We start from the raw sequence: 230686 nt of genomic DNA, 5'->3' as shown, positions 1-230686 counted from the left end.
CCGTCTATATCGATACCGGCTATACCGACGCCTATGGCTTCGCGCTGATGATCGCGGTCCTGCTGTTCCGGCCTCAGGGCCTCTTCGGACGGACGGGGCGGACCGTATGACGCGCATCGTTCTCGAAACCCAAGGCCTGCGCAAAGCCTTCGGTGGCAATCAGGTCATCGACGGCATCGACTTCCGCCTGGCCGCCGGCGAGCTCGTCGCCATTGTCGGGCCGAATGGCGCCGGCAAGACGTCCTTTCTCAATCTCATCGCCGGCCAGTTCCGCCCCAATGCCGGAACCATCCAGCTGGCGGGGGCCGATGTCACGCAGCTGGCGCCGAATGTGCCGGCGCGGCGCGGGCTCTTCCGCAGCTTCCAGAATGGCGGCGCTTTCGGGCGGTTGAGCGCCATCCAGAATGTCGCCTTGGCCGGCATGGTGCGCGGGCTTGGCCGGCGCGAGGCGGAAAGTGAAGCCGGCAAGGCGCTGGCGCGGGTCGGCCTGTCGCCCGTCGCCGACTGGCCGGCCGATCACCTTTCCGGCGGCCAGCGCAAGCTCATCGATTTCGCGCGTCTGTTGCTCGCCAAGCCGGAGGTGGCGCTGCTCGATGAGCCGACCGCCGGCGTCAATCCGGCGATCATGGAGGTCATGCGGGCGATCATCGCCGAGATGCGGGACAAGGGTGTCGGTTTCGCCGTCATCAGCCACGATCTGCCCTGGGTCTTCGGCCTGTGCCAGCGCGTCGTGGTCCTGGCCTCGGGCCGCGTCCTGGCGGCCGGAAGTCCCGATGAAGTCTCCGCCGACCCGGCGGTACGCGAGGCGTATCTGGCATGAGTGAAGCGATCACCATCAAGGGCCTGAGGGTCGCCTATGAGAGCGACATCGAGATCCTGCGCGGCATCGACATGCTGGGGGGCGCCAATACGCTGACCGCCATCATCGGCCCGAACGGCGCCGGCAAGTCGACCTTGCTCAAAGGCGTCGCCGGCGTGGCGCCGGTGACCGGTGGCGAGATCCATCTGGGCGGGCAGCGCATCGAGGCGCTCAACCCCGCCCAGCGTGTGGGCGCGGGCGTCTCCTTCGTGCCGCAGGAAGCCTCGGTCTTCGGGCAGATGACCGTCCTCGAAAATCTTCGGCTCGGCGGCTGGCATCGACGCAAGGATAAGGCCTGGCTCGAACGCCGCATCGCCTTCTGCGGCGACCTGTTCCACTCCATTAAGCCGCATCTGGAACGCCGGGCGGGGGATCTGTCGGGCGGCCAGCAGAAGCTGGTCGAGATCGCCCGCGGCCTTGTCGGCGAGCCGCGGCTGCTTTTGCTCGACGAGCCCACCGCCGGCTTGAGCCCGGTCATGGTGCGCGAGGTCTATCGCGAGATCGCGCGCCTCAAGGAAAGCCGGTCGGTCACCGTGCTCCTGGTCGAGCAGAATGTGCGCGAGGCTTTGGCCGTCGCCGACCATGTCTATGTCCTCGCCATGGGCCAGAACGACACCGACGGGCCGGCGGCCGAAATCGCCGGACGGCTCGACGGCATCGTACGCAACTGGATGTCGCGGGAAGGATCGGGGATGGCGTCATGACGAAGCTCACGCATCATCTGGTCCCGCTGTTGTTCGTGGCCGCGGGGTTGGGGCTATCCCTCATCGGCCTGCGTCCGGTCGTCGCCGATCTTCTGATCCTGTCGGTCTATTACCTGCTCCTCGCCGGGTCGTGGAACCTGCTCGCGGGCTTTGCCGGCCAATATTCCTTCGCCCATATCGGCCTCGCCACCGCTGGCGCCTATGGCACGGCGGCGCTCGTCATTGGCGGCGGACTTTCGGGATGGGCGGCACTGGTGATCATGCCGGTAGCCGTGGCGCTGCTCGGCGGCGGGCTTGGCCTCGTCGCCTTGCGGGTGCGCGGCGTGCAGTTGCCGTTGATCACCTTCGCCTTCGCCGGCGCCTTTGCGGTGTTCCTCGCCGCCGCGTCCGACATCACCAACGGGTCGATGGGCCTGCAGCTGCCCAAGCTGGTGCCGGGCTTCGACCGGTCACTCTATCTCGTCCTCGGCGGCATCCTGGCCGGCCTCTTCTTCATCGTTCAGAACTGGATGATCGACGGGAAGCTCGGCCTCCTGATGCAGGCGATCAGGGACAATGAGGACATCGCCCATGGCATGGGCGTCGGCATCTTCCGGGTGAAGATCGCGGCCTTCATGATCACCGCCGCCATCGCCGGTCTGGCCGGCAGCTTCTATGCGAACTATGTCGGCGTGCTCGCCCCCTCGATGCTGTCCATGGGCGAGATGGGTTATGTCGTCGCCATGGCCGTCATCGGCGGGCTTGGTTATCGCTATGGCCCGCTGATCGGTGTCGTGATCATCCGCTCGATCGAATATTTCGTGCGCGGCTTCGGCGCCGAATACACGCTCGTCATCATCACCGGCGTCGCGCTCCTGGTCGTGCTGTTCTTCCGCGAAGGCGTGATCGCCTATGTGTCGCGCCTGATGCCGCGGCAGACCGCGCGCTGGAGAAGCTGAATCAGAATATCAGCGCTGCCCTCTAAGCGTTTGGTTCGACTCACTCTTTTATGATCGCTTTCAGCTTGTCGACCAGGACGGGCAGGATGCGGTTGAGGATGTCCTCGCCCATTTCCCGCGTCGCGAGTGTCGCCTTGCCGTTCATGCCGCCGGCCTTGGGAGCGATCGACTTGCGCGAATAGACCTCGTGCCAGGGCTTCTTCAGGACGAAGTCCTCGGCGCGGTCCATATGCACGACGCCGCCGATCGCGATGGCGAGCGAGGTCTCCTTTTCATCGGCGTGGCTCATCGGCACGCCGCCGGTGAGGAAGTAGCACCAATGGGCGGGCTGAAGATCGGGGAACACCTCGAAGGCGCGCTGGAAACCGAGCGTCGCACCGATGCCGTTGCCGCCATGGCCCGACAGCACGATGATCTTCTTGAAGCCGTGGCGGGCGAGCAGGATGCAGAGATCGCCGATGATCATGCCCAGCGTCTCGGCCTTGACGCCGAGCGTGCTCGCATATTCCCAGTTGGTATCGGCGAAGCCATAGGGGATGACCGGCAGCAGGATCGCGCCCGCCTCCGCGCACAGCCGCCGCGCGAACCAGTCGGCCGAATAGCTGTCGAAGCCGCTTTCCAGATGCGCGCCATGCGCCTCGATGAGGCCGACCGGCAGGATGACCGGCAGATTGCGGTCGAGCGCGTCGATTTCGGGGTCGGTGAGCTTGCTCCATTCGATCATGGCGTGTCTTTCTCTTGTCGTTGGTTCTGGCGCAGCTGCTGCAAGGTCCGGTAGACCGGCAGCAGCTGGTCGGTGAGGCGGGCGTAGCTGTCGCGATAGGGCGCATAGAGCCGGTGCCGGACGGCATCGGGTGTGAAGGTCTGGGCTTCGAGATAATCGGCGGCGAACCAGTCGCGGCTGGCGCGGTCGATGGCGCCGGCGGCGATGCCGGCGGCCAGGGCGGCGCCGCGCGCCGCGTTGATCTCAGGCGAAGCGATATGAAGGCTGAGGCCCGTCACATCCGCCTTGATCTGGTTCCACAAGGCGCTCTGGGCGCCGCCGCCGACATTGACGACATTCGACAGAGTAAGGCCGGGCGCGAGCTTCAGCGCCGCCTCGAGCCAGCCATTGAGCTCATAGGCGCTTGCCTCGAGCAGCGCGCGATAGAGCTCGCCCGGCCCGCTTTTGTCGTCGAAGCCGAGAAAGCCGCCTTTCATCGAGGCCTCGAAGGGGCTGACCCGGCCATTGAGATGCGGCACCGCGAGAATGCCGTTGCTGCCCGGCGGCACGGTGATGCTCAACGCCTCGAGCTCCTGATAGCTCTTGCCGAAAGTCCGGCTGAGCCAGCGATGGGCGAGGCCGGTGCTGGTGGTGAAGCCCAGGAGATAGAAGCGCCCCGGCGCCGCCGAGGGCATGCAGGCGAGGAGCCCGGAAGGATCGGTGATGAAGCGGTCGACGGTGACGGCGAAATGCGCCGAGGAGCCGCTGGTGTCGATCGAGACGCCGGGCTCTATCCCGCCCGCCGCGAACCAGCCGCCGGTGCCGTCGCCCATGCCGGCGGCAACGGGAATGCCGGCAGTGAGGCCGCAACGCGCGGCCATCTCGGCGGAGAGCCGGCCGGCGATGTCGAAGGGATCGGCGATGCGCGGCAGGAGTTCGGGCGGCAGGCCGCAACGCCGGGCGAGATCATCGTCCCATTGGTTGCGCGCCACATCGAAGCAGCCATAGAGATTGGCCTGGGTGCGGTCGCAGACGGCGTCTTTGGCCTCAGCACCGGTGAGGCGTCCGGCGAGATAGCCGGCCGGCGCCACGACGATGGCGAGACGTTGTGCGAAAGCCGGATCGAGGCGCAACCACCGCCTTACCCGTGGCGCCACGAAGGGAATGATGCCGTTCTTCGCCAGGATCTCCGGACCATAAAGGCCGAGCAGTTCCTGGCGATCTTCATCGGCGCGGGTGTCGAGCCACATTTCATGCGGTGTCACGGCCTCGAAGTTTTTGTCGATCCCGATGGCGCCGCCCATTTGCGCGGCGATGCCGAGACCGACGATTTCGACATCGGGAAACTTGCCGGTGAGCGCGCTGAGACACGCGAGCGTCGACTGCACAAGAATGTCGGGCGATTGCTCGCCCCAGCCGGGCTGCGGCCGTTCGAATTCGACGGCGACCGAATGTGAGCCGATGGGCTGGCCATCGAGCGCAACCAGCGCCGCCTTGGTCGATTGCGTGCCGAGATCGATGCCGATAACTGCTTTACGGTCGCTCATGACAATGTCCTTCCCGCTGGCATTGTTGATTCATTTGTCATAATGATATGACCAAATGTCGAGCGAACCCAACTACAAGCGCATCGTCCGGTTGCTGGAGGCGAAGATCCAGTCGGGCGACTACCCGCCTGGCCATCGTCTGCCCCCCGAGCGCGAGCTTTGTGAATTGTTCGGCGTCAGCCGCATCACGGCGCGTCAGGCGCTGGCGGAGCTGGCGCAGCGCAAGCTTGTGGTACGCAATCAGGGGCAAGGCACTTTCGTCGCCAAGTCGCGCATCGAATCTTCGCTGCTTGGCTTCTTCAGTATTTCGGAAGCGTTGAAGGCGGATGGCAAGCTGGTGTCGACGCGGGTGATCAGCGCCGAGCTGACGGCGCCCGCGGCGGATGAGGCGGTCGCTCTCCAGAGTGCCGGCAACGCCAGGGTGTTTCGTCTCACGCGTCTGCGCTTCGTCGATGGCGAGCCTTATGCGCTCGAAACCTCGGCCATGGCGGCGGAGCGTTTTCCCAATCTCGGCCGCTTCGATTTCGGCGCGCGCTCTCTCTATGACGTGCTGGCACGCGAATATGGCACGCAACTCGTGCGGGCGCGCGAGACGCTGGCGCCGGTCATGTTGACGGCCGAGCAGGCGGAATTGCTGCAGGTTCGGATCGACCAGCCGGCGCTGCGCCTGTCGCGCACCACCTATGATCGCGACAATGTGGCAGCGGAAGCGGCGATGGCGTTGATCCGCGGCGACCGTTGCCAGCTGCTCTTCGAATTGTGGGCGGATCAGCGCAGCAGCGCAGGATGAAGCCTTTCTCATAGCCGCGCCGCCACTTTCGCCTCGCGGCCATAGGTCGCCACCACGATGAGAATGACCACGCCGAGCAAGGCCTGCTGCATGGCGGCGCTGAAGTTATTGGCGACCAGCACGGTGGTGATGAGCGTCAGAATGATGGCGCCGAGCACGGTGCGGCCATAGCTGCCGCGCGCGCCGACAAGCGAGGTGCCGCCGATGACGACGCTGGCGATGGTGTTGAAGAGATAGGGCGATGCGATGCGCGCATCGCCTTGCGCGCTGAAGCCCGCCAGCAATATGCCGGTGACGGCCGCCATCACCGCGCTCAAGGCGAAGGCGCAGGTCCAGATGCGCGTCGTCGGCACCAGCGCAAGCCGTGCCGCGGGAAGGCTGGCGCCCGCGGCATAGACCTGCCGGCCGAAGGGCGTGGCGCGCAGCAGCGTGATGAGGCCGAGCGCGATCACCAGCCAGAACACCAGAATCGGCGGGATCGGAAGCCCGAAGATCTTGCCGGACGGCGCCACGAACTGGCTCAGCCATTTCGGCGCGAAGCCGGTCGGCTGCCCGCCGGTCCACACCAATATGGCGCCCATGATGACCGAGCTGACGCCGAGCGTGACGATCAACGGATTGAGCCTCAAGGCGCGTGAGACGAAGCCGTTCCAGGCGCCGATGAGCGCGGCCACGCTTAAGATGAACAGCACCACCAGGGCGAAAGGCCAGCCGCGTCCGGTGAGCTCGGCCGTCGCGATATTGGCGAAGGCGATGAGACCCGGAATGGCGAGATCGATACCGCCCAGAAGCGCCACGATGGTCTGGCCCGATGCGGCGATGCCGATGAAGGAGGCGAGCACCAGCACCGCCAGGATGCTGCGCCAGCTGCCGAAGCCGCCGATCGTCGCCATGCCGATGAGATAGAGGGCGGCGAGCGCGACGAGCTGCGGCCATATGGTCTGCTTGAGCGACTGCCAGAAGCGAATCATCTGCGGCGTCCTCTGAAGGAGAAGAAGCTCTGGGCGAGACCGGCATTGAGGATGAGCGCGCCGATCAGCGTCAGCCCGAACACGACCTGCTGCCAGAAGACCGAAACCCCGTAATTGGTCAGCAGATTCTGGATCAGGAACAGCGACAGCGCGCCGAAGGCGCTTCCCCACATGGTGCCGCGCCCACCGGCGAGATTGATGCCGCCGAGCGCCGCCGCGGTGATGACCTGCAAGGTGAAGGGTGGCCCGATCGTGGCGTCGGCCGACTGGATGAGCGAGGTGAGCGCCAGTCCGGCGAAAGCGGCGAAGAGGCCGCCCAGCGCGTAAGCGAGAATACGGACCAGTGTGACGTCGATGCCGGCCGAATAAGCGACGCGGTCATCGCCACCGACGGCCAGCAGGACTTTCCGGAAGGGCGTGAAACCGAGCAGGAACCAGATGAGCGCCGGGCCGATCAGGAAGACGAGAGGCCCCGGAAAGACGCCGATGAGGCGCGACAGTGTGCCGAACCAGGGTGGCACCGGGCCGATCGGGCTGGGCAGCAGCCACAGATTGATGCCGCCGAGGATCAGATACGTGCCGAGCGTCGCGACGATGGGCTGCAGGCGAACGACCGCGACGAGCACGCCATTGAGCGCGCCGGCGGCGAAGCCGACAATCAGCAGGATCGGCACTGCGAGCCACCAGTCGCCGAGATCCGCCGGCATCAGCAACGTGACCACCAGCACATTGATGAAACCCATCAGAGGACCGATCGATAGGTCCATGCCGCCATTGCCCGACAGGATCGCCGGCGTCACCGCCATGGCGCCCAGAATGAGCGGCACGGCGACGCTGAGCGCGCCGGTCAGGAAGCGGGGCGACAGCAGGATCGGATCCCGGAGGATGCTGAGCGCGACGAGGACCAGGAACAGGAGCGCGGCGAGCGCTGTCGGGTCGCGCAATGTGCTGCGGGACGGCTTCATGGCTGGCGTCCGAACAGCCCGGCGATCAGCCGCTCGCGGGTGAGCCCGGCATGGTCGACGGCCTGGAACAGGGTCCGGTCATGAAAGACTGCCACCCGGTGGCAGAGCACCAGCAATTCCTCGATCTCGGTCGAATGGATCACCACGGCGACGCCGGCCTGGGCGAGCTCGGCCAGCAGCGCATAGATATCCTGCTTGGTGGCGAGGTCGACGCCGCGCGTCGGATCGTTGAGCACCAGCATCTTCGGCTCGAGCGCCAGCATGCGCGCCAGGATGACTTTCTGCTGGTTGCCGCCGCTAAGGCTGGTGATGGCCTCCTTCAGCGCGCCATATTTGACGCCGAGCCGGTCGAAGAGCGGTTTACGCGCCGCTGCGACCTGGGCCGTGTCGATGAGGCCGAACCTCGTATGAGCAGGAAGCGTCGTCAGCGCAAAGTTGTCGGCGATCGACAAGGGTGCGAAAATGCCTTCGCTCTTGCGGTCGCGCGGTACATAGGCAATGCCCTCGCGCACGAAAGCGGCCTGGCCGTGGAGCTCCCGCTTCTCGGCTGTCGCGATCGATCCGGCGATCGGCGAACGCACGCCACCGAGTATCTGCGTGGCGAGATCGGCGCCATGACCTTCGAGCCCGGCGAGGCCGAGAATTTCGCCTGCCTGGATATCGAGATCGAAGGGGCGGCCGCCTATTCCGAGCTGCACCTGTCTGAGCGTGAGCCGTGTTTCGCGCGTTGCGGCGCGGGTGGATACGATCGACCGGGTTTCGCTCCGCCCTGACATCAGCTCCAGCATGCGGGCCGGTGTCGCCGCGTCGATCGGCAGATGCGCCACGGTCTCGCCGGAGCGGAGCACCGTCACCTCATCGGCAAGGGCGGCGATCTCGTCCATCTTGTGCGTGATGAACAGGACCGACAAGCCGGCCGCAACGCGACGGCGCAAGCCCGCGAAGAGTCGGTCGCGCACCGAGATGTCGAGCGCCGCCGTCGCTTCATCGAGGATGAGGAGACGGGGCTTCAGCAGCAGCGAGCGGGCGATGACGATGGCTTGCCTTGTGCCAAGATCGATGTCGCTCACTTTCGCCTCGAGCTCTGGAACGGCATCACCGATCAGCTCGGCAAGAAGCGCTGCGGCTTCGCTCCGCTTGCGTTCGCGCGCGACATGGAAGCGGAACAACCCGTCCTGGCCGAGCCACAGATTGTCGAGGACGCTCAGTTCCTCGAGCACCAGCACTTCCTGGAAGGTGGTGGCGATGCCGGCGGCGCGTGCATCGCGGGGCGAGGTGAGCCGAAGGTCCTTGCCGGCAAGCGTGATGTCTCCCGCATCCGGGCCGACCACACCGGTGAGCAGCTTGACGAGTGTCGACTTGCCGCTGCCATTCTCGCCGATGATCGCATGCACGCTGCCGGATCTGATCGCGAGATCACCTCGGCTGAGCGCCCGCGTCTCCCCATAGGCCTTGGCCAGCCCTGTCGCCTCGAGGAGAAGCTCGTCAGTGCGCGATGATGGGGCGGCTCTGGCGCTCATGCGGCATCTGAGGCCGCTTTGCCGCGCCGGCCGAGATCGGCGCCTTGCCGGTCGAGCAGAGCGAGCAACGTGTCGGTCGGCACCTGGCGCGGCGTGATACCTTTGTCGGCGGCCAAGGCGGCGGCGCTGCCGGCGGCCTGGCCCATCGCCATGCAGGTGCCGATCGAGCGGGCACTCGCATGCGCGTCATGGGTCGAGGAGAGGCAACGTCCCGCCACCAGGATGCCGTCCAGATTGCGCGGCAGCAAAGCGCGGAACGGAATCGTATAGGTGCCGGAATTGGGGATATAGGCCCAGCGTGTATCGCGCCCGGCATGATGATCTTCGATCGGGGCGCCGCAGCGGGCGATGCCGTCCTCGAAGCGCCGCGCCGCCAGCACGTCCTCGCCATTGAGCTGATAATCGCCGAGAATGCGTCGCGTTTCACGCACGCCGATCCACGGCGAGGTGCCGATCAGCACCGAATTTTCATAGCCGGGCACCATCTCCTTCAGGAAGCGGAAATATTCCTGCGCCTGGGCGCGACCTTGCGCTTCGGCGCGCGAGATGCCCTCGATATCGTCGGGCGCGGTGCCGGGCACGCGCGTCATGATCGTCGCCATGATGCCTTTGTCGGGTGTGCGGTGGACGCTGCCTTCCTCGCGCGGCAGCACGAAGCGCCCGCTTTTATTGGCCTCGCGCATCAAGGCGTGCAGCTCATCCTTCTTCACGCCGAGCGCCCGCTCGCCGACATTGCCGATCCGAAAGGTGGTGGAGAGCGTCTGCTGGGCGCCGTCGCGGCCCGCCAGCTCGAAATCGCCGCCGGCATCGGCAACCAAATCGGCATCGCCCGACGCGTCGATGACAGCCTTGGCCGTCACTTTGTGGCTGCCGGCCTTGTTGACGAAACGAATCCCGGTGACCTTCGATCCTTCCGTCACCGCGCCGGTGATGAAACTGTGCAACAGTATTTTCACGCCTGCTTCCTCGGCGAGGTCGTCCCACACCCGCTTCAGCGTTTCGGGATTATAGGTGATGCCGGTTCCGGAGCCGAACGTATTGGGCCGGCGCAGCACCACATCGTATTTCTCGATGCGGTCCACCACTTCGTCGGGAAGACCTGAGACCACCTTCTCCTGCGCGTCGCCCGGCGCATAAAAGGCATACATCGTGTCGAGCACCGCGGTGCTGATGCCGCCGAGAAATCCGCCGCGCTCGATGAGGATCGTCCGGGCGCCGTTGCGAGCGGCGGCGATCGCCGCCACCATGCCGGCGCTGCCGGCGCCCGCCACCACCACATCTGCTTGATAGTCCATGGGTTCTCCTCAGGCCTTGCCGCGCAGGAACATGCCGGCATAACGGCGCGAATATTCGTCCATGCATTCGTCCCAGCGCTTCTCGGCGCGCGCCCGCCTGGCCTTGCCCTCGGGCGTGCCTTCGAAGTAGGGGCTGGGCAGCACCATGGGTTTCAATCCACGTCGCGAAAGCTCGAGCGCCGCCTCGGTCGCGAGCGCATTGGTGATGGCGATGCTGGTGATGCTCGACCCCGCACCCGCTTTGTCCTCGAGACCGGGGATCTCGACCATGGCGTCGCCCACCACCGAGCAATTGTCGATGACGAGATCGGCGATCTCATGCAGGCGCTTGCCGCCCTTGTGCTCGGTGCCGGTGGCGGCCGCATGTTTGAGCGAGGTGACGGCGATGACACGCATGCCTTCCGCCTTGGCGAAGGTGGCGATGTCGAGCGCGACCTTGGTGACGCCGGTATTGGTGTAGACGACGAAGCAGTCGGTCTTCTTGAAGCGGTAGTTCTTCCAGATGATCTCGCCCAGGCCCTCGACCGACTGGAAGAAGCGCATCTGATAGATACCGGAATTGCCGACCACCGGTGTGTAATAGGAGAGCGCCAGCTCGGAGAGCGGATGCAGGCCGATCAGCCCGCCATTGCGGGGAAACACTTCCTCGAGCGCCATATGCGAATGGCCGGCGCCGAAGAAATGCGCCATGCCGTCGGCTGCGATCGCATCGGCGATCCATTGTGCGCCCGTGGCGATCTGGGTGGTTTGCGTCGCCTCCACTTCCTGGAGGAGAGCGATGGCTTTGGCGAGATAAGTGTTCGGCATGGCGTCATCCGTGCAAGAGGGAAGGCGCGGCGGCAGGGATGCCGCCACCGCGCGAAGAGGCAAAGTAAGGCGCCTTACTGTGGCAAAGCCGCCGGGCTGGTGAAATAGCCATCGAGGATGCTGTCCGGCATCCAGGTGCCCGAAGGCGGTTCGCCGACGCCGGTCGAATTGATGGTGAAGTCCGGCTTGTACCAGTCCTTCAGCGTCTCGGCGGTGATGAGCGGCGGGCGCACCACGACATTGCTCACTTTGAGGCCCTGGCCCAAAAGCACGCGCATGCCGGTGCGGAAGACGACATCCATGCCGGCGCCCGGCGCGTTGGACGAGCCAACCGTGCTGAAGCCTTTGTCGAGATTGTCATGCCAGTAGGCGAGCGCGTTCTGGTCGGGATTGCCGACGGTCACCGGGATGATCGGACGGCCGGCCTGCTCGAGCGCGTTGATCGTGCCCATGAACATCGAGCCCTGCTGCCAGATGCCGGCGATCTCGGTTGGATTGGTGGAGAGCTGCTGCAGCACCGCGGTCTGTGCCGTCGAGTTCGACCACTGGCCGACGAGATCGGCGACGATCTTGATGTCCGGGCAGTTGTTGAACACCGCCGCGCCGCCGGCCTTGATGAGCTCGCTGCCGGACGTGCCGGGAATGCCCTGGATGGTGAGGATATTGCCCTTGCCGTTGAGCTTCTGGACAAGGCCCAGCGCCATCGTCTTGCCGATCAGATAGCCATTGGTGTCGACATTGATCGCATTGGCGGTCGTCACCGGAGCGGCGAGTGTGATCACCGGAATGCCGGCGGCGAAGGCTTCGTCGATGACGCCGTTCATCGCGGTGGGCGAGCCCGGGATCGAGATGATGAGATCGACGCCGCGCTGGATCATCGAACGCATCTGCTGGATCTGGGTCGAGATGTCGCCATTCGAGTCGGTGACGATCAGGTCTTTGACGAGGCCGAGCTTCTTGTATTTCTCGACGTCGCTTTCGAGCTGCGCCAGCGCCGCGGCGCGCCAGGCATTGCCGGAGAATGAATTGTTGTAGCCGATGACGAAGGGCTTCTCATGCGCCGGCTTGAAGGTCGCGAAGGGGCTCGCCACCACCGGGCTGCCATAGCCTTCGAAGCCCGCTTGCGCGTCGGCCGGGAGCTCTTTTTCGAGCAGCGCCTTGGAGTCCGCAGGCAGAGCACCGGGCTGGTTGGTGAGACAGGCGTTCTGCGCCAGAGCGGCGCCGGCAAAGACCGAGAGAGCGCCGGCCAGAATGGCGATTCTGAAGGCACGGATTGGACTTAGAGACATATCTTTCCTCCCTGTGTGGGCCATCCGGCGGCTTCCGTACCGCCTGTGGTATGGTTGTTATAACCAATATGGAGGAAAAGCTTGGGGGTCAAGCGACATCGACCGCGGCCTATATAAATGTGTGGAAGGCTTTCGCCCTGCTTCGCCCAGGCCGACGACTTCATTGACAATCATTGGCTTACATATTTATCTTCGTATTGCGGAAAATTATTCGCTATGCGAATTATTGGAATGAAGATGACCCTAAATACACTGCCCGACAATTCCTCATCCGCATTGCCGCGCAGCCTCTATCGAGCAGTCACGCCGGAAGTCCGCTATCCGGCCCTCACCACCGAGCTTGACGTCGACATAGCCGTGATCGGCGCCGGCTTTACCGGCCTGTCCAGCGCCCTCCATCTTCTCGAAGACGGGGCCGAAGTCGCGGTTTTCGATGCGCATGAACCCGGCTGGGGTGCTTCGGGTCGTAATGGCGGGCAGGTCAATCCGGGCCTCAAACGCGAACCGGCCGATGTCGCAGGTTACTTCGGTGCCGAGCGGGGCGAGCGCCTGGCGCGCCTGTCGGGAGAGGCACCGCAATATGTGTTCGACCTCGTCCGCCGTCATGACATCGACTGCGACGCCGCCCAAACGGGATCGATCCGGGTCGTGCGCACGGATGCCGAAAGACCCGTCATCGACACGGCGATCACCGACTGGTCGGCACGCGGCATTCGCCTCGATTATCTCGACCGCGCCAAGCTTGCCGATCTCCTGGGCACCGACCGCTATCCCTCGGGGCTTCTCGATCCGCGCGGCGGCATGCTCAATCCGCTGGCCTATGCCCGCGGCCTCGCCGCCGCGGTGGTGAAGTCGAAGGGGCAAATCTTCTCGAGCTCACCCGTTTCCGGATTGAAACGGGAAGGGGACTTCTGGCGCTTCGTCGCCGGATCCGGCACGGTCCGCGCCCGCAAGGTCGTGCTTGCCACCAATGGTTATACTGACGGCCTGTGGCCGCATCTCCGCGAGAGCGTGGTCCCGATCTACAGCGCCATCGCCGCGACCGATCCGCTGCCGGAAGCCATGGCGCGGCGGATTCTGCCCGGCCGCCACGTCGCCTATGAGAGCTCGTGGCGCGTTCTCTATTTTCGTCTCGACCGGGAGAATCGCTTGCTGATGGGCGGCCCCGGGCTCCGGCAGCGGGACGGTAGCGACAAGTCGACCTTCCGATATCTGATCCGCTGCGCCGAAGCGCTTTATCCCGATCTGCGCGGTATTGGCTGGAGCTATTTCTGGAACGGTCAGGTGGCGGTCACCGAAGATCATTTTCCCCATCTGCACGAGCCGGCGCCCGGCCTCGTCGCGGCGCTGGGTTATAATGGCCGCGGCATCGCCATGGCGACGATGATGGGCCGCATCGTGGCGCGGCGGCTCCTCGGCGCCGCCGAAGATACGCTCGAGCTCCCGGTCTCCACCATAAAACCATTCCGTTTCCACGCATTCTGGAAGCCGGTGGTCGGGCTGCGCACGCTGCAGGAACTGGCCATGGACCGCCTGCGCGGTCTCGCCTGACCGGCATGGCGGTGCTGGCGACAGAGTTGGCCTTCGGGCCGCCGCGGGATTGGCCATTGGCCTTCGATCTCGCGGAATATCACGAACGGGCGAGGCGTGTACGTGCCGAGATGCAGCGCGCGGACCTGGACATGCTTTATGTCACCTCGCCACCGAACATCACTTATCTCACCGGGTATGACAGCCGCTGGTATAGGAGGTCGACGCCCACCGGCGTGGCCGTGCATGCGGCCAGCGACCGGCTCATCTTCTTCGACGACATCACCCATCGCACCCTTGTTTCCGCGCATCATGCGCAAGTCGGCGAGGCTGCCTTCTTTCGGCGCTTTCGCGATGTCGAGAGAGACGGATGGATATTCCGCAACTCCGCCGACGATGTCATCGATACGCTGCGTGAGGAAGGGTGGTTGCGCGGCTCGGCGGGCCTAGAGCATTGGTCGACGGCGCCGGGCGGTATTCCTTTGCGCTACATCGATGAGCGCATGACCGCCGCGGGAGCGCGGACTATTGACGGCTCATGGCTTGTCGACCGCGTCAGGCTGGTGAAGTCGCCGGCCGAGATCGCCCGGCTCGATAACGCAGCCTTCATCGCCGACGCCGCTCTGGCGGCGATTTCGCGAGACTTCCAGCCCGGCATGTCGGAGATTGAGGTCCAGGGGATCGCGCATTATGCGATGAGCCGGCTCGACGGTGAGGAGCCGGCCATCCGGACGTCGGTCATTTCCGGACCGAATACGCGCGTCCAGCATCCGCTGCCGACCCGGCGCAAGATCGGCAAGGGAGATCTCTTCACTGTCGATCTGTGCGGGTCCTTCTATCGCTACCATGCCAATATCGCGCGTACATTTTCGGCCGGCGAACCCGATCCGCGCTGGCGCGATCTCGTGACGCGCGCTGCCGTGAGCTTTGATCATGTGGTCGCCGCGGTCAGGCCGGGCGATCCGATGGAGAAGGCAGCGGAAGTCGCGATGCAGTATCTGGATTCGGCCGGGCTCACCCGTTACGGCTGGTTCATCGGCGGCTACGATCTGGGCATCGCCATTCCGCCCGACTGGGTCGGGCATACCTATCTCAATGGCCGCTGCTTCGAGCGCGCCGACTTCGCGGTGGGCACCGTGGTCAATTTCGAGAATGTGCTGGACGTGCCGGAGGGCTGGCCGGGAGGCTTCGGGACGCAGAATGTGGACACGCTGGTGATGGAGGAGGGGGGCTTGCGGATATTGTCCAGGCTCGATCGCGGTATAACGATAGTGTGAGTGGGGAGAGACATGGCTGAAACGATCACGATCCAGGAAATCAGGAAGACCTACGGCCCCGTGGTGGCGTTGGATCGCATCAATCTGGATGTCGGCGCCGGGGAGTTCGTGTCTATCCTGGGGCCGTCCGGCTCGGGCAAGACGACGCTTCTGATGATACTCGCGGGCTTCGTGCAGCCCGATCACGGCAGCATCCGTTTCACCGGACGCGAGGTCATCACCATGCCGCCCTATAAGCGCGACATCGGGCTGGTCTTCCAGAACTACGCGCTGTTCCCGCATATGACGGTGGCCAGCAATGTCGGCTTCCCCTTGCGTTACCGCAAGGCCGACAAGAGCGAGACGAGGAGAAAGGTGGCGGGAGCGCTCGATCTCGTTCGCCTCAACGGTTATGAGAGCCGCCGCATCGACGAATTGTCGGGTGGCCAGAAGCAGCGGGTCGCGCTTGCCCGCGCCCTCGTCTTCAATCCGCGCATCCTCCTCATGGATGAGCCACTTTCGGCCCTCGACAAGAAGCTGCGCGAGCAGATGCAGATCGAGATCCGTGAATTGCAGCGGCGCCTCGGCATGACGACGATCTATGTCACGCATGATCAGCGCGAGGCTCTCACCATGTCCGACCGAATCGCCGTCATGAATAATGGCGCCATCCAGCAGATCGGAACGCCGGCGCAGATATATGAGGAGCCGGGCAACCTTTTCGTCGCGAGCTTCCTGGGCGATTCGCAATTGCTGCGCGTCGACATGGTAGGTGACAGCACGGCGCGCATGGGCGATACGACGATCCGTTTGCGTAAAGCCCCGGGCGCCGGCGCGGGCGAGGGCTTTCTGGTTCTGCGGCCGGAAAAATTCGAGATCGTGCGCGATGTGCCGAAATCTTCGGAGCTGAATGTCATCAGCGGCCAGGTGAAGGATGTCGTCTATCAGGGCGAGAATGTGCTGGTTCTGGTGGCCTTGCCGACAGGCGAGACGGTCTCGATCCGGCGCGCCACCAACGAGGGCAGCCGCCGGCATCTGCCCGTCGCCGGCGAGCACATCTCGCTCGGCATTCATCCGGCCGACACGATCGTGGTGAAGGGCGCTGCCTGACTTCAGGGCGATGAGGTCGGCCCCTCAGCATGAGGGCTTGCTAGCGTTGCGCCTAGATCACGATCACTTTAGGTCGTGTCGACCTAAGGTGATAAACGTGATCGAAATCTCATATTTAGCGCGTGATCGGACGGAAAACCGGAATCCACTTTTCCTGATCACGCGCTAGGCGGGCAGATTGGCCTTGATCATGTTCGCGGCTTCGAACATCGCCGGCAGCACCGTGTTCTTCAGATAATCGAGGTCGAGCGCTCGGTTGGAGCCGGCCGCATTGATGGCGGCCACCACTTCGCCGCGCTTGTTGCGGATCGGCACCGCGATGGCGCGCAGGCCGAATTCCATTTCCTCATCGACGATGGAAAAGTTCTGGCCGCGCACCTGCTCGAGGATCAGGCGCAGTTGATCGATATCCATCACCGAATGCGACGTGTAGGCGCTGAAATGGATCTGCGACAGGATGGTTTCGCGCCGCTCAGGCTCGGTGAAGGCGAGCAGGACCCGGCCCATCGACGTCACATGGGCGGGCTGCCGCGTCCCGGTGCTGACCAGCACAGAGCTGGCCTGACGGTTGTTGGCGCGCACCGCATAGACGATGTCGCAGCCGTCGAGCACCGAAGCGCTGCTCGACACGCTGAATTTCTCGCTGATGCGCTCGACGGTCGGCTGGACGATCTGCCAGATCGGCATCGAGGACATGTAGGAGTAGCCGAGGTCGAGCACTTTCGGGCCCACCCGGAATCGCTTTCCGCGCAATTCGACATAGCCGAGATCGGTGAGCGTCAGCAGCATCCGGCGTGCCGAGGCCGGCGTCAGGCCGGTTTCGGTTGCGACTTCCGAGATGGTCATGGGCTCGTGATAGCGGCCGAAGGCTTTCAGCACCTCCAGCCCGCGGACGAGTGAATTCACCCGTTCGTCCCGTCCACCCCCACTAGACATGCCCGGATCCTCTTGTTAGTCTCATTTGCGCTTTGCGAATTAATATTCGCATAGCGAAAAAATGGCAAGTGCAAGCTAAACGAATAAACGTCCATGTAGGGGAGTGAATTCTCATGAAGCGCCTTTGCACCCTGGTTGCGGCCGTGCTGGTCTCTACAAGCCTTACGCTACGGGCCCAGGCCGAGGAAACCATCAATTACATCACCGCCGGCGGTATCTATCTCGAGAACATCCAGAAGGCTTATCTGGACCCGGTTGGCAAGCAGCTCGGTATCAAGTGGAGTGTCGAGACGAACGACGTCGACACGCCGGTCAGGGTCCAGGTTCAGTCCGGTGCCGTGACCACCGACCTCGTCGAATTCGGCGCCTCCACCTGCGCGCTCGGCGGTGCCGAAGGGCTCTATGAGAAGCTCGATTATTCGGTCATCGACAATTCCGAGCTCGCCCCGGGCACCTTCAGCGACTATTACGTCGGCAGCACCATTTATTCGATGGTGATCGCCTGGAATCCGAAGAAGGTTCCCAATCCGCCCCAGAACTGGGCTGATTTCTGGAATGTCGAAAAATTCCCCGGTACCCGCTCGCTGTATCGCAATGCCTTCTACGTGCTCGAAGCGGCGCTCCTCGCCGACGGTGTGCCGAAGGACAAGCTCTATCCTCTCGATCTCGATCGGGCCTTTGCCAGCCTCGCCAAGATCAAGCCCCATATCAAGGCGTGGTGGGCATCGGGCGCTGAGTCGCAACAGCTCGTTCGCGAGGGCGGTATCGACATGATCGGCATGTTCAACGCCCGTGCCCAGTCGGTCATTTCGGACGGCGGGTCGCTCGCCTATACCTTCAATGAAGGGCTCATCGACTTCGGCTGCTGGTCGATCGTGAAGGGCACGCCGAAGAAGGATCTGGTGATGAAGGTCCTGGCCGAATTCGTCAAGAAGGAGCACCAAGCCGACATGACGCTCCTGTCGAATTACGGCGCCGCGAATACCAAGATCGAGGAGACCGGCAAGATCCCGGCCGATCTGGCGCCACTGCTGCCGACTTCCGCCGAGAACTATCCCAAGCAGATCGTCACCAGTGCCGAATGGTGGGCGAAGCACGGTGCCGAAGCGAAGGAACGCTTCGACCAGTTCCTGGCCGAATAACTGAACATGACAGGCCGGCGCTCCATCGGGGCGCCGGCTTCCGGCCACAAGCGCTCAGGACGACCCATGTCTCTCGCAACGCCTCAGAGCCTCGATTATCCGAGCGGTGACGTCTCGGCGACATCGCTCAACCGCGAGGCACTGGCAGGCAATGCGCGGCGCGAGGCGCGCAATCTGGCGCTCCTGACCTTTCCGGCCTTCTCCTTGACTTTCGTGTTCGTCGTCCTGCCGGTCATCTGGCTCTTCGCCCTCTCCTTCGTCGAGAAGGGACAGTTCGGCCTCGGTCATTACGAACGGATGATCACCTACTCGTCCTATTCCAAGATCCTGTTCACGACGCTGAAGATCAGCGGCATCGTGACGGTGATCTGCGCGGTGCTCGGCTATCCCGTCGCCTATCTCATCGCCCAGCTTCCCGGCCGGCTGGCAATGGCCTTCATCGCCCTGATCATCATTCCCTTCTGGACGTCGGTTCTCGTGCGCTCTTATGCCTGGCTCGTGCTCCTCACAGATGCCGGCCCGGTCAATCAGACGCTGATGTGGCTCGGCCTCGTCGACCAGCCGGTGAGTCTTTTGTTCAACGAGACCGGCAGCATCATCGGCATGGTCCATATCATGCTGCCGTTCTTCATCCTGCCCGTCTATGCGGTGATCCGCTCCTTCGACTGGCGCCTGCTCGAGGCCGCTTCGAGCCTCGGCGCGCCGCCGGTGTCGGCTTTCCTGCGCGTTTTCCTGCCGCTGTCGCTGCCGGGCGTGCTGGCCGGCGCGGTGCTCGTCTTCGTTCAGTGCCTGGGCTTCTTCGTGACGCCGGCCGTGCTCGGCGGCGGCAAGGTCACCATGGTGTCGATGAAGATCGCCTCCAACGTCCAGCAATATTTCGATTGGGGTGCGGCGAGCGCGCTCGGCATCGTGCTGCTCTTCTGCGTGCTGTCCATCCTCTATATCGGTCATCGTCTCTTCGACCTCGACCGCCTTCTGGGAGTGCGCTGAGATGGTCCGCGCCGACCTGCCCATGTGGAGAAGATGGTGGCTCTTCGTTGTGACGGCGGCGGTCATCCTGTTTCTGATCGTGCCGATCTTCATCGTCATTCCGGTATCCTTCTCCGATTCGAAATATCTCCGTTTTCCGCCCGAGGCCTATTCGCTCCGTTGGTTTGAGAATTATTGGAATTCCCCCGAGTGGCTGGCGGCTACCCGAGCCTCGCTCACCGCGGCCATCCTCACCGTCCTGGTGGCGACGCCGCTCGGCATAGCGGCGGCCTATGGCCTTCATTCGATGCGCTCGCGCATGACCCCCTGGATCCAGCTGGTGCTGATCCTGCCGATGCTGGTACCCGGCATCCTAATCGCCATCGGTGTGTTCTATATCTATATCCGGCTCAAGATCGTGAATACGATGTTCGGCATCGTCCTTGCCCATACTTTGCTGGCGTTGCCCTTCGTCGTCCTCATGATGCAGGCGGCTTTCCGCACCTTCGATTTCCGCCAGGAGCAGGCGGCGATGAGCCTCGGCGCCCCTCGCCTCAACGCCTTCCTGGTGGTGACCCTGCCGCAACTGCGCATCTCGGTGATCTCAGCGGCGCTGTTCGCCTTCATCATCTCGCTGGACGAGGTCGTTATCGGCCTGTTCGTCGCCGGCGGCGGCAACACGCTGCTCACGCGCAAGATGTTCGTCTCCTTGCGCGACGCGGTCGATCCGACTGTCGCCGCCATCTCGACCTTGTTCATCGTCATATCCATCTGCCTGCTGGGCTGCCTCGCTTTCGTCCGCAGACGCCAGCCTCACTGACGTATTCACATCAAAATAGGGAGAGACGCTCGACATGTCCTACATAGCGCCAAAAGGGATGACCCCGGGTGTGATGGACCCGAATGCCGGCAAGCAGCTGGCCTTCACCGAAGCCGAATATCGCGATCGCCAGGAGCGCTTGCGCAAGCTCATGCGCCGCGAAGGCATCGATCTTCTGTATGTGACGACGCCGGAAGTCGTCGCCTATCTGCATGGCTTCTATTGCGGCTGGTACAAGGCCAATGGTCCGATGCGCTATCCGCAAGTCTATGGCACGGCAATTCACGCCCATAGCGACAAGATGATCCATTTCGATCATCCGACCGAGCTGCCGCTGCTTCATGAGATGTCGATCAGCACCGATAACCGCTACTACCCGCACCGTGAGGGTAAGATAAACCTGCGCTTCATCATGGACGAGTTGCAGCGCGAGGGCCTGCTCAAGGGCAGGATCGGCATGGAGTTCTGGAGCTACCTGCCGAACCGAGCCATCAGCCACATGATCGAGGACGCTTTCCGCGAGCGCGGCTGCGACATCGTCGATGCGAGCGCCATCACCCGCGAGGTGAGGCGAGTCAAGTCGCCCGCCGAGATAGCGGTCGTCAAGGAAGCGCTCCGCATCTGCGATATCGGCCATGACGCAATTCTCGAACATGCGCGTGTCGGCAAGACCGAGCTCGAGGTGATGGGCGAAGTCACGAGGGCCATGATGGCGGAAGGCGGCGAGCTGCCGGCGCTGATCCATGTCTTCAATGTACGCCCGTTGGTGGGCGACCGCGTTGCGGCGAGCGGCCATTCGATGCCGACGACCCGCAAGCTCGAGGCCGGCCAGGTTCTCTCCGCCGATCTGTGCGGCGTGAAGCATCGCTATCACGGCAACATCCTGCGCGGCTATTATCTGGGCGACCCGCCGGCCAAGCTGGTCGATCTCTATGAGAAGGCAGCCGGCGCCTTCGATCATGCCGACAAGGAGCTCAGCGGCGGCATGACCGTCCGCCAGGTCAACGCTTCGCTGAAGGCCTATTGCGAGCGTTCCGGCCTCATCGATGAAGAGGGCTGGGTGCTTGGCTACGAGCTGGGCTTGAGCCTGCCGCCGGACTGGGTCGGCGACTTCTATTTCAACATGCTCGACACCGATTACCTCGATCGGGTCTTCGAGCCGGGCATGGTGACCAACCTTGAAATCCTCTTCAGCACCGCTCTGATCGACACGCTGATCTGGAAGAAGGATGGAGTTGAGAATCCCGTACGCACGCCGAGAAAGCTCCTGACGCTTCCGGCCTGATCCAATCCGCGTCGGTTCATCGAGAACAGGTCGCCGCCTGACACCGGGCGGCGGTCACGGACGAATATTGCCCACTTGCAGGAAAGGAACTCCCTTATGCGCATCGTCGCGGCGCTCATGAAGCACGAGACCAATACGTTTTCGCCAGTGCCCACACCTTTGGCGCGTTTCGCGGTCGGTTCCGACCAGCCTTATGAAGGGCGCGCCGCCTATGACGCCTATAAGGGGACGGGCTCGGCGCTCGCCGCTTTTCTCGATCTCGCCGAGAAGGAGGGGGCCGAGATCGTGACGCCGATTGCCGCCAATGCCAATCCGAGCGGGCCGGTGGCCAAGGAGGCTTTCGAGCACATTGCCAATCGGATCTGCGCCGCGGTCAGCCAGGGCTGCGATGCGATCCTGCTCGACCTGCATGGCGCAATGGTCACCGAGACCAGCGAGGACGGCGAAGGGAGCCTGCTGGCGCGCCTGCGCCGGATCGCCCCGACGACCCCGATCGCTGTGGCGCTCGACATGCACACCAATCTCTTTCCGGCGATGGTCGACAATGCGACGGTGATCGCGGGCTACCAGACCTATCCTCATGTCGACCACTACGAAACCGGCCTGCGCGCCGGCCGCACGCTGCTGAAGGGCATCAAGGGCGAGATCACGCCGACCATGGCCTGGGGCAACCGGCCTATGCTGCCGCATGTGATGCGTCAGGGAACCGGCGATTCGCCCAACCGCGAGATCCAGGCGCGGGCCCGGCAGATGGAGGAATCGGGCGAGGCGCTCATCGCCACTGTTTTTACCGGCTTCCCGCATGCCGATGTCAGCAATGCCGGCCTGAGCGCGGTGGTGGTGACGGACAACGATCCGGCCAAGGCGCGGGCGCTGTGCGACGAGTTGCTCGACATGGCCTGGGCCGAGCGCCGGGCCTTCGTCTACCGGCTGGAAGCCCTTGAGGCCTCGCTTGAGCGCGCCGCAAAGCTCGCCGCCGAGCCCGGTGACGGACCGGTGATCCTGCTCGACCACTATGACAACTGCGCCTCGGGCGGCACGATGGACACGATCATGGTGCTGGACGGCATTCTCCGCGCCGGGCTCGACAATGTGGCGGTCTTCGCCATCTATGACGAGGCGGCGGTGAAGCAGGCGATCGCCGCCGGCATCGGTGCGACGGTGACGCTGAATCTCGGCGGCAAGGCCGATATGCCCTCCATCAACCGCAAGGGCAAGCCAATGACCGTCACCGGCAAGGTGAAGCTGATCAGCGACGGCAAATACCGCAATCGCGGTCCGATGGAGCGGGGCGTGCTTCACGATATGGGCAACACGGTCATCATCGACACGGGCAAGGTCGAGATCGTCGTCATTTCCCGCCAGGTCGAGCCTTTCGACATCGAGAGCCTGCTGTGCCTCGGCATCGATCCGTTGCGCAAACGTTTCGTGATGCTCAAGAGCCGCATCCACTATCGCGCCGGCTTCCAGAAGCTCGCCAAGGCGATCGTCGAATGTGCCGGTGTCGGGGTCTGCACCTCCGACTATTCGCAGCTGTCCTTCACCAAGGTGCGCCGGCCGATCTTTCCGCTCGAGCCCGAAACCGCCGCCTGATCGGACAGTCCCGCACTATAGGAGAGGAGACCCGAATGGGCATCAACCGCGATATCGCGCTTCATCAGATCACGCCGCCGCTCGAGCTCGGCTTCTCGCTCGGCGAATACCGGGATCGCCTTGTCCGCATCCGCCAGCGCATGGCCAAGGACAAGATCGATCTCCTCTATCTGACCGCGCCGGAAAGCCTATGTTATGTCAGCGGCTATCAGGCGGAATGGTACCAGGCGCAGAGCCCCAAGGCCTGGCCGCCGACCAGCGGCATAGCGGTCCATGTCGATCATGACGACTTCATCATGTTCGACACGCTGAGCGAGCAGGTGATGATCCGATACGTCACCGTGGCGCGCGACACGCGGATTTTCCCTATGCACCAGCGCCGCGACGGCACGCCTTTCATCATCGAGGAGTTGCGGGCGGCGGGCTGGCTCACCGGCAGCGTCGGACTCGAATTCCATTCCTATCGCCCCAATCCGGCCGTCAGCCGCCGCTTCGTCCAGGCCTTCGAGAATGCCGGACTGAAGGTGATGGATGGCAGCGACATCCTGCGCGAGGTGCGCTGGCTGAAGTCGCCGCAGGAAATGGCCTGTATCGCGCAGGCCGCGCATTTCGCCGATGTCGGCCACAAGGCGGCTCGCGCCGCGATTAGACCGGGTGTCACCGAGCTCGAGGTCTATGGCGAGATCATCCGGGCGATGGCGGCGGCGGGCAGCGAGAATCCAGGGATAACCCAGCCTGTGGCCTCCGGTCCCAAGGCCAATTGCAACCATCCGCTCGCCTCGCGCAAGAAGATCATGCCGGGCGAGCAGGTGAATGTCGATCTGAGCGGGGTCTATCACCGCTATCACGCCAACATCGGGCGCACCTATTATGTGGGCGAGCCGCCACGCGAAGTCCTCCAGGCCTTCGACAAATCTGCGAAATCCATGGCCATCTGCCGCGACCTCCTGAGGCCCAACCTGCCGATCATGGAACTGACCCGGACCTTGAAGGCATATTACGAGGAATGCGGCCTGTGGGGCGAGCAGTCATGGATTGGCGGTTACGAGATGGGCATCGCCTTTCCGCCCGACTGGGTCGGTAACTTCGTCTATGAATATGAGGTCGAGACCGACGCTGTCTTCAGCCCGGGCACCGCGGTGAATTTCGAAAGCATCTTCTTCCTGCCGCGCATGTCGGGACTGAGCTGCATTATCGACACGCTGGCCTTCCATACCGACGGCGCCGCCATGCTGTCGGCGATACCGCATGACCTCGCCGTCATCGTCTGATCGGAGTCATCAGAACGTCGTGCCGTCGCTCACGATATTGAGCGGCGGCGATCCATCGGAGCGCTTCTCGCGCGCGATGCGCCGTCCCGCCGCCCAGCTGCCGCCCTCCAGCATCGAGGCGATCGGGAAACGGTCGGCGCTGATGCCGAGCTCGTCGCGCACCGGCGACAGAAGCCGGTCGAGCAGAGCAATGGTCAAGGCGCGCCATTCGACGATCAGGGCCGAGCTCACTTCCTGCGGCTTGACGGCCTCAGCCGGATGCTTGAGGCGCAGCATCTCCGTGTCGATGAAGAGGCCGCCATTGCGGTATTCGGCGAGGCCGGTGAGCCCGTCGATGGCGCCGACCTTCAGACCGCGCACGATCAAAGGCTCGATCAGCGAATAGGTCAGCCACTGCGACAGCTTATGGAAAGGAACGAGGCCTGACAGCGCATCTCCCGGTTTCTGCCAGCGCTCATAGCGCCAGGTGTCGCCGAGCGGCGTCGCGCCGAGCGTTAGCCGGCTCGGCCAGATGCCGCCCAGCGTATCGAGGAGGCAGCGCAGGATCTGCGCCGCCTCGATCCGTCCCGCCACTGATCTGCCGGCGAGACTGTCGGCAATGCCCCCCGGTCGCGGCGCATCGCTGATGGCGAAATGAGAGGTCTGGGCCTGGCAGGCCTCGCCCAGACGGTTGAGCAGGGCGACCCGGCCCTCGACGCCGGCCAGCGGATTGTCGGCACTGACCTGGAAAGCCTTTTCGAGATCGGCCTTGCTGAAGCGTTTGAGGCGCTCGGCGTCGGCGCGCCAGGGATCTTTGGGATCGTTCGAAAGTGCGCCGCTGGCCACGAGGTCGAAGCTCGCGACGCCCAATCCCTCGGAGGAGGAGAAGCGTTTTCCGGTGCTGGGCTCGGTGTAGGACCAGCGCCCGCCGCTGCCGGCGTCGAGCAGCACCGAGACGATGGCGAGATCGAGCGCGGCGCGGGCTTGCGCTTCTTTGCTGGGCCAAGCACGTTGCGCCAGAACCTGCTTCCAGCGGTCGATGCCGCCCGCCTCGAAATGCCGCCAGCGCGAATGGAAAGGCACCGACAGCGACGGGTAATTCTCACGCGTCACTTGCGCAACGAAGCGCGCGGTCTTCGGCAACTGGTCGAGATCGACGGACCAGTGCGCGAGCTTGCCCGCGAGCCCGTCCGCCAGCGTGCGCTGCGCCGCCTCGCGCACCGCTGTGGAAGAGAGAAGGGGAGAAGCATCGGTCATGATCGGTCTTTCAAACTGAGAGGGAAATCAAATCTTGGCGGAAGCCCGCCAGCGCGGCTTCGGTCGGGAAGGCGGAGAGCGTGCCGTGCCGTGTCGCCTTGTCGCTCGCGGCTTTGACACCCAGCTGCGCGGCACGTGCGGCATCGCCGGATATGAGCCATTCGGCGATGAACGTACCGGCGAAGACGTCTCCGGCGCCGCCCGCCGCGATGGCCGCGACTTGTGGGGCGGGTACTGCCACATCGGCTTGCCCGGGACGCTCGAGCCGGCAGCCCTTGGCGCCGAGCGTGATGACGGTGAGCTTCTTGCCGGTGCGGCCGTCGAGCGCCTCCGCCTCCACCTGATTGGCGATGACGATATCGGCTTCCGGCAGATCGCCGAACCAGGGCTGAAGCGGTGACGGATTGAAGGCGATCACGACACCGGCTTGCCGGGCGAGAGCCATCGCTTGAACCGTCGTGTCATGCCGCAGATTGCCCTGCAGCAGCAGAAGCGCTGCTCGGTCCAAGGCCGCCTTCAATCGGACGTCAGCCTCGGCAGGAGTCAGAGACTCGGCCTGGAGTGTATTGCTGACGATGACATTTTCGCCTTGGGCATCGAGAAGGAGAATCGAGTCGTCGCTCGCCCCTTCATGCTGGATGAGACCGCTTTCGGTCATGCCCTCGGTGCTAAGGGCAGCGCGGATTCTTTCGGCTGTCGTATCCTGGCCAATGGCGGCGATGAGATGGACTTCCGCACCCGCGCGTTCGGCGGCAATGGCCTGGTTGAGGCCTTTGCCGCCGAGATCGGTGACCACCCGTCGCGCATTGATCGTCTCGCCGGGTTTGGGCAGCCTGTCCAGATGATAGGTCACATCGAGACAGGCATTGCCGATCACCACGAGACGCGGACGATCCTTGCGCATGGGCACGGGCGTTATTTGCTGGTGAGCCAGGCCAGCGACTGGCGCCACAATTTGGCGTAGCCCGGCCAGTTCACGAAGTCGTTCGTCAGCCAGTGCGGGCCGATATCGGAGGTCCAGGCCATGGTGCGGCCTTTGCCGAACGAGCCGGTGACGAGCAGCGGATGGCCGCCCTGATCCTCGGGCAGACGGGCGATGATTTCCGAGCCCTTCTTGACCTCGACCTCATTGATGCCGAGCAGCGCCGGCCACGGGCCTTTGAGACCCGCGACGATCGGATGATCGGGCTTCAGCACTTCGGCGACGATGCCTTCCGGCGCCTCGACACGATCGTCATAGGGAAGACAGGTCACGGGCAGCGCTTCTTCGACCGGCGTGCGGCGCCAGCGGGCGCGGCCATCGATGCCCTGGAAGGAGAAATAGCCGCCGATCATCATGAGACCGCCGCCCTGCTGGGTCCAGTCGCGCAGGAGCTTCAGGCGGTTCGGCACCGTCTTGCCATGCAGCCACACATCGGGCGGCAGCAGCAAAGTGTTGGCGCCGATATCGGAGATGATGATGGCTTCGTATTTGGCGAGGCCGTCCATCGTGAAGGGCAGGCCTTCCGCCGCCTCATGCGCCGGCATGTAGGTGAGGTTGAACTCGCTGTCCTTGAGCGCCTTGACCAGCGGCTCGGCGCCGAGATGGAAGGTCACGCTCGAAAACGTATCCCAGCCTTTGTAATGGTTCGCCGAGCTCACCCAGCTTTCGCCGACGAGCAGCACATTCTTCTTGGTCATTGCAGTCTCCTTTTTATGCGGCGGCGAAAACGCGCCTTGGATTGTCGATAAGCATGGTTGAAATCTGTTTGTCGCTGACGCCGTGACGCTTCAGGCGCTCGGCGAAATGGGTCACGACATAGGCATAGCCGAAGCCGCCATAATGGCTGAGCATCATCTTGAGGAACACATCCTGCGACAGTAGGATCTTCTCGAGGTGGCCCAGATCGATCAGCCGCTTGATGGCGCGGGCATTGTCCTCGTCCGACGGGCATTGCACCTGCTGGTCGGCATACCAGTAGTCCATGCCGATCATGTCATATTCGATGAAGGCGCCACGCCTGGCGCAGGCGACTTGATAATCGACATCCTCGCCGGACGGATTCATGTGGCAAAGGATCGTATGGTTGAGATCGCCGCCTTCCTCCGCGACAATGTCGAGCACCTTGCCGCCATGGCGGTACCAGGCAGGGAGATGCACCATGATCGGCAGCCTGGTGCGCGCCTGGGCTTGTGCCGCGCCGCGCAGCGACTTCTCCTCATCCGCGGTGAAATCGCCCGAGACGCCGATCTCGCCGATGAGGCCGATCTTGGCATCGCTGCCATCGACACCTTCGAGCGCGTCGCGCACGATCTCGTCCGCCACGTCCTTCTTGCTCATGCCTTTGAGCACGGGGGGATGCGAGGCCTGCAGATAATAGCCCGAGCCCATCACGATATGGAGGCCGGAGCCGGCCGCGATCTCGCGCAGCTTGCTTGGATTGCGGCCGATGCCACGGCAGGTCGGATCGACCACCGTGCGTCCGCCCGCTTTCCGGAACGGCGCCAGCTCGGCGATGGTGAGCCGATGATCGTCGAGCCCGCAATTATGCAGATTGACGAAGGGATCCATCCTGAGCTCGCCGATGATGCCGGCATGGACGGGTGAGGTGCCGAGATGCGCGCGCTCCGGCTCCTTGGGTGGGTTCCACCAGCAGCGGCAATCATTGAGGAGATGCTCGTGCATCAGGGTCACGCCCATCTCCGCCGCCTTGATGGGTCCGTTTACCGTCATCACCAGGCCGGAGCCGGTATGGGCTTGCGAAAGTTCCGTCATGGTCCTTGCCTCAAGTCTTGCGGCGCGCGCCGCTGGCGAGGCGCGAGAAGACCCGCGCATTGAGCCACACGGCGAGCAGGATGATCGAGCCGGTCACGATCTGGGTGAAGAAGGGCGACACATGCGAGAGGATCAGCCCGTTGCCGATCACGCCGATGGTGAGGGCGCCCAGCACGGTGCCGGCGATCGAGCCGCGCCCGCCCATCAGCGACGTGCCGCCCAGCACCACGGCGGCGATCACCTCGAGCTCGAAGCCGACGGCCGCATTCGAGCTGCCCGAACCAAGCCGCGCCGCGATGATGATGCCGGCGAGCGCCGAAGCGAGGCCGGTCAGCACATAGACCCAGAGCAGGATCTGCTTGGTCGAGATGCCGGAACGGCGTGCCGCTTCCTGATTGGCGCCGATGGCGGTGACATAACGCCCGAAGCGCGTGCCCCAGAAGGTAAGGAAGCCCGCCGCCACGATGAGGAAGGCGATCCAGGTCGGCACCGGCACGCCCAGAAGCCATTCGCGTCCGATGGCGACAAAGCCGAGATCGGTGGAGATCGGGATCGAAAAGCCTTCGGTCATGAGAAGCGCGATGCCGCGCAGCGCCGAGAGCCCGGCCAAGGTGACGATAAAGGCCTGGATGCCCTGATAGGCGATGAACCAGCCTTGGATCGCGCCGATGGCGGCGCCGAGCAGCAGGAGCCCGATCACCGCGATGGGCCAGGGGAGCCCCATCTGCAGGACGATGGCGGCCGATGCGTTGATGAGGGCCACCACCGAGCCGACCGACAGGTCGATGCCGCCGGTGGTGATGACGAAGGTCATGGCGACGGCGACGATCAGGATCGGCGCGATCTGGCGCACCAGGTTGAGAATATTGCCGGTCGACAGGAAGACCGGGCTGGCGATCGAGAAGATCACCACCATGATCAGGAAGAAGCCGGCGATCGACAGAAGCTGCGCATGGGCGGCGAGCAGGTCGGCGAGGCGCGAGCCTTGCGGGCGCGAGGTATAGGCGCTGGTCATGCGTGACCTCCCATCCCATGGCCCTTGCCGACGATCAGGCTGACCAGATCGGTGAGGTCGGTGTCGGCGATCTTGCGCTCGGCCACTTTCAGTCCTTCATACATGACGGTGATGCGGTCGCAGACATTGAACAGGTCCTGCAGGCGATGGGTGATCAGCACCACGGTGACGCCCTTGGCCTTGACCCGGTTGATGAGATCGAGGACGGCCTCGACTTCCTTCACCGCCAGCGCCGAGGTCGGCTCGTCCATGATGAGGACTTGCGGGTCGAAGGCGGCGGCGCGTGCGATGGCGATCGACTGGCGCTGGCCGCCCGACAATTGCGCGACGAGCGCATCGAGATTGGGGATCTTGATCTCGAGCCGCTCGAGCATGGCGCGCGCCCCGTCGCGCATCGCCTTGCGGTCGAGGAAAATTCCGTTCATCGGCTCGCGGCCGAGATAGAGATTGCCGGCGACATCGATCGTGTCGCAGAGCGAAAGATCCTGATAGACCATCTCGATATGGTGCTTGCGCGCATCCGCCGGGGTGGCGAAGCGCACCGGCTCACCATTGATCGAGATCGTGCCTTCATCGGGCACATAGGTGCCGGAAATGATTTTGGTCAGTGTCGACTTGCCGGCGGCATTATCGCCGACGAGGCCGACGCATTCACCCGGGTAAAGGGCGAGGTCGACACCGCGGATCGCTTCGACGCTGCCGAAGCGTTTCTTGATGCCGCTGAGCGCGATGCGGGGAATGGGAGCGGCCGCGGCCGCTCCCTGTGTTTGATTGGCGTTCATTTGAAGACGGCGCGATAGGGCTCGACATTGTCCTTGGTGACGATGGTGATCGGCACCGGAATGGTGGCCGGCACCGTATCGCCCTTGGTGATCTTCACCAGTGCATCGACGGCGGCGGCACCCATGCCGGCTGGATCCTGCTGCACCACGCCGACCACATAACCGGCATCGATGCCCTTGATCGCCTGCGCCGTCAGATCCCAGCCGAACACCTTGATCTGGTCCTGCTTGCCCTGGCTCTCGACCGCGGCGACGGCGCCGAGAAGTGCCGGCTCACCCGTCGCATAGATGGCGTTGAGATCGGGATTGGCGGTGATCAGGCTTTCGGCGGCGGAGAGGGCCGAGTCCTGCACGTTGCGGCCGTCGACCACACCGGCATTGGCGACACCGGCATTGGTCTTCACCACATCCTCGAAACCCTTCTGACGGATATTCTGGATGGTGGAGTTGAGCGCGCCGACGATGCCGAGCTTGGCTTTGCCGCCCATGCTGTCGGTCACATATTTGTTGAAGAACTCGCCCATCGCTTTGCCGGCGCCTTCATTGTCGACGCCGATCTGCGCCTTCTGCGGACCGGCCGGCAACACCGCGTCGACGGCGGTGACCGGAATGCCCGCCGTGGCGGCGGCATTGACCGCCGGCATGATGCCGTTGGTGTCGATGGCGACGACGACGATGCCGTCTACCTTCTGCTGGATATAGGTCTCGATGGCGTTGTTCTGCGCCGCCGGGTCGTTATTGGCGTTGAAGATCACCAGCTTTACACCGGCCGCGTCGGCGGCCTTCTGGGCGCCTTCATTCATCTGCGTGAAGAACAGCGCCTGCTGGTTGATCTGCACCAGTGCGATGGTCTTTTCCTGGGCCTGGGCGGTGCCGATCGACAGCGCCAAAGCGGCGCCGGCAGCCGACAGCATGATTTTTCTGCGAGTTATGCTCATCATACTTACTCTCCCTGTGATCGCGGCATGGGCGACGGCCCATGCTCGTCGATGGCTGTGCGGGCGTTAACCCGAAACTTTATTCTTCAGAGGCGCGGCGACCGAGCCGCGCGCCACCAGTTGCACCGGCAGCCTGGTCGGCGTGCCGTCGAATTTTTCTCCATTGATCATGGCGATGAGGCGCAGGGCGCCGAGCCGGCCGAGATCGTCGATCGGCTGCGCGATCGAGGTGAGTGGCGGCCCGAACAGATCGTTGATCGGCATACCGTCGAAGCCGACGAGCGAGATATCGTGTGGAATACTGACGCCCTTGCGGCGCGCCGTGGTCATGACGCCCAAGGCGACCGCGTCGCTGCCCGCGAAGATCGCGGTGGGCAGCGGATCGAGCGCGAAAAGCTGCTCGGCGTCGCGGGTGGCGGGCTCGACTTCATATTCGGTGCGGATATGCCAGGCGGGATCGGGCGTGATGCCGGCTTCCGTCATGGCGCGGCGCCAGCCTTGCGCGCGCTCGATGGCGCTCATCACGCCTTTGGGGCCGCCGATATGGGCGATGCGGCGATGGCCATGAGCAAGGAGATGTTTGGTCGCTTCATAGCCGCCGGTCTCGTTCTCGACGAAGAAACGCGGTGCGCTGTCGCCGCCCACGACATCCTCGTCGATGATGACGACGCGGCCCGGCATGGAACGGATTCGTTCGGCGAGGCGGCCGTCGTCTTCGTGATTGGTGATGAGCAGGAGCCCGTCGATATAACCCGCCCGCAGGCGGTCGAAGCAGGCGAGCTCGCGCTCGATGCGGTTGCGCGATGACCAGATCATCACATCATGGCCGGAGGCGACGGCCACACGTTCAGCTTCCCCAGCGAGAAGGGCGAAGAAGGCGTTGGAGATGTCCGGCACCACGATGCCGATCGCCTCGGCCTTGCCTTTGGAGAGGCGGCGGGCCTGGGCATGCGGCTGGTAGTCGAGCTCGCGGACAGCGGTGCGGATGCGCTCACCGGTCGTCTCCGGCAATTCGAGCCCGCCATTCAGCCAGCGCGAGACGGCGGTGGGCGAAACCTTCGCCCGCTTTGCGACATCTCCGATCGTGGCCTTCCTGGTCATCTGCAGACAGCTCTTTGTAAAGCGCTTTAGTAAAGCGTGTTACAAAACCGTCAGATCGTCAAGAGGCCCGTTGAAATTTATCGACGGGAAGTCTCAAAGCCGATGTGAATCAGGGTCTTAAGTGGCCCTCAGAATGCGATGAACGGCCTGCCGGCAAGCGCCTGGAAGAAGGTAAGGGCGGTGAGTCCTGTCCAGATGACCGCGCCAAGCGCGATAAGTCCGCGGGCCTGCAGCGGAGGAAAGTCGCGAAACAGGAAGCCGAGGACCGGCAGGGCCTGCATGATGTGAAGCCCGAAGAAATGCCCGACCCTGAGATCGCCGCCGGTGGTCGACCAGTGGAAAAAGGGGAGACCTGTCGCATCGGTCTGATCGCCGCCGACCCAATGTCCGGTCTGGCTGCTGACATAGGCGCCGGTCACGAAGGCGAGCAGGCCGGCGAGCATGAAGCCCAGTGCCGTCGCGAAAGTGAGGGGCGAGGGCGGCGATTTCTTCAGAATGCGCCAGCCCAGAAAGCTCGTCAGCGCCGCGAGGGTTACGGCGCCCGCGCCCATCAGCATGTAGAAAACCGTGGCGACCATCGTCGTCTGATTGAAGTGGGACGCTTCACCGCGCGATGCCCTGAAGGCGATATAGATCAGCTCGCCGATTGCGGCGGCGACAATGATGAGGCTCGATATCCGGATCGCGGGTGCCCGTCGCTCCTGCGCCGGAAGCAAAGCGAGGCCCCAGGCGAGCGTCGCCAGCTGAAGACTCAAGGAGAGGAAGAACTTCGCCGGTTTCTCCCACACGCTGACGCCGTTGAAGAGACGATCGTCGATGAAGGTGCCGGCATAAAGGAGAACGAAGAAAGCCAGGAAGACGAGAGCGGTGCGCCAGAGGAGCGGTGAGCCGTTGCTGCCCAGCTGCGAGACGCGTGGCAGAGCGATCGAGGCGGATATGGCCATGACGGATCCCTTACGCAGTTGCCGTGGACCGGGATTTGCGCGCCAGCGCACGCAACATTTCGAAGGCGAGCCAGCCGACAGGCCCGAACAGGAAAGTCAGCGGCAGGATGGGGATGAGAGCAAGGCGCGGCAATCCTTCGTCAAAGGTCCGGCGCGCGATGATCGCCCCGATCGCGAGGTCGAAGGCGAGGTAATGTATCCAGCCGGCGAGCAGCAGCCAGGGATTGGCGAACAGGCGGGCAACATTGTCGAGGCTGTCGAAGCCGCCGGCGGAACCCGCCCAGAAGAGGGTGATGAGCCCGGCATAGGCCGCGGCGAGGAGCGCGGGAACGATCCGCCCGGCAACGAGATCGCGCAGCAGCGCATTATTTAAGGCGACGCCGGCCGCCAGGAGGATCCATCCGGCCATGGCGGTGAAACTCGCCAGCGAGAACATCCATTCGGGCGTCATGTCCGGCTCCTATCTTGACAGTGGCAAGATTAGAAGCTGATATCTTGTCACTGTCAAGACTGATTTTGACAGTGCCTGGATCGCAAGGTAGGAAGGTCCGCATGGCGGTGCGCAAGCAATCCAAGACCTATCACCATGGCGATCTGCGCGAGGCCCTCGTCCTGGCGGCAATCGAGCTTCTGAAAGAGAAGGGACTGTCGAGCTTCACCTTGCGCGAATGCGCCAGGCGCGCCGGCGTGTCGCATGCGGCACCCGCCCATCATTTCGCGAGCGCCGCCGACCTCCTCGCCGAGATCGCGGCGCGCGGCTTCGAACGCTTCGTCGCGGCGCTGGGCGAGGCGGCGGATGAAACGGAGGGGACTGCCATGGCGCGCCTCGCCGCGATGGGACGCGCCTATGTCGCCTTCGCGCTCGCTAATCCGGCCGTCTATGGCCTCATGTTCCGCGGCGGCGCCAATCCCTTGCAGTCGCCGCGTCTTAAGACGGCGGCGACGGCAGCCTGGCAGCAATTGAGTGATGCCGTGGCCGCGGTGCTCGGGCCGAAGCGCAAGGATGAAGTCAACGCCAAGGCGGCCGCCGTCTGGGCGCTGGTCCATGGCACGGCGACGCTCATGCTCGACTGCAAGCTGCCGCTAGGCCCCGCCCGTTCATCGGATCCGGTCGCGCAGATTCTGTCGTCGCTGCCGGGGCTCTTAAGGCCTTAGCTCGAGAGAGTACCGTCCACATAAGTGGCCTTGACCTGCAAGGTCGAGCGGTCAAGCAGAATGAAGTCGGCGCGTTTGCCGGCCGCGATGCTGCCGATCTCGGCCTCCATGCCCAGCACGCGGGCGGGAACGAGGCTCGTCGCCTGCGCCATCCGCACGAGATCCTGGCCGGAATAGACGAGATAATTGCGCATCGCCTCATCGGAGGTGAGCGATGAGCCGCACAGGCCGCCATTCTCGTCCCTGACCGCCTTGCCGGGCGCGCTCATCACCCGGTAGCCGGGATAGAACTCGAACGCCATGCCGGGGGTTCCGGCATATTTCATGGCATCGGTCTCGAGGAACACGCGCTCGCGCGGCAGCTGCCCAGAAGCTTGATCAATTGCGGATCGACATGGATGCCGTCGCAGATGAGGCCGAGCGCCAGGTCCTTCTCGGCGAGGAGCGCATCGGTGAGCGATACGACATGGACACCCATCGTGCCGGGCGGCTCGGTCGGCATGACATTGTACATATGCGTCACGGCGTCGATGCCCCAGGACACGTAACGCGGGATGTCTGAGGCCTTGGCCCGGCTGTGACCGAGATGGATCGATACGCCGGCCTGTTTGAGGTGCGCGATGAATTCTTCCGCGCCCGGGCGTTCGGGCGCCAGCGTGACCGCCTTGAGCCGGCCATCCGTGGCCGCGAGCATGCGCTCGGCGAGAGCGAGGCTCGGCGCCACGATATTTTCAGGATTATGCGCGCCGGGTGAGCCGAAGCAGGGACCTTCGCTGTGAACGCCGAGCGCCTTGGCGCCTTTGGCTTCCTCACATTGCGCCGCGAGACGGCTCAACACCCCTTCCATCTGGCTGGGCGGCAGGCAGCTGATCGAGGGCAGGAAGCCGGTGACGCCATGGCGCGCCAGCATCAGGGAGTTCTCAGCGACGGCGCCTGGCGTGGTGTCATTATAGAGATGCTGGCCGAAGCCATGCTGCAGGAGATCGATCATGCCGGGATAGAGGACGGCGCGTTTGCCGTCGACCGGCTCCCAATTGTCGCCGATAGGTGCGTCGCGGGCGACGAGGCCGGCGAAACGGTCGCCATCGATCAGGAGGTCGCTCGCACTATGTGCCTCAGGCCCGACCACCGTCACATTCGACCATCTCTTCTTCATCTCGGCGGCTCCCACGTGGCGCGTCGCATCTGATCTTGCTATCAAGGCGTAAGATAAAATAGCGGTTGGGGGAAGCTTGATGACGATGCCTTGCATTTGCGTGACCGGATCTACCCATGGCATTGGCTTAGCCATTGCCGAGGCCTTCGCCCGGCGCGGCGCCCGTCTCGTCATCAATTCCCATCTGCCGGACAATGGGGCGCTGGCGCGCCTGTCGGCGCTCACCGAATGCCATTTCGTCCAGGCCGATCTGTCCACCCCGGGCGGCGCCCGCAATCTGATCGATGCGGCGCATCGCAAGCTCGGCCGGCTCGACACGCTGGTCAACAATGCCGGCACCTTTCTCGATGTGCCCTTCGACAAGCTGACCGAGGAGATCTTCGACCGCACCTTCAATCTGAATGTGAAGGCCTATCTCTTCGCCGCGCAGGCCTTTGTGCAAAAGCTCACCCCCGGCCAGCAGGGCGCCAGCATCATCTGCACCGGCTCGACCAATTCGGTGAGCGCCGAGCCTGGCAGCGTTGTTTATGATGCGTCCAAGGGCGCGGTTCTCATGCTCATCAAGTCCTTGGCGGTGTCGCTGGCGCCGCGGGGCGTACGGGTCAACGGCATCGCTCCCGGCATCATCGAGACGCCGCTCACCCTTCCAGGGCTCGAGCGGCCGGGCACCCGCGCGATGCTCGACGGCAAGATACCATTGGGCCGCGTCGGCCAGCCCGCCGATGTCGGCGAGGCGGTGGTGTTCCTAGCTTCAGATGCGGCGCGCTACATCACCGGCCATATGCTGGTCATCGACGGCGGCATATTGGCGATCCAGAACAGTTGGTCGCCGCCGGACTGATCTTTCAGATCGGGTCGAGTGGAAACACCGGGCGGCGCAGCCTGCGATAGGGAAATGTGCCGAGCACGCTGCTGCACGGGCCGGGCGTCGCCACCGTATAGCTGCCTTGCGCGATCGGGTCGTAGGCGCGCCGATGCGCCACCGCCGCTTTGACGCCGATGGCGAAGAGCTTTTCCGGGACGATGCCTTGCGAGCGCAATTGGCCGAGATCGAAAGGCGGCGTCTTGCGGCTCGTGAGAAGCACGGTCACACCGTCGATGCGCACCACCGCCGAAGGCCCCATGCTGAAATGGATGCCTTGCGAGGCGGCGAGATGGCTGTTGCGGTCCTCGAGCGTGAATTGACCGTCGCTCCGGCTCACCAGAACGGCGTCGGCCGTAACGGGTCCGGCGCCGAGGCGGCTGCCTTTGCCACCGATGCTGAGGCGGCGTGTGTCGCCAATCCCTGCGCTGGCGAGCGCCGCCACGGCCTCGGCATCGGCGATCGCCACCGCTGCATTCGTGAAGCCATGGGCGAGGAAGCCGCGCAGCACCGCCGTGTCGTCGCCGGGCGCGCCGCCGCCGATATTGTCGGCGGGCTCGACGATGAGATAGGGCCCGCCGGATTTGCCCTTGATCTCGCGCAGTGCGGCATCGAGCTCCCATTCCTGCGGTTGTCCGAAGTGCCGCAGCTCGATCGCCAGTTGCTCGAGCCGGTCGAGCGCCGCTTCGGCCTTGGCCGCCGGTCCCGTGGTGACCAGCGAGAAGGCGACGCCCGCTTCCGGCACGTCGGAGAAGGAATAGCCGCCGATCACATTCGCGACCCAGATGTCCGGATCCTCCGCCTCGATCCGCCGCGCCAGCGCCTCGAGATCACGCATCGGCCGGTCCGCCGTGCCGGTGCCGGTCGGCGCCCACAGGATCGGCGCATGGCGCGCGCGCATTTGGGGCTGTCGCTTCTCAGCGAGACTGCGCGCCAGCAGCTCGGCCGAGCGCACCGCCGCATCGCGCGCATCGACATGCGGATTTTCGCGATAGGCGACGAGGCCATTGGCATAACGCACCATGGCGGCTGTAAAATTGGCATGGAGATCGAAGACGGCGAAGACCGGCAGATGTTCGGCGCCCTTTATGCCGCGCAGGCGGGAGAGAAGCTCGCCTTCGGGATCGAGGCACTCGGTCGTCACCATGGCGCCATGCAAGGCGAGCCATATGCCGTCGAGGCCTTGAGCGAGGCCCGCTTCGAGTGTCTTTGTGAGATCGGCCCAGAAGGCCTCGAACACCTCATGCGCCACGATGCCGGAGGGGAGTGCGGTGTAATCCGCCGCCGGCACAACTTCCCATCCTTCCCGCTCGGCGACGTCGAGGAAGCCATCGACCGTCGATCCATCGCCGCGCCGCGCCAGGACGTCATCGCCGGTGCGGACGGCGAAATCGGCCATGCTTGTGACGTCTTCGGTGAAGCTATGCGTCTCGTGGAAGAGGCCGGCGAGGAGGATGCGTCGCTTTCTCATTCTGTCCCACTTACAACTTTGCGGCCTCTCACTCTATGATCTAGATGAGGAAGAACAAGAGGAACGGAGCTCCCATGACCCTGATCCCCCGTCTCGATATGGCCGCACTCGACATTTTGCCGCTCGACCCTTCAACCAAGGGCCTGCCTTATGAGGCGGCGGCTCTGACCGTTGGGGACGTCGGCAGGAAGGGCTGGAATCTCTTGAAGGGCGATGTGCCTTTGCCGGCGGCCGTTATCCGCGACGACATCCTGACCGCCAACAGCAAATGGATGAGCGCCTTCATCGAAACCAACGGCCTGTTCCTGGCGCCGCATGGCAAGACGACCATGGCGCCCTATCTCTTCGATCTGCAGGTCGCCGACGGGTCCTGGGCGATCACCACCGCTACCTTGCAGCAAGTCGAGGTCTGCCGCCGCTTCGGCGTCAAACGTGTGCTGCTCGCCAATCAGCCGGTCGGGCGCCAGGCGGTCGATGCCTGTTTCACCATGCTGCGGGCGGATCGGGATTTCGAGCTCTATTGCCTCGCCGACGGTCCTGCCGGCCTCGCTTTGCTGGCCGATGGCGCGCGCCGTCTGCCGCCGCCCGCCTCCAATCCGCTGCGTGTCCTGGTCGAGATCGGTTTCACCGGCGGCCGCACGGGGGCCCGCACGCGCGATGAAGCTCTTGCAGTGGCCCGCAGCATCGTCGCGACGCCGGGCCTCAAGCTCGCCGGCTTCGAATGTTTCGAAGGTCTGCTGCCGACGCCTGAGGCCGCCGACAAACTCATCGACGATGTCGTGGTTCTGGCCGAGCTCGCCGCCAAGGAAGGATTGTTCGCGAAGGACCAGCCGATCATCGTCAGCGCCGGCGGCTCGGCCTTTTTCGATCGCGCCGGCGAACGTTTCAACAAGCTGGCTCTGTCCGCGCCTGTCCTCAGAGTTCTACGCGCCGGTTGCTATCTCACTCATGACAGCATCGGCTACACCGCCTCGTTCCGTCGCATCCAGAAGGAGACGAGCCTGAAGCTGCCGCCGGGTGGGCTCGTCGCCGCGCTGGAAGTCTGGGCCTATGTCCAATCGCGGCCGGAGAATATACGCGCCATCGTCGGCCTCGGCCGTCGCGATGTCGGCTCTGATTCCGGCATGCCGGTGCCGGTGCGTTGGTATCGCCCGGGATCCGCCATGACCGCGCCCGAGGACATGCCGAAAGGCCATGAGGTCGTCGGTCTCAACGATCAGCACTGCCATGTGAGCCTGCCGGCCGACAGCCCGTTGCAAGTGGGTGACATGGTGTCCTTCGGCATCGGCCATCCCTGCACGACCTTTGACAAATGGTCGATGCTGCTCCTGGTCGACAAGGATTATCGCGTGACCAAGGCGCTGAAGACTTTCTTCTGAAGCTAGTAGCTCGGCGGCGTGATCGCCCAGATCACCACCGCTTCGCGCTCGCCGGGATTGCTGTAGCGATGCGGCCGCGAGCTGTCGAAGCCGAAGCTGTCGCCTTCCTGCAGGACGAGATGTTTGTCGCCGACCCAGATTTCGAGCGTGCCGGAGAGCACGACACCGGCTTCCTCTCCCTTGTGGCTGTAGGGCTCGACACCGCTGGTCGAGCCGGGCGGGAAACGCGACATCAGCAGCTCGAGCTGGCCGCGCAGATGCGGCGACAGGAGCTCGTCGGTGATGCCGCTCGAAAAGGACACACGCCTTCGGTTCGCCGCGCGCACCAGCAAAGAGTGCTCCTCCGGCTCCTTGGCCTCGTCCTTGTGGAAGAACCAGCTGATCGTGACGCCGAGCGCGGTCGCGATGTCGTGCAGTGCTTTGATATTGGGGAACGCAAGGCCGCGTTCAATCTCGCTCAAGTAACCGACCGAGAGGCCGGTGCGCTCGGCCAAAGCCTTGATGGTTATCCGCCGCGCCTTGCGCAGATCGCGGATCTCGCGTCCGGCCTGGTCGGGAGACGTATCGGAGCTGGCCGCTCCGCCATTCTGCCCATGGCCTTCCTTCAGCACATGATACTCCCTGCTGAGTGGTATAACGGCATATTGGTTCACTGTTGTGAAATTATCAAGACAAAATTTCACAGTTGCGAATTTTTGGTACTTGTCGCAATCTCCCCGAAATTCCTATCGAGGAGGGTAATTCGTGACCACCGGACAGCCTGACAGAGCAGATGTGATTGTTGTGGGCGGCGGTATCGCCGGCTGTTCGGTCGCGTATCATCTGACCAAGCTCGGCATCACCGATGTCGTTCTCTGCGAGCGCAAGCAGCTGACCTGCGGTACCACCTGGCATGCCGCCGGCTTGGTCACGCAGCTGCGCGCCACGCGCCGCATGACCGAACTGGCCAAATATACGGGCGAGCTCTTCCAGACGCTCGAGGCCGAGACCGGCCAGGCGACCGGCTTCAAGAAACACGGCTCTCTGCGCGTAGCCAATACCGAGGCGCGTTTCGAGGAATTGAGCCGCGGCGCCTCGATGGGCCGCAATTTCGGCCTCGCGGTCGAGCAGGTAACGCCCGACGACATCAAGAAGATGTGGGAGCCGATCAATACCGAGGGCGTCGTCGGCGGCTACTGGTTCCCCAATGACGGCCAGGTCAATCCGGCCGACGTGACCATGGCCTATGCCAAGGGTGCCCGCATGGGCGGCGCCCGTATTCTCGAGCACACGCCGGTCAAGCGCATCCTGGTCGAAGGCGGCCGCATCGCTGGCGTCGAGACCGACAAAGGCCAGATCCGCGCCAAACGCGTGATAATCTGCGGCGGTATGTGGTCGCGCGATCTCGCTGCCGAGATCGGCGTCGCGCTGCCGCTCCATGCCGCCGAGCATTTCTACATCGTCACCGAGCCCATTCCCGATCTGCCGAAGAAGCTCCCCGTTCTCTTCCTCGGCGATGAATGCGCCTACTACAAGGAAGACGCCGGCAAGCTTCTGCTCGGCTGCTTCGAGCCCAAGGCCAAGCCCTGGGGCCATGACGGAATCCCGGAGGATTTCTGCTTCGACTCTCTCCCTGAGGATTTCGATCACTTCGAGCCGATCCTCGAAATGGCGACCAAACGCGTGCCGCTCATCGCCAATACCGGCATCCAGCTTTTCTTCAACGGGCCGGAAAGCTTCACACCTGACGACCGTTACCTGCTCGGCGAAGTGCCGGAGGTCGATGGCCTCTTCTGTGCCTGCGGCTTCAATTCCATTGGCATCCTGTCGTCGGGTGGCGTCGGCAAGGCCGCCGCCGAATGGATCCGCGACGGCCGTCCGCCGATGGAGCTGGCGGATGTCGATGTCCGGCGCATGCAGTCCTTCCAGACCAACAAGAAATATCTGTTCGATCGCACCACCGAGACCTTGGGTCTCCTGTTCGACATGCATTGGCCTTATCGCCAGTTCGCCACCGCGCGCGATGTTAGGCGCAGTCCCTTCCATGACCGGCTCCTCGCCGAGGGTGCCTTCATGACCGAGGCCGCGGGTTATGAGCGGCCGGGCTTCTTCGCCGGCAAGGGCAAGACGCCGGAGATCCATTATTCCTATGGACGGCAGAACTGGTTCGATCTCTGTGGCGCCGAATGCCACAACACGGCGGAGAATGTCACGCTTTTCGACCACAGCTGTTTCGTGAAATTCGAGGTAGAGGGCCGCGATGCCTTGCGCGTACTGAACCGCATCTGCGCCAACAATATCGACGTGGCGGTGGGCCGCATCGTCTATACCCAGTGGCTGAACGAGCAGGGGGGCATCGAGGCCGATGTCACCGTCACGCGCCTCTCTGAGACGTCCTTCCTGGTCGTCACCATCGCGGTGTCGCAGCGGCGCGATTTCGCCTGGCTGCGCCGCCACATTCCGGACGATGCCCATGTCTTCGTGAAGGATGTGACCTCGGGCATGCCGATGTTGGCGCTGATGGGACCGAAGTCGCGCGAGCTGCTCAAAGTGCTCTCGCCGGCTGATTTCTCCAATGAGGCCTTTCCCTTCGGCACCAGCCGCGAGATTGATCTCGGTTATGCCCGGGTGCGCGCCAGCCGCGTCACCTTTGTCGGCGAGCTTGGTTGGGAGATCTATATGCCGACCGAATTCGCCACCCATGTCTATGACCGGCTGGCCGAGGCGGGCGCGCCCCTGGGTCTCAAGCAGGGCGGCTACTTTGCCATCAACTCGCTGCGCATGGAGAAGGGCTATCGCCATTGGAGCCATGACATCGGCGAGGAAGACACACCGCTCGAAGGCGGCCTCGGCTTTGCGGTCGCCTATGACAAGCCGGGCGGCTTCATCGGCCGCGAGGCGTTGCTCAAGCAGAAGGAGCAGGGCGGTCCGCGCCGGAGACTGGTGCAATTGATGCTGCCCGACAAGGACGCGCCGCTGCTCTATCATCACGAGCCGCTGCGCTGGAACGGCGAGATCGTCGGCTCCGTCACCTCCGGCGCCTATGGCCATCGCATCGGTGCTTCCCTCGGCATGGGGTATCTGAGCCTGCCGCAAGGGGTGAGCGAAGCCTCGCTTGCCGAAGCCGCTCTTGAGGTGGAGGTCGCCTGGAAGCGTTACAAGGTGAAGGCGCAATTGAAGCCCTGGTACGACCCGCAAGGCGCCCGTATCAAGGCCTGATTGCACTCAAGCCTTTCTCCGGCTATCCAGAATCCAGCACCATGAAGGGGATGGACTCGGGGTGACAGAGCGGACGGCGCTCGAATTGGAGAGTGTGCGGCGCTGCTTCGGCTCGGTCGTGGCGGTCGATGACGTGTCACTTTCCGTGGCGCCGGGTGAGTTCGTGACTCTCCTCGGGCCGTCGGGCTCGGGCAAGACCTCGACCTTGCGGCTCATCGGCGGCTTCGAGGAGCTCGATGCCGGCGCTATCCGTATCAAGGGCGAGCGCATCGATCATCTGCCGCCATACCGGCGCGACACCGCCACCATCTTCCAGTCGGGCGCGCTCTTCCCGCACAAGACGGTGGCCGAGAATGTCGCTTATGGCCTGCGCATGCGCAAAGTGGAGCGACCTGAGCGCGATGAACGCATCCGCCAGGCGCTCGAGATCGTGCGGCTGCAAGGCTACGAAGACCGTTATCCGAGCCAGCTTTCCGGCGGCCAGAAGCAGCGCGTGGCGCTGGCCCGCTCGCTCGCGGTCAGGCCGGCGATCCTGCTGTTCGACGAGCCTTTGTCGGCGCTCGATCTCTCCTTGCGCCTGCAATTGCGCGGCGAGATCAAAAGGCTGCATGACGAGCTCAAATTCAGCGCCATCTATGTCACCCATGACCAGGGTGAGGCGATGGCCATGTCGAGCCGAGTCGCGGTGATGAACAAAGGCCGGATCGAACAGATCGACCGGCCGGAGAAGATCTTCCACGGCCCCGCCAATGAATTCGTCTTCACCTTCATCGGCGAAAGCTGCTGCCTGCCGGTGCGCCGCGGCGCCAGTGAAGTCACCGATCGGAATGGCCAGGCCGTGGCGCTCATCTTGCAGAATAGCCTGCCAGAAGGCGATTCGCGGCTTTACATCCGTCCGTCCCGCCTCAAGCTCGCGGCCGAAGCGCAAGGCCTGCCGAACCGTCTCACGGCGACGATCCATTTCATCGAGTTCCTTGGCGACATGCATCGCTATCACCTGAAGGCCGGCGCACTGGAAGTCTTCGCCGACCATGCGGGTCCGATCGGCCATGATGTCGGCGCCCTGATCGATGTCGGCTGGCGCAGTGAAGACATGAAGGTCTTCCGGTGAGGAGCACCGCATTTGAGAGTTTTCCCCCTCTCCCGTCCGCAGGATGGGAGAGGGTGGCCGAAGGCCGGGTGAGGGCTCTTTGCTTCAGAGCTACAGATGTTTCAGAAGAGCCCTCATCCGCCCTGTCGGGCACCTTCTCCCATTGCTGCGCAACGGGAGAAGGGGGACAAACTGAGAGGGGTTCGTGGGCGGAGGTCTACTTATGACTGCGCAAAGGAGGAAACAGCGCACCGCTTTGCTGCTCCTTCTTCCGGCGCTGGTCATCGTGCTGATCTTCTTCGGCCTGCCGACCATCTTCATGGCGCGGATGAGCTTCAATCTTCATCCCGATCAGCGCCTCTTCGTGCCGGGCTTCACTTTCGAGCATTATGGAGCGCTGCTGTCCAATCCGGTCTTCACCGGCGCCATCTGGACCACGGTCAAGCTCGCGGTGATGGCTTCCATCGCCACGGTGGTGATCGGTTATGCCTTCGCGCTCATCGTCTGGCTGAAGCCGCCACGCTGGCGTCTCCTGCTCATCGGCGTCGCTTTGTGCCCGCTGCTCATCTCCGAGATCGCCATCATCTTCGGCTGGTGGATGTTCTTTCCGAAGAACGGCCTCCTGAGCTACGCGCTGCTCTCGCTCGGATTGGTCAACGACAAGATCAGTCTGATGTACACGGAGTTCGCCGCTTTCGTCGGCCTCATCTATGTGACGCTGCCCTATTGCTTCTTCATCCTGCTGTCGATCTTCGACGGCATCGACAGACGTTTGATCGAGGCGAGCGGCGATCTCGGCGCACCGCCTCTGACCACTTTTCGGGAAGTGCTGCTGCCCTTGACCTGGACCGGACTGCTTGTCGCCTTCTCGCAATCCTTCATCTGGACCATGGGCACCTATGCGACGCCGTCCGCGCTAGGTCCCGATACCTTGTGGACGGTCGGCTATCTGATCCAGGAGCAGATGCTCGGCAAACACAACTGGCCGCTTGCCGCCGCTTTGTCCATGGTGCTCGTCCTTGGCGTCGCCGCCGTCATGGTGCTGACCCGCTCACTGATGCCGAAGCGGGCCTCCTATCATGTCTGACGTCCTCGCCAGGCGCGGTTTCGAGCCCGTGATGCTGAAGGCATTGGGCGCCGCCTTCATCGTCTTCATCGTCGCCTATATCCTGATCCCGGTGCTGGTGACATTGGTGATGTCGTTCAACGACGCCGCGATGATCCGCTTCCCGATCAATGCCTGGTCGCTCAAATGGTACCAGGATTTCTTCGCCAGCCCGCAATGGACCGATGCGCTGAAGAGCAGCGTCATCATCGCCACCGGCACCGCCATCATCTCGACGGTCTCGGGCATATTGGCGGCCTGGGCCTTCGAACGTTTTCCCATTCCGTTCAAGAACGCGCTCTATCTCCTCATCATGCTGCCGCTGTTCATGCCGGGCGTGGTGCTAGGGCTCGGCATCGCCATGACCTTTGGTGGCGTCCAGATCGCCGGCGTCAATCTCTATGGCTCGCGCGCGCTGGTGATGATCGCCCATTCGCTCTGGGCCATGCCGCTGGTCTTCATGCTGATGGAGGCGACCTTCCGCACCGTGGACTACCGGGTGGTCGAGGCCTCTTATGACCTCGGCGCCAATCCGCTACGGACTTTCATCGAGATCGTCGTGCCGATGGTGTCGACCGGTGTGATCTCGTCCGCTCTTTTCGCCTTCGTGATATCGCTCAACGAATTCGTGATGGCGCTGTTCCTCACCGACCGCGACACCCAGACCTTGCCGGTCCTGATGTGGCTGAGCCTGCGCTCGGCCGGCACGCCGAGGCTGGCGGTGGCGTCGGTCATCCTGGCGCTCACCGTCTTCGCCTGCCTCGCGATCATCATGGTCTGGTATGTACGCCAGCTCCGCAAGGTGAGCCGGAATTAGCCGTTCAACAGCTTCAGGGCCGCTTGATGCAGCTGGCGGTCGCCGGCGCAGACGATCTGGCCCTTCCAGTCGAGATCGATGGGCCTGTCCTGCCAGTCGCTGGCGATGCCACCGGCGCCCTCGATGATCGCGAGGGGCGCGAAGACGTCATAGGGATCGAAGCCGCCATCGATGGCGATATCGGTCCGGCCGCGCGCCAGGCAGCCATAGGCGTAGCAACTGCCGCCATATTGGGTGAACCGCACCACACGGTCGAGGCGACCGAGCGTGACACGCTCTTCATCCGTCAGGAAGCGCGGATTGGAGCTGGTCATGAAAGCATCCTCAGGCTTGACTGCCGTACGGCAGCGGACGGCCTTGCCATTGTGAAAAGCGCTGACACCCGCGACACCGGTCAGACGTTCCTTGGTCGCCGGCAGGTCGAGGACGCCAAGCCACGGCCGCCTGGCCCGCGCCACCGCGATCAACGTGCCATAGACGGGAATGCCGGCGATCCACGCCGCCGTCCCGTCGATCGGATCGATGACCCAGACGAACTCCGCGTCGGTATTGAGCGAGCCATATTCCTCGCCCTTGATGCCGTGCGACGGATATCTGGCTTCGATACGCTCGCGCAAACGCGCCTCGATGGCCTTGTCGGTCGCCGTGACGAAGCTGGCATCGGCTTTGAGGTCGACGGTCGGGGCCTGTTGCTGCGCCTCATAGACGATGGTCCGCGCCTCATCGGCGAGAGTTTCAGCGAAGGCGAGGAATTCGGTATCGGGAGAAGAGGGCTGGGTCACGGGAACACTCAATGGGCTAGGATCTGGCTGAGGAACTGGCGGGCACGTTCAGTCTGAGGTTTGGTGAAGAAGGCTTCCGGTGTGGCGGCTTCGACGATCTCGCCTGCGTCCATGAAGACGATCTTGTCGGCGACCGAGCGGGCGAAGCCCATTTCATGGGTGACGCAGACCATGGTCATGCCTTCGCGCGCGAGATCGGTCATGACGTCGAGCACCTCGGCGATCATTTCCGGATCGAGCGCCGAAGTCGGTTCGTCGAACAGCATGATTTCGGGATTCATGCATAGAGCGCGGGCGATCGCGACGCGCTGCTGCTGGCCACCCGAAAGCTGCGAGGGATATTTGTCGGCCTGGTTCGGGATGCGCACGCGCTCGAGATATTTCATCGCCACGGCGCGCGCCTCGTCCTTGTTCTTGTGCCGTACCAGCCGCGGCGCCAGCATCAGGTTCTTGATGACGGTGAGATGCGGGAAGAGATTGAAATTCTGGAACACCATGCCGACCTCGCGGCGCACCGCGTCGATATTGCGGCTGTCCTTGGTCAGCTCATGGCCGTTGACGATGATGCGGCCGCCATCATGCTCCTCGAGCCGGTTGATGCAGCGGATCATGGTCGACTTGCCGGACCCGGAGGGGCCGCAGACGACCAGCTTCTCGCCCTTGCTTACGCTGAGGCTGACATTGGTCAAGGCGCGGAAGGCGCCGAAGTTCTTGCAGACCCTGTCGAGGACGATGACCGGTTGAGTTCCGCTCATGTCAGTTTCCCTTCTTCACATAGCGGCTGGCGCGCGCCTCGAGCCAGGCGAGCGCGACATAGGAGATCCAGGCAAAGGCCAGATAGAGAATGGCGGCGGCGATGAAGATCTCATAGGGCGCATAGGTCTGGGAGACCAAGGTGCGCGCGACGCCGGTCACATCCATCAAGGTCACGGTGCTGGCGAGCGCCGTCGCCTTGAGGGTGGAAATGAACTCGTTGCTGTAAGCGGGCAGCGACAGCCGGATGGCGATCGGCGCGGTGATGTAGATGAAGCGCTGCGGTGAGGAGAGGCCGAGCGCCTTGCCGGCCTCGGTCAGGCCCTTGTCGACGCCCAGGACGCCGCCGCGCAATATCTCCGAGACATAGGCGCCGGAATTGAGCCCCAAAGCGATGACACAGCAGGTGAAGGGCTCGCGCAGGATCGGCCACAGGATGCTGTTGCGGATGAAGCCGAATTGCGGCAGGCCGTAATAGATGATGAAGATCTGCACCAGGATCGGCGTGCCGCGGAAGAAGTAGATATAGGCCTGGGCCGGCCAGGACAGATACCAGCGCCCGCTGATCCGCATCAGAAGCGTGATGACGGCGAGGGCGATGCCGAAAAGGGACGAATAGAACAGAAGCTTGAGCGTGATGCCGAGGCCCTGGGCGATGAGCGGCAGGCTGTCGAGGATGAGTTGCGGATCGAGCGTCATCTGGCCCCGCGCAAATGCCGGTTGGCGTATTTCTCGAGCGCCGCGACGCCGAAGGTGATGAGCGTAGTGATGGCCAGATAGATGAGCGCCACCGTCATATACATGGTGAAGGGCTGGCGGGTGACCGAGGTGGCCATCTGGGCGACGAAGGTGATCTCCTCGAGCCCGATGACCGAGATGAGCGCCGTATCCTTCATGATCGACAGCATGTGATTGCCGAAATTGGGCAGAGCCAGCCGCCACATCTGCGGCACGCGCACATGGAAGAAAGTCTGGAATTTCGACAGGCCGAGCGCATAGGCCGATTCGACCTGACCGTGATCGATGCCCAGAAAGGCGCCGCGGAAGGTTTCCGTCATATAGGCGCCGACGATCAGGCCGATGGCCGTGGAGCCGGCCCAGAAGGGCGGTATGTCGACAAATTTGGTTGCCGGATCGAAATATTGAACGAGCGCCGTCAGGCTGACGGCGATGCCGAAATAGAAGATGAGCAGGATGATGATCTCGGGCGCGCCCCGGAAGGTGACGACATAGACCTTGGCGAGGCCGCTGACGATCCGGTTACGCGAAAGGCGCGCCGCGGCGCCGATCAGGCCGAAAATGACGGCCATGATCAGCGCCACGACGAAGACCTTCAGAACCACCAGCGTGCCGAGGAGAAAATCGTCTCCCCAAGCGGCGAGGTCGGCCATGGATTATCGCCCCTCAGTTGGTGCCGACGCCCTGCCAGTTGTCGGGATTGATGGCGAAGGGGAAATATTTGAGGCTGTATTCCTTGAGCGAGCCGTCCTTGATCATGGTTTCGAGCGCGCCATTGATGCGCTTGAGGAGCTCGTCCTGTCCCTTGCGCACGCCGATCCCGACGCCGATGCCGAAGAATTCCTTCTCGTCGATTGGCGGCGAGACGAATTCGAAGCCGGCGCCGTCGGGCTTGCTCAGGAAGTCGAGATAGGCCTTCATCGGATTGGTGATCGCGAGATCGACGCGGCCATTGGCGAGATCGAGCAGCATCGGCTCGTTGCCGTCATAGACCTGCAGCGTGGCGCCCGGCAGCTTGGCATTGATCCAGGAGGAGTAGGTCGAGCCGCGCTCGACGCCGATCCTGAGGCCATCGAAATTCGCCGGGACAGGCTTGCCGGCCTCGTCGAATAGCTTCAGGTCCTTGCCCTTGGGTCCGAGGAAACGGCCGATCGAGACACGATAGGGCACCGAGAAGTCCATCTTCTTGAGACGTTCCTCGGTGATCGACATGGAGGCGACGATGATGTCGAATTTGTTGGCGAGCAAAGCCGGGACCATGCCGTCCCATTTCTGGCAGACATAATCGAGATCGGCACCGATGATCTTGGCGACGCCCTTGGCGACGTCGACATCATAACCTGCCATCTCGCCTTCCGGAGTGCGGTAGTTGAAGGGGAAATAGGTGCATTCCATACCGACGCGCAGCGTTTCCGCCTGGGCGCCTTGCACCAGTCCGCAGACGCCGAGCGCCATGGCGGCGGCGGCGAGAAGGCTCTTGAACTTCATCATGATCTCCCTCGATTTTGATCTTATTGGCCGGTCTTGGTGCGCGCCGGACTCCCTTCCCGACGGCGACCGGGGCTGAGTATTTCCGGTTGTCCGGCTGTCCGGTATCCCCCCAGGGGAGGATGCCGGGAAGCTTGGATTTGGCTAGACTGGAGCAATAGGAAACGCACGCCAGAAGGTCGCCATGAAATATGTCCGGATGCCGATCGAGCTCGAATCGCCGGAGCAGCTCGGTTACGACACGATCCGCCACAATCTCTCGGAAAGCTCGGTCGCCGACCGCAAGCTCGGCGAGCTGAAGCCCCGTCTCGACGACATCGTTCTGTGTTATGGCGACCACCAGGGCGATCCCGCCTTGCGCGCCGCGGTCGCCGGTCTGGGGCAGGGGCTAGGTGCGGGTGACGTCCTGATCACCGGCGGCGCCGCCTCGGCGCTCTTCATCATCGCCACCTCGCTGCTCAAGGCGGGAGACCATATCGTCGTGATCCGGCCGAACTATGCGACGAATATCGAGACGCCGCGCGCCATCGGCTGCGATATGTCCTTCATCGATCTCACTTTCGAGAAGGGCTTCCGGCTCGATCTCGCCGAGGTCGAGGCGGCGATCCGGCCGGACACCAAATATGTGTCCATCACCTATCCGCATAATCCGAGCGGCGTGATGCTCAAGGAAGCTGAATTGCGCGCCGTGGTGGCGCTCGTCGAACGCAAGGGCATCAAGCTGCTGTTCGACGAAACCTATCGCGAGATGACATTCGGCCCGATGCTGCCGATCGCCGCGACGCTGAGCGCAAACGTGATCAGCGTCTCCTCGCTGTCCAAGACCTATGGCATTCCGGGTATCCGGGTGGGCTGGCTCGTCTGCCGCGACGCCAATCTCATGCAGCTCTTCCTCGCCGCCAAGGAGCAGATCGGCATTTCCGGCAGCGTCATCGACGAGCATGTGGCGCTCCTGGCGCTTCAGGAGCGCGACACCTGGCTGCGCTACAATAATGAGCGCATCCGCTCCGCCTTCGCCATCGTCAAGGACTGGATCGGCGGAGAGGAACTGGTCGAATGGATCGAGCCGCAAGGCGGCTGCGTCTGCTTTCCGCGCATCAAGCCTGAGGTGAAGGTCGATCTGCCACGTTTCTATCAGCGCCTCTACGAGACCTATTCCACCTATGTCGGTGCCGGCCGCTGGTTCGAGATGTCCGACCGGCATTTCCGTGTCGGTTATGCCTGGCCGACGCAGGACGACCTGCGAAAGGGACTTGCCAATATTTCCTCGGCGATCCGCGACGCGAGGGTTTGATGCTCGCAGTACCCTCACCCTGAGGTGGCCGCGAAGCGGCCCTCGAAGGGGGTGCTTCAGCAGACTCGCCTTTTCCTGAAGGATGCTTCGAGGCTCGCTGCGCTCGCACCTCAGCATGAGGATATTGTTCTAACGCGATGGCTGCTCCGCCGCTTGCCGCTTGTGCATCGAGTGCAGGAAGGCGGAGAACAGTTCCTGCTGGGTCGAGACGCCGAGCTTGGCATAGAGATTCTGCCGGTGTGTCTTCACCGTCGCGATCGAGATTGCCAGATTGCCACTGATCGATTCGCTCGAATGCCCCTTGAGGATGAGCTGCGCCACCTCGCGCTCGCGCGGGCTGAGTGTCTCCTTGCCGAACTCGCCGAACAGCTGGTTGAGGGAAGCTCCCTTTTCCTCGATGTGGCCGCGGCGCGCATGCGCCCAATAACGCCGGAAGATGGCGCCGATCAGTGGTTCCATCCGGCGCATATCCTCGATACAGGCCTCGCTGTAGCCGCCATTGCGGGCGAGACGCGACAGGCTGAATTCGGCGAGCGCGCCTTCCGGCGTCTCGATGGCGACAATGAGCTCCTCCATGCCGGCGGGCCAGCCCGGCGTGCGATAGCCGAGCTCCTCGTCGTCGTGCATATGGATCTCGAGATTCTTATAGACGCCGGAATCGAAATAGGCGTCCGGCATCAGCTCCGTGATGCGGAAGATGCCGGATTTGAGCCCACCCAGATAGGCATTGTAGACCGGGTTCAGCACATAGGTGCTGGCGATATAGCGCTGCAGCGCGCGTTTCGCCTGGCCTTCCTGGAAGGTGTCGCAGACATAGATCGGATTGGCGTCGCGGCGATAGACCACCGACATGGCGATCTGGAACGGCACCACGCGGTTCATCGCCTTGAGCAGCGCGTAAGGCGCCTCCGGCCGTTCACAACACTCCAAGGCGCGGGCGAATTCCGCCATCGCGTCGGGCAGGTCTTCTAGAGAAAAGCGATGCACACATACCCCACTGCCGGAGCTTGTCCGGCTCCGTGGGGTCTAGGCTAGCACGGGAGATTTCTCCGTCACAATTGCCGCAACGGCAGAAAGGCAGCGCTCGACCTCGGCAAGGCTATTATAATGCGCCATACCGATCCGGACGACGCCTTCGCTCTCTTTCAACCCAAGCTGGCGGGCGAGCTCATAGGCGTAATTGTGCCCTGACCAGATATAGATGTTCTGCGCCGCGAGCTTTTCGGCGAAGACATGGGTCGAGATCCGGTCATGGGTGAAGGACACGGTCGGGACACGTTGCGCGAAGCGGTTCGGATTGGTGATGCCATGGATTGTGACGCCGGGAAGCGCCTTGAGCCCGGCAACGAGGCGCTGGGTCAAAGTGGTTTCATAGGCATCGCTCGCCGCATAGGCGCCGGCGAGCCTGGCGCGTCTGGTGCCGCTATGACCGGTCATCTCGCCGACCGAGGCCAGATAATCGACCGTCGCCGCGAGACCGGCCAGCAATTCGACCTGCGGGGTGCCGGTCTCGAAGCGTTCCGGCAGCGCGTCACTGGCGCAGCGGACCTTATAAGGCGTGAGGCTGGCCAGCAGCTCTTCGCGGCCCCAGACGACACCCAGATGCGGCCCGAAGAATTTATAGGACGAGCAGGCGAGGAAGTCGCAACCGAGGTCAAGGACATCGGGCAGGCGATGCGGCGTCAGCTGCACGGCATCGACATAGACGAGGGCGCCCGCGGCCTTGGCAAGCGCGGTCAAAGCCTTCACGTCATTGATCGAGCCGGTGAGGTTGCTGGCATAATTGAGAGCGAGCAGCTTGGTGCGATCGCTGAGCAGCGGGCGCAGCTCTTCGGGCTCGATGCGCCAGGTTTCGCGGTTGAAGTTCAGCCATTTGACGTTGAGCTTCAGATCTTCCGCCATCAGGAGCCAGGGCGAGACATCGCCTTCATGGTCCATGCGGGTGACGATGATTTCATCGCCAGGTTTCATCAACCGGCCGATCGAGCGCGACAGATGCAAAGTAAGTGTCGTCATATTGGCGCCGATGATCACCTCGCGCGGTGATTTGGCACCCACGAGATCGGCCGCCGCGTCATGCGCCTTGCTCCAGATGTCGCCGGCCCGCTGCGAGGCGGCGAAATACCCGCCGAGATTGCTGCTCGCCGTCGCCATGGCCGTGGCGACCGCGTCGATCACCGAACGCGGCACCAGCGTGCCGGCGGGATTGTCCAGATAGATCGGCGGCTCGCCGGGGCCGGACAAGGCCGGAAAACGGTTGCGGATCTCGTCGAGGGGGAAATGCATGGGGCTTGGCCTGCTCACGGATGAATATGAGCGACTATGGCCCGACCGGTTTGCTGCCGACCATCGTCCTAAAGGGGGAGGGCTAACTCTTCTTATCCGGCTCCGCCATGGCGAAGACGTCGATTTCGATGATCATGCCCGGATAAGCGAGAGCGGGCAGCGGGATGCCGGTCGTCGCGGGGCCTGGATCCTTGAAGAAGGACGAGCGGATGAGCAGATTGTCATGCAGCGCGTCATGGGAGCTGGCGCCCTCATACATGGTCGTGACCTTGCAGACATCAGCATAGTCGGCATCGAGCTCCTTCAGGATGGTGCCGATATGCATCATCGCCTGACGTGTCTGCGCCCTCATGTTGCCGGGATCGACCGCCTTGCCGTGTTTGTCGAGCGAGACCTGGCCGCCGAGGAAGATCATGTCGTGGCATTTGAGGCCGTGCCAGTAGGGAAGCTTGATGGTCCAGTCCCATACGCTTTCCGGCCGGACATGGCGGCGCGGCAATTTCTTGCCGTCCTCGCCGAGCATGGCGACGACCTCGATCTTGATCTGCTGACCTTTGCGCGCATGTCGCGGCAGCGGAATGCCGGTGGCTGCGGGTCCCGGCTCGTTGAAATGCGCCGCACAGGCCAGCGCCGCCGGCTCGAAATCCTCGACCGTGCCGGTGCCGACATACCAGCGGTTCAGCTTGACCACATCGCCGAAATCGGCGCCGAAGCTTTTCAGCGCGCTGCCCACTTGCTTCATCACCTGCCTGGTCTGGGCGACGATGTCGCCCGGATACAGCACTTCGCCATTATGGTCGATCGGCGACTGGGCGCTCACGAAGATCATCTTGCCCGACCGCACGGCGCCCACGAAAGGGGCGGGAAGGGGAGACAGATCGGCGCTCTGTGTAAGGCTGCGCGGCAGCTTCTCAGCCCTGGCGCCACGCATGGCATAACCTTCGATCTCGACCGCCATGCCGGGATAAGCGAGATAGGGCACCGGCACCGCGGTGATCGCCGGCCGGGCGCCGGCGGGCAGGGCCTCGGCCACCATGCCGAGGAACTCGGTTTCATCAACCGAGCCGTCATTCACATAGAAGCACAGCAATTTGACCAGATCGGTGAGATCGCAATCGAACTCGCGCAGGACCCGCTCGAAATACCGGATGGTGCCGGCGACCTGGGGCGCCAGGTCGCCCGGATGGTTGACGATACCCTCTTGCGTGACATCGGCCTGTCCGCCGACCCAGATCATCTGGCCGCAGCGCAGTCCGTGCTTGTGGCTGACATGAACCGGCCAGTTCCAATGGCCTTCCGGCCAGGCATGCTGTCTATGCAAGATGCGCCCCCTTCATGGCTAAGAACGAGGGCGCGATCTTATGCGCGGGCCATCAGGATGTCATCGACCACTTCAGGTTGTTTTACCTGGCGACATGGACGGGTGGCCGTTTGTCACGCCAGGGAAGCGCCTGCTCGAAGAGGCTTGCGACCTGGAACAGCGTCGTCTCATTGGCAAATCGCGCGGCGAACTGCACGCCGACCGGCAGGCCGGTGGATGTCCAATGCACCGGCAGCGAAATCGCCGGATGACCACTGGTGTTGAACACCGCCATAAAGGAATCGATGGCGTTCATCTCCTCGCTCCATCGTGCCGCATCGACCGGGCCGGGCGGATCGCAGCGCACCGCGCCAATCAAAGGCGCCGCCGACATGCAGGTGGGCGTGACGAAGAGATCATAAGTCTCGAAGAAGGCACCGACCGACTGGTTGAGCGCGTTGAAGACTTCGAGGGCCGTGTAGAGATCCGCCGCGGTGACGGTCTTGCCATATTCATAGATGGCGAAAGTCGTTGTCTGCAGCGTGTCAGGGCCGGGCTTGCGTCCCAACATCGCGCCCAGAGCATCGAAAGCCACCGTCGCGCCGGAGCTCCAAATGTCGAGCGTCGCCTTGGCGAAAGACGGGTGATCATAAGCGGGCTTTGCTTCCTCGATCATGTGTCCTTCCTGCTCAAGTAGGCGAACGGTTTTTTCGACGCCGTCGACCGCATCCTTGTCCGCCTTGACGCCCGTCCAGGCAGTCGTCGCATAGGCGACGCGCAGCTTCTTCCTCGGTGGCGTGAGCGCGCTGACATAAGCCTGTTCCGGCCGCTGCAGCCCATAGGCATCGCCGGGCTTCCAGCCCTGCGTCAGATCGAGCACCAGCGCGCTGTCGCGGACGCTGCGGGTGACGACGAAGCTTACCGCAAGGCCGGCGACGGGATCGGCGGGATAAAGGCCCGGCGAGAGCCGGTTGCGCGTCGGCTTCAAGCCGACGAGGCCGCAATGCGCGGCTGGACTGCGGATCGAGCCGCCGCCATCGCTGGCGGTCGCGATCGGTACGGCACCGGCGGCGACCATGGCGCAGGACCCGCCGCTCGACCCGCCGGGTGTGCGCTGCAGATCCCACGGATTGCGCGTGACGCCGGCGATTCTACTTTCGGTAATCGAGGCGAGGCCGAATTCGGGGCAGGTCGTGCGGCCGAGGTTGTTGAGGCCGGCGCGCCTCAGGCCCGCCACCACAACTGAATCCTCCGTGGCGACATTGCCGCGCAGCAACTCGCAGCCCATCTCGAAAGTAGTGTCGGCCTCGGATTCGAGATCCTTATTGAGCATTGGGACGCCGCTGAGCGCGCCCTCCGGATGACGCTCGGAGGACAGGTTCTCGAGACGGCCGGGAAAGGTCTCGATGACCGCATTGAGCTCGCCATTGACGGACGTGATCGCCTTGAGCGCGGTTTCGGCCAGTTCCTTTGCCGTCACCTCGCCGCGTTTCACCAGGAAGGCCAGCTCCGTCGCATCCTTACTGCTGTATTCCGAGAGGCTCATGGTTGATCCGGTCTGTGCAAATGCTGAAGGGATGGCGCTCATGCCAGGAAGTGCGGCGGAGAAACCGAGCCCGCAAGCCGATTTCACGAAGGAGCGCCGGTTGAGACGGTCTGGCGATGCACTAGTGGAATTCGCGCTATTGTCCATAGTCTTGTCTCCTCCCGCATTATCGAGGTTGCTTTCAATAGGCCGAGCTTTCTCCAGGGCGCAGGCTGTGGCGCTCATGGCCCTGGATCGGCGGGTTAAAAATTGAAACAAGGCGCAGATCGGTCTTCGCCCGGAGATAATGCTTGTCGTTTTTGTCGAGCGCATAGATGACGCCCGGCTTGATGACATGGCGATTGCCGTCCATGTCCTCGATCTCGCCTTCGCCCGATAGGCAGTAGCAAGCTTCGAAATGGTTCTTGTATTCGAGCAGCGACTGGGTGCCGGCGAGCACCAGCGTATCGGCGACGGCGAAGCCCATGCCGTCCTTGGCGAGCAGCAGTCGGCGGCTCTGGCCGTTGCCCCAGGCCACGTCATGGTCGCTGCCCGCGATATCCTCGAAAGACCGCACGATCATCTGTTTTCTCCTGCTTTAAAATGTTAGAATTTCCGAATAGCGAGAGCGCCTCGATAACGTGAAGAATGGTTGAATATTGCCGAATTCACAAGTGATCAGTTCTAACAGACCTGTAAAGTGGAGTAACATATGGATCTGCCACCGCTGACCGCGCTCAGGGCCTTCGAGGCGGCCGCCCGCTGGTCGAGCCTGTCGCGGGCGGGGGACGAGTTGCATGTGACCCACGCCGCGATCAGCCATCAGATCAAGCATCTCGAAACCTGGCTCGGCCGGCGCCTGATGCAACGCTCTGGCCGCGGTGTGGCGCTCACCCCGGCGGGCATCGAATTTTATCGGGTCGTGACCGGGGCGCTTGCGGCCATCGCCAGCGCCGCCGCCAATATGCGCCGGACCCATGATGCGCGCTCGATCACGGTCGGCTGTATTCCCTCGATCGCGGCGCGCTGGCTGGTTCCGGCGCTGCCGGCCTTCACGGCGGATCACCCCGAGATCAATCTGCGCATCGTTTATGCGCGGGCGGAGGAACAGTTCGACACCGAGGCGCTCGACGTGCTGATCACGCTGGGTGAGGATCGCTCGCCCGGCATCGAAAGCCGTCTGCTCTTCTCACGGGTCAACAAGCCGGTTGCGAGCCCCTTCTATCTCGAGAAGCATCCGGGCTTGCGCAAATCCAGCGACATCGCCAAGGCCGATCTCCTGCATGACGAGAAGGTCGACTATTGGCTCGACTGGTTCAGGAAGGCGCAAACACCTCCGCCGCGACGGCCGCGCGGTCCCATCTTTCAGGATTTCAACATGCTGGCGACCGCGGTGATCGCCGGGCACGGCGTGGCGCTCTGTCCGATCGAAGTATTCCGGCATGAGATCCAGCGGGGCGACCTCGAGGTCATCTCCGACATCTCGACGCTCGATGATCAGGGCTATTTCATCATTTCACGCGCGGGACAGAGCCGTGCGGTCGCGGACTTCATCAACTGGTTCACGGCGCAATGTGCAGCCGTTCACTTGTCGCTGCGATCGTAGTAGTCGCTGAGCCCGTCGCCGAGCAGGTTGAGGCCGAGGATGATCGCCGACACGGTGAGACCGACGGTGATGGCGAGCGAGGGCTGGATGGCGAGAAAATTCTGTGCCTCGCGCAGCATCGAGCCGAAGGAGGGATAAGGCGGCTGGACGCCGAGCCCCAGGAAGGAGAGGGCGGCCTCCCACATGATCGCCTGGGCGCCGTCGAAGCTCGCGATGATGATGAGTGGCCCGACCATATTGGGCAGGACTTCACTGGCGAGGATGCGCATCTCGCCCATTCCCAAACCGCGCGCCGCCTGGATGAATTCGCGCTCGCGCAATTGAATGGCGACGCCGCGCGCCACCCGGGCGAAGTCGGGCACCGCCGCGAGACCGACCGCGATCATCGCATTGGTGAGCGAGGGGCTGAGAAGCGCCACGATGACGATGGCGACCAGCACGGTCGGGAAGCCTTGCAGGATTTCGATGACGCGCGAGAGCACGAGATCGGTCAGCCCGCCGATGCCGCCGGCGACGAGACCGAACAACGTGCCGAGCACGCCACCGGTCAGCACGACGATCAGGAAGGCTTGCGCCGCGATACCGGCCGAGCCGAGGAGCCGGCTCAGCACATCGCGGCCGAGCGCATCGGTGCCGAGCCAATAGGTGGCATTGGGCGGCTGCAGAGCCTGGCCGAGATTGGTGTCCGTCATCGAATGAGGGGCGAGCCAGGGACCCAGCAGCGCCGCAATGAGAAACAAGGCGACGAGAAGTGCGGCCACGGGCGATCGCCGGAGGATGTAAGCGACGGCGCCGCGTTGCGGCCGGGCAGGTGCGGAAATCTCAGTCATCTGGTGCGGATCCGGGGATCGATCAGCGAATAAGCGAGATCGATGAGAAGATTGACGACGACATAGCCGGTGGCGGCGAGGAGCACGACGCCCTGGATGACCGGATAGTCGCGGTTGAGCACGGCGTTCATGCCGAGACGCCCGAGGCCGGGAATGGAGAAGATGATCTCGATCACGATGGCGCCCGAAATCAGGACGCCGAGCTGCAGGCCGATATAGGTGATGGTCGGGATGAGCGTATTGGGCGCCACATGCTGGAGCAGGATGCGCCATGCACCCGCCCCTTTGGCGCGCGCCGTGTCGATATAATCCTCGCGCAGCACATTGGCGGCCGTTACCCGCACGAAGCGCACCAGCGACGGAATGAGATAGATGGCGAGCGTTAGGACGGGCAGGATCATGGCGCGCAGGTTACCCGAGACGCTGCGCGTCATGGGCACATAACCGCCCGACGGCAGGAGCTTGAAGGTCATCGAGAACACTACGATGAGCAGGAGGCCGACCCAGAAGCCGGGAACGGAAATGCCGAGCGTGACGAGGCCTGACAGCGGGCGCGTCCACCAGCGGTCGCGGTTCTGGGCGAGGATGAGGCCCATCGGGATTGCGATGACGACGGCGAGGGCGAGGCTCAAGGCCGCGAGCTCGAGTGTCGGCGGCAGAGCGGCGAGAACCAGGTCGTTGACCGGCTTGAAGCTGAGATTGGAGGTGCCGAGATTGCCCTGCAGCATCTCCTTGAGCCAGATGGCGTAGCGGATGGGCAGGGGCTTATCGAGCCCCATCTGCTCGGTGACGGCGGCGATGCGTTCCGGCGTCGCGAGATTGCCGAGCAGCACCGCGGCTGGATTACCGGGCGCCAGAGCGGTCGCAAAGAAAGCGAGCGCGCTCACGCAGAAGAGCGTCACCACACCACCGAGAATGCGCACCAGGAGATAGATTGCCATATTCCTTGCCCGAAGTCGGCGCCGGTTTGAAACCGGCGCCGCAGTTTGGGAGAGACGTCGCTAGAGCGCGATCTTCTTGTAATCGTCGATGCCGCTCGGCCCGATGACCAGCGACTTCGTCGCCTCGCTGCCGAGGAAGAACAGTGGCAGGTGGTCGATGGTGATCTGCGGCATCTCTTCGAGCAGCAGCTTCTGCAGCTCCTGATAGAGCTCGACCTGTTTTTTGGGATCGATCTCGGCCGCCGCCTTGCCGACGAGATCGGCATAACCCGGCGGATTCCACAGCGAGACATTGGCGGTAGGCGCCAGATTGGGCGAGTTGAACATGCTCGCCGGATCTTCCGGCCCGGTATTGTAGTTGTTGGTGGTGAGGTCGTAATCGGGCTTGGTCAGGATGCGGTCGATCCACACGGTGATCTCGAGCTCGCGCACCGTCACCTTGTGGCCGATGCGGTTGAGATTGTCCTGCAGGACCAGCGCCATCGACTTCAAGGAATCGAAGCCGGTCGGCGTGAGGATTTCCATCGTCAGCGGCTTGTCCTTGCTGAAGCCCGCTTCGGCGAGAAGAGCCGCCGCCTTGTCGAGATCGAAAGGATATTGCTCGGCCGAACCCGGCAGATAGGTCGCCATTTCAGGCGGTACCGGATTGATGGTCGGCCGCGCGAAGCCGAACCAGATCGACTTGGTATAGGCCGCACGGTCGAAGGCGAAGGCCAGCGCCTGGCGCACGCGCTTGTCGTCGAAGGGCGCCCGCTTGGTGTTGATGTTGAAATTCTCGTAGAGCACATAAGGCTTGGTCTGGATGACCTCGATGCCGGCGCTCGACTGGGCCTGGATGACGTCCTTGCCTTCGACGAGGGCCACCATCTGCAGGCTGCCGTCCTGAAGACCGGCGAGGCGGGCTTGCGAGTCCGGCACGATGCGCCATTCGATCGCCGCGACCTTGGGCGGATCGCGATGGCCGTCATATTTTTCCACCCGGATGCGGTCGCCCGGCGCCCAGTTGGCGAATTTGAACGGACCGGTGCCGACGGGCGCGGTGGTGATCGTGCCGATCGAGGCTTCGTTGACGATCTGGATCACCGCCAGATTGGCGAGCAGCCCCGGCACTGTATGGGCGAGAGTCAAAACGACGGTCTTATCGTCCTTGGCTTCGGCCTTGGAAATGGCGGTGAGCTGCGGCGCGAACGGGCTGCCGACCTTGGCATCCTGCACGCGGGTGATCGAATAGACGACATCGGCGGCCGTGAAGGGCGAGCCATTGTGCCAGGTGACGCCGGACTTCAGATTGAAAGTCCAGGTCAGGCCGTCATCCGACTTCTGCCAGCTGTCGGCCAGCATCGGATCGGCGCTGAGCGTCTCCGGATTGATGAAGACGAGCGCCTCGAACACCGTCGAGCGGATGGTGTGGCGGAACACGTCGAGCGGCGACATCTGCGGGTCGAGCGTCTTGATGTCGCTCGATATGCCGACGACGAGATCGCCGCCTTCGGCGAGTGCAGCCGTCGTCAGGCCGAAGCTGCCGGTCATGGTGGCGAATGCCGAGCCGCCGAGGAGCTTGAGAAACTGCGCGCGGTTCATCACCGCGGCGCCGGCAAGTCCAGTTTTCGTTGGTTTAGTCACGTCTACCTCCCTGTGCTTTCTTGCTTTGCGAGTGGAAAATGACAGGCGACCAGACGGCCGCCGGCCTGGGTTGAAAGTGTGGGTTCGCTGCCGGCGCAAACCGCTTGCGCATAGGGGCAGCGTGTGTGGAAGCGGCAGCCCTTGGGGGGCGCCAGGGGACTGGGGATGTCGCCCTCGAGCACGATCTCCTTGCGCGTCAGATGCGCATCGGGATCGGGCATCGGAATCGCCGAGAGCAGCGCTTCCGAATAAGGATGGAGGGGCGCGGCATAGAACTGATCGGCAGGCGCCAGCTCGACGAGCCGGCCCAGATACATGACGCCGACGCGGTCCGAGACATGCCGGATGACGCCCAGATCATGCGAGATGAAGATGACCGTCAGCCCGAACTCGGCCTGCAGGTCTTTGAGCAGGTTGAGAATGTCGGCCTGCACCGAGACGTCGAGCGCCGAAACCGGCTCGTCGGCGACGATCAGCCTCGGGCCAACGGCAAGCGCGCGGGCGATGCCGACGCGCTGGCGCTGGCCGCCTGACAATTCGCGCGGCCGGCGGTCCATGAATTGCGGGGCGAGGCCGACACGTTCTAGAAGCCGGGCGATTTCTGCCTGACGATCGCCGCGCGAGATGGACGCATCGCGCAGATCGAGCGCCGCACCGATGATCTGGCTGATCCGCTTGCGCGGATTGAGGCTGGCGAAAGGATCCTGGAAGATGAGCTGGATCTGCCGGCGGAGCGGCCGCAAGGACCGGGTTGGTCGATGCGTGATGTCCTCGCCGTCGAATTCGAGCTTGCCCTGATCCGGCTCAACGAGGCGCACGATGCAGCGCGCCAGCGTGGACTTGCCGCAGCCGGATTCACCGACAAGTCCCAGCGTCTCGCCTGCCGCGACATCGAAGGATACGTCATCTACCGCATGGACCTGACCACGCCGGCCGCCGAGCCAGCCACCCTTGACGGCGAAATATTTGCGCAAGGCCGCGACGCGGACGAGGGGCGTGCCGCTCATGCCTGTGCCCCCTCTTGGAGACGGCGCAGGGTTTGATTTTTCACCTCAGGTGTCAGCCAGCAGCGGTCGAGATGATCCGTTTCGGCGCCCGACGCCTTGAGCGGTGGAAGATTGCGGCATTGCCCGAGCGCGAAATCGCAGCGCGGCAGGAAGGCGCAGCCTTGCGGACGGCCTTCGCTGAGGATCGGCGGCACGCCCCGGATCGAGGGCAGACGTTCGCCGCGCACCCGGTTGGCGGCGGGGATGGAGGCGAGCAGGCCGGCCGTATAGGGATGCTGCGGAGTGCGGAAGAGGGCGCGCACCGCGCCGATCTCGACGCAGCGCCCAGCATACATCACCATCACCCGGTCGGCGATCTCGGCCACGATGCCGAGATCATGGGTGATCAGGATGAGGCCCATCCCATAATCGACTTTTAGCTTCTTGATGAGGGTCAGGATCTGCTTCTGGGTGGTGACGTCGAGTGCCGTCGTCGGCTCATCGGCGATGAGGAGCGAGGGCGAGCAGGCGAGCGCCATGGCGATCATGGCGCGCTGGCGCATGCCGCCCGAAAACTGATGCGGATAGTCGTCGATCCGCGTTTCCGGATTGGGAATCCCGACTTGCCGCAAAAGCTCGACCGTACGGCGCCGGATCTCCGTCGACGAGTGTTTGCCATGCAGCGTCAGCACCTCGCCGATCTGCCGCCCGATGCGGTGCAGCGGATTGAGCGAGGTCATCGGATCCTGGAAGATCATCGCGATGCCGGCGCCCTGCACCTGGCGCAGTTCATCGGCGCCGAGCCGCATCAGATCGCGCCCTTCGAAATGGATCTCGCCCGAAAGACTGAAACGCGGATCATGCCGGGTGAGGCCGATGATCGAGCGCGCCGTCACCGTCTTGCCGCAGCCCGACTCGCCGACGATGCACAGGACCTCGCCCTTGCCGACGGCGAGGGATACGTCGTCGACCAGCACGGCATCGCGTCCGCCGGCGAGGCGGACGGTGAGATTGCGGATATCGATCAGCGCCTCAGACATGCGAGGAGCTTCCTCTTATTCAACCGGCTGCGAGTTTGTCGTCGTAATCTGTCATGAGGACCGCGACCGGGTCACCGCGCGTCAGGCGCCCGGGTCCCGCCGCCATCCACACCACGCCGTCGCGTGGATAAGGCACTTCGATCGAGGGACGATCGACATCCTCGACGAAATGCAGCCAGCCGGCCGGATCGCCGGCCTTCACCGTGTCGCCGACCACATTGGTGGGCTCGAACAGCGCGCTCGCCGGCGAGAAGGCGTAGCAGGCCTGGTCGCGCACCATCATATGGCGCGTCGCGGCCGAGCCGTCGCGCTGGCGCGTATCGGGTTTGCCTTCGATGACGCCGAAATGCTTGAGGATGTTGTCGACACCGCGCCGTGCGATGCGCACGCCCTCGACATTGACGCGGCCCCAGCCGCCGAGCTCGGTGCCGAGCGAGATGATTTGGCGCCGCTCGACGCAGGAGGTGAAGGTGGCGCCTTCATCGACGCCCCAGAACACGGTGTTGAACGGGGCGCCGAAAGCCGCCGCCGCCGCCATGGTCTTCTGCCGGCGCTCGGGATCGGCGAGATAATGCATGTTGGTCGACAGAGCGGAATCGAAGGAATGCCCGGCCGTGTGCATGTCGAGCGACACATCGGCGAAGGGCAGCACATTGCTGTCGAGGAAATGCGCCAGCATCTCCGAGAAGGTGCCGCGCGGATTGCCGGGAAAGCAGCGATTCATGTCGCGGTTGTCGACCGGGCTGAGCCGCGTATCGTTGAGGACGGCCGGCATATTGAAGGCGGGGATCAGGATCACGCGGCCCTGGATACGCGCCGGATCGAGCGTCTGGGCAAGCCGCGTTATGGCGATCGGGCCTTCATATTCATCGCCATGGATGCCGCCGGTGATGAGGATGGTGGGGCCGGAACCGTTCTTGAAGGAATAGATCGGGATCTCGACGACGCCCCAGCCGGAATTATTGCGCGACAACGGAGCTCTGAGCACGCCCGCCTGCCGGCCGGCTTTGTCGAAGTCGATCGGATTGGTGATCCGCGACCGCTCCAGCTTCACGTCACTCATTATCTATCCTCCCAGGCACCTTTTTGATTGATTTCCGCATACGGTATACTGAATGTCAAGATGACTTTACCCCACGGGGGCTTACGTCACCCGAGAATCGCATCGGCATTGCGCGTCAGCTCGTGCACAGCGGCGCGATCGAGGCTGATGCCGAGGCCCGGCGCATCGGGAATGGCGAGCATGCCGTCCTGGTCGAGCTTCCACCCGCCTTCTGTGATGTCGTCGACATAGGGCGAGCCGCCGATATATTCGACGAGCTCGGCGGTGGGGATCGCCGCGGCTAGCTGCAGATCGGCGGCGAGGCCGACCGCGGTATTCCAGCCATGGCCGATATATTGAATACCGAACTCGTTGGCCATGCGGGCGATCTGGATCTGCTCCGATATGCCGCCGACCTTGGTGACATCCGGCTGCACGATATCGAGGGCACGGTTCTCGAACCACGGCAGATAGTTCTGCCGGCGGGTGATACATTCGCCCGTCGCAATTGGAACCGGACTGCGCTGCCGCAATTGCTTGAAATCTTCCATCGCATCCGGGACCAGTGCTTCCTCGAACCAGCGCACGTCATAGTCCTTGAGCATCTGCGCGGCATTGACGGCCCAGTTGAGACCGTTGGGCCAGAAGGCGTCGCTCGCCCCGGCATCGACCATCAACAGGCAATCATCACCCGCACCTTCGCGCGCCGCGCGCACGATGTCCTCATCGAGCTTGGTGCTGCCGCGGCGGCCGAACGGACCCCAGCCGATCTTGATGGCGCGGAAGCCTTGCGCGCGATAGAGGGCAGTGCGCTCGCGCATCAGATCCGGCATTTCCATGAGGATCGAGGCATAGGCCTTGACCTTGTCGCGATAACGTCCACCGAGCAGGCGGCCGATCGGCTGGCCCGTCACCTTGCCGAAAATATCCCAGAGCGCGATGTCGATGCCGGAGATCGCATGGGTCAGGCTGCCGCCACGCCCCATCCAGAAGGTGTTCTGGTGCAGCTTCTCGCTGACCCGCATCGGCTCGATGCTTTCGCCGATCAGGAGGGGGCGCAGCACGCCGAGCGCCGCTTCGACGAGGCGCGCGTCGGTGAAGACGCTGCCGATGCCGACATGGCCTTCATCGGTTTTGATGATGACCAGGGCATGGACGGAATCGTCCGGCTGGATTTCGTTGCTCCATCCGCCCTTGGGCGATTTGCCGAACAGGCCAAGGCAGTCGACGGAGTGGATCTTCATGTAGGCGTCCTGTTCTTTGTTTTGTGAGACGGGCCGAGGCGTCGATCAGCTCTTGAGCGTGCGGGTCCGGCTGGCGGGATCGGTGAAATGCTTCTTCAGCACATCGTCGATGTCATTGGGCGCGCCATTGCGGATGAAGTCGATGAGCTGCTCATGCAGCTTGACCTCGCCGGTCCGATCCTTGGCGGTGGTCCAGTCGCGGCAGAAGATGATCAGCATGTGCTGGGCGAGACCTTCCCAGATCTTGGCGGCGAGCACATTGCCGGAATGTTTGGCGACGGCGCGGTGGAAATCGAGGTCGATCGAGCCCAGCAATACCGGATCGCCCGAGCCCGACAATTCGCGCATCTGGCCGATAATGGCCTCGAGTTCGGCGATGAGCTGGGCGCGGCCGCGGCTCGAGCGCATGACATGCTGGAAGATGATCTTTTCGATGGCGAAGCGCAGCTCGAACAATTCGGCGATCCGCTCCTCGCCGTAATCGGTGACGCGCAGGCCGCGTTGCTCGCTTTCGACCAGGATGCCGCGCAGAAGGAGCTTCTGCATCGCCTCGCGGGCGGGAACGCGGCTGACATTGAGAGCCTGGGCGAGCTCGGCCTCGGTGATGCGCTCGCCGGCCGCCTTGTCGCCCATGGCGATGGCCATGATGAGGCGCTCTTCGACCTCATCCGCGGTCGTCTTGCTGCGCTCGATGGGGGAAAGCGGTGAGGCCGACGCACCCGGAATCCAGCCTTTGACCGGACTCTTGCGTGGACGCGCCTTCGATTGTGTCACCATGCTCTGCGTGCTCTTAATGAGGCGGCCTGACATGGCCCCCGCTCGTTGGTTAGCCTTAGCATACGGTATACTATAGTCAATGGAGTCCTGAGAGACCCTTGGTAACTCTCCGGATGGAAGCTGAATTCCCCTTATTCAATCATCGGTCACAGGCCCGCACCAGCCCGGCAGATAGCTGGCTGCCGGCTTGCGGGCGAAGGCCAGCGCCTGCTTGAGCGCGCGCTCGAAATTTTTCTCGACCGCGGCTTGCTTGATATGGCGGCGCAGGAAATCCGCCCACAGGAACTCGCTGAAAGGGGCGGTATCCTTGGCATAGCCGCCGACGCGGCGCAACGCGCCGGCGAGCGAGCGATAGGGGTCGTCGATGAGCCCGGCGATCGAGGCGGGAATGTCGCCATAGCCGCAGCGCTTGCCGGTCGCATCGAAAGGATGTATCAGGCCGCGATTGTCGAGCACCACCCAGAAGGCGTCCTTCGCCAGATGGCTGAAATCGGCGACCATCGTCGTCAGCACATGCTCGACGCCTTCCTGATGCAGCGCCAACGCCAAGTGATGGTGATCGATCACATAGGGCCGGTTCTTCGGCCCCATGACGATCGGGATCATATGGCGGCCGAGAAACTCCGAGGCACGCTTGCCATGCTCGCGGCGCCAGCGTCGGCGCTTGTCGGAGACTTCACGCATGCCGACGGTGATCTGGGTCGGCCGCAGATCGAGGATCCGGGTCGGCTTGACATAGGGATCGTGATTTTGGCTTTGCATGACCGTCATCCTTTGGATGCGAGCGTTCGCACCGCCTCTTCGGCGCTGTGCAGGAGGTGGTCGGAGCCGAGTTCGGAGAGGACGCCGAAGCGTTCGAGGGCCGATTGCGCCCGCACCGATTCGAGCCGGGTGATGGCGAAGCGGATCCCCGCCGCCTTGCAGTGATTGACGACACCGATCAGCGCCTGCGCGGCGGTGAAGTCGATATCGGCGATGCCGCTTGCCTCGAGCACGACCAGGCGCGGCGGTGGCTGATGCGCGTCGATGGCGGCGATCATACCGGTCTTGAACGTTTCGGCATTGGCGAAGAGAAGCGGCGCCTGGAAGCCGATGACGGCGACGCCGTCCACGGTTTCGCCCGGCCGCTCCTTGCCCGCCGGCCACCACACGGTCGTGCCGGAAATCCGGTGAAGCTCGATCGGATGCGTATGGGTCGTCATCCACACGCCATGCAATAGCGACAGGCCGATGCCGATGGCGACGCCCGCTTCGATCGGCAACAGGACGATGGCGATGGCGGTGAGCGCCACCAGCACGAATTCGAGCGGTGCCTCACGCGCGATCCTGAGCATCGCACCGAGGCGGAAGATGCGCTGCGCCACGAAGAGCAGAACGCCGGCAAGCGCCGCCTGCGGCACCTGAGCGAGGAGTGCGCCGCCCCACAAAGCGAGTGCCAGCACGATGAAAGCGGCGACCAGAGCCCCCAATTGCGAGGTCCCGCCCGCTTCCGCCACCACGGCGGTGCGCGGCGGACTGGCATTGATGGGAAAGGCGCCGCCCAGCGCCGCCAGGAGATTGCCGGCGCCCATCCCGATGAAGTCGCGATTGGTGTCCGACGCCTGCCGCTCAGGTCCCGGAAAGGAATGGATCACCGCCGCGGTCTGCATCATGACGATGAGCGTGAGGATCAGGGCCAGCGGCAGCAATTGGCGGAGATCGTCGAGATCGGGCAGGATCGGCTGCGGCAGGCCGCCCGGGAGGACGCCGAGCACCGCGACGCCCTTGGCTTCGAGCCCGAGCAGGACCACGGCCAGGGTGGCGAGGACCAGGCCGATCAGAGCGCCCGGAATGCGCATGTCGATGCGTTCGGCGATGAGAATGGTGAGGCAGACGCCGAGCCCGATCGCCGTCGTGAAGGGATTGATCGCGCCGAGCTGATGCAGGATCGCCAGCACGTGGGCCGGCAGGTTTTCGCCTGCGGCGGCAATGCCGAAAAGGCCTGGCAGCTGCGAAACAACGATATGGACCGCGATGCCGGCGAGAAACCCGGTGATGATCGGCGTCGACAGGAGATTGGCCACCCAGCCGAGCCGGAGGCAGCCGGCGAGGATGAGCATGAGACCGACGAGCAGGGCCAGTGCCACCGCGGCGGCCGCGAGCGACGTGCCCCCGCCTGCCGCCAGCAAGGCAAGCGTTCCGGCGAAAATTGGCGTGATGGTCGAATCGGCGCCGACGGTGAGCACCCGGCTCGCGCCCAGGGCCGCGAAGCCGAGTGTCGCGCCGATGAAGGCGTAGAAGCCCGTCTGCGGCTCGAAGCCACCGAGACGCGCGGTCGCCATCTGCTCGGGGATGGTGATGGCGGCGAGCGTCAGCCCGACCAGGATATCGCGGCCGGCGAAGGCGAAACGCCAGCCCCGGAAGGAGCCGAACAGGCGCGGGGATGGCGGGCCACTCACGGCATCGTCACGCGCCTCGCGCGCTTTCGCCCGCCCGTGTCGTCTCGAACAGGAACCAGACGCGTCTTTCGGTTTCGTCGATCCAGTTCTCGATCAGGCTCGCGGTCGCCACATCGCCATGTTCGTCGCACAGGTCGTGGACCTCCCTGAGGCTGGTCACCATCTGCTGATTGTCCTGGCGCAGTTCCGCCAGCATGTCGAGCGGCGTCACGAATTCCGCGTCATTGTCCTTGATGCGCTGCAGCCGCGCAATGTGGCCGATCGAGCGCAATGTCGTGCCACCGATCTTGCGGGCGCGCTCCGCCATGTCGTCGGTCGCGGCGTAGATCTGGGCCGCCTGCTCGTCGAGAAGCAGGTGATAGTCGCGGAAATGTGGGCCCGAGACATGCCAGTGGAAGTTCTTCGTCTTCATATAGAGGGCGAAGGCATCCGCCAGCAGCATGTTCAGCGCGCCGGCGATATCGCGTACGGCATTGGATTTGAGATCGCTGGGCGTTTCGAGCGGGGCGGTGCGCAAGGACTTGGAATCACGAGCGTTCATGGGACTCTCTTTGAGTGGAGCGGCTCGGTCATTTGTCGTCTGCTGAATAGCATATTGGCTCTGAGCGAACAATCGACCGGCGCGGGGGTTACGACGAGTTCATGCAGGGGTTACGACGAGCTCATAAAGAGGGCGTCCGTGAGAACGCCCCAGTGCACTATATAATGTGCAAGGGTTCCTTCGGTTCCATGTCGCCTAAGAGATTCGTTTCATTTCAAGACAATTCATCTCTATCGGCGGCCTTGTTACAGTCTTGTGGTATTTCTCACACAAAGGCGTGTGACCTTCTGCAATAGTAACTGGACTCTGACCCTTCCTGTTGTATACTCAACATCGAGGGCGAGATCTGAACTAAGCCTGCGCAAATGAGAGGGCGTAGTTGGATTTTGGCTGAGCGAGCGCAGGCATGTGCTGGCCAGATGGAGGTGCGCCCGTGCCTGTTCGCCCCACTTATCCCGGTGTCTATGTTGAAGAAATCTCGAGCGGTGTTCGCCCCGTCGCCGCGGTCGCGACCTCGACGGCTGTTTTTGTCGGTACCTTCCGCAAAGGGCTGCTCGATGAGGCCGTGCGGCTTCTGAGCGCCGCCGACTTCGAGCGTGAATATGGCGGCCTCGACCGGTCGAGCGAAGCTTCCTATGCGATCCAGCAGTTCTTCCTCAATGGCGGCACCGAAGCCTGGGTGGTGCGTATCGGCCAGCCGGGCCCCGTGGCGGGCCCCATCGCCGCGGTCACCGCCGCCGCCAATGGCACGCTCGCCAGCTTCGGCGGCGCCGCGATCCTGAAATTCACCGCTGGCCGGCGCATGCGCGGCGCCTCGGCGGCCAATCCGGGCGACTGGGGTAATTTCCTGAGGCTCGAGGTCGAGCATGTGAGTGCGCAGACCGACACATTGTTCAATCTCTTCGTCAGCGAGGTCGCGATCACAGGCAACCGCACGACGGTGCTGCAGACCGAGAGCTTCCGCAATCTGACCATGAAGCCGGACACGGCGAACTATGCCGTCGATGTGGTTAATCAGGGCTCGCGCTTGATCCAGCTCAGCCGCGCCTCGGCGCTGAGCGATCTGACGCCGCCGGCCGCGAACGGCACGGTCGGCGCCGATCTCGCCGCGGCGGTGCCGCCTTTTGCAGATCTCAAGGACATCACGGTCAGCCTGAGTGTGGCGCCTGGTGCGATTGCCCTCACTATTCCGACAACGGCCACTGGCGGTTTCACCGAATGGGCCGCCGGCCTGCAGACGGCCTTACGCTCGGCGGGAGCCGGGGCGTCGATCCCGGCGGAATTGCGCGCCTATTTTACCGGCGCCACGGTCGACATCATTGGCGCCGGATCGGTGACCAATCCGCGCCGCTTCGTTGTCATTGCCGGCAAGGGCGCCCAGCCCTTCGAGCCGACCGCGACCTTTACCTTCGCCGGCCCTGACGCCGTGAACTACGGGCTGTCGGCGCCGCTCTCGACGCGTCCCTTGCAGTTCTTGCCGACCGCCGGCAGCGGCGCCGACGGCACCATCATCGATCCGGCGAGCGGCAATTATCTGGTCCCCGCCGCGGCCTTCCGCGGCAATGCCGGGCTCAAGACCGGGCTTTACGCGATCGACGACATGGATCTCGTGAATATCATCGCCATTCCTGATGCGCCGCGTCTCGGTCAGGCCGGCGCCTTGTCGGTCTATGCGGAAGCGATCACCTATGCCGAGAGCCGGCGTTCGATGATCATCATCGACATTCCCGAGAGCGTCGTCTCGATCGACCAGATGCAGACCTGGCTCGCCGCCAATGAATCGCTCCGGCATCCGAATTCAGCCGTCTATTATCCGCGCACCTTCACGCCCGACCCGCTCAACCAGAACCGTCAGCGCTCGCTGGCGGCGAGCGGCACCATCGCGGGGTTGTGGGCGAGGACAGACACGGCGCGCGGCGTCTGGAAGGCGCCGGCCGGCACCGATGCCAGATTGCGCAATGTCGAGAGCCTCACTTATGTGATGACGGATCTCGAGAACGGCACGCTCAATCCGCTCGGCGTCAATTGCCTGCGCAACTTCCCGATCTTCAGCAACATCTGCTGGGGGGCCCGCACGCTTGAAGGCGCGGATGCGCTTGCGTCCGACTGGAAGTATCTTCCCGTTCGCCGCACGACGCTGTTCCTCGAGGAAAGCCTTTATCGCGGCACCAAATGGGTCGTGTTCGAGCCCAATGACGAGCCGCTCTGGTCGCAGATCCGGCTCAATATCGGGGCCTTCATGCAGGACCTGTTCCGTCAGAGCGCATTCCAGGGCTCGACGCCGAACGAGGCTTATTTCGTCAAATGCGACGGGGAGACGACGACGCAGAGCGATATCGACAACGGCATCGTCAATATCGAGGTCGGCTTCGCGCCGCTGAAGCCCGCCGAATTCGTCATCATCAAGATCCAGCAGATCGCCCGCGCGACGGCCGAGTGAGGAGAGAACCATGGCGCCTTTTACCGTCAATGCCCGCCGTTTCGATCCTTACAAGAACTTCAAGTTCCGGGTGAAATGGGACGGCCGCTATGTGGCCGGCATCAGCAAGGTCGGTGCGCTCAAGCGCAGCACCGAAGTGATCGAGCACCGCGAGGGCGGTGATCCCTCGACGGCGCGCAAGTCGCCCGGACGCAGCAAGTTCGAGGCGATCACGCTGGAACGCGGCGTGACGCATGATCTCGAATTCGAACGCTGGGCCAACAAGGTCTGGAATTTCGGCGCCGGCGCCGGCTCGGAAGTGTCGCTCGCCGATTTCCGCAAGGATGTGATCCTCGATGTCTTCAATGAAGCCGGCCAGAAGGTCCTCTCCTATCAGATATTCCGCTGCTGGGTGTCGGACTTTCAGGCGCTGCCCGATCTCGACGCCAATGCCAATGCGATCGCGATCCAGACGCTGAAGCTCGAGAATGAGGGCTGGCAGCGCGACGTCGCCGTGACCGAGCCGGTCGAGCCGAGCTTTACGGTCCCGGCATAACGCTTTGGACGGCAATCGAGGCGTGTGGGGAGCTCGATCTCCGATGCAGTCATTTTATGTGGAGTTGCTGCATGGCCTGGACGCTCGCCGTCTTGTCGAGCTGCGTGAGCCGACCGGCAATGATCAGGCGCTCTTCGTCGATAGGGGCGCCACACCGCCGGTCCGCTGCGTGAGCGCGCTCATCGACAGCCTGGTGCTGCGCATCGGCGAGCATACGCCCGTGCCGGACGAGCTTGCGCAACTGACCGTCGGTGATCGCGAGCGCCTACTTCTCGCGCTCTGTTCTCGTCTCCTCGGCGCCGAGACGGATCTCGTCGTCACCTGCCCGTCCTGCAAGAACATCGTCGAAGTGCCGATCCGCTTCCGCGACCTGGTGTCGGCGCAACCCGATACCTCGGACCGGCGCTGTGTTCTCGCCGCGCGCGACGGGAGCTGGGCCGCGGAAGTGACTCTGCCCACGGGGGCAGTTCTCGAAAGGACGCTGGGTCTGGGACAGAAATCTGCCCGCCGTCTGCTCGAGTCCTGCCTGACGGCGCTCTTCGATGCGCAAGGACAAGCGGTCGCGCGCGAAGCCCTGCCGGAAGACTGCGAGGCCGAGCTCGCCGAAAAACTTCTGGCGCTCGATCCCTTGGCGGAATGCCGCATCGCGGTCGAATGCCCCCATTGCGCCGCGAGTTTCGAGACACTGCTCGACGGTTATGCGCTTCTGAAGGGAGCCTTCGGCAGTTCGAGTGCGCTTTATGGCGATGTCTATCGCATGGCGCGCGCCTATCATTGGAGCGAGGCCGAGATATTGGCGCTGCCGCTCGCCAAACGCGCCCAGTATCTGGCGATCGCGGCGGCAACAGGGGAGGCGAGCGGATGACGAATTTCGCCGACCGTCTGATTGCCCGCGGCGCCGGCCAGCCGGCCGGGCTTCCGCTGCTCAAGGCGCGCCCGGCGGCGCGTTTCGAGCAGGAGATGGTCCCTACCGTCGATGCGGCGACGCCTGATGAGCAACAGTTCGAGAAGCCCGCGCAGTCTCCTGCCGTGTCCCGCAAAACCAATCCCGCGCCGGCAAAGGCCACACGGCAGGCTCACTCGGATGAGTCCGCCTTGCCAAATGAGAACGTCAAGGCTGACGGAGATCGCCCGCTGCCGGCATCGGAGCCGCTCTCTTCTCCGCCTCGATCATCGCCACCAGCCATGATTGCTTCACAACAAGACTTCGAAATGCTCGAGCAATCGGACGCGCCGGGATCCGAACCTGCTGCTTCCCGGCCGCCTTCGTTCGAGCATCCCGAGGTCCCACACCATCAGCGTCCGATGTTTTTCGATGTGCCGCCCATGGCACCTATCGTGACAGCCGCTACGCCGGTCGAGTCCGCGCCATCACCGCCCACCATTTCGATCGGGCGCATCGACGTGCAGTTCCTGCCGCAGGAACGGCCAGCGGCACCCGCCCGGCCACAGCCGCAACGGACACGTGGCTTCGATAGCTATGCCCGCGCCCGGCGCGGCGAGCCGCGTTAGGGGGCGCCATGGCATCACACGCCGCCATCGCCGCCGTCAGCCGCACGCTCCGCACCTTGCTGCGTGACCGCATGGTGACTGGCGCCGAGATCACGCTGGCGCCGCCCGATGTCGAGCTTGCCGGCGTCTCGGGCGCCCGCGTCAATCTCTATCTGATGCAGGTCATCGAGAATGCGGCGCTCAAGAACCAGGAGATTCCGGGTACCGGCCATCCGGCGGCCTATGGCCACCCGCCTTTGTCGCTCGATCTGCGATATCTGATGACCACGCATAGCGCCGTCGAGAACCAGCGTGATGCCGATCTTAATGCGCAGACGCTCCTCGGCGACGCGATGCGCGTGATGAATGACTTCGCCAATGGCATCGATCGGCTGGCGATCGTCAATCCGGTGGCGGGCTCGCCCGGAGACCCGATCCTCGACCCCGATCTCACAAACGAGTTCGAGCGTTTGAAAATCGTTCTCCATCCCGCCACGCTCGACGACATCACCAAGGTCTGGTCGGCCGTATCAGGCACCAATTTCCGCCGCTCGGTCGTCTATGAGGTGAAAGTCGTCCAGATCGAAACGCCGCTGCCGCGGGTGAGCCCGAAGCCGGTGGAATTGCGCCGGCTGCATATGTCGCTGCGCCGCCGCCCGGAGATCACCGATCTTTATGTGTCTCCCGTCAATCCCGGTGATCCCCTGGGCGAGATACGTGCCCGCATCGGCGAGGAGATCACCATTATCGCGGAGCGAATTGCGGCCGAACGACTCTATGTCCGCCTCGGCACGCTCGATCCGATCCGCGTCGATCTCACCGGTGACGGACGCATCCGCATCGCCTTGCCCGATGCGCAATATCCGGCCGACGCCGATCATCCCTCGCCGCGTCCGATCCCGCCGCTGCAGCAGCTGCAGCCGGGGCCGCTGGAGATCCAGCTTTTCGCCTTCCATCCCGCTGAGGGCGTCGAGGGGGCTCTCGGCCCGGGCGCCGGCATAAACAAGTCGCGGCGCTATGCCTCCGATATCCGATTGATGCAGCTGGTGCCGACCGTTGCCGGCGCCACGCCGCCGACCGGCAATGCGGCATCGGTGCTGCGGGTCACCGGCAAACGTCTCTGGCACAAAGGGGCCAAGGGGGCGGAGATCATCATTGGTGACGCCGCCATTCCGGTCCGTATCCCTCAGCCCGGTGACCCTTGGGCGACGCCGACGCCGACGGCGGTGGAAGTCCCGGTCGCCGCGGCGACCGACATCATCGATGTCTCACCGACGCCTTATCCGGTCGCGGCCCAGGTCGATGGCGCCCGCAGCCGCGATGCCGGCATCACCTTCACGCTGGGGCTGTGACGATGGCGCGCGGCAAGACCATGTCCCGGACGGAAATCCTGAAGTCAGCGGACACACGCCCTTGGCGGGAACGCAATGATGAAGTGATACGGCTGGGTCTGGCCTGGGTGGCGGCGCGGCTTTCCCGCACCGACGGCGAGGCGACGGCGGGTTTGATCGCCGCCTATCAGGAAGCGCGCCGCCAGCTGCGCGACGGAGAAAGCCCGGCCGCCATCGACCGCCTCTCGGCGCTCTTTCAATTGACGCCATTCGATGAGGACCTGCTGCTGCTTTGCCTGCACGCGCAGCTCGAGGGCGAGCCGCGCCAGGTGACGCTGCAGACCGCCCAGGCGCTTCTCGATATCGGCGGCTTCGCGCTGTCGGTCAAAATCTGGGAGCGGCTGGCGCCATCCGCCCCGTTGCGGCGCTTCCGCCTGATCGACAGCTCCGAGCGCAGCATCATGGCGACGACGCCTGTGCTGATCGATGAACGGATCGGGCGCTATCTCATGGGCGAAGATGCTCTTGACCGGCGCATCTCAGCCATGCTCGGCCCGGTCGAGGGCGGGCCACTCCTCAGGCGTCATCGGGCCCTTGTCGAGACTCTCGCCGAAAGACTACGCCAGGCGGCGCGGCCTCTGGCGATGATCACCGGCCCCCGGGAGAGCGGGCGCCGTGCCCTGGCTCAGGCGCTCGCGCGTGGCTTCGGCCTCGGACTCTGTGAAGTGAAGCCGCGTCTGCTCGACTCGGCGCCCGACTATCTGCCGCTCCTGGCGCGCGAGGCGCTGATGGGCGGCTTCGCGCTGCTGATCGATATCGGGCAGCCGGAAGGCCAGCGGCTTATCGAGGAACGCTTCGCCGATTTCCCCGTGCTCGCGATCGCCATCGCCGAGGGACGGCATGAATTCTCATTCCCTGTGCCCATGCTGCGGCTCGATCCGTTGTCGGACCAGGACCGCATCGAGCTCTGGCACGAGGCCTTGGGGCCGCAGATGCCGGACAAACGGGAAAAAATCGAGCTGATCGCCCAGCATTTCCGCTTCGGACCGCGCCTCATCGCGGCGGCGGCCCAGGAAGCGGACGATCTTTGGCTGGCCTGCCGCGAGAAGGCGAGCCGCGAGCTCGAGCAACTGGCCGATCGCATCATTCCGGGCTTCGGCTGGGACGATATCGTCCTGCCGCTTGACGTGATCCACGATCTCAAGGCGGCTGTCGCGCAGATCCGTCATTCGGCGCGCGTCTATGGCGATCATGGCATGGGACGCAAATATCCACGCGGGCGGGGCGTCTCGCTTCTTCTGTCGGGACCGAGCGGCACCGGCAAGACCATGGCCGCCGAAGTCATCGCCCGCGATCTCAACCTCGATCTCTTCCGCGTCGATCTTTCGCGCATCGTGTCGAAATATATCGGAGAGACCGAGAAGAATCTGCGCGCCGTCTTCGATGCCGCCGAGGCGAGCGGCGCGGTGTTGTTCTTCGACGAGGCCGATGCGCTCTTCGGCAAGCGCAGCGAGGTCAAGGACAGCCATGACCGTTACGCCAATATCGAAGTGAGCTACCTGCTGCAGCGCATGGAGAGCTATAGCGGCCTGGCCATCCTCGCCACCAATATGAAGAACCACTTCGATCCGTCCTTCATGCGCCGGATCCGTTATGTCATCGACGTGCCGTTCCCGGATGCCGATTCCCGCCGCCGGATCTGGCAGAAAGCCTTCCCGCCCGAGCTGCCTTGCGCGGCGCTCGACTTCGATGTGCTCGCCAGGCTCGATATCGCCGGCGGCAACATATCGGTCATCGCCATCAATGCCGCCTTCCTGGCGGCGGCGGAGAATAAGCCGCTCGGCATGGCGCATATCGCGCGGGCAGCGCGGGCCGAATATCACAAGCTCGACCGCGAATTCAGAGGCAATGTCTTCGGAGTGGCAGCGTCATGACCCGCGCGCCGACCATCAGGATTGCCGGAGCGGGATCGACGCATCAGGCGGCGGACCTTGGTCGCGCCGTCACCAAAGGTGTTGCGACAGCATTGAACGGTCGAGACAAGCCTCTGCATATCGATACGCTACGGGTCCGGTTGCCGGCCAATGCCGGCGCCGGCGCGCTCGAAAAGGCGATCCGGATCGCGCTCGAAAAGGAGCGGGGCCGATGAGAGCCGTGCCGCAAACCGCCAGAGCCTTGGACCAGGCACCCGCCAGCCGGGGCCGGCAGCGGGATGATGCGCTGGAGCGCGAGGCGGACAGGCTCGCCGACACCGTCGTAAAAGGACGTTTTCCGGAAAAGGATCCGTCTATCAGTCCGGCTTCAGGCGGGGCGGCGAAGCTTCCTGCCGGTGTGCGTGATGTGCTGGCGCAATCGGGAGAACCGCTGGGCCACGCCGAGCGGGCCTATTTCGAGCCGAGATTCGGCCGCGATCTGAGCAGCATCCTTATTCACCGCCAAGGCGCGGCCGAACATTCCGCAGCCGCGCTCGGCGCGCGCGCTTACGCGCATGGCCGTCACGTGGTTTTCGGTAAGGGTGAATTCGCGCCCCAGACTACGGCGGGCCGGCATCTTCTGGCGCATGAGCTCAGTCACACGCTGCAGCAGCGTATGGGCACGCCCGTCCTGCAGCGCAAGTCCCAGGATGAGGACAAGAACAAGCCGGGTGTCGTCACCGTGACGGCCGAGCAGGGCGGCAAGACGGCGGATGTCGTCTTGTCCGACGGCATGTCGGCCACTGTCGATCTGCTGATCAACAAGCTGGCGCCGGGAGACTATACGACATCGCCGTTGGGGCACGTTCCCAATGCGACCGCCGAGGGCATACCGGGCAAGTTCATCTATCGCTACCCGCTCGATCCCTACACCGAGGAGCCCATCAACGGCCGCGCGGAAAAGACCACGATTCACATCCGGCCTACGCCGGCAGGGCAGGTCAGGGAGCTGCCGAAGGAGATCCAGGACTTCGTGACATCGGACCGGGCCACTGCCGGCACCGCCGATGAATATCGCGATGCCGCTTTTGCGGGCGAGATTCTGAAAGGGGCAGGCGTCACCGCGGACGAGCTTATCTTGGTGCAGGAAAGCCGGCGCCATGACCGGGAAATGGGAATCACCGAATCCGCCGGCACGCAGACCGAATGGGCCTTCGACTATGTCGAGAAGCGCAACAAGAAGCAGCTCGATACGGCCAGCAATTGGGATTCGCTTGTCGAGATCTCCAAGATCATGGCCGATGCCCCCACCCATCTCCTGCATCGCGGCGGCGTTGGCAGCATCCTGGAGGACGGAAGCGACAAGCTGGCGCTCGTCAACTACATCAATCTTCTCAAGTTCAACAAGATCTCTCCCACCAGCAAGCAGGATCTCCACAGCACCGGCGCGCGCCTCTTGAATGAGTTCAGGGCTTTGATCGGCCATTTCGAAAACGCGCTCGTCGCCGATCTGACCAATCTCGCCGTGGCGGCACTCGACAGCGCCGAAGCGAGCCTGCTCAGGATGGATCGACAGTATGTCGGCCTGTGGCAGGACAAGAAGTGGTCACCGAATTACTTCTGGACCGAGCTGCAGCGGATCAACCGCAATGAGAAAGTGGCCGCGGCGTCCCGTCAACGCGCCGCGGTCAAGCAGAAGCTCGACAGCGAGCAGCAGGCGGACAGTATCCATCGCGCCCTCAATCCCTTCAGCGTCATCGGCGACACGCTGTCCGGCGAGCCCACCTATTCGCAGCGCACCGACCAGCGCGAAAAGCAGATGGAGCAGCAGGAGCAGGCCTTCAACCAGACGGTCGCCGAAGAGTCCAACCTCAAGGTCACACAAGGCTTCAGCGCCCAGGATATCCTCTCGGCCAAGGATGCCGATGCGGCGCAGGGCAAGCTCACCGACTTCCTCTTCGATGGCCGCAAGCAGATCACCCGGGCGCGCAGCCGCATCGGCGAGCGCAAGGTCATCTTTGCCGCCGACAAGATCATCGACATGGAGAAGGAGCGTCTGAAGGGCCCCATCGGCGCCAAGTCGTCGGAGATCAACCGGGTGATCGATGATCTGGCGAGCTACCGCAAATCGCAGACCTCGCTCTGGGACGACATCCTGAAGGTGGTGGAGTTCGTCTCGATGTTCGTGCCGGGACCGATCGGCTGGGGCCTGCGCCTCGGCGTCGCCGCCGTCAACTTCGACAAGAAGATGACGGATATCGGGACACGCCGGGATCTCTACGGCGCAAATCTCAGCGCCAAATCCGTGGGCTCCGGCGAGGTCGGCGACGCATTGTTCGAGGCCGCCATCCAGGTCGTGCCGGATGTGCCGCCGGTCGCGAAAGCGGAGCGCCTGACTCTCAATCTCGAAAAGGGCGCTGTGCGCAGTGCCGATGATGTCGCGGGCGCCGCCTCGCGCACCGCCGCGACCGCTGAGCATGGCGCGCCGCAAGGGCTTGTCGATGACGTGGCCGGTGGAGGCTCGAAGCTTCCCGATGCCCCCGCGGGTGGCGCCACGACACATGGCTCGCCGCCGACCAAGCCCGATCTCGGTGTGCCGACCTACAACAATCTGCCGCGCCGGGTGCCCAAGGGCGGCGAGCGCGTCCAGATCGTCGAGCGCGACGGCATGTTCTTCGAGGTCGATTATGAAAGCGGCGCCTTGATTCCGGCCACCGGTGACTATGCTTTCGCGCGCATGCCGGACGGATCGCTCTGGGGCTCGCGCTACGGCCATGCCGAGGCGGCGATGGGTGGGCCGGTGGCCTATGCCGGCAACATAAAAATGGAGAATGGCGCGCTCAAAAGCTGGAACCGGGAATCGGGGACTTATAAGCCGGTGGGTGACCATTTCGCTGACCAGGCGGGTTTTCCGATAGCGCCCCAGGCTCTGCCCGAGCAGGCGGGTAAGAAAGTGCAGCTGCCGGTCTTCCAGGAGCGCACCAAGCCGCGGACGCCGGCAGTCGATCCCGATGCGGCCAAGCCGGACTGGACCGACTATCTCCCCGATGCGCGCAAACGGACCGAAGCGAGCAGGGCCGCCAATAAAGGGGATCTTATGGCGATGGGAAAGACGACCGGTGGGCTTCCTCCGGACGTCGAATCGGCCTTGGGCAAGCTCGGCATGTCGGAGGATGATGTCGGCAAGTTTGTGCGCGGCGAGAAAGCCGCCGGCGTCATCAAGCGCGGCGATATCGAATTCAAGCACTATCTGATCAACGAGGGAGACACGTTGGTGGCGGGAGTCCTGTCCTCTTACGCCTATGGCGACCGCGCCAGCATGATCAAGGCCTATCTCACTTTCCGGCAAACATCGATGGGGATGGCGAAAAGCCTGGGAGCAAAAACATTGCGCCTGGAGGCCGATGTCGTCATGAGCGCCGAATTGGCCGAGGATCTCATCCAGCGCGGCTATCGTCTCGTCGATGAATACTCGTCCAAATATGCCCTGGAGATCCCCGTGCGATGATCAGACAGGAGCACTTGACCACGCGATCGCCGCCCCCTGCGAAATCAACGCACGACTCGCTCGAGCGCGAAGCCGACCACGCCGCCCACGCCGTGATGTCCGACCGGGCCCTCGGATCGATCGGCAGGACCATGCCGGCGGCCGGTGCGGGCAAGTCCACGGCGATAACGGGAGTGGCGCATGGCGGCATGTCTCTCACGCCCGAACAACGTGCTTATTTCGAGCCGCGCTTCGGCCAAGATTTCTCCGATGTGCGGCTCCATACGCATGATCAGGCGAGACAGACGGCGCAAGGCATCGGCGCGCGTGCTTTCACCTATGGCCGCGACATCGCCTTCGCCAAGGGTGGTTACGATACAAAGCTGCTCGCTCATGAGCTGACCCATGTCGTGCAGCAGCGCGGTGGCAACGCGACCATCCAGCGTCAGCCCGACGACCAGAGCGAGATCCAGATGCCCATGGAATGGGCCTTTGCTTATGACCCGAAGCGCGCCACCGATATTCGTTATGCGCGGTCTCTCGGCAAGGCCGACGCCAAGCGCCTGCGCAAAGCCGGCGCGCTTTCGGCGGATGATCGCGCCGAGGTCAATGCGAAGCTGCAATTCTTCAATGGCGATGCCTTCGACGCCTATGTCGCCGAGGTCAAGCCGGTGCTCGTCGAGGTCACCCGCGAAGAGATCGATATGGGGGAGGAAGAGAAGAAAACCCCGGCCGTCGATCCGATGGCGACCGGTTTCGACCGCTTCAAGAACTTCCCGACTTACATCGACAATGAGATCGCCAAGGTCGAGTATTTCACCGCCGAGCTCGCCATCATCCACTATAAGGACGGCACCAAATTCGAGCTGGGGCTGGTGGCAAAGTGGATGAAACCGCCGGTCGTGGAGGTCGACTACACGACGCCCCGGCATCTGCTGCATCCCTTCTCGTCGCAGACCAATGAAGCACGCTTCTTCCGCGAGAGCGACAAGGTTCCGCGCAATGCCACTTTCGACGAGATCCGCACGAAATACTCTTCGGAAGTGAAATTCTATGTCGAGAACGGCACCGGCCGCATCGTGCCGTCGCATATCAACATGCTCACCGCGCCGACCTTGTGCGGCGTGCTGCAGAGCTCGCTCGCCCAATATGAAGAGCAGGTCGACATGGCCGTGAAGATCGGCCTCGGCGGGACCGTCGCCATTGGCGGTTATGCCGGCGCGGGTGGCCTGCCCACCAATACGGGGGTCGCGCTCGGCAGGACGGTCGTCGCCAAGGGGCTGAGCTCGACGGCCCGCAGCCTGGCGCGCGAGATGGATTCGCTCCTGGCATCCGGTGCAGAGAGGACATTGACCGCCGAAGGTGTACAGCTGGCCGGCGTCACGGTGAGCCGGCAAGGCAGCACGCTTGTGGTGCGGCGTTTCATGAGCAAGCTGCCGGACGCGTTGCGTGGCCAGGGCACCGGCATGCGGGTCACCGCCGCCTTCGAGGATGCGGCGGTCGAAGTCGCCCGCCTCAATGGCGCGAAGACAGTCACCATCGATGTCGGAATCATCATCAATCCGGGCTGGCGGCAATTGCTGGAAGCCCGGGGCTACATCCACGTCATGGAGCAGGGCGCATGGATCAAGACCATCAAACTGTGAAGGAGCGAGCGGCACATGGCATCTGAATTCCCGGGCAGCCCGCGCGTCATGAAAGGCGGTCTCGTGGCCTACCGTCTGCCATCGACGCAGCCGCTGGTGATCGCCTTCCAGTATAATCCGGATGAAGTCTCCCGGTCCCTGCAGAGCCAGGCGGCGGCAGGCGGTGGCGGTCGCGGCGAGACCAATCGCGTCAACGGGCCTCCGCAGGAGACATTGACCTTCTCCGTCGAGATCGATGCCGCCGATCAGCTCGAAAAGCCGGGCGAGAACGCCACCGTGGTCGAGAACGGCCTGCATCCCGTCATCGCCGCGATCGAGCGCCTCGTCTATCCGTCTTATCCGATCGTCGTCGCCAATGAGGCCCTGGCGCTGGCCGGCACCGCCTTCATTCTCAGCGAAACGGCGCCTTTGACGCTGCTCGTCTGGGGACCGCGACGTGTCCTGCCGGTTCAGATCCAGAGCCTGTCGATCAAGGAAGAGGCCTTTGACCAGAAGCTCAACCCGATCCGCGCCAAGGCCGACCTGACCGTCAGGGTGCTCACCTATCGCGATCTCGACGTCACCAATCCGGGCTACTGGGTCTATCTCGCCGCCTTCACCCAGAAGGAAGTGATCTCGAGCATGAACAAGTTCAGTGCGGCCGGCGCCATTGCGGCGCTGGGCCGGCTCTAGGAGGGCATCGATGTTCTTCCGTGGCAGCCGTTATGAAAACATCACCGAGGCGACGTTGACGGGCAAGGATGAGCGGCCCATCCGCTACAAGCGGATGCGGTTCATTCCGCAGAGTGCGACGCCGCCTCGTCTCTTCACCTCGGTCGAGCAGGGTGAGCGGCCGGATCTTCTGGCCTACCGGACGATCGGTGATCCCGAGCAGTTCTGGCGCCTGTGCGATCTCAATCTGGTGCGCCGCCCGGTCGATCTGACGGAAGAGCCGGGCGCCGCCGTCGCCGTTCCGGCGCCCGAGGGAGGGGGTTGAGATGGGCCTGCTTCCCTCATGGTTCAGCGTCCAGGTGGCCTTCGCGCCGATGCCCATGCCGTTCTTCCAGGCATTGCGGGCGATCGACATCGAAACCTCGATCGGCCAGGCTTCGATCTTCCGCCTGCATTTCGAGCTGTCGCGCAATTCGTTCGGTGATTTCGATGCGCTGGCGATCGATATCTTCCGGCCGATGATGCCGGTGAAGATCAGCATCGCCGCCGGGCTGCCGATCCCGCAGGTTCTGATCAACGGCTACATCAAGGACGCGCGGCTGAGCGCCGGTGATGCGCCCGGTACTTCGCGCCTCGAAGTGGTCGGCATGGATGCGCTCGGCACACGGATGGCCAGCAACCAGGAGCCGTTTCCCTGGCCCAATCTGTCCGAGAGTGAAATCGCCGCGACCATTTTCGGCAAATACGCGATCCTGCCGCTCATCGATGCGCTGCCGCCGACCCGCACCATCATGGACACGACCACGACGCAGCGCATCTATGACGCAGCTTTCCTGTTCGAACTCGCCTATGCCAACAATCTCGATCTGTTCATCCAGCCCGATCCGATCACCGGCCGGGATGTCGGGCATTTGCACCGGCCCTACACTTTCGTGCCGCATCAGGGTGTGCTGTCGATCGACTTCGGCATCCAGTCCAATCTCACGCAATTCACGGTGGCGAACGACATGCTGTCGCCCACTGGCGTCATGGGGCTCATGGTCGATCCGGTGACACGGGCGCCGCGGCCATCCTTCGGCCTGATGTCGAGCGAGCTGCCGATGGGCATGGAGCCCTCCTTGTTCCGCATTCTGCCGCCCCCGGTGGAGCAGCAATTCGGCGATGGCGCCGCCAATCCGACGGAAGCGCAGCTCCGGGCGATGGCGCGGGCGTCGGCGACCAGCCGGGCGATCATGGCGCAAGGCGAGGTCGACGGCATCAAGCTCGCGCGACCGTTGCGCGTCGGCTTGCCGGTGCTGGTGCGCGGCGCCGGGCGCCAGAACAGCGGTCTCTATTATGTCGATCAGGTCTCGCATCACATCTCGCGGGACGATTACCGCCAGAGCTTCACCGCCTGGCGCAATGCCGTCGGTCTCACCGGCGCGGAAGTTTTTGTCGATCCGCTGGCCGCGGTCGCGTGAGAGAGGGAAAGTCCATGCTGAGCACCGCAAGATCAGAGGCCCCGAGAACCGGAAGAAAAGTCTTCGGCAAACATAAGGGCACGGTGGCGAATAATTTCGATCCCGACGGTTATGGCCGTCTCCAGGCCTTTGTTCCCCGCGTGTTGAAAGGCGTGCCCACCGGCTGGGCCTGGCCCTGCGTTCCCTATGGCGGACCGACCTCGGGCTTCTTTTCCATCCCGCCGGTCGGCGCCGGCGTGTGGATCGAATTCGAGGACGGCGACACCTCGCAGCCGATCTGGACCGGTTGCTACTGGGGCAAGGGCGAACTGCCGAGAAAGCCGCCCGGTGAGCAAAGCCAGCCGACGACACGCATCTGGCGCACCGAGACCGGCCTCACCGTGGTGATGGATGACGCGGCGCAGACCATCACGCTGACAGATGGTGTTGCGCTCAATTCGGTCGAGGTGAATGCCGCGACCGGCACCGTGACGGTCAAGGGCGCGGTGGAAGTCGTATCGAGCGCGCCATTGCTTCGGCACGGCAGCGACAGCGCCGCGCATCCGGCGGTGATCGGCGACCAGCTCTTCGCCTATCTCTCTCAGCTCGTCGCCTTGTTCAACACCCATGTGCATCCGGGGGAACTGGCGCTCGGCATCTTGCCGGTCACACCGGCGCCGCCGGTGATGCAGATGCCGCCACCCAAGCCCGACCTGCTGTCGATCAAAGTCATGCTGGAGTGAGATCAGAACGATGGCCACGCAACTCAAGCCCGGTTCGCTTTCGAGCTTCGCCAATTCGATGGCGGCGGAGATAGAAAGCGAACTCAATGCCATGATGGTCGCCGACGGCCTGCCGCCGATGAGTATGGACGGTTCCGAGCAGAGCGTGCGCGACCGGCGGCGTTTCTTCATCGCAATTGCGCGTGGCGTCGTCCGTCATATCGAGCAGCGCAAGGACTCGATCAAGGTTTTCTGTGAGCACAATCAGACCAAACCCGTCACCGTCGTCGATGTGGATTTCACCTGATGGACGAGGCCCGGCCATATTTCGACTTTCCGTTCACGCAGGATGAGCGCGGGCGCACCAGCCGCACCGGCAGTGACGACCATATCCGCGACATGATCGCGCTCGTGCTGTTCACCGCACCTGGCGAACGGGTCAACCGGCCGGAATTCGGCTGCGGTGTGAAGCAACTCGTCTTTGCCCCGCTTTCCGATGCGTTGGCGGCCGCCACCGAGCAGCTCATTCACGGCGCGCTCATCCGCTGGCTTGATCCCGTGATCTCGCTCGAGAAGGTCGAGACGGCGGCTGAAGAGGGAACGCTCGAAATCCGGATTTCCTATATGCGCCGCGAGACTGGCGAGCGGCGCGTCGAGGTCTTCCGGCATCCGGTTCCAGTGTGAGGTCTCCATGACGGTATTATCGGCGGACGGCACATTGTTATGCGGGGACGAGCATCGCTCCGGTGTTCTGCTCGATCCGGCGCATCCGCTGAACGGCATCGATTTCGTCGAATTCCGGCGCGAGCCGGCGAGCCGGTTCATCCTCGATGTCACCTTCCTGAAAGTACCGCCGGTGCTCAGCGTTTCGAACTTCACCGTGTCGGGCGGCATCAGGATCGTCGATATCAAGGTGACGGCAGTCGAGACCGTGGCGGGCGACCCGTTACGGCGGCGGGTGCTCGTCGACCGCGAAGGCGATTTCTCGCCCTATGTGCTCGACGTCGAACATCCCACGATGGATCTCGAGCGCAATCAGGCGGTCTTCAGCTTCAAGGCGGCTTGTCCCAGCGAGTTCGACTGCCGCCCGGTATCCGATTGCCCGGACCCGCAGCGCGTCGAGCCGGCACTCGATTATCTCGCCAAGGATTATCAGAGCTTCCGGCGCCTGATGGTCGATCTGATCGCCGAGCGCAATCCCGACTGGCAGGAGCGTCTCCCGGCCGATCTCGGTATGACGCTGGTCGAACTCTTGGCCTATGCCGCCGATTATCTGAGCTACTACCAGGATGCTGGCCCCGGCACGGAAAGCTATCTCGATACCTGCCGGCACCGGATCTCCGCCGCCCGCCATGCCCGTCTCATCGATTATGCGATGGGGCAGGGGCGCGCAGCCCGTTCCTTCGTGCATTTCGAGGGCGGCTCCGGCGCCAATGGCGTCATTCCGGCGGCGACAAAGGTCACGAGCATGGTTGCGACTCCGCTCGTCGGCGCGGTCGCGCCGCCCGACATCGTGATTCCGGCAGCTGCCGATTTCGACGGCGATCCGGCACTGACGGAAACAGTCGTCTTCGAGACGAAGGCCGATACGCGGGTGATCGAGCTCCACAATGAGTTGCGTATTCACACCTGGGGCGACACGCTGTGCTGCCTGTCAAAGGACAGCCGCGAGATTTTCCTCTATCGCGACACTGCCGGCACGGCGATCCGGCCGGACCTGCGCGCCGGGGAGTTCGTGCTCATCGAGGAGGTGGTGAGCCCGGTGACGGGGCTGCCGGCCGATGCCGATCCCGCGCGCCGCCAGGTTCTGCGTATCGATCACGTTCAGGCGACCGAAGACGCGGCTTTCACGTCGGCTTTGACCGGGGGCCTGCTGACGCCCCGCACCAATCCCGCCGATCCGGCCTTGCCCTTGTTGCGCGTCGCCTTCGCCGTGGGGGAAATGCTCGCCTTTGCGCCGCGCATCTCGGCCGAGACCGTCGATCACCTGGAGATCGCGCCGGTCACCGTCGCGCGCGGCAACATCGCCGCCGTCGATCACGGGCGCAGCATCACACGCGACAGCCTGAAGAACGAAATCCGACTCCCCGACATGGGTGCGGGCCGGTGGCCTCTTCCGGATCTCGCCCTTCCGGATGCGCCACTGAGCCATTTGCCGGATCCTGCCATCGGGCTCGACATCTTCTTCCCGAGTGAGCCTGTCGCGGAAAGATGGCTGCCGGTGCCGAACCTGCTCGACAGCCAGTCATTCGATCAGCATTTCGTGGTGGAGACCGACAATCGGGGCGTCACGTCGCTGCGTTTCGGCGATGATCAGTATGGCAGGCGTCCCTATGACGCCGAACGTGTCGTCGCCCGCTACAGGATCGGCAACGGGCGCTCCGGAAATGCCGGTTGGGGCACGCTGGTGCATCTGGTCGATCCCGGAGTCGTCGTCATTCCGCCGGTCACCCGCGTGTGGCAACCGCTGCCCGCCGCGGGCGGTGAGATACCGGAGACGATCGAGCAGGTCCGCCAGATCGCGCCCGAGGCTTTCCGCGCAGTGCAGTTCCGTGCCGTCACCGAACGCGACTGGGAGGAGATGGCGCTGCGCCATCCGGATGTCGCGGCCGCCAAGGCGAGCTTCCGTTGGACCGGCTCGTGGCACACCGTCTTCATCGCGATCCATCCGGTCGATCCCGCCAATCTCAAGCGTCTGCCGGGAGGCGGGGTCGAACTGCAGCCCCTCTTTGCCCAGCGGATGAAGGCGTTCCTCACGCGGTTCAAGCTCGCCGGCTATGATCTCGATATCCGCGCCGCCATCTACGTGCCGCTCGAGATCGATATCCGCCTCTGTGTCGGTGATGGGCATTTCCGTGGTGACGTGCTGGTCGAGGTCGGGCGCGTTCTGTCCAACCGGACCTATGGCGACGGCACGACCGGCTTCTTCTTCCCCTTGCGCTTTGGCTTCGGCGCCGCCGTCTATCTGTCGCAGCTTTATGCCGCCGTCGTTGCGGTCGAAGGTGTCAATTCGGTCGAGGTGACAACCTTCAAGCGTTATTGGGATCCGCCGCGCGGCGAGCTCGACAAAGGTGCCGTCCTCATGACGTCCTTCGAGATTCCCCGCCTCGACAATGATCGCAATCTCGCCGAGAACGGCGTGCTGCGCCTGACCGCCGTGGGAGGACTCTGATCATGGCTCATGACGGTTTCTGCGGTTGCTCCGGCGATGCGATGGCGACGCCCGTCGCCATCTTCAACCGCCCCGGGCTTTCCGAGATCGCCTATCGGGTGGGGACGTTCGCCAGCTTCCGCGAGGCGATGCTGCTGTCGATCTCGCAGGAGGCGGCGCTCGCGCATCTCACCACGCGCGAAAGCGACGACTATGCCATCACCATCCTCGAGCTCTTCGCGGCCGCCGCGGATGTTCTGAGCTTCTACAATGAGCGCATCGCCAATGAGCTCTATCTGCGCACCGCACGCGAGCGGGACTCGCTTCTGCGCCTGACGCGCCTGCTTGGCTACCGGCTGCGTCCGGGCCTGGCTGCGGAGACATTCCTGAGCTTCGCGCTGGATGCCGGCGCCGAGACGCGTATCCGCAAGGGCTTCAAGGTGATGAGCGTCCCCGGCCAGGACGAGAAGGCCCAGATCTTCGAGACGATCGAGGCGATCGCCGCGCATGGCGATCTCAATGAGGCGGCCGCCTTCGCGCCACCCGTTCCTTTCAATGGCTTCGCGTTCGGATCGACTGGCGGTCCGATCACAGCCCGGCCGGAGAAGCTGGCGCCTGGGGCGAAGCTCATTCTGTTCGGCCTCGGCAGGATCGAGGAGAAAACCCTGACGGCATTAAAGCCACGCGCCGACGGCGAGGTGATCGCTTTCGAACCGGCGGTCGCCCTGCCGCAAGGCTCCAGCGATGTCGCGCGCCTCGCCAAGCTCGACGGCCGCTTGCGGTTCTTTGGACATACGGCGCCAGAAAAAGTGAATGTCTATGTACCGGCGCCGACGCCGACCACCTGGCCCAAATGGGAGCTGCAGACGGTCGATGCCTCGCTTGGCGCCGAGACCGTGCTTTATCCGCTCGACACACGCTACACCGACGTTGCGACCGGCGCTCAGTTGCTCATCGATGCCGGTCCCGACGCGGTGCCGCGCCTGCGCACCGCGGCGATCGTGAGAACGGAAGACCGGCCAGCGCATCTGGGCACAATCGATCAGCTGACCGATACGGTAACGCAGGTCGAATTGCGCCAGACCTTGCGTGGGAGGCCGGGTATTGCGGCACCTGTGGCCGGAATTCACGGCGTCTATGCGCGCTCGGGCACTGGCGCCGTTCTGACGCTCGATGCGCCAGCGGTCACGCGGCGCTGGACGTATCGTGATCTCATGGACGCGTCGTCCGACGTCCAGGCGGTTGCAGTGGGGGCGGCGGGTCAGGACATCTTTGTCCGCGACAGCAATCTGCGCTTGCGCCAGCGCCGGTCCGTTTCGGGTGTCTGGAGTGGCTGGGTCGACCATGGCGGCATTCTGATGTGCGAGCCGCGGCCGGTGGCCGTCATGGGAGGTACTGTCCTTGTCTTCGTGCGGGGAACCGATTTCGGCCTCTGGGCGATCGACGTCACCTCCGGCACGCCCGGAAGCTGGATGGGATTGAATGGTGTCCTCACCTCGGCGCCGGCGCCCGTGTCCCACAAGCCTGGCGCGGTTGCGGTATTTGTCCGCGGCACGGATCGGGCGCTCTGGTATCGCCTGCGCGACGGGGCCACCTGGTCGGATTGGACGTCGTTGAAGGGCGAGCTGGCCGGCGGACCGGCAGTAGCCTCGACCGGCGCGGGCCGGATCGATGTTGCCGCTCTCGATGATGCCGGCGGCGTCATTCACCGCAAATGGAACGGCACGGTCTGGAGCGACTGGCGCTCCCTCGGCGGCCAGCTCACGGGCGATCTGGCACTTGTGGCCGGTACTCCCGACCGGCTCGATATCTTCGCGCGCGGCAAGGACGGCGCCTTGTGGATGATCACCCGAACCGGTGAAACCTGGAACGAATGGATCTCGCTCGCCGGCCGTCTCACCTCCGCGCCGGTGGCCGGGCGCGACGCCTTGGGTCTCCATGTCTATGCGCGCGGCGGCGATGGCGGCATCACATCGCGCGCGCTGATCGGCAGCAGCTGGACTCCATGGACGAGCTACGGTGACGGCATCGGCGCCATTCCCGACCGGCGCAAGACCGCCATCTATCGCATCGCCGCGGACGACATCATTTTCCGCGACTACGATTATCCCGACAGGATCAGGCAGGGCCGGCTTGCTTTGCGGATGCGGCCCGGCGCCAGGACGGTGGGCAATATCGCCAAGGGGCGGCGCGTTTTGTTGCGCTCGTCGACGGGGCTCGATCCGGTGACGGTCGTCGCGGTGAGGCCGTTCGCGGCGCTGCCGGGAGAGCCCGATGATCACCTGTTCGTCGACTTCACCCCGGGTCCCGAAGCAGCGCTCAGCGACGTCACGCTCCTCGGCAATGTCGCGAATGCCAGCCATGGCGAGACGCAGCCGGTGGAGGCTCTGGGTCACGGCGAAGGGGCCAAGGGTTTTCAGACATTCAAGCTGTCGCGGCCCGGTTTGACCTACCTCCAATCGGCGACATCGCTCGAGGGCGCCGCCGCTCTGGAGGTTCGGGTGAATGGCGAGTTGTGGAAGGAGGCGCCGAGTTTCTTCGCCCGCAAATCCACCGAACGTGTCTATACGGCGCGCCAGAACGATGCCGGCGAGACGCAGATCATGTTCGGCGATGGCGCCACCGGCGCGCGCCTGCCGTCGGGCGCCATGAATATCATGGCGACCTACCGGACCGGTCTCGGCCTGCAGGGCAGGATGAAGCGCGAGCAGCTGTCGATCCCGCTCGAGCGCCCGGTCGGTTTCAGATCCGTCGGCAACCCGCTGTCGGCCGATGGCGGCGCTGATCCGGAGACCCGTGATGAAGCGCGCGAGGGGGCGCCCAATTCGGTCCGCACCTTTGGCCGTGCCGTATCGCTCGCCGATTTCGAGGCGATCACCACGGCATCCGGCCTCGCGGCGCGCGCTTCGGTCACTTGGGTCTGGAGCGAGACGGAGCGGGCTCTTCACGTCACCGTGGCCGGGCCACAGGGCGATGTCCTGTCCGCATCCTCGCTGGCGCGCCTGCGCGGCGCGCTCGACAGGGTGCGCGATCCGAACCGGCCGCTGTTCCTGGCCAACTTCGTGCGTGTGCCGATCGTCATCAAAGCGAGACTGCTGCGCGATCCTGCCTTCGAAGTCGACGCGATGCTCGAAGATGCCCGCGCCCGGCTTGCCGCTTTCTTCGCCTTCGACGCGATGCCGCTCGGCGAAGCGGTCTTCGCGAGCCAGATCTATGCGGTGCTGCAGGACGCCAAGGGGGTTGCCGCCGTCGATCTCGATGTTTTCCAGCTCAAGCATTATGAAGAGCTGAGCCCCGTCGAGCAGGCGTCGCGCGCCGTCGATCTGGCGCCGCGCCAGCCACATATCCGCATTTTTCCGGCGCGGCCGACGCCGCCTCTGGCATTGATTGACCGTTATGCCCGCGCCGGCTTCACCGGGGCGCCGCCACCGGTTCTGGCCGCCGAGCAGGCCTTCATCGAGGATCCGGCGACCGATCTCAATCTTACTGCCGTGGAGGCGCTCTGATGGCTTTCTCCAACGCCGAACGTGACCGTCTCTATGATCTCCTGCCGGCCTTCATCCGGGCGCGCGACCAGGAGAGCGGTGAAGCGCTGCGCGCTCTTCTCGATATCATCGACGGCCAGGCCGATGTCATCGAGGAGGATATCCGGCAGCTTCAGGAGAATGCCTTCATCGAAACCAGCGAGCCTTGGGCCGTCGCTTATATTGGCGATCTGGTGGGCACCACGCCGCTCTTCGATGAAAGCCGCGTCAAGGATGGCGACACCGCGGTCGAGCTCTTCCGTGATCTCGAAGGGGCGGAGGACCGCCGCATCAAGGCGCTCAATGGTCGCGCCGAACGCAGCCTGCCGGGCCGCGGCTTGCGGCCCTTCGTGGCGCTGCGCTCGCGCGCCGACGTTGCCAAGACGATCTATTATCGCCGCCGCAAGGGCACGCTGCCGATGCTCGAGGAGTTGGCCCGTGACGTCACCGGCTGGCCTGCCCATGCGGTCGAATATTTCGAGCTGCTCGGCTGGACGCAATGTCTGCGCAATCATCTGCGCCCGCATGCCTTGCGTACACCTGACATGCGCTCAATCGATCGTCTCGATCGTCTCGGCGGCGCCTTCGATGAGATCTCGCATACGGTCGATGTGCGCCCGGTGGCGCAGGACGAAGGCTGGTACAATATCCGCAATATCGGCTTCCATCTCTGGCGGCTCCAAGCCTATGCGCTGGAACGGAGCGAGGCGCGTCGCGTCGGGGCGATCGGGGATTTCCGTTATTTCTTCAGTCCGCTTGGCCAGTCGGCGCCGCTCTTTAGCCGCGCCCGGCGGGAAGGTGACGAGGCTGGTCTCGCCACCGAGCTGCATGTGCCGCAACCGATCCGCCCGGCGCGTTTCTATTCCGGCTTTGCCGATTTCTATGGCCCGGCATCCGATGCCCCGAGCCTTACCGTTTATGTCGACGGCGTCGAGATTCCGCTATGGCAAGTCATCTGCCGCAATCTCTCGATCTGGTCGCAACCCTCCACCGACCGGATCGCCATCGATGTCGCGCGCGGGCGCCTGGCGCTGGGGCCGGCGCTGCTCCCGGCCAGCAAGGTCGAGGTCATTTATCACTATGGCTTCCCGGCCGATCTGGGTGGCGGACCCTATCGCCGCCGCTCCTGGCTCATCCGCCGCAACTTCGCCGCCGATGTGCGGGTGATCGCGGTGGGCGGCCCCGCCGGTCATCCGACTCTTGCCGCGGCGCTGTTGGACTGGGCAAGCGACGGCCGGCGCAATGCGATCATCAGCATCCGCGACAACCGGACTTATGACGAAGCCATTGCCGTCGATGTCACCAGTGCCACCGGCAATACGCTCGCCTTCGAGTCCGCCGACGGCATGCGCCCGCATCTGCGCCTGCGTGGTCCATTGACGATCGCGGGCAATCGCCCCGACTTCGCTGTGACTCTGAGTGGCCTGTTGATCGAGGGGCGTGTTGCCATCGAAGGTTCCTTGCATCGGCTCCGCATCCTTCATTCGACGGTGGTGCCGGGCGGCTCGATCGCCGAGACGGAACCGCCGCCGCCGGTCCAGACCGAGCCGAGCCTCAAGGCCGTCGCCACTCTGGCGAGTGGCGGTCTCGCCAATCAGGAGCTTGCGGTCGAGATCGCCTTTTCGATCGTGGGTGCGATCCGGCTGCCGGCCCATGCCGAGGGGCTCATTCTTCTCGACAGCATCGTCGATGGCGCCGGCCAGGATGCGATTGCCGGCGTCGAAGCGGTGAACCGGCCGGGCCCGACCCTGCGCTGCGAGCGGGTGACGATCCGTGGCCGCTGCCTGCTGCGCGAGATCGGTCTCGCCACCGAGACGATCTTCGACGGTCCTGTCGACACCGCGCGCGTGCAGAAAGGCTGCGTGCGCTTTTCCTATGCGCCGCCCGCCTCGCGTCTGCCGCGCCGCTATCGCTGCCAGCCCGATCTCGCCACAAGCAAGGCGATCGCGGAAGCCGAGGCGCGGCAAGGGCCGCTCACCGCGGCCGAGAAGCAGGCACTGCGCGATCGCGTTCGGTTGCGTGTGAAGCCGGAATACACGGCTGAGGTCTATGGCCAGCCGGCCTATCTGCAATTGTCGCTGAAGGGGCCGGAAGAGATCGCCAAGGGCGCGGCCGACGGATCTGAAATGGGCGCCTATTGCCATCTCAAGCAGCCGCAACGCGCAGCCAATCTGCATCTGCGGCTCAAGGAATATCTGCCCTTCGGCCTCGATTACGGCCTGATCTATGTGACGTGAGGGTTCAAAGGAGCGCGACGATGAGTGGTGATTATACGAGATTCACTTTCGAGCCCCGCAAGCGTTATTCGGGCGTGCTCATGCAGCAGGGCCGCGTCCAGATCGATTCCGACTGGAATGAAGAGATCGACATATTGCGCCGCCGCCTGCGCACCACCGCGCTCGACACGCTGGGACCGATCGGCGTTCCCTATGAGGTGAGCCCGGACGCCTTCAAGATCGGCCTCCTGCCCGGGCCGCCCGCCGATCTGTCGATCGGCCCCGGTCGGCTCTATGTCGACGGCATTCAGATCGAATGTTTCGCCGAGGACGGCGCCACCTATCGCAACCAGCCCTTCCATCCGCCCTTGACGCTGCCGGCCTCGGGCGACGCCGTCGTCTATCTCGATGTGTGGGAGCGCGAAGTCACCTATATCGAGGACACTGGGCTGCTTGATCCGGCGCTCGGCGGCGCCGACACGACCACGCGCCGGCAAACCGTCTGGCAGTTGCGCGTCGATCCACGACGCGCCGCCGCCTGCGGCATGCCGGTGGGCGATCCGCCATCAGCAGGGCGCCTGACCAGTCGGGCCATCGCGCCGCCGGCCCCCGATGATCCCTGCATCCTGCCGCCGGCTTCCGGCTATCGTGGACTCGAGAACCGGCTTTATCGCGTCGAGATACAGCAAGGCGGGCCGCTCGGCACGGCGCGGTTCAAATGGTCACGCGACAATGGCTCGATCGTCTCGGCGGTGCGCGAGATCGCGGTGAGCGGCACACAGACGACTCTCACCGTCAACCGCATCGGCCGCGACGCCTTCCTGCGCTTCCGGGCGGGTGACTGGGTGAGCGTGACCGACGATCACCGCGAGCTCGCCGGCGAAAGCGCCGATATGGCGCTCATCGTCGATATCGACGAGACCAATCGCCGGATCGTTCTCGACCGGGCCTTGCCGCGGCCCGCGACACGACCCTTCGGCGCCACCACCGCTGAGATCGCCGGCCGCCATACGAGAATTCAGCGCTGGGATCAGACCGCCGGCAGCAACACGATCGATGCCGACGGCCTGATCCTGACCGCGGCCGGACCCATCGCCATCGAAGACGGCATCGAGATCGACTTCTCCGTCGATCCTGCCGGCGGATCGTTCCGCACCGGTGATTACTGGGTGTTCTGGGCGCGCACCGCGACCGCGACGATCGAGGAACTCGTCAAGGCGCCGCCGCGCGGTATCCGCCATCATTATGTGCAGGTCGCGGCGATCAGCGGGCTCGGGACAGCGGCGCCCGTCGTCAGCGACTGCCGGCCGCCGCCGCAGCAGCAGGGGGCGGGCGATTGCTGCTGCACGATCATCGTCCGGCCGGGCGAGGACATCCAGGCGGGGATAGATGCCTTGCCACCACAGGGCGGTTGTGTCTGTCTCAAGACCGGAGATCACGTCGTCCGTGCGCCCCTGCGCATCACGCGGGGCAGCATCGTGCTCAAGGCGGAAAGCCCGGGGACGACCGTGCGCTCGGCTGCCGACGGACCCGTGCTCATCATAGGCGGCGGGCGAGAGCGCATCGAAGGTGTCGACGTTCTCGGCATCGATTTCGAGGCGGGTTCCGCCGGCGCCGACGGGGCCGGCGTCATCACCGTCATCCGGGCGTCGCGCGTGCGCATTTCCCATTGCGGCGTCACCGCCAAGGAAAACCGCACCTTCATTGGACTGGTCGCGCAGGCCAGCGATCATCTGAGTGTCCTTTCCTCGCGTTTCGCCAATCTGGGCGGCGGCATGCTGGTGCGCGAGCGCTGCGAGGCCTTCGAGGCCGATGGAAATATCGTCGAGAATGCCGGCCGCGACATCGCTGTCTTCGGTATCGCCTATATGGAATCAGCCTTCGCCTGCCGTATCACCCGCAACTGGGTGTCGGGTGCCTCCTTCGGCATCATCGTCAATGATCGTCCTTTCGACGAGGCGGATTCTCTGGCCGATCTCTCTTTGGTGGCCGACAATTTCGTCCTGTGTCCGCCCAATCCGGAAGGGCCGGCGAATTTCCGCTCGGCGGCGATCGATGTCGCAGCCGATGGCTGCCGGATCGCCGGCAACCGCGTCCAATATGCCGACCCGACCTATATCGGCATCCGCATCGCCGGCTCGTTCTGCGAGATCAGCGGGAACACCGTCATCGCGCGGCTGAAGGAGCGGAACAATCAGGGGCCGGTCGCCGTGCAGATCGGTGGCGTCGGGACGGATGCGCCCAAAACTGTCCTCGCCGGCATCGTCGCCAATAATACACTGGCCGGATTGCAGCACGGCATCGCCTGCATCGACGCCTCGCGTCTCGTCATCAATGGCAATGTGATCGACGCTCTCGCGGCCGGCCGGCTGGGTTTCGGCCTCACCGCCACCCGCATCGACGGGGCGGAGATATCGGGCAACCGGATCGGTGGCGCCAATGCGGCGATCGTTTTGAGCTACGGCCGGCGCAACCGCCTGTCGGGCAATGATTGCCGCGCCGGCGGCTTCGGCATCACGCTGATCGGCGAGACGGCGCCGCAGGTCGCCGGCAACCGGATGGATCCGCTCGATTTCTGGGGCGTCTATGCCTATTCGATCGCCGAGCGGCTCGACATCATCGGGAACCGGCTGGCGCGCTGCGCCAGTCAGATGTCCGATCTCGCTTTCTCAATCGGCTGCTATTCCATCGTGGGTGAAGCCAACATCTCGGAGAATGAGGTGTTCAACTCGGGCAGCGACGGCACCGCGCAGGCGCGGTCGAAGGCCGATTACGGCATCATGGGCGATCTGGTGCTCGAGGCGCGTGTCGAGGGCAATCAGGTCACCTATGGCAATGCCGGCGCGCGCAGCGTCACGCGGGAGGACCGCGCGCTCATCATGCGCGGCGCCCTGGAGCTCTGGGTCAACGCCGATATCATCGCGCTCGGCTTTGCTGCCCATATCCTCGGCAACCGCTTCATCGGCACCGGCCGCTCCGCCTTGGTGGAGTTGCGCGAAATGCGGATCAACGACCGCACCATCGTCCGCTTCGAGCGCGTGGCTTTCAGCAATAATCATTGCTGGCACTTTGCCTCGCCGAATGCGGAGCCGAGACGGGCGGCGACCGTGTGGCTGGTCGGGCGCGCCGCGGCCGTGCTCGGCAATCAGATCAAGTCCACCGTGCGTTTCTTCCCGTCGGTGAACTTCAACAACATGCCCGGAACATTCACCGGCAATGTCATAGCAGGCGACGCCATCAACTTTACGCCGCCCGCCACGCCCAATATTATCCTCAATTAGAGAAAGGCCTTTCGATGACTCTCGACAAACTCCTCAAGGAAAACGCGGCATGGCTGGAGCAGCTGGTGAAGCAGCCGCTGCTCGACAAGGTCGATGCGGCCGCACTCGCCTTGCCCGAGACGCAGCGCCAGCAACGCATCGCCGATCTCAAGGCCCGTATCGACGCGCTGTCGTTCCGGCGCGAGAAGGCGATCGCCGCCTATGACAGCGCCATCGCGCAGGAGAAGGCGGAGTTGGACGGCATTTCCGGCGTTAAACCGACGACGCCGCCGCCATTGCGCGCCGTCACGCCCAAGCGCGCCGCCGCGAAGCCGAAGAAGAAGCAGTAGGGTCAGACCGTGGCGATGGTCACCTTGACGTCGAAGGCGCGCAGAGCGGCGTGCTGCTCGGCGCTGATCCCGTCATCGGTGATGATCTCCGAGATCGCCGAAATGTCGCAGAAGGCGGAGAAGGCCGGCGCGGTGAATTTCGTTGAATCGACCAGCAGGATGATGCGGCGGGCCGACCGGATCATCGCCCGCTTGAGCGAGGCGACTTCGAGCGAGGCATCGGTGAGGAGCCGGCCGGTGACGGCATAGGCGCCGACCAGGCACAAATCAGCGTGGATCGTCGCGAGGAAGTCCTTGCCGGGATCGCCCACCATCATCTGCGAGCCCGCACGCACGGTGCCCCCCGGCACGATCACCCGCCAGCCGGGGCAGGTGGCGCAGAGGCTGGCGGTCTCGAGGCTGTTGGTCACCGCGGTCAAGGGGATCTGGCGTTCGACCGTCGCCCGCACGGCTTCGAGCACGGTCGATCCCGTATCGAAGATGACACTTTCGCGCGGATTGATGCGCTGCGCGGCGAGCATGCCGATGGCGCGCTTCTGCGGATGCTGCAGCTCGGCATTGAGCGAGGCTTCGTGCTCGAAGGTCGCCTGCAGCGGCGGCACCAGCAGGGCGCCGCCATGCGTGCGCTCCAGATAGCCGCCTTCGGTCAGTTGCTCCAGGTCACGGCGGATGGTCGAGGCCGAGGCCCCGATCTCATCGGCGAGATCGAGGATCGAGGCGGCGCCATCCTTGCGCAGGCGTTCGAGGATCATGGCGCGGCGCTTGGCCGGCATGATCTCAACCCGCTTTGACGTGCTCTCCATGAGGTATCCTTGCTGAAATTCTGGAGTGGGCCGAACCGAGCATCAGGAGACAGCCGCCGGTGAAGCTGTCGCCGAGGCCCACCGTGCCGCCCGGATGTTCGAGATAGGGCGAGGCGCAGGCGACGACCGACCAGTCGCCGTGCCGGGTCACGGCAGGCAGTGGTGGCGTGGCGAAGGTCGCGCGTGCATCGATACCCTTGGGATAGGCGGGAATACCGACGGAGGCGCGCGTGCCGGCGAGCAGGCATCCCATCATCAGCGCTTGGCGTTCGGTCTCCGCATCTCCGCGCGTTGCCGCGGCGGCCCAGTGATCGGCATGGACGCAGACCCGCTCGAGACCGAGCCTGTCGCCCAGAGCGCACATGTCGCGGGCCAGATCGGAACTGTCCGGCATCAGCGGCTGGAACTCCGAATGGCTCATGCCGATGGAGGTGATGAAGCCTGTGAGCTGGTCGATCACCCGATCGCGCTGCCGCGGCGTGTCATAGCCGGCAAGCTCGAGATGGATCGGAGCAACACCCGCTTTGCGCCATTTTGCCAACATGCGTGTGACCGGCGCGACCTCGGAATCGATCAGCTCGTAGGGGATGCTGTTGAAGCCGGAGATGAGACCGGCGCCCGCTTTGTCCGCGAGCGTCACGCTGAGCGCCTCGAACTGCGCATCATGTTCGAGGCCCGGATCATGGAAACGGACGATAATGCGCGACGACCGTTTGGGTGTCACATCATCGATGGCTTGCCCGGCGGTATATTCGATGATGAAGATTTCCGGCTGCCGTGGCCCGCGGGCGATGACTTCGGCGGCGCGGATGGCCTTGCCGTTCTCGGCGATGAGAATGTCGGGATGCACCTGGCCGAGCTTATGGGCGCTGCGGTCTTCGAGCGCGATCAGCGCAGGGGCGCCGATCGCGGCGAGCGACCATGCGGCCTGCGGGCCGGTGCCGCCGAGCGCATAAGCGATTGGAACATGTCCGGCGAGCCAGCCAGGCCCCTCCGGCCAATCGATCCGTACCTCGCCGCCAATGCCGGCTCCGGCGCGTTCCTTGATCAGTTTTCCGAAGGCTTGCGCTTCGGCAGGGGCGCCGTGGCGAAACAGGGGCTTCAGCTCATGGGCAAGAATGCGGGCATCGACACAGGCGCTGAGGCCGAACAGCATCAGCGGCGCCGCGCCGGCGATGCGCGGGATATCGGCGATGAGATCACGATAAAGGTCGGCCCAATCCGCGTTCGCAGTCATGATTCCTCTCAATGGGCACGCATAAGGAGCCAGATGTCGGTCTCTGTCAATTGAATTTGAGAGACTTTGGAAGGATTGGGTGTCGTGATTTATCCATAATAATCAGACGGTTGGAGGATATCATTCGATCTTTGTTGGTAGATATTGATAGTTATTGCTCATTTCTGGCGCGAATGATAGGAAACCTCCCATCAGCTCAGGGAGACAGGTCATGACCAAATTGGACGAGAAGCTGGCGCGCATTCGGGCCGGCAAATACAAGCGGTCGGATTTCATCATCGCCGACGCCAAAGACGGCGATATGGGCGCCGGCGTGCTCGGCGCCGCGCCGAAGCGGGCGCCCGACGGCACCAGGCTGCGCGGCAAGACCCGCGCCGAATATCTCGACGATATCGAGGCGGTGGTGAAGCAGGGCATCGTCGACGTCATGCTGGTTTCCGCATCCAATCTCGAATTGCTGCATGAGCGCGGCGTGTTCAAGAAGAGCAAGGTCAAGCCGGTGATCCGCGCCAATGACACGACGGATTGCTGGGGCCTGGTGCGCCATGGCGTCTATCCGAAGCTCGCCTCGCGTCCCTTCCGCACCGCGAGCCTGCCGCGTGTGATGTACAATGCGGCCGCCCCGTTGAAAGCGCCGGGCGCCAAGAAGATCTACGGCACCGATCTCGGCCTCTACTCCATCACCATGATGAACGATCTCGACTCCGATCTGCGCACCATGGAAGCCTTCCGCGACTTCCGCGAGGAGGCGGCCCTCAACGGCTTCAAATATTTCCTCGAAGTGTTCAATCCGAACACGCCGCACAATATGGAGCGCGAGCATCTCGGCGAATATATCAATGACAGCCTTCTGCGCTGCCTTGCCGGCGTCATGAAGGCCGACCGCCCGCAATTCCTGAAGATCGTCTATAACGGCCCCAAGGCGCTCGAGGAACTCGCCGCCTATGATCCGGACCTCGTCATCGGCATTCTGGGCGGTGGCGGCGGCACCAATCGCGACACCTTCGAGCTCCTGCATCAGGCGGAACGCTACGGCGCCCGCGTGGCGCTGTTCGGCCGCAAGATCAACCAGGCCGAAGCGCCGCTGACGCTTCTCACCTTCATGCGCAAGGTCACCGACGGCACGATCACGCCCGAGGAGGCGGTGCGCGCCTATCACGGCGAATTGCAGAAGCTCGGCCTCAAGCCCTTCCGCTCGCTCGAGGAAGACCGCGTCATCACCGAGGAACCGCTCAAGAAGGGCATGCTCAAGGCAGCCTGAAAACCGAATAGAAGAGTGTTACTCCCTGGACTTGCGCCGGACTGAGAGGTCCGGCGCTTCTTTTATGCGCCATCGCGGAACCGGGCGAGCGCGTCATGCGTCGCATTGAGGGCGGCCGGCAGCTGCGCATAGACGGTGTGGTAGAGCTCGTCATAACGTGCCGCCCAATGCGGATCGGGCTCGACGAGGCGCGCTGTGCCCAGTCCCTCGGCCATCCGCTCCTGCGCTTCGGCGACCGAGCTGAAAACACCGGCCCCGATCCCGCCCAATATCGCGGCACTCAGGCAAGTGGCCTCGCTCAAGGCCGTCACTTCGAGCGGCCTTCCATAGACGCTGGCCTTGATCTTCATCATCAGATCGTTGCGCGTGCCGCCGCCGATGACCCGGATGCGGCTGACCGGCGTGACGCCTTTGATGGCGCTCAAGTGATCGAAACCGAGGCGGGTCGAGAGGCAAAGGCCTTCCAGCACGCTGCGGAACAGGGCGCCCGGTGAGGCATCGCCGGTGATGCCGATGAAGGCGCCGCGGGCATGCGGATTGGGGTAGGGCTGGTCGCCGCCACGCAGCTGCGGCAGGAAGCATAGGCCGTTGCTGCCGGGCGGCAACTTCTGGGCTTCGGCGATCAGACTCGCATAGCTGGTGCCGCCCACCTGGCGGCGGAACCATTCGATGGCACCGCCCGACGTCGTCAGCCCGCACATCAGCTTGTAACGTGGGGTGTCGAGATAAAACGCGCTCTGCTGGTTGCCACCGCGGCGCAGGGCGTCCTCGAAGATCGGCCGGTCATTGGCGAGGATGAGGCCTTCCGCCGTGCCCATGCTGTCGAGCAGGATGCCGGGCGCTGTCGTATCGGCGGCGACCGTGCTGATGACGTGATCATGCCCGCCGCCCGAGACGGGAAGACCGAGTGGCAATCCCGTCTCTTCCGCCGCCCTGGTATGGACTCGCCCGACCACGGCGCCGCTGGCGATGAGCGGGGCGAAGAGATCGGGATCGATGTCGAGCTTGCCCAGCAAGCCGCTGGACCAGGCGAGTTTGCCGAGATCGATGGCATTGGTGCGCGAGGCGAGGGTGTAGTCGGTGCGCGCCTCGCCGGTCAGCCGGAAGGCCACCCAGTCAGCCATATTGAGCCAGCGTCGTGCTTTGGCGAAGACATCCGGGTGACAGCGTCGCCACCACAGGATCTTGGCCAGGCTGAAGCTCGGCGAGCCGGTGACGCCGCTGGTCCGGAAGATGTAATCATCGCCGAGCGTGGCGCGCATCTTCTCGCCGTCGGTGACGGTGCGTCCGCAATACCAGGCGATGATCGGACCGAGCTCACGGCCGTCCTCGTCGATGAGGACGCCGGCCTCTCCCATGCTGCCGGTGGCGAAGCCTTGTATCGTTCCCAACGACTTGGCGGTTTCGGCGAGGTGCGAAAGGACGCGCCGGACGACCTGCCACAGTTCCTGGGGATGATATTCGGCCCAGCCCGATTGCGGGAAATGCGTCGGCGTCGGCTCGGCGGCCTCCGCCACGATGCGGCCCTTGAGATCGATCGCAACGGCACGCACGCGCCCGGTGCCGAGATCGAGGCTCGCGAGCAGCGGAGAGGCCAAGCGCTTAACCTCTCACCGCGCCCAGCGTCAGGCCGCGCACGATATAACGCTGGGCGATCAGCGCGATGATGAGCGGCGGGATGATCGCCGTCATGGCGCGCACGCCCATGAACCAGAATTGCACGCCGCGTGTGTCGATGGCGCCGGCGATATGCACCGGCACCATGATGGCGTCGCTCGAGCCGATCGCTACCGCGAACAGGAACTCGTTCCAGGTCAAGGCGAAGATAATCAGGCCCGCCGCCGCCATGGACGGTGCGGCGAGCGGCAGCGCCACCCGCCAGAAGGCACCGAAATGGCCGGCGCCGTCGATAAGGGCCGCTTCTTCGATCTCGACCGGGAGATCGAGGAAGGTCTGGCGCAGGATGACGACCACATAGGGCAGCACGAAAGTGGCGTTGATCAGAACGAGTGCGAATTTGGTGTCGAGCAGCCCCAGATAGCGCATGGTGAGATAGAAGGGGATGACGGTGGCGACCGGCGGGAGGATGCGCTGCGACAGGAACCACACGGTGATGTCGCGGTTCTTCCAGCGCTCGAAGCGGAAGCGGGCGATCGCATAGGCGGCGGGCGTGCCGAGCGCCAGAGCAAGGAGAGCGGCGCTGACCGAAACGATCGTGCTGTTATAGAGGGCCCTGACGGTTTCCGGCGTCCCGAGCTGGTCGATCCAGTTGTTGAGGGTCGGGGTGAAATTGATCCACGGCACGCCGAGCCCGGCCACCGTGTAAGTGTCGATCGGATTGCGCAAGGACTGCGAGAACGCCCAATAGATCGGGAAGGCGAACATGAGCGCCACGGTGACGGCGATGAGCGAGGCGGTGACTTCGCCCCAACCGTTTCTGGAACCGGGTGCGCGATCAGCCATAATTTGCTCTGAGACGTCTGAAGAAGAGGGTGATGACGATCATGATGACCGCCAGGAAGGCGTAGGACATGGCGCTGGCATAGCCGAGATCGAAGAAGCGCAGGCCGGTGCGGAAAGCCAGCATCGAGAAGGGCTGCGTGGCGACGCCCGGTCCGCCGCCGGTGAGGGCGAAGGGGATGTCGAACAGCTTGAGCGCCTCCGCCATGCGCAGCAGGAGCACGATGACGATGGTCGGAATGAGCAGCGGCAGCATCACTTCCTTGAGCATGTCCCAGGCATTGGCGCCGTCGACGCGCGCCGCCTCATAGAGCTCGTCCGGCACGCCTTGCAGCGCCGCCAGGAAGACGAGGAAGCAGAAAGGCGTCCACTGCCAGACATCGACGATGATGACCGACATCAGCGCCCAGGTCGGGTTGGAGAGGAAGGGGATGCCAGTCCAGGCCAGGGGGCCGCCCACTTCATAGAAAATCGTGAAGAAGGTATAGCCGACCGCGAGCGGCGTCGCGAAGATCGGCAGGATCATGATGGCGCGTAATATAGGTCTCCCGAATATATGCTGGTTGAACAGCACGGCGAGCAGGAATCCAAGCGCCAGTTCGAGCGGCACCGCGATCAGCACGAAGGTCAGCGTGACGCGCACAGCCTCATGCACCTGTGTGTCGGTGAGCATGCGCTTGAAATTGTCGAGCCCGATGAAGGTGGCGGTGTTCACCTGCTCCTTAATGACGACATTCTTGGTGCGCGGCTGCCCCGCATCATCGAGGACCGGCTGGCCGGCGGCATCGAGCATCGGCTGCTTCTCGCGCTTCACCTCGACCTTCTGCTCGATCTTGTAGAAAGCGAGATAGAGCGAATAGCCGAGCGGGAAGACCGTGAAGGCAAGCACCCAGATGACGGCCGGGGCAAGAAACAGGAATCGGATTTTACCGGTCCAACGCATTCGAGGTCCTTCGGTGGAAAGACTGCCGGGGCGGCCTCGAGGGCCGCCCCGATCGCTGGTCGGTTAAGGCGTGTAGCCGATGGCCGCCTGATAGTCGGCCTTCTGCTTGTCGCGGCCGATGCGGTCGGTCACCGCTTCCCAGGACTGCGCCGTCTCGTCGAGCGCCTGCTGGGCGGTCTTGGAACCGCTCATCGTCGCCGAGAGATTCTTGTCCAGGATATCCCAGTATTCGAACGAGCCGGGGATGCGCAGATAGGGCATCATCACCGGCGCGGTGAACACCTGGTAGTAAGCGTGGACATAGCTCTTGGCGTCATTGGCGTCCCAGCCGGCCTTCACATAGTCCTCGACATCGGCGGTGCCGCCGTCTTCCTTGAGGAACTGATATTTGAAGCCCGGATCGACGCCGTCCCAGCCGACCGTCGCCATGAGCTTCGAGGCGGGCTTGATCGCCATCAGCGACAGGAGCGAATAGGCCGCTTCCGGATTGGCCGAGAAGTTCGAGATCACGCCATGCCAGGAGCCGCCGACCGTGTTGCCGACGAGCCGCGGCTTGTCGAGCTTGACGAATTCCTTCTTCTCGAAGTCGTAATATTCGTTCGAGGAAGGAATGGCGGTGGCCGAGCATTTGCCCTTCACCTTGGAACGGCTTTCATCCTGGCAGAGCGCGCCGAGATCGCCCCAGCTGAAGGCGAAGACCGCCTTGCCGCGCAGGAAGTAGTCCCAGGCTTCGCCGAGCGACCAGCCGACTTGCGCCTGCGGGCCTGTCTTGTGCAGCTCCTGGAGGAATTCCAGGGCTTTCACATGACCCGGGCTGTTGATCAGCGGCTTCATGTCTTCCGGATCGAACCAGTAGACATTCTTGGTCCGCGTGACCTTGTCGCCCGGATTGAGCACGAAGGAGGAAGACAGTGTCTGGAAGTGATAGTGGCCTTGCTCGCCCACTTTCAGATGCAGCACCGTGCCGCTGTCGGGATCGGCATCTGTCGCATCCCAGTTCTTGCCATTGAAGTACTTGGAAACGTCGAGCAGCTGCTGCCAGGTCTGCGGCGGATTCGGCAGATCGTAGCCATATTCCTTCTTGAACGCTTCCTGATGCGTCTTGTCGGCGAGAACGTCGCTGCGATAATACAGCACCTGGCCATCGCCGTCATTCAGGACGCCATAGCCGACACCTTTCCACTGATGCAGGGCCCGGAGCGAATCCGGCATGTCGTCATAGGTCCATTTCGGATATTTGCCGGACTTGTTCAGCTCATCGATCGGAAAGGCGTAGCCGGCGGGCGCGATATCGCCATACCAGAAGGCGCCGACCATGAAGGCGTCATACTGGCCTGTGCCGTTTCTCAGATCGAGCATCATCTTGGTGTAGTGCTCGGCGAAAGGCAGCTCGACGATGTTGAGCTTGCCGCCCGACAGTTCTTCCCAGATCGGGCGGAACTGATAGAGCGGTCCGCTGATGCCGCCCTTGGGGCCGGCGCCGTTGACGGTGACCGAGATGGTCACATCCTTGAAGGGTTGCTTGTCGGGGCCGAATTCGGTGCCGAGTTCTTCGCGCGTGGTCTGGATCACGGCATTGTTATAGGCCTCGCCAAGCTTGATGAGGACCGTACCGTCATCCTTCCATTCGACATTCTGGCCGGCAGAGGCGGGCAGTGTGAGCAACGCCAATGCGGGTAAAGCAAAAAGCGGCCACTTGAGTGGATGCATCATTTACTCCTCCCATTTTAACCAGTTGCGCGGGCGCGCTCTGGCTTGATCTGACAGGAGGAGAATACATTCTTGAAGAGAAAGCACAACCGTCGGATTTGGTTTTGTATGACGAATCTGCTGGTGCACTGCAGCGAAAATCAGCGAGGAATTTCGATCATTTTCAACGCGATGATGTGATCATTCCCAATCACCATGAGATTGCACCTCGACCAAAGTCGGAAGTTGCAATAGGTTCGCTCCGTGCAAAGAATGCTGAGTGGAAGGGGGCTCCATGGCTTCGGTTGACGTTGTCGATGTGCGCAAGGCCTATGGCACGCATGAGGTCATTCACGGCGTGTCGATCGGCATCGAGGATGGCGAGTTCGTCATTCTGGTGGGGCCATCGGGATGTGGAAAGTCGACGCTTCTGCGTATGATTGCCGGGCTCGAGGCGATCACCAAGGGCGATATCAAGATTGCCCAAAAAATAGTCAACGACCTGCCGCCCAAGGACCGCGACATCGCCATGGTGTTCCAGAATTATGCGCTCTATCCGCATAAGACGGTGGCGGAGAATATGGGCTTCGCCCTCAAGCTGCGCCGCGCCCCCAAGGAGGAGATCGAAAGCCGCGTCAAGCGGGCCGCCGAGATCCTCGGCCTCATGCCCTATCTCGAACGTTATCCGCGCCAGCTGTCGGGCGGTCAGCGCCAACGCGTCGCCATGGGCCGCGCCATCGTGCGTGATGCGGCGGTCTTCCTGTTCGACGAGCCTCTGTCCAATCTCGATGCGAAACTGCGCGTGCAGATGCGCGCCGAGATCAAGGAGCTGCATCAACGCCTTAAGACGACGACCGTCTATGTGACGCATGACCAGGTCGAGGCGATGACCATGGCCGACCGCATCGTGGTGATGCATGACGGCATCGTCGAGCAGACGGGCTCGCCGCTCGAGCTCTATGACCGGCCGAACAATGTCTTCGTCGCAGGCTTCATCGGCTCGCCGGCCATGAATTTGCTCAAGGGTAAGATCCGTATCAATGGCCGCCCCACCTTCGTGACCACGGATGGTGGCGTGACGCTTCCGTTGACGTCCGCGCCGTCAGGCGCCGATGGCCGGCCGGTCATCTATGGCATCCGGCCCGAGCATCTGTCTCTCGGCGGCGACGGGCTCGCGGCGGAGGTGACGGTCATCGAGCCGACCGGCTCCGAAACGCAGGTCTTCGCCAAATTGGGTGGCCAGAAGCTGGTCGGCGTATTCCGGGAACGGGTCGCGGCGCGGCCCGGCGAGGCGCTGCCCATCACGCCCAATCTCGATGCCGTTCACCTCTTCGACGAAAGCACCGGCCGACGTCTCAACTGAACAAGCCTCTCCATCCAGCTTCTCAAGGAAGGCAGTCCATATGGATTCGCTCACTTCACCGCTTCATCCCAAGCTGTCGCAAATGGCCCACGCGCTGCGTTTTCTTGCCGCCGATGCGGTCGAGAAAGCGCAGTCGGGACATCCGGGCATGCCGCTCGGCATGGCCGATCTCGCTTCGGTGCTGTTCACCCGCCATCTGAAATATGATGCGACCGCGCCCCATTGGCCCGACCGCGACCGTTTCGTGCTCTCCAACGGCCACGGCTCGATGCTTCTTTATGGTCTCCTGTATTTGACCGGTTATGAGACGGCGACGCTCGACGAGCTGAAGCGCTTCCGCCAGGCGCATTCGCGCGCCGCCGGCCATCCCGAGCACGGCTATATGGCGGGCATCGAGACGACGACCGGGCCGCTCGGGCAGGGCATCGCCACGGCGGTCGGCATGGCGCTGGCCGAGCGCCTGCTCAATGCCGAATTCGGCGACGACGTCGTCGATCATCGCACCTGGGTGTTCTGTGGCGATGGCTGCCTGATGGAAGGCATCAGCCAGGAGGCGATCTCGCTCGCCGGGCATTTGAAGCTTGCGCGCTTGACCGTCATCTTCGACGATAACGGCACGACGATCGACGGGTCCACCAGCATCGCGACATCGGATGATCAGCGCAAGCGCTTCGAAGCCTCGAATTGGGCGACGATCGCGGTCGACGGGCATGACGCGCAGGCGATCGACAAGGCCTTGGCGGCGGCGCGTGCTTCGGACCGACCGACCCTCATCGCGGCGCGCACTCAGATCGGCTTCGGCGCGCCCACCAAAGTGGGCCAGTCGGTCGTGCATGGGGCACCTTTGGGAGCCACCGAGCTTGCCGGCATGCGTGAGAAGCTGAGCTGGCCATATCCCGCTTTCGAGACACCGGCCGAGCTTCTGGCGGCCTGGCGTGAGGCCGGCCGTCGCGGATCGGCCACGCGTGGAATGTGGGAAACACGTCATGCGGCGCTCACCGCGGACCGGCGTGCCGAATTCGACCGCCGCCAGTCCGGTGTTTTGCCGGACGGCCTGGAAGCGGCGGTGGCGGCCGCGATAACGGAGCTCACCGCCAATCCCGAAGCAATCCCCATCCGTCAAGGCAGCCAGAAGGCGGTCGGCATTCTGGCCAAGCATCTGCCGGAGCTGGTCGGCGGCTCGGCCGATCTCACCGGCAGTGTGCTGAGCAAGCCCGCCGAGATGGCAGGGCTCGACAAAACGAGTTTCACCGGCAGACACATTCCTTATGGCGTCCGTGAGCATGGCATGGCGGCAGCGCTGAACGGCCTCGCTTTGCATGGCGGTTTCCTGCCCTATGGCGGCACTTATCTGACCTTCAGTGATTATTGCCGCCCGGCAATCCGTCTTGCCGCGCTCATGGGCATCAAGGTCGTGTTCCTGTTCAGCCACGATTCGATCGGTGTGGGTGAGGATGGGCCTACCCATCAGCCGATCGAGCACCTGGCGTCGCTGCGCGCCATGCCGGGCCTCCGCGTCTATCGTCCGGCCGATCAGGTCGAGGCGCTCGAATGCTGGTATGACGCGATCGCCGGCAAGGGGCCGAGCGTAATGATCGTCGCGCGCCAGAAAGTGCCACAGGCACGTCTCGCGCTGCGTGAGGATATGCCGGTGCGCCGGGGCGCCTATGTGATTTCCGCTGCCGACGGCGAGCGGGACCTGACCCTGCTCGCCACTGGCTCCGAAGTCAGTCTCGCTATTGCGGCGCAGAAACTGCTGGAGGGCAAGGGCCTGAAGGCTGCTGTCGTGTCGATGCCCTGCTGGGAGACATTCGAGCTGGAATCGGCGCACTATCGCCGCGAGGTGCTGGGCGAGGCGCCGCTCTTCGCCGTCGAAGCGGCCTCGCCCTTCGGCTGGCACCGTTATGTCGGCGACGATCGCCGGATCATCGGCATCGACCAGTTCGGCTTTTCGGGGCCGGGGCCACAAGTCTATGAAGAGTTTGGCTTGACGCCCGCCAAAATCGCGCAAAGGGTTGCCGACAACATCTGAGTTCGGACCAGCGCATGTATATCGGTATCGACATCGGCACCTCCGCCGTCAAATTCCTTCTTGTCGACGAGGCCCAGGCGCTGGTGGCGAATATCGAACGGCCGCTGCATCCGGTTCAGCCGAAGCCCCAGTGGTCGGAGGATGATCCCGAGAATTGGTGGCAGGCAGTGGCGGACGGGCTGGATGTGCTGGCGCGCGATCATCGGAACGCCATGTCGGGCGTCAGGGCCATTGGCCTCTCCGGCCAGATGCATGCCGCCGTCCTTCTCGATGAAGCCGACATCCCGGTGCGACCGGCGATCCTGTGGAATGACGGCCGCTCCGCCGGCGAGGCGGCCGAGTTGGCGCAATTGGGAACGGATCTTCAAAGCACCATGGGCGTTCTGCCCATGCCGAGCTTCACCGGTCCGAAGTTTCTCTGGCTCAAGCGCAACGAGCCGGACGCCATTAAGCGCACGCGCTCTTTGCTCCTCGCCAAGGATTTCGTGCGGTTGAAATTGTCGGGTGAAAAAGTCACCGATATCAGCGATGCGGCGGGCGCCTGGCTGATCGATGAGGAAAAGCGGCAGTGGTCGGGCGTGGCGCTCGAGGCCTGTGGGATCGACCGCGCGCTGTTGCCGACCTTGATGGAATCGCCCGAGGCAAGCGCCACGCTGAAACGCGATCTCGCGGCCCGCTGGGGATTGCCCGCCAATGTCGTGATCGCCGCCGGCGCCGGTGATGTCGCGGCGGGCGGCATTGGCGCCGGCGCCATCAATCCGGGCGACGGCTTCATCTCGCTCGGCACCTCGGCACAGATTTTCCTCGCCGATACGGCGCATCATCCTGATCCGGGCCGGCTGGTTCACGCCTTCTGCCACGCGCTGCCCGACCGCTGGTACCGGATGGCCGCGCTGCTCAACGGCGCCGGTCCGCTTTCCGCGGCGGCGCGCTGGACCGGCGATGGCGATGTCGCAGCACTCCTCGCCGAGGTGGAAGCGAATTTCCGCGGGCCATCCTATTTGCTGGCGTTGCCTTACCTCTTCGGCGAGCGTACGCCGCATAACGACCCGCTGGCGCGCGCCGCGATCGTCGGCATGACACACTCGACGACGCGGGCCGATATGGTGCAGGCGGTGCTCGAAGGCATCGCCTTTTCGCTCTGTGATGGTCTCGATGCTCTGATCGGCAACAAGCCGCGGCCGGAGAGCCTGGCTCTGATCGGCGGTGGCGCGCGCTCCCCGTTCTGGGCGAAGCTCATCGCCTCGGCGCTCGATCTGCGCCTGGTGCGGTATGAAGCGTCCGATCGCGGTCCCGCCTTTGGCGCCGCGCGGCTAGCGCGCCTTTCCGTGACGAAGGAGGATGCGAGGGATGTGGTAGTGCCGCCGCCGGTGCGCGATGTGATCGCGCCGGACCCTTTACTGCACGAAGCCTATCAACCGCGCTTGCAGGCATTCCGCGGGCTCTACAAAGCGTTAGTTCCCATCTGGCCGGCGGTGGCGGGCTAAAGCATGATCCGGAAAAGTGCGAAGCGGTTTTCCGATAAGATCATGCGCAGAAAAGGAAACTAGAGCGAGCTGAGGAGAAGGCTGGTTTCGCTGTTCGATATCCCATCGATCATGCGCACCTCGCGCAGGACGCGGTCGAATTCCGCCAGGCTGTCGGTGCGGATATCGGCGACGAGATCCCATTTGCCGTTGGTCGTGTGCAGGGCCTGCATCTCCGGCAGGCCGCGCAGCTTCTTGATGACCTGCGTGGTCGATTTGCCGACCACTTCGATCAGCATCACCGCGCGGACGATATCGGTGGCATAGTCTTCGCGCACCCTGATGGTGAAGCCGGCGACGGCACCCGTCTCGATCAGACGGTCGAGCCGGTTCTGCACCGTCCCGCGCGACACGCCGAGCGCTTCGGCGAGCTTCGACAGGGGCGCCCTGCCGTCACCACGCAGATGCGCAATGAGGCGGCGATCCAGCTCGTCAAAGGCGTATTTGGCGACTTCTTTCTTCGGCATTGTGAATATGCTCAATCTGACTAGGCAAATCTATCAGAAATATAGCAGATATTACAAGTTTCAGGCGTTTCAGTCGAAATCTGTTCAATCTACGCTTTCACGACTTTACATAAACGGCTGAAAAACATGCTTGAACCGTCCCCCCAGGCTTTCGTGCCTTTCGTGAGCGTCGAGAACATGATGCGCCTTGTGCATCAGATCGGGGTCGAGACGGCCCTCAAGGAGCTTGCCGACTATATCGAGGCGGATTTCCGCCGCTGGGAGCTGTTCGACAAGACGCCGCGCCTGGCGAGCCATTCCCGCGACGGCGTCATCGAGCTAATGCCGACCTCGGACGGTGAAGTCTATGGCTTCAAATATGTGAACGGCCATCCCAAGAATACCCGGGAAGGTCTCCAGACCGTAACGGCGCTCGGCCTGCTTGCCGAAGTCGCGACCGGTTATCCCGTGCTGTTCACCGAAATGACGCTGCTCACTGCTCTGCGCACCGCGGCGACCTCCGCCATGGTGGCGCGGCATCTGGCGCCCAAGGGCACGCGCACCATGGCGCTGATCGGCAACGGCGCCCAGGCCGAGTTTCAGGCCATGGCCATGCGGGCGATCTGCGGCATCGAGGCGGTCCGGCTTTACGACATCGATCCGGCGGCGACCCGCAAGGCCCATCGCAATCTGGCGCCGCTCGGTCTCGAGGTGACGAGCTGCCGCACCGCCGAGGAGGCGATCGAAGGCGCCGGCATCATCACCACCTGCACTGCCGACAAGCAATATGCCACCATCCTCACCGACAATATGATCGGCGCCGGCGTCCATATCAACGCCATTGGCGGCGATTGCCCCGGCAAGACCGAGATCCATCCCGATATTCTGTGCCGCGCCGATGTCTTCGTCGAATATCCGCCGCAGACCCGCATCGAAGGCGACATCCAGCAGATGCCGGCCGATTTTCCGGTTGTCGAAATGTGGGAAGTCATCACCGGCAAGGCGAAGGGACGTGTTTCGGATCGTCAGCTGACCTTGTTCGATGGCGTCGGCTTCGCCATCGAGGATTTCTCCGCGCTGCGTTATGTGCGTGACCGGCTCGTGGGGACCGATTGCGCCGAGTTGCTCGACATGATCGCCGATCCGGATGATCCGCGCGATCTCTTCGGCATGCTGCAGCGCGCCCGGGCGGCATAAGGGACTGGCTCGATGGCGATCCCTTCGCCCCAGGCGCCCACCGCGGTCGTGATGGTGCGTCCGCATCATTTCACGATCAACACCCAGACGGCGGTCGACAATGCCTTCCAGCGCGACGTCTCTGAAAGTGCCGATCATGCGGCCTGTGCCTATCAGGAAATCACCCGGGCCGCCGAGATGCTGCGCGATCTGGGCGTCGGCGTTCATCTCTTCGAGGATGCCGGGACCGATACGCCGGACGCGGTCTTTCCGAACAACTGGTTCTCGACCCATGCCGGCGGCCACATCGCCATCTATCCGATGAAAGCGCCGAACCGGCGCAAGGAGCGCCGGACGGATATCATCGAAATGCTGAAGCGCCAGTACCGTGTTCAGGATGTGATCGACTATTCCGGACTGGAGCCCGACGGACTCTTCCTGGAAGGCACGGGGTCCATGGTGCTCGACCATATCGACCGGGTCGCCTATGCGGTGAAATCCGATCGCACCAACCCGGTCGCGCTTGAGCGCTTCTGCACCCATTTCAATTTCGAGCCCATCGTCTTTCCGGCCGAAGACGCCAAGGGTGTGCCGGTCTATCACACCAATGTGCTGATGTGCGTCGCCACCGACTTTGCCATGATCGGCACCGATTTGATGGTCGGTCCCGAGGGCTGGCAGAAGGTGGTGCGGCGCCTGGAGCAGTCGGGCCGCGATGTCATCGCACTCGATCGCGGCCAGATCGCGCGTTTCGCCGGCAATGCGATCGAGCTGCAGGGCCGGGACGGACGGATCCTGGCGCTATCACGCACCGCTCATGCGGCGCTCACCTGCGAGCAGATCGCTCGTATCGAGGCATCTGTGAAGATCGCCGCGCTCGACATTCCGACGATCGAGATGGCGGGGGGATCGGTGCGCTGCACGCTCGCCGGCATACATCTGGCGCCGCGCGATTGAATTACAGCCACGCATTGATATGCCACGGCGCGAATTCATCATCGCCATAACCCAGTATCTCGCTCTTGGTCGGCTCGCCCGATGCGGTGCGGACCATGCGCGCGAAGATTTCCCGCCCCATCTCCTCGATCGAGATTCCCTGATCGAGGATGACCCCGCAATTGATGTCCATGTCGTCTTCCATATGGGCGAAGAGCGCCGAATTGGTCGCGAGCTTCAGCGACGGCGAAGGACGGCAGCCGAAACAGGAGCCGCGCCCGGTCGTGAAGCAGATGAGATTGGCGCCACCGGCGACCTGGCCCGTGGCCGAGACCGGGTCGTAGCCCGGCGAATCCATGAAGACGAGGCCCTTTTCCGCGACGCGTTCGGCATAGTGATAGACTTCCATCAACGTCGTCGAGCCGCCCTTGGCGACGGCGCCTAAGGACTTTTCGAGGATGGTGGTGAGTCCGCCGGCCTTGTTGCCGGGCGAGGGGTTGTTGTCGAAGCCCTTCGGCTCCTTGGCCGTATAATCTTTCCACCAGTCGAGAAGGCCGATCAGCCGGCGGCCGACATCGTCATTGGCGACACGCTGCAGCAGCAGATTCTCGGCGCCGTAAATCTCGGTCGTCTCCGAGAGGATGGCGGTGCCGCCATAGCCGACCAGGATGTCGACGGCGGCGCCGAGCGCCGGATTGGCGGTAAGCCCGGAGAAACTGTCGGAGCCGCCGCATTGCAGGCCGACGATCAGCTCGCTGACCGGCACGGCCTCGCGGCGCGCGAGGCTCGCCTCGGCGACCAGCTGCTCGACAATGGCGATGCCGGCCTGGACGGTGCGGGTGGTGCCGCCGGTGTCCTGGATGCCGAGGCTGCGCACGCGCCCGTCGAGCGCCAATCCTTCCTGCGCGCAGAGAAGATCGATCTGATTGTCTTCGCAGCCGAGCCCGACAATGAGCACGCCGGCGAAATTCGGATTGCGCGCATAGCCGGCGATCGTGCGCCTCAGCATGTCCATCGACGGGCTGCCGTCGGAAACGCTGCAGCCGGAACTGTGCGTCAGAGCGACGACGCCGTCGACTTTGCCGTGCGCCTGCGGGCCGTTGAAATGTCCGGCGATCAGCTTGGCGACCCGCGCCGAACAATTCACCGTGGTGAGCACGCCGACATAATTGCGCGTGCCGACGCGGCCATCGGCGCGCCGGAAGCCGAGAAATGTCGGAATCTCTTTTTGCGTGGGGCTGGCCCTTCGAGTCACGGTGATCTTGGGGTCGGCGAGCGAGCCCGGATAGCTGAGATTGTGAATATGCACATGCTCGCCGGCGGCGATCGCCCGCGCCGCCAGCCCGATCGGCTGTCCGAGCCGGAAGACCTCCGCGCCTTCGCTGATCGCAGAGAGAGCGACTTTGTGACCGGCCGGGATGTCGTTCATGGCGGCAGCAGTCGAGACGGGAGCAAGGGGGGTGCCGCTGGCAATGGCGGACAGAGCGACCGCCACCTGATCGGTCGGCGACAGTCTCAGCAGGGGAGCATTTGCCATTGTCATCTCCGGAATGCACACATTATGCAGAAAAATGGATGGACGCAGAGGTCTCAGCCCGCCGGCACGAATGCGCGGGCGGCGGCGAGGATGTGACTTCTGAGCAGGGCGACCGCCAGTTCGGCGTCGTGATTACGGCAGGCCGAGAGAATTGCCTTGTGGTCGGTATGAGCGCGGTCGCGGCCTTCGGTGAGGGTGATCTGCATGCGCAGATAACGGTCGATGCCGGAATGGATACGCTCGAGCTGGCGCGTCGTGGTCGGCCGCCTGGCGGGTTCGTAGAAGGCCATATGGAGCCGCCAGTTCGCCTCCGCCCATTGCGCGACATCGATACCGTCCATTTCGGCGATGATCTTTTCAGCCGCCGCCACGTCCGCATCGGTGAAATTGGGCACCGCGAGCGCCAGCAGATGCGGCTCGATCAGGAGCCGCAGCTCGAACAGCTCCACGACTTCCTCGGCGCGGATAGGCGCGACCTTGCCGCCTTTCTGCGAGGTGAGGATGACGAGCCCCTCGGCTTCGAGCTGGCGGAACGCTTCGCGCACCGGGCTGCGGCTGACGCCGAGCTCGGCGGCGATATTCTCCTGATGCAGGCGCATACCGCTCGGATAGGCGCCACTGATGATTCGCCGTCTGATCTCGCGGGCGGCCTGCGTGGCTGCGGTGCCCACATCACTGATTTTTGTATCCATTTTCACGAGAGACTCGGTTGTTCGCCGCCCTGATCTTCTTGGTTTTCTAGCTTTTTGACAAAGTTCTTGCAAGGGCGGACCTCAAAATGTATGCATTAGACATTCCTTGGTTCCGCCTAGTGGAACCATCCCCTTGCAAATGGAGAGCTGAGACATGTCCTGGACTGGTGTTTTTCCTGCCGTGACCACGAAAATGCGGAGCGACGGTGAGATCGACATCAAGGCGACCCAGGCCAGCCTCGACCGGCTGATCGCCAATGGCGTGTCGGGCGTGATCGTCCTGCCGATGCTGGGTGAGAATGCCTCGCTGCGCCAGGCCGAGCGCGACGCGGTGGTGACTGCTGCGAAGGAAGTCGTCGCCGGCCGCGTGCCGCTTCTCTCCGGCCTAGCCGAACTCTCGGAGGAAGATGCGGTCAAGGCGGCGCGCAACTACGAGAAGCTTGGCGCCGAAGGTCTCATGGTGTTTCCGAGCCTCGCTTACCGCACCGACTCGCGTGAGACGGTGGCCTGGTATCGCGCCGTCGGCGGCGCTTCCGGGCTCCCCATCATGATCTACAACAATCCGATCGCGTATCGCGTCGATGTCGGCCCCGAAGAGCTGGCGCAGCTCGCCGATGTGAAGACCATCGTCTGCATCAAGGAAGAGAGCGGCGACATCCGGCGCATCACCGACATCTACAACCGCGTCGGCGACCGGTACGCGGTGTTCTGCGGCGTCGACGACCTCATCCTCGAAAGCGTGGCGCTGGGCGTCACCGGCTGGGTTTCCGGCATGACCAATGCCTGGCCCGCGGAATGCGTGCGTCTGTTCAATCTGTGCCGCGATGGAAATTTCGATGAAGCGCGGAAGCTCTACCGCATCCTGACGCCGTCCTTCCATCTCGATACCAGCGTCAAGCTGGTCCAGTACATCAAGCTTGCCGAACATCTCGTCTATGGCGCGCCCGATGCGGTGCGTCGTCCGCGGCTGCCGCTCGCCGACGCCGACCGGCGCGAGGCGTCGGCGATCATCCAGGAAGCCATTGCAGCGCTCGCGCGCAAAGCGGCCTGACAGGGAACTGAGAGACGTCCGCGCGACAAGCGGGCGGCAAAGGAAGGCTCGCCGCTGCGCTCTCGGCACGGCGAGCGGTTACGCGCCTATCCAGCATAATAAACAAGGGAGTTGGAACATGCGGAAATTTTCGGTCGTCGCGGCGCTCGCCGCGAGCCTCACTCTTTCTATGGTCGCGCCGTCCACCAGCTGGGCGGAAGACACCATTCCGGTCATCGTCAAGAACACATCGACTTATTATTGGCGGGTATTGCTTGCCGGCGCCCGCAAGGCCGGCAAGGAACTGAACATCAAGGTGCCGGAGCTCGGACCGCAGAACGATACCGATATCACCGGCCAGATCTCCATCCTGGAAAGCGCCGCCGCCAATAATCCTTTGGCCATCGTGATCGCCGCCTCGCAGTTCGAAGCGTTGGGCAAGCCGATCGATGAAGCCGCCGGCAAGACCAAGGTGATCGGTGTCGATTCAGGCGCCAACAGCAAGTCCTATGCGTCCTTCGTCACCACCGACAATGTCGCCGGCGGCCGCGCCGCGGGCGAAGCTTTGGCGCAGGCCATCGAAAAGACCTATGGCAAGGCCGAAGGCGAAGTAATGCTCATCACGTCGGTTCCGGGTGCCGGCTCTCTCGATCAGCGCGCCCAGGGCTTCAAGGAAGTCCTCGCCGAGAAATATCCGGGCATCACCATCGTCGCCGACAAGGTTGCCGACGGCCAGATCACCACCGGCCTCAATATGATGAACGATGTGATCCTGGCGAAGCCCAATCTGCGCGGCGCTTTCGCGAGCTCTGAGGAAATGGCGCTGGGCGTCAGCCAGGCCGTCGCCGAGAACAAAATGGAAGACAAGATCAAGGTCGTCGCCTTCGACAGCAACGATCAGCTCGTCAAACGTCTCGCCGATGGCGTCGTCACGGCCCTCATCGTGCAGGACCCGTTTCGCATGGGGTATGAATCGGTGAAGATCGCTCATGCGGCTTCGAAGGGTGAGCAGGTGCCGGCCAATGTCGATACCGGCGTCAATGTCATCACCAAGGAGAACATGAACGAGCCGCGCTCGCAGGAACTGCTCACGCCGAAGATCGATTGAGCCGACGGCAAAACGGGACTGCCTTGATGCCTCCGACCAAGCCGCTCACGTCTGCTCCCTCGCCGCCCCATGCGGCGGGGGGCTCGAATGCGCCCTTGGTCGAACTCAAGGCGGTTCATAAACGCTTCATCGGCACGCATGCCTTGAAGGGCATCGATCTGACGCTGAACAAAGGCGAGATCCACGCCATTGTCGGCGAGAATGGCGCCGGTAAATCGACGCTGATCAAGATCCTGACCGGCGCTCATGAAAAGAGCTCCGGCACCATCTTGTGGGAAGGTCGCGAAATCGGCCTCCGGTCACCCCAGGAGGCGCTCGGCCTCGGCATCAATGCTGTCCATCAGGAAGTCGTGCTCTGCCCGCATTTGAGCGTCGCGGCCAATATGTTCCTCGGCATCGAGGAGCAGGGTTACGGTCTCTTGCGCCAGCGCGCCATGATCCAGCGGGCGCAGGCGACGCTCGACGATCTGGGCTTCAGGCTGCCGGCGGCGGCCCCCCTCAACAGCCTGACCATCGGCCAGCAGCAACTGGTCGCCGCCGCACGCGCGGCGATGCGGGGCACGAAGCTTCTCATCTTCGATGAGCCGACCGCCTATCTGGCGCGCGGCGAAACGGATCTGCTCTTCTCGTTGATCCGGCGTCTCAAGCGCGAAGGCGTGACCATCGTCTATATCAGCCACCGGCTGGAAGAGATTTTCGAGCTCGCCGACCGGGTCTCGGTCCTGCGCGACGGGCAACTGGTGGCGAGCCGCGCCATCGGCGAGACCAGTCAGGCGCAGTTGATCCGCGACATGGTCGCGCGTTCGATCGAACAGGTTCATCATAAGGAAGCGATAGAAAAGGGCGAGCTGCTGCTCGAAGTCGCCGGCCTGTCGGGACCGGGCTTCAAGAATGTCTCGCTCACCGTGCGGCGCGGCGAGATCGTCGGCCTTTACGGCCTGATCGGGGCCGGGCGCAGCGAGTTCGTGCAATGTCTGTATGGCCGCCAGCCCAAGACCGCCGGACGAGTGTCCCTGCGCGGCACGCCGGTGAAGATAAGCTCGGAAGCGGATGCCATCCGTAACGGCATCGTTCTCGTTCCCGAAAGCCGCCGCGATCAGGGCCTCTGTCTTAATCTCGATGTCGGCTTCAATCTCGCTTTGCCGATCTTCCAGCGCCTCAGCCCGATGGGCCTGGTGCAGCGTGGTGCCGAGCGCGCCGCAGTCGAAAAGCAGATCAGCGATCTCGCCATCGCCACCGCCGGCCGGCATGCCCAGGCCTTCACGCTCTCGGGCGGTAATCAGCAGAAGATCGTGATCGGCAAGTGGCTCAACCACGGCGCCGATCTCTTCATCTTCGACGAGCCGACGGTCGGCGTCGATGTCGGCACCAAGGTGCAGATCTACAAGATCTTCGCCGAGCTTCTGAAGAAGGGGGCGGGGATCATCATGATCTCGTCCTATCTGCCGGAAGTCTACGATCTTTGCGACACGCTGCATGTCTTCCGGGCCGGCCGCCAGGTGGCAGCCTATGCGGCGGGCGAGGTCGGGCATGACGTCATTCTCGGCGATGCCATCGAAACGCAGGGAAGTCGCCGATGAAGTTCTTTGAAAGCGATCAGTCTTACCAGATTTTCCCCTTCTCCCGTTGCAAAGCAATGGGAGAAGGTGGCCGAAGGCCGGATGAGGGCTCTTTTCTTGATCTAGCCGCGCAATCGGAAGAGCCCTCACCCGCCCTGTCGGGCACCCTCTCCCATCCTGCGGACGGGAGAGGGGGAAACTGGGGGAGGCCTTGCCCAACGCGTACGCGATTGCCCCGCATCGAAACCGGACGCGAACCAGCTTTGAGGAACGTTGAATGAGCGAGAACACGCCGTCGGACCAGGGCTATGCGCCGGCGCCGCAAAAGGCGAAGTCCAAATTCGAGTTTCTGCGCGGCCTCACGCTGCTCGGTCTTCTGCTGTTGATCTGGATCGCTCTGTCGCTCGCGACCGAGAGCTTCCTCACCGGCCAGAATATGACCAACCTCATGCGGCAGACATCGCTTTGGGCGATCATCGCCATCGGGCAGACTTTCGTGATCATCACCGGCGGCATCGACCTGTCGGTCGGCGCCATTGTCGGCCTGTCCAGCACCGTGGTGTCGATTCTGCTCAAGGCGGGCTTTCCCATCTGGGCGGCCGTCGCGATCACCATGCTGATCGGACCCATCGTGGGCGCCTTCCACGCTTTCGGCATTCTGCGTATGGGATTGCCGCCCTTCATCATCACGCTGGCTTCGATGACCGGCTTGCGTGGCATCGGCCTTCTGCTCACCGACGGGTTGACCATCACCGGGCTTCCCGATGAATTCGTGAATTTCTCGCGCGAGAGCTTCCTCGGTATCCCGGCGCTCGCCTGGATGGCGCTGATCGTCGCCATTCCGGCCTTCATGCTGCTCCATCACACGCGCTGGGGCCGCTACATCTATGCCGTCGGCAGCAATGCCGAGGCCGCGCGCCTGTCCGGCGTCAGCATCTCGCGCACGATCTATCTCGTCTACATCACCTCGGCCAGCTGCGCGACATTTGCCGGCATTCTCACCGCCAGCCGCATCTCGATCGGCGTCGCGACGACGGGCGAATCCTGGGAGCTGCAGTCGATCGCCGCCGCGGTGATCGGCGGTGCCAGTCTCTTCGGGGCCGTCGGCAATGTCCTGGGGCCGATCCTCGGATCGCTCCTGCTGACCACCATCAATAACGGCGCCAATCTTCTCAACATCAATCCCTTCTGGCAGCGTATCATCGCCGGTGCGCTGATCGTACTGATCGTCTGGCTGGATCAGATGCGGCGCAAGAAACGCTGAGTGGGTTGAGCCGGGTCGCATCAGTTCAAGACAAGAGAGTTCGATGAGCTTGCATATTGGAATAGACACGGGCGGCACCTTCACGGATTTCATGCTCTATGACGGCGACAAGGGCATGCGCGCCTGGAAGGTGCTGTCGACACCGGGCGATCCGACGGCGGCAGTGATCGAGGGGTTGAGTCAGGTCAAGGACCTGTCGCGCATCGCCTCGATCCGGCTCGGCACCACCGTCGCCACCAATGCCTTGCTCGAGAGGCGGGGCGCCCGCGTCGCCTATATCGCGACACGTGGCTTCCGCGACGTTCCCTTCATCCAGCGCGGCAATCGCCGCTCGCACTATGATCTGTCCTGGGTGAAGCCCAAACCCTTCTGTCTGCGCCGCGATGCTTACGAAGTGAAAGAGCGCATCGATCATAAGGGACGTATCCTCGCCCCGCTCGATGAGGCGGAGATCCGCGCGCTCGCCGGGCGGCTGCGCGACGAGGGCGAGGTGGCGGCGGTGGCCGTCAATCTGCTGTTCTCCTTCGTCCGGCCGGATCACGAATTGCGCATCCGCGATATCTTCGCAGAGGAAGCGCCCGGATTACCGGTGTCGCTCTCCTTCGAGATTGATCCGCGCTGGAAGGAAGACCAGCGCGCCATGACGACGCTCGCCGATGCCTATATCAAGCCGCTGGTCAGGCAGCAGGTGAAGAGCTTCCGCGAGCGCGCAATGGCTGCCGGCATTTCGGGCCGCGTCGCCATGATGAAATCGAACGGCAGCGAGGTCTCGACCGAGGCCGCGGAGGAACGGCCGATCAATCTCGCGGTGTCGGGACCGACCGGCGGCGTCATCGCCGCCAAACACCTGGCGACCGCCAAGGGAATCCGCAACCTCGCCACCCTCGATATCGGCGGGACCTCGACCGACGTGTCGATCGTCGTCGATGGTCAGGAACGCTTCACCGATGACTACGAACTCGAATTCGGAATTCCACTGCGGGTGCCGATGATCGATATCCGTACCATTGGCGCGGGCGGCGGCTCGGTCGCCTGGCTCGACAAGGTGGGCGGCCTTCATGTCGGCCCGCGCAGCGCCGGTGCCCGGCCGGGTCCCGCCTGCTACGGCTTCGGCGGCACCGAGCCCACCGTCACCGACGCCAATCTCGTGCTCGGCCGCATCGATCCCGGCTCATTCCTGGGCGGCAAGATGCGTCTCGACGCCGAGGCGGCGCGGCGCGCCATTGGCAGCGTAGCCGCGGCGCATGGCTGGAGCGTGGAGGAGGCGGCCCTCGCCATTATCCGCATCATGAACAACAACATGGTCGGTGCCTTGCGCGCCGTGCTCATTGAGCAGGGCTACGATCCGCGGCAGTTCTCGCTTCTGACCTATGGCGGGGCGGGGCCGCTCCATGTCTGTGATCTGCTCAACGACGCCAATATCCCGCTCGGCATCGTGCCCAACCATCCCGGGCAATTCTCGGCCTATGGCTTCACCATGGCCGATGCGCGGAGTGACCGGCGCCGTTCGACCTTGCTAAACTCGCGCAATTTCGATGTCGCGCGCGCCAATGCCATCATGGCCGAGCTGGCGCAATCGGTGAGCGACGATCTCAGGCGGCAAGCCCATGATGGCGAGATCAAGCTGACCCGTTCGCTCCAGATGCGTTATCTGGGACAGAATTACGAGCTCTCGCTGCCGATCTTCGTCGAGCGCTTCACGGCCGAGGGCATGGCGGCGGTCTGGCGCGACTTCCATCGTCTGTTCGAGGAGCGTTATCGCTTCAGCCTGCCCGATGCGCCGATCGAAATCGTCGATATCGGCTGCACCGCCATCGCCCGCATGGCGAAACCGGAGCTGCCGCGGATTGCCGAGGCAAAGAGCCAGGCGGAACCGGCGTCGCGACGCACGGTCGTATTCGAAGTGGGTACCTTCGAGACGCCGGTCTATCGGCGTCAGGACTTGGCCTCAGGACATGGCTTTGCCGGGCCGGCTCTGGTCGAGGAGGACGTGTCGGTAACCGTCGTTCGTCCGGGCTACAGCCTCACTGTCGACATGTTCGGCAATCTCGAGATCAAGAAGGGAGCCTGATCATGCGTTTTTCCGGCAATGGCTTCTATGTCGAGACCTATGACAAATGCGCCAATTGCGGCGTGCTGCTCTATGGCGCGGCGAAGGATGATGGCCGCAAATTCTGCGGCGAATGGTGCGCTTCCTGGTTTTCCGCCGGGCCTGAGGAACGGGCGCACGGCCTGCCTTTGCCCAAAGCGAAGATGAGCTATGACGGGCGTACCAGCGTGGTCGACCTCACCATTCTCGACGGCAATCTCGCCTCGATCTGCCGCGATATGGGCGTCACGGTGATGCGCACGGCCTATTCGCCGATCTTCAGCGAGTCGCTCGATTTCACCTGCGGCCTGTTCGATCGTAAAGGCGAGATGATCGCGGTCGGCGATTTCTGTCCATCGATGATCGGCGGCATGCCGCTCATCGTGAGGGCGATCGTGCAGGAGTTCCCGCTCGCGGATATGTCGGAAGGCGATGTCATCGTGCATAACGATCCCTATCGCGGCGGCATGCACACACCCGAGCATACGTTCCTCAAGCCGATCTTCCTCGATGGCGCGCTGGTCGGCTTTGCCGGCGCGATCGGCCATATCGGCGAGATCGGTGGCATGGTGCCGGGCAGCTTCTTCGCCGAGGCGACCGAGACCTTCGCCGAAGGCCTGCGCATTCCACCAGTGAAAATCAAGCGCGCCGGCAAGGATTGCCCGGACATCTGGAAGATGATGCTGGCCAATGTCCGCACCCCGCGCGCCAATTATGGCGACTACCGCGCGCTCATTGCCGCCGTCGATCTGGGCGAGCAGCGGCTCCTCGATCTCATCGGGCGTTATGGCATGGCCACCTATGAGGAAACCGTCGCCGATCTCCTCGATTATTCCGAGGCGCGCATGCGGGCGGAAATCGCCGAGATTCCCAATGGCCGCTACAGTTTCGAGGACGTCATGGAAGATGACGGTGTCGTGGCCGAGCGTTTGACCATCAAGGTCACCGTCATCGTGAAAGATGCCGAGGCGATTGTCGATTATCACGGCACCTCGCCGCAGACGAAAGGGCCGATGAACACGCCGCTCAGCATTCCGCAGGCGGCGTCCTTCAACGCCTTCCTGCAGATCTCGGATTTCACCATTCCGAAGAATGCCGGCTGCTTCCGTCCCATCAAGGTGCTGGTCGAGCCGGGTTCGCTGCTCAATGTCGAGTTTCCGGCCCCCTCGGTCGGCGGCAACACCGAATGCCATCCGCGTATCGTCTATACGGTTCTGGGCGCGCTTGCCGGCGCCGTACCGGAGCGCGTGCCGGCTGCGGATGGCGGTACCTGGTCCAACTTCCTGTTCGGCGGCACGCATCCCGACAGTGGCGAATATTATACGTCTTATGACCTGCACACGGTCGGCTGGGGCGGACGGCCCGGTGCCGATGGCAATGACGCGGTCGGCAGCATGAACGGCAATTGCCGCACCATTCCGGTCGAGGTCTATGAGATCCGTTATCCCTGGCTCGTCGAAGATTGGTCGCTGGTCTGCGATTCGGGAGGTGCCGGAGAGTTTCGCGGCGGGCTCGGCATGAGCAAGACCATTCGCTGCCTGGCGCCCGAAGTGACGGTCAGCCATGTCGGCGACCGGCACCAGGTGCCGCCCTGGGGCTTGCACAAGGGTAAGCCGGCAGGATTGGCGAGCACGCGTTTCATGCTCGACGGCGAGCGCGATTGGCGCGATGCGCGCGCTGTCTATGGCAAAGTGTCGCCGAGCAAATTCGCCAATGTGCGGATCCGGGAGGGCGACAGGGTCAAGGTCGTGATGCCGGGTGGCGGTGGCTGGGGCGATCCGGCACGCCGGTCGCGCGAGGCCCTCGAAGAGGATGTCCGCGATGGTTATGTTTCCGAAGGCGCGATGACGCGCGACTATCGCGAGTGATCACTCCGCGGCGGTCTGCCGGGGCGGCGGTGGCAGGGGGACGGTCATCGTCATGCGGATGAGGTCGGAAAGGCTTGTGGCGCGCATCTTGTTCATGACATTGGCGCGATAGATCTCGATCGTGCGGATGCTGATGCCAAGATCATAGGCGATCACCTTATTGGGATGGCCGGCGATGAGGCCCTCGAGGACCTGGCGCTCACGTGCGGAAAGCTGCTCGATGCGCGCTGCGATCTCCGATTTCTGGCCAATCTGGCGGCTTTGTTCCTGCTGGCTCGCGAGCGCCGCGTGCACGCTGGCGAGCAGCGCTTCGTCGTCGAACGGCTTTTCGAGGAAATCCACGGCGCCGGCCCGCATCGCCTCGACAGCGAGCGGAATATCGCCATGGCCGGTGATGATGAGCACCGGCATCTCGACATGCCGCCGCCTCAACTCGCGTAAGAGCTGTAGTCCATCGAGCTCCGGCATGCGCAGATCGGTGATCAGGCAGCCCGTCGGGACTGCGGGAAGGTCGATGAGGAAGGCCGTGGGGGACGCATGGGCTTTGACGGTAAAGCCGACGCTTTGCAGGAGGAAAGCCAGTGAATCGCGCGCGGCTTCGTCGTCATCGACGACGTGAATGAGTTCAGGCGGCATAATCTAGTTCGTCTCGGGCGATGCGCGGAAGAGTGAAGCTGAAGGCCGCCCCGCCGCCTGGGGCCGCCTCGTACCACATCTTGCCGCCATGGGCTTCGATGATGGTGCGCGAGATGGAAAGGCCGATGCCCATGCCGTCTTGCTTGGTCGTCACGAAGGGCGTGAACAGCCGGGAGGCGATGTCAGCGGGGATGCCTGCCCCGGTATCTTCGACCCTGACGGTCAGCGAGTCTCCGGTGAGCGTCGCCGATACGGCGAGCACGCGCCTTTCGCTCTGCGTCATCGCTTCGGTCGCGTTGCGGATCAGATTGAGCAGAACCTGCTGGATCTGAATCCGGTCGACCAGAACCTGTTCGCCCTCCGCCTCATGCGTGAAGGTCATCTCGACACCATGCTCACGGGTACCCGGAAGGGCAAGAGTGCTTGTCTCCTCGATCAGCCTGCCGATTGTTTCGAGCCGGCGTTCGCTTTCGCCGCGCGCGACCAGAGTCCTGAGGCGGCCGATGATCTGTCCTGCCCGCAGCGCCTGATCGGCGGTTTTGTCGAGGATCGCCGTGAAGCGCGGCAGTTCCTCCTCTTCCTCGCGTGCCACTGTGTGCTTGAGGCCTTTGATATAGTTGGTGATCGCGGAGAGCGGCTGATTGAGCTCATGCGCCATCGCCGAGGCCATTGTGCCCATCAGGCTGAGGCGTGAGGCATGGATCAGCTCGCCTTGCAGCGCCGCCAATCTTGCATCCGTATGCTGCCGTTCGGTCAGATCGACGGCCAGTCCGACGAAATAGAGCCTGCTGCCCGAGCGCCATTCGCCGAGCACCAGTTCGATCGGAAAAGTCGATCCATCCTTGCGCAGTCCGTGTCCCCGGTATCTGAGGGCGGGCGATCCAAAAGCGTCGGCGGGAGCCGGGCAGGGGCGCACCTGCCAGTTTTCTATGAGTTTTTCGGCTCTCCTGCCGATCACCTCGCCGGCGGAATAGCCAAACAGCTTTTCCGCCGCGCGATTGAACTTCTGGAGCGTGCCCGCATCGTCAAGGACGACCATGGCGCCGGGCATAATCTCGAGAATCGAGGTCAGGTCCTGGTTGTGCTTGCGGGTCTCGCGGCGCGCGCGATGCATCTTGTCGCCGAAGACGGACAGGCCGAGCGCCACGATGCTGAACGCAAGACCGCTGAACAGCAGACGAAGATCGTTGCCCTCCGTTTCGCCGAGGGAGTCCAGCGTAGTGGCGAGGCTCAACAGGGTGACCATGGCGCCGAGGCGAAAACCACCCAGAAACGCCGCGGTCAGAACCGCCGGCACATAGATCAGGAATTGCGTGCGTTCATCGAGGAATGAGGCGGAAAGCGTCTGCACCAGGGCAGTGACCAGGACGGCCGCAATAATCATCCCATAGCTGATGAGGCCTGATGAGGCTTCATCGCTTTGGCTGCGCATCCACCTGCGCCAGTTTGTGCCGAATGCTCCCCAATTGGCACATAGATATTGAGCCGCACCCCGAAAGGTAACGTATGATGACTGCATCTGCCGCCCCGCCATCCCCGCGCCGCTTCGGGGCTGACACAATCGATTATAGTTCGCCTTATTTAGGCCATATACGGGCGATTCTGATTCGGGAAGACCCCGCGCGCCGCGCCGGGTGTACATTTTTATCCGGATTGCGGTGTTGCAACAGCCTGGGCCGCAAGAGCATCGGCCAGATCACGAAAAGCTGATGGACCATAGGGGGTATCTGGCCCTTGCTTCATCGCTTCATAGATGATGGGAACCAGCTGAACCGCTTGATCGAGTTCCGCATCGGCGCCGGGCTGATAGCCGCCCAGCAAACGGAGATCGCGCGTGTCCTCGAAGCGCGCAATGAGGGCGCGCAACTTCATGACGAGGCCGCGCTGTTCGGCGCTCCAGGCGTGATGCGCAAGGCGCGATACCGAGGTCAGTACATTGACGGCGGGATAGCGGCCTTGCTCGGCGATGGTCCTGTCCAGGACAATATGCCCATCGAGGATACCGCGCACCGTATCGGCGATCGGCTCATTATGATCATCACCATCGACCAGCACGGAGAATATGCCGGTGATGGCGCCGCTTCCGTCCTCGCCCGGGCCGGCGCGCTCGAGCAGCCGTGGAATGTCGCCGAACACGCTCGGCGCATAACCGCGCGCCACCGGCGGTTCTCCGGCGGCAAGCGCGATCTCGCGGCAGGCATGGGCGTAGCGGGTGACCGAGTCGACGATGAGCAGGACGGATTCGCCCTGGTCACGAAAATATTCAGCGATCGCCATGGCGGTTTGCGGCGCCTGCCGGCGCAGCATGGCGCTTTCATCGCTTGTCGCTACGACGATGACGGCGCGGGACAGGCTGTCCTTCAGCGTGACCTCGGCGAACTCCCTCACCTCCCGTCCGCGTTCGCCGACCAGGGCGACGACCACGGTATCGAACCCTTGCGCGCGGGCGAACATCGACAGGAGCGTCGTCTTGCCGATACCGGAACCGGCGAAGACGCCGATCCTCTGCCCGGCGCAGATCGGGGTGAACAGATCGATGGCGCGGATCGTGGTGGCGAGCGCCGTCTTGGCGATCCGTCGTTTCGTCGCCTGTGGCGGCAGATTGTCGGTGGTGATCGTCCTGGTCCCGGAAGCGATGGGACCGCGTCCATCGACCGGGTCTCCCAGCGCATTGACGAGGCGCCCTTTCCAGGCGGGACCTGGGCTGATCGTCAGGCGATTGAGCCGCCAGGCGATCTCGCCAAGCCCCGCATCGGTGATCTTGTCATAGGGTTTCACCGTGGCACCCGTCTCGTCGAGGCGGACAACTTCGCCGATGACGGAACCGCCGTCGTCGCGTTCGAGGGATACCTGCTCGCCCAGCATCAAATGGCCGGAAAGCCCGCAGACGCGGTAGTGAGAGGGGGTGACTTCCTTTATGCGGCCGCCGATGCGGACCTTGGGGATCTCATTGGCCGCGAGCAGGGCCTGCTCGATGCGCAAGAGCGCATGTCCGCCCGTCACGATCCGGTTCCGAGCGCCTTGACCGCGCCTTGCAGCGATGACTCGGATTCGTTGAGGACGGAGGTGACGCTTTCGAAGGCGCGGGTGATCTGGATGAGACGCGACATTTCAAGGACCGGATTGACGTTGGAGCGCTCGACGAAGCCTTGCACCACGCCGTCCTTCACGAAATCGAGCACCGGCTCGGCTGGTTTGTCGGGGATCACCGACGAATCCGCGGCGCGCAGCAGCTTGGCATTTTCAGGGATGCGGAAAAGGCCGATGGCGCCCATCTGCCGATTGCCCTGGCTGATCATGCCATCGGCGGCGATCCGCGGCGGACCAGCCAGGGGATCGAGGAGGAGGGGGGCGCCGCCGACATCGAGGATCGGATTGCCGCCGAGCGTCTGTAGCTCGCCGCTTTCCAGCATCCGCATGCGTCCGTCGCGGGTATAGGCCGTGCCGGACGGCGTGGTGATCGCCATCCAGCCGTCGCCTTTGATGGCCGTGTCGAGCGGATTGCCGGTCTGAACCAGCTCGCCCGCCTGGCGCGACAGATAGGTTTCGCCGGGCGAGGTGAAGGCGATCTGGTCCGAGCCCGCCTGCATCAACAGGGTCTCGAATTTCACTTCCTCCGCCCGAAAGCCGGCGGTGCCGGCATTGGCGATATTACCGGCCACCGTATCGAGCCGTTTTTGCAAGGCGAGCTGGGCGGAGAGCGCCACATAGAGACCGGATTGCATGGATCAGCTACCGCCGAGTTTGAGTTTCTGCAGGCCCATCAGAATGCTCGTATTGATGCCTTTCTCGACCGGCTGGCCAATGAGGACGGCCGGCGAGGTCGCGGCACTCGAGGGATTGTTGGCTTCCCACATCGAAGCGAAACGGGTGAGGAAGTTCTTGAGCTTCGTCGGGTCCTTGATATCCTTGATGTCGAGCCGTTCCGAGATCATCTTCGCCTGGGCGTCGATATTGGCGCGCCCCGCCGCCGCCGGAATGCCGAGCGCGGTCTGCACCACCTGGAGCAGGGCCTTATCGCCCATCAGGCCATAGACGCTGGTGGCGCTGGGCGCCTTGCGCTCGAAATAGAGCGCCAGCCGGACACCCTCATTGCCTTTGCCGGCCTCTTCCTCGAGCGACTGGCGCACATATTTGTCGACGACACCCTGACGGACGCTCGCGAAGACCGTCGTCGCCTCGCCGTAACGCTGGAAATTGAAGGTCGAGACGAAATCCTTGTAGCGCGGATCGGAGAGCTTGTTGACGAAAGCATCCTTGCTGTCGACGCCTTCGGTCAACGCCTTGCGGACGAAGGCCTTTGCATAGGTCATGTCGCTCAGGCCGAAAGCCTTCATCGCGAAGGAGAAGACCCGGTCGTTCTTGATGAAGTCGTCGATCGACTTCACGTCTTCGATCGCCTTCAGGTAATAGGCGGCCTCCCGCGAATTGACCGGCTGGGCCGCCACACGCTCGAGCGAGCGTGTCATATTGGCGGTGATCATGCGATAGCTTGCGGACGTGGTCAGCACAGGGAGTCTCCTGATCCGACCATGCCGGTCCTGCCTTATGCGGGGCTGACGCCCACGCTGATTCCCTCAGTACAGTTTCGCACAAGCCAGTCTCCCTTATCCTCAGGCTCATTGCTGTAATGGGGTAGTGCGTTGACGATCGTCATCGGCTTTGTAATCACGGTAGCCTGCCTTCTCGGTGGATTTGTCGCCATGGGTGGCCATGTCGGCGTCATCTGGCAGCCTTGGGAATATGTCATCATCTGCGGCTCGGCGCTCGGTACCTTCGTCGTCGCCAATCCGATGCGGACGATCAAGGATTCGGGACGCGCGATCGTCGAGGCCCTCAAAAACGCGACGCCGAAGGCGCGCGACTATCTCGACGTGCTGGGCGTGCTCTATTCTCTCATGCGTGAGCTGCGCAGCAAGCCGCGCAACGAGGTCGAAGGTCAGATCGATGATCCGACGAATTCACCGATCTTCACCAATTTCAAGAGCGTTCTCGACAATGAGAACCTGACCCACTTCATTTGCGACTATGCCCGGCTGATCCTCATCGGCAATGCCCGCACCCATGAGATCGAGTCGTTGATGGACGAGGAAATTCAGACCATCACCCGCGACAAACTCAAGCCTTATGGCGCGCTGACCGCGGTGTCGGAGGCGCTTCCGGCTCTCGGCATCGTCGCGGCCGTTCTCGGCGTCATCAAGGCGATGGGTGCCCTCGACCAATCGCCCGAGCTTCTCGGCCACCTGATCGGCGCCGCCCTGGTCGGCACTTTCGCCGGCGTCTTCTTCTCCTATGGTGTCGTCGGGCCGCTCGCCACCAACATCAAGATCGTCCGCGAGAAGAAGATCAGGCTCTATATCATCGTGAAGCAGACGCTTCTCGCCTTCATGAACGGCGCCATTCCGCAAGTCGCCCTCGAGCATGGCCGCAAGACGATCTCGGCCTATGAGCGGCCCTCGATCGACGACGTCGAGCGCGAGACGATGGCCGGCGGCAAGCCGGCGGGCGCCGAAGCGCCGGTCAAGGCGGCGGCCTGAGATGGAAAACAGCGAAGCACAACCGGCGACAATGCGATCGGGGACCGGCATTCTCACCGGCCCGGCGAGTGCTGCCGGCAAGCTCGCGATCCTGAGGCAACTCCTCACCGATGGGTGCCGGGAGCTGGCGCAATCGCTCAGCCCCTCCGGCGAGCCGAAGCTCGAATTGCGCCTGGGCTCCGTGGATCTCGGCAAGGCTGGCGACCTGCTGGCCGCGCATTCCGAAAGTGTCGCCACGGCGGCGTTGCGCGCCACGCAATGGGACACATCATTGCTCGTGGGCTTCGATCGCGGCTTCCTCTATTCGCTGGTCGATGTGCTGTTCGGCGGCACCGGCGCCGATACGCGATTCCAGGCCGAGCGCAACCTGACCAGGATCGAGACCGAGGTCGTCAAGGTCGTATTCGGACAGATGGCGCTGGCGCTCGAAGGAAGCTTCAGCCAGATGGGCGCCGTCTCCTTCAGCCTGGCGCGGACCGACGTGCCGCCTGTCTATGATTCCATTGGCCGCCCCAGCAGTATGGTCGCTGCGGCCACGATCGAGCTCGCTTGCGCGGCGGGAGGCGGCCGGATGTTCGTCGCCGTGCCGCAATCCGCTCTCGTATTCCTGCGCCCACCGCCGGTCCGCAAGGCGGCGAGCCCGGCGCCGGCTCTCGATCCGCAATGGCGCAGCCTGCTCGGCAATAGGCTCTATGGGGCCGATGTGATGCTGACCGCGGTGCTGGGCTCCAAGCAGATGACGCTCGGCGAGATCGCCGATCTGCGTCTCGGTCAGATCATCGAGATCGACTCGGTCTCGGACCATCGCGTCAGCCTCGATTGCAATGGTCAGAAACTCTACTGGTGCAAGCTCGCCCAGGCCAACGGCGCTTACTCGCTCAATGTCGAAGACGCCATAAATCACGAACAGGAGTTCATGGATGATATCCTATCTCATTGATGGCGTGCTGCTGGTCGCCGTCATCGCGGCCGGCGTCGGCATCGCCCTTCTGTATCGGCAATTGCGCCGCCTGCGGGCCTATCACAAGCAATATCAGCGCGTCTTCGCCGAGACCGGCTACGCCGTCGGCGCGATCGACAATGCGGTGCGCGACATCAATGCCCATGGCGCCCAGATCCTGCTGTCGCTCGGCCACCGCATCGATGAGGCGCACAAGCTCATCGGCGAGATCGACGAACGTATGGAAGCCATCGCCGATCATTTCGAGGCCCAGCGCCAGGCGGCGAGCAATGTCGTGCGCTTCGCCGAGCCGCGTCGCGGCCGGCCCGCTGTCCATGAGCGGATGGAGGAGGAAGAGGAGCAGGAGATCTATCGCGAGCCGGCTCCCAGCCGCGCCGCGCGCCAGGTCGAACAGCCGGTGCAGTGGCCGACACTGGGCGACCGCTTCAGCCAGTGGCGCAGCTCCGAGGAGCAGCCGGGCTGGAAAGCCGCCGGCGCCGGCCGGCGCCGGCAGTGAAAAGCGGGCTTGAGATCAGGGAAGATTTGCGATGAACCGTTATGGCGAAAGCTCCATCAGCGCGGCACTCGGACACGACGCCGGCCGCGCTTCCGAATCTCCGGCGCGCGAAGCCTATGCGAATGGCGCCGAGGGACCGGGCCTCGACCTCATCAAGCGCATACCGGTATCCGTCCAGGTGGTGCTCGGCTCCGCGACCATGACGGTCGCCGAGCTGATGCAACTGGGCCGCGGGTCCATCGTGACCCTCGATCGCGGCGTCGGTGAGCCGGTCGAGATATTGGTGAACGGGCGGGTGGTCGCGCGTGGCGAAGTCGTCGTCATAGAGGAAGAGAATTCCCGCCTCGGCGTATCGCTGACCGAGATCGTCGGCACGCCATCCGCCGCTGCGTCGCGGACAAAATAACGAAGAGTCCGATGAGTCCTGCGCGCAAGTCCGATTCATACGGTGGGGCCAAGAAGGCGGCACTCCTGCTGCTTGCCATGGGGAAGAACCATGCAGCCCAGGTCCTGCGCCATTTCAGCGCCGAGGAGCTGCGCCTCATCCCCCGTTTCGGCGCGGACTCCGACCGCGTCACCGGGGTGGAATTCGAAGGCCTCGTCGAGGAGTTCGGACGCGAATTCGCCGACGGCATGAAATTCATCGGCACTAGCCAGGAGGTCGAGGATCTGATCTCCGGTGTGCTGACGCCTGAGCAGATCGCGCAGATGAAGCCGGAAGTCGTGACGGAGAGGAGCGAGCCGGTCTGGAGCCGGCTGGCGGCTTTGAACGAGCAGGTTCTCGCCTCCTATATCGCGCTGGAGCATCCGCAGATCGCCACCGCCATTCTGAGCCGCATGCCGTCCGAGTATGCCGCCAAGATCATGGGGTTGCTCAACCCGGCCTTGCGTCGCGATGTCATGGGCCGCATGCTCAGCCTGACCGACATGCATCCCGAAGCGATCGCCCTTCTCGAACGCGCCCTCGCCGATGACCTTCTGGCCGGGCCGGCGCGCGGCGGACAGCAATCCGAAAGCCGCAGCCGTGTCGCCGATATCATCAACCGCCTGGACGAAGCGCAGGTTGCCGATACGTTGAGCACGCTGGCGCAGACCCGTCCCGAGGACGCCGATGCGCTGAGGGGAATGCTGTTCACCTTCTCCGACATCGTCAAGCTGACCAAGGCCGCCCGCACATTGCTGCTCGACAAAGTGCCCACCGACCGGCTGGTCGTGGCCCTGACCGGAGCCGATCCGACACTGCAGGAAATGGCGCTCTCCTCTCTCACCGCGCGCACCCGCCGCATGGTCGAGGCCGAGCTGAAAGGCGGTCAGAACCCGTCGCAGCGCGACATCCGCTCGGCGCAACGCAGCATCGCCGATCTGGCGCTTGCCATGGCGGGACGCGGCGAGATCGAGCTCAATCCGCCCGATCCCGAAAGCGTATCGCAGGTCGCATAAGCCCCGGCCATGTCGGAAAGCGTCGATCAAGACAGTAAAACGGAAGAGGCAACGCCTCGCAAGATCGAAGACTCGATCGGCAAGGGCAATGTTCCGTTCTCGCGCGAGGCGCCCATCTTCGCGTCGCTTCTCGCGATGCTGACGGCCGCGCTTTTCCTGATGCGCGAGAGCGGCTCGCGCCTTGTGGTGGCGCTCGAGCAGTTCATCGAGAATCCCGCCGGCTGGTCGCTCGAAAGCGATAGCGATGCTGCACTTCTTTTCGGCACGGTGGCGCGCGATCTCGCGATATTCCTCCTGCCGCCGGTCGCCGTGCTGATGGTCGCCGGACTCGTATCCTCCCTGATACAGAATCCCGTATCATTCGTCGGCGAGCGCATCAGGCCGCAGGCGTCGCGCCTGTCTCTCGGCAAGGGTTGGAAGCGCATCTTCGGAATGCATGGCCAGGTGGAGTTCCTCAAGAGCTTGTTCAAGTTCGTGGCGATCGGGGCGATCACCTTCATCGTGGTCAGCTCCGAGCAAGGCCGGATCCTCAATGCCATGCTGATCGAGCCCGGCTCGCTGCCGGAGCTCGTGCTCGGCATCGCGCTGAGATTGCTGGCTGCCGCCTGCGTCGCGACTGTCGTTCTGATGGCGGTCGATCTCGTCTGGTCGCGCTTGTCGTGGCTGCGCGAATTGCGCATGACCCGCCAGGAGGTGAAGGAGGAATACAAGCAGTCGGACGGTGATCCGATCGTGAAGGCCAGGCAGAGGTCCTTGGCGCGCGACCGCCTGCGCAAACGGATGATGGCGTCGGTGCCGCGGGCGACGCTCGTCATCGCCAATCCGACGCATTATGCGGTGGCGCTGCGTTACGAGCGGGCGGAGGGTGGTGCCCCGGTGGTCGTGGCCAAAGGCCAGGACCTGATCGCGCTCAAGATCAGGAAGATCGCCGAGGAACATGGCATCCCGGTGATCGAAGACAAGCCTCTGGCAAGGGCCCTTTGCAAGAGTGTCGAAGTCAACATGATGATTCCGGCGGAGTTCTACCAGGCGGTTGCCCAGCTCATTCATTTCATTTCCACCCACAAACAACATTATTCGACAGGAAACAGGCAGTAGACGATGCGGCGTTGCGAAAGTGATCATGACATCATTCGCGAGAGGGCCTTGGGCGACGGCTTAAGCGAGGTGGCGACCGAGCTCAGGCTCGTCGACGTGACCGACCTGATCGCTTATATCCGCGGCGAGCAGCTCGCCAATCTCGGGGATATCGTCAGTTCGTCGATCGAGCGTTTCTTCAAGCCCGACACCCTGCGTTACGGCAAGGCGGCGGATATCGACCTCTCCTGGGGATCGGAGCCCGCCATCAAGATCGACATGGAGTTCCACAATCAGGATGTGAGCGTGTATTTCTCGCTCCTGCTTGAAAGCCTGAGGGCCGGCGTGGAGATCAACTATACGAATCTCAACGACGCCGCCGGCGATCCGAGCCGGAACACGGCGCGCCTCATCAAGGCCATCGCCGACGCCCGGCTCATGGCCTACCGTCCCGCATAAGCTCCAGACAAGCTTGCCTCTATAAACCCTGAAAGGCATTCAGGGTGTCTTGTCATGAGTGGGATAGGTCTTTTCGGGGTCGCCTTTCAGCAGGCGCAGTGGTTGTCGGTCCGCCAGACGGCCATCGCGGAGAATATCGCCAATGCCAATACCCCTGGCTACCGGGCGCTCGATGTCGAGCCTTTCGAGAGCGTGCTCCAGAAGGCGGGCCTCGATCTCAGCCGCACGGCGTCCGGGCATATGGCCACCGGCATGAACGGAATTCGCCCGCCGGCGATTGAAAACGGCAAGGACATCAAAGTCTCGGCGTCCGGCAATTCGGTCAGCGTCGAGCGTGAGCTGATCAAGGCCGACGAGGTCAACCGCGCTTATGCCCTCAACACCAATGTCGTGAAGGCCTTCCACAAGATGCTGCTGATGAGCGTGAAATAGGCCATGTCCGATCCCCTGCAGATATCGCTGCGCGTGGCCGCCTCCGGCCTCGAGGTGCAATCCACGCGTCTGCGCGTGGTCGCGGAAAATCTCGCCAATGCGCAATCGACCGGCTCGACCCCTGGCGCCGACCCTTATCAGCGCAAGACGGTGAGTTTCGAAAACGTGCTCGACCGGGCGAGTGAGGCGTCGCTCGTCAAGGTGAGCGATATCAGCGTCGATCAAACGCCCTTTGAGCTCGAATACCGGCCGGGCCATCCGGCCGCCGACGAGCGCGGCTTCGTCAAGCTGCCGAATGTCAATATGGCGGCGGAGCTCGCCGACATGCGCGAGGCCAACCGGTCCTATGAGGCCAATCTGCAGATCATCAAACGGACGCGCGAGCTGTTGTCGATGACCATAGATCTCTTGAGGAGTCAGGGATGATCGATCCGATCTCTTCCTTCGCGTCGAAACTATCCTCGGGCGCGGTCGGCGGCCCGGCGCGTCCCGCTGCCGGAAATTTTGGCGCATCCGGCGTCGATTTTGGCACCGCGCTGCAGCAGGTCGCTGCCGATGCGGCCCAGAGTCTCAAGACGGCGGAGGCGGTCTCGGTCGCCGGCATGGAGGGCAGGGCGTCCGCTCAGAGGGTCGTCGAGGCCGTGATGACCGCCGAGCAGAATCTTCAGGCGGCGATCGCCATCCGCGACAAGGTCGTCAATGCCTATCTCGAACTCACCCGCATGGCCATTTGAGGTTACTTTATGAGAGCGCTTGCCATCGCCGCCACCGGAATGTCCGCCCAGCAGCTGAATGTCGAGGTGATCGCGAACAATATCGCGAATATCAACACGACCGGCTTCAAGCGGGCGCGCGCCGAATTCACCGACCTTCTTTACCAGACCGAGCGCCTGCAAGGCGTTCCCAACCGGGGCAATGAGAATATCGTGCCGGAGGGCGCGCAATTGGGGCTCGGCGTGCGCACCGCCGCGATCCGCAATCTCCATATCCAAGGAACGCTCGCCCACACCAACAACAAGCTCGATGTCGCCATCACCGGCAATGGCTGGCTGCAGGTGACAGGCGCCGATGGTGAGATCCTCTATACCCGCGCCGGCGCCTTGAACACCAATGCCACCGGCCAGCTCGTCACCGTCGATGGCTATCTGGTCGAGCCCGCCATCACGCTGCCGCCCGACACCGTCGATGTCAGCATCACCGAGACCGGCCAGGTCTTCGCCCGTGTCGGCGGCCAAGCGGCCATTCAACAGGTCGGCCAGTTGACCCTGGCGAACTTCGCCAATGAGGCGGGACTGGACCCCTTGGGCGGCAATCTCTATCGCGAGACGGCCGCCTCGGGCGCTCCGGTGACGGGCAATCCCGGCGATGCGGGCTATGGCACGCTCCGGCAGTTCTATCTCGAAAGCTCCAATGTCGATCCGGTGCGCGAGATCACCGAACTGATCCAGGCGCAGCGCGCTTATGAAATGAACTCCAAGGTCATCCAGGCCGCCGACGACATGTCGAGTGTCGTGACCAAGGGCATCAGGTAAACGGACAACCGCCGATGAATTTTCTCCGCTGGCTTCTCGTGATCACCGTCCTTTCCGGCACGGCGGAGCTTTCGCGCGCCGAGGACGTTCTGCTGGCGGTGCCCAACGTCACCCTCTATCCGGGCGACGTGATCAGCGACGCGCAGATCGTCGAGCGCGCCTTTGCTCCGGGCACCACCGGCAAGCTGCCGGTCGCCGAGCAGCGGTCGGCGGTGGTCGGCAAGGTGGCGCGGCGTACGCTGCTGCCGGGCAAACCCATTCCCTTGCATGGTCTGAAGGATCCCGATGCCGTTACGCGCGGCGGCGCGATCATTGCCATGTTCAAGGCCGGCGGACTGACCATTACCTCGACGGTCACGCCGCTGCGCTCCGGCCAGGTCGGCGATGTCATCGAGGCGCGCAACACCGACAGCGGGCAGATCATCCGCGGTGTGATCCAGGCCGATGGAACCTTGCGCGTGGGTCTCGCGAGATGAAACTCGTGGCGTTTGTCTGCTTCCTGGCTTTGCTGTGTGTGCCGGCGCCGGCGGGCGCCGTGGACCTGCTGCAGGCGCCGGGCACGCAAGGCGGCGCCGGCCGTGGCCGCGATCTCATTCCTTCACCGCCCTTGTCCGGCGGCTATGCGCGCGTGAAGGATATCGCGGTGCTGCAGAATGTGCGCGATAACCAGCTCATCGGTTATGGCCTCGTGATCGGCCTTCAGGGCACCGGCGACAGCCTGCGCAATTCGCCTTTCACCGAGCAGTCGATGCGCTCGATGCTCGACCGGCTCGGCGTCAATATCCGCGGCGCGCAGCTGCGCGCGCGTAACGTCGCCGCCGTCATCGTGACCGCCAATCTTCCCCCCTTTGCGGGCAAAGGCTCGCGCATCGACATCACCGTGTCGTCGCTGGGCGATGCCACCTCATTGGGCGGCGGCACGCTGGTCTTCACGCCGATGACCGGCGCCGACGGCCGGGTCTATGCTGTCGGGCAGGGCGCCATCGCGGTGTCGGGTTTCTCGTCTTCCGGGGATGCTGAAAATCTGACGCAAGGCGTTCCCACCACCGGGCGCATCGCCAATGGCGCCCTGGTGGAGCGTCAGACGCGTGGCCAGTTCTCCGATATCCAGGATCTCGTCCTCGAATTGCGCAACCCCGATTTCGGTACCGCGGTGAATGTGACGGACGCGATCAACGCCTATGCCATCCAGCGTTATGGCCGCGCGGTCGCCGAGGAGCGCGACCTGCGCACCATCGTGCTCGACAAGCCGGACCGGGTCGGCGCGGCGCGCTTCATCGCCGAGATTGGCGAGCTTCCGGTGATGCCGTCGACGACCGCCCGTGTCGTGATCGATGAACGCTCGGGCACCATCGTCATCGGCCAGGATGTCACGATCTCCACCGTCGCGGTCACCCATGGCAGCCTGACGGTGCGCGTCACCGAAGAGCCGACGGTCGTCCAGCCCGAGCCCTTCTCGCGCGGCGAGACGGCGGTCGAGCCGCGCACGACGATTTCCGCCCACCAGCAGGATGGGCAGCTGCGCATCGTCGACGGTGCCGATCTCAACACCCTCGTCGAGGGCTTGAACCAGATGGGCCTCAAGCCGATGGGCATCATCTCCATCCTGCAGGCCATCAAGTCGGCGGGCGCGCTGCAGGCGGAGCTCGTCGTCCAATGAGGCCCGGATACGCGATAGCCGCTGGCGCTCTTCTCCTCCTTCAGGTGCAAGGTGCCTTGGGGCAGGACGTGTCGCCCGGCATATTCAAGGCCGATATGGGCCTCATCACCGGATCAACCACGCCGATCGAGCCGCAGAGCGCCTCGCAGCAATATTGCGTGAATATCGCCGACCAGGCGGCGGATGCGCGTTTTGCCTGGCAGGCCAAGACGATCAACGAGCTCGAAAAGGAAATCGACAAGCGGCTGGCCGAGCTCGAGGCCAAACGCGCCGAATATCAGGAATGGTCGAAGAAGCGCGAGGAGATCCTCGCCAAGGCCTCCGAGCATGTCGTCTCCATCTATGCCAAGATGCGCGCCGATGCCGCCGCCCTGCAGCTCGCGGTGCTCGACGACGAGATCGCCTCGGCCGTGCTGGTCAAGCTCAATGCCCGCACCGCCAGCGCCATTCTCAACGAGATGGAGCCGGGGCGGGCGGCGCAACTCACCAAGGCGATGGTCGATGCCGCGCGCGGTACGCCTGCCGGAAAGAAATCATGAAGCGTAAAATTCCAGCCTTGCCCTTTTTGCTGCTGCTCGCCGGATGTGCGGTCGACCCGCAGGACTTCAATACGCAGCCGCATCTGACGCCGGTCGGGTCCGGCATCCAGCGGATCAGCACCGGCGGTCAACCGCAGTCGCTGCAGAATCTCGATGAGGACATGAACCCGCTGTCGTGGGAAGGCACCAGCGCCGATCTCTTTCGTGATCCCCGGGCGCGGCGCATCGGCGACATCGTGACGGTCAACATCTTCATCAACGACAAGGCGAAACTCGATAACAATTCCGAGCGTTCGCGTGAATCGGGGGCCGATGCCGGCTTTGCCATCGGTCTCGACTTCATGCCCACCACCTATCCGACAGCGGGCCGCGGCTCCGTCGATTCGAATTCCAAGTCCAAGGGCAAGGGCGAGATCGACCGGTCCGAGAAGATCGATCTGTCGGTGGCGGCTCTCGTCACCGACCTCCTGCCCAACGGCAATCTGGTGATCAGCGGATCGCAGGAGGTCCGCGTCAATTTCGAGGTTCGCGTGCTGACCATCGCCGGCGTGGTCCGGCCGCAGGACATCTCACGCGAAAATACCGTGCCGTATGACAAGATCGCCGAGGCGCGGGTCTCCTATGGCGGTCGCGGTCGTCTGTCAGAAGTGCAGCAGCCGGGTTGGGGGCAGCAGCTCTTCGATATCTTCACACCCTTCTAGGCGCTTCTGGGCGAAATGGCGGAAGAAACAGAAAAGACCGAAGGGACTGACGCGGTGGCGGATACGCCGAAACCCGGGACATCGATCATTTCGCTGATCGTGGCGCTGGTGCTGGTGACGGCGCTTGCCGCCGGCGCCGGTGGGCTCGTCGGCATATTGCTCTATTCCAAGATCGAGCATGTCGCCAAGGAAAAGGCCGCCGCCAAGGAAGAGAAGGCTGTGGCCGAATATGCCGGGGACCTGACGGTCACGACGGTGCCGCCGATACTGACCAACCTCGCCAACCCGTCCACGGTCCTCCTCCGCATCGAGGCGTCGCTCATTTTCGATGGCGCCGCGCCCAAGGATGCCGATGCCCTCGCCACCCAGATTTCGGGCGACGCCATGGCCTATTTGCGCACCGTATCGCTGCGCCAGATCGAAGGCGCTTCCGGTCTCTTGCATTTGCGTGAGGATCTGACCGAGCGCGCCAAGATCCGTTCCGAGGGACGGGTGCGCGAATTCATCATCCAGGGGCTGGCGGTCGAATGAAGCGGGCCGTCCTTGCCGCACTGCTTCTTCTGGTGTTTCCGGCAGCGACTGCGCTGGCGCAGGCGCCTGATATAGGCTCGATCCTGCCGAGCAGCGATCCGACGGCGGCGGGACGTATCGTCCAGTATATCGTGCTGATCACCGTCCTGTCGGTGGCGCCCGGTCTTCTGATCATGGTCACGAGCTTCACCCGCTTTGTCGTGGCCTTGTCGTTCCTGCGCTCAGGATTGGGCCTGCAAAGCACGCCGGCCAATATCATCCTCATCACCCTGGCGCTGTTCATGACCTTCTATGTCATGGCGCCGACCTTCGACCGGGCCTGGAATAGCGGCCTCAAGCCTTTCATGGACAATCAGATCAGCGAAGAGGTGGCCTACAAGCAGATCACCGATCCTTTTCGTGAGTTCATGACGGCGCATGTCCGCGAAAAGGACCTGCGCATGTTCGAGGACATGGCCGCTCAGAACTTTCCCAAGCGAGCCGAGGGCGCCGAGATCGACCTGCGCGTGCTCATTCCCGCTTTCATGATTTCCGAGTTGCGGCGCGGCTTCGAGATCGGCTTCCTCATCGCTTTGCCGTTTCTCGTCATCGACCTCATCGTGGCGACGCTCACCATGTCGATGGGCATGATGATGCTGCCGCCGACCGCGATATCGCTGCCCTTCAAGATCCTGTTCTTCGTGCTGATCGACGGCTGGAATCTCCTGGTCGGCAGCCTGATCAGATCTTTTTCCTAGATCTTAAGGGATGGGTAACGAATCGCCGTTATGAAATTAAGCATGGCAGATTAGGGCCTGCGATCGATACGCGCCCTGAGAGCATGATGCCGCTCTGCTATGCCGGTGCAAGCCCGGTATTCCAGTACGAAACCGTTCGAACAGGGCATCATCCATGTCTAGCATTATGACGAATACCTCAGCCATGACTGCGCTGCAGTCGCTGAACTCCACCAACAAGTCGCTCGATCAGACCCAGGCCCGCATTTCGACGGGCCTCCGCGTCGCGACCGCCTCCGACAACGCCGCTTACTGGTCGATCGCGACCACCATGCGCTCCGACAACTCCGCTCTGTCGACCGTTCAGGACGCCCTCGGCCTCGGCGCCGCCCAGATCGACGTCGCCTATACCGCCACCGACAAGGCCATCAAGGTCGTCGACGAAATCAAGAGCAAGCTCGTCGCCTCCAGACAGCCTGGTGTCGACCGCACCAAGGTTCAGTCCGAAATCACCCAGCTGCAGTCGCAGCTCATCGGCATGGCGGCCTCCGCCTCGTTCAGCGGTGAGAACTGGCTGTCGGTCGATTCGAGCGCGGCGAGCTACAGCTCCACCAAGACGATGGTTGCCTCCTTCACGCGTTCCGGCGCCACCGTATCGATCGGCACGATCTCGATCAACGTCGATTCGAGCAAGCTGTTCGACGCCAGCGCCACGGCGGCTGGCATCCTCGACACCGAAAGCACCACCACGAATGGCAACGTCGATTATTCAGTCTCGACCCTGAATATCTCGACGCTCACCGACTCCGCCGATGACCTCGAAGACCTGGAGCAGATCATCGGCACCGTCGACGGCGCCCTCAAGTCCATGGCGACCTCGGCCAGCGATCTCGGCGCCGCCAAGAAGCGCATCGGCCTGCAGCAGGACTTCGTCTCCAACCTCATGGATGCGATCGACCGTGGCGTCGGCCAGCTCGTCGATGCCGACATGAACGAGGAATCGACCCGCCTCGCCGCTCTGCAGGTTCAGCAGCAGCTCGGCATCCAGGCGCTCTCGATCGCCAACCAGAACAGCCAGAACATCCTGTCGCTGTTCCGCTAAACGATCGATATTTTGAATTGAGATGAGGCCGCGCCGCCTTCGGGGGCGCGGCTTTTCTTTTGCGGTCATGCCCCGCGCAAGCTTCCGCGCCGAGAATCCCGCTATCGGTGCGGAGATTCGAAGGACTGGGGATGGCCTATATGGAGCATGCGGAGCGGTTGTGGGGCAGTGTCTTAGGACTCGGCGCACGCCGGCTCATGGCGCTCGCCGTGATCGGGATCAGCGTCCTCGCTTTTGTCGGCCTTGCCGCCTATTTCCTGAGCCGCCCCAGCAATGAAGTCCTCTATACCGGCCTCGATGCCCAGGATGTCACCCGCGTCGGCGCCGCTTTGACCGAGGCGGGAATCCCCTTCGACGTGAACGCCGAAGGCACCGCCGTCATGGTGCGCTACGGTCAGACCGCCAAGGCCCGTATGCTGCTGGCCGAGAAAGGCCTGCCGCGCAGCGAGACCGCCGGTTATGAGCTCTTCGACAATATGGGCTCGCTCGGTCTCACTTCCTTCATGCAGGAGGTCACCCGGGTGCGTGTTCTCGAAGGCGAGATCGCCCGCACCATCCAGTCCATGAAGGACATCAAGGCCGCCCGCGTCCATATCGTCATGCCCGATGGCGGCTCCTTCCGCCGCGCCCAGCAGCCGCCTTCCGCCTCGGTGGTCATCCGCACCGACACCAGCGATGAATTCGGCTCCGCCCAGGCGATCCGCCACCTGGTCGCCGCCGCTGTTCCGGGCCTGTCTGTCGATCAGGTGACGGTCCTCAACACCAGTGGCGTCCTGCTGGCGTCGGGTGGCGACATGGCCAGTGCCGCGCCGGGCAAGCTCGCCGGCCTGGAGAAATCTGTCAGCCAGGAAATCCAGGACAATATCTCGAAGACCCTGGTGCCCTACCTGGGGCTCGCCAATTTCCAGGTCAGTGTCGCGGCGCGCCTGAACACCGACAAGAAGCAGACCAGCGAGACCATCTTCGATCCCGAATCCCGCGCCGAGCGCTCCATCCGCACGGTGAAGGAAACCGGGACAACGCAGAACAGCAGCGGCAAATCCTCGGTCAGCGTGTCGCAGAATCTTCCCGACGGCCAGCGCGACACGCCGGGCTCCGACAACTCGACCCAGGAATCGGAGAGACGTGAGGAGCTCACCAATTTCGAGATGAACTCCAAGACGATCTCGACGGTGAGCGACGGCTACCGGATCGAGAATCTTTCTGTCGCCGTGGTGGTCAACCGCGACCGCATCGTCGAGCTTCTGGGCAAGGACGCCAAGCCTGAGGATATCCAGGCCCAGACCCAGGAGATCCAGCAACTCGTCGCTTCGGCGGCCGGGCTCGATGATGGGCGTGGCGATAAGGTCAAGGTGACAGCGGTGCAGTTCTTCCAGAATGGCGCCGCCATGGAGCCGGTGATGGGTGACGGGCTGATGGATCAGCTGCTGCGCCAATCCGGCACGCTGATCAACGCCGTGACCGTGCTCTTGGTGGCGGCCCTTCTGATCTGGTTCGGACTCAAGCCGGCCTTGCGCACGATCATGCAGCCCCAGGCTTTGCCGCAATCCATGCCTGGCCTTCTGCCGGGCGCGACCTCGGCCAGCCATGAAGGGTCGCTCGGCATACTGAACGCGGACGAGCCCAATCTCATCGAGGATGTGACCAGCCGGATGCGGCGCACGCCGCAGAAGCGGCTGGAGCAGATGGTCGAATATGACGACGAGCAGGCGGCGGCCATTCTGAAGCAATGGATCATGGAAGCGAAGCACGCATGAAGGTCGTTACGCTGGCCGCCTATCTCGATCGCGGGAATGCCGGTCCCGGTGCAGTGCCGTTGACGGTGACGGCCGCCCCGCTGATGACGCGCGAGGAGGAGATCGCCGAAGCGCGGCGCGATAGCGAGAGGCTGGGCCGTGAGGCGGCGCAGCGCGAGCATGAGGAGGCGCTTCAAGCCGCGCAGCAGAGATTTGAGGCGCGCCTCGCCGAGGAGCGGCAGCTCTGGACGCGCGAGCAGGGGGATGCACTGGCGCGAGCATTGGGCGATGGATTGACCCAAATCGAGGCCGAGATCGCCGAGGTGACGGCGCGGCTTCTCGAGCCCTTCATCCTCGCCGAGGCCCGCCGCAAGACCCTGGTCGAGCTCCAGGAGACGTTGCGCGACATGCTGGCCGATCCCGAGACGGCGACTTTGCGCATCGAAGGCCCGGCTGATCTCATCGCGGCGCTACGCGAAGGAATTGGATCGAAGGATAATCTCGTCACGTTCCAGGTGAGCGAGCGCCCGGATGTGCATGTCGAGACCGGCAACACCGTCATCGAGACGCGGCTTGCCGCCTGGACGACGCGCCTCAAGGAGGCGATGGGATGAACCGGGAGGAATCCGATCCCGTCAGCCGGGAGATCGTCATCATTCGCCGGCGGGCGCATGCCGAGGGCGAGGCGCATCATGGCGGCGTCTGGAAGATCGCCTATGCCGACTTCATGACCGCGATGATGGCTTTCTTCCTGGTGATGTGGCTTATCAATGCGGCGAATGAAGAGACCCGCGCGCAAGTAGCGAGCTATTTCAACCCGGTGAAGCTCGTCGATTCCCGCACCAGCACCAAGGGCCTCCAGGATCTCGATGCCGGCGCCGACGGCATCATCACGAAAGAGCCGGTGGTCAATCGGACCAAAACCGACGCATCCGAGAAGGCGGAGCCCGGCGAGAAGAAGATCACCGAGGAGATGCTGCTGCGCCAGCCCTTCGCCGCGCTGGATCAGATCGCCGGTCCCGCCGAGGAGAAGGCGACGGCCGAGGCATCGAAAGCAGGCTCGCTTCCCGAAGAGTCCGGCCGGCCCGGCAGGTTGGGCGGCAAGGCCTATCTCGATCCCTTCGACCCGCAGACCTGGCAGCGCGTGGCCGCCACGACGGAGCCGGGTGACGAAACGCCGGTCGAGCCTGTTCTGCATGAGCAGATCAAGCTGGAAAAACCGCCGGAAGACACAGCCGGCAAGCCGGTGGAGAAACGAGCGGAAAAGCCGGCGGAGAACCCGGCCGACAAGCCGGCGCCGCCGGAGACCGTGGCCGCCAAGCCTCCTGACGACGTGAAGCCACAGGAGAAGCCCAAGGGCCAGCGGGCCGCGGCGGCGACCGAGGACAAGGATGCCGTCAAGGAGCGCAAGGCTGAACATGAGGTGCATGCGCCTAATCCCGAGCAGGACGCCAAGCTGATCGAGAAAGAGATCAAGAACGCGCTCGGTGTCAAATCACCAGGCGCTTCGCCAAAGCTCGAAGTGCGCAGCACGGCCGATGGCGTCCTGATCAGCCTTACCGATGACGCGACCTTCGGCATGTTCGCCATTGCCTCTGCCGAACCGCAGCCGGTTCTCGTGAATTACATGGAGAAGATCGGCAAGATCCTGAATGAGCGGCCTGGCAAGATCATCATCCGCGGTCACACCGATGGCCGGCCCTTCCGTTCCGATGTCTATGACAATTGGCGCCTCTCCTCGGCGCGCGCTCATATGGCCTATTACATGCTGGTTCGCGGCGGCATCGATGAAAAGCGGGTCGAGCGCATCGAGGGGTATGCCGATCGCGAGCTGAAGGTCCCCAATGACCCTGAAGCAGCCGAGAACCGGCGCATCGAAATCCTTCTGGAAGAGGGGGATTCGTGATCGTCCGCCGTCCGCTCGCGCTTGCTTTGCTGGCGAGCCTCTATCTGGCCGGCCCTGCTCAGGGCGACCAGCGGAAACAGCAGCCTTTCGAGATGGTGCGCTCGCTCCAATTCCTGCAGGAGAATATCACCCTCGGCAGCCAGGCCTCGCAGGCGGCGCAGCAGAAGTTCCTGATCCAGATGACGGAGAGTTTCCTGGCCGCCGATATGCAGACCTGGCGGGACCGGAAGAATTTCTCCGCCGCGATCATCCATGCGCTGAGCGGCGGCGATCCGGCGGTGCTGCGGGGATTGATCAAACAGGGCGCGATTGCGAGTGAAGATCTGCCTCTCGCGGAAGGCACGCTCGCTTATGCGGAAGGCCGGTCCAAGGATGCCGCCGGCCTGCTGCTGTCGGTCGACACGCGCGTCCTGGACACGGCCCTTGGCGGCTATGTCGCCCTTACCCAGTCGGCGCTGGTCGCCGATGTCGATCCCAAGCGGGCGGGACAGCTGCTCGATCTGGCGCGCCTCCTGATGCCCGGTACCCTGGTCGAGGAGGCCTCGCTGCGGCGCGAGGTCACCGCGGTCGTCCAGGATGGCGATATCGAGAAATTTGAGCGCCTGGCGCGCCACCAACTCACCCGGTTCCGGCAATCGCTTTATGCCACGGCCTTCCGCAATCAGTTCACCGAGGCGCTGATCAAGCTCGACTACAGCCTGAAATCGGGCCGGTTGCGCATGATCGCCGAGATCCTCGAAGCCTTGCCGCCGACCGATCGCCGCGAGCTCTATCTCCTGATCGCCCAGCGCGCCCTGCTGGCCGGCAAGACGGAAATGGCGCGCTTCGCCGCCGACCGCGCCGCGGAGCTGGCGATGACCGCCGGGGCGTCCGAGAATATCCGCGCCGACCTCTATGCGGCGGCCTCTCTCATCGTCACCGATGATTTCGATGCGGCGCTGCAGAAGCTCAAGGCCATCGACACCACGAAGCTGACGCCGGAAGATTCACAATTGCTCGGCAATGCCCTGGCATTGGCGACGCGATTGCGCGAATGGCCGCAACCGTCGCCATTTCCGGACATCGAGCGCGAGGATCGCGCCGTGCGTGCTAAAGAGATGGAAAACGAGGCGAAATCCATAGCGGCCCTCACCGAACGCGTGAAAGAGGCCATTGCGCGCACCGACGAATTTCTGAAGAGGCAGACGCAATGATGAATGGAGCCGCCGAGAAGACGGTGCTGACGCAAGCCCTGCCGGGCCAGCGCGGCACACGCCAGGCATCCAGTGCCCGCATGGGCCCGGATAAGCTGTTGGCGGATTTCGAAGGCCTTCTCGCCAGGCAAAGCATGGTCCAGGACCCGTCGACCGAGCAGGCCGAGGCCAAGACGCCCGACAATCACCTGGAGCAATCGCCGCGAGCGACGCCCGAAGCGCTCTTTCTGGCGCTTGCCGGCGGTGCCGAATTCATTGGACCCGAGGAGGACACCGGGCAACCTCAGATCGAGGATGATGGCGGCGACGACAGCGCCGCCGCTGAGGTCGAGGAACGGCCGTCACAAGCGACGACCCCGCGCGCCGAGATCCCGGCGATCGTGGTCATGGCGGCTACCCCGCCGCACGTGCAGGCAGAGACGAGAGAGGTCAAGCCTGTCATCAAGGATGAAACCCCACCGAAGATCGAGGCCGTGGCGGCAGATGCGGCTCCCCTGTTGATCGAAGAGTCGGCTGACGACTTGCCTGTCAATCTCGCACGGGCTGGTCAGGACGACGGTTCATCATCGCCGACCGCCGACAGTGAGGTTGTCGCCGAGAAGAGGCCCGCCAAGATTACGGAAGAGTCGCCTGCGGCCGATAAGGCGTCCAAAAGCCAGGACGGCGCGCCACCCGTCACCTTGATCCGCGTGGCTGGCCAGGAAACCCACTTCGCGCCATCGTCGGTACCCCTCTTCGACGACCAGAAGATCGGCAGCATACCGCTGGGCGCGCCGCCTGAACCCGACGCGTCGAGCCGGCCTCAGCCGCTGGCACCTGCGGTGCTGGTCAAAGCGCCGGGCGGACCGCTCAAGACATTGAAGGTCGAGCTCGGCTCGCATGAGCTCGGTATGATCAACGCGACCGTGGCCCTCAAGGACAAGGCGCTCGATCTCAGGATCGGGGCGGCGCGCGACGACGCCGTCGCGAGTCTCAGGGAAAATGCCGGCCGGCTTTCCGATGCGCTGCAGGCGATGGGCTATTCGGTCGACACCGTGTCCGTGCAGAAGATGCAGCAGAGCGACGCCGGAGCGCAGACCGGCAATGGCCAGCCCCAGCAGCAAGATGCCGGCAGCCAGGACGCACGCGGGCAGGGGCAGCAACGACCATCGAGCGGATCGGGTTTCGGCTCGGAAAACTCATCCGGACAATCTCGGTATTCGCATCGTGACGATCATCTCGCGGAGCAAGAAGGCAATGATCACGCCAAGAGCACTGCTGGCAGCCGCAATAGTCGCGGCGTCTTTCTCTGACAGCGGGTCGGTGCTCGCGGCATCGACGCCGTCCACGGTCTGTGAACAGGAGATGCTGCGCGCATCCGAGCAGCATCATGTTCCGCTCGGCGTTCTTTATGCGGTTGGCCTGACCGAGACGGGCCGCAAGGGCTCGCTGCAGCCCTACGCGCTCAATGTCGAGGGGAAGGCGGTCTATTCGGCGAGCGCGGCCGAAGCGATCCGCAAATTTCAGGTTGCGCGTGCCGGCGGCGCGAAGCTCATCGATCTCGGCTGCATGCAGATCAATCACTATTATCACGGCCGCGAATTCCGCAGCGTGAACGACATGCTGACGCCGCATCGCAATGTCGAATATGCAGCGCGTTTTCTGAAAGAGCTGCGGCAGCGCGAAGGCAGCTGGACGCTCGCCGTGGCGCGTTATCATGCCGGGCCCAACAACAATCCGGCTCAGAAACGTTATGTGTGTCAGGTCATCGCCAATATGGTGGCCACCGGTTTCGGTGCCTGGACGGCGAACTCGCGCAAATTTTGCAAGTAAAGCATCGGCCCGAAAAGTGTTTACGGTTTTCGGGCAAGCCGATGCGCAAACATAAAGACTGTCGACACGTAAGAATGCGAGATGGTTTGAATGAAACCGACTATGGTTAATATTCCATTAAACTCTCGATCCTGAATCCCTCAGTATTTACACGTATTTGACCCCCTGACTCGCGATCAATTACGAAAAGATGGTTAATGATTCGCGAGGGCCTACGGGTGATTATCATTGTCGATGAGCGTCAGATGGTGACGCAGGCCTATGAAGCGAGCTTCGGCAGGGAAGGGATCGCCTCGATGGGCTTCGGCCCGGCCGATTTCAACAATTGGGTGGAAAGCGCCGCGGTGCCCGATCTCGAGGCCGTCGAGGCTTTCATCCTCGGCGACTGTGCCGAGCGGGAGGATTATCCCCGGCAGATTCGCAACAAGACCCGCGCGCCGGTCATCGCGCTCAGTGAAAATCCCGGCCTTGAGCAGACGTTGAAGATCTTCGCCGCCGGCGTCGACGATGTGGTGCGCAAGCCGGTCCATGTCCGTGAGATCATGGCGCGCGTCGAAGCCATACGCCGCCGCCGCGAAGATGCGGCCGGTTACACCGATGTCGGCGATATCCGCGTTTTCTCCAATGGCTGCGATCCGGTCGTCAAGGGAGAGGTCCTGCTGCTGCCGCGGCGCGAGCGCCGCATCCTCGAATATCTTGTAAGCCGCCGCGGCCGTCTCGTCAGCAAGGCCCAGATCTTCAGCTCGATCTACGGCATCTTCGACGAGGACGTGCAGGAGAACGTCATCGAGAGCCATATCAGCAAATTGCGCAAGAAGCTGCGCAATCGCCTCGGCTTCGACCCGATCGAGTCAAAACGCTATCTGGGCTATCGCCTCATTGCCGAGCCCGTCGCTGAAATGGCGGCCACCGACAGTCTCGAAGACGAGATGCCGACGGCCCTTGCCTATCCGCTTGTCGACGAAATGGCCTGCTGATCACGCAATCGTCGCCGCAGCCAGCTTCACGCAAGTCTGATCGCGTCTACTGTCGTGAGATGAGACCAGTCAATCGAGGGAGTGGGCCATGAGCCTCTATGGTGTGATGCGGACCAGCACGTCGGGCATGACGGCGCAGGCCAATCGGCTGAGCGCGGTCGCCGACAATATCGCGAATTCGAACACCACCGGCTACAAGCGGTCTTTCGCCGAATTCTCCTCGCTCATCATCGATTCCAATCCCAGCAGCTATACGCCGGGCAGCGTCCAGACGACGGTGCGCACCGCGATCAGCCAGCAGGGCAACCTTCTCGGTACGACCTCGACGACCGATCTTGCTATCAGGGGCAACGGCTTCTTCGTGGTGTCGGATACCGACGGTACCCCTTATCTCACCCGCGCCGGCTCCTTCATTCCCGACAGCAACGGCAATCTCGTCAATGCCGCCGGCTTCTATCTGATGGGCTACCCCATCACCAATGGCGATATCAATGTCGTCGCCAATGGTTATTCCGGCCTCGAGATCGTCAATCTGGATGATCTCGCGATGCGCGCCAATCCGAGCACCGACGGCAAGTTCCGCGTCAATTTGCCGGCCAACGCCAACACCGTCGCCGCGGCCAACCTGCCGTCCGTAATGCCCGGCGGTGCCTCGACCGAATACACCGCCAAGACCTCGCTCGTCACTTACGACAATCTCGGCAATGAGGTCATTCTCGATGTCTATTCGACCAAGACCGGCACCGGCACCTGGCAGGTCACCGTCTTCGACAAGGCGGCGGCCGGTCCGAACGGCTTCCCTTATTCGAGTGGCCCGTTGTCGACGACCAATCTCACCTTCAACACCACGACCGGCCAGCTGACCGCGCCCAATCCGCCGACGCTGTCGGTCAACATTCCCAATGGCCAGACCCTGACCATCAACATGGGCGGCTCCACCCAGTTCGCCGGCGACTATACGATCAATGATGCGATCGTGAACGGCAACAAGCCGGTCGCGGTCGAGAAGGTCAATTTCGGCGCGGACGGCGTCGTCTATGCGACCTATTCGAATGGCAACAAGGTGCCGGTCTTCAAGATCCCGCTCGCCGATGTCACGAGCCCGAACAATCTCAATCAGCTCACCGGCAACGTCTTCTCCACCTCGCCGGACTCGGGCGACGTGCAGATCGGCTTCCCCGGCACCGACGGCCGCGGCTCCATCCTGTCCAACACGCTCGAGCAGTCGACCGTCGACATGGCGACCGAGCTCACCACCATGATCGACGCCCAGCGCGGCTATACGGCGAATTCCAAGGTCTTCCAGACCGGCGCGGAATTGATGGACGTCCTGGTCAATCTCAAGCGCTGATAGGACGCGGGAGTGGATAAGGGCAGGGGAGCCGTCACGATATGAGTTTGTCCGCGGGTTTGAATATCGCACGCTCGGCCCTGGCTGCCGTTTCGGGGCAGACATCGGTCATTTCGCGTAATATCTCGGCGCTGAACGACCCTTATTATGCGCGCCGCACCGCCAATGTGACGTCGCTTGCCAGTGGCAGCGGCGTCGAGATCTCCTCGATCACGCGGTCGACCGACAAGGTGCTTTTTTCGACCAAGATCGACGCCGCGTCGCGCGCCACGATGCATGAGGAGATCGCCGCCGCTCTGAATGCGCTGGAAAAAACCGTCAATGATCCCGCTCTGGGCCGCTCGCCCTCCGCTTTGATCGGCAAGTTCTCCGATGCGCTCCAGCTCTACGCCAATGCACCGCATGATGTGACGGCGGCCACCTCGGCGGTGGCCAGCGCGGTCAATCTCGCCAATGCGCTCAATGACGCGAACAATACGGTGCAGGGTGTCAGGGCGCAGGCCGATGCCGACATGGCGAGCTCGGTGGACCGGATCAACACGCTGTTGTCGCGGCTCGAGGACGTCAATAGCATCATCGTCAGCCAGACCGATACGGCGGGCGACCTCAGCGACTATCTCGATCAGCGCGATCAGATTCTGACCCAGCTCTCCGAGGAGATCGGGATCAAGACGGTCGCGCGGGGCAAGAACGACATCGTGGTCTATACCGATGGCGGCGTGACCTTGTTCGAAAGCAAAGCGCGCGCCGTGACCTTCCAGCCGACCGGCGCCTTCACGGGCGGGGTGGAGGGCAATGCCGTCTATGTCGATGGCGTGCCGGTCACCGGCGATACGGCCGGCATGAAAACCCATTCGGGCCGCCTGGCGGGATTCGCCGCCGTGCGCGACAACCTGGCGCCGGCCTATCAGGCGCAGCTCGACGAGATGGCCCGCGGGCTCATCGTCGCCTTCCGCGAAAGCGATCAGACCACACCGGCTGCCTTGCCGGACGTCCCGGGCCTCTTCACTTGGTCGGGCGCCCCGGCCATGCCGGGCAGCGCCGTCGTTCCGGGGATCGCCGGCTCCATCAAGGTGAATGCGACCGTCAATCCGATGGCCGGTGGCAATGCCAATCTTCTGCGTGATGGCGGCATCTCCAGCCCCGGCAATCCGGCCTACACATATAATGACACTGGCGTAGCAGGTTTCAGCGGCCGCCTGCGTGAGCTGCTCGACACGCTGGCGACACCGCAGGGTTTCGACCCGGCGGCGGGGCTCGGCACGAATGTCACGTTGGCCAAATATGCGGCCTCCTCTGCCGGATGGCTCGCGGAGACGCGCAAGACCGCGACGGGCGATTCCGAATACAGCACGACCCTCTTCAACCGAGCGAGCTCGGCTCTGTCGAACGTGACCGGCGTCAGTCTGGACGAAGAGATGAGCATCATGCTGGAGCTCGAGCGCTCCTATCAGGCCTCCGCGAAGATCGTCGCCACGATCGACGCCATGTTCGACACGCTCCTGGCCACGGTATGACGCCATGAAGACATCCTACATTTCCACCCTTTCGATGTCGGAATCCTCGCGCCGCTCCATCGCCGACCTGCAGCTGCAGCTGCTCAAGGCGCAGAAGGAGGTCGGCACAAGGCGCTACGCCGATATCGGCCTCGAGCTTGGACACCGCACGTCGCAGACCGTCAGTTTTCGGCACGATTTCGCCAGGCTCAAGGGCAATATCGACGCCAACGGTCTGGTGAAGACACGGCTCGACATGACCCAGAATGTGCTGACCAATGTCCGCAATGCGGGGCAGGAGCTTCTCAATTCCCTCTCCGTCGCGCATAGCGGAACGTCGGATCCGTCGATCGCGCAGGTGCGCGCCGAAACGGCGATGAATTCGCTGATTGCCGGCCTCAATACCACGGTCAACGGCGAATACATCTTCGGCGGCATCAACAATCAGGAAAGGCCGGTTGCCGACTATTATTCGACCCCGCAATCGGCGGCCCGCCAGGCAGTAGCCGATGCCTTCATGACCCGCTTCGGCGTCTCGCAATCATCGCCTGGCGCGGCCAATATCACGGCCGCCGACATGCAGGATTTTCTCGACAATGAATTCGCGGCCTTGTTCGACGAGCCGGCCTGGACGGCCGACTGGTCGCAGGCTTCGAGCGAGAACACCAAGAGCCGCATCTCCGGCACCGAGACCATTGCGACGGGAGAGAACGCCAATGCGCTCGCCATCCGCAAGCTGGGGCAGGCCTTCACCATGGTCGCCGATCTCGGGATCAAAAATCTCAACAAGGAAGCGATGCGCACCGTTGTCGACGCGGCGATGAAGGTGCTCGGCGAAGCGATGGGGGCCACGTCCTCGGCTCAGGCAAATCTCGGCACCGCGCAGGAAATGGTCGATCAGGCCAATGAACGCATGTCGCTCCAGGCCGACATCCTGAACAAGGAGATCAACGGACTGGAAGCTGTCGATCCTTATGAAGCGGCGACCCGCGCCAATACGCTGATGTCGCAGATCGAAACCGCCTATGCGCTGACCGGGCGGATCCAGAAGCTCTCTTTGCTGAATTTTCTCTAGTGAACGGATGATGGGTGCGTAATGTATCATTTCTCTTACGGTGAGATCATCAATGACGGCGCGTCCACGTCGCGGGACCGCGAGCGGTTGGCGCTCGACCGGTCGATCGAGCTCCTGCGAGAGGCCGACCAGCAGGGAGGTCAGTCGATCGCGGCCCTCGAGGCCCTGCTTTATGTGCAGCGGCTCTGGTCGCTGCTGCTGGAGGACCTCGCCAAGCCGGGCAACGATCTGCCCGAAAAGCTCAGGGCAGATCTGATCTCGATCGGATTCTGGATATTGAAGGAAGCCGACATCACCCGTGACGACAAGGCGCGCAGCTTCAAGGGCCTGATCGATATTTCCTCGATCATCCGGGACGGCCTCAAATGACGAGCTCCATCCGCATATCGCTCCAGCCGGGCGAGCGGATCTTCATCAATGGGGCGGCTTTGCGTGTCGACCGCCGGGTATCGCTCGAATTTCTCAACGGCGCGACGTTTCTACTCGAGAACCACGTCCTCCAGGCGGAAGACGCCACCACGCCGCTCAAGCAGCTCTATTTCGTGCTGCAGACGACCTTGATGGATCCGGCGACGGCGGCGCAAACCCTCTCGCTCTATCGGCAGTTCCATACCGCGTCATTGTCGGCCTTCGTGAACCCGGCCATTCTGGCCGAGCTCAAATTCATCGACGGCCTGGTGACCAGCGGCAAAAGCTTCGAGGCGCTGAAGGCGTTGCGGGCGCTCTTCCCGCAGGAGAGCGAAATTCTCGAAACACGACCCGCATTCGAACGACCGAACATCCGGCCGCAACAGGAGGCAATGGCATGCAAGTGAACGGCACGAATTCCTCGAATGGCGGGAACACGCCGCCGGTCCCCGGCTCGGCGGCCGCCGCTACGTTGGATTACAACGCTTTCCTGAGGCTCCTGGTGGCGGAGATGAAGAACCAGGACCCGACCAAGCCCAATGACTCGACGCAATATATGGCGCAGCTCGCCTCCTTCTCGAATGTGGAACAGGCGATCAAGACCAACAACAAGCTCGACGCGCTGCTCACCACCTCGGCGCTCAACCAGGCCGACGGGCTGATCGGACGCACGATTACATCCGCCGATGGCGCCATCACCGGCAAGGTCACGGCGATCAAGATCATTGCGGGCGGCGCCGTCGCCATTCTCGAGGGCGACAAGCAGGTTCCGATCGAGCCCGGCGTGGTCGTCAAAGCCTCATGAACGAGGCTGACGCACTTGACATCGTCCAGTCGGCCATCTGGACGGTGATCATGGCCTCAGGCCCGGCGATTGCCGCGGCCATGGCGATCGGCATCGTGATCGCGCTGTTCCAGGCCTTGACCCAGATCCAGGAAATGACCCTGACCTTCGTGCCGAAGATCCTGGTCATCTTCGTCATGATCGCGCTGACGGCGCCTTTCATCGGCGCCCAGCTCTATACCTTCACCGAGATGATCTACGCCCGAATAGAGACCGGGTTCTGACGCATCAACCCGAAAAGTTGCAGACTTTTCGGATAAAGTTGATGCGCCTAACAGAGCGAAACCCCCACGCAAGGTTACCTCGCCAAGATCAGGTTCTGATTATGGAATTTGATCTATGAGTGATGCGGCAGTCTCCAGTTACGTTCAACCGCTGAAAAGCAACGGCCGGGATATCGGCTTCGCCATCGGTATCGTCTTCATCCTGACGGTGCTGTTCCTGCCCATCCCCGCCATCATCATCGATATCGGGCTGGCCTTTTCGATCGCTCTCTCCGTCCTGATCCTCATGGTGGCGCTGTGGATCCAGCGACCGCTCGATTTCTCGGCCTTCCCGACGGTCCTCCTCATCGCGACGATGCTGCGCCTGTCGCTCAATATCGCCACCACCCGCCTGATCCTCACCCATGGCGCGGAAGGCACCACCGCCGCCGGCCATGTCATCGGCGGCTTCGCGCAGCTCGTGATGAGCGGCGACTTCGTCATCGGTGTGATCGTCTTTGTCATCCTCATCACCGTCAATTTCCTGGTCATCACCAAGGGCGCCACGCGTATCGCCGAAGTCGGCGCCCGCTTTACCCTGGATGCCATTCCCGGCAAGCAGATGGCCATCGATGCCGATCTTTCCGCCGGTCTCATCGACGACAAGGAAGCCCAGAGACGGCGCCGCGAGCTCGAGCAGGAAAGCGCCTTCTTCGGCTCCATGGACGGCGCGTCGAAATTCGTGCGCGGCGACGCGATAGCCGGTTTGATCATCACCGCCGTGAACATCTTCGGCGGTATTGTCATCGGCGTGACGCGCCACGGCATGTCGCTGGCGGATGCCTCGGATGTCTATACGAAGCTGTCGGTCGGCGACGGCCTGGTGACGCAGGTTCCGGCTCTCATCGTCTCGCTCGCCGCCGGCCTCCTGGTCTCCAAAGGCGGCAATCACGGTTCGGCCGATAAGGCCGTCTTCGGCCAGCTCGGCAATTACCCGCGCGCGCTCCTGGTGGCGGCGTTGCTGATGGCGGTGCTGGCGCTGACGCCGGGCCTGCCGTTTCTGCCCTTCGCGCTGCTCGGCGCCACCATGGCCTTCATCAGCTATGCCATCCCGCGCCGCCGTGCGCAAAATGCGGCCGCCGAGGTGGCGAAAGTGAAGGCGGCGGAGAAGCACGCGGAGGATGAGGCGCGTCAGTCGGTCAAGGAATCGCTCAAGATCGTCGAGATCGAGCTCTGCCTCGGCAAGCAGCTGGCGACGCAGTTCCTCGCTTCTCATGGCGAGCTGGCCAGCCGGGTCAAGAAAATGCGGCGCAAATTCGCCAGCCAATATGGCTTTGTCGTGCCCGACATCAAGCTCTCCGATGATCTGACGCTGCCGCCCAAGCGGTATCAGATCAAGATCCATGGCACGGTTTCCGCCACCTATGATCTGCGCATCGGCGAGGTGCTGGTTCTCATCGGTGACCAGCGCAAGCCCGACGTGCCGGGTGATGAAATCCGTGAGCCATCCTTCGGCATGAAGGCGATGTGGATCCCTGAGCTCTTCGCCAGCGAGGTGAAGCGCGACGGCTTCGCGCCGATCGACAATATCTCCATCCTGCTGACTCATCTGAGCGAGGTCATCCGCAGCAATCTGGCGCAGCTTCTGTCCTATCGCGACCTGCGTGCTCTGCTCGACCGTCTGGAGCCCGAATATAAGCGCCTCATCGAGGAGATCAGCCCGGCGCAGATCTCCCATTCGGGCCTGCAGGCGGTGCTGAAGCTTCTCCTTGCCGAGCGGGTCACGGTGCGCAACCTCAATCTCATTCTGGAAGCCGTGGCCGAGATCGCGCCGCATGCGCGCCGTCCCGAGCAGATCGCCGAGCATGTCCGCATGCGCATCGCGCCGCAGATCTGGGGCGATCTGGTCGAGAACGGCGTGCTCAAGGTCTTGCGGCTCGGCAATCGCTGGGAGCTCGCCTTCCATCAAAGCCTAAAGCGTGACGCCAAGGGCGAGGTGATCGAATTCGACATCGATCCCCGTATGATCGAGCAGTTTGGCAATGACGCCTCGGCGGTGATCCGCAAACATCTGGACAAGGGCGAGCGTTTCGTCCTGGTCACCGCTCCCGATGCCAGGCCCTATGTCCGCATGATCGTCGAGCGGCTGTTCCCGACGCTGCCCGTCCTGTCGCATGTCGAGATCGCGCGCGGGGTGCAGATCGAGTCGCTGGGCGCGTTGTCGTGACCGAGCTGGGACCTTCGACGGTCCTCGCCGTATTCGCGATCTTCTGCCGGATCGGCGGGTGCCTGATGCTGATGGCCGGCTTTTCGAGCCCGCGCGTGCCGGTCCAGGTACGGCTGTTCATTTCCTTTGCCGTCGCCTTGGCCCTGAGCCCGCTTCTCCTCGATTCCGTGCGCCCGGCGGTCGAAAACGCCTCACCTGCTTCCTTGCTTTATGTGATCGGGACCGAGACGTTCACCGGCTCGCTCATCGGCCTGCTCGGCCGCATCTTCTTTCTGGCTTTGCAGTTCATGGTCATGGCGATGACCAGTTATGTCGGCTTCAGCGCTCTGCCCGGGGTTCCGGTGGACGACAACGAGGCGATGCCGACGCTGGTGTCGCTGGTCACCATGAGCGCCACCGTACTTTTCTTCGTCGCCGACCTGCATTGGGAGGTGTTGAGCGTGCTGGTCGGGTCCTATGCGACCTGGCCGGTGGGATCCGCCTTCAGCGTGCAGGGCGGATTGATCCAGATCGCCGACCGCATGCAGGAGACCTTTCTGCTGGCGCTGCGGATGAGCGCTCCCTTCCTCGTCTTCGGCATCATCTTCAACCTGGCCATCGGTCTCATCAATAAGCTGACGCCGCAGATCCCCGTCTATTTCGTCTCTTTGCCATTCGCCACCATGGGAGGGCTCATCCTGCTCTATTTCACCATCGGCGACTTTCTCACCATTTACATCACCTCGCTCGGTGATTGGCTGCGGGCGCAGTGATCATGCAGAACCGTCTGCGTTCCCTGTCGCGCATCCTCAAGGTCCAGGCCGAGCTGCACCGCACCGAGGAGCGCAAGCTTGGCCTGCTGAAGCAGCGCGAGGCGGCATTGGGGGAGGAGCGGGTGGAGCTCCTCGGCGCCCTCGACCGGCACGACACGCTTTACGGCGCCTTCATCTACCCAATGGCGAAACGCCTGCGCGCCATCGAGGAGGAAGAGGCGAATGTGAAGCGCGACCAGGACGTGGTCGCGGGACGGCTGCGTGAGCGGGCGAAGCAGAAGAAACATACGGAACGGCTTCATGCGAGCATGCGGGGAGCCTGGAGCCGGGCCGAGGAGCAGCGCGAGCTCGTCGACCTGATCGAACGGGCGGCCCTGCCGGCCAAGACCAGCCTCCCGTAAGCTTCGTCTGGCAAATTCGGAGTCCAATCGGGAGAACTCTGCCCATGGCGATCAAACCGCCCTCTGATATCGTGCTCGATGTCGTCAGGGCCGCGGATCCAGTCCGGCGGCAGGCGGCGGCCGACAAGCTCACTGGCCAGCCCGGCACCGAGGCGACACGGCACGAATTCGCCAGTTTTGTCGGCGACGTCCGGCCGGTGCCGCAGTCGGGCGCCTGTGGCCCGCGGCAGGATGCCGGGGATGTGCCGGACGCCTACCGGAATTTCGAGGCCTTCTTCATCCAGAGCTTCGTCGAGAACATGCTGCCCAAGGGCTCGGAAGCCAATTACGGCTCCGGCACCGCCGGCGATGTCTGGCGTTCGCAGCTGGCGGAGAAGATCGGCACCGAGATCGCCGAGAGCGGCGGCATCGGCGTGGCCGACCGGCTGCTGGCGAATGAGGCGCGAAAGGCGGCCGGACCGGAAGAGGGACCGGAGGCCGGCTTCTCCTTGTCGGAGTCGATCTCGCGCGCCGCGCCTTTTGGCGGCTGGGCGAGCTATCTGCCGTTCCTGGACGGCCAGCTGGTGAAGGCGGAGACGGTCTGGCCCGGCGAACCGGCCGAGACCGAAAAACTGCGTGATGAAGGGTGATGAATATAATGTCTTCTGTGTCCTTGCCGACGGGTGCCCTCAACGAGGCGATGGAGCGTATCGGGGCGGTCATCGATTCCGAGACGGCGGCGCTGCGCGAGATGCGGGTCGTCGACCTGCAGGATTTCAACAACCGCAAGAGCCGCGGTCTGCTTGACCTGATGCGGGCCATCCGTGCGCTCGATGGCGGGCGCCCGGACGAGGTGACAGCGTCACGACTGAAAGCGCTCAAGGCCAAGCTCGCGACCAATCAGGCGGCGCTGGCAATGCATCTGTCCGCCGCCAGGGAGATCACCACGCTCGTCGCCCAGACGATCCGTGACAGCGAGTCCGATGGCACTTATTCCAATCGCATGCCGGCGCCGGACAAGAACCCGTGGTAAAATTCCTCCTGGTCGGCATCTGGGCCTGCCTGGTAACGCTGGGCGCCAGCTACGCCACCGTGCTGTGGCAGGCCGATGCGCCGGTCGACGCCAAGGCGGACGAGTTCTTCGGTGGTCTCGATTATGTGAAGACCAATCCGATCAGCGTGCCGATGCTGTCGGAAGGCGAGATCAAGGGGTATGTCATCGCCCAGTTCGTCTTCACCGTCGATGGCGCCACCTTGCGCAAATTGTCGGTGCCGCCGGATGTCTTCCTCGTCGATGAGGCCTATCGCGCCATCTTCGCCTCGGGGGACAAGATCGACTTCAAGCGCCTCGATAAATACAATGTCGATGAATTGACCAAGCAGATGGCGGCCAAGGTCAATGAACGTTTCAAGACCGAGCTGGTCAAGGATGTCCTGGTCGAGCAGCTGAATTATCTCGCCAAGGACGAGGTCCGCTTCAATTCATTGGTCGAGAAGAAGAAAGAATAGGCCGCGAGGCAAGGCTGCTCCTGGTTTCCCCCTCTCCTGTCCGCAGGATGGGAGAGGGTGGCCGAAGGCCGGGTGAGGGCTCGTTGCTTCAGGCCGATTTGCTTTTCAGAAGAGCCCTCATCCGCCCTGTCGGGCACCTTCTCCCATTGCTGCGCAACGGGAGAAGGGAAAAGTTGGATGATCTTCCCGCCTTTCACATGACCCCTCCGCCTCACGGTGACACAGCACGGATCGGCGTTTCCGCCACTTTGCGCATGAACCAGCGTTTGAAGCTCTGCACCATGTCGCTGCTCTGGCTGTGATAGGGCGTCACGATGCAGAAGGGCGCCGGCGCCGGCACTGAGATCGGCAGCGCCCGCACCAGGCTGCCCTCGCGCAGATCGCGATCGACCAGAATCTCATCCCCGATCGCGATGCCGCAGCCGCCGCGCGCCGCCTGGTGGGCCACGAACGTGTCGCCGAGATACATGTGGGATTTCGGCTGGAAACCTTCATGGCCGAGGCCGGCGAGAAAATGCTTCCAGTCCGCCCCATCATAATTCCCGTGAATGAGAATATGGCCGCGCAGATCCTCGATGCTGGTGAGACGGTCGCTGCGATGCAGGAGGCCCGGGCTGCAGACGGGAAAATAATTCGTATGAATGTGGGTGACTTCCTTCTCGCCCGGCACATGCACGGGCCGCCAGGAAATGATGAGGTCGACGGTCTCGTCAATCTGATCGATCGGGACCCACGAGAACTCGGCGAGCTGATTCTGCTCGATGAACTCCGCGACATATTCGAGGATGGGCGCGCTGGCGATCGCCGGGGTGGTCGCGATCTTGAGGCTGCGGTCGCCGATATCGCGGTTGATCTCGCTGAGCACGCTTTCGATTTGGTCGAGTGAGGTGGTGACCGTTTCGAGCAGCCGCCGTCCGCGCGGCGTCAGCTCGAGCTTGCGGCCGTTCTTTTCGAACAGCGCCGTTTCCACCTGCTCGCCGAGACAGCGCAATTGGTGGCTGACCGCGCTGTGGGTGACCAGAAGCTCGCGCGCCGCCCGCTGCAGATTGCCGTTCCGGCCCACCGCTTCGAAGGCGACCAGACTGTTCAACGAGGGCAAATGGCGCCGCATTTCAGCTTTCCAAATATGTTCATATTTCTCAACTATATGATGAGAATTACGGGTTTGACAGCAAAATTATCTCACATCAATCTCCCTGCCAAGCAACTGAAAAATCACTGCCGGTTTTGGCCAGAGGGGGAAAATGAGAAAGAATTTCAACGAGGTACTTGCGAATGTCGAAAACCATCGCGAAGCCCCGTTCCCACGCGAGGAATATGCCGATCGTTTGACGCGGGTCAGAGCCGGCATGGCCGCCCGCAAGCTCGATCTTCTCTTCGTCAGCGCGCCCGAAAGCATCTTCTATCTGACCGGCTTCCAGGCCGAATGGTATCAGGCGCAAAGCGGCCGTCCCTTTCCGCCCTCGAGCGGCATCGCCATCCGCGCCGATCGCGACGACTTCATTCATTTCGAGACACCGAGCGAGGCCATCCTGTCGCGCGTGTCGACCATATCGAGCGACATCCGTATTTTCCCGATCGGCACGCGCCGCGACGGCTTGACCTTCATCATCGATGAATTGCGGGCAGCGGGCTACCTGAAGGGGACGGCCGGCCTCGAGCGCTACAATTACCGGCCGAACCCGATCGTCAGCGAGCAATATGTCTTGGCCTTCCAGAAGGAAGGAATGGCCGTGGTCGATGCGACCGACATCATTCGCGAAGCACGCCACATCAAATCGCCGCTCGAGATGAAATGCATCGAGGAAGCGACCCGCATCGCCGATATCGGCATGATCGCCGCGAAAGAGACGATCCGTCCGGGCGTTACCGAACTCGAAGTCTTCGGCGAGATGATCGCCGCGATGACGCGCGCCGGGGGCGAGTTCCCTGGCATCCTGCCGCCGGTGATGTCGGGCTTCCGCGCCAATTGCAGCCATCCGATCGCGACCCGCAAGAAGATCGCCAAGGGTGAGCGAGTCAATGTCGATGTCTGCGGGGTCTACAACCGCTATCACAGCAATATGGCGCGCGGCTTCTTTGTCGGCGACCCGCCCAAGGATGTCCTCGATTTCCACAACCGCGTGGCGGCGGTCTTCAAGGCGATCGAGCCGGTTCTGCGGCCGGGCATGGAAGTCGCGACCCTCATCGACACCGCTCATGCCTATTATGCCGAGCAGGGTTTGCTCGACGAGGCCTATTGGATCGGCGGCTATGAGCTGGGCGTCGCCTTCCCGCCCGACTGGGTCGGGCCTTTCATCTACGACAAGAGCATCTCGAAGCCGGGCGAAAAGTTCCTGCCGATGACGGTCGTCAATCACGAGGCGGTGTTCTTCGGTCCGCGCCAGAGCGGCCTGTCGCTCACCATCGACACTTTCATTTTCTCAGCCGAGGGAGCGCGCATCGCCAGCCGGATCCCGCGCGATCTCTGCGTGCTGGATTGAACCGAAGGGCAACGGTCAGTTTAGAGCATCGGTCCGAAGAGTGCGCGCGGTTTTCGGATAAACCGATGCGCAATAATGAAAGTAGAAGTCCGTGTCACATAACAAGCAAAGGGAGGAACTTATGTTTACAAGAAAATTTTTTGCGTTGGCTCTGCTGACGTCGAGCGCGCTGCTGGGGGCAGGAGCTGCTCACGCAGAGGAAAGCATCACGGTCGCCTCATGGGGCGGCGTCTATCAGGATGCCGAACGGGCCGCTTTCTTCGAGCCCGCCGCGAAAGCGCTCGGCATCACCATAAAGGAAGAGACGCTCTCCGGCATCGTCGATGTCCGGCTTCAGGTCCAGTCGGGCGCGGTGACGTGGGACATCGCCGAGCTTGGCAGCTCGGATTGCGCGCAAGGCGCCAAGGAGGGCCTGTTCGAGACGCTCGACTTCACTGTGATCAACAAGGACGGCTTCGTCCCCGGCAGCTTCAGCGATCACTGGGTCGGCTCGATGTTCTATTCGGTCGTGCTGGCCTGGAACAAAGCAAAATACGGCGCCAATCCGCCCAAGAACTGGGCCGATTTCTGGAATGTCGAGAAATTCCCCGGCACGCGCTCGCTCCATAACAGCCCCGGCGGGCCGCTGGAGCTCGCGCTGATCGCCGACGGCGTCGAAAAGGACAAGATCTATCCGCTCGATGTCGACCGCGCCTTCAAGAAGATGGAAGAGATCAAGCCCGCCATCACCGTATGGTGGACATCGGGCGCCCAGACGACCCAGCTGCTCAAGGACCGCGAGGTCGACATGATCGCCATCTGGGTGAGCCGCGCGATCGCGGCCCAGAAGGCCGGCGCCGAGGTTGACTTCACCTTCGACCAGGGCGAGCTCGATTATGGCTGCTTCGTCATCCCGAAAGGCTCGAAGAAGAAGGACCTCGCCATGAAGGCGCTGGCGCAGTTCACCTCGCCCGAGCTCCAGGCCAACATCCCGCAGCATATCGATTACGGTCCGATCAACATAAAGGCCTTCGATACCGGCAAGATTCCGCCGGAAAAGCTGCCCGGCCTGAACTCCTCGCCAGAAAACACGGACAAGCAGTTCGTTTATGACGCCATCTGGTGGGGCGATCATGGCGGTGAATTGCAGGAGCGCTGGGACGACTTTCTGACCCAGAAATAACTGCCGGGGAGAGTATCCGGGTGCGACGGGTGCTCTCCTCCCCATCTCAAAATATGTGCTCACTATCGGAAGACTTCATGAGTCATCGGCTTGATCCTTTGCTGCGTCCGCGATCTGTCGCCCTTGTCGGGGCGTCGCCGAAACCGGGCTCCTATGGGCGCGGCATGATCGAGGCCTGCCGTGAGGCGGGATTCGAAGGGAGCATCTCGCTCGTCAATCCGGGATACGAACGGATCGACGATCTCGCCTGTTATCCCGATCTCAAATCACTTCCGCATGTCCCGGATCACGCCGTGCTGATGGTGGCGAATGCCCGTATCGAGCGGGTCTTGAGCGACGTGATCACCGCCGGCGTCAAGGCCGCGACCATCTTCGGCAGCGGTTATCTCGACGACGGCAATGAGGTGCCTTTGCTTGATCGCCTGAAGGCGCAGGCCCGCGAGGCTGGGCTCCTGGTCTGCGGCGGTAACGGATCGGGCTTTTATAATCGCGTCCACAAGGTGCGGTTTCAGCTGGGCGGAAGCGGAGCACAGGCGCCGGGTCCTGTCACCTTCATCTCACAGTCAGGATCGATCTGGGCGGCGGTGAACGAAAATGACGGCCGCCTCGGCTTCAATCTCACCGTCTCGTCGGGCCAGGAGATCGCCACCGATGTCGCCGACTACATGGATTTCGCGCTGAGCCTCGAAACCACGCGCGCCATAGGTCTGTTCATCGAAACCGTGCGCAGCCCGGAAAAGTTCGTCGCCGTTCTCGAGCGCGCCGCCGCGGCCGATGTGGCGGTCGTGATCAACAAGGTCGGTCGCAGCGAGGCGGCCAAGCGATTTGCCGTCAGCCATTCCGGCGCCATTGCCGGCGACGCCGCCGTTTATGACGCCATCTTCAAGCGCTATGGCGCGATCAGCGTCAACGACCCCGACGAGCTCGTCGCCTGCCTGCAATTGTTGTCCTGCGGCAAACGCCTGCGCGGCACCGGCTCGGTGGTGGCGATCACCGATTCCGGTGGTGAGCGCGAGTTGCTGACCGACATCGCGACGGAGCAGGGCGTGACCTTCGCCGAGCTCACCGATGCGACACAGGCGAAACTCGCCGGTCGCCTCGAATATGGCCTGACGCCCGAGAACCCGCTCGATGCCTGGGGGACGGGCCACGGCTTCGAGGACATTTTTCACGATTGCATGCGGTCGCTCCTCGAAGATCCCCAAGCCGCGCTCGGCATCTGGGTCGCCGATCTGCGCGATGGAACGCGTTATCACGAGCATTACGCCACTGCGGCGGCCCGGATCGCCGCTGAGAGCGACAAGCCGCTGGCTTTCGCCACCTGTTTCGCCAAGGCGCGCAACACCGGTCTCGCGACGCGGCTGCGCGATGCCGGTGTTCCGGTGCTGGAAGGTATGCGCGGGGCCATGATCGCCACGCGCGCCGCGCTCGACTATCGGGCCTTCCGCGCGCGCCCGGCGAGCTCGCCGCCATTGCCGCCCGCGTCAGACGTCGTGGCGCGCTGGCGCAAACGGTGTGAGGCCGGTGCCACCTTCGATGAAGCGGAAGGGCTGGCGCTGCTGAAAGACTTCGGCATCCCTGTCGTGGCACATCGGCTGGCGACCAACCGCGCCGAGGCCGTGGCGGCGGCCGAAGCGATCGGATTCCCGGTTGCGCTGAAGACGGCCGAGCCCGGCATCAATCATAAATCGGATGTCGGCGGCGTCAGATTGCGCCTCGCCGATCGGGATGCGGTCGCCGCCGCTTATGATGATATCGCCGGGCGGCTGGGCCCGCGTGTTCTCCTGGCCGAGATGGCGGCCCCTGGTGCCGAGGTCGCACTGGGCTTCGTCGCCGATCCGCAATTCGGTTCGGTGGCGATGATCAGCGCCGGCGGCGTCCTCATCGAGATCCAGAAGGATGCCGTGCTTGCCATCCCGCCTTTCGACGTGCGGGAGGCGCAGGGTTTCATCGACCGGCTGGCGATGCGCAAGGTTCTCGACGGCGTGCGCGGCAAGCCGGCCCTCGATGTCGCAGCTTTGACTGAGGCCTTTGCCCGCTTTTCGGTCATGATTTCGCATCTCGGCGAATTCCTCGCCGAAGTCGACGTCAACCCTCTCATCGTCGGCGAGAAGGGAGTCCGGGCGGTCGATGCCCTGATCGTCCCGCGCCGGCCACAAAGCAATTAATGGAGAAAACATGTCAGACGAATTTCTGAAGGAAGTCACCGACCGGGTCGCTCATGTCCGGATCAACCGGCCGAAGGCCATGAACGCCATACATCCCGGTATGATGCGCGATTTCAAGGCGCTGATCCGTGAGCTCGACGAGGATCCAGCGATATCGGTGATCGTACTCTCCGGCGTCGGCGATCATTTCGGCGCCGGCTATGATCTCAAATTCAAATGGGGCGAGCATTATGGCCGCAGCGTTCTCGGCCAGCGCCGCATGCTGCAAGACTGCGTCGATTTCGAATATGCGCCCTGGGACTGCAGCAAGCCGGTGATCGCCATGGTGCGCGGCTATTGCCTGGCCGGCAGCTGCGAGCTCGCCATGATGTGCTGTGTGACGATTGCCAGCGACAATGCCAAATTCGGCGAGCCGGAAGTGCGTTTCTCGACATCGCCGCCGGCGGTGATCATGCCGTGGATCGTCGGGCTCAAGAAAGCGCGCGAGCTGCTCTATACGGGCGACACGATCGACGCTGAGCAGGCGCTGCAATGGGGCATGGTCAACCGGGTCGTTCCGGACCAGAAGCTCGAAGAGGAAACTTTCAAGCTGGCCCGCCGCATGTCGGCCATCTCGATCGAGGCGCTGCAGACGACGAAGGCCTCCATCAACAAGGGCGCCGAGATCGGCGGCCTGCGCAATGCGATCACCTATGGCATCGAGCAGGGGGCGATGCTCGATGCCTCCGATACCGAGGCGCTGCGCACGTTCGATGCGGTCCGCAAGAAGGATGGGCTCGGCGCCGCGATCAAATGGCGGGAGAGCCAGTTCGAGGGTTGAATGACGGCATGACCGCGGCGAGCTATTTTACGGGATCGGACGAGGCGGGCAGTGCCGCCACCCTCAAGGATGACGAACGGCGCGAAAGGCTCGCCATTGCCGGCCTTTCGCTCCCAGCGTTGTTGCTGGTCGCGGTCTGCCTGATCATCCCGGTCGGCAGTCTCCTGGCGCTGTCTTTCATCGGCGCGCAGGGCAATCTGTCTCTGGAGAACTATCAGCGCCTGATCGACAACAAGGCCTATCTGGCGATCTTCCTGACCACCTTCGAAATCTCGGCGGTCATCACCCTCATCTGCATGCTTCTCGGCTATCCGCTCGCCTATTTTATCACTCTGCTGCCGCCCCGCGCCGTCGGCTTTGCGATGCTGGCGATCATCCTGCCCTTCTGGACCTCGCTCCTGGTCAGGACCTATGCCTGGATGGTGCTGCTGCAGAAGCAGGGGCTGGTCAACAGCACGCTGCTCAAGCTCGGCGTGATCGACGAGCCAATTGCACTCCTCCATAATTATGCCGGCACCGTCATCGGCATGTCGCATATCATGCTGCCTTTCCTTGTTCTGCCGCTTTACGGCGCGATGAAAGCGATCGATCACGATCTCATCCGCGCCGCGGCAAATCTGGGCGCCGGTCCGATCGTGCGATTCTGGACGGTGAGTTTCCCGCTGTCCTTGCCGGGGCTCGGCGCCGGCGCGCTGATCGTCTTCGTCCTGTCGCTCGGCTTCTATGTGACGCCGGCGTTGCTCGGCGGCGGCAAGGTCACCATGGTGGCGATGCGCATCCAGAAGAGTGTCGCGCTCTATCCGAATTGGGGTGCCGCCAGCGCACTGGCTGTCGTGCTGCTCGTGGTGACCGCTCTGGTGCTGCTGCTCGGCCTGTGGATCTGGCGGCGCAACCGCGGCAACCGTCCGGTGATGTCATGATCCGCTGGCTCACCTCACCGGCCTGGGACCAGGTGGCCCATTACCGCCGCCTGTGGCTCTATGCCATCGCCATCCTCGTCATGATCATTCTGGTCGCGCCGACGCTGATCGTGATTCCGATGTCCTTCTCGGATTCGAAATACCTGACCTTCCCGCCGACCGGATGGTCGCTCGGCTGGTATCGGACCTTCTTCGAGTCCTCCACCTGGCTGATGGCCACCAAGACCTCTCTCCTCGTGGCGGTCTTCACGGTCCTGGTCGCGACCCCGCTCGGCACGCTGGCCGCCTATGCCATTCATGAATCGCGGCTCGCCGCGATGTCGGGCGTGCATGCCGTTCTCCTGTCGCCGATGATGGTGCCGGTCATCATGGTGGCGATCGGGCTCTATTTCATCTATGCGCGCCTGGAGCTGCTCAACACCAAGCTCGGCCTCGTTCTCGCCCATGCCATGCTGGCGATCCCCTTGGTGGTGATCACCGTGCTGGCCGGTCTCAAGACCTATGACATGAACCAGGAGAGGGTGGCCCGCAGTCTGGGCGCCCCGCGCTGGCTCGCCTTCTGGACGGTGACCTTGCCGCAGATCCGTCCGGCCATCCTCAATGCCGTGCTGCTGTCCTTTCTCACCTCGCTCGATGAGGTCAATGTCGCCTTGTTCATCTCGGGCGGCGAGAATTCGACTGTCACGCGGGTCATGTTCAATTCGTTGCGCGACGAGATCGACCCGCTGATCACCGTGGTGTCGACATGCCTGGTGCTGGTTTCGGTGACGATCGTATTGGTGGTACAGCTTGCCAATCGGAAGTCGCACCAATGACCTTGACCCATGGAGTACCGGGATGACGCCTGAACGCCTTGCAGTTTTCTTCGACGATATCGTGCTTGCTGTGCGTACGCCCGACGGGCTGTTCGATCAGATGCCGTCTCCCTTGCTCGACTATCAGCTGCCCTCGGTGGAAGGGCCGGATCGCATCGCCAATATGCGCTCCATCCTGAAGCGGGGGCCGATGGCGGGAGATATCGATTGGTTTCCAGGGCACGCGGCCACCGACGCCGAGATCCTGCTCTTTCATGAGGCGCCCTATCTCGCGACCGTGAAGGAGTGGGACAAGGAAGGTGCCTGGGCAACGAGCACGACCTATTTGCCCAAAGGCGGCCTCGCGGCGGTGCGTGCCTCAGCCGGCTGCGCGATCGATGCGGTTCGCCATGTCCTCGCCGGCAAGGTCCGGCGCAGTTATGCGCTGGTGCGCCCGCCAGGCCATCATGCCGCGCCCGCAGTGGCCGACGGCTATTGCTTCGTGAATGCGGTCGGTGTGGCGGCACTCGATGCTTTGTCGCGCGGCTGCCGGCGCGTCGCCGTGGTCGACTGGGACGTCCATCACGGCAATGGCACGCAGGAAGGTTTCTATGAGCGCGCCGACGTGCTGACGATCTCCATCCATATGGACCATGGCCCCTGGGGAGCTTCGCATCCGCAGACGGGCGGCGTGGACGAGGTCGGCCGCGGGACGGGGAAGGGCTACAATATCAATCTGCCGCTGCCCATGGGCTGTGGCGACGACACCTATATCCATCTGACGGAGACCTGCGTCCTTCCGGCGCTCGATCGTTTCAAGCCTGATCTCATCATCGTGGCCAATGGCCAGGATGCCGGGCAGTTCGATCCGAACGGTCGTCAGCTGGTCACCATGCGCGGCTTCCATCGCCTGGCGGGGCTTCTGCGTGATGCCGCCGACCGGCTGTGCGCGGGGCGCCTCGTCGCCATTCAGGAGGGCGGCTACAACCCGGCGCATGCCGCCTTCTGCGCTTACGCCATTGCCGCCGGCCTGACCGGCCACGCGCTCGATATCAAGGACCCGCTGGCGTTCTATCCCGAGGATGGCCCGCTCGCCGAAGCCATCGTCACGGTCCTGGTGAAGCGCCATCCGCTGGCGGCCCAGTGGTTTGCCAAGACGGAGAAGACATGACCTCGCTTCCGATCAGCATTCGCTCTCTCACCAAGGCACATGGCGCGCTGACTGTGCTCGACGGTGTCGATCTCGATGTCCGCAGTGGCGAGTTCATGACGCTGCTCGGACCCTCGGGCTCCGGCAAGACGACCTTGCTGATGGTGATCGCGGGTTTCATACGTCCCTCATCCGGCCAGGTGCTGGTCGGCGACAAGGACATGACGCGGGTGCCGCCGCATCGGCGCGATCTCGGCATGGTGTTCCAGAATTATGCGCTCTTCCCGCATATGACGGTCGGCGAGAATGTCGCTTATCCGTTGAAGCGCCGCTCCTATTCGAAGGCGGAGATCGCGGATAAGGTCAACGCCGCGCTCAAGATCGTGCAGCTCGAGGCGTTGAGCGAGCGTTATCCGAGCCAGCTGTCGGGTGGCCAGAAACAGCGCATCGCGCTCGCTCGCGCCGTGTCCTTCGACCCGCGTATTCTCCTTATGGATGAGCCGCTGTCCGCCCTCGACAAGAAGCTGCGTGAGCATATGCAGATCGAGATCCGTGATCTGCATGACCGCCTCGGCATCACGACGATCTATGTGACGCATGATCAGCGCGAGGCGTTGACCATGTCGGACCGCATCGCTGTGATCAATGAAGGGCGTATCGCCCAGGTGGATGCCCCGGCCGCCCTTTATGAGAAGCCGAAGAACCTGTTCGTCGCCGACTTCATCGGCGATTCGACCATTCTGCCGCTGCATCGCGAGGCCGGCCGGCTGATGCTGAACGGCGCGCCGATCCATCCGGGCTGCGCCCCCGAGGCGATCGGCACCGCGCCGCATCTGGTGATCCGGCCCGAGAAACTCGAAGTGCTGCGCGACGGCCAGCTGCCGGCCGGACAGAATCTCATCGAAGGGGCCTTGCGGAGCGCGTTGTTCCAGGGTGACTCCGTCCTGGTGCAGGTCGAGCTCGCCGATGGCGCCGTGCTCTCTTTGCGACAGCCGGGGCGTCACAATCTGCCCGAGCCCGGGCATCGCATTAGGCTCGGCCTGCCCATCGCCGATACGGTTGTCCTGGCCGGCGCCTGAAATCTCGAACAACAGCGAAGAGTATTCCATCATGAGCTTCAGAGCTTTGGTCGTCGACAAGAACGCCGACGGCACTGTCACATCGAGCATCCGTGAGCTGGAGGAAGACCAGCTTCCCGCCGGCGATGTCGTTGTGAATGTCGACTATTCGACCCTCAATTACAAAGACGGACTCTGCCTGACGGGCGGTGGCGGTCTGGTCCGCACCTACCCGCATGTGCCGGGCGTCGATTTCGCTGGAACGGTCGAAAGCTCGGCCGATGCGCGCTACCGGCCTGGCGACAAGGTCGTCCTCACCGGCTGGCGCGTCGGCGAGGTCTGGTGGGGCGGTTACGCCGAGAAAGCCAAGGTCAAGGCCGACTGGCTGGTGCCGCTGCCGGAGGGACTGACAACGCGCGAGGCGATGGGTGTCGGCACCGCGGGGCTCACCGCGATGCTGGCGATTTTGGCGCTCGAGGAGCATGGCCTCTCGCCGGATCGTGGTCCGGTGCTCGTCACCGGTGCCACGGGGGGTGTCGGCTCGGTCGCGACGGCGCTTCTCGCGGCGCGTGGTTATGAGGTGGCGGCCGTGACGGGCCGGGCGGGAAGCGAGGCCTATCTGAAGGAGCTCGGCGCCGGCCGCATCGTGCCGCGAGCCGATCTCGCGGAAATCTCGAAGCGCCCGCTCGAAAGCGAAAGCTGGGCCGGTGCCATAGATAATGTCGGCGGCGCCATGCTGGCGCGCCTGCTCGGCCAGATGAAATACGGCGCCTCGGTTGCGGCCGTCGGTCTCGCCGGCGGCGTACAGCTCCCGGCGACCGTGATTCCCTTCCTGCTCAGGGGCATCAATCTCCTGGGGATCGATTCCGTCATGCAGCCTGTCGCGCGCCGCGAGGCCGCCTGGCGGCGCATCGCAACCGACCTGCCGCGCGACAAGCTCTCCACCATGACGAGGGTGGTGCGGCTCGAAGACATCGCGGAGCTGGGGCCGGCGATCCTCAAGGGCGAGGTACGCGGGCGGGTTGTCGTCGCTGTCCGCTGACAGCTGTCAGACCTGATAATAATCCCGATACCACTCGACGAATTTCCGCACCCCTTCGCGGACCGGCGTGGCCGGCTTGTAGCCGACTGCCTTGATAAGCGCCGACACGTCGGCGGAGGTATCGGGCACGTCGCCCGCCTGCAAGGGTTGATAGTTCAGCGTGGCCTTCATGCCCAGGGTGTCTTCGACCGCCCTGATATAGTCCATCAGCGCGACCGGCGCGCTGTTGCCGATATTGAAGACCCGGAACGGCGCATCGGACGTTGCCGGATCCGGGTCCATGGCGTCCCAGTCGGGATTGGGCGCGGCGATCTGGTCGGACACACGGACGACGCCCTCGACGATGTCGTCGACATAGGTGAAGTCGCGCGTATGCTTGCCGTGATTGAACACATTGATCGGCTCGCCCGCCAGAATGGCCTTGGTGAACAGGAAGAGCGCCATGTCCGGCCGCCCCCATGGTCCATAGACCGTGAAGAAACGCAGGCCCGTCGTCGGCAGCCGGAAGAGATTGCTGTAGGCATGCGCCATGAGCTCGTTCGCCCGCTTGGTCGCGGCATAGAGCTGGAGCGGGTGATCGACGCCTTCATGCTCCGAGAAGGGCAGCTTGCGGTTGGCGCCATAGACGCTGGAGGTCGAGGCGTAGGTCAGATGTGGCGTGCTGTGGTTGCGGCACGCCTCGAGGATGTTGAGGAAGGCGACGATATTCGAGCTGATATAGTCGTCCGGGTGGGTCAGGCTGTGCCTCACACCGGCCTGGGCCGCGAGATGGATCACCCGGTCGAAGCGCGTGGCGAACGCCTCCTTGACGGCGCTCTTGTCGGTCAGGTCGGCGCGGATGAAACGCCAGCTGCCCTGCGCCGTGGCGGCCGACTTCTCGAGCAGGGAAAGCCGCTTTTCCTTGAGCGAGGGGTCGTAATAGCTGTTGACCATATCGAAGCCGACGACCTCGTCGCCGCGTTCGATGAGCCTTTGGGCGGTATGGAAGCCGATGAAGCCGGCGGCGCCGGTCACGAGAACTTTCATGATTACAGCCGACCGTCGCTTTCATGTTTGGCGAAGACGCCCTTGACGTCGAACAGGACCGCGCCGGGCCGCCCCAGCGCGCGAATGGCCTTGGCGCCGAGCTCGATGAACTCTCGGTGGGCAACGGCCACCACGATCGCGTCATATCCTCCGCTGCCGGGCATGCTTCTCTTGATCTCTATTCCGTTTGTCTTGTCCCGCGGGTCGACTTGCGGGTCCCAGACATCGATGATGGCATTGTATTCATACAAGGTCTTGATGACATCAAAAACCTTGGAATTCCGCAGATCCGGACAGTTCTCCTTGAAGGTGGCGCCCAGAATGAGGATGCGCGAACCGACGACCGGAAAGCCTTTCGCCATCATGATCCGGGCGACACGGTCGGCGACATAAGACCCCATCGAGTCATTTATCCGCCGCCCCGCGAGGATGACCTCCGGATGGTAGCCGACCTCTTGCGCGCGATGGGTGAGGTAATAGGGATCGACGCTGATGCAGTGGCCGCCGACCAAGCCGGGTGAGAAGGGCAGGAAATTCCACTTCGTCCGGGCCGCGGCCAGGATCTCGTTGGTATCGAGGCCGAGCCGGTGAAAGATGATGGCCAGCTCGTTCATCAGTGCGATGTTCAGGTCGCGCTGGGTGTTCTCGATCACCTTTGCCGCTTCGGCCACTTCGATGGAGGCCGCCTTGTGCGTGCCGGCCGTGACGATGGAGCGGTAAAGGTCGTCCACGGCGCTCGCCGCTTCGGGGGTCGAGCCGCTCGTCACTTTGACGATGGTCGTGAGCTTGTGCGCCCGGTCGCCGGGATTGATGCGTTCCGGGCTGTAGCCGACGAAGAAGTCCTTGTTGAAGACGAGACCCGAGGCGCGTTCGAGCAGCGGCACGCAGAAATTCCGGGTGCAACCGGGATAGACGGTCGACTCATATATGACGAGGGCGCCGCGCGGCATGACGCTGCCCACCAGCTCCGACGCCTTGCGCAGAAGTTCGAGATCGGGGCGGTTGGCGCTGTCTATGGGCGTGGGGACCGCGACGATGAAGATTTCGCAGCTTTTCAGGTCGTCGGGATTGGACGTATAGGTGAGCTGACGGGCGTCCTTCAGGTCATTGCTCTCGACTTCGCGCGTATTGTCGTGTCCGGCGCGCAGCTCTTCCGTGCGTTGCGGCTTGATATCGAAGCCGATGACCGGACGCCGTTTGCCGAATTCGACGGCGAGCGGCAGGCCGACATAGCCAAGTCCGATGACGGCTACGAGTTTATTGGAGTCATCTGTCATGGTGGGCGCTTTCGATTGGCCGTTCAAGGAATGTGTCATATTGCGACACGCACGCGGCTGCAGCTGAATTCATTGTTCAGGGGCTCTCTCATGATTCCTGCAAAGGGACTCGGAAAAATCAGGGCCAGCACTCCTATCTCACGGAACTCTGACGGGCAACGCATAACCCGACAGGCTTCGCGTGCGACGCAGGGGCATCGTTGCGGGATACCGCAGGGTCATTCTCCTGTGCATGATATTGACGCTGAAGATCCAACGTACTCGGAGCATTGAATCGTCCGATGAGTGCAATCGTGCAACACTGTTCAGGATTGGAACACATTGATAAGTGTTTGCGGTCTTGTGCAAGAGGCCGTGTGTTGTTAGTGTGCGCGTCATTGGGATGGTGTCGCTTATCGGCAAATTCGATTTATCGAAGCGTCGATGGTTGTTCGTGAATGGCAATGACATGCGGAATCCCGAGCTTGGGGCGCTCCCTCACAAATCTCATTCTCGCTGCTGTGTAGCTCAGCCAACTTCCAGTTGTCGAGCAGGTCCGTTGTTGGGCCTAGGGTGCGCCCGATCCCGCTTCGCCGGCCACTGAGAAGTTGCTGCGGAGGCCAGTGGCTTCTTGCGGCGAAGTGAAGTCCAGGCGGCTCCGCGGAGCCGCAAAACATAAGGACGATAGTCACTTATGACGAATCCGATCGGCAGAGTCAGCCGCCAAATTCCGATCCCATCCAGTGGCTTCGGGGAGCGTGCGGTGTCGATATTTCAGTATGGCCGCCGTCTGCGCGTTCAGCTTGTGGGGGCGATTATTTTCGCGGTTTGCGTGCCGGCGGTCCTCAGATTTGCGCCCGCGAGCTCGGAATTGCTGGGCTCGGCGACGGCGAGCACGCTCCAGAATGCGGTTCTCGGCACGCTGATCGCCGTCCTGGCGGGGATCGTCCTGCTTCGCCAGTTCGTCGCATTTCCGGGCGTCAGCGCGTCCAACTACATCATTCCCTCCTTCGTCAGCAGCTACGGCGCTATTGCCCTGGTCTTCTTCTTCCTGCGCCTCGACTATTCCCGCTATCAGTTCATCGTCAGCTTCGCCGCGGCGATCACCTGGTTCTATTTCATCTATTTCCTGACGAGCCGCCTCGCTCAACCACGTCTCGCGATCATACCGGGCGGCGAGGACGACAGGCTGTTCGAGATCGAAGGCGCCGAATGGGCGCGGCTGAAGGAGCCGACGGAGAACTTCCAGCAATTCGACGGGGTCGTGGCGGATTTGCGCGCTGACCTGCCGTCTCATTGGGAGCGTTTCATTGCCGCCAGCGTATTGGCCGGATGGCCGGTGTTCCACGTCAAGCAAGTCATGGAGTCGCTGACGGGCCGGGTATCGATCGAGCATCTGTCCGAGAATAGCTTCGGCTCGGTGCTTCCTTCATTGCTCTACTTGCGATTGAAGCGCCTGGTGGATTGCGCGGCTGCGGCGGTTCTCCTGCCCATCATCCTTCCGGTCATCGCGCTCTCCGCGCTGATGGTGAAGATCGATTCGAAGGGGCCGATGTTTTTCCTGCAGCAGCGTATGGGATATCGCGGCAGAATGTTCACGATGATCAAGCTGCGTTCGATGCGCATCGACATGCCGGCGGACCAGCTCTTCACCGCGGCAAACGATCCGCGCATCACAACCTTGGGTCGGTTTTTCCGCAAATACCGGATCGACGAGCTGCCTCAGATCTTCAATGTGCTTAAAGGCGACATGAGCTGGATCGGGCCGCGGCCGGAGGCGGTGAAGCTGGCGAGCTGGTACGAGGAGAGCATACCATTCTACGCCTATCGGCACGCCGTGCGCCCCGGAATCACCGGCTGGGCGCAGGTCAGTCAGGGCAACGTGGCAGAGATCGAGGCCGCCACGACGAAGCTCCAGTATGACTTTTACTACATCAAGTACTTCTCTCCGTGGCTCGATCTGCTGATCGTGCTCCGGACGATCAAGACCATTCTGACGGGCTTCGGGTCACGATGAACGTTCTGCGCGAAAGGAAAGATCGACACGCATGGAGGTTTCAGTGCTGAGACCGAATATTCATTAAAAATCGTCCAATCTGATGAGTAGCTCAAAGGCGACATGAGCGCGTGAGGGTCGGTGGACGTAAGGTTAAACTGGGTTGTTTTGGTGCAACATTCTGGAGGTGACGCAACGACTAAGTATCAAAAGCAAGTTGGAGTTTATAGGTGACTCGGATATACTCTCGGCCGGACGGCGGAGCTGGGGGTGTGTCGGCCACCTCTCATATCCGGAGGGAATAGAGTGCGGAATTACGTCACAGTGTTGTCTGTTCTGGGGGCTTGTGCCTTTCTGGCAGGCGGAGTTGAAGCGGCTTCTCCCGTCGCTCAGCTCAGCAATGTCGAAGGCAAGGTTTATGTGAATAAGGGCGACGGCTTCACGCCTGTGAAAGGCACCGTCGAATTGTCGAAGGGTGACCGTATCATGGTCGGAGAGAAGGGGTCGGCTTCGATTGGCTACTACCTCGCCGGTTGCGATGTGATGCTGACATCGTCGTCCATGACGACCATTTCGGAAAAGGCGCCCTGCAAGGGCAGCTCGACATTGTCCACGCAGGGCTTGGTGTCCGGCGCGGGCGGGATGGGTATCGGTCCGCTCGTGCCCGCCGTCGGTGTTGCGACAATGGTCGGTCTGGGTACGTCTGTAGCGACGAGCAGCAATGACAGAAATAACGACAACGGCCAGAGCCCCTGAACCGGCGGCTCGGCTGGTGGCCGTGTTGCTATTTGGCGGCTGATACGTACAGCGCCGGCTTCGTGTATTCGACATATAGCCTTTGATGCGGCCAAGACCCTCGGCTTGCGAAGTGTGGACTGCGCTTCGTGGCCTGAGTGTTGTTTCGCCTAGCGCGGGATGCGAAAAAGTGGATGCCGGTTTTTCGCGAGAATCCCGCGCTCATATGAGTATCGATCACGTTTATGAATTTGGATCGATTCGATCCAAATTCATCGTGATCTAGTGGTGAAGAAAGCCGGGATTGACCCAGACTTGGAAGCAGAAGAGCACGTCCGTAATGTTGCGCGCGAGTCCTCCGGATGAAGGCTGGGGGAACTCATGATTGATCTTCATTGTCACATCCTGCCGGGGATCGACGATGGTGCGCCGGATCTGGGGACGGCACTGGACATGGCGAGAATGGCGGTGGAGGACGGAATAACCGTCACCGCCTGCACGCCGCACATAATGCCGGGCGTCTACGACAATGTTCCGTCCTCGATCAGATATCGGGTGGAGCTTCTGCGGCAGGCTCTGCAGGAGGCGGGAATTCCTCTCGATCTCGTAGCCGGGTCGGACGCCCATATGCGCCCAGATTTTGCCGCGGCAATCAGGGAAGACCGAATTCTGACGCTCGACAACTCGCGTTATGTGCTGTTTGAGCCCCCGCACAACTTGGCGCCGTTGCGGCTCGAGGAGTGTTTGTTCGACATACAGCTGGCGGGTTATGTGCCGGTGCTGACGCATCCCGAACGGCTTTTGTGGATCGAGCGGCAATATGCCTTGATCGCCCATCTCGCCCAGGCGGGGGTCTGGATGCAGATCACCGCCGGCTCGCTCACCGGCGCGATGGGGAAACGGCCGCAATATTGGGCGGAGCGCATGTTGAGTGAAGGGCTGGTGCATATTCTGGCCAGCGACGCTCACAATTGCACCACGCGTCCGCCGATGCTCTCGCAGGCCCGCGCGGTGGCGGCCCAGCTCGTAGGCGCCGAAGAGGCCACGCATCTGCTCGTTACACGCCCTCTGGGCATCGTGAACAATGTTGACCCGGCAACCTTGCCGGCTTCGGCGGCGGTCCCGCGCGTGCCGGAACGAGCCTCTCTGTGGCAGCGCGTCGTCAATGTGGTGAGAGCATGATGGGGAGGATTCCGCCCATGTCCCTTCGTTCACTGATCGTCGCGATTGCCGTGACATTCGCGCTCGCCGGATGTTCCGGTGGTCCAAAGCTCGGTGAGCGGACAACGACCACTTCCACAAGAAATGCGAGTTTCGACGGCAAGAACCCCGCCGTGCTGCAAGGCGCGGCCGCGTCAAGCGCGGAAGCGGTATTCTCGGGAGCGGCCATCAAGACGGCTGGCAGCAATGTCGTGCCGCCGCCGGAAGATTATCGCATCTCGCCGCTCGATGTGATCGAGGTGTCGGTCTTCCAGGTGGATGAACTGACCCGAACCGTTCAGGTCAATTCGCAGGGGCTCATCTCGCTGCCGCTCATCGGCGCCATCAAGGCGGGAGGCAAGACGGGGACGGAGCTCGAAAGCGAGGTCGCCCGCAAGCTCGAGGCCAAATATCTCCAGTCGCCCCAGGTGCAGGTCTATGTGAAGGAATATACGAGCCAGCGCGTCACCGTCGATGGCGCCGTCAGAAAGCCTGGGATCTTTGCCTCCACCGGCCGCCTTTCCTTGCTGCAGGCCATCGCTTTGGCGGAAGGCCTTAATGAAGTGGCCGATTCCAGCGGCGTCATCGTCTTCCGCACGATCGACAATCGGCGCATGGCCGCGCGCTTCGACCTGACCGCTATCAGAAAGGGGCAGTCCGATGATCCCATGTTGCGCGCCGGAGACGTCGTCATGGTCGATGAATCGAAAGCGCGGACGACTTTCCGAGATGTCAAATCGGCGCTGTCGATTCCCGGCCTGTTCACCCTGTTGGCGCTTTAGGACGTAGTTCCATTGGACCCTTCGTAGATGTTACCCAGCAATTCCACCTTGCCTGATGCGCGTGACCCTCATTTGCCAGCGACCGCGGCGGGGCGGGCAGTGGGGTATCTCCGCACACCCGGTTATCCGGGCTATCCGGAGCTGGTCGACGGAGCGGACGCTGAAGGATTCGATTTTCGCAAATATCTGCGGATTCTCCATAAGCATCGGTGGGTGATCGCCGGATGTATCGGCACATCCGTGCTTTTGAGCCTGATCGCCACCTTTCTGATGACGCCCATCTATCAGGCGACCGCGACGCTGCAGATCGATCGAGAGGTCGCCAATGTCGTGCAGGTGGAGGGTCTCCAGACCTCGGAGAATGTGGGCGACCCGCAATTCTATCAGACGCAATACGAGCTCCTGCAGAGCCGCGCCCTTGCCGAAAGGGCGGTCGCCGCCATCGGCCTGGCCGATGATCCGAAATTCGTGGTCAAGGCGCCCCAATCGGTCCTGGGATGGTTGCGCTCCGCCGTCTTCAGCTCGGCCAAAGCGGCATCCGAGGACGGCGAGGCGTCGGTGGAGAAGGCCCAGAAGGACGCCATTGACGCCCTGCAGCGCGGGCTCGCGGTTTCTCCCATCCGCAATTCGAGGCTTGTGAAGGTCACCTTCAGCCACCCTAATGCCGACATGGCTTTGCGGGTGGCGAACGGCCTGGCGGAAGCCTTCATCGCCTCCAATCTCGAGCGCAAATACGACGCCTCGTCCTATGCCCGGAAATTTCTGGAGGAACGGCTGCAGCAGCTCAAGGTGAAGCTGGAGGAATCCGAGGCTCAGCTTGTGGCCTATGCGCAGAAGCAAGGGATCATCAATCTCGACGACCGTCAGAGCCTGAAAGGCAACGATCTGGCGAGTATCAACGCGAAGCTCCAGGATGCGCGCAATGATCGCATTCGTCTGGAACAGCTGTGGCTGCAGGCCCAAAAGGCGGGCGGGCTGGGGCTGACGCAGATCCTCGGGGATCCGACGATTCAGGAAAACCGGAAACTTCGTTCGCAGCTCGCCGCCGACTATCAGCAGAAGCTCGGGCTGTACAAGCCGGCCTTTCCCGCCATGGTTCGTCTGAAGGCGCAGATTCAGGAGCTGGATGATCAGGCCAAGCTGGCCGCCGGTGCGATCAAGGCATCGATCCAGGCACAATTCGAGGCGGCGAAAAGCGCCGAGGCCGAGCTCGCGCAGCAGCTCGAGGCAACGAAGACCGACGTTCTCGATCAACGCAGCAGGAGCATCCAATACAATATCCTGCAGCGCGAGGTGGACACCAACCGCACGCTCTATGACGGGCTTCTGCAGCGTTATAAGGAAATCGGCGTCGCCGGCGGCGTCGGCACGAACAATATTTCGGTTGTCGACCGGGCCGAGCGCCCCAGTATTCCCTCATCGCCGAAATTGCTGGTCAACATGATGATGGCGCTCGTGGCCGGGACGGCGCTGGGCGTCGCCGGTGCCTTCGGCCTCGAATTCACCGACGATACGTTCAAATCGCCGGAGGACGTCGAGAGTGGTCTGGCCATGCCGGTGGTGGGCGTCATCCCCAAGCCGAAATCGGGCATCACGGTATCGGAGGCGGCCCAGGATGCACGCTCCGGCATGTCCGAAGCCTATCGATCGTTGCGGACCGCGCTCCAGTTCGCCAGCGCCGAGGGCTTCCCGCGCACCCTTGTGGTGACGAGCTCGCGTCCGTCGGAGGGCAAGAGCACCACCTGTGTAAGCCTGGCGACGACGCTGACCCAGATCGGCATGAAGGTGCTGCTCGTCGATGCGGATCTGCGTAATCCGTCGCTGCACAAGCATCTCGCCCTCACCAATGAAGTCGGCTTGAGCAATTATCTGGCCGGCGCCAAGCTTCCACAGGAGGTGGCGCAGGATACGCGAACCAATCACCTGACCTTCATCTCGGCCGGGCCTCTGCCGCCCAATCCGGCCGAGCTGCTTGCCGGATCCCGGTTCACGTCGCTATTGGGCCTGGCGACGGAATCCTTCGACGTGGTCATCGTCGACAGCCCCCCGATCATGGGACTTGCCGATGCGCCGTTGCTTGCCGGCGTCGTGTCGGGAACCTTGCTCGTCGTGGCCGCGAATGAGACGCGCCGCGAAGCGGCGAAAGTGGCCGTCAAGCGCCTGCATTTCGCGCGCGCCTCGATCATCGGCGCGGTGTTGAGCAAGTTCGACACGGCGCAGGTGGGTTACGGCTATGGCTATGGTTATGGCGATTACGACTATCAGGGTTCTGCCGACCCGGACGTGCCGAAATTAGCGCGCAGCTCCGCAGAGGGATGATTGTCACATACGCGGCCAGCCATCGAGATCGCACTCGACCTCAAGGCCATGCCGAAGCTGGCCAAGGTCGTTCGCCGGCGTCCATTGCCCCCGTTGGTCACGCCTCTCATTCGCGTCGCCGCCGGCTCGCGGGAGCTGGCCCAGGGATATGCGGCCCAATATGGCTTCTCGGAAGGTTATATCCGCGAGGCCTGCATCTTCTTTCTGCTCGAGGCGGTTCTCTTTACCGGCGCCGACAGCCACAGGACCTTGGGGCTGGAGCAAAATGCGTCACCCGAGGAGATCAGGGAGCACAAACGTTGGCTCCTGATGTGGCTGCATCCCGACCGCAACAACAATCGATGGGAGACGGCGCTGTTTCAGCGGGTCGTGCGTTCCGCCAAGGCGGTCGCCGAGCCGCGCTCGGCCGCTACACTAAGCTCACCACCCAAGAAGCAGCGTGTCCTGAGCCAGCGCCGGAAGATCCGACCGCGCCGTCAGGCCAGGCCCGCGCCGCTCACTCTGCGTATCCCGAAAGCAGTCAAGCTCGCCATGCTTCTGCTCCTGCTCGCCGGTGCGCTTCTGGTTCAGGTCACCGTCTTCACGGGCGTGCTCCAGGCGCATCGCTGGTTCACGAACATTTTGTGGTGGTTGAACGCCGGTGAGAGCTGACGAGCAAAATGATGATGTGCCGAGGGGCATCATGCGCGTGAAGGAGCTCGGGCTATCTGCCGTCATGGGCGCGATCCTGCTCGCCGTGGCGGGAATCATCATCGGCTTCGATGCCTCGAATGCCGATATCGCGCGTCCCCCGTCGAGCGAGGCCCCTGCGACGGCCTTGGATCCGATCGCCGCAAAAGCGCAATTTGCGCGAGATCCCCTCGATCGTTACGCGGTGTATTCGCTCTTTCAGGACACGACGAACGACTCGAACGAAGCGCAGCGGCTGCTGGACCTAGCCGCCGCCCGCTCGCTCCGGGACGGCACGATTCAGTCCGCCCTGATCGATCGCCTGATCAAGAACGGCGGTTATGCCGAGGCGATCTACCGCCTTGATGGTCTCATGCGGGCACGACCGGGCTTCCGACCGGGACTGAGCGAGGCGTTGGCCCAGTTCGCGCAAATCCCAGAGAGCCGGCAGGCCCTGATCGATGTCTTGGCCGTCGATCCACCCTGGCGAAAAGCCTTTCTCAGCTCCTTGGCGGCATCAAAGCAGGATCTGGCGATGGTCGCCGGCGTCTTCATCGGGTTGCGCTCGACGGAGACTCCACCGCGTATGCCGGAATTGCGCCCGCTCTTCGATCGCATGGTATCCAGCGGCGGCGCCGCGGCCGCCTATTCTCTTTGGTTGAGTTTCCTGACCGAGGATCAGCTGGCGCGCGTCGGTTATGTCTATGATGGTGAGTTCGAGGCGGAGCGCACGGAAACACCCTTCGATTGGACGATAAAGCCGGCCTTGAACGTGAAGGCCAGGACGCTGGTGAGCACGCAGACGAGCCGGGGCAGGGTGCTCGAAATATCCTTCGCCAATTCACAAGTTGCCTATGGGAATGTCTATCAGTCGCTTCTCATCCCACCCGGTCATTATGTCCTGGCCGGTGACTACAAGACGATCAGGCTCGAAACCGAGCGGGGGCTTGCCTGGCGGCTTTATTGCGCCGGCACGCCGTCGCAAGCCCTGGCGCAAGGCCCGTCCATGAACGGCACCAGTGACTGGACCAGTTTCGAGGTTCGCTTCGCCGTGCCGGAGACCGGCTGTGAGTCGCAAACGCTCAAGCTCGAGCTCATTGCCAAGGCCTATCTCGATCGCAAGGCCTCCGGAACGCTCTGGGCCGATGGCATCGAGGTCAGGCGCGACGATCAATGATCATGGAGAGCCAATGACGATTGATCAGAGGGCGGCATCGGGAGCCGAGGCCTACCCGGCCGGCATTGAGCGTCAGCTGTGGGTATGCTGCACCCTGGCGTTTCTGGTCGTCGTGTTGGGGGTGGGCGGGACACCCCGATATGGTTCCTATGGCGATACCCTTCTGGAGCTGGCCAGCCTGCCGATCATCTTCATTGCGGCGCTTCACCTCGCGAGACAGAAACCCCTGAGCATCGGAAGGATCGTTGCCTTCGCTTTATGCGGTGCGATTCTCCTGCTCCCGCTGCTGCAGCTCATTCCCTTGCCGCCGGTCATTTGGACGTCATTCCCCGGCAGGGAGTTTGTGGTGGAGACGTTCAGCGCGGCCGGTATTGACGCCCCGTGGATGGCGTTGAGCCTCAGCCCTCCGGCGACCCTTCGCACCTTCCTCTCGCTCTTCCCGCCTCTCGCCATGTTCCTTGCCACGCTGACGCTGACCCACCAGGAGCGACGGCTCGCCACCTTGATCATCATCGCCTTCGGCATTGTCAGCGTGGTGCTCGGCCTCGGCCAGATCGCCGGCGGTCCGGCAAGCTCCTTGCGCATCTACGAGGTCACCAACAACTATTCGGCCGTCGGGTTCTTCGCCAATCGCAACCACTACGCCGCCTTGCTCTACAGCGTGATGCCCATAACGGCCGCCTGGATGATTCACCTCGTTCAGACGCAAGGGGTGCAGAAATGGACGAGCGTGGCGATGACCATCGTCATTTACAGCTCGTTGATCCTCGGCCTTGGCATAGCCACGTCGCGGGCCGGGATCGTCCTGGCGATGCTGGCCATCCTTGCATCGCTGTCGCTTGCCTGGCGCCGGCCCGTGCAAGAGACGCGCGGCGGTGCGTCAAAGATCGTGTTCATCGCAGGGGCCGTCGGCGTCTTTGCCGTCCTCCAGTTTGGTCTGGCGGGAATTCTGTCGCGTCTCGACACTGATCCGCTGGAGGAGGGGAGGCTGGCCATTGCCCAGGTTACCTTGCGGGCGGCGGCTTCGGTATTTCCCACGGGCTCCGGGATTGGAAGCTTCGTCCCCTATTACGCCATGTTCGAAACCCCGAGGGAAATCGGGGTGAGCTACGTCAATCATGCGCATAATGACTGGCTGGAGCTCTGGCTGGAGGGCGGCGTGCCGGCGCTCCTGATTGTCGCGGCATTTCTCGCCTGGCTCGCGGTGAGCATAGGGCGCAGCTGGAAACCCGGGGAAAGTCTCGACTGGCTGCTCGCCCGGGCGGCGTCGATCTCGATCATCCTGCTCCTCCTCCATTCGCTCGTCGACTATCCGTTGCGCACCACCGCTCTCGCCGCGTTCTTTGCCTTCTGTTGCGCGTTGGTCCTCGATCTGCCGAAAGAGACTCCGCGTCGTTCAAGGCGGGTGCGCGCGCGTCGGCGCGAAGAGCCGAGCGTGCCGGAAATCGCACCACTCCCGGCCGCGGGGAGATCGGCATGGGGAGCAGCGGCAAGCCTCGCGGATGAGGAGGAAACGCGACCCTTTTCGACCAAGTCCGGGAGATTTCAATAGGCGATGCATATCCTGATCACCGTCAACGCGGCGTGGAACATATGGAACTTCCGGCGATCACTCGTCGAAGCGCTGCAGGCTGATGGTCATCGGATCACCATCCTGGCGCCCCACGACGACTCCGTTCCGTCGCTTCAGGCATCCGGTTGCCGGTTCATCCCTCTGGCAATGGACGTGAAGGGGCTCAATCCCGTCGCCGACTTCTGGCTGATGCGGCGGTTTGGCCGGCACTTCCGTTCCGAGCGCCCGGACGTCGTCCTCAGCTACACGGTCAAGAACAACCTGTTCGGCGCTCTGGCCGCTCGTCCATTGGGGCTTCCCTTCATTCCGAACATTACCGGGCTCGGAACCGCCTTTCTGTCGGGTGGCATTCTGCGGACCATCGCCGAAGGACTCTATCGCAAGGCCTTCAGGCATCCGGAGAGGGTGTTCTTCCAGAATGCCGACGACCGCGACTTTTTCATCCAGCGCAATTTGATCCGAACCGGCCAGGCCGAGCTTGTCCCCGGGTCGGGCATCGACCTTAGGTATTTCGATGTGGCGGCGTTCCCTGCCGAGGAGGAGCCTCCGATCTTCCTCATGATCGCCCGGCTCTTGCGGGACAAAGGGGTCGCGGAGTTCGTCGAGGCCGCCATCCGTGTCAAGTCGCGATGGCCGCAAGCGCGCTTTCAATTGCTGGGCGCTCTTGCGCCGGAGAACCGCGGTGCCATCGACCCCAATGTGGTGCGCGGCTGGCAGGCGGAAGGCACGATCGAATATCTCGGCCAGGCTTCGGATGTCCGGCCGCATATTGCCGCCGCATCCTGCGTCGTCCTCCCCTCCTATCGCGAGGGCGCCCCGCGGACGCTCATCGAAGCGGCGGCCATGGGGCGTCCGATCATCACGACGGATGTTCCAGGTTGCCGGTCCGTCATCGAGGATGGTGTGACGGGATATCTCTGCGCCGCGCGCAGCGCAGAGAGTCTCGCGCAAGCCTGTCTCAGATTCCTGGAGTTGGGCAATGGCGCGCGCGCCGACTTGGGGCGACGGGGGCGGGAGAAAATGAAACGAGAATTCGACCAGGCCATCGTGATCGCGGCGTATCGGAAAGTGCTGGCGAGCCTCGAGCACCGATTCTCGACTGATCGACTACCTGAAAAAAACTTGGGATCATCTGCCGATGTTATGGCGAACGTTTCTTAAAGCAAATCGCGCGGCGAGCTGCTGGATAGACAGCTTTCTGCCGGATCATGTGAGGCAGGACGGCAATCAGGCCTTCCTGAGAGACGTTCTGCCGCGCGCGCTGAGGGCCGACATCACCGTCTATGATTTGGGCGGCGGGTCCAGGCCTTGTGTGGATCGTGAGCTGAAGGACCGCCTTGGGCTGCGGCTGGTCGGGCTGGATGTCAGTGGCGAGGAGCTGGCCGCGGCGCCGGTGGGAACCTATGATCAGACCATCGTCGCTGACCTTTGCACCTTTACCGGAACCGCAGCGGCGGATTCCGTGATCTGCCAGGCCACCCTCGAACATGTGCCCGACACTGTCGGTGCCATAAGGGGGCTGGCGACATGCGTCAGGCCCGGTGGGGCGGTCTATCTCTTTGCGCCCTGCCGTAATGCCGCTTTTGCGCGGATCAATCTGATCCTCCCGGAGGGGTTGAAGCGTTTCCTGCTGTTCAGACTGTTTCCGGAAAAGGCGACGGGGCATGACGGCTTCAAGGCATTCTATGACCACTGCACCCCCGGACAGATAGAGGCCATCGCGCGGCGCAATGGGCTCGAAATAGAAGAGCGGCGGCTGTTCTGGACGAGCTCGTATTTCTTCATCTTCACGCCCGCTTATCTCTTGTGGCGCGCCTGGCAAGGTCTTTCCTACATGGTGCTTGGCAAGGATGCGGCTGAGTCTTTCGTCTATGTGTTGCGCAAGAGCCATGCCGTCGCCTTGGACAGCAAGGCCTTGCGGGTTAGCGGCAGGGCGGCGCAATTGACCGGGAGTGAAGCCTGATATGCCAAGCGTCCGGGGCGCCCTTATCCTGCTGCCGAGTGACCTCATGGGGGGCGCGGAGAGGATATTGCGCATGGTCGCGGCCCAGGCCGCGACGTCCGGACGCTTCAGCCAGGTCGACATCTGCGTCCTGTGCTGGGCCAGAACGGGAACCCTGGACGAGCTCGAAGCGCAGCCGAATGTCAGCTTGCGCTATTTTCATGCCAGAAACCTGATTCACGCTCTTCCGTTTTGTCTCGGAATTTTGAGGCGACATCGCTACGAGCTGGTCCTCAGCTCGAATACCTACATCAATGCGGTGTGCAGTATTCTGCGGAAGCTGCGCTGGCTCAAAGCCGACACCCTGATCAGCCGTGAATCCACGATAATATTCGACCGGAATTTTGGCTGGAAAGGGCGCGCCATCCGCGCCCTTTATCGCCTCTATGGCAATCAGGATCTCATCGTCTGCCAGACCGAACGGATGCGTCGGTCGGTTGACGAAAATACCGCCGGCCGTCTCAACGACAAGCTGAAGGTCATCTCCAATCCGGTCGATGTGGCCGCCATCCGCGCGGTGGCCGCGGCACCGCTGCCGGCGGCGGTAAGTCAACGCCTGCAGGCCCGCCCGCATATTGTGTGGTGCGGGCGCATGATCGATGTGAAGAATCCGATGCTGGCGATCGATACGCTGGCGCGGCTTCGTGGGCAATTTGGATTGATCATGATCGGTGATGGTCCCCTGTTGCCGGCGGTACAGGACTACGCCTCGTCATTGTCGCTGAGCGAGGATGTCATCTTCACGGGTAAGCTCGACAACCCGTTTCCCTATATGGCCGCGGCGGCGAAGGGGCTGCTGACCTCCCGCAAGGAGGGCTTTCCGAATGTCGTGAACGAAATGCTGGCCTGCGGCATCGGGCAGGTTGTGGTGACGGATTGCGCCGGTGATCTGGACCGATATCGCTGCGTTCACATCACGCCGCATGATGCTGACGCCTTGGCCCGCGCACTTGGTGTGCCAACCGGGGAGGACCTCCCGGCGAGACGGGACCATGATCGACGCGAGTTCCTGCGAACTGCGGATGTATTTCTGGACGCCATGCTGGACCGAGCGCGGGTTGCGGCGGAGGCCGTCGCGCGATGATCGGCTGGCTCCTCATTGCGGTCATCGCTCTGACGATCGCCGTTGCCTATAAGGGCCATGGCCCTTTTACCTTTGTCATGGCGGGACTGGGGGTGTTCTTCGTCTACAGCATACCCGCCATCCTGCAGCTCAAGACCTTGTTTTCATATGAGAGCAAGGATCTCCGATATCTGGCGGAAGCTGGGCCGGAGTCCGGCCTGGTCATGCTCACGGCATGGGCCACCGTCGCGGTCACCTTGCTGATCACAACGGGGTGGAAAAGCAGGCGCGCGCCGGCTTCCGCAATATCCGGCCAGCGGGGCAGGCCCTATTTGAATGCTCCCGGCATGACCAGGTTGCCCAACCGGCCTTCATTGAATGTCCCCGCCGCGGCGCGGCGAAGGCCTTCGGTGCAGGCCCCGGTTGCGAAGAACGACGCCGCCCGGATGCACCGTTTTGCGGTCGCCTCACTGATCCTCGGCATTTTGGGATATCTCTATCTCTCGGCGACCTCGGGATGGTTGTTTTTTCTCGACCAGCGCGAACTGCAGAATGACGGGCTTCTGACCCTTCTATGGAAATGGACCGTGCCTCTGGGAATAGTGGCGGCGACATTCTCCGGCAGCACCAAGACCCAGATGGGCCTGTTCATGCTTCTGGCCGTCCTGTTCCTGCGGGGTGACAGGACCATGCTCGGCATCACCATGGTGTCATTCGCCCTCGTATGGTCCTACGGGCGGAAGGATATTCGGACATTGTTCCGCCCGACCTTCATCGTCGCCGGCATTGTCCTGGTGTCACTGATCATTTTCGGAAAGGCCGTATATCTCAGCGCCAAGGCGGGTGACTTGTCCATTCTGATCGATGCGGTGCAGCCGGAGAATATGGCGACCGTCATCCTCGGATTTGAGCCTTTCGTCACCTACAACCACATCGACTTCGTCATCGACTCGAATCTGTCATTCTCGCTCACCGAGTTTGTTACGAGCCTCTTGGGACAATTTCTGGTCGCGCCATCGGTCTTTGGCATCGAGACCAATCTGTACAATCTGCGCGTGACGGAAATGCTGCCTTTCAACGTCACCTATGGTGTTGCGGGCAATTATTGGGCGCATGCCTGGGCTATCGGGGGCTTTCCGATGGTGGCGGTCTTCGCGGTCCTCTATGCGTCGGCGCTTGTATTCTGTGACCGGTATTACGAGCGCCTGTCGGGCGCCCCGAAGGTCTTCCTGGCCGTGACCGGCACGGTCATCGCGGTCTATACCTATCGGAATGGCCTCGACAACATGTTCTCCTTCTTCCGGCAAATCCTGATCATGGTGGTCGTCACTTGGGTGCTGGCCAGGCTGCTCGTCGTCTTTATGCGAAAACCATTGCGGCAGGTGGGCTAGTGACAGCGGCAGGCGAGATCATTCTGAGCATCTGCATTCCGACATACAATCGGCGCGAGCGCGTGGCGGCGTTGGTTCGTGACCTTCTGACCGTCCCGGGTGGATTTGAGATCTGTGTGCATGTCGATGGATCGACCGACGGCACGGTGGAGGAACTGGCGACGATCGCGAGCCCGCGGCTTGTGGTTTCCAGCAGCCCCAATGGCGGCCGGGCCAATGCGCTTCTCGAGGCATGCCGGCAGGCGCGCGGCCGCTTCATCATGATATTCGATGATGACGACACGATCAGCCACGACGGACTTCTGATCGCCCTGGGGGACTGCGCGCGCCCGCTTCCCGACGGTGCCGTCGGTTATGTCTATCATCTGATCGGCGAGCAGGGAGAGCGTATAGGCGATCCCTTCCCGATGATGCCCCGGTCGAATTTCCTGGCTTTGCGGGCTGACCACGGGGTGCGCGGCGACAAGAAGGAGATTGTGCTGGCCGATGCGCTCAAGGCGGCCCTCTATGATGGCCAGAGGCGTTTCAGGCGTGTGCCGACGTCGTTGATCTGGTCGCGGCTGGCCATTCGGTATGATGTGATCTGCCGCGACATCGTGCTTGGGCGCAAAGTGTATCTCACCGACGGGATGACCAATAATATAAGCAGGCTCAAGGCGCGTGACGCCTATCCCATGGCGCTGCTTTACGCGACTCATGTGCGCGCCTTTGTCCATGGGCGTTATCGGTCGCTGCGGTTTCTGGCCAAAGCTGTCGCGGGCGTTGCGGTCTATGGCGGGAGAGCCGCGATCGGCGCCCTGCGTTGCCTGGCTCCGGGCTCCATGAACGGATGAAGAAGCTTCTCGACAGGTTAGCGCCCCCCGGCTGGTTGCGTCAGCAACTGTTGAAGCTGGTGTCCGACTCGGCGCTTGTGTCGCTGGGCGGCGGCATCGCGGCTGTCTTCGGCCTCATCGCTTTCGCCATATCGACCCGGATTGTCTCCCCCTCCGAGCTGGGCGCGATGCTGCTGGCGCAATCGACGATGTTTCTCGTTGGTCGCATATTCGGGCTCCAGGGCTGGAACGCCTTCACCCGCTTCGGAAGCGAGCACATCACCAAGCAGGAGGATCTCGAATTCCGGCAGGCATTGGGCCGCTCGTTCGTTCTGGACGCCATCGGGATCAGCGTTGCTGTCGTCGCCAGTCTACTGACGATCTGGGTGAACGGATATTATGAGCTGGTTCAGGCGCCGCCCTGGTTATTGCTGCTCTTCGCCGCCGTGCATCTGGCGAAGTTCGGAGGGACGGCCTCGGCGGTTCTCCGCATATTCTCGATAACCGGCCCGCTCGCCTGGCCGCCGGTATATCTGAGCATCGTGAAGGCGGTGGCGCTCCTGATCGTGCTGTATCTGAGCGGGAGCTTGTTCTGGGTCGCGGTGATATGGGCCGCGCATCAGTTCCTGATGACGGCATGGCCGGCCATCCGGTGTTTTCGCGAATTGTCGGCACGCCGGCTGCTGCCGACATTCACCTCATGGGGCGCCGGCCGGTTCTGGCAGTCGTTCCGCTTCGCGGTCACGACTCATTTTGCGTCTCTATCCAGCTCATTGCAGGAATTCGACACCATCGTCGTCGGTTATGTCATGAACAGTGAGAGTGTCGCGATATACAGATTGGCCAAGGATACGACGCTGAAGCTGATCAGACTGCTCGCGGTGCTGACGCAGCTTGCCTATCCGGTCTTTGCGCAGCTGCGCTTTTCGGGAGACGGCATGTTGCGCCGCTTCGGGCTGAGATTCCTTTTGGTGTCCTTCGCCATCGGAACCGTGCTCGCGGCCGCCATGGCGGTCGGCATGGTCATTGTCATCCCCCTGGCCTTTGCCCCCGAATATTCGGTGGCCCTTTTGCCCGCCCTTATCTTCTGCGCGGCGCTCCCGTTCGAGATCGTGGTGAGGACGGGCATGCCGGTGCTGTATTCGGCCGATCGTGCCACCTTCGCTTTGCTGATCAGCAGTGTGGCGGGCTTGGCCTACCTGGTGCTGATAGCTCTGGCATCGACGACAGGGTACATTGCCCTCGTGGCGCTCGCTTATCTCTGTTGCAGCGTCGGTGTCGCCATCTGCCTCTGCATCATCGTGTGGCGCATGCAGGAGCCGGGCCGCGCTGTGGTGGAAGCGGAGGCGTCCGGCCGCGAGTGAGGGACCGTCAGTACTCCAAGACATCCAGTGACAGGCACATGCCGGTCAGCGCCGCGCCCAGCCCGGCCGCGACGGACTCGAAATAGACCACATCTCCGATGTCGAGGGCGGCCCCGCCGGGAAAGCCGCAATCGATCTGTGCAAAAGCGGGCCAGCCGGAAGCTGTGGTGACGGAGGAGAGCGCCGTCGCAGAACCATCCCGATGGCGCGTGAGGCGCACGGTCCGATGGTTGTCCGCGTCAGCAGGTACGTCAGCCGCAACGCTCAAAGTCACCCGGGCGATGGTGCACCGTCGTCTCGCGATATAGAGCACGCGCGTAGCGGCGCCCGTCATATCCAGATCCGGCAGCGGGCAGTGCACATTCTCGCCATGAATGTGGTGATGGACATCGCCTTGGAGCGTCAGCCTGCCGCGAAGCTGGTTGCGCTTGCCCCAGAGGACCGTATAGGGCTCCGGCATCCACTCCCAGACGCATGTGCCGTCGGCGACTGATGCGGTCGTCATCGCCGGGCCGGCGCTCGCGGATATGCCGCTCTTGCGGCAGCGATAGTATTTCCCGCCATGGCTGACGATCTTGTTCTGGACATAGGCCGTGCTGGCGGCCCAGGCATTGATGAGAGCGGAATTCCCGCTGAGCACCATGTCTCCTGGAATATCGAGCCCGTCGATCTCGACATAGGCCCCGCGCAACTCGAGGCCGGTGATGTCGACATCCGGCTCTCCCTTGGCCTGAGTCTGAAGATCAGAGCCGCGCAGATGATCGATGACGATCCGCCGTGGCCTGTGGGCGCGAAGAATGCCGCGCTCGCTGGACCTGATCGTCCCGTATTTCAGGGCGACGTCGAGATCCGACCATGCAAGCTGCTCATCGCCCGTCGTCGCCGAGAACATGTAAAGGGCCGCGGCCGTGTCGGGGACGATGACCTTCCCCATGTAGAAATTGTCGAGAGTGAGGTTCGAGGCCTCATTGACCGCGAGATACGACGTGTCCTCGAACATGAAATTGCTGAGCGTAATGTCATGTTCACAGCGGGTGCCGGGATGGGCATTGGCCCATTGCGTGCCGATCGCGATCACCGGATTTGTGGCGCTGCCGATCTGCTCGCCGACGATGTTGCTGACGACGACGCGTTGCGACGGTGTGACGGTGGACGGATTCTGCTGCACGTAATCCCAGGCGACCGTGCTGTCCGCAATGTCGCGCCCTGTGCCGGCCGGACCGCCGGAATTTGCGGAGACTCCCTCCGCCGTGGCGACATACTCCTTGCCGTGGTCGTTCGTCGACTTCTCGCCGATGGCATAACGGGTATTGGCGGCCCAGGCAGGGACCACATATTGCGCGAAGGTGGGCGGCGTCGTGTTCTTATGGTTGATATTGATGAACTGCCCGGTGAGCTTCACCGCCATATTGGCAAATACGCCGTTGACGACGGAGTTCGCATCGAGCGCCTGGGACTTGCGGTTGACGCTCTCGAAAACCATGGCGTCGTGGACGACCTGCCAGTTGATGCCGTCGAGGTCGATCGCTTCGGAGTAATCACAATAGATTCCACCGACCTCGACCAGATTCCGGTTGTATCGCCGATTGCCGCCGCTGGTCACCTTCTGGTGACGATGGCCGATGATCTGGATATTGTGATTGTTGTGGAGATAGGGGCCGGAGCCGCGGCGCTCTCCGCTCGAATGGCAGATGGTCGAGAGGAATTTCAGCCCGTCTATGCCCATGAGATAGGGGGCGCGCTGGTTCGAGTTGATCTTGTCGTCATCGTTGTTGGTGTCGAAGGCGAGGCCCAAAAAGCCGATATCGACCAGCGTGCCAACGTCGATATTCTTGGGCGTCGCCATGACCGGTTGTATGTCATTGGCGTCCGGGCGTGCCCGGCCCTTGGCGCGCAGTGTCGCCGCGAAGCCGTCGAAGATGACATGAGACTTGTTCAGCTCAATGGATGCGTATGTGCCGCGACGGGTATTGGCGAAGAAATAGGACGAGATGTCCCGCGCTTGCGCTATGTAATCCGCCGGCGGGAATATCACCTTGGCCGGCGCACTTATTTCATCGAGGACAGACTGGATTTCGGGCCCGAGATCCGTTTCCTGAGTGAAAGCCTGAGGACGGGACTCGGACCTGATGGTTCCCGAGGAGTCCACTGCCGTTGCGTGACTGCTTCTGTCGGAAGTAAGCGTCTGAATCCCGGCCCATGCGGCCAATACACCATGTGACGCAAAGAGACGCCGGCTCAGATGTCGAAACGTCAAATCAACCTCCGCTATCTGACGACGGCAGGGCGCATCGCCGAAATGCGCAGAGGACTGGAGGTTGAATCTATCACGGCGTGGTTGGCGCCGCAATTGAATGGGGGTCAGTCGCCGAGAGCGCCTTGCCTGGCTTCGTGGGGGGTGCCGGCCTCACCCCAGAACACCGCGAGCATGGCGAGGCCCCCGAGAATGGCGAAGCCTAATATCAGCGGCAACACCGATCCGTCATAAGACTGGCCGACGAGTGTCGCGAGCGGCAGCGACATCAAGGTCGCGAGCGATCCGACCACGGAGGCGCCGATGCCGGCCACATGGCCGAGCGGCTCCATGGCGGCCGCATAGAGATTGCCGAACAGCATGCCGACGCAGGCGAAGGTCGTGGCGAGGTAAAGCATCAGCGCCCAGAGCGGCGGATGGCCGTCGAAGGCAAATGCGATGAGGGCGAAGACGGTGGATACGGCGATCATGACCGTCAAGGCGATCTTGCAGATGCGCAGCATGCCGAGCCGGAGGACAAGCTTGCCATTGAGGAAGGAGGCAAGGCCGAGCGAGGCGGCAAGCGTCGCGAAGAATGCCGGGAAAAGGACACCGAGGCCATATTGGACCTGGAAGACCTGCTGCGCGGTCGAGAGATAGCCGATGAAGGCTCCAATGATGAAGCCTTGTGCCAGGATATAGCCGAGCGTGACGCGGGTGGTGCAGATCTTCAGCGCTGCGCGGAGGATCCGGCCCATCGAGAAGGGATGGCGGTCGGATTCCTTCAGCGTCTCCGGCTGGCGCAGCGCGAACCAGGCTGAGGTCAGGAGGCCGAGCCCCAGATAGCACGCGAAGATTCCGCGCCAGTCGAAGAGGAGCAGCACCGCCTGTCCCATCGCCGGCGCGATCATCGGGACAAGAATGAAGACCATCACGATGAAGGACATGATACGTGCCATGGCGCGGCCCTCATACTGGTCGCGCACGATGGCCGTGCTCAGCACATAGGGTATGGAGGCGCCGATGCCTTGCAGGACGCGGGCGCCGAGCAGCATCGGAAAGCTGACAGCGAGCATGGCGCACAACGATCCCACCAGATAGATGGCGAGCCCGGCATAGGCGATGCGCTTTCGGCCGAAGCTGTCGGACAAGGGCCCCGCGAATATCTGGCCGATCGCGAAGCCGAAGAACACCGTGGAGACGACGAGCTGGGTATCGTTTTCGCGCGCCACGGCGAATTCCCGGCCGATATCCTGCAGGGCGGGCAGCATCGCATCGATCGACAGCGCGTCGAGCGCCGACAGCATGGCCATGAGCGCAATGAACTCGCGCGTCCCGATGGACTGTTTCCGGCTTTCTTCGATCACATGGGGAGCTTTCTGAGGGAGGAATCATGTCGCCATGACGGGCGCGGCGTCGACCCTACAAACTATGAGGCTGTGGCGGCAAGCCCCGCCGGTTCGGCGGGCTCATTGGCGGCGGGATCGGAACGTGGTTGAATTGACGTGGCGAATCGCGCTTCCGGCGAGTGAATGTTGGGCTTGCCGATCACCGGGCCGATGAGGGATGATGGCACATGAACGGTAATCAGCGCCAGGCCGAGCTCGTCGCCGCCTATAAGGAATTGCTCCGCTCCTATCTGGAGAAGCGTCCCTCAGGGCTTCGCAAGCGCATATCCGATGCGATCGGGACCAATCGCAGCTTCGTGTCCCAGATCACCAACCCCAAATATTCGGTGCCGATACCGTCGCATTACATCCACACGCTCATGTCGGTTTGCCACCTGTCGCCGGTGGAGCGCAGTGAGTTCCTCACTGCTTATCTCGCGGCGCATCCGGGACAGGCCGAGCTTCTCGACAACAGCGCCATGGTCGACTCGATCACCATCGATCTCTCCGCCGTGAAAGACGAGGCGCAAAGAAGCCTGATCAAGCGGACACTGAAAGGTACCGCGGAAAGCCTCATCGCCATGGCGTTGGGAAAGACGAAGGATTGAATTTAGAGCGCCTCCCGCCAAAGTTGCTCGACTTTGGCGATAAGGAAGCGCCCTAAATGGAAGCCTGACCGCCATCGACGATGAGCGTCGTGCCGATGCAGTAGCTCGCTTCATCGGACGCGAGCCACAGGATCGCCGATGCACACTCATCCGCGGTGCCGGCGCGCCCAATTGGAATTTGGTTGCTCCAATAGGCGAGCTCCTTCGTGTCCTTCATCACCGGCGCGTTCATGGGGGTGTCGATAAAGCCCGGGATGACCATATTCACGCGGATGCCCAGCCTCGCATAGTCGATCGCCATCACTTTCATCATCGCCAGCACGCCGCCCTTGCTGGCACTGTAGGCCGGCTCGTTGGTTGCCATGCCGAGATAGGCGCAGTTGGAGCCGAGGCAGACGATGGCGCCGCCGCCGGCGGCGAGAAGATGCCGCGCGCCATGCTTGCAGGTCAGGAACTGACCCGTGAGGTTGGTCGTGATCAGCTTTTCCCAGATCGCGGTCTCGAGGCGGTCGACCCGGTCATCCTGGCCGAGAAGCTCGATTCCGGCATTGGAGACGATGATATCGAGGCCGCCCCATTCGCTTGCGGCTTTGTCCATCGCGCTCCCGATCTCGCTTTCGGCCGAGCTGTCGGCGATGAGGACCAGAGCCTCACCGCCGGCGGCGCGGATTTCATCTGCCGTGGCTTCAAGGGCTTCCCGCCGTCGCGCTACCAGCCCGACCCGCGCCCCCTCGGCGGCAAGGCGCAAGGCGGTGGCGCGGCCGATGCCGGCGCTGGCGCCCGTGACCACGGCCCGGCGGCCGGCGAAACGTTCTTTCACGATCTTCATCGGCGATCTTCCTTACTTTGCGATGGCACGTTTGGCTTTTACGCTTTTGGCGAGGTCGGAGGGAAACTGCGGATGCGGCACGTCGAAGGAGAAATGCCGGAAGACCTCGTCGCCGATAACCTTCCAGACCAGCGGCGTCCCGCGCGGGATCAGATAGATGCAGGGCGCCTCGACCAGGATGGTGCGTTTCTCTTCGAGCGAGGGCGGCTGATGATAGGTGATCTCGGCTTTGCCCGAGGTCACGACATCGATCTGATCCACCCAGGTCGTCCATTTATATTCATGGCCGGGGAAGAAGTCCTCATAGACGACCTGGCAGCAGGGCTCTTCGATGCCCACCCCCACCATGCGGTGCAGGCCGCCGCCCAGGAATTCGATCGGCTTGGGCTCGACCGAGTCGAGATCGTCGGGTTCGATCTTGTAATAGGCGAATTTCGAATAGTTGATCGGGTACATGGTCTTCCTCCTAGATGTCGGTGTGAGTTTCGAGATCGGGCAGGACATGGCACCAGGCTTCATGTCCGTGGGCGAAAGCCGCGGCCGGCGGATCGCTCAGCCGGCAGCGTGTTTCGGCATAGCGGCAGCGTGTGTTGAAGCGGCAGCCCTCCGGGATCGCATAGGCCGAGGGGATTTCGCCCGCGAGCGCCGGCGTCTGCGATCGTCTGGCCTCGAGATGCGGATGCGCCTTGAGGAGCGCCGCCGTATAAGGATGGCGCGGCCGGGCGAACACATCCGCCGTCGCGCCGGTCTCGACGATGCGGCCGAGATACATGACGGCCACACGGTCCGCCAGATGGGCGATGACCGAGAGCTGATGCGAGATGAAGATCATGCTCAAGGAGAGGTCGCGCATGAGCTCGCCGAACAGATTGAGGATCTGCGCCTGGACAGAGGCATCGAGCGCGCTCACCGCCTCATCGGCGATGATCACACGAGGCTTGAGGGCCAAAGCGCGGGCAATGGCGACCCGCTGGCGCTGCCCGCCGGAGAGGGCGCGCGGCGTGAGCTCGGCGACCGACCGGGGCAGGCCGACGCGGTCGAGCAGCTCATAAGCGAGCGCCCGGGCGCCGTCCTTGCCGATGAGGCCATGCACGAGCGCCGGCTCGGCGATGGCGCGGCCGATGCTCATGCGCGGATTGAGGGCGCCGTAAGGGTCCTGATAGATCATCTGCAGATCCTTGCGGATCCCACGCAGCTTCGCCCCGCGTGCCTGCCACACATCCTGGCCGGCGAAGGTGATTTCACCCCGATCCGGCTTTTCGAGGCGGGTGATGCAGCGCGCGATGGTCGATTTGCCGCTGCCCGATTCACCGACGATGCCCAGCACCTCATTGCGCCCGAGGGTGAGCGAGACGTCATCGAGCGCGGTCAGTCGCCGCGCCGGCTTGCCCTGCAGCAGCCCTACAAGCGACGCCCTGCCGGCGAAGCTCTTGTGCAGGCTGGTGACGCTCAGAAGTGGAGTTTCGATCATCGGCCCCTCACGTCACGATCGGACAGGCCGACCCATGGCCCGGCGGCTTGTGGTCGAGCGTCACGGGGATCGTTGCGCATTCGGCGCGCGCCGACGAACAGCGCAGCCGGAACGGGCAGCCTTCCGGCAGCTCGCCCGGCGTGGGCGGCGCGCCGGCGATGGTCTGCAAAGGCCGCCGTCCGCCGCTGACCTCGAGCCGCGGGATCGCCGCCAGGAGGCCTCTGGTATAGGGATGACGCGGCGTTCTGAGAACATCATATGTCGGCCCCCACTCGACGATGTGCCCCGCATACATGACGGCGATGAGGTCGCAATTCTGCGCCACCACGCCGACGTCATGCGAAACCAGTATCATCGCCATGCGGTTGCGCTCCTTGAGGCCGGCCAGCAGGGTCAGGATCTGGTCCTGGATGGTGACATCGAGCGCCGTCGTCGGCTCATCGGCGAGCAGCAGATCGGGCTCGGTCGCGATTGCCATCGCGATCATCACCCGCTGGCGCATGCCGCCCGACAGCTGATGCGGGTAAAGCCGCAGGCGTTCTTCCGGCGCCGGGATCCCGACCTGGTCGAGGAGATCACGCGCCAGCTCGCGGGCCGCCTTGGCCTTGAGCGACAGCTTGAGGCGCAAGGTTTCGGTCACCTGGTCGCCAATGGTGAAGACCGGATTGAGACAGGAGGCCGGATCCTGGAAGATCATGGCGATGTCCTTGCCGCGGATGCGCCTGATCTCGCTTTTGCTCAAGCTTCGCCAGTCACGGCCTTTCCAGGTGACGCTGCCGCCCACTATCTCGCCCGGATGCGGGACGAGCCCGAGCAACGCGCGCAAGGTGATGCTCTTGCCGCAGCCCGATTCGCCCAGAAGCCCGAGGCTTTGTCCGCGATCGACCGCGAGCGACACGCGCTTGGTCGCCAGAAAGGCGCCATGCCGGTTGACGAGCCCGACCGAGAGGCCGCGCGCCGCGAGCAGGGGAGCTGGTGACGATGCCGTCTGCATCAGCGCCCGCTTTCATCGAGCCGGTCGGCGAGCCCGTCGCCGATCAGGCTGAAGCCGATGCCGGCCAGCACGATGACGAGGCCGGGCAAGGTCGATATCCACCAGGCATTGAAGAGGTTCTTCTGGCCTTGCGCGATCATTTCGCCCCATTCGGGCGTCGGCGGCGCCACCCCGAGACCCAGATAGGAGAGGGCGGCGAGGGTGAGGATGTTGAGAACGATATCCGACATCGAGAAGACGAGATTGGCGCGCAGGAGATTGGGCAGCGCATGCACGAAGACGACACGTGGCGCGCTGTAGCCGAGCGTCTCGGCATTGAGGATGAATTCGCGCCGGCGGATGGCCAGCATTTCGCCGCGCGTCAGCCGTGCATAGAGCGCCCAGCTCACCGCGATCACGCCGATATAGGCGCCGGTCAACCCCGGTCCGACAATGGCGGCGATGGTGAGAATGAGGATGATGAAGGGGAAGGAGATCACCAGATCGACGATGCGCATGATGACCGTATCGATGAGCCCGCCGAAATAACCGGAGATCGCGCCGATGCTCAGGCCGATGACGAGCGAGACATAGGTGACGACGATGCCGAAGACGAGATCGACGCGACCGGCATAGACGACGCGGGCGAAGATATCGCGGCCGAGATCGTCGGTGCCGAAGGGGAAAGCAAGCGATGGCGGCTGGAGGGCGTTCATGAGATCGGTCGCGGTCGGATCCTTGAGGCCGAGAAACGGCGCCGCGGCGCTCAGGCCCGCGATGAAGGCGACGATCGCGATCCCTGCATAAAGCGAGATCGTCGCCCAGCGGCGGTCGAGCCGGGCGCGCTTTGTGAGTCTGAGCCAGGCGTCCTCTTCTATGCCGGGTGGGAACGGCCTCATTGCCGGATCCTCGGATCGAGCAGCGCATAGGAGAGATCGACCAGGAAGTTGGCGGCGACCACGACGACGCCGAAGACGAGCGTTAGGGCCACGATCACCGGATAGTCGCGCTGGACGATGGCCGCGACCATCAGCGAGCCGAGGCCCGGTATGGAAAACACATTCTCGACGATGACGGCGCCCGAGATGAGGAAGCCGACATTGATGCCGAGGATGGTCAGCATGGCGATGAGCGAATTGCGCAGCACATGTTTGAAGAGTATGCGCGCCTCGCCGAAGCCCCTGGCGCGGGCCGCCTCGACGAATTCGGCGCCCAGTGTCTGGATGAGGCTGGCGCGCAGGCTGCGCAGCAGAATGGGGGTGAGATAGAGGCCGATGCTGACCGCGGGCAGCGTCAGGCTGGCCAGATAGGCCAGTGGGCTGTCGCCCAGGCCCGATGTCGGAAAGAATTTGAGGCGGATGCTGAACAGGAGCACCAGGAGCAGGGCTGTCCAGAAGGAGGGCATGCAGAAGGCGAGCGTGGTCAGCGCCCGCACGACGTGATCGGCGAGGAGATTGCGCCGGATGGCGGAGAGAAGGGCAAGCGGCACCGCGATGACGAGCGAGATCAGGACGGCATAGGCGACGAGCGCCAGGCTGTGCACGGCGCGCGCCGCCACGATGGGGCCGATGGCGGTGCGCTGGAACAGGGAGTCGCCAAAATCGAGCCGCATGGCAGCCTTCAGAAAATCGAGATATTGCGTGACGAGCGGCTTGTCGAGGCCGAGCTGCTCGCGCAGCACTTGGACCGCCTCGTCGGTGGCGCGCGAGCCCAGCATCACGCGCGCCGGATCGCCCGGAACGAGATGGATCACCGAGAAAGCCGCGACCGTGATGATGAGGAGGACGGGGATGGCTTGCGCCAGCCGCCGTCCCGCAAAGGCAATAAGCGACAAGATGAGCGTCTCCGGCCGTGGATCAGGGCGCCAGCCACACGTCTTCGAGGTTCCACCATTTGACGGGGAGGGTCTTGAAGCCCTTCACCTTGTCCGACACGGCGGTGCGCGCCTTGATGAAGAACAAGGGCACGGCGGGGTATTCCGCCATTGCCAGCCGCTGCAATTTGTGGAAGGCGGCCTTGCGCTTCTCCTCATCGATGGTGCCGTCCGCTTCCTTGACGAGGGCAATGGCGTCTTTGTTGTTCCAGCCGGTCCAGAAGGATTCGATGCCGCCGGTGAAGTCGAAGAAGACGACGGCGAGATTGTCGTCGGAGAGCGCATCGCTCGAGAGACCCGCGCCGGTGAAGGTGAAGCAGTTTTCATCGCCGCTGCCCCAGCGCGTCCAGATCGTTCCCGTATCGACCGCCTGGATTTCCATCGTGACGCCGATCTTCGCCCATTCCGACTGCAGGATCTGCGCCTGCTGCAATTCGAACTGATCACCTGCCACGATGAGGCAGGACAGGGCAAAGCCTTGCGGCGCCGAGGATTTGGCGAGCGCCTCCTTCGCCTTGGCGAGGTCATAAGGATAGGCCTCAACCGCCGGGTCCCAATATTTGACCCTGGCGATGACATGATTGGCGATATCCCCCGCGCCATGCATCAAGGTTTTGAGCATCGCCTCCTTGGGCGTCGCGTAGTTCAGAGCCCGGATGACCTGCGGGTCGTTGAAAGGCGCCTTGCGGCTGTTGAACCAGACGGCATCCCACGCCATGACATTCTCGATCTGGACATCGACATGGTCGAGGGCCGCGACGCGCTCGATCTGCGCATAGGGTACTTCGGTCGCGATCTGCGCCTCGTCTGATTCGACCTTGAGCATGCGCGTGTTTTCATCGGGCACGTAATTGACGACGATCTGGTCGAGATAGGGCTGGCCGTTTTTCCAGTAATAAGGGTTGCGCTCGAGCACCAGGCGCTGGCCGCGCACCCATTCCTTGACCATGAAGGGGCCGGAGCCGACCGGCTTCTCGCTGAAGGCCTTGTCGCCCATCTTCTCATAGAGGGCCTTGGGGACGATCGAGGGAATGAAGGTCGAGAGATAGTCGAGGAAAGCGCCTTGCGGGGCCTTGAGCTTGACGACGAAGGAAGAGGGGCCTGCGCATTCGGTCTGCGCGATGGCGGCGCCGAAGCCGCCATAGCTGGTATTGACCTTTGGATCGGCGAAACGGTCGATCGAGAATTTCACGTCGTCGCAGGTGAGCGGATCGCCATTGGAGAATTTCACGCCCTCGCGCAGCGCGAAGGTCCAGGTCTTCGCATCGTCCGACACTGTCCAGCCTGTGGCGAGGGCGGATTGCGGCAACGGCGCGTCCGCGGTTTCGACCAGCGTGTCGAAGACCTGGACGATCATGAAGATCGAGCCATTGTCGCCGGCGCCGATGGGATTGAGGGTCAAGGGCTCGCTGTCGCGCGCCATGGTGAGCGTACCGCCTTTGCGGGGCGCTCCCTCTTCACCTTGAGCGGGTGCCGCAACGAAGAGAGCGCTCGCTGCGAGCGCCAGTAATCCGCCAAGTCGTGCAGTCATTGCAACCTCCCCAATTGTTTGTTCTTGTCATATGTACCGATAGTCGGTACAAGATCAGATTAGATGACAAAACTTTCACCTGTCAACGGATGAATCACAAAATTGTGAGAGTAATAGGGGGAAACGATGATTGCTCTTAAATGCATGACAATGTGGGCGACCCATGAAATGTGATGTCTTCCAGATCGACGCCTTTGCTGCGCGTGTGTTCGCGGGCAACCCGGCTCTCATATGTTGTCTCGACGAATGGCCGGAGGACGAGCTGCTGCAGGCGATCACGGCCGAGCATGGCGGCGGCGCCGTCGTCGCCTTCCTGGTCGATCGCGGCCCGCATTTAGAAATCCGTTATTTCATGTCGATCGGCGAATTGGGCCTCGTGGGGCACGCCTCGCTCGCCGCGGCCCATGTGGTCCTGCGTATCCTGCGGCCTGGTCTCGCGCAGGCCGTGCTGCAGCGCCGGAAAGGTGCGCTCAAGGTGGCGCAGCTCGATGATGATCTGCTCGCCATCACGTTACCCGCTTTGCCGGCCGAGCGGTGCGAGGTGCCGCCGGCGCTCGCCACCGCCCTCGGCGTCCCGTTGCGCGAAGTGCGCGTCAATCAGAATCAGTATTTTGCCATTCTCGACAGCGAGACGACGGTGGCCGCTGTCGCGCCCGACATGAATGCGCTCATGACGCTCGACCGCGACGGCGTCATCATCACGGCGCCCGGCCGAGCGAGTGAGTTCGTGTCGCGGGCATTCGCGCCCAAAGAGGGATTGCCGGAAGATCCGGTCTGCGGCTCGGCGCATCTGGCGCTGGTGCCCTATTGGTCCGAGCGCCTCGGGCGCCGCGAGCATGTGGCGTTGCAGCTCTCACCGCGCGGCGGCGAATTGCATTGCGCTCTTCTCGGCGATGAGGTGCGGCTCGCCGGCCAATGTGCCCTCTATATGCAAGGCACGATTCATATCTGATTTTCATTCGTCATCCCGGCGCGATCGCATGTCCGAATATTCTCCCTTCTCCCGCTTGCGGGAGAAGGTGCCCGATAGGGCGGATGAGGGGGTCGGTTCAGCGCGACAGTTTCTCAGGAGGACAAAATAACGAGATTCTTCAATTCTCAACGGGCTATGCGATGGTTGAGGGAACACCCTCATCCGGCCTTCGGCCACCTTCTCCCGCAGGCGGGAGAAGGGGAGTGCAGGCGGCACCTCCTAAACTCAAACAATCGGCAGCGCGGCGCCGTGATCGGCGTGGACCAGTTCGGCGATGATCGTCAGGGCCTGCTTCACGCGGGCCTCGCTCGCTTCGCTGCACAGGCACAGGCGCACGCCGCCGGGATCCTGTCCCGGCATGACGGAAAAGGCATCGCCAGGTGTCACCGCGACGCCGCGCGCCAGGGCGTCGGCGACGAAGACGGCGCTCCTCATGTCGCTCGGCAGCTTCAGCCAGTAATGCAGCGAGGCCGGCGCCGGGTGCGCCAGGCCCAGGATCGACGCCGCGATCTCCTGCCGGTGGCGCGCCGCCTTGGTCTGGAATTCGATCGCCTCGCGGCCGGCGCCGCTGTTGATGAGATGCGTCGTCAGCTCGAGCAGCAAGGGCGACACCATGGCGGTCGTCGCCCGCGTCGAGGCGCGCATGGATTTGTGCAGGCGCGGCGGCACGGCCATGAAGCCGATGCGCAAGGTCGGCGCGATCGATTTCGACAGGCTGGTGAGGTAGATGGTGATGTCGCGCGCCAGCTGGCAGTAGGGCGTGACGCGCGGCTCCACCAGGAAGCCGTAAGCATCGTCCTCGACGATCAGCACGTTGTATTCGCGCGCGATCCGCACGATCTCCTGGCGCCGGGCGAGGCTCGCCGTCACCATGGTCGGGTTGTGCAGGGTCGGCATCGTATAGACGAAGCGCGGGTGATGGATGCGGCAGGCGGCCTCGAAGGCCTGCGGCACGAGGCCTTCCTCATCGATCGCGACTGGCATCAGGCGGATGCCGGTGAGGCGTCCGACCGACAGCGCCCCCGGCCAGGTCAGCTCCTCGGTCAGCACGGTGTCGCCCGGCCGCGCCAGAGCGAGGAAGATGGTCATCAGTGCCGTCTGTCCGCCCGACACCGCATAGATGTCATCGGCCGGCGCCTCGACACCGAGCTCGCGCAGCCAGACGGCGCCGGCGACGCGATGCTCCAGCTGGCCCTGCGGCGGCTGGTAATGCGCGAGATCGTCGAGGTCGGGCTTCTTGGCGATGACCTTCAGCGCCGTACGCAGGCGCTCGCCCGTGCCGTCGGACAAAGGCTCGTTGAGGCTGAGATTGATCGCATCCTCGCGCTGCATCAGCGGCAGATAGAGACGTTCGAGCGGACGCAGCACCTCGCGGTTGGAGATGAGGTCGTTGTCCTTGTCGGGGGTTAGAACGAATGTGCCGCGTCCAACCGTGCCGCCGATGAGGCCGCGCCGTCCAGCCTCGGCATACGCGCGTGATACGGTGCTTACAGCAACGCCGAGGCGCTTCGACAATTCGCGATGGGTGGGAAGCTGCGCGCCGGGCAGGAGCCTGCCGCAGCGGATCGCCTCCTCCAGGGTGTCGGCGAGCGAGGTGGCCACGTCGTCACGCCGGACGGGCCAGCCCGAATACCATTCGCTCATCCAAACTCCACATTGCTTCTTTGTTGGTACATTTTCGAGTCGCTAGCTTACCGAGAGCCGCGGCCCAACGCAATCGCACCGTAAAATTGGGGATTCATGATTGACAGACGCGGTTCGGGCGGCTTATAACGACATTGTACTCATGATCAGTACATAAGCCAACGGAGACCCATTTTGTCATCCGGCGGCACTCAACAGGGATGGAGACACGTGTCATGAATCAGCGAATTCACCGGCAAATCTCTGCGCTTTCGGAAGCTCATCACGAGGCCAGGCTGTCGCGCCGCGGCTTTGTCATGGGGCTCCTGCAACTCGGCCTTTCGACCGCCGCGGTCGCTTCGATCGCCGCCGGGGTCCGCCCGGCCTATGCCGCGGCCAAGAGCCTCAAAGGCCATGTCCGCTTCCTGGTCGGACCGTGGTCTGAAGGCGAGGTCGCGCATCACAAGCACATCGCCGAAGCCTTCAATGTGCTGCATCCCGACGTTACCTTCGACTTCCGCCTCTATCAGTGGGGCACCGCCACCCAGGAGATCGGCGCGTCTGTCGCCGGCGGCGGCCACGACATCTATATGACGACCGAAAGCTCCTATCCCGATTATCAGGCGGGCAGCGGTTTCGCGGATCTGACGGCGCGCATCAACGATCCGGCTTTTGCCGCCGAGAAGGCCAAATATCTCTATTGGGAGCGCACTGAAGGTTATGGTCCCAAGCTGCTCGGCCTGCCGATCAGCTGGCATGTCGAGGACGCCTTGTTCGTGAACATGGACAAGGTGAAGGAAGCCGGCCACGATGCGAGCTTCATCGACAGCTGGGATGGCTTCGTCGATTGCATCGCCAAGATGACAAAGGAAGGCGAGACCTATGGTCTCGGCATCGGCATCCAGCTTGGCGGCTATGGCGAATGGTATCAGCGGCTGCGTTCGGCCGGCGGTTCTTATCTCACGCCCGATCTCAAGAAGCCCAATGTGAACCTGCCGGACGTCGTCAAGGTCACCGAGCAGATGGCCGATCTCTTCAAGCGAGGTATCGCGCCGCCGCTCGGCACCTACGGCTATGATGCGGCACCCGCCGCTTTCGCCGCCGGCAAGCTCGCCATCCTGTCATCGGATCTCGCCGGCACGACCGTCCTGCCCAAGAAGATGCCCTTCGACTGGAAGCTCTTGCCCTATCCTCCGGGCCCCGTGTCCCAGGTGAATTTCAACGACGTCACCTATTACATGGTCAACGCCAAATCGCCCGACCAGGACCTGATGTGGGAAGTGATCACCTTCTGGACGAATGGCGCCAACGACGCTTATTGGGCGGACAATTCGGGCACCTATCCGGCGCGCACCGACGCCGCCCAGAGCGGCTATGGCACCAATGCCGTGCCGCAGCTCGCCGAGGCGCTGCCCTTGTTCGAAAAACATGCGGTGGGCCTGGAGAATTTCCCACAATGGGCGACGGTCGAGGGCCTCGCCGAGGCGGAGATCCAGAACTGCTATACCGGCAAGTCGACGCCGGCCGAGGCCGTGGCCAATGTCGAGAAGATCGTCATCCACGAAGTCGGCCTCTGACGTCCAAAGGCTGAGAGGAAAGTTCCGAAATGGGCCTTGATGCCAGGGTCATGCCGGCGGCTCCGAGCGGCCGGCTGCGCTTAGCGCCCGAAGAGCACCGGCGCCTGAGCCGCAACAGGCGGCTCAGGCGCGAGGTCCTCGGCTGGGCGTTCCTCGCGCCCATGTTCCTGTGTTTCGTGATCTTCCTCGTGCTTCCCGTTCTCGGCACCGTGTGGTGGAGCCTGCGCTCGGGCGGGCTCGGCGGCGACACGAAATTCGTCGGCCTCAAGAATTTCATCGATCTTCCCGACATTGTCGGCGCCTCGGCCGCGGTCACCAACACGCTGGTCTTCGCGTTGATCTCGGTGCCTTTGATTCTGGTCGGCGCGCTTGCCATCGCTCTCTTGCTGGCGCGCATCGAGCGGGGCGGCTCGATCTATCGCTTCCTCATCTATTTCCCGGTTCTGGTGCCGGGCGTGGTTGCGGCCCTCATCTGGCTCTTCATGACCAATGTCGATTTCGGCCTGTTCAATGGGGTCGTGCGCGGCCTCGGCGGCAAGCCTGTCGTCTGGCTCGGCGCCGATCATGCCCTGACCGTGCTGGCGATCCTCGATGTCTGGCGCAATGTCGGCTATTGGGCGTTGTTCTTCGTCGCCGCCATTATCGGCCTCCCGAAGGAGCTCTATCAGGCGGCCGAGCTCGACGGCGCTTCGGCCTTCGCGCGCCTGCGTTATCTGACCCTGCCGCTGATGCGCCGGATCATCTTCTTCGCCGTCGTCGTGGCGACGATCTGGGGCTTGCAGGTCTTCGACACGGCTCTCGTCCTCACCAGTGGCGGGCCTGGCACCGCGACGACGACGGTCATCTACAGGGTCTGGCTCTATATGTTCGGCGCCACCAACAAGATCGGCGTCGCCTCGGCGATTTCGCTCGTCCTCATTGTCACGATCCTGCTCCTCACCCTCGTCCAGATGCGGCTGCTGCGCGGTCGGCGGGGAGGGGACTGATGACGGCCGAACAGCACGCGCGTATCCGGGTGAGGCAAAGGCGCAGGCGGGAATTCGGCCGCCATCTCGTCCTGGGGCTCATCGCCTTCATCCTGGTGGCGCCTTTCTACTATGTGCTTCTCGCATCGCTGAAGGACAGCACCGAGATCTTCAGCTATCCGCCGAAGCTTCTGCCGATCCCGCCCTATTTCGGCAATTACCGCGATCTTCTGTGGAACACCGGCTTTCTGCGCTGGATGTTCAACACGCTTTTTGTCGCGACGAGCGTCACGGTGCTGAAGGTCTTCCTCGATTCCATGGCGGGTTATGCCTTGGCCAAGATCGAATTCACCGGCCGGCGCCTCGTTTTTCTCCTGATGGTCATTCTGCTGATGGTGCCGATCGGCGCGCTCATCGTGCCTCTATGGTCGATGGTGTCGGGTCTCGGCCTCATCAACACCTATTGGGCGCTCATCCTGCCGCCGCTCGCCAATCCGCTCGGCGCCATATTGATGCGGCAGTTCATCTTAGGCCTGCCGCGCGATCTCGAAAATGCCGCGCGCCTCGATGGCCTGAGCGAATTCGCCATCTATTGGCGTATCGTTCTGCCGCTGATCAAGCCGGGCCTCGTCGTCCTCGCGGTCATCATCTTCACCGACCAGTTCATGAGCTTCACCTGGCCCCTGATCGCCACGACCAGCGATGAGCTGCAGGTGCTGACCGTCGGCATCGCCGCTCTGCGCGCCCATGGCGGCGCCAATTACGGCGTGTGGTCGGCGTCCGCCGTGATGTCGCTGGTGCCGATCGGCGTCTTCTTCTTCGTGCTGCAGCGCCAGTTCCTGGCGCGCTCGCTGGCCGGCGCTTTGAAACAATAGGATGCTGCCTTGACCCCGACCGACACATATAGCGGACCCGCCATCGAGCTGATCGAGGTCGCCAAGCATTACGGCAAGGTGACGGTGCTGGACCGTGTAGATCTCACCGTGGCGCCGGGTGAATTCATCGCTTTGCTCGGGCCCTCGGGCTGCGGCAAGAGCACCTTGCTCAAGCTGATCGCCGGTCTCGATGAGCTTTCGCATGGCGAGATCCATATTGCCGGGCGGCTCGCCAATTATCTGAAACCCGCCGAGCGCGACGTCGCCATGGTGTTCCAGAACTATGCGCTCTACCCGCATATGACGGTCAGGGAGAATATGGGATTTCCGCTCAAGATGAGCGGCATCGCGCGCGACATCGTTACCGCCAAGGTGGACGAGGCGGCAAGCCTCCTGCAGCTCAACGCGCAGCTCGACCGGTTTCCCGATGAATTGTCAGGCGGGCAGCGCCAGCGCGTGGCGCTGGGCCGCGCCATCGTGCGCGAGCCCTATGTGTTTCTGATGGACGAGCCGTTGTCCAATCTCGACGCGCTGCTCAGGGTCGAGATGCGCGCAGAGCTCGTCCGCCTGCATAAGAGAGTAGGGCGCACGACCATCTATGTGACCCACGACCAGGTCGAGGCCATGACCATGGCGAACCGCATCGTGCTCATGAAGGGCGGTGTCGTCCAGCAAGTGGGCACGCCGGCCGAGATCTATGCGACACCCGCCAACACCTTCGTGGCGACCTTCGTCGGCAGCCCGCCGATGAATCTGTTCAAGGGCCACATCGGCGGAGCGCAGTTCCACGGCTCCTTCGACATCCCCGTGCCGGCGCGCGTCACGTCCGGCGACGTCACGCTCGGCATCCGCCCCGAGCATGTCGAGATCGTCGAGGCGGGCGACAAAGAGGGGCTCGCCGCCACGATCGACGTGGTCGAACGCGTCGGTCCCGACGCCTATTTGCGCATGACGACGCAAGCGGGCGCCACTGTGACGGCCAGGGTCGATGGCGCGTCGCGGGCGAGGGAAGGCGAGCGCGTCGCTCTGCGCCTGCCGCCGGCGCGGCTCAGTTTCTTCGATGCGGCGGGTAATCGCATGAGCATCGACAAGGAGGGATGAGAGATGCATCGCCATCACCAGGTTCATCCGCTCGAGCCCAAATTGGGGCGCGTGCTGGCGGCGGCACCGGCAGAAGCGGCACGTTATCCTTTGGCGATCTCCGCCGACCGGCGCCGTCTTCTCGATGCCGCGGGCAAGCCGTTCCTGATCCAGGGCGATGCCGCCTGGTCGCTCATCGCCAATCTCAGCTTCGCGGAAGCCGTCCAGTATCTCGACGACCGCAAGGCCAAGGGCTTCAACACGCTCATCGTCAGTCTGATCGAGCATCTCTATTCGCAGGACCCGCCGCGCGACCGCGCCGGGCGCGAGCCTTTCACGACGCCGGGCGATCTCACGACGCCCAACGACGCCTATTTCGATGCGGCCGAGCAGGTGCTCGAGGCGGCGGCGCAGCGCGGCTTCTGCATCATCCTGGCGCCCGCTTACATCGGCTACATTCGTGACCGCGGACCCGGCATCTCGCGCCATCTCGATGGCTGGTATGAGGAGATCGTCGCGACAGGGCCGGAAGGCTGTCGTGCTTATGGCAGATATCTCGGTCGCCGCTTCGGCCGCTTCGCCAATATCATCTGGTGCATCGGCGGCGACTGGCATCCGGAGAAGACACGGGCCGGCCTTGACGCGGTGGCGCATGGCTTGCGCGACGCGGGCGTCACCACGCTCATGACCGGCCACACCCACCCGGAATATTCGGCCGCCGACACTTTCCCTGACGCCGACTGGCTCGATCTCAACATCACTTACACTTACGGAATCGTGCATCGCATGCTGCATGACGACTGGCAGCGCCGCCCGGTGATGCCGTTCTTCCTGATCGAGTCGACTTATGAGAGCGAGCACAATGCCAGTGCCCAGCAGATCCGCCGCCAGGCCTATTGGTCGGTGATGTGCGGCGGCAACGGCCATTGCATGGGCAATCACCCGATCTGGCTGTTCGGCGAGGGCTGGCAGGCGGCCCTCGATCTGCCGGGATCAGAAGCCATGGCGCGGTGGGGGGATTACTTCCGCGCTCTGCCGTGGAGCGACTTCCTGCCTGATCTCGATCGCGAATTGGTCTCGGCCGGCCTCGGCGAAGCGCGTGGCCTCGACCGGGTGACGGCGGCGCGCACCGCCGATGGACGGATGGGCGCGGCCTATCTTCCGGTTCATCGTCCGGTCGAGGTGCAGCTCGATCGCTTGCACGGCCCGTGGCTCGACGTCGAATGGTTCGACCCGGCGAGCGGCCGGCGCGTCTCCGGTGGAACCTTACGGGCGAAAGGTCCGGCGATCCTGACGCCGCCCTTCGACGAAGACGCCATGCTGGTCCTCACTTCGACCGGGATCAGCGATGGTTGAACGCTCGGTCGCACTCTTCGGCACGTCGCAGCCGGTTCCGCCGCGGCTCACGCTCACCGCGGGCTCGCTGACGGCAACGCTCGAGAACGGCGCGCTGCGCTGGATCAGGCATGGCGACATCGAGGTGCTGCGCGCCATTGCCTGGCAGGTGCGCGACCGCAATTGGGACACGCCCGAGCCGCTCGTCACCAATCTGGTGGTGCAGCAGCAGAAGACGGGCTTTCGCGTCACATTCGATGCGCTCTGTCGCAGCGCCGATGGCGAATTGCCTTGGCTTGCCGAGATCATCGGCGAAGCGGACGGGACATTGCGCTTCACCGGCACGGCCCGGCCGCGCGTGGATTTCCTCACCAACCGGACAGGCTTCGTCATTCTTCATCCGCTGGCCGGCGTCGCGGGCCGGCCGGTGGAGATCACCCACACCAATGGCGAGACGCGGCAAGCGCGGTTTCCCGAGCTCATCGATCCCGAACAGTGTTTCCTCGACATCAGGAGCCTTGCCCATGAGGCCGCACCCGGCCTTTGGGCGACTAGCCGGATGGAGGGCGACACATGGGAGATGGAGGATCATCGCAACTGGCTCGATGCCTCGTTCAAGACCTATGTGCGTCCGCTCGCGTTGCCATTTCCTTACAAGCTCGCCGGCGGCAGTGAAGCCACGCAGAGCGTAACGCTGAAGTTTTCCGGACGGCCCAGCGCGCCATCCATGGCGAACGGACCTCGCCCCGTCGCGATCACCTATGCCGACAGCCAGGCGCGGATGCCGGTCCTCGGCTTGCGGGTAGGGACCGAAACACTCGCCGAGAGGATGCGCGCCGCCGATCTCGGCCGCAGGACTGGCATCGGGCTCGTCAATGCCCGCTTCGACCCGCGCGCCGATCACGATGTCCAGCGCTTGGGGCATCTCGGTGAATTGGCACAGGCCCTGGGCGCGGAGTTGGCGCTGGAGCTCGTTGTGCCGTGCCGGCGCGACCCGGCGCACGAGCTCAGGGATTTCGCCGAAATGCTGAGCCAGTCCGGTGTCCAGCCTGAATCGATCGCGGTGGCCGTTGCCGAGGATCGCTTACGTCTTGTGCCCGGTCCGCCGCCGCCCGATCTGGCGCTTCTGGGCGTGGTCTATGGCGCGGCGCGCAACGTATTCCCGCAGATGACGATCGGCGGCGGCACTTTCGGCTTCTTCGCCGAGCTCAACCGCAACTGGCCGCCTTTCGGTCTCATCGATTACATCACCCATATCGCCGCGAGCGTCGTCCATGCCGCGGATGACCGCACGATGATGGAGAATCTCGAGTCGCTGCCGGCGATGGCGCGGACGGTGCGGGCCTTCGCCGGCGCCATGCCCTATCGGCTGATCGCCTTGAGCCTCGGTCTCGACAGCGGCCCCTATGGCGAGCCGGCGCCCAATCCCGACGATACACGGCGCACGCTGGTGCGCCGTGATCCCCGCCAGCGCGGCCTCTTCGCCGCCGCCTGGGCGTTGGGCGCCCTTGCCGAAGCTGCCCATAATGGCATCGCCGCCGTTACGCCGGCGGCCCTCGCGGGCGATCTCGGCATTGTCGAATGCGGTGACCGCCTCTCTCTCCATCCGATCTATCACGTGGTGCGCGGCCTGGCACGCGCCGCCGGCCGCGATGTTGCCGGGACGGTCTCCTCCGATCCGGCACGGGTCAGGGCGATCGCTTGCCGCAATGCCGCGGGCCGCATCGTCCTGTGGCTCGCCAATCTGACGGACGAAGTGCAGCGCGTGACGCTGCCGGAGGGTGGAAATTTGCGCCGCCTCGATGAGGAGACTTTCGCTGCAGCAGGCCTCGCGGCGGATTTCCTGGACAGGCAGAAGGCCACTCGCATCGGCCGTGAGATCGAGATCGGCGCATACGGCATCGCTTTGATTGAGATGGGTGAATGACATGAACATGACTCTTGGACCGAACGCGAAATTCATCGGCGTGAAGGGTGGGCGCCGGCAGCTCAATACGCCGGCGCTGTTGCTCGATCTCGATGTGATGGACCGCAATATCGCGACGATGGCGGCGCATGCGAAGAAGGCCGGAATAAATCTCCGGCCGCACAGCAAGGGCGGCAAGTCGATCGAGATCGCGCGCCGGCAAGTGGCGGCGGGCGCCATCGGCATATGCTGCGCGACATTGGGCGAAGCGGAAGCGCTGGCCGCGGGCGGCATCGAGAATCTTCTCATCACCTCGCCGGTGGTGACACCGGCGATGATCGACCGGCTCATGGCGCTCAACGGCAGGAGCAGGGGCCTCCTCGTCGTTGCCGACAACCCGGACAATGTGGAAGCCCTGGCGCAAGCTGGCGCCGCGACCGGCCAGTCCTTGGCGCTCGTCGTCGAATTCGATGTCGGCCAGGGCCGCACCGGGACGACGAGCGTCGAGGCGGCCGCCGCCTTGGCGCGCCGGATCAAATCCTCGGCCCATCTGCGCTATGCCGGCGTCCAGGCCTATTACGGCCATCTCCAGCACATCCAGGCCCATGCCGACCGCAAGGCGGCGGCGGCGACGCAAATGGCGCGCGTCAAGGCGCTGCTCGATCATCTGAAGGCCGAGGGCCTCTCGCCGGCGATCGTCACCGGCGGGGGGACCGGCACGTTCGACATCGACCCCGACGGCCATGTATATACCGAAGTGCAGGCTGGCTCCTATCCCTTCATGGACCGGGAATATCTCGAAATCGCCATGACCGCTGGCGGCAGCTCGCCTTTCGCCGCCGCGCTTTTCGTCCAGACGTCGGTGGTGAGCGCCAATCGCGAAGGGCTCGCCATCGTCAATGCCGGCTACAAGTCATTCGCCACCGAAGGCGGCCCGCCGGTCGTGACGAGGCCCGAGCTCGCCAATGCCAGCTACCGGCTGATGGGCGATGAGCATGGCGGTGTCGCTTATGATGCGAAGAGCGCCAGGCTCGCGATCGGCGATGTCGTCGAGTTCTTGACGCCGCATTGCGATCCGACCATCAATCTCTATGACCGTTATCATTGCGTGCGCGGCGACATGCTGGTCGAGATCTGGCCCGTCGATGCGCGGGGACGTTGAATGAGCGGCGCTGAGGGAGCAACTTCATGAAAGTGATCGTGCTGGGCGCCGGCGTCGTCGGGACGGCGACGGCCTATTTCCTCGCCCGCCATGGCGTCGAGGTCGAGGTGGTCGAACGCCAGCCGGGGGCGGCGCTCGAGACCAGCTTCGGCAATGGCGGCGTCATCCATGCGAGCGAGGTCGAGCCCTGGTCGCAGCCAGGCATGCCGCTCAAGGTTCTGAAATGGCTCGGCCAGGAGAATGCGCCGCTGCTCGTGCGGTATGGCGCGCTTCCGAAAATGTGGCAGTGGGGCCTGAAATTCATGGCCAATTGCACGGAGGAGCGTTTCCGCCGCAATACCTTGGTCAATCTGAGGCTCGCGCTGCACAGCCTGGCGATGCTGCAGAAGATCCGCGCCGAAACCGACATCGACTACGATCTGCGCACGCACGGCGTGCTCAAGATCTATACCAACGCGCAGTCGCTCAGATCCGGCATCGCGACGGCGAAATTTCTCTCCGGCTCCGGCCTCACTTTCGCCGAAGCCGATGTGGCGGAGTGTGTGCGGCGGGTGCCGGCCTTGCAGGCGACCGCCGGGAGCCTCGTCGGCGGCATCTATTTCCCGCGCGATGAGATCGGCGACTGCCATAAATTCACGACCGCGCTGGCGAAGCGTTGCGCCGAGCTCGGCGTCACTTTTCATTATGGCACGACCGTCCAGAACCTCGAGCGCGGCAGCAACGGCATTACGGCCGTCGTCACCAGCCGTGGCGTGATGCGGGCCGACAGATTTGTCGTGGCCATGGGGAGTTTCTCAGCTCTGTTGCTGAAGCAGGTCGGCATCCGCGTGCCGATCTATCCGGTCAAGGGCGTCACCATCACGGTGCCGGGTCAGGCCTGGCCCGACCGGCCATCGCTTCCGGTCATCGATGACGGCCGCATTTTCGGCCTGGTGCCCTTGGGCGATCGCATGCGGGTGTCGGGCTCTGCCGAGGTCGCCTCCTATGACACGACGCCGAGCCCGGCGCGCTGCCAGGCCATCCTCAACAATGTCGTCAGCGTGTTCCCTGATTTCGCCCGCTGCGTCGATCCGGCGACGGTGAAATACTGGGCCGGCGTCAGGCCGGTGACGCCCAGCGGCACGCCCATTCTCGGGCGCGCGCCGATCGCCAATCTCTTCATTGCCGCCGGTCACGGTCATCTCGGCTGGACCATGGGCTGCGGCTCGGGCGAGGTCATGGCGGCCTTGGTGACGGGAAATGCCGCGAGTATCGACACCAGCGGCTTTGCATTGGCGGATCATTGAACGAGGGATGTGATGGCACGGACGGCGAAGAAGGCAAAGACGGTCAAGAAGGCCAAGACTGCAAAGAAGCCCAAGCGACCCCTGGTCCAGGGTTATGGCAGCGAGCCGGGTTTTCCCATTTCGCTGGCGATGCGCGCCGGCGACTTCGTCTTCACCTCGGCGCAGGGCGATCACGGTTTCGATCCCGCCGATGTGGTCTATGACAAGAAGGGTCTCGTCGTCAGCGACGGCAACAAGCTGCCGCCCCGCAGCATGGCGGATGAGACGCGCGCCACCTTGCGCTATATCGAGGCGAGCCTGAAGGAAGCCGGCTGCACGCTGGCCGATGTCGTCGACACGTCGGTCTGGCTGCGCGATCCGCGCGATTTCCACGAGATGAACCGCGCCTATGGCGAGTTCTTCACGCAGAACCAGCCGACCCGCTCGATCTTCCGCATCGATTTCATGTTCGATTGCCGCATCGAGATCAAGGTGACCGCGTATAAACCGATAGCCGCACGGAAGACACGCCGCTGACCGGCGGGCGGGACAGCCGGCGCATCAGCGACGCGTGAAGGACGAGCCTATTGCCACGCCTCGTTCACAATATGGCCGGCTCGGCGCGCTTGCGCGCCAGGAAGTCGTGAATGGCGGCGACGACCTGAGCGCCTTCCCCGACTGCCGATGCCACGCGCTTCACCGAGCCGGCGCGGACATCGCCGATGGCGAATACTCCCGGAAGACTGGTCTCGAGAGCATGGCAGTCTTCGCCAATCCCCGTTCTGATGAAGCCCTTCTGGTCAAGCTCGACGCCGCAGCCCGCCAGCCACTCCGTATGAGGATCGGCGCCTACGAAAAGGAAGAGATGGCGGATCGGGCGTATTGCCTCCTCTCCCGTCTCTCGGTTGCGCCAGCTCACACCGGTCAGGGTTTCGCCGCCCTCCAGCCTCGTCACTTCGGTGCGCAGCACGACCTCGATATTCGGCTGCGCCTTGATGCGCTCGATCAGATAGCTTGACATCGAGGCTGCCAGGCTGGCGCCGCGAACAATCAAGGAGACCTTGCCGACCAGGCCGGCAAGATACACGGCCGCCTGGCCGGCGGAGTTGCCTGCGCCCACGAGGGCGACTTCCTGTCCCTCGCACAGGCGTGCCTCGATGGGCGAGGCCCAATAATGCACGGATGAATCCTCAAACTGGCAGATATTGGCGAGGTTCAGTCTGCGGTATCGCGCTCCGCTCGCGATGACGACCGAGGAAGCCCGGAGCCTCTCGCCATCGCCGACGTCGAGACTGAAGGTTGAGTCGGTGTTCTGCTCCAGGCGATGCACCTCATCGGGAATAGCCATCTCGACGCCGAACTTCTGGGCCTGGTTGTAGGCGCGAGCCATCAGCGCCAGGCCCGAGATGCCTGTCGGGAATCCGAGATAATTCTCGATACGCGCCGACCCGCCGGCCTGGCCACCGAAGGCGCGGCAATCGAGCACGATCGTCGACAGGCCTTCCGATGCCGCATAGACCGCGGCGGCAAGCCCGGCCGGACCTGACCCGACAATGGCGAGATCATAGACCTTCGTTTCGTCCACGCGCCGCAGGAGGCCGAGGCAGCGGGCGAGCTCATTCTCGCCGGGATTGCGCAGGATTTTCCCGTTCGGGCAAAGCACGATCGGCAGATGATGGACATCGACATTGAAGCGGCTGATCAATCCCGCTGCGTCGGGATCGCGTTCGGGATCGAGCATGCGGTGCGGCTGGACATTACGGCGTAGGAACACCTGAAGGCGCACGACATCGGCGGCTTCCGACCTTCCGATGATGATGGGTCCTCCGGCCGACATCTCCAGCAGATTGGTCCGCCGCAGGATCAAGGCGCGCATGATGCGCTCGCCCAGCGCCGCCTCCTGCACAAGCACATCGCGCAGGCGATCTGGCGACAGGACGAGCGCCTCGGAGTCCTCGACCACATCCACATCGACCAGCGACGGCCGGTCCGACAGCTGGGCCAATTCTCCGGCGAACTGACCGGCTCGATAGGTGACGATGAGCTGCCGCTGACCGAGCGCCGTCATCTGGTGGACGTCCGCCTTGCCCGAGAGAAACACGACGATGCCGGGCGACAGGTTGCCCGTCCGCGCAATCGGCGTGCCAGCCGGATAGGTCACGCTTCTGCCGAAACGCCTCAGCCGCTCAATGTCGCGTGGCTCCAGAATGGGAAACATCTGGTCGTGGCGGGCATGACGCGCGGGATTGCTCATGCTTTGTTATCCCACGAAATCCGAATGCGGCTCAACATTTCAAGTCGCGCCTTCAAAATGGCTGGCTTTGGCTGGTCACGCCGGGGCGAGTTGAGGGGATCGGGGCGCCGACTCCCAACAGGGCGGGCAAGAGAAGCCGGTTCACGCCTTTGGGATTGGCATGACAATTGATCAGACCATAGATCAGCTTTCCCGCCAATTCCCGCGTTTTCCAATTGAGAGGGGAAGGGCAGGCGGGCTAAAACGCTCCGCAGGTGGTTTCGATGCGGAGTCTCGTCGCATCCTCGATGATCGCCGGCGCGGTGATTACCAATGTCGCTTCAGTCGAACGAAGTAGGAGATTATTTAATGCCGCTCCAATTCATCAACCCGGATGAACTGCCAATTCCGGAGATGTACACACAAGTTGTCATCGCGACGGGATCCAAGCTGGTATTCGTCTCGGGTCAGCAGCCCGAAGACATACATGGCAAGCTCGTCGGACATGGTGATTTTGCGACGCAAGCGCGCCTGGCATTCGGCAATCTCGGCCGGGCGCTCCGTGCGGCAGGTGCCCGGCCTGAGCAAGTTTGCAAGATCACGATCTACATTGTCGATTATAAGCGCGATGAGCACGTTCCGATCATCGAGGCAGCGCAGATTTCGCTGTTTGGCGATCACAAACCCGCGAATGTGGTGGTCGGTGTAGCGATAATGTCCCCAGGTTACCTCATAGAGGTCGACGCGATAGCGGTCATTGACGAGGCCGTCAGAAGCTAACGTCGCCAGCTCACGCCTCACCCCGATATTTTCGGACGATTTTCAACCGTTGCCCGAAGTCGGGCAACTTTGACGGGAAGCGCTCTAGGGTTTAGGCCCGGCATGGTTCAAGGCGCGCTTGAGCCCCTCCGCCATATCCTTCGCCACCTGATGCAAGGCCTCGATGAACAGACCGGCTTGCATGGACCTCGTGCTGCGGGTCGGGCGCCAGACCGACAGAAGATAAGGCACGGAGACCGTCAGGGGGCGGAAGGTCACGCTATGCCCGCCATAGCTTGCGGCCGTGAGGGGATTGATCACCGACATGCCGACGCCGGCCGCGACCATTGCGCAGACACTTGCGGCGGTTGTGGTCTCCGCCGCGTAGTTCCGGGTGACGCCGGCGGCGGCGAAGACGTCATCCAGCTTGTGCCGGTAAGGATCGTTCTGGCCGAAATAGATGAAAGGCTGCCCGTCGAAATCCTCGGGCGCCAGCTTCTTCTGACCGGCGAGCGGATGATCGCGGGGCAATATGCAGACCATATCACCGACCAAAATCGTCTCCGTCGTCGCGCCTTCATGCCCGAACAGATTTTCGGCCAGGCCCAGGTCGAAGACCTGCATGGTCATCTCGTGGCGCAGCGAGGGTTCTTCATGCGAATGGATCGAGAAGTGGACGGCAGGCTGCGTCGCGAGAAAATGCTGGATCGCGCGCGGAATGATCGATTCCGCATAAGCGGGGATGCTGGCAATCCGAAAATTTGCCGCGTTGTTGGTGCGTATGGCCGAGGCCGCCCGGTTGATCTCGTCCAGGCCGACGAAGGAGCGCAGTACCACTTCGTGCAGCAGGATTGCCTGGTCCGTCGGGGTGAGTCGCTTGCCGAAGCGCAGAAACAGGTCAAAGCCGATGAGTTGCTCGATCTCGCGGATCTCTCGGCTGAGCGTGGGTTGCGAGCTGCCGAGCCGCGCCGCCGCGGCCGTGATGCTCTTGTTGACCATCACCGCGTTGAAGACGTCGATCTGCCGCTGCTTCAATTTCAAGTTGCGGTCCTCCCGGTGTCCAATATATCTAAAATGAATAAGAAGCGGAAACGAAGCATTTTACAAATATGCTGCAATCTGAGAATGTGAGACCACGGCAACATCCTGAAGCGCCTATGACTGAAGCCACTGTCTTCACTGCCGCTCCGGACAACGTGGAACACGGGCTGTCCCGCCGCCGTGGTGCGTTCACCGCCGGGCGCAGGGGCGTGGCCGGCATCGCGCCGGACTCCGGGCGCGCCTTTCTATCATTGTGCCATGACGGCTTTCCGGCTCTGGAACAGGCCAGGCTCCGGCGGCGAATGACCGATGTCGTGACGAGGTGAAGAGATCTTCGGGGAGCTGCGACTGCCCCTGGGAGGAATGCATTCAATGTCGCTTGTCGAACAGAAGAACAACCATTGAGGGTAACGTGACAAACAAAATAAGACTTCTGCTGGCCACCGCAGTGACCAGCCTGATCCTGATTTCCCCGGCGCTCGCGGACAACATGCTGCGGATCTCCTATCCGGAGGATCCGAAAACCGCCGATGGACAGATGACGTCGGATTCCTACACGCTTCCGCTCAACGTCTTTGACCGGCTGATCGAATCCGAAACGACCAGTCCCGGCCAGTCGGCGCTCGTGTCTGGCCTTGCCGAGAAGTGGGACGTATCCGGCGACGGCAAGACCTATACGTTCCATCTGCGTCAGGGCGTCAAATTTCACGACGGCGCCGAACTGACCGCCGATGACGTGGTCTACACGTTCGATCGCATGCTGAACCCCAAGACAAAGGCGCTCGGCACCGACATTCTGACCTTCATCGAAGGCGCGCAGGAACGGCTGGACGGAAAAGCCGAAAGCGTTTCTGGCCTCAAGGCGGTCGACAAATACACGGTCGAGATCAAGCTGGGCCAGCCTTATGCGGCCTTCCTGGCGCTTCTGGCGAGCCCCCAGGCCTCGATCTACAATCGCGCTTTCACGGAAAAGGCGGGCGACCAGTTTGGCCTGACGCCCGAAACGACCAACGGCACCGGTCCGTTCATCCTGCGCGAATATACGCTGAACGAGAGCCAGATGCTGGAGGCCAATGAAAACTACTTCCGGGGCCGCCCGAAGCTCGACCGGCTTCAGGTGCGCGTGGTCGCGGATTCGGAAACGTTGCGCCTTCTCTTCGAAACCGACGAGATCGACGTGTTCGACCTCGACTATGCGCCGACGCAGACGCCCTATTTCTACGGCAACGACAAGTGGAAGGACCTGGTGCGCTCGGGTCCGCGCGTCGGCGTTTATTACTACAACATCAACCAGGCGAAGAAGCCGTTCGATGATGTGCGCGTGCGCAAGGCCTTTCAGATGGCCATCGACCGTCAGACCATTCTCGACAAGAATTTCTATGGCAAAGGCAAGCTCGAGGACGGCGTCCTGCCGCGCGGCGTGGCGTGTTATGCGCCGGCGGCTCCGATCGCATACGACCCCGCAAAGGCCAAGGCTCTTCTCGCCGAGGCCGGCTATCCGGACGGCGTCGATATCAACCTGCAGCAGGTTTCCAGCTGGTCTGCGAAATGGTCGGACATGAATCAGATCATCCAGGCGCAGGTGGCGGCGGCCGGATTCAAGGCCAATATCGTGACCACGGACGAAGCCGCGTTTCTCGCCGCCCGCAAGGTCGGCGAAACCGACGCCTACACGCAGGTCTGGTCGGCGGACTTCAATGATCCGGACAATTTCTTCTATACGTTTTTCTCCGAGTCCGGATCCAAGGTGCGCGCCTATAACAACAATGACCCCGAGGTCTTCTCGGGCGTGGAGAAGGCGCGCAGCCTGACCAATCCGGAAGAACGCTGCAAGCTCTATCAGGAGCTCGCGGCGCGCATTGTCGATAAGGATGCGGCGTGGGTCCCGCTGTTCAGCCTTGATCACAGCTATGTCGTGCAGCCGCGCGTCAAGAATTTCGTCGTTCCGTGGAATGGTTGGAGCGATATGAGCTATTACAAAGTCGAGGTTGAGTAAGGTTCGGGACTTGGCGGGGGCGGGGCGCCGGATTGCGCTCCGCCTCCGGCATTTCAAAGCCTCGCACCAGGCTCTCGCCGTTGACGGAGCATTGCCTCGATGTTGATGTTTGCGATCAGGCGGATCGTCATCTCTATTCCTGTGCTTATCGGGATTACGGCGATCCTGTTCGTCATGCTGAACGTGGTTCCGGGCGATCCGATCGCTCTTCTGATGAAGGAACATGCCAGCCCCGAGGTGATCGAACGCGTCCGCGCGCAGATGCATCTCGATGATCCCTTGATCACCCGCTACTTTCGTTTCCTCTGGGACGCCGTCCAGGGAGACCTCGGCATCTCGATCAAGCTCAACCGCAGCGTGACGAGCCTGATCATGAACGCCTTTCCAAACACGATGATGCTCGCCGCCAGCGCCGCCTGCGTGTCCTGGATCATCGGCATTCCCGCCGGAATCCTTTCGGCCGTCCGGCGTGACAGTTTCCTCGATCACTTCTTCATGGGCTTCTCGCTGCTCGGCGTCTCCATGCCGATCTTCTGGTCGGCCCTGCTGTTCCAGTATGTCTTCGCCATGCAGCTGAGATGGCTGCCGGTTTCGGGCTTTTACGGCTGGCAGTACCTGATCCTGCCGGCCCTGGTGCTGGGCTGGAGCTCGGCCGGGGTCATTGCGCGCCTGACACGCTCGAGCCTGCTCGAGGTCATGCGCCATGACTATATCCGCACCGCCCGCGCCAAGGGCTTGCGCGAGGTGGGGGTAATCTCACGCCATGCGCTGAAGAATGCTCTCATCCCGGTGGTGACGATCATGGCGATCCAGGTGGCGACGCTGCTGTCCGGCGCGGTCATCACCGAAGCGATCTTCGGCATTCCCGGCGTCGGGCGCATCTCGGTCAGCGCCATCCAGTCGCGCGACATGCCGCTGCTGCAGGGCTCGGTGCTCTTCGCCACGGCGCTCGTCATCCTCGGCAACCTCATCGCCGACATGCTCTATTCGGTCCTTGATCCCCGGATTCGTTCCCAGATGACAAAGGCCGCGCCATGAGCCTGACCAGCGAGATGACGGCGCTGGCTCCCGACGTGATCGAGGAGACCAGCTTCCTGCGCGACGCCCTTCGCGCCTTCCGCAAGAACCGGATGGCGATGGTGGGGCTGTTCTTCGTCGTGACCCTGATCTTGGCCGCGGTCTTTGCGCCCTGGATAAGCCCGCACGATCCGTATCGGGTGGCGCTCGACGAGCAATTGCTGCCAGCTTCGTCGACCTATTGGCTGGGTACGGACAATTTTGGTCGCGATATCCTGACGCGCATTCTTTATGGCGCGCGCGTTTCCCTGGTCGTCGGCACCGTGCCCAGCCTGATCGCGCTGATGATCGGGACCGTCATGGGCATCCTCAGCGGCTATCTGGGCGGCAGGACCGATTTCGTCGTGATGCGGCTTGCCGACATGATGATATCCTTCCCGTCGCTGCTGCTCGCCATGGTGGTGATGTACACGCTGGGCGCCAATCTCCTGAACATCTTCATCGCCCTGGCCCTGGTGGGATGGGCCAGCGTGGCGCGGGTGGTGCGTTCGCAGACGCTCGCTTTGAAGGGCAAGGAGTTCATCGAGGCGGCGCGCGCCAATGGCGCCTCGCGCGCGACCATCATGTTCCGGCACATTTTTCCCAATGTCGTGCCGACGCTGATCGTCCTCTTCTCGCTGTCCATCCCCGACGCGATCATGTGGGAGTCGAGCCTGAGCTTCCTGGGCGTCGGCGTGCAGCCGCCCGGATCGAGCTGGGGCCTTCTGGTGGCGAAGGGCAAGGAGTATCTCTTCCAGGCGCCATTGGTCGCGATCGCGCCGGGCGTGGCGATCCTGCTGACGGTGCTGGCTTTCAATTTCATCGGTGACGGGCTGCGCGACGCCCTCGATCCTTCGATGAAGGATTGACCCATGGCGACGGGCGACACGGTTCTGAGAGTTCGCGAGCTGCGCACGGAATTCCGCGGCGACCGGGGGCATGTCCGCGTCCTCGACAATGTCTCTTTCGATGTCGGGCGCGGGCGCATCGTCGGCCTGGTCGGGGAGTCGGGGTCCGGAAAGAGCATGACGGCGCTCTCGCTCATGGGCTTGACGCCGAAGCCGCAGAGCCATGTCAGCGCCCGGAGCATCGAGCTCGATGGTGTCGAGCTGACGGCTCTTGGCGCCGACGGCCTGCGGCGGATCAGGGGTCGCGATATAGCCATGGTGTTCCAGGAGCCGATGACGTCGCTCAATCCGGTGCGCAAGGTCGGTGACCAGGTCGGAGAGCCGCTGGCGGTTCATAAGGGGCTGACCCGTCGGCAGATCCGGGCGCGCGTGCTCGAGATGTTCGAGCTGGTGGGCATTCCGGAGCCGAAGGCGCGCCTCGACGCTTATCCGCATGAGCTTTCGGGCGGCCTGCGCCAGCGCGCGATGATCGCCATGGGGCTGATCTGCGAACCGAAGCTTCTGATCGCCGACGAGCCGACCACGGCGCTGGACGTCACGACGCAGGCGCAGATCCTGCGTTTGATGCGCGAACTGCGCGACCGGGTCGGAACATCCATCATCATGATTACCCATGATCTCGGCATCATCGCCGAAATGTGCGATGAGGTGAATGTGATGTATGCCGGCCAGATCGTCGAGCAGGCCGATGTCTTCGACCTGTTCGAACGTCCCTCGCATCCCTATACGCGTGGGCTGCTCGCCTCCATTCCCAAGTCGACCGAGAAGCGCATCGGGCGCCGTATGCCGAGCATCCCCGGCAGGGTGCCCGATCTGGCGAGATTGCCTGTGGGCTGCCGTTTCAGTCCGCGCTGCGGCGACGTCATCTCCGTCTGCCGGCAGGAAGAACCGGCGCTCGCCGGCCTCGCGGAAGGACATTTCGCGCGCTGCTGGGTGCACGCGCCGCAAGCAGCGACGGCTGGCGGGAGGGACGCGTCATGAGCGAGGTCGTGCTTTCTACCCGCGAGCTGACGAAGCACTATGTGCTGGGCGGCGGTCTCTTCAGCCGGCGTCATGTGGTGCGCGCCGTTGACGGCGTCTCGCTCGACATCTACGAGCGCGAGACCTTTGCGCTGGTGGGCGAGTCCGGCTGCGGCAAGACCACGCTCGGGCGCGTGATGCTGCGGCTGCACGAGCCCACCTCCGGGACGATCCTGTACCGCGGACAAGACCTGTCCCGATTGAACGAGAGGGCCATGCGCGAGCAGCGCAAGAAGCTGCAGATCGTCTTTCAGGACCCTTATGCCTCACTCAACCCGCGCATGCGGATCGAGCAGATCCTGGCGGAGCCGTTGCGCACGCACGGCTTTGGGTCTGCCGAGGCGATCCGCGAGCGCTGCGCCGAACTCTTGGATATGGTCGGCCTCAGCCGCCGCTATCTGCGCAACTATCCGCACCAGTTTTCCGGCGGCCAGCGCCAGCGCATCGGCATCGCCCGGGCTCTGGCGAACAAGCCGGATTTCGTCGTCTGCGACGAGTCCGTTTCGGCGCTGGACGTCTCGATCCAGGCGCAGGTCCTGAATCTTCTGTCCGATCTGCAGGCCGACTTGAAGCTGACTTATTTCTTCATCACGCACGACCTGAGCGTGGTGCGCCAGTTCGCGGACCGTGTCGGTGTGATGTTCCTTGGCCGCCTGGTCGAGGTCGGGTTGACGGAGGACCTGTTCGACCGTCCGCTGCATCCCTACACCATGTTCCTGATCTCGGCCGTTCCCCGCGCTGATCCGCGTCAGCGCGGCCGTGAGCGTCCGATCCTGATGGGAGACATTCCGAGCCCGATGAACCTGCCTTCGGGGTGCCGGTTCCACACCCGCTGTCCTTTCGCCAAGGACATCTGCCGGACCGAGGAGCCGATGCCGCGCAAGATCGACGACCGGCTCGTGAGCTGCCATTTCCCGCTTGAAAGCTGAAGGAGAGGAATGTGAACTTGATCGTGAAACGTGCCGGTGATGGCTGGCAAGCCAGCTATGGCGACAGGGCCTGGCGCGCGGCGGTGGGCCGCGGCGGCATCCAGCGGCAGAAGCGGGAAGGCGACGGCGTCAGCCCGGTCGGCTGCTGGCCTATCCGCAAGGTGTTGTACCGTCCCGACAAGCTTGCCGCGGCACCGGTGTCGGTGTTCGCGACCGCCGTCATCGATCCCAAGGACGGCTGGTGCGATGCGCCCGACCATCCCGACTACAACCGCCCGGTTCGTCTTCCCTTCGCGGCTAGCCATGAGGAGATGTGGCGGAAGGACGACCTCTATGACATCGTCGTCGTGCTCGGCCAGAATGACGATCCGGTCGTTCCCTATGCCGGCAGCGCGGTATTCCTCCATGTCGCAAGCGCCGGTTACGGTCCGACCGCCGGCTGTGCTTCGCTGACGCGTGACGATCTGCTGGAATTTCTGGCCATGGCGAAACCCGGAACCTGCCTCTGCTTCGAGGACGTCGGTTGAGCCGACGCCGTGATTAGACATCTACCCGTCGAAGAATACCTTCCGTGTGCGGAGGATCGAGACCCCAAACGTCCGGATTTCGTGCGAAGTGTTCGATCAGCATTTCGATGAGGACCCGGACTTTCCGTGAAGGGTGCTGACCCGGCGGTCGGACGACATACGCACCTGCCGAAGGTGGCGGATAGCGTGTCATCACCGGAACGAGCGCGCCGGAGGCCAGATATTCGTGTGTGATGCAGTCGGGCAGCCAGGCAATGCCGAGCCCTGCTGCTGCGGCAGCGGCAATCGCCGTCGCGTTGTCGGCCTTGAACCTGCCCTGCGGCTGAACCGTGACAATCCTGCTGCCATCCATGAACTGCCAGGCTTCCGTTCCTTGCATGAGCGCCTGATGGTTGACGAGCTGCTCCACTATCTCGGGTGAACCGTGCGCTTTGATGTAATCCGGGCTCGCAACAAGCTTGCCATAGATCGGGCCGATGCGCTTCGCGATAAGGTTGGAGTCCTGAAGGTAGCCAACCCGGATCGCGCAATCGAAACCTTCGGCGATCAGATCGACGAAGCGATCGCTATAGGAGGTATGGATGTGGAGCCGCGGGTGCTGATGGGCCATGTCCGCAAGCACGCGGGCGAAGTGAGTCGGTCCGAAAGAAAGCGGCATGGCGACCCTCAGGCGGCCGCGCAACTCGCCGGTCGGGAGGATCGTTTCCCTGGCCATATCGATCTCGGCGCTGGCTCGGGCCGCATAGTCTCTGAACGTGATTCCCGCTTCCGTGAGCGCAGCACCGCGGGTCGTTCGTGCAAGAAGCTGGACGCCAAGTTCCGCTTCAACCCGGAAGAGACGCCGACTGACGATTGATTTGGAGACGCCGAGCCTGCGGGCGGCGGCCGACACGCCCTCGGCATCTGCCACGGCGACGAATGTCCGTAGATCTTCGATGTCCATTCCCGCGTTCCTCATTTCGCGACACAGCTTACCTGATTATGGCACTACCGCATCACAAGTAGGAACGGCAAATTGCGTTCAGACAACGTCGCCCGCTGGCGCATGTCCCCTGTGAACCCATTGCCGTCCCTCGCGGCAGAAAAGGAAGTCTTGATGATGACCCATCGTAACGGCCTTGATTCGCTCCTTCGTCCAGAAGATTCGGTCCTCGTTCTGATCGATCACCAGCCTTATCAGCTCGCAAACCTCAACAGCCACGATCCGCACATGGTGGTCAACAATTCGACGGCGCTGGCGAAGGCCGCGAAGGTCTTCGGCGTTCCCACCATCCTGACGAGCGTGATCGCTGACCGGGGCGGTCTCATCTTCCCCCAGATCACGGATGTGTTTCCCGGCCAGAAGGTGATCGACCGGACATTCATCAACACCTGGGAGGACCAGAAGGTTGTGGACGCGGTCAAGGCGACGGGCCGTAAGCAGCTGATCATCGCCGGCCTGTGGACCGAGGTCTGCGTTGCGATGCCGACGATTCAGGCTCTCGGCGAAGGTTGGGACGTGACGGTCGTCACCGATGCGTCCGGCGGCACTTCGATCGAAGCTCACGAGGTCGCCATTCAGCGCATGATTGCGGCCGGCGCGAACATGGTGACGTGGCTGGTGGTCGCGTCCGAATGGCAGCGCGACTGGGCCCGCACAGAGCATGCCGCCGAGCTTTCGGAGTTGCTTGTGCAGCATGCGGCCGGCAGCGGCGTCGCTTATCTGTGGGAACAACAACTGCTCAATACGCCGGTGCCGAACGCCGCCGGCTGATCTCTGCCGGGGGATGGCCAGGATTTCGCTCTTCGATCGGCGTCATCCCTTTCCAGCAAGGCCGCCGTCCATGTCGGACGGCGGCCAAGCTGCTGACGAACGGCTCGTTGAAGACCTATCCAATAAAAAGAGACGAAATATCAAGAAGTTAAACTGGTTTCCATCCCCATGATGGATTGGGCATAGACCCTTTAAAACCGGGCTCTTTTTGATCGTGGGACGCCAAGTGGGATACCTGCATCCCAGGGCATTTGTCTGTATCCCAATCTGCCACCGGACAGTGTAAGAGGGCCCGGTGTTGTGGCTTTCTCAACCTGGCTGGAGTTTGTCGCAACACGGTTCAACAGGAACAAGCAATCGAATTAATGACAACGGCAAGTCATTCGCAACACCGATTTTCCGTCGCCCCGATGATGGACTGGTCTGACCGCGCGTGTAGGTTTTTTCACCGCCAGATGACCCGCCATGCCTTGCTCTATACCGAGATGGTGACGGCCCAGGCCATCCGCCATGGCGATCGCGAGCACCTCATCGGCTTCGACCCGCGTGAGCAGCCGGTGGCGCTTCAGATCGGCGGCAGCGATCCAAAATTGCTGGCGGAGGCCGCCAGGTGGGGTGAGGATTTCGGCTACTGCGAGGTCAACCTCAATGTCGGCTGCCCCTCGGACCGCGTTCAGGAAGGCCGCTTCGGCGCCTGCCTGATGGCCGAGCCCCAGCTCGTCGCCGACTGTGTGGCCGCGATGCGCCAGGCCGTCCGGGTTCCCGTCACGGTCAAATGCCGGATCGGCATCGACGACCAGGACGAGGATGAGGATCTCGACCGGTTCATCCGTACCGTTTCGGCGACAGGGTGCTCGACCTTCGTCATCCACGCCCGCAAGGCCTGGCTCCAGGGCCTGTCGCCCAAGGAGAACAGGGAGGTTCCGCCGCTCAATTACGAGCGCGTGTACCGGATCAAGAAGGCCTGGCCAGGGCTCGTCATCGTCATCAATGGCGGCATTGTCACGCTCGACGAGGCGGAGGCCCATCTGGCCCACGTCGACGGCGTCATGCTGGGCCGCGCCGCCTATCATACGCCCTGGATCCTCTCTGGCGTCGATCAGCGCTTTTTCGGCACGCCGGCGTCTTCGCTGACCCGCGCCGATGTGGTGGAGCGGATAAAACCCTATATTTCGGCCGAGCTTGCGCGCCAGCCGGGGCTTGCGCGCATGACACGCCATATTCTGGGCCTCTATCATGGCGAGCCGGGCGGACGGGTCTGGCGTCGGGTTCTCTCGGAGAACGCCCATCGCCGCGGCGCCGGCCTCGAGGTCCTCGATCAGGCCCTGGCGGCGGTGACGGAACAGGCGCATCGCCTCATGGCGGCGGAGTGATCTTGGCTTGCCACAAGGCCCCGAACAGGTGTTAATGCCCCCGGTAGGGCGTTATTTGCTGGACCGGGGCATGAAAAAGCAAGTTTCACTCGTCGCTCTTTCGGGAGCATTGCTGTTTTTGCCGTCTTTGCTTGCGAGCGAAGCGCGGGCGCAATCCTGTGAGAACATTTCCGGTGAGAATGAGGTCTCCAACGACGAAGTCACCGGCTGCCTGAAGCCCGTCGTCAATTACCGCTCGCTGATCAATGTGTCGGATATCGTGCGCCGCGTCGTCGCCGGCGAGCTCGTCGGGCAAGGCGAGCCCGAGCCTGCCGGCCTTCTGCTCGATAGGCCGGAAGATGTTGCCGCCCGACTGGCCGGCGGCGATATCGCCGTCGAACCCACGGCCGACGTCGTGACGGCTCCCGCCGCGCAACGGAAATGGAATGCCTGGATCGACGGCAAATACAGCTGGATCGAAGGCAGCGACGATCTCGACGGCAGCAAAGGTCCGCTGATCAACGCCATGGCCGGCATCGATTACCGGCTGAGCGATCGCGTCGTGCTCGGCCTCATCGGAACCTACGAGGACTCGCGGCTCAAGACCCAAGGCATATTGCCGATCAAGCAGACGACCGAGGGCTTCGGCGGTGGCGCCTATACCGGCATCACCGTGACGCCGAACATCGTCTTCAGCGGCATCGCGCTCTATAGCGGCATCGAAACCGAGGTCGATTATTCGGGCTTCGGCTCAGGCAAGACGGATTCAGACCGCGTGCAATTGTCCAGCGCCTTCACCGGCTACTGGTATTTCGGCACCACGCGCTTGTCGCCTTCCGTGACACTCGCCTGGTCGAAGGAATGGCAGGACGAATATACCAACAACATCAATCCGGCGCAGACTTTCGAGACCGGCGTGCTCACCGGCGGAACGGTGCTGGGCCACACTTTCGCACTTTCGGGTACGACATCGGTCGAACCCTGGGCCGGCGCCTTTCTCGATTATACGTTCCTGAATGAGACGCATACCGATGGGCTCGGCACCGACAGCATCGACGAGCAGGCGGATCTGCGTCTTCAATTGGGTCTCAATCTCAATCTGGCCAGCAATGTGCAACTGGTGCTCACCGGCGAGACCGCGGGCCTCATCGTCGATGAGACCGACAGCTATGCCGGCGAAGCCAATCTCGCCATTCAGTTCTAAGCCAATGAAAAGGCTTGTGGCGGCGATGCTACTCGCCGGGGGGTTATTCGCGTCGCCGGCCGGGGCCAGTGTTTCCTGTGAGACCGGAACAAGTCTCGTCTGCACCGATCCTGCTTTGATGGCGCTCAATGAGGAGCTGGCGGCGCGCGAGGAACTGCTGGCCAAGGCTGCGATGCATCAGGCCTTCCGCAGCGAGCTCGAGGCGGCGAATGACGAATGGCAAGCGGCTCTCGACGATTGCTCTCAGGCCGGCAATGCCGCCGCCTGCTATCAGAAGCGCCTCACCCAGCGGATCGCCATATTGGTGTTGCTGAACCGCCTCTTCGCCGGCCCGCATCTGCCTGGCGATGCGGTCAAAGCCTGTACGGCCCGCGGCCAGGCCTTCGGATCCTGCTATGACAATCTCTTCGCCGCCGCCGACACGGTCTATGCGATAACCGCGCGCGCCTTCGAGACGTCGCTTGCCGCAGTCAACATCCAGACGCCCACAGCTCCCGATGGCGGTGGCCAGGCTTCAACCGCCGAGGATACGTTCCGGGCGTGGCGCACGGCCGAATGCACCGCGCTGAATCAGAGCCCGATGGTGGACAAGGCCGGCGGGGTCATCGCCTGTCAGATCGAGCTCACCTGGAGAGAGCTGACGACGCTTGCGGCGCTCCTTGGACGCAAGCCGCATTGGTCGGAACGGGTCATGGATTACGCGCCGGCTTTCCGGGCCTGCCTCGACAAGGGCCGCGAGGAAGATGTCGATCTGCGCATCATCGACGTCTTTCCGGACGGCGGTGGCGAGATCATCCGTCTGATGGGATCGCGTGGGCGCTATGACTGCGCCGCGGTGGCGGCGACCGTGTCGTCCTTCACACCGACAGCCGGCCGGATACCGCGGCCCGGCGAAGCCGAGGCAATTTTCGTTCCGGTCCAGGGACAAAGACGTCCTGAAATTGTACTGGCAAGTCCAGGCGGTAAGCCGGCGGACTGCTACGAGACGCAAGCCATCATCGCCGCAGAAGCCAGGCTTTCGGGTTGGATTGCGGTCTCGCTATGCGATTGAGCCTTGACGGCTCAATAAAGAAATCCGGCAAAGCGCGAGAACTTTGCCGTCTAAGTGCTAGTCGTACTTAAAGCGGCTTGAGATTGACGGCGGAACTCTTGCCCCGCTTAGGATCCTGTTGCAGCTCGAAGGAAATTTTCTGACCTTCATTGAGCCCGGTTAAACCCGAGCGCTGCACTGCCGAAATATGTACAAATACGTCAGCTCCCCCACTGTCCGGCTGTATGAAGCCGAAGCCCTTGGTGGTGTTGAACCATTTAACCGTGCCAACCGGCATATTCGTCCTCCACTCCTTCACAGCCACAGGGCTGCGACGGGCGCTAAGATAAGGGAATTTTCGAACAGTGCAACTCGATACTATTCGAAACCCAATCGCCCCCGCCGCCCGCCTTTCCGGCGTTTGCGCAATGTGAGCGTGCTGACCCGCTCCGGCAAGGCGGCCATGATCTGAAGCCGATCGGCGGAAGTCATGCCGAGCCAGCCTCCGATTTCCCCGCGCGTCCTGCCGCAGCCGACGCAAAACCCGGTCTCCGGGTCGATGACACACACCTTGATGCAGGGTGTTTCGATCTCTTGCGATATCAGCGCGTTCATAGGGGCAGGATAGGCTCGTCGGATGGGGCCACAGGCATGGAAAGCGGCATCGTTCTGCTGGAAAACGCCATGCGCATCAAGGGCTGAATTCAACTGAAGGGGATCTAATCGCGCAGATAGAGCACGCCGTTCTCGATCTTGAAACTGGAGAGGCGGCCGAGGAAACTCATGCCGAGGAGCGATCCCCGCATGGCGCCTTCCGGCAGCACCAGCCCGTCCACGTCGCGGACGCG

Annotated in this window: 215 protein-coding genes (2 of these 215 running past the window's edge); 138 read left to right on the top strand and 77 right to left on the bottom strand. The window is 63.2% G+C overall.

Features of this window, described 5'->3' with window-relative positions; genetic code table 11:
* The 4 genes in view from JHL16_RS25630 to JHL16_RS25615 are tightly spaced (each overlapping or abutting the next) and all read left to right on the top strand, a layout consistent with a single transcriptional unit that may run on beyond the window.
* Window positions 1–110: the 3' portion of a branched-chain amino acid ABC transporter permease gene (locus JHL16_RS25630; protein WP_200187739.1), read on the top strand. Its footprint begins 778 nt before the window's first position; 110 of the gene's 888 nt are visible here — the last part of the coding sequence; its start codon lies beyond the left edge, outside the window; the stop codon is at window positions 108–110.
* Entirely contained in the window at window positions 107–820 is a 714-nt protein-coding gene (locus JHL16_RS25625) for an ABC transporter ATP-binding protein (RefSeq protein ID WP_137856041.1), read from the top strand. Before JHL16_RS25630 ends, JHL16_RS25625 begins: the two co-directional genes overlap by 4 nt.
* Window positions 817–1563 (top strand): ABC transporter ATP-binding protein, encoded by a 747-nt coding sequence (locus JHL16_RS25620; RefSeq protein WP_200187738.1) that lies wholly within the window; start codon window positions 817–819, stop codon window positions 1561–1563. Before JHL16_RS25625 ends, JHL16_RS25620 begins: the two co-directional genes overlap by 4 nt.
* Window positions 1560–2501 carry a branched-chain amino acid ABC transporter permease gene (locus JHL16_RS25615; protein WP_200187737.1) on the top strand — a complete coding sequence of 314 codons (942 nt, stop codon included), beginning with the start codon at window positions 1560–1562 and terminating at the stop codon, window positions 2499–2501. Before JHL16_RS25620 ends, JHL16_RS25615 begins: the two co-directional genes overlap by 4 nt.
* A gap of 40 nt (window positions 2502–2541) precedes the next feature.
* Here JHL16_RS25615 and JHL16_RS25610 read toward each other — a convergent pair whose 3' ends face one another.
* Together JHL16_RS25610 and JHL16_RS25605 are read right to left on the bottom strand one after the other, a co-directional pair.
* On the bottom strand, window positions 2542–3225 hold the full coding sequence (locus tag JHL16_RS25610; protein ID WP_200187736.1) for a creatininase family protein: 684 nt from the start codon (window positions 3223–3225) through the stop codon (window positions 2542–2544).
* Window positions 3222–4751 carry a xylulokinase gene (locus JHL16_RS25605; RefSeq protein WP_200187735.1) on the bottom strand — a complete coding sequence of 510 codons (1530 nt, stop codon included), beginning with the start codon at window positions 4749–4751 and terminating at the stop codon, window positions 3222–3224. Before JHL16_RS25605 ends, JHL16_RS25610 begins: the two co-directional genes overlap by 4 nt.
* Window positions 4752–4806: 55 nt before the next feature.
* On the opposite strand from JHL16_RS25605, the gene JHL16_RS25600 reads away from it, so the two are divergent.
* Window positions 4807–5541 (top strand): GntR family transcriptional regulator, encoded by a 735-nt coding sequence (locus JHL16_RS25600; protein ID WP_200187734.1) that lies wholly within the window; start codon window positions 4807–4809, stop codon window positions 5539–5541.
* An 8-nt stretch (window positions 5542–5549) separates the two neighbouring features.
* On the opposite strand, the gene JHL16_RS25595 is transcribed toward JHL16_RS25600, so the two are convergent.
* The 6 genes from JHL16_RS25595 to JHL16_RS25570 form a co-directional block, all read right to left on the bottom strand.
* On the bottom strand, window positions 5550–6512 hold the full coding sequence (locus JHL16_RS25595; RefSeq protein ID WP_200187733.1) for an ABC transporter permease: 963 nt from the start codon (window positions 6510–6512) through the stop codon (window positions 5550–5552).
* Window positions 6509–7477, bottom strand: a complete 969-nt coding sequence (locus JHL16_RS25590; RefSeq protein ID WP_200187732.1) for an ABC transporter permease — start codon at window positions 7475–7477, stop codon at window positions 6509–6511. The genes JHL16_RS25595 and JHL16_RS25590 overlap by 4 nt, the downstream gene beginning before the upstream one ends.
* The gene (locus JHL16_RS25585; RefSeq protein WP_200187731.1) at window positions 7474–8997 is read right to left on the bottom strand and encodes a sugar ABC transporter ATP-binding protein; all 1524 of its coding nucleotides are present in this window, start codon (window positions 8995–8997) and stop codon (window positions 7474–7476) included. Before JHL16_RS25585 ends, JHL16_RS25590 begins: the two co-directional genes overlap by 4 nt.
* Window positions 8994–10292 (bottom strand): FAD-dependent oxidoreductase, encoded by a 1299-nt coding sequence (locus JHL16_RS25580; protein ID WP_200187730.1) that lies wholly within the window; start codon window positions 10290–10292, stop codon window positions 8994–8996. Before JHL16_RS25580 ends, JHL16_RS25585 begins: the two co-directional genes overlap by 4 nt.
* 9 nt (window positions 10293–10301) lie before the next feature.
* Complete coding sequence (locus tag JHL16_RS25575; RefSeq protein WP_200187729.1) at window positions 10302–11099, bottom strand: sugar isomerase domain-containing protein; 798 nt, start codon at window positions 11097–11099, stop codon at window positions 10302–10304.
* A 74-nt stretch (window positions 11100–11173) separates the two neighbouring features.
* Window positions 11174–12388: a substrate-binding domain-containing protein gene (locus JHL16_RS25570; RefSeq protein WP_200187728.1), complete on the bottom strand. Its 1215-nt coding sequence runs from the start codon at window positions 12386–12388 to the stop codon at window positions 11174–11176.
* 237 nt (window positions 12389–12625) lie between these two features.
* Between JHL16_RS25570 and JHL16_RS25565 the strand changes: the two genes are divergently transcribed.
* From JHL16_RS25565 to JHL16_RS25555, 3 genes are read left to right on the top strand one after another with little or no spacing between them, the layout of a single operon-like run.
* Window positions 12626–13939: an NAD(P)/FAD-dependent oxidoreductase gene (locus JHL16_RS25565; RefSeq protein ID WP_200187727.1), complete on the top strand. Its 1314-nt coding sequence runs from the start codon at window positions 12626–12628 to the stop codon at window positions 13937–13939.
* 56 nt (window positions 13940–13995) lie between these two features.
* Window positions 13996–15195 carry a M24 family metallopeptidase gene (locus JHL16_RS25560; RefSeq protein ID WP_200187726.1) on the top strand — a complete coding sequence of 400 codons (1200 nt, stop codon included), beginning with the start codon at window positions 13996–13998 and terminating at the stop codon, window positions 15193–15195.
* 12 nt (window positions 15196–15207) lie between these two features.
* Window positions 15208–16284: an ABC transporter ATP-binding protein gene (locus JHL16_RS25555; protein WP_200187725.1), complete on the top strand. Its 1077-nt coding sequence runs from the start codon at window positions 15208–15210 to the stop codon at window positions 16282–16284.
* Window positions 16285–16449: 165 nt separating this feature from the next.
* Here JHL16_RS25555 and JHL16_RS25550 read toward each other — a convergent pair whose 3' ends face one another.
* On the bottom strand, window positions 16450–17190 hold the full coding sequence (locus JHL16_RS25550) for an IclR family transcriptional regulator domain-containing protein (protein WP_200187724.1): 741 nt from the start codon (window positions 17188–17190) through the stop codon (window positions 16450–16452).
* Between the two features lie 143 nt (window positions 17191–17333).
* Between JHL16_RS25550 and JHL16_RS25545 the strand changes: the two genes are divergently transcribed.
* The 6 genes from JHL16_RS25545 to JHL16_RS25520 all read left to right on the top strand — a co-directional run bounded on the left by JHL16_RS25545 (window position 17334) and on the right by JHL16_RS25520 (window position 24300).
* Window positions 17334–18362 (top strand): ABC transporter substrate-binding protein, encoded by a 1029-nt coding sequence (locus tag JHL16_RS25545; protein ID WP_200187723.1) that lies wholly within the window; start codon window positions 17334–17336, stop codon window positions 18360–18362.
* A 66-nt stretch (window positions 18363–18428) separates the two neighbouring features.
* On the top strand, window positions 18429–19352 hold the full coding sequence (locus JHL16_RS25540; protein ID WP_200187722.1) for an ABC transporter permease: 924 nt from the start codon (window positions 18429–18431) through the stop codon (window positions 19350–19352).
* A gap of 1 nt (window position 19353) precedes the next feature.
* Entirely contained in the window at window positions 19354–20151 is a 798-nt protein-coding gene (locus tag JHL16_RS25535; RefSeq protein ID WP_200187721.1) for an ABC transporter permease, read from the top strand.
* Window positions 20152–20185: 34 nt separating this feature from the next.
* The gene (locus JHL16_RS25530) at window positions 20186–21436 is read left to right on the top strand and encodes a M24 family metallopeptidase (RefSeq protein WP_200187720.1); all 1251 of its coding nucleotides are present in this window, start codon (window positions 20186–20188) and stop codon (window positions 21434–21436) included.
* Between the two features lie 96 nt (window positions 21437–21532).
* Window positions 21533–23029: a M81 family metallopeptidase gene (locus tag JHL16_RS25525; RefSeq protein ID WP_200187719.1), complete on the top strand. Its 1497-nt coding sequence runs from the start codon at window positions 21533–21535 to the stop codon at window positions 23027–23029.
* A 35-nt stretch (window positions 23030–23064) separates the two neighbouring features.
* Window positions 23065–24300 carry a M24 family metallopeptidase gene (locus tag JHL16_RS25520; RefSeq protein WP_200187718.1) on the top strand — a complete coding sequence of 412 codons (1236 nt, stop codon included), beginning with the start codon at window positions 23065–23067 and terminating at the stop codon, window positions 24298–24300.
* Between the two features lie 9 nt (window positions 24301–24309).
* Here the strand turns inward: JHL16_RS25520 and JHL16_RS25515 are convergent, their stop codons facing one another.
* The 10 genes from JHL16_RS25515 to JHL16_RS25470 form a co-directional block, all read right to left on the bottom strand.
* Window positions 24310–25536 carry a DUF1688 family protein gene (locus JHL16_RS25515; RefSeq protein ID WP_200187717.1) on the bottom strand — a complete coding sequence of 409 codons (1227 nt, stop codon included), beginning with the start codon at window positions 25534–25536 and terminating at the stop codon, window positions 24310–24312.
* Window positions 25537–25546: 10 nt separating this feature from the next.
* Window positions 25547–26440: a PfkB family carbohydrate kinase gene (locus JHL16_RS25510; RefSeq protein WP_200187716.1), complete on the bottom strand. Its 894-nt coding sequence runs from the start codon at window positions 26438–26440 to the stop codon at window positions 25547–25549.
* An 11-nt stretch (window positions 26441–26451) separates the two neighbouring features.
* Complete coding sequence (locus tag JHL16_RS25505; RefSeq protein ID WP_200187715.1) at window positions 26452–27216, bottom strand: glutamine amidotransferase; 765 nt, start codon at window positions 27214–27216, stop codon at window positions 26452–26454.
* A 13-nt stretch (window positions 27217–27229) separates the two neighbouring features.
* Window positions 27230–28291, bottom strand: a complete 1062-nt coding sequence (locus JHL16_RS25500; RefSeq protein WP_200187714.1) for a phosphotriesterase family protein — start codon at window positions 28289–28291, stop codon at window positions 27230–27232.
* Between the two features lie 10 nt (window positions 28292–28301).
* Complete coding sequence (locus JHL16_RS25495; protein ID WP_200187713.1) at window positions 28302–29306, bottom strand: ABC transporter permease; 1005 nt, start codon at window positions 29304–29306, stop codon at window positions 28302–28304.
* On the bottom strand, window positions 29303–30088 hold the full coding sequence (locus JHL16_RS25490; RefSeq protein ID WP_200187712.1) for an ATP-binding cassette domain-containing protein: 786 nt from the start codon (window positions 30086–30088) through the stop codon (window positions 29303–29305). Before JHL16_RS25490 ends, JHL16_RS25495 begins: the two co-directional genes overlap by 4 nt.
* A complete protein-coding gene (locus tag JHL16_RS25485; RefSeq protein WP_200187711.1) occupies window positions 30085–31029 on the bottom strand; it encodes an ABC transporter substrate-binding protein in 945 nt (314 codons plus the stop codon). The genes JHL16_RS25490 and JHL16_RS25485 overlap by 4 nt, the downstream gene beginning before the upstream one ends.
* A 63-nt stretch (window positions 31030–31092) precedes the next feature.
* Window positions 31093–32127 carry a LacI family DNA-binding transcriptional regulator gene (locus tag JHL16_RS25480; protein WP_200187710.1) on the bottom strand — a complete coding sequence of 345 codons (1035 nt, stop codon included), beginning with the start codon at window positions 32125–32127 and terminating at the stop codon, window positions 31093–31095.
* Window positions 32128–32255: 128 nt separating this feature from the next.
* The gene (locus tag JHL16_RS25475) at window positions 32256–33071 is read right to left on the bottom strand and encodes a hypothetical protein (RefSeq protein ID WP_200187709.1); all 816 of its coding nucleotides are present in this window, start codon (window positions 33069–33071) and stop codon (window positions 32256–32258) included.
* A 10-nt stretch (window positions 33072–33081) separates the two neighbouring features.
* Complete coding sequence (locus JHL16_RS25470) at window positions 33082–33522, bottom strand: abscisic acid-deficient protein Aba4 family protein (protein ID WP_200187708.1); 441 nt, start codon at window positions 33520–33522, stop codon at window positions 33082–33084.
* Window positions 33523–33623: 101 nt separating this feature from the next.
* Here JHL16_RS25470 and JHL16_RS25465 point away from each other — a divergent pair, with 101 nt between their 5' ends.
* Window positions 33624–34226, top strand: a complete 603-nt coding sequence (locus JHL16_RS25465) for a TetR/AcrR family transcriptional regulator (RefSeq protein WP_200187707.1) — start codon at window positions 33624–33626, stop codon at window positions 34224–34226.
* Here the strand turns inward: JHL16_RS25465 and JHL16_RS25460 are convergent.
* Together JHL16_RS25460 and JHL16_RS25455 are read right to left on the bottom strand one after the other, a co-directional pair.
* Window positions 34223–34552 (bottom strand): amidohydrolase family protein, encoded by a 330-nt coding sequence (locus JHL16_RS25460; RefSeq protein ID WP_200187706.1) that lies wholly within the window; start codon window positions 34550–34552, stop codon window positions 34223–34225. The genes JHL16_RS25465 and JHL16_RS25460 overlap by 4 nt on opposite strands.
* Window positions 34549–35382, bottom strand: a complete 834-nt coding sequence (locus JHL16_RS25455; RefSeq protein WP_200187705.1) for a hypothetical protein — start codon at window positions 35380–35382, stop codon at window positions 34549–34551. The genes JHL16_RS25460 and JHL16_RS25455 overlap by 4 nt, the downstream gene beginning before the upstream one ends.
* Before the next feature lie 79 nt (window positions 35383–35461).
* Here JHL16_RS25455 and JHL16_RS25450 point away from each other — a divergent pair, with 79 nt between their 5' ends.
* A complete protein-coding gene (locus tag JHL16_RS25450; RefSeq protein ID WP_200187704.1) occupies window positions 35462–36223 on the top strand; it encodes an SDR family NAD(P)-dependent oxidoreductase in 762 nt (253 codons plus the stop codon).
* Window positions 36224–36227: 4 nt separating this feature from the next.
* On the opposite strand, the gene JHL16_RS25445 is transcribed toward JHL16_RS25450, so the two are convergent.
* Window positions 36228–37715, bottom strand: a complete 1488-nt coding sequence (locus JHL16_RS25445; RefSeq protein ID WP_200187703.1) for a M81 family metallopeptidase — start codon at window positions 37713–37715, stop codon at window positions 36228–36230.
* A 74-nt stretch (window positions 37716–37789) separates the two neighbouring features.
* Here JHL16_RS25445 and JHL16_RS25440 point away from each other — a divergent pair, with 74 nt between their 5' ends.
* On the top strand, window positions 37790–39094 hold the full coding sequence (locus tag JHL16_RS25440) for a type III PLP-dependent enzyme domain-containing protein (protein ID WP_200187702.1): 1305 nt from the start codon (window positions 37790–37792) through the stop codon (window positions 39092–39094).
* Between the two features lie 2 nt (window positions 39095–39096).
* Here JHL16_RS25440 and JHL16_RS25435 read toward each other — a convergent pair whose 3' ends face one another.
* The gene (locus tag JHL16_RS25435) at window positions 39097–39705 is read right to left on the bottom strand and encodes a cupin domain-containing protein (RefSeq protein ID WP_200187701.1); all 609 of its coding nucleotides are present in this window, start codon (window positions 39703–39705) and stop codon (window positions 39097–39099) included.
* Between the two features lie 133 nt (window positions 39706–39838).
* Between JHL16_RS25435 and JHL16_RS25430 the strand changes: the two genes are divergently transcribed.
* The 4 genes from JHL16_RS25430 (at window position 39839) to JHL16_RS25415 (ending at window position 45304) form a co-directional block, all read left to right on the top strand.
* Window positions 39839–42292: a GcvT family protein gene (locus JHL16_RS25430; RefSeq protein ID WP_348647282.1), complete on the top strand. Its 2454-nt coding sequence runs from the start codon at window positions 39839–39841 to the stop codon at window positions 42290–42292.
* Between the two features lie 61 nt (window positions 42293–42353).
* On the top strand, window positions 42354–43403 hold the full coding sequence (locus JHL16_RS25425) for an ATP-binding cassette domain-containing protein (protein ID WP_200187700.1): 1050 nt from the start codon (window positions 42354–42356) through the stop codon (window positions 43401–43403).
* A gap of 202 nt (window positions 43404–43605) precedes the next feature.
* Window positions 43606–44469 (top strand): ABC transporter permease, encoded by an 864-nt coding sequence (locus JHL16_RS25420; RefSeq protein ID WP_200187699.1) that lies wholly within the window; start codon window positions 43606–43608, stop codon window positions 44467–44469.
* Window positions 44462–45304 carry an ABC transporter permease gene (locus JHL16_RS25415; RefSeq protein WP_200187698.1) on the top strand — a complete coding sequence of 281 codons (843 nt, stop codon included), beginning with the start codon at window positions 44462–44464 and terminating at the stop codon, window positions 45302–45304. Before JHL16_RS25420 ends, JHL16_RS25415 begins: the two co-directional genes overlap by 8 nt.
* Here the strand turns inward: JHL16_RS25415 and JHL16_RS25410 are convergent.
* Genes JHL16_RS25410 through JHL16_RS25390 form a run of 5 tightly spaced genes read right to left on the bottom strand, consistent with a single transcriptional unit; the run spans window position 45301 to window position 49068 of the window.
* Window positions 45301–46086, bottom strand: a complete 786-nt coding sequence (locus JHL16_RS25410; RefSeq protein ID WP_200187697.1) for an inositol monophosphatase family protein — start codon at window positions 46084–46086, stop codon at window positions 45301–45303. The two genes, JHL16_RS25415 and JHL16_RS25410, sit on opposite strands and share 4 nt — an antisense overlap.
* Before the next feature lie 8 nt (window positions 46087–46094).
* Window positions 46095–46841: an amino acid ABC transporter ATP-binding protein gene (locus tag JHL16_RS25405; RefSeq protein ID WP_200187696.1), complete on the bottom strand. Its 747-nt coding sequence runs from the start codon at window positions 46839–46841 to the stop codon at window positions 46095–46097.
* A 1-nt stretch (window position 46842) separates the two neighbouring features.
* On the bottom strand, window positions 46843–47538 hold the full coding sequence (locus JHL16_RS25400) for an ABC transporter permease (RefSeq protein ID WP_200187695.1): 696 nt from the start codon (window positions 47536–47538) through the stop codon (window positions 46843–46845).
* Window positions 47535–48230, bottom strand: a complete 696-nt coding sequence (locus JHL16_RS25395) for an ABC transporter permease (RefSeq protein ID WP_200187694.1) — start codon at window positions 48228–48230, stop codon at window positions 47535–47537. Before JHL16_RS25395 ends, JHL16_RS25400 begins: the two co-directional genes overlap by 4 nt.
* Window positions 48231–48243: 13 nt before the next feature.
* Window positions 48244–49068, bottom strand: a complete 825-nt coding sequence (locus JHL16_RS25390) for a transporter substrate-binding domain-containing protein (protein WP_200187693.1) — start codon at window positions 49066–49068, stop codon at window positions 48244–48246.
* Window positions 49069–49249: 181 nt separating this feature from the next.
* Here JHL16_RS25390 and JHL16_RS25385 point away from each other — a divergent pair, with 181 nt between their 5' ends.
* The gene (locus tag JHL16_RS25385) at window positions 49250–50359 is read left to right on the top strand and encodes an aminotransferase class I/II-fold pyridoxal phosphate-dependent enzyme (RefSeq protein ID WP_200187692.1); all 1110 of its coding nucleotides are present in this window, start codon (window positions 49250–49252) and stop codon (window positions 50357–50359) included.
* A gap of 129 nt (window positions 50360–50488) precedes the next feature.
* On the opposite strand, the gene JHL16_RS35450 is transcribed toward JHL16_RS25385, so the two are convergent.
* The 5 genes from JHL16_RS35450 to JHL16_RS25360 form a co-directional block, all read right to left on the bottom strand.
* Window positions 50489–51346: a LuxR C-terminal-related transcriptional regulator gene (locus JHL16_RS35450; RefSeq protein WP_200187691.1), complete on the bottom strand. Its 858-nt coding sequence runs from the start codon at window positions 51344–51346 to the stop codon at window positions 50489–50491.
* A gap of 39 nt (window positions 51347–51385) precedes the next feature.
* Window positions 51386–52645, bottom strand: coding sequence for a cysteine desulfurase-like protein (locus JHL16_RS25375; RefSeq protein ID WP_200187690.1), 1260 nt, complete (start codon window positions 52643–52645; stop codon window positions 51386–51388).
* Between the two features lie 82 nt (window positions 52646–52727).
* Window positions 52728–53966, bottom strand: a complete 1239-nt coding sequence (locus JHL16_RS25370) for a RidA family protein (RefSeq protein WP_200187689.1) — start codon at window positions 53964–53966, stop codon at window positions 52728–52730.
* 82 nt (window positions 53967–54048) lie between these two features.
* Complete coding sequence (locus tag JHL16_RS25365) at window positions 54049–55491, bottom strand: amidase (protein WP_200187688.1); 1443 nt, start codon at window positions 55489–55491, stop codon at window positions 54049–54051.
* Between the two features lie 181 nt (window positions 55492–55672).
* Window positions 55673–56053 (bottom strand): ectoine synthase, encoded by a 381-nt coding sequence (locus JHL16_RS25360; RefSeq protein WP_200187687.1) that lies wholly within the window; start codon window positions 56051–56053, stop codon window positions 55673–55675.
* A gap of 129 nt (window positions 56054–56182) precedes the next feature.
* Between JHL16_RS25360 and JHL16_RS25355 the strand changes: the two genes are divergently transcribed.
* Window positions 56183–57076, top strand: coding sequence for a LysR substrate-binding domain-containing protein (locus JHL16_RS25355; RefSeq protein ID WP_200187686.1), 894 nt, complete (start codon window positions 56183–56185; stop codon window positions 57074–57076).
* Here the strand turns inward: JHL16_RS25355 and JHL16_RS25350 are convergent.
* The 11 genes from JHL16_RS25350 to JHL16_RS25300 all read right to left on the bottom strand — a co-directional run bounded on the left by JHL16_RS25350 (window position 57055) and on the right by JHL16_RS25300 (window position 68538).
* Window positions 57055–57906 (bottom strand): ABC transporter permease, encoded by an 852-nt coding sequence (locus JHL16_RS25350; RefSeq protein WP_200187685.1) that lies wholly within the window; start codon window positions 57904–57906, stop codon window positions 57055–57057. The genes JHL16_RS25355 and JHL16_RS25350 overlap by 22 nt on opposite strands.
* Window positions 57903–58847, bottom strand: a complete 945-nt coding sequence (locus tag JHL16_RS25345; RefSeq protein ID WP_200187684.1) for an ABC transporter permease — start codon at window positions 58845–58847, stop codon at window positions 57903–57905. Before JHL16_RS25345 ends, JHL16_RS25350 begins: the two co-directional genes overlap by 4 nt.
* A gap of 60 nt (window positions 58848–58907) precedes the next feature.
* On the bottom strand, window positions 58908–60470 hold the full coding sequence (locus tag JHL16_RS25340; protein WP_200187683.1) for an ABC transporter substrate-binding protein: 1563 nt from the start codon (window positions 60468–60470) through the stop codon (window positions 58908–58910).
* 2 nt (window positions 60471–60472) lie between these two features.
* The gene (locus tag JHL16_RS25335; RefSeq protein WP_200187682.1) at window positions 60473–61477 is read right to left on the bottom strand and encodes an ABC transporter ATP-binding protein; all 1005 of its coding nucleotides are present in this window, start codon (window positions 61475–61477) and stop codon (window positions 60473–60475) included.
* Window positions 61474–62496 (bottom strand): ABC transporter ATP-binding protein, encoded by a 1023-nt coding sequence (locus tag JHL16_RS25330; RefSeq protein ID WP_200187681.1) that lies wholly within the window; start codon window positions 62494–62496, stop codon window positions 61474–61476. Before JHL16_RS25330 ends, JHL16_RS25335 begins: the two co-directional genes overlap by 4 nt.
* A 19-nt stretch (window positions 62497–62515) precedes the next feature.
* Window positions 62516–63559 (bottom strand): succinylglutamate desuccinylase/aspartoacylase family protein, encoded by a 1044-nt coding sequence (locus JHL16_RS25325; RefSeq protein ID WP_200187680.1) that lies wholly within the window; start codon window positions 63557–63559, stop codon window positions 62516–62518.
* An 86-nt stretch (window positions 63560–63645) separates the two neighbouring features.
* Window positions 63646–64782, bottom strand: a complete 1137-nt coding sequence (locus tag JHL16_RS25320) for a mandelate racemase/muconate lactonizing enzyme family protein (RefSeq protein WP_200187679.1) — start codon at window positions 64780–64782, stop codon at window positions 63646–63648.
* 45 nt (window positions 64783–64827) lie between these two features.
* Window positions 64828–65559, bottom strand: a complete 732-nt coding sequence (locus tag JHL16_RS25315) for a GntR family transcriptional regulator (protein ID WP_200187678.1) — start codon at window positions 65557–65559, stop codon at window positions 64828–64830.
* A 135-nt stretch (window positions 65560–65694) separates the two neighbouring features.
* Window positions 65695–66321, bottom strand: a complete 627-nt coding sequence (locus tag JHL16_RS25310) for a ParB-like protein (protein WP_200187677.1) — start codon at window positions 66319–66321, stop codon at window positions 65695–65697.
* A 5-nt stretch (window positions 66322–66326) separates the two neighbouring features.
* Window positions 66327–67997 carry a SulP family inorganic anion transporter gene (locus JHL16_RS25305; protein WP_200187676.1) on the bottom strand — a complete coding sequence of 557 codons (1671 nt, stop codon included), beginning with the start codon at window positions 67995–67997 and terminating at the stop codon, window positions 66327–66329.
* A 7-nt stretch (window positions 67998–68004) separates the two neighbouring features.
* A complete protein-coding gene (locus JHL16_RS25300) occupies window positions 68005–68538 on the bottom strand; it encodes a Dps family protein (protein WP_200187675.1) in 534 nt (177 codons plus the stop codon).
* A gap of 433 nt (window positions 68539–68971) precedes the next feature.
* Between JHL16_RS25300 and JHL16_RS25295 the strand changes: the two genes are divergently transcribed.
* The 20 genes from JHL16_RS25295 (at window position 68972) to JHL16_RS25200 (ending at window position 96694) form a co-directional block, all read left to right on the top strand.
* Entirely contained in the window at window positions 68972–70978 is a 2007-nt protein-coding gene (locus JHL16_RS25295) for a phage tail sheath C-terminal domain-containing protein (RefSeq protein ID WP_348647281.1), read from the top strand.
* 10 nt (window positions 70979–70988) lie between these two features.
* Window positions 70989–71513: a phage tail protein gene (locus JHL16_RS25290; protein ID WP_200187673.1), complete on the top strand. Its 525-nt coding sequence runs from the start codon at window positions 70989–70991 to the stop codon at window positions 71511–71513.
* A 43-nt stretch (window positions 71514–71556) separates the two neighbouring features.
* Entirely contained in the window at window positions 71557–72378 is an 822-nt protein-coding gene (locus tag JHL16_RS25285) for a T4 family baseplate hub assembly chaperone (RefSeq protein ID WP_200187672.1), read from the top strand.
* The gene (locus JHL16_RS25280) at window positions 72375–73025 is read left to right on the top strand and encodes a hypothetical protein (RefSeq protein WP_200187671.1); all 651 of its coding nucleotides are present in this window, start codon (window positions 72375–72377) and stop codon (window positions 73023–73025) included. The genes JHL16_RS25285 and JHL16_RS25280 overlap by 4 nt, the downstream gene beginning before the upstream one ends.
* Window positions 73026–73033: 8 nt before the next feature.
* Window positions 73034–74356 carry a Pvc16 family protein gene (locus tag JHL16_RS25275; protein WP_200187670.1) on the top strand — a complete coding sequence of 441 codons (1323 nt, stop codon included), beginning with the start codon at window positions 73034–73036 and terminating at the stop codon, window positions 74354–74356.
* Window positions 74357–74439: 83 nt separating this feature from the next.
* Window positions 74440–76269 carry an AAA family ATPase gene (locus tag JHL16_RS25270; RefSeq protein ID WP_200187669.1) on the top strand — a complete coding sequence of 610 codons (1830 nt, stop codon included), beginning with the start codon at window positions 74440–74442 and terminating at the stop codon, window positions 76267–76269.
* Window positions 76266–76484, top strand: a complete 219-nt coding sequence (locus JHL16_RS25265; RefSeq protein WP_200187668.1) for a hypothetical protein — start codon at window positions 76266–76268, stop codon at window positions 76482–76484. The genes JHL16_RS25270 and JHL16_RS25265 overlap by 4 nt, the downstream gene beginning before the upstream one ends.
* Complete coding sequence (locus JHL16_RS25260; RefSeq protein WP_200187667.1) at window positions 76481–79756, top strand: eCIS core domain-containing protein; 3276 nt, start codon at window positions 76481–76483, stop codon at window positions 79754–79756. The genes JHL16_RS25265 and JHL16_RS25260 overlap by 4 nt, the downstream gene beginning before the upstream one ends.
* 14 nt (window positions 79757–79770) lie before the next feature.
* Window positions 79771–81381, top strand: coding sequence for an eCIS core domain-containing protein (locus tag JHL16_RS25255; protein WP_200187666.1), 1611 nt, complete (start codon window positions 79771–79773; stop codon window positions 81379–81381).
* A 15-nt stretch (window positions 81382–81396) separates the two neighbouring features.
* The gene (locus tag JHL16_RS25250) at window positions 81397–82053 is read left to right on the top strand and encodes a hypothetical protein (protein WP_200187665.1); all 657 of its coding nucleotides are present in this window, start codon (window positions 81397–81399) and stop codon (window positions 82051–82053) included.
* A gap of 10 nt (window positions 82054–82063) precedes the next feature.
* On the top strand, window positions 82064–82357 hold the full coding sequence (locus tag JHL16_RS25245; protein ID WP_200187664.1) for a hypothetical protein: 294 nt from the start codon (window positions 82064–82066) through the stop codon (window positions 82355–82357).
* A gap of 1 nt (window position 82358) precedes the next feature.
* Window positions 82359–83492, top strand: a complete 1134-nt coding sequence (locus JHL16_RS25240; protein WP_200187663.1) for a hypothetical protein — start codon at window positions 82359–82361, stop codon at window positions 83490–83492.
* Window positions 83493–83506: 14 nt separating this feature from the next.
* Window positions 83507–84214 (top strand): phage baseplate assembly protein V, encoded by a 708-nt coding sequence (locus JHL16_RS25235; protein ID WP_200187662.1) that lies wholly within the window; start codon window positions 83507–83509, stop codon window positions 84212–84214.
* 10 nt (window positions 84215–84224) lie between these two features.
* Window positions 84225–84500, top strand: a complete 276-nt coding sequence (locus JHL16_RS25230; RefSeq protein ID WP_200187661.1) for a hypothetical protein — start codon at window positions 84225–84227, stop codon at window positions 84498–84500.
* Window positions 84500–84877 (top strand): GPW/gp25 family protein, encoded by a 378-nt coding sequence (locus JHL16_RS25225; protein ID WP_200187660.1) that lies wholly within the window; start codon window positions 84500–84502, stop codon window positions 84875–84877. Before JHL16_RS25230 ends, JHL16_RS25225 begins: the two co-directional genes overlap by 1 nt.
* A 7-nt stretch (window positions 84878–84884) precedes the next feature.
* Complete coding sequence (locus JHL16_RS25220; protein WP_200187659.1) at window positions 84885–87365, top strand: putative baseplate assembly protein; 2481 nt, start codon at window positions 84885–84887, stop codon at window positions 87363–87365.
* Window positions 87366–87367: 2 nt separating this feature from the next.
* Window positions 87368–90850 carry a DUF8189 domain-containing protein gene (locus JHL16_RS25215; protein ID WP_200187658.1) on the top strand — a complete coding sequence of 1161 codons (3483 nt, stop codon included), beginning with the start codon at window positions 87368–87370 and terminating at the stop codon, window positions 90848–90850.
* A complete protein-coding gene (locus tag JHL16_RS25210) occupies window positions 90850–93105 on the top strand; it encodes a hypothetical protein (protein WP_200187657.1) in 2256 nt (751 codons plus the stop codon). Before JHL16_RS25215 ends, JHL16_RS25210 begins: the two co-directional genes overlap by 1 nt.
* Window positions 93106–93125: 20 nt before the next feature.
* The gene (locus JHL16_RS25205) at window positions 93126–96365 is read left to right on the top strand and encodes a DUF6519 domain-containing protein (protein WP_200187656.1); all 3240 of its coding nucleotides are present in this window, start codon (window positions 93126–93128) and stop codon (window positions 96363–96365) included.
* 14 nt (window positions 96366–96379) lie between these two features.
* Window positions 96380–96694 (top strand): hypothetical protein, encoded by a 315-nt coding sequence (locus JHL16_RS25200; protein WP_171028294.1) that lies wholly within the window; start codon window positions 96380–96382, stop codon window positions 96692–96694.
* A gap of 2 nt (window positions 96695–96696) precedes the next feature.
* Here JHL16_RS25200 and JHL16_RS25195 read toward each other — a convergent pair whose 3' ends face one another.
* Window positions 96697–97497, bottom strand: coding sequence for a DeoR/GlpR family DNA-binding transcription regulator (locus JHL16_RS25195; RefSeq protein WP_200187655.1), 801 nt, complete (start codon window positions 97495–97497; stop codon window positions 96697–96699).
* Window positions 97472–98734, bottom strand: coding sequence for an ADP-dependent glucokinase/phosphofructokinase (locus tag JHL16_RS25190; RefSeq protein ID WP_200187654.1), 1263 nt, complete (start codon window positions 98732–98734; stop codon window positions 97472–97474). Before JHL16_RS25190 ends, JHL16_RS25195 begins: the two co-directional genes overlap by 26 nt.
* Before the next feature lie 211 nt (window positions 98735–98945).
* Here JHL16_RS25190 and JHL16_RS25185 point away from each other — a divergent pair, with 211 nt between their 5' ends.
* Window positions 98946–99995: a hypothetical protein gene (locus JHL16_RS25185; RefSeq protein WP_200187653.1), complete on the top strand. Its 1050-nt coding sequence runs from the start codon at window positions 98946–98948 to the stop codon at window positions 99993–99995.
* 62 nt (window positions 99996–100057) lie between these two features.
* On the opposite strand, the gene JHL16_RS25180 is transcribed toward JHL16_RS25185, so the two are convergent.
* The 4 genes from JHL16_RS25180 to JHL16_RS25165 all read right to left on the bottom strand — a co-directional run bounded on the left by JHL16_RS25180 (window position 100058) and on the right by JHL16_RS25165 (window position 105111).
* Window positions 100058–101593, bottom strand: a complete 1536-nt coding sequence (locus tag JHL16_RS25180; protein ID WP_200187652.1) for an FGGY-family carbohydrate kinase — start codon at window positions 101591–101593, stop codon at window positions 100058–100060.
* Between the two features lie 4 nt (window positions 101594–101597).
* Window positions 101598–102458, bottom strand: a complete 861-nt coding sequence (locus tag JHL16_RS25175; RefSeq protein ID WP_200187651.1) for a carbohydrate ABC transporter permease — start codon at window positions 102456–102458, stop codon at window positions 101598–101600.
* Window positions 102451–103398: a carbohydrate ABC transporter permease gene (locus JHL16_RS25170; RefSeq protein WP_200187650.1), complete on the bottom strand. Its 948-nt coding sequence runs from the start codon at window positions 103396–103398 to the stop codon at window positions 102451–102453. Before JHL16_RS25170 ends, JHL16_RS25175 begins: the two co-directional genes overlap by 8 nt.
* Window positions 103399–103461: 63 nt before the next feature.
* Window positions 103462–105111 carry an extracellular solute-binding protein gene (locus tag JHL16_RS25165; RefSeq protein ID WP_200187649.1) on the bottom strand — a complete coding sequence of 550 codons (1650 nt, stop codon included), beginning with the start codon at window positions 105109–105111 and terminating at the stop codon, window positions 103462–103464.
* A 271-nt stretch (window positions 105112–105382) separates the two neighbouring features.
* On the opposite strand from JHL16_RS25165, the gene JHL16_RS25160 reads away from it, so the two are divergent.
* Genes JHL16_RS25160 through xylB form a run of 3 tightly spaced genes read left to right on the top strand, consistent with a single transcriptional unit; the run spans window position 105383 to window position 109969 of the window.
* Window positions 105383–106450: an ABC transporter ATP-binding protein gene (locus tag JHL16_RS25160; RefSeq protein ID WP_200187648.1), complete on the top strand. Its 1068-nt coding sequence runs from the start codon at window positions 105383–105385 to the stop codon at window positions 106448–106450.
* Window positions 106451–106490: 40 nt separating this feature from the next.
* Window positions 106491–108482, top strand: a complete 1992-nt coding sequence (gene tkt / locus JHL16_RS25155) for a transketolase (RefSeq protein ID WP_200187647.1) — start codon at window positions 106491–106493, stop codon at window positions 108480–108482.
* Between the two features lie 14 nt (window positions 108483–108496).
* Complete coding sequence (gene xylB, locus JHL16_RS25150) at window positions 108497–109969, top strand: xylulokinase (RefSeq protein ID WP_200187646.1); 1473 nt, start codon at window positions 108497–108499, stop codon at window positions 109967–109969.
* Between the two features lie 59 nt (window positions 109970–110028).
* Here the strand turns inward: xylB and JHL16_RS25145 are convergent, their stop codons facing one another.
* Window positions 110029–110475 carry an Lrp/AsnC family transcriptional regulator gene (locus tag JHL16_RS25145; RefSeq protein WP_137855884.1) on the bottom strand — a complete coding sequence of 149 codons (447 nt, stop codon included), beginning with the start codon at window positions 110473–110475 and terminating at the stop codon, window positions 110029–110031.
* Window positions 110476–110601: 126 nt separating this feature from the next.
* Here JHL16_RS25145 and JHL16_RS25140 point away from each other — a divergent pair, with 126 nt between their 5' ends.
* Entirely contained in the window at window positions 110602–111651 is a 1050-nt protein-coding gene (locus JHL16_RS25140) for an ornithine cyclodeaminase (RefSeq protein ID WP_200187645.1), read from the top strand.
* Between the two features lie 12 nt (window positions 111652–111663).
* A complete protein-coding gene (ctlX, locus tag JHL16_RS25135; protein ID WP_246771165.1) occupies window positions 111664–112587 on the top strand; it encodes a citrulline utilization hydrolase CtlX in 924 nt (307 codons plus the stop codon).
* 1 nt (window position 112588) lies between these two features.
* Here the strand turns inward: ctlX and JHL16_RS25130 are convergent, their stop codons facing one another.
* Both JHL16_RS25130 and JHL16_RS25125 read right to left on the bottom strand, forming a co-directional pair.
* A complete protein-coding gene (locus tag JHL16_RS25130; RefSeq protein ID WP_200187644.1) occupies window positions 112589–114103 on the bottom strand; it encodes a UxaA family hydrolase in 1515 nt (504 codons plus the stop codon).
* Between the two features lie 53 nt (window positions 114104–114156).
* On the bottom strand, window positions 114157–114795 hold the full coding sequence (locus JHL16_RS25125; protein WP_200187643.1) for a GntR family transcriptional regulator: 639 nt from the start codon (window positions 114793–114795) through the stop codon (window positions 114157–114159).
* A 154-nt stretch (window positions 114796–114949) separates the two neighbouring features.
* Here JHL16_RS25125 and JHL16_RS25120 point away from each other — a divergent pair, with 154 nt between their 5' ends.
* The 6 genes from JHL16_RS25120 to JHL16_RS25095 all read left to right on the top strand — a co-directional run bounded on the left by JHL16_RS25120 (window position 114950) and on the right by JHL16_RS25095 (window position 123713).
* A complete protein-coding gene (locus JHL16_RS25120; protein ID WP_200187642.1) occupies window positions 114950–115846 on the top strand; it encodes a dihydrodipicolinate synthase family protein in 897 nt (298 codons plus the stop codon).
* Window positions 115847–115964: 118 nt separating this feature from the next.
* The gene (locus JHL16_RS25115; RefSeq protein WP_200187641.1) at window positions 115965–116933 is read left to right on the top strand and encodes an ABC transporter substrate-binding protein; all 969 of its coding nucleotides are present in this window, start codon (window positions 115965–115967) and stop codon (window positions 116931–116933) included.
* A gap of 26 nt (window positions 116934–116959) precedes the next feature.
* A complete protein-coding gene (locus tag JHL16_RS25110) occupies window positions 116960–118513 on the top strand; it encodes a sugar ABC transporter ATP-binding protein (RefSeq protein ID WP_200187640.1) in 1554 nt (517 codons plus the stop codon).
* Between the two features lie 256 nt (window positions 118514–118769).
* Window positions 118770–119756 carry an ABC transporter permease gene (locus JHL16_RS25105; protein ID WP_200187639.1) on the top strand — a complete coding sequence of 329 codons (987 nt, stop codon included), beginning with the start codon at window positions 118770–118772 and terminating at the stop codon, window positions 119754–119756.
* A gap of 43 nt (window positions 119757–119799) precedes the next feature.
* Entirely contained in the window at window positions 119800–121827 is a 2028-nt protein-coding gene (locus JHL16_RS25100; RefSeq protein WP_200187638.1) for a hydantoinase/oxoprolinase family protein, read from the top strand.
* A gap of 2 nt (window positions 121828–121829) precedes the next feature.
* On the top strand, window positions 121830–123713 hold the full coding sequence (locus JHL16_RS25095) for a hydantoinase B/oxoprolinase family protein (protein ID WP_200187637.1): 1884 nt from the start codon (window positions 121830–121832) through the stop codon (window positions 123711–123713).
* Here the strand turns inward: JHL16_RS25095 and fixJ are convergent, their stop codons facing one another.
* From fixJ to JHL16_RS25070, 5 genes are read right to left on the bottom strand one after another with little or no spacing between them, the layout of a single operon-like run.
* On the bottom strand, window positions 123714–124349 hold the full coding sequence (fixJ, locus tag JHL16_RS25090; protein WP_200187636.1) for a response regulator FixJ: 636 nt from the start codon (window positions 124347–124349) through the stop codon (window positions 123714–123716).
* Complete coding sequence (locus tag JHL16_RS25085; RefSeq protein ID WP_200187635.1) at window positions 124339–125991, bottom strand: ATP-binding protein; 1653 nt, start codon at window positions 125989–125991, stop codon at window positions 124339–124341. Before JHL16_RS25085 ends, fixJ begins: the two co-directional genes overlap by 11 nt.
* A 2-nt stretch (window positions 125992–125993) precedes the next feature.
* Window positions 125994–127352: a flagellar protein export ATPase FliI gene (gene fliI / locus JHL16_RS25080; protein ID WP_200187634.1), complete on the bottom strand. Its 1359-nt coding sequence runs from the start codon at window positions 127350–127352 to the stop codon at window positions 125994–125996.
* Entirely contained in the window at window positions 127349–128074 is a 726-nt protein-coding gene (flgF, locus tag JHL16_RS25075) for a flagellar basal-body rod protein FlgF (protein ID WP_200187633.1), read from the bottom strand. Before flgF ends, fliI begins: the two co-directional genes overlap by 4 nt.
* Before the next feature lie 3 nt (window positions 128075–128077).
* Window positions 128078–128860 (bottom strand): DUF1217 domain-containing protein, encoded by a 783-nt coding sequence (locus JHL16_RS25070; RefSeq protein WP_200187632.1) that lies wholly within the window; start codon window positions 128858–128860, stop codon window positions 128078–128080.
* A 132-nt stretch (window positions 128861–128992) separates the two neighbouring features.
* Here JHL16_RS25070 and motA point away from each other — a divergent pair, with 132 nt between their 5' ends.
* The 38 genes from motA to JHL16_RS24880 all read left to right on the top strand — a co-directional run bounded on the left by motA (window position 128993) and on the right by JHL16_RS24880 (window position 159401).
* A complete protein-coding gene (gene motA, locus JHL16_RS25065) occupies window positions 128993–129886 on the top strand; it encodes a flagellar motor stator protein MotA (protein ID WP_200187631.1) in 894 nt (297 codons plus the stop codon).
* A 31-nt stretch (window positions 129887–129917) separates the two neighbouring features.
* The gene (locus JHL16_RS25060) at window positions 129918–130826 is read left to right on the top strand and encodes a FliM/FliN family flagellar motor switch protein (RefSeq protein ID WP_200187630.1); all 909 of its coding nucleotides are present in this window, start codon (window positions 129918–129920) and stop codon (window positions 130824–130826) included.
* The gene (locus JHL16_RS25055) at window positions 130807–131343 is read left to right on the top strand and encodes a hypothetical protein (protein ID WP_200187629.1); all 537 of its coding nucleotides are present in this window, start codon (window positions 130807–130809) and stop codon (window positions 131341–131343) included. Before JHL16_RS25060 ends, JHL16_RS25055 begins: the two co-directional genes overlap by 20 nt.
* Before the next feature lie 31 nt (window positions 131344–131374).
* The gene (gene fliN, locus JHL16_RS25050) at window positions 131375–131749 is read left to right on the top strand and encodes a flagellar motor switch protein FliN (RefSeq protein ID WP_200187628.1); all 375 of its coding nucleotides are present in this window, start codon (window positions 131375–131377) and stop codon (window positions 131747–131749) included.
* A gap of 11 nt (window positions 131750–131760) precedes the next feature.
* Window positions 131761–132783 (top strand): FliG C-terminal domain-containing protein, encoded by a 1023-nt coding sequence (locus JHL16_RS25045; protein WP_200187627.1) that lies wholly within the window; start codon window positions 131761–131763, stop codon window positions 132781–132783.
* Window positions 132784–132792: 9 nt separating this feature from the next.
* Entirely contained in the window at window positions 132793–133881 is a 1089-nt protein-coding gene (gene flhB, locus JHL16_RS25040) for a flagellar biosynthesis protein FlhB (protein WP_200187626.1), read from the top strand.
* A 48-nt stretch (window positions 133882–133929) separates the two neighbouring features.
* The gene (locus JHL16_RS25035; RefSeq protein ID WP_246771164.1) at window positions 133930–134319 is read left to right on the top strand and encodes a hypothetical protein; all 390 of its coding nucleotides are present in this window, start codon (window positions 133930–133932) and stop codon (window positions 134317–134319) included.
* Window positions 134320–134373: 54 nt separating this feature from the next.
* Window positions 134374–134751: a flagellar basal body rod protein FlgB gene (gene flgB, locus JHL16_RS25030; RefSeq protein WP_200187624.1), complete on the top strand. Its 378-nt coding sequence runs from the start codon at window positions 134374–134376 to the stop codon at window positions 134749–134751.
* A 3-nt stretch (window positions 134752–134754) separates the two neighbouring features.
* Window positions 134755–135177, top strand: a complete 423-nt coding sequence (gene flgC, locus JHL16_RS25025; RefSeq protein WP_200187623.1) for a flagellar basal body rod protein FlgC — start codon at window positions 134755–134757, stop codon at window positions 135175–135177.
* Window positions 135174–135485 (top strand): flagellar hook-basal body complex protein FliE, encoded by a 312-nt coding sequence (gene fliE, locus JHL16_RS25020; protein ID WP_200187622.1) that lies wholly within the window; start codon window positions 135174–135176, stop codon window positions 135483–135485. Before flgC ends, fliE begins: the two co-directional genes overlap by 4 nt.
* Before the next feature lie 9 nt (window positions 135486–135494).
* Window positions 135495–136283, top strand: a complete 789-nt coding sequence (gene flgG, locus JHL16_RS25015; protein ID WP_200187621.1) for a flagellar basal-body rod protein FlgG — start codon at window positions 135495–135497, stop codon at window positions 136281–136283.
* Between the two features lie 14 nt (window positions 136284–136297).
* The gene (gene flgA / locus JHL16_RS25010) at window positions 136298–136759 is read left to right on the top strand and encodes a flagellar basal body P-ring formation chaperone FlgA (protein WP_200187620.1); all 462 of its coding nucleotides are present in this window, start codon (window positions 136298–136300) and stop codon (window positions 136757–136759) included.
* A complete protein-coding gene (gene flgI, locus JHL16_RS25005; RefSeq protein WP_200187619.1) occupies window positions 136756–137943 on the top strand; it encodes a flagellar basal body P-ring protein FlgI in 1188 nt (395 codons plus the stop codon). Before flgA ends, flgI begins: the two co-directional genes overlap by 4 nt.
* A 56-nt stretch (window positions 137944–137999) precedes the next feature.
* A complete protein-coding gene (locus JHL16_RS25000) occupies window positions 138000–138482 on the top strand; it encodes a MotE family protein (RefSeq protein ID WP_200187618.1) in 483 nt (160 codons plus the stop codon).
* Window positions 138479–139183 (top strand): flagellar basal body L-ring protein FlgH, encoded by a 705-nt coding sequence (gene flgH / locus JHL16_RS24995; RefSeq protein ID WP_200187617.1) that lies wholly within the window; start codon window positions 138479–138481, stop codon window positions 139181–139183. The genes JHL16_RS25000 and flgH overlap by 4 nt, the downstream gene beginning before the upstream one ends.
* A gap of 15 nt (window positions 139184–139198) precedes the next feature.
* Window positions 139199–139714, top strand: coding sequence for a flagellar basal body-associated FliL family protein (locus JHL16_RS24990; protein WP_200187616.1), 516 nt, complete (start codon window positions 139199–139201; stop codon window positions 139712–139714).
* Window positions 139711–140451, top strand: a complete 741-nt coding sequence (gene fliP, locus JHL16_RS24985) for a flagellar type III secretion system pore protein FliP (RefSeq protein ID WP_200187615.1) — start codon at window positions 139711–139713, stop codon at window positions 140449–140451. The genes JHL16_RS24990 and fliP overlap by 4 nt, the downstream gene beginning before the upstream one ends.
* A gap of 154 nt (window positions 140452–140605) precedes the next feature.
* Window positions 140606–141532 (top strand): flagellin N-terminal helical domain-containing protein, encoded by a 927-nt coding sequence (locus JHL16_RS24980; RefSeq protein ID WP_200187614.1) that lies wholly within the window; start codon window positions 140606–140608, stop codon window positions 141530–141532.
* Window positions 141533–141663: 131 nt separating this feature from the next.
* Window positions 141664–143289 carry a flagellar basal-body MS-ring/collar protein FliF gene (gene fliF / locus JHL16_RS24975; RefSeq protein ID WP_200187613.1) on the top strand — a complete coding sequence of 542 codons (1626 nt, stop codon included), beginning with the start codon at window positions 141664–141666 and terminating at the stop codon, window positions 143287–143289.
* Window positions 143286–143882 (top strand): hypothetical protein, encoded by a 597-nt coding sequence (locus JHL16_RS24970; RefSeq protein ID WP_200187612.1) that lies wholly within the window; start codon window positions 143286–143288, stop codon window positions 143880–143882. The genes fliF and JHL16_RS24970 overlap by 4 nt, the downstream gene beginning before the upstream one ends.
* Window positions 143879–145174: a MotB family protein gene (locus JHL16_RS24965; RefSeq protein WP_200187611.1), complete on the top strand. Its 1296-nt coding sequence runs from the start codon at window positions 143879–143881 to the stop codon at window positions 145172–145174. Before JHL16_RS24970 ends, JHL16_RS24965 begins: the two co-directional genes overlap by 4 nt.
* Window positions 145171–146367 carry a chemotaxis protein gene (locus JHL16_RS24960; protein ID WP_200187610.1) on the top strand — a complete coding sequence of 399 codons (1197 nt, stop codon included), beginning with the start codon at window positions 145171–145173 and terminating at the stop codon, window positions 146365–146367. Before JHL16_RS24965 ends, JHL16_RS24960 begins: the two co-directional genes overlap by 4 nt.
* Window positions 146364–147659 carry a flagellar hook-length control protein FliK gene (fliK, locus tag JHL16_RS24955; protein ID WP_200187609.1) on the top strand — a complete coding sequence of 432 codons (1296 nt, stop codon included), beginning with the start codon at window positions 146364–146366 and terminating at the stop codon, window positions 147657–147659. Before JHL16_RS24960 ends, fliK begins: the two co-directional genes overlap by 4 nt.
* Entirely contained in the window at window positions 147604–148179 is a 576-nt protein-coding gene (locus JHL16_RS24950) for a transglycosylase SLT domain-containing protein (protein ID WP_200187608.1), read from the top strand. Before fliK ends, JHL16_RS24950 begins: the two co-directional genes overlap by 56 nt.
* Before the next feature lie 218 nt (window positions 148180–148397).
* Window positions 148398–149156, top strand: coding sequence for a winged helix-turn-helix domain-containing protein (locus tag JHL16_RS24945; RefSeq protein ID WP_200187607.1), 759 nt, complete (start codon window positions 148398–148400; stop codon window positions 149154–149156).
* 88 nt (window positions 149157–149244) lie between these two features.
* Window positions 149245–150507 carry a flagellar hook protein FlgE gene (locus JHL16_RS24940; protein ID WP_200187606.1) on the top strand — a complete coding sequence of 421 codons (1263 nt, stop codon included), beginning with the start codon at window positions 149245–149247 and terminating at the stop codon, window positions 150505–150507.
* 41 nt (window positions 150508–150548) lie between these two features.
* The gene (flgK, locus tag JHL16_RS24935) at window positions 150549–152024 is read left to right on the top strand and encodes a flagellar hook-associated protein FlgK (protein ID WP_200187605.1); all 1476 of its coding nucleotides are present in this window, start codon (window positions 150549–150551) and stop codon (window positions 152022–152024) included.
* Window positions 152025–152028: 4 nt separating this feature from the next.
* A complete protein-coding gene (locus JHL16_RS24930; protein WP_200187604.1) occupies window positions 152029–153078 on the top strand; it encodes a flagellar hook-associated family protein in 1050 nt (349 codons plus the stop codon).
* A 21-nt stretch (window positions 153079–153099) separates the two neighbouring features.
* Window positions 153100–153447, top strand: coding sequence for a flagellar biosynthesis regulator FlaF (gene flaF, locus JHL16_RS24925; RefSeq protein ID WP_200187603.1), 348 nt, complete (start codon window positions 153100–153102; stop codon window positions 153445–153447).
* Entirely contained in the window at window positions 153444–153893 is a 450-nt protein-coding gene (flbT, locus tag JHL16_RS24920; protein ID WP_200187602.1) for a flagellar biosynthesis repressor FlbT, read from the top strand. The genes flaF and flbT overlap by 4 nt, the downstream gene beginning before the upstream one ends.
* A complete protein-coding gene (gene flgD, locus JHL16_RS24915) occupies window positions 153884–154291 on the top strand; it encodes a flagellar hook assembly protein FlgD (RefSeq protein WP_200187601.1) in 408 nt (135 codons plus the stop codon). Before flbT ends, flgD begins: the two co-directional genes overlap by 10 nt.
* Window positions 154288–154554 carry a flagellar biosynthesis protein FliQ gene (gene fliQ / locus JHL16_RS24910; protein ID WP_200187600.1) on the top strand — a complete coding sequence of 89 codons (267 nt, stop codon included), beginning with the start codon at window positions 154288–154290 and terminating at the stop codon, window positions 154552–154554. The genes flgD and fliQ overlap by 4 nt, the downstream gene beginning before the upstream one ends.
* Before the next feature lie 115 nt (window positions 154555–154669).
* Window positions 154670–156760 carry a flagellar biosynthesis protein FlhA gene (gene flhA, locus JHL16_RS24905; RefSeq protein WP_200187599.1) on the top strand — a complete coding sequence of 697 codons (2091 nt, stop codon included), beginning with the start codon at window positions 154670–154672 and terminating at the stop codon, window positions 156758–156760.
* The gene (gene fliR, locus JHL16_RS24900; protein ID WP_200187598.1) at window positions 156757–157512 is read left to right on the top strand and encodes a flagellar biosynthesis protein FliR; all 756 of its coding nucleotides are present in this window, start codon (window positions 156757–156759) and stop codon (window positions 157510–157512) included. The genes flhA and fliR overlap by 4 nt, the downstream gene beginning before the upstream one ends.
* Window positions 157513–157514: 2 nt before the next feature.
* Window positions 157515–157913, top strand: coding sequence for a hypothetical protein (locus JHL16_RS24895; protein WP_200187597.1), 399 nt, complete (start codon window positions 157515–157517; stop codon window positions 157911–157913).
* A 44-nt stretch (window positions 157914–157957) separates the two neighbouring features.
* Window positions 157958–158542, top strand: a complete 585-nt coding sequence (locus JHL16_RS24890; protein ID WP_200187596.1) for a rod-binding protein — start codon at window positions 157958–157960, stop codon at window positions 158540–158542.
* Between the two features lie 8 nt (window positions 158543–158550).
* Window positions 158551–158925 carry a hypothetical protein gene (locus JHL16_RS24885; RefSeq protein WP_200187595.1) on the top strand — a complete coding sequence of 125 codons (375 nt, stop codon included), beginning with the start codon at window positions 158551–158553 and terminating at the stop codon, window positions 158923–158925.
* Complete coding sequence (locus tag JHL16_RS24880) at window positions 158919–159401, top strand: hypothetical protein (RefSeq protein ID WP_200187594.1); 483 nt, start codon at window positions 158919–158921, stop codon at window positions 159399–159401. Before JHL16_RS24885 ends, JHL16_RS24880 begins: the two co-directional genes overlap by 7 nt.
* A gap of 211 nt (window positions 159402–159612) precedes the next feature.
* Here JHL16_RS24880 and JHL16_RS24875 read toward each other — a convergent pair whose 3' ends face one another.
* Complete coding sequence (locus JHL16_RS24875) at window positions 159613–160512, bottom strand: LysR substrate-binding domain-containing protein (RefSeq protein ID WP_200187593.1); 900 nt, start codon at window positions 160510–160512, stop codon at window positions 159613–159615.
* 133 nt (window positions 160513–160645) lie between these two features.
* On the opposite strand from JHL16_RS24875, the gene JHL16_RS24870 reads away from it, so the two are divergent.
* The 9 genes from JHL16_RS24870 to JHL16_RS24830 all read left to right on the top strand — a co-directional run bounded on the left by JHL16_RS24870 (window position 160646) and on the right by JHL16_RS24830 (window position 170998).
* Entirely contained in the window at window positions 160646–161884 is a 1239-nt protein-coding gene (locus tag JHL16_RS24870; RefSeq protein WP_200187592.1) for a M24 family metallopeptidase, read from the top strand.
* 121 nt (window positions 161885–162005) lie between these two features.
* On the top strand, window positions 162006–163046 hold the full coding sequence (locus tag JHL16_RS24865) for an ABC transporter substrate-binding protein (protein WP_200187591.1): 1041 nt from the start codon (window positions 162006–162008) through the stop codon (window positions 163044–163046).
* A 77-nt stretch (window positions 163047–163123) separates the two neighbouring features.
* The gene (locus JHL16_RS24860) at window positions 163124–165214 is read left to right on the top strand and encodes an acetate--CoA ligase family protein (protein WP_200187590.1); all 2091 of its coding nucleotides are present in this window, start codon (window positions 163124–163126) and stop codon (window positions 165212–165214) included.
* A gap of 10 nt (window positions 165215–165224) precedes the next feature.
* Window positions 165225–166034, top strand: a complete 810-nt coding sequence (locus JHL16_RS24855) for an enoyl-CoA hydratase/isomerase family protein (RefSeq protein WP_200187589.1) — start codon at window positions 165225–165227, stop codon at window positions 166032–166034.
* 8 nt (window positions 166035–166042) lie between these two features.
* Window positions 166043–166954, top strand: coding sequence for an ABC transporter permease (locus JHL16_RS24850; RefSeq protein ID WP_200187588.1), 912 nt, complete (start codon window positions 166043–166045; stop codon window positions 166952–166954).
* Complete coding sequence (locus tag JHL16_RS24845) at window positions 166951–167769, top strand: ABC transporter permease (protein WP_246771162.1); 819 nt, start codon at window positions 166951–166953, stop codon at window positions 167767–167769. Before JHL16_RS24850 ends, JHL16_RS24845 begins: the two co-directional genes overlap by 4 nt.
* 22 nt (window positions 167770–167791) lie before the next feature.
* On the top strand, window positions 167792–168919 hold the full coding sequence (locus JHL16_RS24840) for an arginase family protein (RefSeq protein WP_200187587.1): 1128 nt from the start codon (window positions 167792–167794) through the stop codon (window positions 168917–168919).
* A complete protein-coding gene (locus JHL16_RS24835) occupies window positions 168916–169977 on the top strand; it encodes an ABC transporter ATP-binding protein (RefSeq protein ID WP_200187586.1) in 1062 nt (353 codons plus the stop codon). The genes JHL16_RS24840 and JHL16_RS24835 overlap by 4 nt, the downstream gene beginning before the upstream one ends.
* 31 nt (window positions 169978–170008) lie before the next feature.
* Complete coding sequence (locus JHL16_RS24830; protein ID WP_210346090.1) at window positions 170009–170998, top strand: MDR family oxidoreductase; 990 nt, start codon at window positions 170009–170011, stop codon at window positions 170996–170998.
* Between the two features lie 6 nt (window positions 170999–171004).
* Here the strand turns inward: JHL16_RS24830 and JHL16_RS24825 are convergent, their stop codons facing one another.
* Entirely contained in the window at window positions 171005–172024 is a 1020-nt protein-coding gene (locus tag JHL16_RS24825; protein ID WP_200187585.1) for an NAD-dependent epimerase, read from the bottom strand.
* Between the two features lie 2 nt (window positions 172025–172026).
* Window positions 172027–173301 (bottom strand): nucleotide sugar dehydrogenase, encoded by a 1275-nt coding sequence (locus tag JHL16_RS24820; RefSeq protein ID WP_246771161.1) that lies wholly within the window; start codon window positions 173299–173301, stop codon window positions 172027–172029.
* A 742-nt stretch (window positions 173302–174043) separates the two neighbouring features.
* Between JHL16_RS24820 and JHL16_RS24815 the strand changes: the two genes are divergently transcribed.
* The 14 genes from JHL16_RS24815 (at window position 174044) to JHL16_RS24750 (ending at window position 190363) form a co-directional block, all read left to right on the top strand.
* The gene (locus tag JHL16_RS24815; protein ID WP_348647280.1) at window positions 174044–175297 is read left to right on the top strand and encodes a sugar transferase; all 1254 of its coding nucleotides are present in this window, start codon (window positions 174044–174046) and stop codon (window positions 175295–175297) included.
* Between the two features lie 285 nt (window positions 175298–175582).
* Window positions 175583–176032, top strand: a complete 450-nt coding sequence (locus JHL16_RS24810; protein ID WP_200187582.1) for a hypothetical protein — start codon at window positions 175583–175585, stop codon at window positions 176030–176032.
* A gap of 360 nt (window positions 176033–176392) precedes the next feature.
* Complete coding sequence (locus JHL16_RS24805) at window positions 176393–177193, top strand: tyrosine-protein phosphatase (protein ID WP_200187581.1); 801 nt, start codon at window positions 176393–176395, stop codon at window positions 177191–177193.
* 17 nt (window positions 177194–177210) lie between these two features.
* Complete coding sequence (locus tag JHL16_RS24800) at window positions 177211–177993, top strand: polysaccharide biosynthesis/export family protein (RefSeq protein ID WP_200187580.1); 783 nt, start codon at window positions 177211–177213, stop codon at window positions 177991–177993.
* A gap of 99 nt (window positions 177994–178092) precedes the next feature.
* On the top strand, window positions 178093–180312 hold the full coding sequence (locus tag JHL16_RS24795) for a polysaccharide biosynthesis tyrosine autokinase (protein WP_200187579.1): 2220 nt from the start codon (window positions 178093–178095) through the stop codon (window positions 180310–180312).
* Window positions 180313–180963 (top strand): J domain-containing protein, encoded by a 651-nt coding sequence (locus tag JHL16_RS24790; RefSeq protein WP_200187578.1) that lies wholly within the window; start codon window positions 180313–180315, stop codon window positions 180961–180963.
* A 31-nt stretch (window positions 180964–180994) separates the two neighbouring features.
* Complete coding sequence (locus JHL16_RS24785) at window positions 180995–182158, top strand: hypothetical protein (protein ID WP_200187577.1); 1164 nt, start codon at window positions 180995–180997, stop codon at window positions 182156–182158.
* Between the two features lie 13 nt (window positions 182159–182171).
* The gene (locus tag JHL16_RS24780; protein ID WP_200187576.1) at window positions 182172–183710 is read left to right on the top strand and encodes an O-antigen ligase family protein; all 1539 of its coding nucleotides are present in this window, start codon (window positions 182172–182174) and stop codon (window positions 183708–183710) included.
* A 3-nt stretch (window positions 183711–183713) separates the two neighbouring features.
* The gene (locus JHL16_RS24775) at window positions 183714–184892 is read left to right on the top strand and encodes a glycosyltransferase family 4 protein (RefSeq protein ID WP_200187575.1); all 1179 of its coding nucleotides are present in this window, start codon (window positions 183714–183716) and stop codon (window positions 184890–184892) included.
* A 49-nt stretch (window positions 184893–184941) separates the two neighbouring features.
* Window positions 184942–185694: a methyltransferase domain-containing protein gene (locus JHL16_RS24770; protein WP_200187574.1), complete on the top strand. Its 753-nt coding sequence runs from the start codon at window positions 184942–184944 to the stop codon at window positions 185692–185694.
* Window position 185695: 1 nt separating this feature from the next.
* The gene (locus JHL16_RS24765; protein WP_348647279.1) at window positions 185696–186817 is read left to right on the top strand and encodes a glycosyltransferase; all 1122 of its coding nucleotides are present in this window, start codon (window positions 185696–185698) and stop codon (window positions 186815–186817) included.
* Window positions 186814–188187, top strand: a complete 1374-nt coding sequence (locus JHL16_RS24760; protein ID WP_200187572.1) for a hypothetical protein — start codon at window positions 186814–186816, stop codon at window positions 188185–188187. Before JHL16_RS24765 ends, JHL16_RS24760 begins: the two co-directional genes overlap by 4 nt.
* Window positions 188187–189020 (top strand): glycosyltransferase, encoded by an 834-nt coding sequence (locus tag JHL16_RS24755; protein WP_200187571.1) that lies wholly within the window; start codon window positions 188187–188189, stop codon window positions 189018–189020. The genes JHL16_RS24760 and JHL16_RS24755 overlap by 1 nt, the downstream gene beginning before the upstream one ends.
* Window positions 189017–190363, top strand: a complete 1347-nt coding sequence (locus tag JHL16_RS24750) for a lipopolysaccharide biosynthesis protein (protein ID WP_200187570.1) — start codon at window positions 189017–189019, stop codon at window positions 190361–190363. The genes JHL16_RS24755 and JHL16_RS24750 overlap by 4 nt, the downstream gene beginning before the upstream one ends.
* Window positions 190364–190370: 7 nt before the next feature.
* On the opposite strand, the gene JHL16_RS24745 is transcribed toward JHL16_RS24750, so the two are convergent.
* Both JHL16_RS24745 and JHL16_RS24740 read right to left on the bottom strand, forming a co-directional pair.
* Window positions 190371–192398: a hypothetical protein gene (locus tag JHL16_RS24745; protein WP_200187569.1), complete on the bottom strand. Its 2028-nt coding sequence runs from the start codon at window positions 192396–192398 to the stop codon at window positions 190371–190373.
* Between the two features lie 326 nt (window positions 192399–192724).
* The gene (locus JHL16_RS24740; protein WP_200187568.1) at window positions 192725–193963 is read right to left on the bottom strand and encodes a Bcr/CflA family efflux MFS transporter; all 1239 of its coding nucleotides are present in this window, start codon (window positions 193961–193963) and stop codon (window positions 192725–192727) included.
* Window positions 193964–194172: 209 nt separating this feature from the next.
* Between JHL16_RS24740 and JHL16_RS24735 the strand changes: the two genes are divergently transcribed.
* Window positions 194173–194592: a hypothetical protein gene (locus tag JHL16_RS24735; protein ID WP_200187567.1), complete on the top strand. Its 420-nt coding sequence runs from the start codon at window positions 194173–194175 to the stop codon at window positions 194590–194592.
* Between the two features lie 52 nt (window positions 194593–194644).
* On the opposite strand, the gene JHL16_RS24730 is transcribed toward JHL16_RS24735, so the two are convergent.
* From JHL16_RS24730 to JHL16_RS24700, 7 genes are read right to left on the bottom strand one after another with little or no spacing between them, the layout of a single operon-like run.
* A complete protein-coding gene (locus JHL16_RS24730; protein ID WP_200187566.1) occupies window positions 194645–195421 on the bottom strand; it encodes an SDR family NAD(P)-dependent oxidoreductase in 777 nt (258 codons plus the stop codon).
* 12 nt (window positions 195422–195433) lie between these two features.
* Complete coding sequence (locus JHL16_RS24725) at window positions 195434–195877, bottom strand: cupin domain-containing protein (protein WP_200187565.1); 444 nt, start codon at window positions 195875–195877, stop codon at window positions 195434–195436.
* A gap of 10 nt (window positions 195878–195887) precedes the next feature.
* Window positions 195888–196892: an ABC transporter ATP-binding protein gene (locus JHL16_RS24720; protein WP_200187564.1), complete on the bottom strand. Its 1005-nt coding sequence runs from the start codon at window positions 196890–196892 to the stop codon at window positions 195888–195890.
* 7 nt (window positions 196893–196899) lie between these two features.
* Window positions 196900–197886, bottom strand: a complete 987-nt coding sequence (locus JHL16_RS24715) for an ABC transporter ATP-binding protein (RefSeq protein WP_200187563.1) — start codon at window positions 197884–197886, stop codon at window positions 196900–196902.
* On the bottom strand, window positions 197886–198764 hold the full coding sequence (locus tag JHL16_RS24710; protein ID WP_200187562.1) for an ABC transporter permease: 879 nt from the start codon (window positions 198762–198764) through the stop codon (window positions 197886–197888). Before JHL16_RS24710 ends, JHL16_RS24715 begins: the two co-directional genes overlap by 1 nt.
* Entirely contained in the window at window positions 198761–199699 is a 939-nt protein-coding gene (locus JHL16_RS24705) for an ABC transporter permease (RefSeq protein ID WP_200187561.1), read from the bottom strand. Before JHL16_RS24705 ends, JHL16_RS24710 begins: the two co-directional genes overlap by 4 nt.
* A 22-nt stretch (window positions 199700–199721) precedes the next feature.
* Window positions 199722–201269 carry an ABC transporter substrate-binding protein gene (locus JHL16_RS24700; RefSeq protein ID WP_200187560.1) on the bottom strand — a complete coding sequence of 516 codons (1548 nt, stop codon included), beginning with the start codon at window positions 201267–201269 and terminating at the stop codon, window positions 199722–199724.
* A gap of 163 nt (window positions 201270–201432) precedes the next feature.
* On the opposite strand from JHL16_RS24700, the gene JHL16_RS24695 reads away from it, so the two are divergent.
* The gene (locus JHL16_RS24695) at window positions 201433–202221 is read left to right on the top strand and encodes a PhzF family phenazine biosynthesis protein (RefSeq protein ID WP_200187559.1); all 789 of its coding nucleotides are present in this window, start codon (window positions 201433–201435) and stop codon (window positions 202219–202221) included.
* Window positions 202222–202467: 246 nt separating this feature from the next.
* On the opposite strand, the gene JHL16_RS24690 is transcribed toward JHL16_RS24695, so the two are convergent.
* Window positions 202468–203886 carry an aminotransferase-like domain-containing protein gene (locus JHL16_RS24690; RefSeq protein ID WP_200187558.1) on the bottom strand — a complete coding sequence of 473 codons (1419 nt, stop codon included), beginning with the start codon at window positions 203884–203886 and terminating at the stop codon, window positions 202468–202470.
* A 215-nt stretch (window positions 203887–204101) separates the two neighbouring features.
* On the opposite strand from JHL16_RS24690, the gene JHL16_RS24685 reads away from it, so the two are divergent.
* The 9 genes from JHL16_RS24685 to JHL16_RS24645 are packed head-to-tail and all read left to right on the top strand — an operon-like array spanning window position 204102 to window position 214567.
* Window positions 204102–205442: an extracellular solute-binding protein gene (locus tag JHL16_RS24685; protein WP_200187557.1), complete on the top strand. Its 1341-nt coding sequence runs from the start codon at window positions 204102–204104 to the stop codon at window positions 205440–205442.
* Between the two features lie 29 nt (window positions 205443–205471).
* Window positions 205472–206428: a carbohydrate ABC transporter permease gene (locus JHL16_RS24680; protein WP_200187556.1), complete on the top strand. Its 957-nt coding sequence runs from the start codon at window positions 205472–205474 to the stop codon at window positions 206426–206428.
* The gene (locus tag JHL16_RS24675; RefSeq protein ID WP_200187555.1) at window positions 206428–207282 is read left to right on the top strand and encodes a carbohydrate ABC transporter permease; all 855 of its coding nucleotides are present in this window, start codon (window positions 206428–206430) and stop codon (window positions 207280–207282) included. The genes JHL16_RS24680 and JHL16_RS24675 overlap by 1 nt, the downstream gene beginning before the upstream one ends.
* A 9-nt stretch (window positions 207283–207291) precedes the next feature.
* Entirely contained in the window at window positions 207292–208383 is a 1092-nt protein-coding gene (locus JHL16_RS24670) for an ABC transporter ATP-binding protein (RefSeq protein ID WP_281436050.1), read from the top strand.
* 3 nt (window positions 208384–208386) lie between these two features.
* Entirely contained in the window at window positions 208387–209718 is a 1332-nt protein-coding gene (locus tag JHL16_RS24665; protein ID WP_200187554.1) for a glycoside hydrolase family 140 protein, read from the top strand.
* Window positions 209711–211624, top strand: coding sequence for a D-apionate lactonase family protein (locus JHL16_RS24660; protein WP_200187553.1), 1914 nt, complete (start codon window positions 209711–209713; stop codon window positions 211622–211624). The genes JHL16_RS24665 and JHL16_RS24660 overlap by 8 nt, the downstream gene beginning before the upstream one ends.
* 1 nt (window position 211625) lies before the next feature.
* Window positions 211626–212765, top strand: coding sequence for a DSD1 family PLP-dependent enzyme (locus tag JHL16_RS24655; protein WP_200187552.1), 1140 nt, complete (start codon window positions 211626–211628; stop codon window positions 212763–212765).
* Between the two features lie 26 nt (window positions 212766–212791).
* Entirely contained in the window at window positions 212792–214051 is a 1260-nt protein-coding gene (locus tag JHL16_RS24650) for a D-amino acid dehydrogenase (protein WP_200187551.1), read from the top strand.
* Between the two features lie 12 nt (window positions 214052–214063).
* Window positions 214064–214567 carry a RidA family protein gene (locus JHL16_RS24645; protein ID WP_200187550.1) on the top strand — a complete coding sequence of 168 codons (504 nt, stop codon included), beginning with the start codon at window positions 214064–214066 and terminating at the stop codon, window positions 214565–214567.
* A gap of 64 nt (window positions 214568–214631) precedes the next feature.
* Here JHL16_RS24645 and JHL16_RS24640 read toward each other — a convergent pair whose 3' ends face one another.
* Window positions 214632–216284, bottom strand: coding sequence for an FAD-dependent oxidoreductase (locus JHL16_RS24640; RefSeq protein WP_200187549.1), 1653 nt, complete (start codon window positions 216282–216284; stop codon window positions 214632–214634).
* A 348-nt stretch (window positions 216285–216632) separates the two neighbouring features.
* Between JHL16_RS24640 and JHL16_RS24635 the strand changes: the two genes are divergently transcribed.
* The gene (locus tag JHL16_RS24635) at window positions 216633–217043 is read left to right on the top strand and encodes a RidA family protein (protein WP_246771158.1); all 411 of its coding nucleotides are present in this window, start codon (window positions 216633–216635) and stop codon (window positions 217041–217043) included.
* 84 nt (window positions 217044–217127) lie between these two features.
* Here JHL16_RS24635 and JHL16_RS24630 read toward each other — a convergent pair whose 3' ends face one another.
* Entirely contained in the window at window positions 217128–218063 is a 936-nt protein-coding gene (locus JHL16_RS24630) for a LysR family transcriptional regulator (protein ID WP_200187547.1), read from the bottom strand.
* Between the two features lie 412 nt (window positions 218064–218475).
* On the opposite strand from JHL16_RS24630, the gene JHL16_RS24625 reads away from it, so the two are divergent.
* From JHL16_RS24625 to JHL16_RS24600, 6 genes are all read left to right on the top strand, one after another.
* Complete coding sequence (locus JHL16_RS24625; RefSeq protein WP_200187546.1) at window positions 218476–220059, top strand: ABC transporter substrate-binding protein; 1584 nt, start codon at window positions 218476–218478, stop codon at window positions 220057–220059.
* A gap of 99 nt (window positions 220060–220158) precedes the next feature.
* Entirely contained in the window at window positions 220159–221097 is a 939-nt protein-coding gene (locus JHL16_RS24620; protein WP_200187545.1) for an ABC transporter permease, read from the top strand.
* Entirely contained in the window at window positions 221094–221984 is an 891-nt protein-coding gene (locus JHL16_RS24615) for an ABC transporter permease (RefSeq protein ID WP_246771157.1), read from the top strand. Before JHL16_RS24620 ends, JHL16_RS24615 begins: the two co-directional genes overlap by 4 nt.
* A gap of 3 nt (window positions 221985–221987) precedes the next feature.
* Window positions 221988–223004 carry an ABC transporter ATP-binding protein gene (locus JHL16_RS24610; protein ID WP_200187544.1) on the top strand — a complete coding sequence of 339 codons (1017 nt, stop codon included), beginning with the start codon at window positions 221988–221990 and terminating at the stop codon, window positions 223002–223004.
* Window positions 223001–223972, top strand: coding sequence for an ABC transporter ATP-binding protein (locus JHL16_RS24605; protein WP_200187543.1), 972 nt, complete (start codon window positions 223001–223003; stop codon window positions 223970–223972). The genes JHL16_RS24610 and JHL16_RS24605 overlap by 4 nt, the downstream gene beginning before the upstream one ends.
* 11 nt (window positions 223973–223983) lie before the next feature.
* Window positions 223984–224499 (top strand): L,D-transpeptidase family protein, encoded by a 516-nt coding sequence (locus JHL16_RS24600; RefSeq protein WP_200187542.1) that lies wholly within the window; start codon window positions 223984–223986, stop codon window positions 224497–224499.
* A gap of 13 nt (window positions 224500–224512) precedes the next feature.
* On the opposite strand, the gene JHL16_RS24595 is transcribed toward JHL16_RS24600, so the two are convergent.
* Entirely contained in the window at window positions 224513–225442 is a 930-nt protein-coding gene (locus tag JHL16_RS24595) for a LysR family transcriptional regulator (protein ID WP_200187541.1), read from the bottom strand.
* Between the two features lie 156 nt (window positions 225443–225598).
* Between JHL16_RS24595 and JHL16_RS24590 the strand changes: the two genes are divergently transcribed.
* From JHL16_RS24590 to JHL16_RS24575, 4 genes are all read left to right on the top strand, one after another.
* The gene (locus JHL16_RS24590) at window positions 225599–226252 is read left to right on the top strand and encodes a hydrolase (RefSeq protein ID WP_200189534.1); all 654 of its coding nucleotides are present in this window, start codon (window positions 225599–225601) and stop codon (window positions 226250–226252) included.
* A gap of 410 nt (window positions 226253–226662) precedes the next feature.
* Window positions 226663–227625 (top strand): tRNA dihydrouridine(20/20a) synthase DusA, encoded by a 963-nt coding sequence (gene dusA, locus JHL16_RS24585; RefSeq protein WP_246771272.1) that lies wholly within the window; start codon window positions 226663–226665, stop codon window positions 227623–227625.
* 70 nt (window positions 227626–227695) lie between these two features.
* Window positions 227696–228808 carry an autotransporter outer membrane beta-barrel domain-containing protein gene (locus JHL16_RS24580; RefSeq protein WP_200187539.1) on the top strand — a complete coding sequence of 371 codons (1113 nt, stop codon included), beginning with the start codon at window positions 227696–227698 and terminating at the stop codon, window positions 228806–228808.
* 118 nt (window positions 228809–228926) lie between these two features.
* Entirely contained in the window at window positions 228927–229859 is a 933-nt protein-coding gene (locus tag JHL16_RS24575) for a hypothetical protein (protein ID WP_200187538.1), read from the top strand.
* Between the two features lie 67 nt (window positions 229860–229926).
* Here JHL16_RS24575 and JHL16_RS24570 read toward each other — a convergent pair whose 3' ends face one another.
* The 3 genes from JHL16_RS24570 to JHL16_RS24560 form a co-directional block, all read right to left on the bottom strand.
* The gene (locus JHL16_RS24570) at window positions 229927–230136 is read right to left on the bottom strand and encodes a cold-shock protein (RefSeq protein ID WP_137855811.1); all 210 of its coding nucleotides are present in this window, start codon (window positions 230134–230136) and stop codon (window positions 229927–229929) included.
* Window positions 230137–230216: 80 nt separating this feature from the next.
* On the bottom strand, window positions 230217–230453 hold the full coding sequence (locus tag JHL16_RS24565) for a DUF1289 domain-containing protein (RefSeq protein ID WP_200187537.1): 237 nt from the start codon (window positions 230451–230453) through the stop codon (window positions 230217–230219).
* Window positions 230454–230557: 104 nt separating this feature from the next.
* Window positions 230558–230686 carry the end of a retropepsin-like aspartic protease family protein gene (locus tag JHL16_RS24560; protein WP_200187536.1) on the bottom strand. 423 nt of this gene lie beyond the right edge of the window, so only the last 129 of its 552 coding nucleotides appear in the window; its start codon lies off the right edge, out of view — the gene reads right to left on this strand; it ends in the stop codon at window positions 230558–230560.

Source organism: Taklimakanibacter albus, from assembly GCF_016595235.1.
GTDB classification, from domain to species: domain Bacteria; phylum Pseudomonadota; class Alphaproteobacteria; order Rhizobiales; family Aestuariivirgaceae; genus Taklimakanibacter; species Taklimakanibacter albus.
The sequence above is the reverse complement of the archived record's forward strand: the minus strand, read 5'-3'. Positions and strand labels throughout refer to the sequence as shown.

Coding starts and splice junctions, on each gene's coding strand:
- JHL16_RS24780 (WP_200187576.1), top strand. CDS start 182,172: ATGACGATTGATCAGAGGGCGGCATCGGGAGCCGAGGCCTACCCGGCC.
- JHL16_RS25495 (WP_200187713.1), bottom strand. CDS start 29,306: ATGACCAGCGCCTATACCTCGCGCCCGCAAGGCTCGCGCCTCGCCGAC.
- JHL16_RS25260 (WP_200187667.1), top strand. CDS start 76,481: ATGAGAGCCGTGCCGCAAACCGCCAGAGCCTTGGACCAGGCACCCGCC.
- JHL16_RS25205 (WP_200187656.1), top strand. CDS start 93,126: ATGAGTGGTGATTATACGAGATTCACTTTCGAGCCCCGCAAGCGTTAT.
- JHL16_RS25310 (WP_200187677.1), bottom strand. CDS start 66,321: ATGCAAAGCCAAAATCACGATCCCTATGTCAAGCCGACCCGGATCCTC.
- JHL16_RS25585 (WP_200187731.1), bottom strand. CDS start 8,997: ATGAGCGCCAGAGCCGCCCCATCATCGCGCACTGACGAGCTTCTCCTC.
- JHL16_RS25520 (WP_200187718.1), top strand. CDS start 23,065: ATGGGCATCAACCGCGATATCGCGCTTCATCAGATCACGCCGCCGCTC.
- fixJ (WP_200187636.1), bottom strand. CDS start 124,349: ATGCCGCCTGAACTCATTCACGTCGTCGATGACGACGAAGCCGCGCGC.
- JHL16_RS25190 (WP_200187654.1), bottom strand. CDS start 98,734: ATGACTGCGAACGCGGATTGGGCCGACCTTTATCGTGATCTCATCGCC.
- JHL16_RS24645 (WP_200187550.1), top strand. CDS start 214,064: ATGGCACGGACGGCGAAGAAGGCAAAGACGGTCAAGAAGGCCAAGACT.
- JHL16_RS25385 (WP_200187692.1), top strand. CDS start 49,250: ATGAAATATGTCCGGATGCCGATCGAGCTCGAATCGCCGGAGCAGCTC.
- JHL16_RS24590 (WP_200189534.1), top strand. CDS start 225,599: ATGACCCATCGTAACGGCCTTGATTCGCTCCTTCGTCCAGAAGATTCG.
- JHL16_RS25470 (WP_200187708.1), bottom strand. CDS start 33,522: ATGACGCCCGAATGGATGTTCTCGCTGGCGAGTTTCACCGCCATGGCC.
- JHL16_RS25045 (WP_200187627.1), top strand. CDS start 131,761: ATGAGTCCTGCGCGCAAGTCCGATTCATACGGTGGGGCCAAGAAGGCG.
- JHL16_RS25335 (WP_200187682.1), bottom strand. CDS start 61,477: ATGAGCGGCACGCCCCTCGTCCGCGTCGCGGCCTTGCGCAAATATTTC.
- JHL16_RS25345 (WP_200187684.1), bottom strand. CDS start 58,847: ATGGCAATCTATCTCCTGGTGCGCATTCTCGGTGGTGTGGTGACGCTC.
- flbT (WP_200187602.1), top strand. CDS start 153,444: ATGACGAGCTCCATCCGCATATCGCTCCAGCCGGGCGAGCGGATCTTC.
- flhB (WP_200187626.1), top strand. CDS start 132,793: ATGTCGGAAAGCGTCGATCAAGACAGTAAAACGGAAGAGGCAACGCCT.
- ctlX (WP_246771165.1), top strand. CDS start 111,664: ATGGCGATCCCTTCGCCCCAGGCGCCCACCGCGGTCGTGATGGTGCGT.
- JHL16_RS24890 (WP_200187596.1), top strand. CDS start 157,958: ATGGCGATCAAACCGCCCTCTGATATCGTGCTCGATGTCGTCAGGGCC.
- JHL16_RS24940 (WP_200187606.1), top strand. CDS start 149,245: ATGAGCCTCTATGGTGTGATGCGGACCAGCACGTCGGGCATGACGGCG.
- JHL16_RS25365 (WP_200187688.1), bottom strand. CDS start 55,491: ATGAGCCTCTCGGAATACAGCAGTAAGGATGCGACGGAGCTGGCCTTC.
- JHL16_RS25610 (WP_200187736.1), bottom strand. CDS start 3,225: ATGATCGAATGGAGCAAGCTCACCGACCCCGAAATCGACGCGCTCGAC.
- JHL16_RS25395 (WP_200187694.1), bottom strand. CDS start 48,230: ATGGCCGACCTCGCCGCTTGGGGAGACGATTTTCTCCTCGGCACGCTG.
- JHL16_RS25580 (WP_200187730.1), bottom strand. CDS start 10,292: ATGGACTATCAAGCAGATGTGGTGGTGGCGGGCGCCGGCAGCGCCGGC.
- JHL16_RS25105 (WP_200187639.1), top strand. CDS start 118,770: ATGAGCGAGAACACGCCGTCGGACCAGGGCTATGCGCCGGCGCCGCAA.
- JHL16_RS25545 (WP_200187723.1), top strand. CDS start 17,334: ATGAAGCGCCTTTGCACCCTGGTTGCGGCCGTGCTGGTCTCTACAAGC.
- JHL16_RS25440 (WP_200187702.1), top strand. CDS start 37,790: ATGACCCTGATCCCCCGTCTCGATATGGCCGCACTCGACATTTTGCCG.
- JHL16_RS25525 (WP_200187719.1), top strand. CDS start 21,533: ATGCGCATCGTCGCGGCGCTCATGAAGCACGAGACCAATACGTTTTCG.
- flgF (WP_200187633.1), bottom strand. CDS start 128,074: ATGCAATCCGGTCTCTATGTGGCGCTCTCCGCCCAGCTCGCCTTGCAA.
- JHL16_RS25535 (WP_200187721.1), top strand. CDS start 19,354: ATGGTCCGCGCCGACCTGCCCATGTGGAGAAGATGGTGGCTCTTCGTT.
- JHL16_RS24565 (WP_200187537.1), bottom strand. CDS start 230,453: ATGAACGCGCTGATATCGCAAGAGATCGAAACACCCTGCATCAAGGTG.
- JHL16_RS24875 (WP_200187593.1), bottom strand. CDS start 160,512: ATGCGGCGCCATTTGCCCTCGTTGAACAGTCTGGTCGCCTTCGAAGCG.
- flgB (WP_200187624.1), top strand. CDS start 134,374: ATGAGTGGGATAGGTCTTTTCGGGGTCGCCTTTCAGCAGGCGCAGTGG.
- JHL16_RS25055 (WP_200187629.1), top strand. CDS start 130,807: ATGATATCCTATCTCATTGATGGCGTGCTGCTGGTCGCCGTCATCGCG.
- JHL16_RS25120 (WP_200187642.1), top strand. CDS start 114,950: ATGTCCTGGACTGGTGTTTTTCCTGCCGTGACCACGAAAATGCGGAGC.
- JHL16_RS24720 (WP_200187564.1), bottom strand. CDS start 196,892: ATGATCGAAACTCCACTTCTGAGCGTCACCAGCCTGCACAAGAGCTTC.
- JHL16_RS24710 (WP_200187562.1), bottom strand. CDS start 198,764: ATGAGGCCGTTCCCACCCGGCATAGAAGAGGACGCCTGGCTCAGACTC.
- JHL16_RS25125 (WP_200187643.1), bottom strand. CDS start 114,795: ATGGATACAAAAATCAGTGATGTGGGCACCGCAGCCACGCAGGCCGCC.
- JHL16_RS25140 (WP_200187645.1), top strand. CDS start 110,602: ATGCTTGAACCGTCCCCCCAGGCTTTCGTGCCTTTCGTGAGCGTCGAG.
- flgC (WP_200187623.1), top strand. CDS start 134,755: ATGTCCGATCCCCTGCAGATATCGCTGCGCGTGGCCGCCTCCGGCCTC.
- JHL16_RS24825 (WP_200187585.1), bottom strand. CDS start 172,024: ATGAAAGTTCTCGTGACCGGCGCCGCCGGCTTCATCGGCTTCCATACC.
- JHL16_RS24865 (WP_200187591.1), top strand. CDS start 162,006: ATGTTTACAAGAAAATTTTTTGCGTTGGCTCTGCTGACGTCGAGCGCG.
- JHL16_RS25145 (WP_137855884.1), bottom strand. CDS start 110,475: ATGCCGAAGAAAGAAGTCGCCAAATACGCCTTTGACGAGCTGGATCGC.
- JHL16_RS24775 (WP_200187575.1), top strand. CDS start 183,714: ATGCATATCCTGATCACCGTCAACGCGGCGTGGAACATATGGAACTTC.
- JHL16_RS25350 (WP_200187685.1), bottom strand. CDS start 57,906: ATGACTGAGATTTCCGCACCTGCCCGGCCGCAACGCGGCGCCGTCGCT.
- JHL16_RS25330 (WP_200187681.1), bottom strand. CDS start 62,496: ATGTCTGAGGCGCTGATCGATATCCGCAATCTCACCGTCCGCCTCGCC.
- JHL16_RS25220 (WP_200187659.1), top strand. CDS start 84,885: ATGACGGTATTATCGGCGGACGGCACATTGTTATGCGGGGACGAGCAT.
- JHL16_RS25230 (WP_200187661.1), top strand. CDS start 84,225: ATGGCCACGCAACTCAAGCCCGGTTCGCTTTCGAGCTTCGCCAATTCG.
- JHL16_RS24580 (WP_200187539.1), top strand. CDS start 227,696: ATGAAAAAGCAAGTTTCACTCGTCGCTCTTTCGGGAGCATTGCTGTTT.
- fliK (WP_200187609.1), top strand. CDS start 146,364: ATGATGAATGGAGCCGCCGAGAAGACGGTGCTGACGCAAGCCCTGCCG.
- tkt (WP_200187647.1), top strand. CDS start 106,491: ATGGATTCGCTCACTTCACCGCTTCATCCCAAGCTGTCGCAAATGGCC.
- JHL16_RS25540 (WP_200187722.1), top strand. CDS start 18,429: ATGTCTCTCGCAACGCCTCAGAGCCTCGATTATCCGAGCGGTGACGTC.
- JHL16_RS25460 (WP_200187706.1), bottom strand. CDS start 34,552: ATGAAATATGCCGGAACCCCCGGCATGGCGTTCGAGTTCTATCCCGGC.
- flgK (WP_200187605.1), top strand. CDS start 150,549: ATGAGTTTGTCCGCGGGTTTGAATATCGCACGCTCGGCCCTGGCTGCC.
- JHL16_RS24735 (WP_200187567.1), top strand. CDS start 194,173: ATGAACGGTAATCAGCGCCAGGCCGAGCTCGTCGCCGCCTATAAGGAA.
- JHL16_RS25360 (WP_200187687.1), bottom strand. CDS start 56,053: ATGATCGTGCGGTCTTTCGAGGATATCGCGGGCAGCGACCATGACGTG.
- JHL16_RS24805 (WP_200187581.1), top strand. CDS start 176,393: ATGATTGATCTTCATTGTCACATCCTGCCGGGGATCGACGATGGTGCG.
- JHL16_RS24855 (WP_200187589.1), top strand. CDS start 165,225: ATGTCAGACGAATTTCTGAAGGAAGTCACCGACCGGGTCGCTCATGTC.
- JHL16_RS24725 (WP_200187565.1), bottom strand. CDS start 195,877: ATGTACCCGATCAACTATTCGAAATTCGCCTATTACAAGATCGAACCC.
- JHL16_RS25500 (WP_200187714.1), bottom strand. CDS start 28,291: ATGACGGAACTTTCGCAAGCCCATACCGGCTCCGGCCTGGTGATGACG.
- JHL16_RS24785 (WP_200187577.1), top strand. CDS start 180,995: ATGCGCGTGAAGGAGCTCGGGCTATCTGCCGTCATGGGCGCGATCCTG.
- JHL16_RS25465 (WP_200187707.1), top strand. CDS start 33,624: ATGGCGGTGCGCAAGCAATCCAAGACCTATCACCATGGCGATCTGCGC.
- JHL16_RS24845 (WP_246771162.1), top strand. CDS start 166,951: ATGATCCGCTGGCTCACCTCACCGGCCTGGGACCAGGTGGCCCATTAC.
- JHL16_RS25085 (WP_200187635.1), bottom strand. CDS start 125,991: ATGTACACCCGGCGCGGCGCGCGGGGTCTTCCCGAATCAGAATCGCCC.
- JHL16_RS24835 (WP_200187586.1), top strand. CDS start 168,916: ATGACCTCGCTTCCGATCAGCATTCGCTCTCTCACCAAGGCACATGGC.
- JHL16_RS25450 (WP_200187704.1), top strand. CDS start 35,462: ATGACGATGCCTTGCATTTGCGTGACCGGATCTACCCATGGCATTGGC.
- JHL16_RS25320 (WP_200187679.1), bottom strand. CDS start 64,782: ATGAAGATCCACTCCGTCGACTGCCTTGGCCTGTTCGGCAAATCGCCC.
- JHL16_RS25175 (WP_200187651.1), bottom strand. CDS start 102,458: ATGGCTGATCGCGCACCCGGTTCCAGAAACGGTTGGGGCGAAGTCACC.
- JHL16_RS25300 (WP_200187675.1), bottom strand. CDS start 68,538: ATGAACGCTCGTGATTCCAAGTCCTTGCGCACCGCCCCGCTCGAAACG.
- fliP (WP_200187615.1), top strand. CDS start 139,711: ATGAAGCGGGCCGTCCTTGCCGCACTGCTTCTTCTGGTGTTTCCGGCA.
- JHL16_RS25485 (WP_200187711.1), bottom strand. CDS start 31,029: ATGATGAGCATAACTCGCAGAAAAATCATGCTGTCGGCTGCCGGCGCC.
- JHL16_RS25505 (WP_200187715.1), bottom strand. CDS start 27,216: ATGACCAAGAAGAATGTGCTGCTCGTCGGCGAAAGCTGGGTGAGCTCG.
- JHL16_RS25590 (WP_200187732.1), bottom strand. CDS start 7,477: ATGAAGCCGTCCCGCAGCACATTGCGCGACCCGACAGCGCTCGCCGCG.
- JHL16_RS25420 (WP_200187699.1), top strand. CDS start 43,606: ATGACTGCGCAAAGGAGGAAACAGCGCACCGCTTTGCTGCTCCTTCTT.
- JHL16_RS24635 (WP_246771158.1), top strand. CDS start 216,633: ATGCCGCTCCAATTCATCAACCCGGATGAACTGCCAATTCCGGAGATG.
- xylB (WP_200187646.1), top strand. CDS start 108,497: ATGTATATCGGTATCGACATCGGCACCTCCGCCGTCAAATTCCTTCTT.
- JHL16_RS24610 (WP_200187544.1), top strand. CDS start 221,988: ATGGCGACGGGCGACACGGTTCTGAGAGTTCGCGAGCTGCGCACGGAA.
- JHL16_RS25240 (WP_200187663.1), top strand. CDS start 82,359: ATGGGCCTGCTTCCCTCATGGTTCAGCGTCCAGGTGGCCTTCGCGCCG.
- JHL16_RS25615 (WP_200187737.1), top strand. CDS start 1,560: ATGACGAAGCTCACGCATCATCTGGTCCCGCTGTTGTTCGTGGCCGCG.
- JHL16_RS24575 (WP_200187538.1), top strand. CDS start 228,927: ATGGCGCTCAATGAGGAGCTGGCGGCGCGCGAGGAACTGCTGGCCAAG.
- JHL16_RS24820 (WP_246771161.1), bottom strand. CDS start 173,301: ATGACAGATGACTCCAATAAACTCGTAGCCGTCATCGGACTTGGCTAT.
- flgI (WP_200187619.1), top strand. CDS start 136,756: ATGAAACTCGTGGCGTTTGTCTGCTTCCTGGCTTTGCTGTGTGTGCCG.
- JHL16_RS25275 (WP_200187670.1), top strand. CDS start 73,034: ATGGCATCACACGCCGCCATCGCCGCCGTCAGCCGCACGCTCCGCACC.
- fliF (WP_200187613.1), top strand. CDS start 141,664: ATGGCCTATATGGAGCATGCGGAGCGGTTGTGGGGCAGTGTCTTAGGA.
- JHL16_RS24660 (WP_200187553.1), top strand. CDS start 209,711: ATGGTTGAACGCTCGGTCGCACTCTTCGGCACGTCGCAGCCGGTTCCG.
- JHL16_RS24965 (WP_200187611.1), top strand. CDS start 143,879: ATGAACCGGGAGGAATCCGATCCCGTCAGCCGGGAGATCGTCATCATT.
- JHL16_RS25375 (WP_200187690.1), bottom strand. CDS start 52,645: ATGCATTTCCCCCTCGACGAGATCCGCAACCGTTTTCCGGCCTTGTCC.
- JHL16_RS25325 (WP_200187680.1), bottom strand. CDS start 63,559: ATGAGTGACGTGAAGCTGGAGCGGTCGCGGATCACCAATCCGATCGAC.
- flhA (WP_200187599.1), top strand. CDS start 154,670: ATGAGTGATGCGGCAGTCTCCAGTTACGTTCAACCGCTGAAAAGCAAC.
- JHL16_RS24730 (WP_200187566.1), bottom strand. CDS start 195,421: ATGAAGATCGTGAAAGAACGTTTCGCCGGCCGCCGGGCCGTGGTCACG.
- JHL16_RS25605 (WP_200187735.1), bottom strand. CDS start 4,751: ATGAGCGACCGTAAAGCAGTTATCGGCATCGATCTCGGCACGCAATCG.
- JHL16_RS24620 (WP_200187545.1), top strand. CDS start 220,159: ATGTTGATGTTTGCGATCAGGCGGATCGTCATCTCTATTCCTGTGCTT.
- dusA (WP_246771272.1), top strand. CDS start 226,663: ATGATGGACTGGTCTGACCGCGCGTGTAGGTTTTTTCACCGCCAGATG.
- JHL16_RS24930 (WP_200187604.1), top strand. CDS start 152,029: ATGAAGACATCCTACATTTCCACCCTTTCGATGTCGGAATCCTCGCGC.
- JHL16_RS25235 (WP_200187662.1), top strand. CDS start 83,507: ATGCTGAGCACCGCAAGATCAGAGGCCCCGAGAACCGGAAGAAAAGTC.
- JHL16_RS25625 (WP_137856041.1), top strand. CDS start 107: ATGACGCGCATCGTTCTCGAAACCCAAGGCCTGCGCAAAGCCTTCGGT.
- JHL16_RS24595 (WP_200187541.1), bottom strand. CDS start 225,442: ATGGACATCGAAGATCTACGGACATTCGTCGCCGTGGCAGATGCCGAG.
- JHL16_RS25595 (WP_200187733.1), bottom strand. CDS start 6,512: ATGATTCGCTTCTGGCAGTCGCTCAAGCAGACCATATGGCCGCAGCTC.
- JHL16_RS25620 (WP_200187738.1), top strand. CDS start 817: ATGAGTGAAGCGATCACCATCAAGGGCCTGAGGGTCGCCTATGAGAGC.
- JHL16_RS25165 (WP_200187649.1), bottom strand. CDS start 105,111: ATGATGCATCCACTCAAGTGGCCGCTTTTTGCTTTACCCGCATTGGCG.
- JHL16_RS24765 (WP_348647279.1), top strand. CDS start 185,696: ATGCCAAGCGTCCGGGGCGCCCTTATCCTGCTGCCGAGTGACCTCATG.
- JHL16_RS24690 (WP_200187558.1), bottom strand. CDS start 203,886: ATGAGCGAATGGTATTCGGGCTGGCCCGTCCGGCGTGACGACGTGGCC.
- JHL16_RS25265 (WP_200187668.1), top strand. CDS start 76,266: ATGACCCGCGCGCCGACCATCAGGATTGCCGGAGCGGGATCGACGCAT.
- JHL16_RS25160 (WP_200187648.1), top strand. CDS start 105,383: ATGGCTTCGGTTGACGTTGTCGATGTGCGCAAGGCCTATGGCACGCAT.
- flgG (WP_200187621.1), top strand. CDS start 135,495: ATGAGAGCGCTTGCCATCGCCGCCACCGGAATGTCCGCCCAGCAGCTG.
- JHL16_RS25355 (WP_200187686.1), top strand. CDS start 56,183: ATGGATCTGCCACCGCTGACCGCGCTCAGGGCCTTCGAGGCGGCCGCC.
- JHL16_RS24860 (WP_200187590.1), top strand. CDS start 163,124: ATGAGTCATCGGCTTGATCCTTTGCTGCGTCCGCGATCTGTCGCCCTT.
- JHL16_RS25095 (WP_200187637.1), top strand. CDS start 121,830: ATGCGTTTTTCCGGCAATGGCTTCTATGTCGAGACCTATGACAAATGC.
- JHL16_RS25210 (WP_200187657.1), top strand. CDS start 90,850: ATGGCTTTCTCCAACGCCGAACGTGACCGTCTCTATGATCTCCTGCCG.
- JHL16_RS24695 (WP_200187559.1), top strand. CDS start 201,433: ATGAAATGTGATGTCTTCCAGATCGACGCCTTTGCTGCGCGTGTGTTC.
- JHL16_RS24870 (WP_200187592.1), top strand. CDS start 160,646: ATGAGAAAGAATTTCAACGAGGTACTTGCGAATGTCGAAAACCATCGC.
- JHL16_RS24970 (WP_200187612.1), top strand. CDS start 143,286: ATGAAGGTCGTTACGCTGGCCGCCTATCTCGATCGCGGGAATGCCGGT.
- JHL16_RS24665 (WP_200187554.1), top strand. CDS start 208,387: ATGCATCGCCATCACCAGGTTCATCCGCTCGAGCCCAAATTGGGGCGC.
- JHL16_RS24655 (WP_200187552.1), top strand. CDS start 211,626: ATGAACATGACTCTTGGACCGAACGCGAAATTCATCGGCGTGAAGGGT.
- JHL16_RS25280 (WP_200187671.1), top strand. CDS start 72,375: ATGACGAATTTCGCCGACCGTCTGATTGCCCGCGGCGCCGGCCAGCCG.
- JHL16_RS25480 (WP_200187710.1), bottom strand. CDS start 32,127: ATGACCAGGAAGGCCACGATCGGAGATGTCGCAAAGCGGGCGAAGGTT.
- JHL16_RS25245 (WP_200187664.1), top strand. CDS start 82,064: ATGTTCTTCCGTGGCAGCCGTTATGAAAACATCACCGAGGCGACGTTG.
- JHL16_RS24750 (WP_200187570.1), top strand. CDS start 189,017: ATGAAGAAGCTTCTCGACAGGTTAGCGCCCCCCGGCTGGTTGCGTCAG.
- JHL16_RS25555 (WP_200187725.1), top strand. CDS start 15,208: ATGGCTGAAACGATCACGATCCAGGAAATCAGGAAGACCTACGGCCCC.
- JHL16_RS24830 (WP_210346090.1), top strand. CDS start 170,009: ATGAGCTTCAGAGCTTTGGTCGTCGACAAGAACGCCGACGGCACTGTC.
- JHL16_RS25570 (WP_200187728.1), bottom strand. CDS start 12,388: ATGTCTCTAAGTCCAATCCGTGCCTTCAGAATCGCCATTCTGGCCGGC.
- JHL16_RS25530 (WP_200187720.1), top strand. CDS start 20,186: ATGTCCTACATAGCGCCAAAAGGGATGACCCCGGGTGTGATGGACCCG.
- JHL16_RS25185 (WP_200187653.1), top strand. CDS start 98,946: ATGACCAAATTGGACGAGAAGCTGGCGCGCATTCGGGCCGGCAAATAC.
- fliE (WP_200187622.1), top strand. CDS start 135,174: ATGATCGATCCGATCTCTTCCTTCGCGTCGAAACTATCCTCGGGCGCG.
- JHL16_RS25170 (WP_200187650.1), bottom strand. CDS start 103,398: ATGCGTTGGACCGGTAAAATCCGATTCCTGTTTCTTGCCCCGGCCGTC.
- JHL16_RS24615 (WP_246771157.1), top strand. CDS start 221,094: ATGAGCCTGACCAGCGAGATGACGGCGCTGGCTCCCGACGTGATCGAG.
- JHL16_RS25115 (WP_200187641.1), top strand. CDS start 115,965: ATGCGGAAATTTTCGGTCGTCGCGGCGCTCGCCGCGAGCCTCACTCTT.
- JHL16_RS25195 (WP_200187655.1), bottom strand. CDS start 97,497: ATGGAGAGCACGTCAAAGCGGGTTGAGATCATGCCGGCCAAGCGCCGC.
- JHL16_RS25455 (WP_200187705.1), bottom strand. CDS start 35,382: ATGAAGAAGAGATGGTCGAATGTGACGGTGGTCGGGCCTGAGGCACAT.
- JHL16_RS25400 (WP_200187695.1), bottom strand. CDS start 47,538: ATGACGCTCGATCCGCAACTCATCCTCGACAGCCTGCCGCTCATCGCC.
- JHL16_RS25200 (WP_171028294.1), top strand. CDS start 96,380: ATGACTCTCGACAAACTCCTCAAGGAAAACGCGGCATGGCTGGAGCAG.
- JHL16_RS24980 (WP_200187614.1), top strand. CDS start 140,606: ATGTCTAGCATTATGACGAATACCTCAGCCATGACTGCGCTGCAGTCG.
- JHL16_RS24760 (WP_200187572.1), top strand. CDS start 186,814: ATGATCGGCTGGCTCCTCATTGCGGTCATCGCTCTGACGATCGCCGTT.
- JHL16_RS24850 (WP_200187588.1), top strand. CDS start 166,043: ATGACCGCGGCGAGCTATTTTACGGGATCGGACGAGGCGGGCAGTGCC.
- JHL16_RS25060 (WP_200187630.1), top strand. CDS start 129,918: ATGCGATCGGGGACCGGCATTCTCACCGGCCCGGCGAGTGCTGCCGGC.
- flgD (WP_200187601.1), top strand. CDS start 153,884: ATGCAAGTGAACGGCACGAATTCCTCGAATGGCGGGAACACGCCGCCG.
- JHL16_RS25130 (WP_200187644.1), bottom strand. CDS start 114,103: ATGGCAAATGCTCCCCTGCTGAGACTGTCGCCGACCGATCAGGTGGCG.
- JHL16_RS25225 (WP_200187660.1), top strand. CDS start 84,500: ATGGACGAGGCCCGGCCATATTTCGACTTTCCGTTCACGCAGGATGAG.
- JHL16_RS25405 (WP_200187696.1), bottom strand. CDS start 46,841: ATGAGCGGAACTCAACCGGTCATCGTCCTCGACAGGGTCTGCAAGAAC.
- JHL16_RS25285 (WP_200187672.1), top strand. CDS start 71,557: ATGCAGTCATTTTATGTGGAGTTGCTGCATGGCCTGGACGCTCGCCGT.
- JHL16_RS25510 (WP_200187716.1), bottom strand. CDS start 26,440: ATGCGCAAGGATCGTCCGCGTCTCGTGGTGATCGGCAATGCCTGTCTC.
- fliN (WP_200187628.1), top strand. CDS start 131,375: ATGAACCGTTATGGCGAAAGCTCCATCAGCGCGGCACTCGGACACGAC.
- JHL16_RS24685 (WP_200187557.1), top strand. CDS start 204,102: ATGAATCAGCGAATTCACCGGCAAATCTCTGCGCTTTCGGAAGCTCAT.
- flgH (WP_200187617.1), top strand. CDS start 138,479: ATGAAGCGTAAAATTCCAGCCTTGCCCTTTTTGCTGCTGCTCGCCGGA.
- JHL16_RS24715 (WP_200187563.1), bottom strand. CDS start 197,886: ATGCAGACGGCATCGTCACCAGCTCCCCTGCTCGCGGCGCGCGGCCTC.
- JHL16_RS25215 (WP_200187658.1), top strand. CDS start 87,368: ATGGCTCATGACGGTTTCTGCGGTTGCTCCGGCGATGCGATGGCGACG.
- JHL16_RS24675 (WP_200187555.1), top strand. CDS start 206,428: ATGACGGCCGAACAGCACGCGCGTATCCGGGTGAGGCAAAGGCGCAGG.
- JHL16_RS24885 (WP_200187595.1), top strand. CDS start 158,551: ATGTCTTCTGTGTCCTTGCCGACGGGTGCCCTCAACGAGGCGATGGAG.
- JHL16_RS25290 (WP_200187673.1), top strand. CDS start 70,989: ATGGCGCCTTTTACCGTCAATGCCCGCCGTTTCGATCCTTACAAGAAC.
- JHL16_RS24800 (WP_200187580.1), top strand. CDS start 177,211: ATGTCCCTTCGTTCACTGATCGTCGCGATTGCCGTGACATTCGCGCTC.
- JHL16_RS25515 (WP_200187717.1), bottom strand. CDS start 25,536: ATGACCGATGCTTCTCCCCTTCTCTCTTCCACAGCGGTGCGCGAGGCG.
- JHL16_RS24605 (WP_200187543.1), top strand. CDS start 223,001: ATGAGCGAGGTCGTGCTTTCTACCCGCGAGCTGACGAAGCACTATGTG.
- JHL16_RS24640 (WP_200187549.1), bottom strand. CDS start 216,284: ATGAGCAATCCCGCGCGTCATGCCCGCCACGACCAGATGTTTCCCATT.
- JHL16_RS24840 (WP_200187587.1), top strand. CDS start 167,792: ATGACGCCTGAACGCCTTGCAGTTTTCTTCGACGATATCGTGCTTGCT.
- flgA (WP_200187620.1), top strand. CDS start 136,298: ATGAATTTTCTCCGCTGGCTTCTCGTGATCACCGTCCTTTCCGGCACG.
- JHL16_RS24680 (WP_200187556.1), top strand. CDS start 205,472: ATGGGCCTTGATGCCAGGGTCATGCCGGCGGCTCCGAGCGGCCGGCTG.
- JHL16_RS24950 (WP_200187608.1), top strand. CDS start 147,604: ATGATCACGCCAAGAGCACTGCTGGCAGCCGCAATAGTCGCGGCGTCT.
- JHL16_RS24700 (WP_200187560.1), bottom strand. CDS start 201,269: ATGACTGCACGACTTGGCGGATTACTGGCGCTCGCAGCGAGCGCTCTC.
- JHL16_RS25415 (WP_200187698.1), top strand. CDS start 44,462: ATGTCTGACGTCCTCGCCAGGCGCGGTTTCGAGCCCGTGATGCTGAAG.
- JHL16_RS25100 (WP_200187638.1), top strand. CDS start 119,800: ATGAGCTTGCATATTGGAATAGACACGGGCGGCACCTTCACGGATTTC.
- JHL16_RS25250 (WP_200187665.1), top strand. CDS start 81,397: ATGGCATCTGAATTCCCGGGCAGCCCGCGCGTCATGAAAGGCGGTCTC.
- JHL16_RS25445 (WP_200187703.1), bottom strand. CDS start 37,715: ATGAGAAAGCGACGCATCCTCCTCGCCGGCCTCTTCCACGAGACGCAT.
- JHL16_RS25475 (WP_200187709.1), bottom strand. CDS start 33,071: ATGGCCATATCCGCCTCGATCGCTCTGCCACGCGTCTCGCAGCTGGGC.
- JHL16_RS25575 (WP_200187729.1), bottom strand. CDS start 11,099: ATGCCGAACACTTATCTCGCCAAAGCCATCGCTCTCCTCCAGGAAGTG.
- JHL16_RS25390 (WP_200187693.1), bottom strand. CDS start 49,068: ATGATGAAGTTCAAGAGCCTTCTCGCCGCCGCCGCCATGGCGCTCGGC.
- JHL16_RS25490 (WP_200187712.1), bottom strand. CDS start 30,088: ATGAACGCCAATCAAACACAGGGAGCGGCCGCGGCCGCTCCCATTCCC.
- JHL16_RS25565 (WP_200187727.1), top strand. CDS start 12,626: ATGACCCTAAATACACTGCCCGACAATTCCTCATCCGCATTGCCGCGC.
- JHL16_RS24570 (WP_137855811.1), bottom strand. CDS start 230,136: ATGCCGGTTGGCACGGTTAAATGGTTCAACACCACCAAGGGCTTCGGC.
- JHL16_RS24990 (WP_200187616.1), top strand. CDS start 139,199: ATGGCGGAAGAAACAGAAAAGACCGAAGGGACTGACGCGGTGGCGGAT.
- JHL16_RS24895 (WP_200187597.1), top strand. CDS start 157,515: ATGCAGAACCGTCTGCGTTCCCTGTCGCGCATCCTCAAGGTCCAGGCC.
- JHL16_RS25600 (WP_200187734.1), top strand. CDS start 4,807: ATGTCGAGCGAACCCAACTACAAGCGCATCGTCCGGTTGCTGGAGGCG.
- JHL16_RS24650 (WP_200187551.1), top strand. CDS start 212,792: ATGAAAGTGATCGTGCTGGGCGCCGGCGTCGTCGGGACGGCGACGGCC.
- fliQ (WP_200187600.1), top strand. CDS start 154,288: ATGAACGAGGCTGACGCACTTGACATCGTCCAGTCGGCCATCTGGACG.
- flaF (WP_200187603.1), top strand. CDS start 153,100: ATGTATCATTTCTCTTACGGTGAGATCATCAATGACGGCGCGTCCACG.
- JHL16_RS25315 (WP_200187678.1), bottom strand. CDS start 65,559: ATGGTGACACAATCGAAGGCGCGTCCACGCAAGAGTCCGGTCAAAGGC.
- JHL16_RS25110 (WP_200187640.1), top strand. CDS start 116,960: ATGCCTCCGACCAAGCCGCTCACGTCTGCTCCCTCGCCGCCCCATGCG.